Below are 230,686 nucleotides of genomic sequence, written 5' to 3'. Positions count from 1 at the left end.
CTCGGCCAGAACCACCCCGAGATGGTCGACCACCTGCGCACCATCGCGGGCGACCCGCAGCGGATGCGCGACCTGTGGCCGTCGCTGCAGAAGATCGCCATCGACCACGCCGTCGCCGAGCCCGCCGCGGCCGCCGGACGCGTCGCCGTCGTGCCCGCCTCGCTCGGGTGGGACGACGTCGGCGACTTCGCCTCCGTGACGCGGCTCGTCGGCGAGAGCGCCGACCTGCCCGGCATCACCGCCATCGGCCCCGCCGACGACATCATCAGCATCGACTCGACCGCCACGGTCGCGGCCGCCGGCCGGCTCGTCGCGCTCATCGGGGTCGACGACCTCGTCGTCATCGACACCCAGGACGCCCTGCTCATCACGCGCCCCGAGCGCGCGCAGGAGGTCAAGAAGGTCGTCGAGGCCCTGACCGCACAGGGCCGCACCGAGCTGACCTGACCGACTGCACCCCTCGAAGGCCGTATGCCGTCCGGCTGCCTCAGTCGCCGGTCGTCGGCACCCCGGTCTGCTCGCGGACGAACGTCCAGAAGCGATCGACCTGCTCCGGTGTCTCGACCCCGACCGGTGCGTAGTGCGTGGGCCGGCGCCGCCGGTCGTGCCAGAAGCCGCCGGTGCCGATCGCGTCGCCCGTGGCGGCGAGCCACACAGCGGTGTCGGAGCCGGAGGCCGCGTCGCGCAGCAGCGGCCGGGTGAGCGCGGCGAACCGCGGCAGCGAGTCGGTGACGCCGGGGGTGTCGGCCCAGCCGGGGTGCATCGCGTGCGCCGCGATGCTCCTGGCAGCCAGGTCGTCGGCCCACAACCGAGTCAGGACCAGTTGCATGCGCTTGGTGCGGGCGTAGGCCGTCACCCCCGAGTAGTCGCCCGAGGCGTACTCCGGGTCGTCGACGGCGAGGCGCTGGCCGTAGGCGCCGCCGGAGGTCACGACGACGACGCGACCACCGGCGAGAACGTCGCGGAGGCCGTAGGTGAGTACGTGCGGGCCGAGCACGTGGGTGGCGAGGGTGAGCTCGTGACCCTCCGGCGTCGTCGTGCGCCGCGGCGGCAGCACCCCGGCGTTGTGCACGACGGCGTGCAGCCTCGGCACCTCACTCGCAAAGTCGCGCGCGAACTGCGCGGTCGCCGCGAGGTCGCTGATGTCGGCGACGTGCGTGCGCACGTGGGCGAGGGGCTGCTCACGCAACAGGTCGGACCGGGCCCGGTCGAGCCGGCCCGCGTCCCGACCTGTCAGGTGCACGACCGCGCCGAGGCGCGCCAGCCCTCGGGCGGACGCCAGGCCGAGGCCGCCGCTCGCGCCGGTGACGAGCACGTGGCGACCGGCGAGCGCTCCCGGCTCCGGGTCGGCCGGCCACCAGGCGCGGCGCACCGCGGGGCCGATCTTCGTGTAGCCGAGCACCAGGGACTTGTCCATCACCCAGTCGAGGGCGGACGCGACTTCCGGGAGCACCATGGCGCTCACCCTAGGCGCCCCCCACCTCCCCCCTCCGCGCCCGTCCGAGACTGCCCAGGTCGAGGAGGCCACGGCGACAAGGACGCCCGGCTGACGGCATACGTGCTCATTCGTCCCCGTCGTCGAGGGTTGTTGTTGACATTGTCACAAGGGGCCCTCTACCAGCGGGTAGGAATTTGGGTGCGGAAACCGCAGGGATAAAGTGCGCAGGTGGCCACCAACACTCTCCCAGCGACGGGAACTCCTCGACCTGCGTCGGCACGCCGCACCACCGTGTTCATGAAGCTGCTCATGGCCACCTCGGGTGCGCTGTTCGTGCTCTACGTACTCCTGCACATGTACGGCAACCTCAAGATCTTCGGCGGCACGCAGGCGTTCGACGAGTACGCCCTGCACCTGCGCACGATGCTGATGCCGATCCTGCCCTTCGGCGGTTTCCTCTGGATCTTCCGCGTCGTGCTCGTCGTCGCTCTCTTCGCCCACGCGTACGCCGCCTTCTGGCTCTGGAGCCGCGCCAACGGCGCCCGCACCAACCGCTACGTCGCCAAGCAGGCGGCTGTGGCGACGCTGCGCAGCAGGGCCATGCGCTGGGGCGGCGTCGCCCTGCTGCTCTTCCTCGTGTGGCACCTGCTGCAGTTCACGATCCTCAAGATCAACGTCGGCAACGAGGCCGCCGGCGACAGCGCCGGCAAGCTCGTCATCTCGAGCTTCCAGGTGTGGTGGGTCGTCCTCATCTACATCCTCGCGCTGGTCGCGCTCGGCCTGCACCTGTGGCACGGCGTCTGGAGCGGCGCCCAGACGCTCGGCTGGACGAGCAGCACCAAGGCGCGACGCGCCGCCAAGACGACCGGCCTGGTCATCGCGCTCGTCGTCAGCGTGGGCTTCGCGATCCCGCCGCTCGCCATCCTCTTCGGAATCGTCAAGGGAAGCTGATCCATGACCGACACCCAGGCAGCCACCGCATCGACCCTGGCGCCCGACGCTCCCGCCGCGCCCGCCGCCCCCGAGGCTCCCGGCGTCGTCCACGGCCTCTACACCGAGGGCTCGGCCCTCGCCGACAGCAAGTCCCCGGCCGGCCCGATCGAGTCGCGCTGGGACAAGCGCAAGTTCGAGGCGGCCCTCGTCAACCCGGCCAACCGCCGCAAGCTCACGGTGATCATCGTCGGCACCGGCCTCGCCGGTGGCGCGGCCGCCGCGACGCTCGGTGAGGCCGGCTACCACGTGAAGTCCTTCTGCTACCAGGACTCCCCGCGCCGCGCGCACTCGATCGCCGCGCAGGGTGGCATCAACGCCGCCAAGAACTACAAGGAGGACGGCGACTCCGTCTACCGCCTCTTCTACGACACCGTGAAGGGCGGCGACTACCGCTCGCGCGAGTCGAACGTCTACCGCCTGGCCGAGGTCAGCGCCAACATCATCGACCAGTGCGTCGCGCAGGGCGTGCCCTTCGCCCGCGAGTACGGCGGCCTGCTCGACAACCGCTCCTTCGGCGGCGTGCAGGTCTCGCGCACCTTCTACGCCCGTGGCCAGACGGGCCAGCAGCTGCTCATCGGCGCCTACCAGGCGCTCGAGCGGCAGGTCGCGGCCGGCACGGTCGAGACCTTCACCCGCCACGAGATGCTCGAGCTGATCGTCGTCGACGGCAAGGCCCGCGGCATCATCGCCCGCGACCTCGTCACCGGCGAGATCGAGACGCACCTGGCCGACGCGGTCGTGCTCGCGAGCGGTGGCTACGGCAACGTCTTCTTCCTGTCGACCAACGCGATGGGCAGCAACGTCACGGCCACCTGGCGCGCGCACCGCAAGGGCGCCTACTTCGCCAACCCGTGCTACACGCAGATCCACCCGACCTGCATCCCCGTCGCCGGCGAGCACCAGAGCAAGCTGACGCTGATGTCGGAGTCGCTGCGCAACGACGGACGCATCTGGGTGCCCAAGCGCGCCGAGGACTGCGACAAGGACCCGCGCGAGATCCCCGAGGAGGACCGCGACTACTACCTGGAGCGGATCTACCCCTCCTTCGGCAACCTCGTGCCCCGCGACATCGCCAGCCGCCAGGCCAAGAACGTCTGCGACGAGGGCCGCGGAGTCGGCCCGAAGGTCGGCGACTTCCGCCGCGGCGTCTACCTCGACTTCAGCGAGGCGCTGGAGCGGATGAGCGCCGAGGCCGTCGCGGAGAAGTACGGCAACCTCTTCGACATGTACCAGCGGATCACGGGCGAGAGCCCCTACGAGGTGCCGATGCGCATCTACCCCGCGGTGCACTACACGATGGGCGGCCTGTGGGTCGACTACGACCTGCAGTCCACGATCCCGGGCCTGTTCGTCGCGGGTGAGGCCAACTTCTCCGACCACGGCGCCAACCGCCTCGGCGCGAGCGCGCTCATGCAGGGGCTCGCCGACGGCTACTTCGTCCTGCCGAACACGATTCGCGACTACCTCGCCAAGGGCCCGTTCCCGAAGATCGACGAGTCCCACGAGGCCGTCGCCGAGGCCCGCGCCTCCGTGGACTCCCGCGTCGAGAAGCTGCTGTCGATCAACGGCGACCGCTCGGTCGACTCCTTCCACCGCGAGCTCGGCAACATCATGTGGGAGTACTGCGGCATGGAGCGCTCCGAGGAGGGGCTGCTCAAGGCGATCGACCTGATCCGTGCCCTGCGTGACGAGTTCTGGCGCAACGTCCGGGTGCTCGGTGCTGCCGACACGCTCAACCAGAGCCTCGAGAAGGCCAGCCGCGTGGCCGACTTCCTCGAGCTCGGTGAGCTGATGTGCATCGACGCCCTCCACCGCCGCGAGTCGTGCGGCGGCCACTTCCGCGCCGAGTCCCAGACCGAGGACGGCGAGGCGCTGCGTCACGACGACGAGTTCGCCTACGTCGCCGCCTGGGAGTGGAGCGGCCAGGACGGCACGCCGGTCCTGCACAAGGAAGACCTCGTCTACGAATTCGTCGAGCTGAAGCAGCGGAGCTACAAGTGAATCTGACTCTCAAGATCTGGCGCCAGGCCGGCCCCAGGGCCAAGGGCGACATGGTGACCTACCAGGTCAGCGACATCTCCGAGGACATGAGCTTCCTCGAGATGCTCGACATCCTCAACGAGCAGCTCAACGCCCGCGGCGAGGAGCCGGTCGCGTTCGACTCCGACTGCCGCGAGGGCATCTGCGGCATGTGCGGCCTGATGATCTCCGGCCGGGCGCACGGGCCCGAGGTGACCACGACGTGCCAGCTGCACATGCGCAGCTTCAACGACGGTGACGAGATCACCGTCGAGCCGTGGCGCGCCGACGCCTTCCCGGTCATCAAGGACCTCGTCGTCGACCGTTCGTCGTTCGACCGGATCATCCAGGCCGGCGGCTTCATCAGCGCCAACACCGGCGCGGCGCCCGAGGCGCACTCCGTGCCGGTGCCCAAGCCGAACGCCGACCGCTCCTTCATGGCGGCCGCGTGCATCAGCTGCGGCGCCTGCGTCGCGGCCTGCCCCAACGCGTCGGCGATGCTCTTCACCGGCGCCAAGATCACGCACCTCGGCGAGCTGCCCCAGGGCCAGCCGGAGCGCGAGGCCCGCGTGGTCAGCATGGTCAACCAGCACGACCACGAGGGCTTCGGCGGCTGCACCAACATCGGCGCCTGCGCCGACGCGTGCCCCAAGGAGATCCCGCTCGACGTGATCAGCCAGCTCAACCGGGACCTGCGCACCGCGCTGATGCACGGCGAGTGACCGTGTGCGTGATGCCCGGCGAGTGAGTCCGGGCGGCGATCCCCTGCGAGGGGTCGCACCCGAAGGCCCGGACGGTGCGCAGGCACCGCCCGGGCCTTCGCCGTTCCGGCCGTGACCACGCCGCCCATTCGGTACATTCCGAGCCATGGGGGACGCCCGCGACGCCGTCGGGCCTGCCGGAGCCGGCCGGATCGGGTCGATCGACGGGCTGCGCGCCGCCGCCTTCCTGGCGGTCTTCGCCTTCCACACGTGGGAGTTCGCGGGCCACCCCTCGATCCCCGTCGTCTCGTTCGTGATCGGCCAGAACATCCGGCCGGACTTCTTCGTCGTGCTCACCGGCTTCGTGCTCTTCCTGCCCTTCGCCCGCGACGAGCGCCGCCTCGGCCGGCTCGCGGCCGGTCCGTGGCTGCGCCGGCGGCTGCGCCGGATCGTCGTGCCGTACTACGTGGCGCTGGCCTTCGCCGTGCTGCTCCCCCAGGCCCTGGTGGCCCTGACCCGCCTGGCGGGCCGGCCCTCGTCGTGGCAGCCGGTGCCGGGCCTCGGCGCCTGGGTGAGCCACCTGACGTTCACGCACCTGCTATTCCGGGACTGGTGGGGCTCGATCAACGGCAGCCTCTGGACGATGTCGCTCGAGATGCAGCTCTACCTGCTCTTCCCCCTCCTGGTCCTCGCGGTCTCCCGGTGGGGGCTGCGCGCGCTGGCGGGCGCCGTCGTCGTCTCGGTCCTCTTCCGCATCGGGGTGGCTCTCGTGGTGGCCGGTCCGGCCTTTCCCGACCAGTTCCCGTGGGCCGCATCGGGCCTCGGCCGGCTGATGGAGCTCGCTGCGGGGATGGCCGCCGCGGAGGTGGTGTTTCGGCACGGCTGGCGCCCCCGGCGGAGCGCCACGGCGGCGCTGGTCCTCGCGATGGGCGGGCTGTTCACGCTCGCGTCCTGGGCCGCCGCCACCGACCCCGTCGTGCCGGTGCGGGAGCTGGCCCTCGGCGGCCTCTTCGGCAGCCTCGTCGTGCTGGCCTCGACGGTCGGAGCGGTGACCCGCTTGTTCGCCTGGCGACCCCTGGCCGTCCTCGGTCTGCGCGCCTACAGCCTCTTCCTCGTGCACCAGCCGCTCGCGTGGTACGTCAGCCGGGGCCTGCGCACGTTCGCCGGTGTCGACGACGGCCCGCTGATGCTCCTGCTCCTCTGGTCCGTGGGCCTGGCCGTCGTCCTCGCCGTCGGCCTGGTGTTCTTCCGCGTCGTCGAGCGCCCCTGCATCGCGTGGGCCAAGCGCCTGCCCGTGACGGCGGCCCCGGCCACCGGCGCCCAGGACGAGAGCGTCCTGGGCGGGAGTGGCGCGGCGCCCGTGTCCGACCCGGCTCACTAGGGTGGGCGCCGTGTCACGCCGCTCCGCCCCAGCCTCCCGCTCGCGCGCCTCGCTCGCGCCGCGCACCTGGTCCGCCGGTCTCGCGCTCGGGCTGGCGCTGACGACTGCGTATGCCGTCCCGCCGGCCTCCGCGACCGCCGCAGAGGCCGCGCTGCGGCCGGCAGCCGGGGCAGTCTCGCCCGCCGTGACCGGTCCCGTGTGCCAGCCGTGGCAGACGCAGCAGGCGGTCCCTCGCGGGGTCTCCCTGAAGCCGCGGGTCTTCCCCACGCCCGAGCCCGTCGCGACCTCCTCCGGCGCCGGGACGACCGTCGTCTGCCGCAACGCCCCTCCGGTGCCGTTCACGCATCCGGCGTGGGACCCGGCCACCGTCGTCGGCGGCTCGGCCCTCGGCGAGAGCGGCGTCATCACCGACCGGCAGACCGGCGTCCCCGAGCCGCCCGCGGTCTACGACGTCTCCTACGTCCTCGCCGACCTCGACAGCGGCGAGATCCTCGCGGCCAAGTCGCCGCACGCGTGGCTGCGCCCGGCCAGCACCCTCAAGACCCTGACGGCGCTGACGTTGATGCCCCTCCTCGACCCCAAGCAGGTCGTCGTCGCGGGGCCGGACGCCCAGGATGCGGCCGGGTCACGCGTCGGCATCCTCGCCGGCAACCGTTACCCGGTGTCGAGCCTGTTCGACGCGATGCTGATGTTCTCCGCCAACGACGCCGTCTACGCCCTGGCCGACGCCGCCGGCGGCTACGACCGCACGGTGTCGCTGATGAACCAGGAGGCGGCGCGCATCGGGGCCCACGACACCCTGACCGTCGACCCGAGCGGCCTCGACGACGGCGACCAGCGCTCGAGCGCCTACGACCTGGCGCTCATCGGGCGCGACGCCATGCGGCTGCCGCAGTTCCGGTCCACGATCGTCAAGCGCGATGCCGTCTTCCCCGGCGGCAAGGACAAGAGCGGGAAGGTCTGGCCGGCCTTCCACGTCTACAACATCAACGAGCTGCTGGCGCACTACCCCGGCACCATCGGCATCAAGCCGGGGCGCACCGACCGCGCTCAGCACACCTTCATCGGCGCGGCGACCAGAGACGGCCGCACCCTCCTGGTCAGCCAGATGGGCAGCGTCACCGGCTCGTGGGAGCCGACGGCCGCGCTGCTCGACTGGGGCTTCGCGCACGCGGACCAGCTGCGGCCGGTCGGGCAGCTCGTCGAGCCGGGACAGGCGCCGGCCCCCACTGCGGTCGTGCTCCCCCGCCTCCCCACGAACGGCGCCGGAGCGGCCGGCTCTGGCGGGTCGTCGCAGGGCCGGGCCGGTGGCGCCGACACGGGGACGCCCACCCCCGCCGACGACCTCGCCGGGCTTGCGGACGCCCGCTCGGTCGGCGCCCTGCTCGTGCCTGCCGGGGCAGGAGCCGTCGTCACCCTGGGTCTCGCCGTCCTCGTCGTGCTGCACCGGCGTCGGCCGCGCCTGCACCGGCGTCGGCCGCGCCTGCGCCGGCGTCGGTCACGCCTGCGCCGCTGACCCGCGGGGCGCTTCGAGGACCCGGACGGCTCAGCGGCGGCGCAGCCGGCGCACGCCCTCCAGCACGCTCGCCGCCGCCGCCCCGACGAGGACGCCGGCGGCGACGCTGACCCGGTCCACGCGGCGGGTGACTGCCGGTGCGGGGACCGCGCGGGGCGTCGCGACGGGCGCGGCGGCATACGGCACCAGGCTCGTGTCGGCGTCGGGCGGCAAAGGTGCGACGAACGCGGGACGCAGCGCCTGCGAGATCGCGGAGCGGCCGGTGTCGTCGCCGAGCCGGCTCAGGTCGACGTCGCCGACGACCCAGGCGGCGGACAGGAGGATCACCTTCGACATGAGGTTGAGCCAGAAGAGGAGGCCGACCGACACGGCGACGGCCCCGAGCAGCGGGTTGCCGGTCGCGTGGCCGATGAGGAAGCCGCCGAAGAGCTTGAGGACGGTCAGGACGGTCGCACCGACGACGGCGCCCTGGCGCACGTCGCGCATCGGGAGCGGGGCGCCCGAGAGCATCCGGAGCAGGACGACGAGGATGAGGGTGTCGAAGACGACCCCCACGACCAGGCCCACCAGCCCCACGAGCGGTCCGTTGCCCGCCAGTCCGATCCAGCCGGCGACCCGCTGGGCCAGACCGCCGATGACGCTCGTCAGGATCGCCGAGACGGCGATGGCCAGGCCCATGGTGACGAGGACGAAGAGGTCGCGCGCCTTGGTGCGCACGGCGCTGCCGATGGAGGCCTCGAGGCCGAAGATGCCGCGGATGCCGGTGCGCAGGGCCCCGACCCAGCCGAGTCCGGCGAGCAGCAGCGTGACGAACGAGATGATGCCGGTCAGGGTCAGCGTGAGGCTCGTCGGCGCCTGGACGCTGATGATGCCTTCCGGGTGGTCGGGGGTCTTGACCATGCCCGGCAGGGTCGTGTTGAGGTAGTCGGCGATGGCCGTGACGAGGTCGGGCCGGCCCTGGAGCACGAAGCCGAAGATCGCGAAGGCCAGGGCCAGCGCGGGGAAGATCGAGAAGAAGGCGAAGTAGCCGACGCCGGCGGCCAGCAGGTCACCGTTCGACTCGCCGTAGCGGGTCCAGGCCCGGTAGGGGCGGGTTGCCTTGAGCCGCTCGAGGAGCGGCTGCAGCGGCGGCACGGGTCAGGCTCCGGAGAGCGCGAACTCGTGCACGGGACGCCAGACGCTGTCGTCTCCGAGCTCGTAGAGGTGGAAGGAGCCGACCTTGAAGGCGACCGAGTAGTCGGCGAGGTCGTCGAACGCCTTGTCGAGGGCGTCCGCCGGCACGTTGTGCGCCACCGTCACGTGCGGGTGGTAGTAGAACTCGAGGTCACGGTGGATCGGGCCCGAGCGCAGCGCCACCTCGAGTGCCTCGCAGTTGGAGACGCCGCGGGCCACCTGGATGAACACGACGTCCGACAGCGGCCGGAACGTGCCGGTGCCGCGCAGCACGACCGAGAAGGGCGACTGCGCCGACGCGACGTCGGAGCAGTGGCTGCGGAAGGCGGCGTACGCCTCCTCGTCCACCTCGGTCGGTGGCAGCAGGGTGATGTGCGCGGGGATCTGCCAGGCCGCCGGGTCGCCGAAGTCGTCACGGCGCTGCTGAAGGTACTCGCCGTGCGGGGCCGGGATGGGGATCGAGACGCCGATCGTCGTCGGGCGCGGGGCAGTCACACCCCCGACCGTACCGAACCGCGCTGTCGCCGGCGGCACGGGGCTCGGCGGCACGGTGCCTCTGGCGCTCAGGAGCGGCTGGCTGAGCCGAGCAGGCCCACCTTGTCGTAGACGCGGCGCACCGTCGCCTCGGCCACCGCGCGGGCGCGCTCGGCGCCGTCGTCGAGGATCCGGTCGAGCTCGGCGGGGTCGTCCATGAGCTCGAGCGTGCGCGTGCGGAAGGGGGTGACCGCGTCGACGACGACCTCGGCGACGTCCTTCTTGAGGTCGCCGTAGCCCTTGCCGGCGTACTGCTCCTCGAGAAGTGCGACCGGCGTGCCCGTCAGGGCCGAGTGGATCGAGAGGAGGTTGGACACCCCCGGCTTGTTCTCCTCGTCGAAGCGGATCTCGCGCTCGGTGTCGGTGACGGCCGAGCGGATCTTCTTGGCGATCCGCGACGGCTCGTCGAGCAGGCTCACGAGCCCCGCGTCGGACGCAGCCGACTTGCTCATCTTGGCGGTCGGCTCCTGCAGGTCCTGGATCCTGGCGGTCGCCTTCATGATGTGCGGCTCGGGCACGACGAGCGTGTCGCCGAAGCGCTGGTTGAAGCGGCCCGCGAGGTCACGGGAGAGCTCGAGGTGCTGGCGCTGGTCCTCGCCGACCGGCACGACGTTCGCGTCGTAGATGAGGATGTCGGCGGCCTGCAGCACCGGATAGGTGAAGAGGCCCACGTTCGTGTTGGTGCCCTTGGCCGACTTGTCCTTGAACTGGGTCATGCGGCTGGCCTCGCCGAAGCCGGTGAGCGTGCCGAGGACCCAGTAGAGCTCGGTGTGCTGGGCGACGTGGCTCTGCACGAAGAGCGTGGAGCGGGCCGGGTCCACGCCACCGGCGATGTACTGGGCAGCCGTGATGCGGGTGCGCCGGCGCAGCACCTCCGGCTCGGGGGCGACGGTCAGGGCGTGCAGGTCGGCGACGAAGTAGAAGGCGTCGTGGGTCTCCTGCAGGCGCACCCACTCGACGAGGGCACCGATGTAGTTGCCGAGGTGGAGCGAGTCGCTCGTCGGCTGCATGCCGGAGAGGCTGCGCGGCGTCGTGGTCGAGGGGGAGGGCGTCGAGGACATGGGTGCATTCTGGCCCATGCGCTGACGCCTCCCCCAAACCGGTCCGGGCGGCGGGCGGCCGCTCAGGCCTCCGGCAGGGCGTAGTCGACGACGACCGGGGCGTGGTCGCTCCACCGCTCCGCGTAGGTCGGCGCCCGGCCGACGAACGCCGCGGTGGCGGTGGCGGCGAGCCGGCTCGTCGCGAGCTGGTAGTCGATGCGCCAGCCGGCGTCGTTGTCGAAGGCCTTGCCGCGCCATGACCACCAGGAGTAGGGGCCGGTGACGTCGCCGGCGAGCTGCCGCTGCACGTCGACCCACCGCCTGTCGGCGAACCAGTCGTCGAGGACGGCTCGCTCCTCCGGCAGGAAGCCGGCCTTCTTGAGGTTGCCCTTCCAGTTCTTGAGGTCCGCCTCGCAGTGCGCGATGTTGAGGTCGCCCGTGACGAGCACGAGCTCGTCCGCGTCGGCAGCCCGCCGCATCCGGCGGGTCATCGCGTCGAGGAACGCCATCTTGACCTCCTGGCGCTCGGTGCCCGCCTCGCCGGTGTGGACGTACGCCGACACGACCGTCAGCGGGCCCGCAGTCGTCTCGAGGTCGGCCTCGACCCACCGGCCCTCGTCGGCGAAGGCACCGTCGATGCCGACGCGGACGGCCGTGTGCGGCTCGCGCGTCACGACGGCGACGCCGGCACGGCCCTTGGCCGACCCCTCGGTGTGTGCGACCGACCAGTGCGCGAGGCCCGCATCGGCGAGCACCTTGGCGAGCTCGACGTCGCCGGCGCGGACCTCCTGGAGGCAGAGCACGTCGGGGCCCGCCTGCTGCAGCCACGGCACCATGCCCCGGCGGGCGGCGGCTCGGATCCCGTTGACGTTGGCGGTGACGACGCGCATGCGCTCGATTGTGCAGGTGGCGTGCGTGCGGTCGGGACCGCCCCGTCGGTTCGCTCGAACAACCCTGGTGGTATGCCGTCCGCTGCCTAGAATGCGACGTGCCTACCGACGCCCTCGCCCTCGCACCCGCCCTGCTGGCGGTCGTCCTCGTCGTGAGCGCCGTGGGCAAGCTCCGGTCACCAGAGGAGTCGGCGCGGGCTTTCCGCGACCTGCGGGTGCCGCAGCCCCTCGCGAACAGCCTTGTGGCGCAGTCGCTTCCGTGGGGGGAGCTGGTGCTCGCCGTGGGCATGGTGCTCGCCGGCAGCCTGGCCGCCGTGGTGGTGGACGCGGTGACGCTCCTGCTCTTCGCGGCATACCTCGTGCTCGTGGTGCGGGCGCTCGGCTTCGACGAGGACGTCGACTGCGCGTGCTTCGGCTCCCTGGCGCCGGGACGAGTCACCCGGCGGACGGTCGTGCGCAACGCGTGGCTCGTCGCGCTGGCGGCGATCGCCCTCGTCGCCGCGGCGAGCGGCGGCTCCGTCGTCGCGCGCGTGGCGGACGGGCGGCTGCCCTGGTGGTGGCTCCTCGGTGCCGCGGCGGCGGCCGTGACGACGGTGCTCGTCCTCGGGACCGGCCAGGCGGGGGCGGTCGGCGACGGAGGCACCGAGCACCTGGACGGCCAGGCCGTCGAGGAGGGCGACTACGTGCGGTCGCGCACCCCGGCGCTGCCGGTCACGCTCGGTGACGGCACCGAGACGGACCTGCGCGCGCTCAGCTCCGCCCGCGCGCAGCTGCTGCTCTTCGTCTCCGAGGGCTGCGGCAGCTGCGGCGGCGTCATCGCCGCGACTGCGCAGTGGGCCGCCGAGCTGCCCGAGCTCGACGTGCGTCACGTGCTCGAGGTGGTGCCAGGGGTCGGAACGCTCACCCGGGCCGAGGAACCGCGCAGCGTGCACGACCCGGCGCACCGGCTCTGGGACAGCTTCGGGGTGCGCGGCACGCCGTCGGCCGTGCTGCTCGGCGCCGACGGGCTGCTGGCCGGTGGTCCCGTCACCGGCGCTGAGCACGTGCCGGGGTTCGTCGCCGACATCCGCGCCGAGCTGCAGGCCGCGAGGGCCGATGCACAGACCGTCGTGCCCGGCCGCGGCTGAGAGGCAGTGCGCGAAAACGAAGCGGCGGCAACCGGTCCCGGTCGCCGCCGCTCGCGTCGTCTCCTGTTCCTGGCCCGTGACGCCCGTCAGGACGGGAGCGGGAAGATGTTCTGGACCTGGCAGCTGCCCTGGTTGGGACCGGGAGCCGACGGCGTGCTGCGCAGGCCACTGCTGATCGTGGTCGGCGCACCGACCGGTGCGCACGTGTTGCCGCCGAGGCAGTCGTAGCGCTGGTAGGTCAGGGTCATCTCGGCGTTCTGGCTGTTGCCGGTCGGCTTGGCACCGGTGTAGACGAGCACCTGCTGCGTCGAGGCATCCGGCGTGCAGAAGTAGTGCTCCGCCGGCGCCCCGCAGCTGACGGTCGTGCAGGAGCCGGAGCAGGTCGGGCCCGACCGCACCGAGGCGGCGAACGAGGTGACGGGGGTGCCGTTGACGGCGACGGCGGTGATGACGGTGATGCCGGTCGTCGGGTTGGGACCGACCGTGTTCACCGCGGTGAGCTCGAAGACGTAGCCCTTGAACGTGTCGGTGGAGCCGCCGGGCAGCTTGCACGCCCCACCGGTGAAGGAGAGCGGTCCCGCTGAGGCGGCGACGGTGGGCGCTGCGCCCGCCACGACGACCGCCGGGACGGCCCACGCCGCGCCCTTGACGACCGACCGCCGGCTCGGTGACGCGGCCCTCGGAGGCGCCGTGCCGGCGCCGTGGATCTGTGACATTGATGTTCCCCCACTCGATGACGAAGAACCCCCAGTGCTTCGTCAAGGTAGTCCTCTTCGACGCCTCTGGTACCGGATTCGCACACCTTGGACGGGTGTCCGCCGATCAGTCCGTCGAGATGTCGGCGATGCCCCTTTTTGGCCGCTGACCTGCGACGATGACGCGTTGCCGGGCCAGGTCGAGGACGGCTGCACGGACCAGCTCGACGAGGTCTCCCGACGGTGGCTCGCCGAGGCTCTCCCGCAGCTCCCGGGCCAGGCGCGCGAGTGTCGTGCCGGGGGTGACGAGGCGCAGCACCTCCGCGCCGAGCGGGGAGAGGCGCACGACGTGGAAGCTCGGGCCGAGCCCGACCATGACGACGGTGCCCTGCTCGGTCGAGACCTGATCGACGACGCGACCCGTCCGCAGCTCGGTGTCCTCCCGCAGATCGTCCTCGCGCGGCGGCTCCCCGGGCAGCGCACCGTCGACGACCCCGCTACCCCCGGTCACGTCGCCCATCCCGTTCACCTCCTCCTCGCCAGCACGTCGGCGACGAGCGGCTCGAGGTCGACGGCGTCGTGGAAGCGCACGCGGCGCAGGCCACCGACCGACTCGATGAGGCGGGCCAGTCGCTGCAGCGGCCGGTCGAGACGCGCCAGTGAGGACGTCTCGGGCGCGAGCAGCACGAGCGCGTCGAGGGCGTCGACCGGCTCGACGAGGACGCCGGCTCCGGCCGGGAGGTCACGCCGCAGGACGACCAGGCCTGCGAGCCACGGCTGCACGGCGGGGGCGGCCAGCGACAGCTGCGCCGGTGCCAGCTCGTCCTTGACGTCCGGCCGCTCGGGGCGCCGCACCGACAGCGGTTTGCAGTACGGCACGACCCGGTGGTGGTCGTCGACCGCCACCGTCTCGTCGGAGACGTAGCCCCGGCCGCGGCCGAGGGCGCGCACGACGGTGGTCTTGCCCGTGCCGCCCGGAGCCACCATCGCGATCGTCGCTCCGGTGGTCTGGTCGCACAGGGCGCCGGCGTGGAACATCAGGAGTCGGCCGGCTCGGGCGGCGATGGCCTCACGCGTGACGAGCTGGGTGAGGTCCTGCAGCGCCCGGGCGAGCTCGGCCGGTCCGGCATCGGCAGCCACCACGGGGGCGCTCACCTGCCGGGCCCCTTCTCCATCGTGCGGGGCTGAGGCGGCGCACCCGGACCAGGCCGTCGCGGCCAGCGCACGCAGGCCCTCGTGCCCGACGTGGATGGCGATCGTGACCCCGAGCGCGCTGACGTGCAACGGCGTACCCGGCGTTGGGTGGGTCATGCCCGCCTCGCGGACGGGCGCAGGCGGCCGATCACCTGCTCCAGCTCGTCGACCCGGCGGGACCAGTCCCACTGGCGGGCACGCTCGGCGTCACCTTGCTCGCCGGGAGTGCTGCCGACGTGGCGAGTTACCGCCCCGACCACGGCGGCGACGAAGCGCTCCCCCGGCGCCACCGTGACGAGCGGGTCGTCGGCGTCGCGGAAGCCCGCTACGGGGGTGGACACGACCAGGCGCCCGGAGGCCTGGTACTCGTACAGCTTGATCGGGTCGAGGCTGTCGGTGAAGGGCGTGACGACGTGCGGCACGACGAGGACGTCGGCGTGCTGCACGTAGGCCGGCACCTCGGCGCTCGGACGTGCGCCGAGCAGGACGACCCCGGCCTCGGCCAGTCGCGCGTGCTCCTCGGCCGGCAGCGCGTCGGGTCCGACGAGCACCAGGCACGCCGCACCCGCGAGCGCGCGGGCGGTGGCCTCGCACAGCTCGACGTCGAGCCGGTCCCGGTGGAGCGTCCCGACGTAGACCGCGACCGGGGCGGACGGCAGGTCGAGCGGCCGGCGGTGGGGCACGGCATACGCCGCGGTGTCGACGCCGTTGCGGATGAGCGTCGTGGGACGGTCCCCTCCCTTGCTCGCGGCCAGGGCGGGCGAGCAGACCACGACCTCGTCGCAGCGGGTGAGCAGGACGTGCTCCTGCGCGGTGACGCGCTCGAGCTCGGCTGCCGGCCGGTCGGCGAGCGTCCAGTCGTCGGTCACGTCGTAGAACGACGGCCAGGTGGTCGCCTCGACCAGCATCGCCCCCGCGGGATCGTTGACCCAGAGCAGCGGATCGGTCATGCCGAGGGTGCGGACCGCGCGCAGCACCTGCCGCGCCCAGCGTTCGTCGAGGTGCCGGTCCACGCGCCGGGGCAGCCACTTGGTCGGCTCGAGCAGCCACAGGGCATCCGGGCCTACCCCTTCCAGCTGGGGGGCGGGGCGCAGGCCGCGCCCGCGTCGCGGTGGCCCGGCGCCCAGCACCGTGTGGAGCGGATCCGTCGCCGGCTCGACGAACAGCACGCGCAGGGCCGGGTCGCGGCGCAGCAGCTCCGCGACGAGGTGCTGGTTGCGGCGCCACACGCCGTCCCAGGCCTCGAGCGACGCCACGACGAGATCCACGTCAGACCACCCTCCGGTAGACCATGGCAGTCTCCCGCGCCTGGTGCGCCGGGGTGAACCCCTCGCGCTGAACCTCTTGCAGCGCGGCACCGTAGGCGTCCCGCCGATGAGGGTCGGTGGCCAGGCCTGCGAGCAACCGACCGGCACAGGCGGCGTCGCCGGCGGGATGGAGAGCCGCACCCGTGACGGCGCCCACGGTCTCGAGGTGGCCGCCGGCGCCCACGGCGACGACCGGCAGCGCGGCAGCCATGGCCTCGAGCACGGTGAGCCCGAGTCCCTCGTCGGGGCAGGGCGCGAGGAGCACCCCGGCGCGCTCCATGAGCTGAGGCACGTCGCTGCGGTGACCGAGGAAGCGCACCGCGTCGGCGATCCCGAGATCGCGCGCGAGGGCGGCCAGGCGCCCCCGCTCGGCGCCGGCCCCGGCGATGTCGAGCCGCCAGCCCAGTGCTGCGACACCAGCCGCGGCGAAGGCCCGCAGCGCCACGTGCGTCTCCTTCTCGGGCTCCAGGCGCTGCGCGACGAGGACCACGAGGTCGCGCTGCCCGGAACCTGCCGTCGTGGCGGTGGACTCGACACCCGGGTGGATGACGGTGCTCGTGCCCGCCACGGCGTCGGCGACGTAGCGGCTGATGGCGATCTGCACATCGACGCGGCGCGCGGCGGCCGCGGCCGCCAGCGCCGAGACCGGGTTGCTCCCACGGTCCCGCGCGAAGTGCCGTGTCACGACCAGCGGCCGCTCCATCCCGAAGAGGCTTGCAGCGCAGGCGATCTCGGCAGCGGTCATGTGGGCGTGGATGACGTCGGCTCGCACGGCGCAGCGGCGCACGGCAGCGAGCACCTGCGTCACCGTCGTGGCGGCGAGGGTGCGCACGCCGTCGCCGGCCACCTGGGACATGCGGGCCGGGTCGCCGCCGACGACCACGACGTCGTCGCCCGCCTCGTGCTGGGCGCGAGCCAGGCGGGCCACGTGGTTCTCGACCCCCGCGAAGGCATCCGACCGGACCGCGTGGAGGACCCTCACGGCGTCCGCTCCAGGCCCTGGAGCACGTCGAGGTAGCGCCGCGCCACGACGGCCCACGAGTGCTGCTCGGCGGTCTCACGGGCGGCGCGCCGGGTGGCAACGGGGTCGAGGGCGAGCGCCCGGGTGAGCCCGGCGGCCAGCGCGGGCACGGTGCGCTCCACGACGGCCCCGGTGACACCGTCGGTCACGACGTCGGGCACGCAGCCGGTCGACGTCGCCACCACCGGCAGGCCGCAGGCGAGCGCCTCGAGGACCACGAGCCCATAGGACTCGTACGCGCTGGGCATCGCGAGCGCGTCCGCGGCGTGCAGCCAGGGCCGCGGGTCGGCGTGCGCTCCGACGAAGTACAGCCGGTCCCCGAGCGCACGTGCCGCCCGCTGGCCGGCCTCGGCGGCGACGACATCGCCTGTGCCGCCGACGACGACGAGGTGCACCTGCGGGTCCATGGCGGCCACGGCCTCGACAAGCAGCGGCAGGCCCTTGCGACCGAACTCGTTGCCGATGAAGAGCACCACCTGGTCGGCCGGGCCCAGGCGCAGCCGTCGCCGGGCCTCGTCCCGTTCAGCGGCGGTGGGCGGCCGGAACCGCTCGACGTCGACCCCGTTGCCGATGACGACCGTCGGGATCGCGAGGCGCGGATGGGTCTCGCGCAGGAGCCGATCCTCCTCACCGACGAGGTTGATGACGAGACGATGAGTGCCGCTGCGGGAGTAGCGGATCCGGTCGCGCACCGTGGTGAACAGGTGCAACGGGTTGCGCAGCAGGCGCAGCCGGTGGTAGCCCCGAGCCCGCATGGCGACCTCGACGAGGCCGTGGTTGACATAGACGTCGCCGGCGAGCGCGTCGTTGTGGCAGACCGACAGCTGATCGGGGTGCCCGCGCAGGTGCCGGCGGGCCCGGACCGTTCCCACGGTCGAGAACCACACCACCCTCGCGACGAGCGCCAGCCGGCCGCGCACCCCGCCGCGGCGCTGCGGCAGCCACGCGCCCCCCGCCTCGGCGAGGGTCAGCCGGCGTACGTCGACGCCGAGTCGGCGCCACTCCAGCTCGAGATGGTGGGCCACGGCGCCGACGCCGGTGCCCGGGCCGATCTCGGGGGTGATCTGCACGACCGTCGTCATGCGGTGCTCGCAACCCGGTCGCCGGCCGGGCCGCCACCGCCTCGCTCGTCCCGCTCGTCCGGTCTCTGGGCCGCGTCGGGAGGAAGGGCCTCGGCCGCCGCGCCCGAGGCACCCCGGCCCGGGCCGTGTTCGGCGAACCGGGCGGCGCCGAGGCACAACCCCAGGACCACGAACGGCACCGAGCCCTGCACCGCCGACCAGAACAGGTCCAGCTGGCCCTGGACCAGCCGGGAGACGAGCACGGCCACGGCGAGCGAGCCGTAGGCGGGGTCGAGGCGCCAGGCCACGCGAAGCGCGACGACCATGAGCCCGATGAACGCGGCGAGCCCCACGACGCCGGCCGACGTCAGCACCTCGACCTCAGCGTTGGGCGGCTGGAACTGGAACGGGAACCGGTCGGTGTACCACCAGCGCAGCCCCACCCCGAACCACGGGTCGGTGCTCCACACCGTGACCGAGTCCTGGAACCAGGTGAGGCGCTGGAAGACGGAGTTGAACTGGTTGCCGGACTGCACCTGGTCCTGCACCAGGTTGGTGACGAACAGCAGCAACGGCGCGACGAGGAGCAGGACGAGCTTCGAGCGCCTCCGATCGCTGCGGCCGCGCAGCACGAGCACGAAGACGGCCGCAGCGAGCCCGACGACGGCCTGCCGGGACTGGGTGAAGAGCACGGCGGCGAGCATCAGCGCCATGAGCACGCGCGACCAGCGGCGGCCGAGCCCGGCCCAGGCCGGCCGGGCGTAGACCATGGCCGCCCCGAGCGCACAGACGGTGCCGGCGAAGTTCTTGTGCATCGCGAACGGGAAGGTCGGGTAGACGGGCGCGAGGTCGCCGTGCGCCGCGTGCGTCACCCCCTGGACCACCGTGCCGACCGCGAGCACCGCGATGCTGCCGATCAGCAGCCGGACGCCGGTGCGCGCGTGCCCGTTGGCGCCCACCGCCCAGCCCACGAGGAGCGAGCCCGCCACCATGACACCGGCGTGCGCCCACTCGACGGCGTTGGCGGCATACGGGTTGTTGACGACCGTCACGAGGGTGGCGAACTGGTAGGCCGACCACGCCCACAGGACCGCGCGAAGGCCCGAAGAGAACGGGCGCCGGGCGAGGAACAGCGCCGGCACCGAGGCCGCGGCGAGGGCCAGGTCGGACACGGACAGGTCGACGCCGCTGCTGCCGACCCGGACGACGACGAGGAGCAGCGGCAGGACGGCGAGCGGGACCAGCCCGGGCTGCACCGCCGTGACACCGATGGCGAGCACCGCCACGGAGACGAGGACGGCCGCCTCGGGCGCGGTGACCGCGAGGTGCCCGACGGCCGTGACGAGCACCAGACCAGCAAGCAGGAGCGCCGCACGGGCGAGCGCGCCGCCACCGCCCGGACGCCGAAGACGGCTCGGGCGTGGGACACGACCCAGCGCGGCGCCACTCATGCCGGCCCCGCCCCTACCCCTGCCCCGACCCCGTCCTCGGCCCCGGCGACGACGCGCTCGAGCGGCTCGGGCTGCAGCGCGCGGAAGTCGTCCGGTCGCACCTCGGCTCGTGCGGGGCCACGCAGGTAGAGCCGAGCACGCGCGCGGGCCGCGGCAGCTCGCCCCCCGGGCAGGACCAGCCCGCGCGCGGCGGAGCCCACCACCTGCCCGGCACGCGCCAGCTGCCAGCCGAGGTCGCCGTGGTGCTTGCGCAGGTAGGTCTCCTGCGCGGCGTGGAAGTGCCCCTCGCGCCTGGTCGGGTCGTCGCTCGTGGCCGCGCCGACGTGCACCGCGTGCGCCTCGGGCACGAGCGCGTGGCGCCATCCGAGGAGCGTGGCGCGGCGCGCCCAGTCGGTCTCCTCGGCGTAGAGGAAGAAGCGCTCGTCGTCGAAGGGGCCGACGTGCTCGATCGCCTCACGGCGCAGCAGCAGGACCGAGCCGATGACGTAGCGGTCGCGGCGCAGCCGCCCGAGCCCGACCGCCTCCACCCACGTGCCCCAGGGGGACGGGAAGGGCCACTCCACCCGCGCCGGCCGGCCGTCCGCATCGACCTGGGCCGGGCCGACGCTGGCGAGGTCGGGCCCGGCGAGCAGGGCGGCGTGCAGCCCTGCGACGTCTGCCGGGGCGATGATGGCGTCGGGGTTGACGAGCAGCACGTCGGCCGCCGGGTCCACGTGTCGCAGCGCCTCGTTGACGCCGGCGCCGAACCCGCCGTTGCGTCCGGGGTCGACATAGCGGGCGCCTGCGCTCTCGGCGACCGCCCGCACCTCGGTGGAGGACGAGTTGTCGACAACGGTGAGCGGCAGCTCCGTCAGCGGCGACAGCGCCTGCCGCACGAGGTCGGGCCTGCCGTATGCGACGACGACCACCTCGAGCCGCCTTGCGTCCGTGGGTGGCTCGCTCGACCACTGCTTCGTGGCGGCGCGGTAGGCGTCCTCCTGCTCGAGGGCGACGTGGTCCCACGACGTGGCCGCGGCACGAGCCAGGCCCGCGGTGCGCAACCGGTCGGCGAGCCCGGGGTCCTGTGTCACGGCGGCGAGGGCCTTGGCCAGCTGCGCCGGGTCGTTCTCGGCCACGACCAGTGCCGCGTCGCCGACCACCTCCGGCAGCGCGCCGCTGTCGCTGACGACGACCGGGGTGCCGCACGCCATGGCCTCGATCGCCACCCGGCCGAACTGCTCGACCCACGAGGAGGTGCTCAGCGACGGGACCGCGAGGACGTCCAGCTCGCGGTAGAATTCGGCGAGGGCCTCGGGCTCCAGCGACCCGAGCAGCTCGACGCGGTCGGCGATCCCGAGCGTCCGCACCAGCGCCTCGAGCGCGCCACGCTCCGGCCCGTCGCCGACGAGCCGCACCCGCAGGCCCGGCTCAAGGGCCGCCGCCCGCAGCAGCACGTCGGCGCCCTTGCCGGGCTCGAGCCGACCGGCGAACCCGACGACAGGCACCTCGCGCGGGCGGACGGCATACGCCCTCGGGGTGAAGACGTTCAGGTCGGTGCCGAGGTCGACGACGCATGCTCGCCCCGGGAAGCCCTTGCGCTCCACGTTGCGCCCGGCTGCCGCGTTGCACACCACGACCCCGGCCGCATGACGCAGGACGGCCCGCTCGAGCCAGCGGAACGGGACGGGGTGGCGCTTGTCGAGGTTCTGCGCGGAGTAGACGAGGTAGGGGGCGCGCTGCCGCCGCAGCCACCGGAGGAGCAGCACCTCGGCGGTGGCGAGCGCATACGGCTCCTCGTGGACGTCGACGACGTCGACCGGACGGCCCAGCGCGCGCCACAGCGGGCGGGGGTCGTAGATAAAGAGAGCGGGGTGCGACCCGAAGGTGCGCGCAGGCGTGACCGGCTCGGCGGCCCTCGGGGACAAGGTGATCCGCCGGCCGCCCTCGGTCCATGCCGCAGCCGACACGAGGTCGACCCGGTGGCCCCGGCGGCGCAGGGCACGCTCCCTCCCGCGCCACGGGTCGACGACGGCACTGTGGGACACGCGCAGTGCCCACATGGGCCTCACCGCCCTCCCCCTACCGGCCCCGCGGATGTCGCGGAGTCCGCCCGCCCCTTCGGATGATATGGGACGATGCACGCACATGATGTCGAGTTGGCCGGGGGGGCCGCATGACGTTTCGGGAGTTTCTCGGCGTACTCGGTGCTCGGTGGCGGATCGTCGCCCTCAGCCTGATCGCCGTGCTGGCCGCGACCGCGGTCCAGACGGCGCTGACGCCCGCCGTCTACACGTCCAGCTCGAAGATCTACCTGCGCGCCACCCAGCCGCCGAGCGCCAAGACCGGCAACCAGACCGCGCAGTATGCCGTGTCGGCCAGCGACCTCGGCACCTACGTCGACGTGCTCACCTCGCCGTCGGTGCTCGACCCGCTGCGGGACCGGCTCGGGCTGCCGGCCGGCTACCCGCTCACCATCTCCGGTGAGGTCTCGCAGACGTCGAACATGATGACGATCACGGCGACCGGTGGCGACGCGCAGCTCGTCGCGCGGACGGCCGGCGAGGCGGGCCCGGTGCTCGCCGACGTCGCGAAGAAGTTCTCACCGCTGCTCGCCTCGAACGGCCAGTCGGTCGAGGCGGACACCATCGTCCCGGCGACCGTGCCGTCCGAGCCGACGTCGCCGAACACCCGGCGCAACCTCCTGCTGGGAGGGCTGCTGGGCCTGGCCCTCGGCATCGGGCTGGCCCTGCTGCGCCACACCCTCGACACCAAGGTGCGCACCCGAGAGGACATCGCCGCCCTGTCGAAACGGCCGATCCTCGGGGACATCCCGCTCGTCAAGTCGGTCAAGGACGGCCTGCTCTCGCTGGAGAGCGACCCGCACGGGCGGCACGCCGAGTCGATCCGCCGGCTGCGCACCAACATCCTCTTCGTCGACGTGACCACCGGCGGCCACTCGTTCGTCATCACCTCCTCGGTGCCGGGCGAGGGCAAGACGACCACGACGATCAACCTCGCCCTCGCGATGGCCGACGCCGGGTCCCGCGTGCTGCTCATCGACGGTGACCTGCGCAACCCGTCGGTCGCCGCCACGATGGGCCTCGACGGCGGGTTCGGGCTGACGACGCTGCTGCTCGGCCACGCCGAGCCCGGCGACGTCATCCAGCGGTGGCGCGAGTCCACGCTCTTCGTCCTGCCGGCCGGCCCGGTGCCGCCGAACCCGAGCGAGCTGCTCGGGTCCGAGCCGATGGAGGCCCTCTTCGGCAAGCTGTCGACCGACTACGACTTCATCCTCGTCGACAGCCCACCCGTCGTGCCGGTCGTAGACGCGGTGCTCCTCAACAAGCTGACGCACGGGCTGATCATGGTCGTCGGCGCCGAGCGCACCAAGAAGCGCGACCTGGCCAGTGCCGTGGAGTCGCTCGAGACGGTCGACGCCCCGGTCGCCGGCTTCGCCCTCAACATGGTGCCCTCGGGCTCGTCGACGGCCCACCGCTACGGCTACTACGGCTACAACCAGGACGCCGGCGCCCCGAAGCGCCTGCGTCGGCGACGCGCTCGCGCGAAGGTCCCCGCCTGAGGCCAGGCACCTGAGCCAGGCGCCTGAGCTAGGCGCCGGCCGCCGGGACCGGCTCGAGGAAGCCCTGGCCCTGCAGCTCGACGACGAACCGGTCGACGTCCGCGCACACGGCCTCCTCCGGCTCGTCGAAGGCGCCTGCCACCCGCGCGACCCAACCCTCGGCCGGAGCGGTCGTGGCCTCGACCCAGATGCGTGCCGCCGGCCCCTCGAGGACGACGAGGGGGCCGCCGGGCAGGCGCGCCAGGTAGACGACGCTCGCGTCGTCGGCGACCGTGACGCCCGTGTCGGCAGCCGGACGGAACGCCCCCGTCACGGCCGGTCTCCCGTGTTGCGCCGCAAGGCTCTGCGTCCGCGGACCTGCCGAGCTACCTGCTCCCCCAGTCCACGGACCGGCCGGCCGAAGAACTCGCCGACGATCTCGCGGCGCGTCACCGGCCGACCGCGGACGATCGTCAGGTGCTCGACGTTGACGAGGGCGGAGCGCGACACGACCGCCAGCTTGGCGCGCAGCCCCCGCGCCGCCCGCACGCGGGCTTGCCACTCCTCCAGGCGGGTTCCGCCGCGGGCGGCCACGCGCCAGAGGTCGTATGCCGGGTCGTCGCGGTGCTCGTCGAGCGTGCCGGTGATGACGGAGAAGGGCACGTGGGCGTCGAGCCGGTCGACCCAGGCGAGGATGCGGTCGCGCTGTGCCCCGCCCGCCGACGTCCACACCGAGTCGACGTCGTGCGCCGCCTTGGCGTCACCGCCGGCCCGGGCCGCGTGGAGCAGCAGCAGGGCGGCCTGGGCATCGCGCGACGGCACCGCGCAGGGGATGCCTCCGAGAGGGGTCGTCGCGCGTTCGCGCCACAGCGTCTCGAAGGCGACCTCGGGTGTCGGCCCGGCACCCGGGTAGGTCCGGTGCAGGTCCAGCAGCCCGAAGTCCTGGTGCCGCAGCGTCGCCGCGTGCTCGAAGGAGGAGCCGTACGCGAAGGAGTTGATCAGCTCCCAGCCGTGGCGCTGCAGCTCGGCGAGCAGCAGCCGGATATCGCGCGGCCGGGCCAGCACGTCGGCGTCGGAGTAGCTGCGGCCCGGCACGAGGGTGGGGTCGAGCGCGGCACCCTTGACGTGCAGCAGGTCCAGGCCGTTGCGGTCGGCGATCGCCTGGATGCAGGCGTGGGCGAAGCCGATGCGGACCTCCAGGGGCACCACGACGGCGGCTACGGGCGGGTCCTGCGCCTCACGGGTTGCCATCGCGCAAACCCCCACAGATCGCACGCCGACTGGTTGCTCGCACCCTAACAGCGGTCGCCGGACCTGCGCGGGGCTTCGTGGAGCTCGGCCGGTGGGCCGGGTGTCCCGGGGGCTGTGCCGGTCGGGGGGCTCGGCGTCAGCAGATGGAACGCCAGACGCGGGCGTGGCCCTCGGCGCTGGCCGCCCACGTGAAGAGCCGGGCCCGCTCGTGACCACGCCGGACCATCCCGTCGACGGTGTCGCCTCCGGCGAGCACGTCGAGGATGCCGTCGGTGAGCCCGTCGGCGGTGGGCTCGACGAGGAGGCCACCGTCACCGACCACCTCGGGCAGCGACGAGCGGTTCGCGGCGACGACGGGCACCCGTGCGGCCATCGCCTCGAGGGCGGGCAGACCGAACCCCTCGACGAGCGAGGGCACCACGACGACGGACGCGGCGGCATACAGCCCCAGCAGCAGCTCGTCGGGGACCCGGCCGACGAGCCGGACGCCCGGGAGCCGGGCGAAGAGCTCCGTGCGGCGCGGATGGGGCGGCCCGGCGAGGACGAGCGTGACGTCGGGCCGGGCGGCGTGCGCGCGCGGCCACGCCTGCGCCAGCGCGGCGAGGTTCTTGCGCTCGGACGCGCCGCCGGCGGTCAGGGCATACGGTCCCTGGATCCCCAGTCCCTCAAGGACATCCGTGGCCAGCGGCTCGGCGCCGAAGTAGCGGTCGTCGACCCCGTTGGGCACGACGACGGGATTGCGGACACCCAGCAGGTCCGTGGCCTCGGTGGCGGTGAAGGCCGACACGCACACGACCGCGGCCGCACGTCGCAGCTCCTCGGCGGCGGCCGCTACCGGCGCCGACTCGTCGGCGTAGCGCCAGGCCACGACGTCGTGCAGCGTCACCACCTCGTGGGGAGCGGGCGGCAGCTCGAGGTCCATGCGGTGCACGAGGCCACCGCGGCCGTATGCCATCCGGCCGGCTGCCGCCCGCGCCCGCGGTGACGCTCCGGTGAGCCAGCCCATCGGCAGCCGCAGCGTGCCGGGGAGCGGGGAGCGCAGGGACCGCGCGACGACGTGCCGCAGGTCCCACGCCTCCCCCGGCCCGGCCAGCGCGTCGAGCGCGCCGGCGGCACGGGAGACGATGTGCCGCTGGTAGGCCTGCGCGCCCATCGGCACGGCGGTGGCCGTCGTGGCGATGGTGAGCCGCGGCACTGGCGCTCCTGCCTGTCGTCGTGCGGGACGTGCTCTGCCCTCGCATCGTAGGGTGAGACCGCGCGCGAGGTGGCGAGCCACGCGCCCCGACGAGAGGAGCCGCGATGGCGCGCCGCGTGGCCCTCGTCGGCTCCTCCTACCACCCGCACGTCGGCGGGGTGGAGTCCCACGTGCGTCACGTCGCGAGTCAGCTGCGCGAGAGCGGCGTCGACGTGGAGGTGTGGACGGTCGACCGCGGCGAGCACCTCGGCGTCACCGAGCTCGACGGCATCGTGGTGCGCCACCTGCCCACTCCCCTGCCTGCGGGGTCGCTTTCGGCGCTGGCGAGCTTCGCCGTTTCTGCGCCGCGGGCTTGGCGTCGCTGGGTGTCGGCGTTCCGGGAGTTTCGGCCGGACGTGCTGCACGTCCAGTGCTTCGGCCCCAACGGCGTGTATGCGGCGGCGCTGGCCCGCCGGACCGCCGTTCCCCTCGTCGTGTCGTCCCACGGCGAGACGACCGGCGACGACCACGACGTCTTCGGCGGCTCGGCGCTGCTGCGTCTGGCGCTGCGGAGGGCGATCGCCTCGGCCGCTGCCGTGACCGGCTGCTCGGAGCCGGTGCTCGACGACCTGCGGACACGCTTCGGGCTGGTCGGTGGGACGGTCGTGCCCAACGGGGTCGGCGAGCCGGCGCCCGGGTCCCGTTCTGGCGCAGCGCTGCTCGGCGCTGACCCACCCGCTGGGCGCATCGTCCTCGGCGTGGGGAGGCTTGGAGCCCCGAAGGGCTTCGACCTGCTCGTGGAGGCGTTCGCGGAGCTCGACCCAGCCGTGGACGCGACCTTGGTCATCGTCGGCGACGGTCCCCACCGCGACGTGCTGACCTCTCTCGGGGACCGGCTCGGTCTCGGCGACCGCCTGCAGCTCGTCGGGGCCCTCGACGAGGCGGGTGTGGACGCGTGGATGCGGCGGGCCGACGTCGTCGTCGTGCCCAGTCGCAAAGAGGCCTTCGGCATCGTGGCCCTCGAGGCCTGGCGGGCCGGCACGCCCCTGGTGGCCACCGCGCTCGGCGGACCGGCGTCGTTCGTGACGGACGGCGTGGACGGGCTCCTGGTGGACCCGGTCAACACGGGGGCGCTGGCCGGCGCGGTCGAGTCGGTGCTGTGCGACCCGGACCTGGCGCGCCGGTTGTCCGAGGCCGGCCTGGTCTCGGTCCGCGCCTACACGTGGACGCGCGTGGCCCGTGACTACGCCGCGATCTACGCGTCGATCTACGCGTCGATCGCCGAGCCGACCGTGGCAGAGCGGCCGAGCAGGTCCTGAACGGAACGGGGCGGCCTGCGCTCGCGCCACTGCTGCGTCAGGCGCCACACGACGGGCTCGGGCACGAGGAGCAGGCCTCGGTCGGTCATCCGCGGCAGCAGTGACCAGGAGGCACGGTAGGTTCGGACGAGCTCGGCCCAGTGGCCGCTCCGGAGCAGTGGCCAGAGCAGCCGCCGGAGCTCGCGGCGATAGGCCGGTCCGTAGGCGGCCCGGGGCAGGCTCGCCCGGTCGCCGGCGAACTGCCAGGCGAGGACCCGGGTGCGGATGATCGAGCGCGCCGCGGCAGGGTCGGGTCGCCGGGTGTCCTGCCCCGCGTGGAGGCGGTAGAAGAGGAGCCGCTCACGGATGAGGTGCCACTCGGTCTCGCGGGCCACGAGGGTGAGCAGCAGGTGGTCTGCGCCCGGCCGCATACCCGTCGGCACCGCGGGCAGCGACTGCAGGAGGTGGCGACGGACGACGCTCGATCCGATGACCCCACGGTTGCGTTCCAGCATGAGCGCGAGGCTGTCGCCGTGGATGTCGAGGTAGTCCATCGAGTTGAGGGGCGCGGCGCGCACCGCGGCAGCCTCGAGGTCCGACACGTCGTTGCCCACCAGCTCAGCGCGCAGCTCGTTGACGCTCTCGACACCCGAGTCGGGCGTCGTGAACGTCCAGAAGGCTGTCCGCACTGCCGAGCAGTCGGGATGCGTGGCGATGTACTCGGCGGTCACCTGCTGCTTGCGACTCGCCCACAGGTCGTCGTCGTCGACGAACGCCACCCACTCCGCCCGCGCCCGCTCGATGCCGGCGTGGCGCGCCGCGCCCTCTCCCGAGGGCGTGTCGAGATCGAGGACGTCGAGCTGGGGCCAGCGGCGGCGCAGGGCGTCGGCAGCCGTCGCGTTCCCGTCCACGACCACGATCACCGATCTGGGCGCCGGTGACTGGGCCAGCACACTGCCGATCGTGACCCCGATCAGGTCGAGGTTGCGCCCGTGGGTCGGGATGACGACGTCGTAGTCGAGCTGCGGGGTCCGGCTCATGCGGCCGGCCGCCCGGTGATGAGCCGGACCATGATGCTCCCGACCGGACGGACGGGCGCCGGGAGGCCTCGTGACAGGACCTGCGCGTCTGTCGGGCTGAGCCCGCTGCGGACGAGGCGGACCCCGCCGAGGTAGGCACCCGTCCCGACCAGCGCGAGCGCGACGGCCCGCACCACGGGCGGCACCTGGACGCCCTCGGTGGCGACGAACCCCACCGCGGCCACGGCGCTGCCGACGAGGACCGGCACCGTGTCGGCGAGCAGGTCGGACGCCCCCAGCCCGAGCTGGCGCAGCTCGAGCCGGAGCAGGATGGTGAGGGTGGTGAGAGCGCCCGCCGCATTCGCGATCACCGCGCCCCAGACGCCGATCGAGGGGATGAGGGCGAAGGCGAGCCCGAGATCGAGGGCCAGGGCGACGAGGTTGGCCTTGAGGACGGCCCCGCCCGACAGGCGGGAGGTGACGAAGGCGTAGACGGGGTTGAAGCAGGTGACCAGACCGGCGGAGATGCTCAGGGCCACGACCACCGGAGCGGCCTGCGCGAACTGGGCACCGTAGAGGCTGGGCACGAGGACGGCGAGGGGCGCGATGACGCCGGCGCACAACAGCCCCACCACGGTGCTACCCACGCGCATGACCCGACGGAAGGCCGGCGACACGGCGTCGCTGTCGACCTCGCGCAGGCCGGAGATGGCCGGTATGAGCGGCCCGAGGAACGCCTGCGCCGGTGCGAAGACGTGGCTGGACAGCCCGAAGGCGAGCGCGAAGATGCCGACCGCCGCCGGTGTCGCGACGGCGTTCATCACGAAGATCTCGCTGCGCGAGGTGACGAGCCCGCCGACGACGCCCGAGGCGCCCATGAGCACCGCGAAGCGCAGGAAGCCGGTGGGCAGGTGGCGCGGCAGCGTGGGTCGCAGCACGGCGCGGCGATAGGCCTTGGAGATGGGGACGAGGCACAGCGCGATCGCGAGTCCCGACACGATGAGCCGGGTGAACCACACGGCCTCCGGCGTGCGCGCGAGGAGCAGCACGACGACGACGGCGGCCTGCGTCGCCAGCGAGGTGATGAGCGTGATCTTGGCGCCGGCGGCCGTCTTGTTCTCGATGCCGAGGCAGGCCGCCGCGCCGTCGAGGGTCGAGGGCAGCACGACGCCGAAGACGACGGCCACGGCGATGGCGGCCGGCGAGACGTCTGTCGCGAAGACGACGACGACCGAGAGGATCGGCAGGGCGAAGAGCACCCGGAAGCCCTGCCACTTCGACAGCAGGGCCGCGACCTCCTGGGTGCGCCCGGCTGCGTGCGCCTTGGACCCGAACTGCATGACCGCAGCCCCGAAGCCCGACGCGAGCAGGCCCGAGACGAACTCCATGAGCGCCGTCAGGAACGCGAGCCGCCCGTAGTCGGCGACGCCGAGGACGCGGGCGATCAGCAGGTTGACGAGGAACGCCACGGGGATGGCGATCGCGGTGTGGATCATGGTCCACGTCACGCCCCGCACCGCCCGTTCCTGGAGCGAGCCCCGGTCGAGCGCCTCCTCCGAGGGCGGCCCGAGCACCGCGGCAGGGCCGAGCTCGTCGGCGTCCTGCGGCGGTCGACCGTCCGGAGTGGTCACGCTGTCCTGCTCACGCGGTCGAGTCGATCCAGCACGGCCGGGTCGACGAAGTCCTCCACCTTGCGCCCGAACGGGGAGCCGGAGCCCACGATGTCGTCGAGCTGCTCCTGCCAGGACTGCGGCCGGTCCTCGGGGAGGCGGTGGCTCACGGAGCGGGCGACGACAGGTGGGCGATGGCGGGCGAGGACGGTCTGCAGCGCGCTCTCGTCCGGGATGATCGTGTGGCGGTAGACCCGCTCGAGAGGCGCCCCCGGCGACAGCTCCGTGAGCACCTGGTGGAGCCCGGTGCGGTCGACGGCCACCCACTGACTGCCCAGCCGGCACGACGTCCCGGGGCTGAACGGCGATCGGACTCGTCTCATGCCGAGGTGGGCCCCGCGGCCCCGCGCGACCATCCGCACCGAGACGAGCGGCTCCGTGCGGTGAGCGAGCGCCCAGACGGCTCGGGCGAGCCGTCCCTTACGGCGCAAGGTGGCGTCGAGCAGCGGCGCTCGGTGCCAGCGGTAGGCATACCGCGTCATGACGTCGTCGCCCACGCCGTAGGCGCGACCCCACCGCGGCCGGTAGTCGATCGACCGGGCCTGCCCCTGCCAGCCCCCCGCGGACACGAGGTCCCGTTCCCAGGCCGCGAGGTCGACCGCGGGGTGGCACTGGCCGGAGACGAGCACGACGAGGTCGGGGTCCACGGTGTCGCGCGCGCGCCGGAAAGCCTCGACCGTCGCCTCGACCAGCTCCCAGGAGCCCCAGTCGGTCGCCAGCCCGTGCGTCCACACCTGCACCCGGTCGTCGTCGAAGCGGGGTGGGGGCGCGGCGCGCCCGTCGTGCGCCACCAGCACCCAGCTGTGCGGGCTCGAGCGGCGGATCGCAGTCACGAGCTGCGTCAGCCGGTCGGCCGACGCGTGCGAGAGCACGACGTATGCCGCGGTGACGGGCTGCGAGGTCACCCGCCCGTCACCGACGCGGCGCCGGCGCGGCGAGCACGCAGCCTGGTGCGGGCAGCCACCGACGTGCCTGCCGCGAGACCGCCGAGGGTCGCGGAGGCGTGCAGGGCCTTGCCCCCGAGGGACCGCACCCGCTGGCGTACGGTGCGGTCCCGGGCCACGGCCGAGCGCGCCCCCTCGGCGACGGCGTCTCCGACGCCGCGGAGGGACGTGCCGACGTAGCGGCGCAGGATCGGGGCGCCGAGCCCGAACGCGTGGGAGAGCAGCACGACGTGGTTGCGGTGGCCGTAGAAGGTGTAGCGCAGGTCGAAGCGGCGCCCCTTCGTGTAGGGCGCGGCGACGTGCTCGACGAGGGCCGCAGGGGTGTAGACGATGCGCCAGCCGGCCTGCCCGAGGCGCAGCATGATGTCGCTCTCCTCGCGCAGGCAGGTGCCGGGGTAGAGGTCGACGATGCCCCCGATCTGCTCGAGCGCCGACCGCCGCACCGACATGTTGGCGCCCAGCACGTGGTCGACGTCGAGGTCGCGGCCCGTGTCGGCGGCGAAGTTGCCCGTCAGGGTGCCGTCGGGCAGGAGCCGGCCGACGGCGTCCAGCCCCTCGTGCTCCTCGCCGGGTCGCCCGTTGCTGGCCCGACCACCCACCGCGCCGACCGACGGGTCGACGTAGGGCGCGACGAGGCGCTCGAGCCAGTGCGGCTCCGCGTAGGCGTCGTCGTCGACGAAAGCGACGACATCGGAACGGGTCTCGGCCACGCCGATCGCGCGGGAGGTGGCGAGCGTGCCGGGGCCCGCGTCGTTGCGCACGTAGCGCACGCCCGGGAAGCCGGCGACGACGTCGGCGGTCAGCCGGTGCGGCGAGGAGTCGACGACCACGGTCTCGACCGGGGCCAGCGTCTGCCGGGCGAGGTGCTCGAGGCAGACGCGGACGTTGTCGGGCCGGTTGAACGTCGCGACGACCACGTCGACGGAGATCGGGTCGGCCGACATGTGCGGAAGTATGGCAGCGAACCCACCCGGATCGACCGGGTTTCGCCGAGGTCGTCCAGCTGGCCCATGGTCGTCAGTAGCCTCGCACCGTGCCCCCACCTGTGCCGCCAGCGGCGCCCGACCCCGCCGGACCGGTGCGGGTCGCGATCCTCGACCACACGGCCGAGCTCGGAGGTGCCGAGCTCGCCCTGCTGCGGCTGCTCGAGTCCGTCGACCGCTCGATCGTCGACCCGGTCGTGGTCCTCTTCTCCCCCGGCCCCCTGCAGCAGCGGCTCGAGCAGGCCGGTCACGCCGTCGTCGTCGTCCCGCTCGACGCGCGGGTGCGCGACACGAGCCGCTCCGCGGGCGCGGCCCGGATGCTCCGGGCCGCGGCCACGACACCTGTCTTCCTCGCACGCCTGGTCGCGACACTGCGGCGCCTCGACGTCGATGTCGTGCACACCACCTCGCTCAAGGCAGACCTGCTCGGCGCCCTCGCAGCCCCGGCCCTTCGGCGTCCCCTCGTCTGGCACGTCCACGACCGGATCGCCACCGACTACCTCCCGCGCCGCACCGCCCGGGCCGTCCGGGCGCTGGCCCGATGGGTGCCGTATGCCGTCGTCGCCAACTCGCGGGCCACCGCGGCAACGCTCCCGGGAGTCCGCCGGCTCGTCGTCGCGCACCCGGGACTGTCCGTCGAGCAGGTCGCTGCCGCCCCCCGTAGCCGCCAGCCGGAGGGACCGCCGGTGGTCGGGATGATCGGCCGCCTCAGCCCCACCAAGGGCCAGCTGGTCCTCGTCCGCGCCGCCGCCCGGGTCGCGGCCACCCGCCCCGACACCAGGTTCCGGATCGTCGGCGAGGCCGCGTTCGGCACCGAGGACTACGAGCGCCGGGTCCGGGACGAGGTCGAGCGGCTCGGCCTCGCGGGGCACGTCGCGATCGTCGGCTTCGCTGAGGACCCGCGTCGCGAGCTCGACCGCCTCACCGTGTGCGTCCACGCCTCGACCGTGCCCGAGCCGTTCGGTCAGGTCGTCACGGAGGCGATGGCCTGGGGCGTCCCCGTCGTCGCGACTCGAGGAGGCGGCGTCGACGAGATCGTCCGCACCGGCGCGCCCGGCCACGAGACCGCGCTGCTCGTCGACCCGGACGACGAGCGCCAGCTCGCCGACGCCGTCCTGGCCGTCCTCGACAGACCCGCGGACGCGCTGGAGCGCGCCGCCCGGGCCCACGCCGACGTCACCGCCCGCTTCTCCGCGGCCCGCGGCGCCCAGGTCGTGACGTCCCTGTGGCGCGAGGCCGCCGGGACCGCGAGCCGTGCCGCCGCGGCCCGAGAGGCGATTCGTCCGTCCTGACCCCTCGTGGACGGAATGTCCCGCGGTGGTCGCCGTGCGACGCCTCGTCCCGGATGACAGCACCTGCCCCACCACACCCGAAAACCTGCGTTTCCTCCGCGGCTGCACCGGTCCGGGGCGATGATCGGGATATGACCGACAGGCCCCGTGTCGCCATCGCGCACGACTACCTCACGCAGCGCGGCGGGGCCGAGCGCGTGGTGCTCGCCCTGCACCGGGCCTTCCCCGAGGCGACCATCCACACGACGCTCTACGACCCGGCCGGCACCTACCCCGAGTTCCGCGATGCCCCCGTCGTCGTCTCCCCGCTCAACCGGATCGGCGCCCTGCGTCGTGAGCACCGCGCCGCGCTCCCCCTGCTGCCGTATGCCGTGTCGCGCCTGCTCGTCGACGCCGACGTCGTCATCGCCTCGAGCTCCGGCTGGGCCCACGGGGTGCCGACGAACGGCCGCAAGCTCGTCTACTGCCACGCCCCCGCCCGGTGGCTCTACCAGCCGGACGCCTACCTTGGCGCCCAGTCGGGAGGTCTGCCCGGGGTGGCGCTGTCGGCCCTCGGCGGGCCGTTGCGCCGGTGGGACCGCCGGGCCGCCGCGTCCGCCGACCGCTACCTCGCGAACTCGACCGTGGTCCGCGAACGCGTCGCGGCGGCATACGGCATCGACGCCGAGGTGGTGCCCCCGCCGTACGGGCTGGACCCGGCCGAACCGCAGGCTCCGCTGGCGGCGCTGGCCGACTGGGCGGCGGAAGGTTTCCTGCTCGTGGTCTCGCGCCTGCTGCCCTACAAGAACGTCGACGTCGCGGTCGAGGCGGTGCGCGGGCTGCCGGAGCGGCTCGTCGTCGTCGGGTCAGGGCCGCTCGAGCAGCGGCTCCGGGCGAGCCTGCCCGACAACGTCCGGGTCGTCACAGGGGTCAGCGACGCGCAGCTGCGCTGGACCTACGCGCACGCCCGCGCCCTGCTGGCGCCGAGCCTCGAGGACTTCGGGCTCACGCCGCTCGAGGCGGCCGCCTTCGGCGTGCCGACGTTGGCGCTGCGGGCGGGTGGCTACCTCGACACCATCGACGAGCACGTCAACGGCGCCTTCTTCGACCAGCCGACGGTCGAGGCCGTGCGGACAGCCGTCGTCGCCAACCGCGGTCGCGCGTGGGACGTCGAGGCGGTGCGGGCGCACGCGGAACGCTTCTCCGAGAAGCGCTTTCGTGACCGCATCCGCGCCGAAGTGGAGGCCCTCGCGGCGGACACTCCCGCCGCGCCCGACGTGCCGGCCGCCTTGGCCTGGGTCTGACGGCCCGGCTCCCGGGTCCCTAGCGCAGGCTGCGGAGGACGAGGACCCACGCGACGACGGGCGCCCCGACGGCGAGGATGATCGCGAGCACCCGGAGGGCGGCCGCGTGTCCGTAGACCTTGGCGAGCCCGGCGGCGAGCAGCCCGAGGGCGAGGACGCCGAGCGAGTACGTCGCGAAGTGCGCGCTCAGCTCGACGATGGCGGGCGACTTCGTGACGTTGGCGATCGTCGCGGCCTTGCCGGCCGGACCCCACGGCGCGGGCAGCGGCACCTGGGCGAGCAGCAGGGCCGCGACGCCGAGCAGGTCGGTGCGCAGGTGGCTGCGCCGGCGCGCCGAGACCTGCCGGCGGCTGCGGACCGAGGGCTGGACCGCCGGCTCGGGCGGTGCGAGGGCGCGGGGCAGCGTCAGCAGCAGGCCACCGAGCCCGGCGAGTCCGGCGAGCCAGGCGGCATACAGCTTGGGCCGTCCGAAGGACGCGGCGTTGAGCGCCGTCACGAGCGGACCGGCGGCGTTGGCCAGCAGCCACACGTACGCCGCGAAGACGACGGCGGCCGCCACGGCCGCCCACACGTCCGCGTTGAGGCGTCGGGTTCCCGCGGACATGCCGGGAATTGTATGCGGCAGTGTCCGGTTTGCCTGACACCTACACTGTCGGCGTGGACAGGACCCGTGAGCACAACAGCGACCTCTTCCGCGACGACCAGGTCGCGGCCGGCGAGGGCGACTGGGACGACGACGAGACGCCCGATCCCGCGCCGCGCCGTGAGCGCAAGCGCAACCGGAAGGTGCTCATCGCAGCGCTCGTGCTGCTGCTGGTCCCGGTGCTCGCGATCGGTGGCTACCTCGCGTGGCTCAACCACGTCGTCACGAACAACGTCAAGCAGGAGCTGCTCCTGCCCGACGGCCAGCCGACGGACCAGAACGGCAACGTCATCGCGCAGCCGACGGGCAACGGCACCAACTACCTCATCATCGGCAGCGACGCCGGGCCCGACCGGGTCGGGGGCCGTTCGGACGTCATGATCATCGCGCACGTGCCGGACGACCACTCCGCCGTGACGCTCATCCACTTCCCGCGCGACCTCTACGTCCCGATCCCGGGCCACGGCAAGGACAAGCTCAACGCGGCGTACGCGTTCGGCGGGCCGCCGCTGCTCGTGACCACGATGCAGAACATGCTCGGCATCCAGATCGACCACGTGGCCAAGATCGGCTTCGAGGGCTTCAAGGCGATGACCGACGCGGTGGGCGGCGTCGACGTCAACGTGGCCGAGCCGTCCAAGGGTGACGGCAAGGTCTTCACCAAGGGCATCCAGCACATGGACGGCGCGACCGCGCTGGTCTTCGTGCGCCAGCGTCACCAGCTCAGCGAGGGGGACATCTCGCGCGGCCAGCGCCAGCTCGCCTTCATCAAGGCGCTGATGCTCAAGACGCTGAGCAAGGACGTGCTGACCAACCCGGTGAAGCTGGCGCAGTTCACCGATGCCGCGACGAGCAACCTCGTCGTCGACCAGAAGTTCGACGTGGGCACGATGCGCTCGGAGGCCTTCGCGATGCGCGGGCTGCGCGGCAGCGACATCCGCTTCATCACGGCCCCGTTCACCGGCTTCGGCACGAGCCCAGCCGGTGCCTCGATCGACATCGTCGACGAGGCGAAGATGAAGGACCTCGGCGAGGCCATCCGCACCGACTCGATGGACTCCTACAAGTAAGGAGCCCCCGCCAACGGCCCGCAGCGATGCGGGCCGTTGGCGTTTCACCCGTCGGCAGGGCGGCTCACCAGGTGGGAGTCAGCTAGCGGGCGGCGTGAGCGCCGTTGCCACGGTGTGGATCTCCGCCTCGATCGCGGTCGACATCGCGGCATACGCCTCGGCCCCCTGGCGGTAGGGGTCGGGGATGTCGGACTCGTCTGCGGGGCGTGCCGGGTGCAGGCCCCGGCGTCCGCGCGCGATGTCTGCCACGACGGCGGCCCAGGGCGCGTCCGGAGCGGTGTCCGTCTCGGCTGCCGCCTCCACGAGGTCGGCGCCGTGCACGAGGTCGGCGAGCTCACCGAGGGTGAACGTGCGCCGCAGCGCCCGCGGGTGAAGCGCGACCGCGTCGGCTCGGTGCCGCTGGGTGGCGGCGATGACGAGGTCGGCGCTGTCGAGCAGGGCCGGCGTCAGCTGGCGCGAGGCGAAGCCGGTCGCGTCGGCCCCGACGGCGCCGAGGGCGTCGACCGAGCCCGGCTCGATGGCGGAGCCGACCAGGGCGCCGGTGCCGGCGCTCTCGACCTGCACGTCAGCGCCGTCGAGGAGCTGGCGCAGCCGGCGCTCGATGTAGGGCGAGCGGCAGACGTTGCCGGTGCAGATGACGAGGATGCGGCCGATGCGCCTCAACGGTGGCCGCCTGCCGCGCGGGTGCCGCCCAGTGACCGGGTGTAGGCGAGGCAGTCCTCGAGCGTCGGCAGCAGGCCGGCGTCGGCGGCCTCGTCGAGGCTCGGCGCGGCGGCGTCCTTGGGCGACAGCACGGGCTCGAAGCCGTCGGGCAGGGCCAGCCCGATGCGCGGGTCGAGCGGGTTGAGGCCCCGCTCCCCGGCCGGGTTGAAGACCTCGGAGCACAGGTAGACGGCGGTGCCGTCCTCGATGCAGGCGAGCGCGTGGCCGAAGCCCTCGGGGAGGTAGACGGCGCGGCGGTCGACGGTGTCGAGGCGCACGGAGTCCCACTGCCCGAAGGTCGGCGACCCGATGCGGACGTCGACGACGAAGTCGATGAAGACGCCGCTGGTCGCGGTGACGTACTTCGCCTGCGAGGGCGGCACGTCGGCGTAGTGGATGCCGCGCAGGGCGCCGGCGGTCGAGACGGAGATGTTGGTCTGGCGCACCTGCAGCTCGTGGCCGATGGCCTCGGCGAGGTGGTCGACGCGGAAGCCCTCGGCGAAGACGCCACGGTCGTCGGGGAACTGCCGGGGCGTGATCTCGAAGGCGCCCTCGATGGTGAGCGGTCGGATGTCCATCAGCTGATCTCCTCGGCGGGCGTGTGCTGGTGTGCTGCCTCGACCTCGGCGGCCTCGGTGAGCAGGGAGTGCAGGTAGAGGCCGTAGCCGCTCTTGGCCTGGGCGTCGGCGTGGACGCGCAGCTGGTCGTCGTCGATCCAGCCGTTGCGCCAGGCGACCTCCTCGACGCAGCCGATCTTCTGGCCCTGCCGAGCCTCGACGACGTGGACGAACTGGCTGGCCTCCATCAGGCCGCTGAACGTGCCGGTGTCGAACCACGCCGTGCCCCGCGGCAGCGGCGTGACGGTGAGGGTGCCGCGGCGGAGGTACTCGTCGTTGACGGCGGTGATCTCGAGCTCGCCGCGCGCGCTCGGCGTGAGCCCGCGGGCGATCTCGACGACGTCGTTGTCGTAGAAGTAGAGCCCGGGCACGGCGTAGCTGGACTTGGGCCGGGCGGGCTTCTCCTCGATGGAGAGCACCGTGCCGTCCTCGTCGAACTCGACGACGCCGTATGCCGTGGGGTCGGCGACGCGGTACGCGAAGATGTGCCCGCCCTTGACCTCGGTGTTGTCGCGCAGTCGCGTGCCGAGCCCCGGCCCGAAGAAGATGTTGTCGCCGAGGACGAGGGCCACCTCGTCGTCGCCGATGAAGTCGGCTCCGAGGATGAACGCCTGGGCGAGTCCGTCGGGACTCGGCTGGACGGCATACGTGATGGTCATGCCCCACTGCGCACCGTCGCCGAGGAGGCGGCGGAACTGGTCGGAGTCGTCGGGGGTGGTGATGACGAGGACCTCGCGGATGCCGGCCATCATCAGCGTCGACAGCGGGTAGTAGACCATCGGCTTGTCGTAGACGGGCATGAGCTGCTTGCTGATGCCGCGGGTGATCGGGTGCAGGCGCGTGCCCGAGCCGCCGGCCAGGATGATGCCCTTCATGGCCGCCAGCCTAGGGGGCGACCGGTGAGTGCGTGCCAGCCGCGGGGGTCAGGCGGTGGCCGACCACGTCGCCAGGTCGGACCCCGAGCGCCAGGTGGTGTCGGCGACGGCGAGCCAGCCGGCGGCCCCGACGACGCTCAGCGAGACGCGGCCCTCGGCGCCGTCGAGCGGCGCCTTGACGCAGGAGAGCGCCGTCGCGGTGTCGGTGACCTTGGCGATCTCGACGCCGTCGCACGCGTCGCTGGTGCGGGCGACGTAGACGGTGGGCGTGCCACCCTCGTCGCGGGCCGACACCGACAGCGCGCCCTTGACGGTGGCCTGCGTCGACCAGCGGGAGCCGCCGTCGGTCGAGCGGACGATCCGGCCGTCCGCGCAGACGACGACGGCGCGGGCGGCGCTGACCCGTGCAAGGTCGACGACGGTGGTGCTGCCGCACGGGCGGGCGTCCGGACGCTGCGGCGTGATGACCTGCTCCGGTTCCTCACCGCCGGGCACGCGGGACCAGCCGCCGTCGACGGCGATGGGGCTCTTCCAGGTCGCGGCACCGTCGTCGGTGTCGTACTCCCCCGGCTTGCAGCCGGTCCGGGCGGCGATGACGAAGCCGCGGCCGGCGCCGACGGGCTGGACCCGCCCCAGCGCCGGCGCGGGAGCGGTGCGCTCGGTCCAGGTGCGACCGCCGTCGTCGGTGACGCTGAGGCTCGCTCCCTTGTCGGCACAGGTGCCGAGAGTGGCACGCCAGGCCCGCTTGCCGTCTGCGGCGGCGATGACCTGGGCGACGGGGACGACGGTCACTGTGGCATTCGTGGACGTCGTCGGGGAGGACGCGGCTGTCGAGGAGCTCGTCCCGGCCCCCGGGGTCGGGCCTTGAGCCGAGGCGCCGGCCGCGTCGGGCCGGAAGGCGAGCGCCACGAGGAGGGCGTCCACGACGAGGAGGACCAGCAGGCCACCCAGCGCCAGCCGACCCACGGACCTGTCCGTCATCCACCGCATCACGACGGTCACTCTACGGACCCGCCGGTCCCGAGCACCGCATCCCGGTCATCCGGCACTACTATGCGCAGGAAGAATGTGTCGGAATTGTCCGACCGGGAGTCGTGTGACCAGGCACGGCCGCAACGGGGAAGCGAACAACGCGTGGAGCTGCAGGACTACCTCAACGTCATCCGCAAGCGCTGGATGATCATCGCGGCGGTGGCTCTCGTCACCCTCGGTCTCGCGGCCGCGTACACGGCCTTGTCGCCACGCGCCTATTCGTCCTCTACCCGATTCTTCGTGAACACGACCCGTGATGACACGACGTCGTCCCTGCAGCAGGGCAACACGTTCACGCAGGCTCGGGTCAAGACCTACGCCCAGGTGCTCCAGGACCCCGCCGTTCTGCAGCCCGTCATGAAGGCAGCCGGCGTCAGCGGCACCACGGACCAGCTCGCGGCTCGAATCACCTCCTCGATCCCGCTGGACACGAGCCTCATCGACGTCACGGTGACCGACGCCAGCCCCAAGCAGGCCCAGCGCATCGCGGCCGCCATCGGCGACGTCTTCCCGCAATACATCAGCAAGATCGAGGCCCAGTCCAGCAAGCAGTCGCCCGTGACCCTCTCGGTCACGCGGCCCGCCACGCTGGAGCCATCGCCGGTCAGCCCCAAGCCGACCCGCAACCTGGCGCTCGGGCTGGTCCTCGGTCTCCTGCTTGGCTTCGGTGTGGCCCTGCTACGGGACGTGCTCGACAAGTCGGTCAAGTCCCAGCGTGACCTCGAGGCCGTCACCGACCGCACCATCCTCGGCGGCATCGCCTACGACAACGACGCGTCGGCGCATCCACTCATCGTCCAGGTCGACCCGCGCTCGCAGCGCGCCGAGGCCTTCCGGTCGCTGCGCACCAACCTGCAGTTCGTCGACGTGGCCAACCCGCCCAAGTCGATCGTCGTCACCTCGTCGCTGCCCGGTGAGGGCAAGTCGACGACCACGGCAAACCTGGCGCTCAGCCTCGCCGAGACGGGCCTGAAGGTCGTCGTCATCGAGGGCGACCTGCGCCGTCCCCGCCTGCTCGACTATCTCGGCTTCGAGGGCTCCGTCGGCCTGACCGACGTGCTCGTGGGCCGGGTCGACGTGGACGACGTGCTCCAGCCCTTCGGCCGCACCGGTCTGCGCCTGCTCGGCGCCGGCCCGATCCCGCCGAACCCGAGCGAGCTCCTCGGCTCGGCCAACATGGAGCAGCTCATCGAGGACCTGACCGAACGCTTCGACTACGTCCTCATCGACGCTCCCCCGCTGCTTCCGGTCACCGATGCTGCGGTGCTCAGCACCATCGTCGACGGCGCCATCGTCGTGGTCGGCGCGGGCGTCGTTCAGCGCGAGCACGTGCGCCACGCCCTGGAGTCGCTCGAGGCCGTCAACGGCTCGGTGCTCGGCCTCATCCTCAACCGCGTCAAGGCCAAGGAGGGCGGCGCCGGCTACGGGACGTACGAGTACGACTACCGTCCCGAGAGCGAGCGACAGCGCGCCAAGGGCCGCTCGATCCCCCACCGTCGTCGCCCGGTGGCCGTCGACGAGGACCACGGCCCCGTGACCCCGCGTCCGTCGACGACCGGCGCCCGTCCCGCCCCACCTGCAGGCCCTCGCGAGGTCTCGGACCAGCGGGAGCAGGCCGCCTTCCCGACGGCGGACTCCATCTTCCACTGACGATCGCGGCCACGCCGCGACGACGCGCGTGCCCCCTGACCCTCGGGTCAGGGGCGCGCGTGCGTCCGATGTCAGCGGTGGGAGCCAGCCCTCGACGAGCCGGCGACGGTGGCGAGCGCGGCGACGACGACGTCGAGGTGCTCCTCGATGCGGTCATAGGCCTCGGTGTGCGTGCGCGACGTGCCGCCGTAGGGGTCGATGACATCGACCTCGTAGACATCCCTGGGGGCGACCGTCCCGCGCGCAGCTGCCGCCTCAGCGGCGACCTGAGGCAGCCACGGGCTCGTCGGCACGATCGGACGCCATGTCGCGGTCGACCGGCACAGGTCGGCGAAGTCCCCGAGCGCGAAGATCCGGCGCATCGCCGCGGGTCGCAGCCGTGCCACCTCGGACCGGTGAGTGCGGGTCATCGTGAGCACCAGCTCGGCCTCGTCGAGCAGCTGTGGCGTTACGGCACGAGCCGAGAAGCCGGTGACGTCGGCGCCGAGGCGACGCAGCTGCTCGCTGGTTGCCCGCTCGATATCAGAGCCGACGACGGCGGCGGTGCCGGCGCTCGAGATGGGAACGCCAGTGTCGGGCAGGAGCTGTCGCAGTCGTCGCTCCGCGTAGGGAGAGCGGCAGATGTTGCCGGTGCAGATGAAGAGAATTCCGTGCGTGGACGGGCTTTCGCCGAGCATTGTTTCCCCCAAGTTCTCTCGGCGCGGAGAGTGAGACCCGATCCTAGGCCGGGCCGCTGTGTCTCGAGTGCACACTTCCTGTTATTGCGGCTTATGTCCGAATAGTCCCAGCCATTGAGTCGGAGTTCCAGGGGCCGCCGCCTCAGATGAGCCGAGCGGCCACCCAGCCGTAGGTCATTAACCTTCGACTCGGCCGTGGTGGGGGCACCCGCACTCGACGCCTCGTGCCGGAGCGACTCGAGTCAGTTCATGGCAGGACGAGACCCCAGCCCGGACCTCGGCGATCGTGTCGGCGGCGACGTCGACCCTGACCACCTCGCCGAAGTCGGCGACGCACGGCGCATCCCCGCACTGAGGGATCCACTCACTCCCGATTCCGAGACTTTCACGCGGAGCATGTCGACAGACCCGAAAGTGGCCCATTCCGTCAGCGGGCTCCGGCTTCGTTACCCTCGGGCACATGCGTGTACTCGTTACCGGCGGAGCCGGCTTCATCGGCTCGAACTTCGTCCTCCGGGGGCGCGAGACGCGCCCCGATTGGACGCTCACCGTCCTCGACTCGATGACGTATGCCGCCAATCGCCACTCGCTGGCGCCCGTCCTCTCGGACCTGGGCGGCGACGGGTCCGTCGAGCTCGTCGAGGGCTCGGTCGCGGACGCGCCGCTCGTCGACCGGCTGGTCGCCGGCCACGATGTGGTCGTGCACTTCGCTGCCGAGTCGCACAACGACAACAGCCTCGACTCGCCATGGCCGTTCGTGGAGAGCAACGTCGTCGGCACGTTCACGCTGCTCGAGGCCATCCGCCGGCACGGCAAGCGCCTGCACCACATCTCGACCGACGAGGTCTACGGGGACCTCGAGCTCGACGACCCGCAGCGATTCACGGAGCGCACGCCGGTCAACCCCTCCTCGCCCTACTCGGCGACCAAGGCCGGGGCGGATCTGCTCGTGCGGGCGTGGATCCGGTCGTTCGGCATCGAGGCCACGGTGTCGAACTGCTCGAACAACTACGGGCCGCGCCAGCACGTCGAGAAGTTCATCCCGCGCCAGATCACGAACATCCTCGACGGCGTGAAGCCGAAGGTGTACGGCTCCGGCCTCAACGTGCGCGACTGGATCCACGTCGACGACCACAACGACGCCGTCATCGCGATCCTCGAGCAGGGCCGGCTCGGCGAGACGTACCTCATCGGCGCGGACGGGGAGCGCAACAACCTCGAGATCGTCGGCATGCTGCTCGAGATCATGGGCAAGCCGGCCGACTGGTTCGATCATGTCGACGACCGCCCCGGGCACGACTTGCGCTACGCCATCGACTCCTCGAAGCTGCGCTCCGAGACCGACTGGCGGCCGCGCTACAGCGACGTGCGCACCGGCCTCGAGGCTTCGGTCGAGTGGTACGCCGCCAACCGGGACTGGTGGGAGGCCGCCAAGGTCGAGTCGGAGCGCACCTACGCGCGGCTCGGCCGGTGAGCACCCCCTCCCCCGGCCGCGCTCTCGTCACGGGCGCCGGCGGGATGCTGGCGCTCGACCTCGTGCCCGCCCTGCGCGCGGGCGGCTGGGTCGTGACGGCGCTCGGGCGCAGCGACCTCGACGTCACCGACCCGGCCCAGTGCCTGGCGGCCATCGAGGGCCACGACCTCGTCGTCAACACCGCCGCCTACACGGCAGTCGACGATGCCGAGACGCACGAGCCGGTTGCCTTCGCCGTCAACGCGGTCGGCGCGGCCAACGTCGCACGAGCGTGTGCGCGAGCCGGCGCCCGCCTGGTCCACGTGTCGACGGACTACGTCTTCGACGGCACGGCCACCGAGCCTTACGCCGTCGACCACCCGGTCGCCCCACGCTCGGCCTACGGCCGCACCAAGGCGGCAGGCGAGTGGGCGGTGCGGGCACTGTGCCCGGAGTCATGGGTCGTGCGCACGGCCTGGCTCTACGGCGCCGGCGGGCCCAACTTCGTGTCGACCATGCTGCGGCTCGCCGGTGAGCGCGACACGGTGTCGGTGGTCGACGACCAGGTCGGGCAGCCGACGTGGACTGTGGACCTGTCGGATCTAATCGTGGGGATCGTCGCCGCTGAGGTTCCGTTCGGCATCCACCACGGCACCTCGGGCGGGCAAACGACGTGGTACGGACTGGCTCGCGCGGTTTTCGAGTTGAACGGGCTGGACCCCGAGCGGGTGCTCCCGACGACAACTGAGGCCTTCCCTCGACCCGCTCCCCGACCGGCCTGGAGTGTGTTGTCCCACCGCAGCTTGGATGGCGCGGCAGTCGCCGTCATCGGTGAGTGGCGCTCGGCTCTTAAGAGGTCTGGTATTCAGGGCAGCCGGGTTAAGACACCTCCGCCCACACGGCGATGATGAAGCATGCACCCGCGGCAGTCACGTCGATGGTCTCTGCTTACGTCACATTCACCGCCTCACGACACATCCGGTCTGCCGCAGCGATCCTCATGCCCAAGAGCCCAAACCGGCATCTAAAACGTTGCGTGCGGTAGTCGCGGATTAGGTCAGTCGCGGCCGTAGATATCACGCGTATACACCTTGTCTCGAACCGCGTCGAGCTCATCGGCATGTCGGTTGGCTACAATCACGTCCGCCACCGATTTGAACTCGTTCAAGTCGCGAATGACGCGCGAGTGGAAGAACTCGTCGCCCTCCAAGGTCGGTTCATAGACGACGACCTCGATGCCCTTGGCCTTGATGCGCTTCATGATCCCCTGAATGCTCGAGGACCTGAAGTTATCCGACCCAGATTTCATGACCAGCCGATACATCCCGACGACCCTCGGTTCGCGCGCCAAGATGTCGCTCGCGATGAAGTCCTTGCGGGTTGTGTTGGACTCCACGATTGCGTGTATGAGGTTCTGCGGCACCTGATCGTAGTTGGCGAGCAACTGTCGGGTGTCCTTGGGCAGGCAATAGCCGCCGTAGCCGAACGACGGGTTGTTGTAGTGCGCACCGATCCGCGGGTCGAGCCCAACACCCTCGATGATGGATCGCGTGTCAAGGTCGTGGGTGGCCGCGTAGGTGTCGAGCTCGTTGAAGTAGGCGACCCGCATGGCAAGGTAAGTGTTAGCGAAGAGCTTGATCGCCTCGGCCTCGGTCGCGTCCGTGAAGAGGACGGGCACGTCCGACTTCTCCGCGCCCTCAAGCAGTAGCGAAGCGAACTCCTTGGCCTCCGCGCCCGTATCTCCCATGACGATGCGACTCGGGTGGAGGTTGTCCCACAGGGCCCTCCCTTCCCGCAGAAACTCCGGGGAAAAAATGATGCGTAAGGCAGGCCGCACCTGCGCCATACGCTTTGTGAAGCCTACAGGGACCGTGGACTTTATGATGACCGAAGCGTCGGGGGCGTGCCGGGAAACATCGTCAATGACGCGCTCCACCGACGTCGTGTTGAAGTGCATCGTGTCCGGGTCATAGTCAGTGGGCGTGGCGATGACGACAAACGATGTGCCGGCGTACGCGTCCTCACGATCCGTCGTGGCCCGGAGGTTGAGACCTCCTTGCTGAAGGAAGGCCTCCAGCTCGGGATCGATGATTGGTGACCGGCCCTCGTTGACCAAATCCGCACGCGAGCCATCCACCTCGAGGGCGACCACTTCGTTGTGCTGGGCGAGGATGGCGGCATTTGACAGGCCCACGTAACCGAGGCCGACGACAGTGATCTTCACTCTGTCACCCTAGTCGTGATCCCCTGCAAGGATTCCCGCCCCCACCCGCTCAAGAACGACTCCTCGCTCACGACGCGCGTGACGCCGACCCCTGCGCCCTGCATGAGCCAGCGTTGAGGAGTAGCTCAACAACGCCTTCGGCGAAGTCGCCTCGCTGCTCCGCCACACGGACTTGCAGTCGCTGGTCGTGTGGCCCGGTGAGGTCAATGCCCAGTCATGACCCACCGACCGGGGCGCAAGGGGATCGGCTGGCGCGGGACAGTGTCACGGGGCGTCACGCGTCTCCACGCGCGCGGCGAAACCCAAGAGCGCGCCCATGCCGAACGGCCTCGGTATCTGCCGTGCGCGCGTGGCCAACAATTACAGGAGGGAAGCCATCCAGGCTAGAGGCGTGCCGCGCTCACAGCCTCCCACTGCTTGCGGAGACCCTCTTCAAGGCCCACCTTCGCTGTCCAGCCGAGCTCTTGAGATGCCGCCCGGCTCGATCCACCAGTTCGGAATACATCGCCAGCAACAACATCCTCATGCCTGACTCGCAACCGCCCACCGGCCAGCGACGAGATGATGTCTAGTGCGTCATTGACGGACACGCTGCTCCCACCCGAGAGGTTGAACACTGCGCCCGGCTTAACGCTGGCCTCGGATGCACGGCGCAAGCCAGACACGATATCGGCAACGAACGTGAAGTCCCGAATCTGTTTTCCCGTCCCATAGACGACGATCTCCTCGCCGAGATGGGCGGAGGACAGAAACCGCTGAAACGCCATGTCAGGGCGCTGCCGCGGGCCGTAAACGGTGAAGAACCGAAGAGACACCGTGGGCAGGGCAAAGTTCTCACCGTAGAGGCTGACCAGATGCTCCCCCGCCAACTTGGTCACGCCATACGGACTCCTGGGATGAAGCGGCTGGTCTTCCACACACGGGAATGAAGGACTGTTCCCGTACACGGACGACGACGAAGCATACACAAATCGAACCCCGGGATTGTTTGACAGGCAGGCCTCAAGAAGCCTTTGTGTGGCCCGCACATTGTTGTCCGTGTACTCGGCGAATCGATCACCCCAAGAAGACCTAACTCCAGGCGAACCTGCCAGATGAAAAACAGTGGAGACTCCATCCAGCACGCCGCCCAGATCCACCCGGTTGATGTCGTCTTGAATCAGGTTGAAGTGGCTCGACGCAACGCATGAGGAAAGATTCCGTCTTTTCAACCCGCCACCGTAGTAGTCAGTAAACGAATCAACGCCTACTACTTGATGACCATCTTGCAGCAGACTCTCGCACAAAGTAGATCCAATAAAGCCAGCAGCGCCGGTTACTAGCACCTTCATGATTCGATTCGCACCCTCTCAAGCATATTTCCTCGAACAAGCAACTGAACAACTATCACAGCAAAGACCACACCACACAAAGCAAGAGCGCTTGACGCACCAGCGGCCGACCTGAATACGACTCCCGACACCGCCACGAAAATGAAACATGAACACGCGTAGGCCGCTCGAACCAGAAAAACCATCCGCGCCAATCCCAGCGCTTTCAACCCCGCCGACGCGCAGTGAAGAAAACCGAGACCGGCGTACTCAATCGCAACGATCCATACAATGCGCTTCGTCCCGTCCCAGGTGTCACCGAGCACAACAAATCCCAAGGACTGCGGCAATACCAAAGCTACCGACCCGACAAGCAATGACAACAAGGCAAGAGTCCATGCCACGATGCGAAGTCGCTGCCAGGCATCCCTGCCGCTCTTGACTTGCCCACTCCGCGCCAACTCTGGAATACCCAGCATCGGTATGGCGCTTAAAACCAGAGCAAGCGGTCCAAGCAGAAGGCCGCCGCCTCGCATCGCGGCAGAACCAGCTGTGCCAACGGTCACGGTCGCTATGGATAGGGAAACAAAACCAGTCCAAGAAGAGACAATGCCTTCAAGACCAAAGAACAGCCGGACCGTTCTCCCTCGCATCCACCATTCCCGCAGGCCTGCAAAAGTCGGCGCGACCCCGGTCCGTAGAAGCAGCCATAGCAACGCAAGCCCTGCTCCCATCGTCCACACCGCTACACACGCCGCCGCGCTGCTCGCTATCGCTGGAGTAAACAGCATGGCGAGCGAGACAACGGCCCAAATCAAGTCTGATATAAGGCAGTCGCGGAGCTTCTGGTCTGCAATCGCTGCCCAGCGAAGTACATCCTGCGGAAGGACTAGGACGACCGACGCCGACAGCAGGGAAACAATCGGATCAAAGTGCCCGACGGCTAGTTGCACACAGACCGTCAACGCCAAAACCAGAACTGCCATGATTAAGGAGACGCTAACAGCAAAAGCCGATTCACTCTTCACTTTTGGAGACCCGGAAAGGCGAGCTATGCTATTACCCAGGAATCCTCGTGTCGTACCCAGGAGGGCGCCCAACCCCACAATGGCGAGAGACGATGCGCCGAACTGGGACGAACTTAAGATCCGCGCCAATGCGATGGACAAGGCGAGGTTGCTGAAGCTGGAAAGCCCTTGATCAAGAAGTCCAAATGCTATGCGCCGCCACCTAGTCACTCGCCTATTCCTTCAGCGACTGGAAGAAATTGGCCAAGGGCGCTCCTTGGGCTTGAGCGATGATGGCTCGCGCACGCGCAAGTTGCTGCTGGGAGAGCGCGACCCGGCCCTCGTGTGGTTCGGCAGACAGCAGTAGAGCAGCCAACGCCACATCGTCTTCCTTGTCGAAAGACCACCTTCGCCCGACCAGCTCCTCTACGCCCCCCACGCGAGAGCCGATGGAGGGAAGTCCAAGACACATCGCTTCAATCATCGCTCGGGGCAGACCTTCGCTTCGTGATGCCAGAACAAATAGATCGTGCGAGCGTAAGAGCTCGAGAAGCTTGCGCCGGTCGGTGATTTCCCCTGTGAAACGAACCCTGTCGGCGACACCCAGCTGTTGAGCCATCTCGAGGAACACTTCAGGGTCGCCAGCCCCGACGATGGTCAGCGTTGCATCTGGCAAGCCGCGTCGGACGACAGCGGAGAAGGCACGCAGGAGTATGTCAATCCCCTTGACCCCTCCATTGAGATGTCCGACGGTGATGAGATGGCGGAGTGACGGTGATATTGGAGCTGGGTCGACGGTCAGCCAGCTCTCCGGCAACCTAGCGTTTGTCATTGCCAGCGCAGGCGCTCGAGTACCGTATCGGCGCTGTAGGGACTCTTGAGTGACATATACCACCGCATCTGAACGTCGAACCACTACGCGGCTGAAACTCTCCAGGGTCGTGCTCAGGGCACGGGAGACGAGCGGATGCTTCGATCCTTGGGGAAACCAAGAACCAGCTTCGGCAACGACATTAGCCACAACATGAGCAGGAGAGAATTTCGTCCGCATCCAAAAGAGGAAGCCCAACAGTTCGGGTATCCGGACAAATACGGTATCTGCCGCCTCAAATCGGCATGACAGGACAGATCGCGCAAGCTTGAGTACGCCTCGGTAGCCTTGTCGCCTTCCAGCGGCTGGAAGAGGCAGGACTCGAGTCCCTTCCGGCAATGGCGTTGTTGCACCCGCGTCCGTCCCCTGGCGCGCAATGAGAACCACTTCGTCTGCCGTTCCGTCAAACTTCTCAAGGAAGTCGCCGGAAAGCGACGGATGTGTCGACCAGTACCGCCCGGCCGAATCCATAGCTACTGATACGTCAGACACTACGAAAAGGGTCACTGTCTTACCTTTGAGAGTCGTCGTTTCATCACGGCGAGGCTGATTGCAGCGATCAGAAGCGGGTATCCGATAGATTTGATCTGCCCGAGAGAATCTGACCGTATCCCGTAAACCATGGACGCCATGAACACTGGGTACACATAGCCTTTTACGTCCGTGGGGATGCCTTTGAGGCTTCTATTGTAGAAGGAGGATCCAATCAGTGAGACGGCCATGGAAATTAAAATAACTCCACTCAACCCGAAGTTCATATACGCCTCAGACGGCAGTGAGAAGCCCAAACCTTGTCCGCTTCCCACCCCCGTTAGTCGTCGAAACTCCAACGACGCTGTGGTGCGCTGATCGTTGCTGTCTTGGGTCAGGATTCCGGGCGCGAAACTGGCGATTGCAGCCACATAAGTCGACCCCTCGTAGTAGGGGTGTATGTCTGGGACCAACTGTCCCAAGATATCCGTTACCTGGTAAGGACTGGATGTGTCTACCAGCGACCTCGCCCATGGATTTGAAGCAGTCTGCACGACCTCTCCGGAGCCAGCGCGAACATTTCCCACCCAGTTGAAGACGGCCACGACAGCGACTACTGCCACCAGCGCCTTCAGCGGTCTGATCTGCTTGCGCCGCGTGGCATACCAAGCAAGCAGGAGCGCAGGAGTCAAGACGGCAGATCGCGAAGACAGACCCAGCAGCGAGATTCCCATGGTGCTCAGCAGTATTAGCCACTGCGAAGACGACAGGAGAAAGCGCCGTTCGGAGCCCGCACATGAGAGGAGCACTCCGACTGGGAGAAGGCCCTCCGATAAGGTGCTGAGAGCCGATACCCCCGTGTACACACCCTGATTAGCTCCATACGTTTCGCCCGATGTAAGCACATATAGAACCATCGTCATGAGCAGGGATATCGACAGAACCAGAGTGCCGAGTGACGCCACGCGCCCCACCCGCCATTCGGTTGGGGCGGAACTGGGTCGTTGTGCAATCGGAGAGGTCGCGAGAAGGGTCCCTATTGTCCAGCCACCCGCGCACAAGACCATCACCGTAGGCGCGATCCCGCTCAACGAAGACAACGGTATGCGACCGATTTCGCTGCCAGTGCTCTGCATATAGAGTATTGGCGCCAGTAGCACATAGTTCAGATAGCCGTTGGTGAAAACCCAAGGATGAAATATGTCTCGCGTGCACCTGTAAGCAATAATCAGCATCAGGATCGACACGATCAGCAGGGTGGCGGCGCCCAGGCTTACCGGGGCGACGCCACTCGCAGCCAAAACCGCGCTGACGAGTGCTGCCAAGACGAAGGCAAGTCGCGATACAGCCCACTTGCTTCGATGCCAACGTCCATCATTGGCAGTGAGATCAGAATGCATCAGTTCGCGCCCATGGCATTAAGCATTCCGCCGTCATGTTGGCTCAGTCGTTCGTATTCCGGCCCACGCGTTGTGCCGATGTGCAGTCGACAGGATGAAGTTCACCGCGCGCTCGCTGGTGTTGTCGATGAGGTAGTCGTCAGGCGTCAGGCCGCTGACGCCGTTGCGAGAGCGCGGAGCGGACATGGCCGTCTTGATGCCCGCGACCACGTCACCCGCATGCAGCCCAGTCATGATGATGCCGCCGGTATCGAGTGCCTCAGGTCGTTCGATGGAGTCGCGGAGGGTGATTGCAGGGAAGCCGAGCAGGGTCGACTCCTCGGCGATGGTTCCCGAGTCGCTGAGGCAACAGGCGGCCGAGAGCTGCAGTTTGTTGTAGTCGTGGAAGCCGAGTGGCTCACTGAAGGTGACACCTTGCACCTCGATGGCCTCGGGCATCACTTCAAGCCGCTTACGCGTGCGTGGATGCGTCGAGACGAATACTGGTAGCCCAAACTCTTGGTGCACCGCCACGAGGCATTGCAAGAGCATTTTGAGTCGTGTCGGCGAGTCGACGTTCTCTTCGCGGTGGGCGCTTACGAGGAAGTAGCCGCCTTCTGCGAGCCCCATTCGTTCGAGGACATCAGACGCGATGATCGGCTCACGATACGCGTTCAGCACCTCTCGCATGGGGGATCCGGTCTTCAGGATCCGGCGCGGAGGCAGGCCTTCAGAGAGGAGATTACGCCGCGCGTGCTCGGTGTAGACAAGGTTGAAATCGGCGACGTGGTCGACGAGTCGGCGGTTCGTCTCCTCCGGTACGTTCTCGTCAAAGCACCGGTTGCCCGCCTCCATGTGATAGACGGGTATCCGCATTCTCTTGGCCATGACGGCCGCTACGCAACTGTTGGTGTCGCCCAGCACCAGCACGGCGTCCGGGCGCTCCGCCACAAGAACCTCTTCGGTCTTGATGAGCGTCTCACCCAAGACGCGTCCCAAGGAGCTGGTGTCCACCCCGAGCAAGTGGTCAGGCTTCCGCAGGCCCAGGTCATGGAAGAAGACCTCGTTCAGGGTGTAGTCGTAGTTCTGCCCGGTGTGGACGAGGACATGCTCAACCGTCTGGTCCAGGCGCTGAATCACTCGAGACAAGCGGATGAGCTCCGGCCGTGTCCCGACGATGGTCATCACCTTCAGCATGCGTCAACCTCTTCGAGTAGCACCGGCTCGCGGTAGGTGTCCGCGTCAGCAGGGTCGAAAAGCTCGTTCGTCCAAAAGATCGTCACGAGTTCCTCCGCCCCAGTGTTGGTGATGTTGTGCGCCCACATCGTTGGCATGTCAATGACAACCGGATCTTCGCCTGACACGTCGAAGCTGACGATTTCATTCGTAAGAACCTTGCGCAGACTGATGCGGGCCTCCCCTGACACCACGACGAACCGCTCGATTTTGCGAAGATGGAAGTGCTCCCCCCGTGTGACGCCCGGTCGTGTCGTCGACACGAACGTCTGGCCTTCACCCCCATGGGAACGCACCGTCTCAACCAGTCGCCCACGGTCGTCAGCGTGGCTTGTCAAGGGGATCGGATAGCGCTCTGGGAAGAGCGTGGCACGAAGCGTGTTGAACAGCTCGACTTCGAACTGCGACGCGAGCCCTGGGATGTCTCCGGTGGAGTAGGCCTTGGCGAAGGTGCTCAGCAGATCCCAGACCCGCTGGACGCTCACGTCCTTACCCGCTGGCGTCCGGACTCCGCCGGGGCCGCTCATCGCGTCGAGCAGCGCCTGCGCAGCTGGCTGAGCGTGGAGAAGCGGAACAGGCCTGTCCACAATGTCCGCGCTCCCACCCGTGGCGATCAGATCGACGAACGTCGCGATGAAAGAGTTGTAGTGCGGGCGTCCGTGCTCCCCGAAGAGGTTCGGGAGGCGGACGTCGACGAAGGTGCCACCGGCGCGCTCCGCCGACGATCGCAGCATCTCTGCAGCGGTTTCCTTGCCAGTTCCGTAGGGAGTCCCGTTACCGCTCTGGATGGAGTTTGCGTACACGACACGGCGCGGCTTTCCGTCCGACTCAAGAGCGCGCGCGACGTCTCGGGCCAGTTCGACGTTGCCCCTCTCGACCTGGGCAGGCTCCCCACGGTTCACACCGGCGATGTGAATGACCGCGTCGGCGGAGCGAACCAGGTCGTGCAGACGATGCCAATCGGATCTGCCGACGGGCAGCACCTCATGGACGCCGCCGGCCCGAGCCCGGACGCGAAGGTGCCAGCCGAGAAAACCGGCGGCCCCGGTGACGACCACCTTCACGCTGACGCACCAGCCAACAGCCGCTCGAACTCGGGCAGCCGCTGTAACAACTGTTTGGTCCCCTCGACGTCGAGCCGGTCTGTGTTCTCGCTCGTGTAGTCGTCCACACGCGCAGGAAGCTCCTCGCCCTCCTCGAAGTAGAGCTCATACTGGAGGGATCGGGCATCGAGGGGAACGCGGAAATAGTCGCCGTGGTCCTGGGCCTTTGCAATCTCCTCACGGCTCAGCAGAGTTTCGTGCATCTTTTCGCCGTGGCGCATTCCAAGCCTGTTGATGCTGGGAGCGGTGTCACCGAGCAACTCCGCTACTGCTCGAGCTAGGGTCTCGACTGTCGATGCCGGCGCCTTCCGAACAAAGAGGTCGCCGGGCTCGGCATTCAGAAAGGCGTACTCGACGAGATCGACCGACTCCTCCAGCGACATGAGGAATCTCGTCATGCTCGGCTCGGTGATTGTGAGCGGGCGCCGCTCGAGAACCTGGTTCACGAAAAGCGGTATCACCGAACCACGGCTGTACATGACGTTTCCGTAGCGCGTGACCGACACGGTCGTGCCAGACCTGGGGTGATTGCGTGCGAACGCCTGAGCGGTCTTTTCCATCAGGGCCTTCGACATCCCCATTGCGTTGACGGGGTACACAGCCTTGTCGGTGCTCAGGCAGACTACGCTTCGCACGCCCGACTGTGCGGCGGCCTCGATCACGTTCCGGCTCCCGACCACGTTCGTCTTGACGGCCTGCTCCGGGAAGAACTCGCAGGACGGGACCTGCTTCAGCGCAGCCGCGTGGAACACGAAGTCAACGCCCACCGTTGCTGCCTGGACGCTGTCCAGATCGCGGACGTCCCCGACGAAAAGCTTGAGCCGGGAGTCGTCAACACGCCGACGCATTTCGTCCTGCTTCGCCTCGTCTCTCGAGAGCACGTGGATGGCAGCCACATCGCGCCTAAGAAGGTGGCGGACCATGGTGGAGCCGAAGGATCCGGTCCCTCCGGTGATCATCACTCTGGCACCCGAGAACGGGTCGGCAGCTGCCGCTTCCTGGTAGCTGTTCGAAGTCATCGTCTACTTTCCTGTTGAAGATCTAACGGCGGCCACGAGCATCTGCTCGACACGCGTGATCCCGACCTCACGAGAGAATTCGGATTCAAAGACCGAACGCGCGTTCCGGCCGAGCCTTCGCAGCTCGGCATCCGACATCGCAACGAAGGACTGCAGGGCGGCGCCGAGGTCCGCAGATCCGGGCGTCGCAGCCAACCCCGCGTCAGCACGTCGGATGAGCGATGCCACATCTCCGACGGCGTGGGCCAGGACCGGCTTGCCTGTTGCCAGACTTGCTTGCACTTTGCTCGGCATGGTCACTCCCATGAGCGGCCGGTCAGCCAGCGACACCACCTGTACGTCGCTGGCGGTGATGTAGCGTCGGAGCGACTCCTGTGACTGACGCTCCACGAACTGCACATTCAGCATGGACATCGACGAGGCTAGAGACCGGAGCGCCTTCTCGCTCGAACCGCTGCCGATGAGAACCAGGTGTGCGCCTTGCACGCCGTCGAAGCCCCGTATCAACAGGTCGAGCGCCTGGAAATCACCCAGGTTTCCCGCATACATGAAGATGCGTCGGTGCTCGGGGATCTGGAGGGCACGACGGAGCGCTGCGGCATCGTCGCAGGCGGCCGTCTCCGGTGCCGCGTCCACCCAGTTGGGTGTGTAGTGGATGCGGTCCGGGTGAACGCCGCGATCCGTGAGCACGGCCCGCATACCCGGGGAGATGACCCCGATGGCAGCCGCATCGCGGTACGTGGCCCGTGACACCGGGCCAACCGTCGCGTTGACGACTCGCTGCAGGTGAGCGGGCAGCAGGCTGCTCTCGGTGATCGAATCCGGCCACAGATCCTGCAGGATCAGCGCGCGCGGTGCGCGACGGATGCCGTTGACCAAGGCCGGAATCCCAGCCAGAGCCGGTGACGAGTAAGTCAGCCAAACGTCCGGGTTGACGACCTTCCGTGCCGCGAGGGACGCGGACGCCGCGAAGCTGCAGTAGTTGGCGAATCGACCTATGACCGAGGTGCCGTGGCTCGTGATGAGCGGAGCGCGGTGCACCTCGAGTCCACGCACGGTCTCAGGCAACCCGAACCGCTGTCGGTAACCCGCGTAGAGCTGACCCTGGGGATAGTTCGGGAAGCCGGTAACTACTGTCACCTCGTGACCGCGTTCCTGCAAGCCCTCGGCAATCTGCAGAGCGATGTGCGCCGGCTCCGGAGGGAACCATTGCGAGACATATCCGATCCTCACGCGGCCCCACGCCCATCTGACGCCGAACCCTCGAACACCGGCATGGTGGCCGAGCCTGACGCGCTGATGCCGTCGCGGCGGACAACGGTGAGTGCCGTGGCCATGAGGATCTTCGCATCGAGGAGCAGCGAGCCGCGGTCCACGTACTCGACATCCAATCTGAACTTGTCTTCCCAACTCAGGGCATTGCGGCCCGAGATCTGTGCGAGACCCGTCAAACCCGGACGCACTAGGTGACGGCGAGCTTGATCTGCAGAGTAAAGGGAAAGGTACTGCATGAGCAGCGGCCGGGGCCCCACCAGCGACATGTCGCCTCGCACGACGTTCCACAACGTCGGTAGCTCGTCGAGACTTGTGGACCTCAGCACGCGTCCCAGTTCGGTGAGCCGGCTTGCGTCATCGACGAGCCCGATCTCCGGATTCACATCGAGCATGGTGCGGAACTTGACCATGGTGAACGGGTGGCCGTCCAGACCGGGCCGCTCCTGTCGGAACAGCACCGGTGACCCGAGCCGCCGACGGACCAGCAGCGCCACGACAGCCTGCACGGGGAGGGAGACAATGAAGATCGGTACGGCGACGAGCAGGTCGAAGACGCGCTTGAGGAAGCGACGCCTCATCGTCCCTCCAGGTGCGCCGTCAGCGCGTCAATGACCCGAAAGACGTCGGCGTCAGTAAGCCCCGCTCCCGACGGGAGCGTTATCCCACGCTCGAAGAGACGCTCGGACGAGCCGTTCAGAAAGGCCCGCATTTCGCGGTGCACGGGCTGCAGGTGCATGGGTTTCCACACGTGGCGGGCCTCTATGTCGACTGCGTTCAGGGCGTCAACTGCACCGTCAGCAATCGTCTGACCTGGTTCGCAGGACGCACCTGGACCGTCGATCACGATTGTTGTGAGCCAGCAGTTGTCGTCGTCGTCATAGTCCGCGCCGCTGCGGCCGAGCACTCTAATGCCGAAGATGCCGGAGAGGTGCTTGTCGTAGAGGTCCCGGATCTCGCGTCGCCGGGCGATCATCGCGTCAAGGCGAGTCAACTGGCCTCGTCCCAGCGCGGCGAGGATGTTGGACATCCTGTAGTTGAACCCAACCTCTGTGTGCTCGTACCAAGGAACTGGCTGTCGCGCTTGCGTCGACAGGTAGCGCGCCCGGGCGAGCATCTCCGCGTCGTCGCTCAGCAGCATCCCGCCACCGGACGTCGTCATGATCTTGTTGCCGTTGAACGATAGGGCGGCGCTTCGCCCGAAAGATCCCGCTCCTCGCCCGGCATGGAAGGCGCCGAGCGCCTCAGCAGCGTCCTCGATGAGGTGAACCCCTCGATCGGCGAGTGCTGGCTCGAGGCGGCCGTAATCGGCGCAGCGACCGAAAAGGTCCACCACAACCACCGCCGGCACGGAGGCCCCTTCTGCCCGTAGCCTGTCAACGGCATCCAGGAGCAGGTCGACGTCGACGTTCCCGTCCGCCTCCTGCGCGTCGACCAGCACCGGGTCGGCCCCGGTGTAGGCGACAGCATTCACCGTGGCTGCAAAGGTGAGGTCCGAAACTGGAACCAAGGTCCCGGGGCCCACCCCTGCGTCAAGAAGAGCCAGATGGAGCGCGGCTGTTCCCGAGGAGAGAGCGAGCGCGCCCGCCACTCCGCAGCGGGCCGCCACTTCAGCCTCGAAGGCGTCGACGTGAGGGCCGAGAGGCGCGACCCAGCCGGAGCGGAGCGCATCGAGAACGTACGCCTCCTCGACCTCGGTGACCTGGGCTTTGGACAGGTGAATGCGGGTCACTGCTGGATCGTCCCAACTGTGTTGGCGGTTCGAATCATGGCTTCGTGGCGCATCCATTCGCGGCCCTCGTCCGACGACAGGAACGATGTCTCCAGCACCGAGCTGGGGACCATGAACGGGACGTCGACGCTGTCGACGAGCGGGTGCCCAGTGCTGCGACGGCTCTCGTCTGGAGAGAAGAGCTCTTCACCGAGCTTCTCTCCCGGGCGGAGGCCGGTGTAGATGATGTCGATGTCGCGCCGGCCGCTCATCCGGATGAGCGTCTCGGCGACCTCCAAGATCTTCACCTGCTCACCCATCTCCAGCACCATGACCTCACCGTCGACGCCGATAGACGCAGCTTCGAGCACGAGCTGGCACGCCTCAGGGATGAGCATGAAGTACCGGCGCACCTCAGGATGGGTCACGGTAATAGGCCCACCCATCTCGATCTGGGCGGTGAACGCGTGGACGACAGATCCGCGAGAACCCAAGACGTTTCCGAAGCGGACCGAGACATAACGGCCCTCGGCTCGGCGAGCGAAGTCGGCGGTGAGGCGCTCGGCGAGCCTCTTGCTGTAGCCCAAGACGCAGGTCGGGTTCGCCGCCTTGTCGGTCGAGATGTTGACGAAGGTCGAGACGCCGACTGCCTCGGCGGCCGTAAGCACGTTCAAGGTGCCGATGACGTTGCTCTTCCACGCCTCGAGCGGGTGGGCCTCCAGGAGCGGTAAATGCTTCAGGGCGGCAGCATGGAACACCACCTCCGGCCGCGCTCGCGCGAAGGCGTCAGCGAGCGCTTTCGGATCGCGGATGTCGGCAAGGATGAGGTCATCGGAGTCGAGCAGCCCGTGGCCTGAGAGGCTCATCTCGGTGGCCTGCAGGCCCGACTCGTCGCGGTCCAGCATGAAGAGGCGGGAAGGGCCGAATCGCGAGATCTGACGGCAGAGCTCGGAGCCGATCGATCCGCCCGCGCCTGTTACGAGTACGCGTCGACCTGAGATCTGCTCGGCGATGGCCGTCTTGTCCAGCTCCACCGGGCGGCGGCCCAGTAGGTCAGCGACATCGAGATCACGCAGGTCCTTGGGCGTCGGACGCCCACCCATGATCTCCTTCAGCGGAGGCAGGGTCACGACCTCGAGGCCCGCGTCCGCGGCTCGGGTGGCGAGGTCACGCAAGGTGCCGGCTTCGGCGTTGGGCAGCGCCACAACGAGCGTGTCGGCCTCGAACCGCTCGGCGACTGAAGCGATGTCGCCCCGCGTGCCGCGCACTCGCAGGCCTTCAAGACGCATGCGCTGCTTGGAGGGGTCGTCATCCAGGAGAGCCACCGGAACGAACGACCCGGCCCCGTCGTACTTCATGCTTCGCAGCAGGCGCCTGCCGGCTTCGCCCGCGCCCAGGATGATGGCGCGGCGCTCCGCTGCCGTCTGCATGGCACGGTAGGAGCGCACGGTCCGGATGACGAAACGCAGCGCAAACATGGAGGCCAGAGTCAAGGCTGCGGCGGTGAGTGGTACGCCCCGAGGAATAAGTGGCGGGGCGACGATGAAGCCGCAAAGGAAGAGGCCCGCGCCCACCACAGCGGTAGTTGCTGTCAGCTCGACGATCTCCTCGAAGGATCCGAGCTGATGGCTGATTGAGTAGGGACCGACGACGTAGCCGACGAGCAGCTGGGCGACGACCGCGGCCAGGGCGAAGTAGGCCGTTCCGCGCAGGAATGACTCGTCAATCGCGAAGTCGAGTCTGATCCATACAGCGGCGAAGAGCATCACCACCCAGATGACTGCGTCCACCCCGGCCCAACCGAGCCGTGTCCACCGAGCTCTTCGTGCTTGCGCTGTCACCCTGTTGTCCCCACATCCCTGACGTGCCCCGATTCACGCACGCGCCGTCGTGGAAGCCTGCGACCTATGACGTCCGCCGCACGGTGGACGGGCACCAACCCGCTACTCAGATTTTTCGGTCAAACGGCGCGCGAAAGCAGCATAGCCGGGTATAGGGCACAGTCCAGACACGCGTGTCGTTTTGGACGTAGCTGCCTCAGGATCAGCCACATCTGAAGATATTGCCCTCATCGGCCTGCAATGAAGATATGATCTTCACGTGGTCAATCCGAAGGCGACCGGTTCAGTTGCTCTCATCGGAGACATCGTCGAGTCCCGAAGGCACCGGGACCGCCAGGCGCTACACGACGCCTTTCAGTCTGGCATCACCCGGGTAAACGAGGTGGTCCCCGTTGACGACCCGGCTGTCATCACCGTCGGCGACGAGTTCCAGGGTGTCTACCCGACTTTGGGCGAGGCGCTACGGGCCAGCTTCGTCGTGCGCGCCGAGCTGCACCCGCTCGCCGACATCCGTTTCGGGCTCGGCCGCGGCGACGTCACCACGCTTGACGCCGCCCGCGGCATCCACGACGGCCCGGCCTACTGGGCCGCGCGCGAGGCCATCGAGACCGCCGAGGCGCGCGCCCGGCGAGCGCAGACGCGGACGTCGCGGACGGCATACGTCGCCCCCGACGAGCCGGCCCCGGTGGTGGCGGCCGTTCGCGCGGCCCTGGACTGTCTGGACTTCATGGTTGGCTCCATGTCGACCACCTCGCGCGAGATCTTAGGAGGACTGATGAGGGGGCAGGCCCAGCAGGACGTCGCCGACCGCCTCGGCATCAGCCCGTCCGCGGTCTCGCAGCGCGTGCGGCGCGACGGCATCGGCGTGGCGCTCGAGGCCATGGCGACGCTCGGGGAGCTGCCGTGACGTGGCTGGCCGTCGCCCTGGTCGGCATCGGCGTCGGTGACCTCGTCCGCTCCACCGGCACGCCGCGCAGCCGTCTCGTGGGCCACGTGACCACGCCCGTCGTCATCGTGATCCTTGGCCTGCTGGCCGGCATGAACAGCTGGGCCGACTGGGTCGCGCTCGTCCTCGCCGCAGCTGCCGGCGCGGCATGGGCCGAGCTCTCCCGCGAGACCCAGATGACCGGGCGCCGCGCCCTGGCACCGCTGGGGGTCTTCGCCGGCATCGTCGTCGCGCTCCTCGGCTTCTCGGGCGCGGCCTCCCACCCCGACGGCCCGCTCGAGACCTGGCTGCACTGGGCCGAGCTGCCCGGCCACCAGCCGCTCACCACCGCGCGGGTGCTGCTGCTCACCGGCCTCGCCCTCTTCAACCTCGCAACCGCCAACGTCATCGTCCGGCTCGTCCTGCTCACCATCGGGGCCCTGCGCCCCTCAGACGTCACCAACGCCAACGCCGCCGCGGCGGCCGCAGCCGCGAGCGCCGGGCAGCCCGCTCCCCCGACCCCCGGCCAGCCCGCCGACCGGCTCAAGGGTGGCCGCCTCCTCGGCCCGATGGAACGCCTCGTCATCCTCGGGCTCGGCCTCGCCGGCCAGTTCGGCGCCGCCGGCCTCGTCATCGCCGCCAAGGGGCTGCTCCGCTTCCCCGAGATCCAGGCCGCCGCGCGCAGCGCCGACCCGAGCGCGACCGGCACCTACAACGGCGGCCCCGCAGGCATCGACGATGTCACGGAGTACTTCCTCGTCGGCAGCTTCGTCAGCTGGCTCATCGCCCTCGGCTCGCTCGCCCTGACCGTCTGACACCGCCCCGCAGACGCCGCCCGCCTCCACCGCGTTCTTGCGCGCCGAGGCACTTCCTGCAAGAACGCCGTCCCCACGTGCCGCCGCCGTTACCGTCGCGCTCGGCGACAACGCCGGACACAGGGGGCACCCATGACACTGGCACCGACGGTGCGCGACCACGTCGACACCTACCAGGACAGCGACTACGACAGCGTGACGGCGCAGGTCGAGGAGCTCGAACAGCTCGGCTACTTCGGGGACACCTCGCTCGACCTCGACCGCACCCGACAGGCCACCATCGACCGGGCCAACCCGGCCACCGCCGAGCTGACCCGCAGGGTCCCCGGGTTCGACGCCTGGCTCGACCTCATCCCCACGGCCGCGGCCCTCGACCTCTGCTACGACCCGCTCGGCACGGCCCTGCCCAACGGTGCGCCGATCACCCCGGCGATGTCGACCTGGGCCCGCAACCTGGCCGACACCAGGGGCATCCGGTCGCGCGCCGCCGTCTTCAGGCAGCTGGCGCTGGAGCACGCCGACGCGACCTCGCTGCCCCAACGCTGGCTCAGCCTCGCGTGCGGAGCCGCCCACCCGGCCATCAGCACGGCCCGCCACCTGCGCGAGCAGGGTGGATGCGTGGCACGGCTCGACCTCGTCGACCTCGACCGCACCGCCCTCGCGCTGGCCGAGACCTACGCCGAGCGCGAGCAGGTCTCGGAGCTCGTGCGCACCCACCGGATGAACGTGCTCGACCGGGCCGGGCTGCGAGCGCCCGGCCTGGATCAGACCCCGCAGCTGCTGCCCGGCTACGACCTGGTCGAGGCCATCGGGCTGCTCGAGTATCTCGGCGCCGACGACTGGTCCTACTCCTATGCCGGCGTCATCCGCACGCGGCGCCTCCTCGCCGGCGCCCGCACGTTCCTGCAGAACGCGTGGCGTCTCGTCAACCCTGGTGGCCTGCTCGTCGTCGGCAACATGCTCGACACCCACCCCCAGCTGCGCTTCACCCTCAACGTCGTCCAGTGGCCGCACATCCGGCCACGACCGGTCACGGACCTGCTGACGCTGCTCGACGAGGCCGGGATCCACGGGCACCGCCGGGTCGTGCTCCCGGCCGACGGCGTCTACGCGCTGTATGCCGTCCGCAAGGACTCCTAGGAGCGTTCCGCCGCACGCGGGTCGAGACCCGACTTCTTGCGCGAACGAGCAGTTTCTGCAACAAAGCCGGCCCCGGCCGTCGCGCTCCCTACGTTGACCCGCAACACCCACATTCTGAAAAAGGGGACCCAGTGACTCCGCTGCCCGCCGCCATGCCGACCGTGCGCACGCCGTTGCTGCGCCGCCTCCTCTTCCTCCTGGTGGTGGGCGGCCTGGTCACCGCCCAGGCGATCGCCGGTCCTGCCCGTGCCCTCGCCGCCGCCCCGGGCACGGCAACCGTCAGCGGCACCGTCACCGACGCGGCCACCGGACGGCCCGTCGCCGGAGCGACGGTCAGCATCGCCAACACCACCGACCAGGCGACGAGCGCCGCCGACGGCACCTACCGGATCGTCACCACGCCCGGCGACCGGCGCGTCAAGGCCGTCGCGCCGCAGTACGTCCCGGCCTGGTTCACCGACACGAGCGGCAGCAGCCCCAGCCCGACCGTCACCCTCACCGACGGGCAGGACCGCACCGGCGTCAGCTTCGCGCTCGCGCGGTTCGCCACGGCGACCGGCCTCGTCACGGCCGCCGACGGCAGCGGACCTGTCTCGGGAGTCGTCGTCAAGGCCCTCCCCCACGGCTCCACCGACTACACGCCGACCAGCACCGCCACCACCACCTCGACCGGCACCTGGACGATGACCGACCTGCCGGCCGGCACCTACGACCTGCAGTTCGACGCCTCCGACACCGACTTCCTCTCGCAGTGGTGGTCCGGCGCGGCCACCCGCGACGAGGCGGGCCTCCTCACCGCCACCGCCGGCGGCACCCAGTCCGGCCTCAACGCCTCGCTCACCCGAGGCGCCACGATCTCCGGACGCGTCGTCGACGAGAAGGGCCAGCCCGTTCCGAACGTCTACGTGAGCCCGCGCGAGCAGGTGCGCGGCTGGGTCGGCGGCACCGACGCCAGCACCGCCGCCGACGGCACCTTCACGGTGCGCGGCCTCGTCGCGGGCCAGTACACCCTCGAGTTCCGGAGCGACGACCACGTCCCATGGTCCTACGGGATGAAGGACACCGGTGACGCACCCTCTTACTTCTCCGTGCCCGAGGGCGCCTCCGTCACCGGCCGATCCATGGTTCTGCCCCTCGGTGCCACCATCAGCGGTACCGCGCGCACTGCCGACTCCAAGCCCGATGCCTCGCTCTACGTCCTCGCCAACAACACCGGCCGCGGTGACAGCCCGAGCAGCGGCGTGAACTCCGACGGAACCTGGGTGATCAAAGGCCTCGACACGGGCACCTACAAGCTGATGTTCGCCGGTCAGGGCTATGTGACCCAGTGGTGGCTTGGAGCCGCAACAGCAGACGCCGCCAGCGCGATAGACGTGGTGCGCGGCTCGACCTACAGCGGCAAGGACGCCACCCTCACCCCCGGCACGCCCAGCGGCCAGGGCACCGTGCGCGGACGCCTCCTCGCCGCCGGCACCAACGCGCCCATCGCCGGCGCGCAGGTCTGGGTCACCTGCAGCGACGACGCCTCGAACTCGAACAACACCGTCGGCGCCACCACCGCCCCGGACGGCACCTTCGGCGTCGACATCCCCGCCGGCAGCTGCACCGCCGACTTCGACGCCACGGCCAGCGGATTCGTGCACGCCTCGTGGCAGGACCCCACCGGCAGAGCCGACTTCACCCTCACCCCGGGCGGCACGACCGACCTCGGCACCACGATCCTCCGACCCGGCGCCTCCATGAGTGGTCACGTCTACGCCGGGTCGACGACCCGACCCATGGCGGGAGCCCAGGTCATCGCCATCCCCGCCGACAGCTACAACGGGGACTGGTCACCCCTCTACACCTACACCGATGACACGGGCGCCTACGCCCTCAGAGGGCTGCCTGGCGACGTCTACACGATCCACGTCGTTCCCGACGCCGCCACGGGCTACATGGACCAGTGGTGGAAGGCGACCCAGAAGCGCTCGCTGGCCAGCTACGCCGTCATGGCGGCCGGCAGCAGCCGCGCCGGGATGGACGCCGTGCTCGTACGCGCGGGGTCCCTCTCCGGGCGCGCCACCACCACCGACGGGACACCGGTGTCCGGCGTCGTCGTCCAGGCCGTTCCTGCGGGCGCCCAGTTCGGCGTCCAGGTGCAGACGGACACCGACGGCAACTTCACCATCGGCGGCCTCGCCCCGGCGGCATACGCCCTCTCCTTCGACGGCCAAGCGGTGGGCTACCAGACCCGGTGGTTCTCGAGCACGTCGCCGTCCGGGGCGACGAGCCGCGACGCTGCGAGCACCATCACCCTGACGGCCGGAGGAGCCCTCAGCGGCTACACCGTCCAGCTGGCGCGAGCCGGATCCGTCACCGGAACCGTGACCGGCCCCGGCGGCGTCCCCGTGGCCAACGCATCCATCAGCGTCTCACCGGTGGACGACGCGACGGGCTCCTGGGGCAGTGCGTCCACCGATGTCAGCGGGAAGTACGACACGGGAGGCTTGCCCGCCGGCAGGTATGTCGTGCAGGTGAACCCGCCCGACGGCTCCGGGCTGGCCGCCGAGTACTTCGACAACGCGTACTCCTCGTCGACCGCGACGCCGGTCGTGGTCGCCGACGGCGCGGCGGCCCGAGCCGACGTCGCGCTCGCCCCGGGCGGCACCATCTCCGGACGCGTCCTGCGACCCGATGGCACCCCCGTCACGTCCGGCGCCGTCCTGGTGGCCCCGGCCGGCGACCGCGCCTCGTCCAGCTACTCCGAGGTGGCCGCCGACGGCACCTTCACCGTTGCGGGAGTCGGGGCCGGCAGCTACGTCGTCTCCGCCATCGCCGACGGCACGGTGCAGACGTACTGGGTCTCGGCGACCTCCTCCACCGTCGACAGCGCAGCCGCGGCGCCGGTTGCGGTCGTCGCCGGCGGTACCACGCCCGGCATCACGATCCGGCTCTCCGCGGGCGCGTCGATCTCGGGGCACGTCACCGCGCCCGCCGGCACCACCCTGTCCGGCACGGTCATTGTCGTCGACGTCCGGCACAACTACCCCGCGGGCAGCGGGCCGATCGACGCCAGCGGCGCCTTCACCGTCAGCGGCCTGCCGGCCGGGACGTATGCCGTGTGGGCACGAAACGGGAACGCGTCCGTCTGGTACGGCAACGTCCAGAGCTGGGCCGACTCCACGTTCGTCGTACTCGCCTCCACGACGGCACGCACCGGGGTCGACCTCGCCCTGCCCGCCGCGACCGCGGTCGACCCGACCAGCGTCGTCCACGGCCACGTCACCCTCCCGAGCGGCACCACGACGGGCTTCGGCGACCTCGGCATCTGGCTCGAGGACGGGAACGGCAGCCAGTTCTGGGCGAGCCAGGTCCAGGCAGACGGCACGTTCGAGGTGACGGATGTGCCCGCCGGGTCGCTAACCGTGCACCTGCGTGACTGGGGCCAGCAGCAGCTGATCCTGGCGGCGACCAGTGTGACGACACCGACGACGAGCGTGCTCGAGCTGCACCCGGTCGCTGGCGGGGCCGTCACCGGACTCGTTCAGAACGAGGGCGGCAAGCCTTTGGCCTACGTCATGGTCTCCGCGACCGACGCGTCCGGCCAGGGCACTTGGGCGTACTCCGGCAACGACGGCACCTACCGCGTCACCGGCCTGGCGGCAGGGCCGGTGCGCGTGCACGTGGAGCCCTACAGCCCCTACATCAGCACGTGGGCGGGTGGCACCCGGACCGACGGCACCGGCGCCATCTTCACCGTGGCACTGGGATCGACCACGGCCGTGCCGCCGACCACGGTCCTGCTCGGCGGCTCGATCACCGGCAGCGTCAGGCTCCCTGCAGGCATCAACGCCGACGGGTCAAGCGTCGACGCGATCGACGCCGCAGGCCACGTCGTCGCCAGCACCTCCTTGAGCGGCGGCACCGACTACGAGCTGCACAGTGTGCCCGCGGGCGCCGTCAAGGTGCGCTTCTCCGGCCAGGGACTCACCACCTCCTGGTGGACCGCCCCCGGGGCCACCGCGCCGTCGACGGTCACCGTCGTCGCCGGCCAGACCGTCGAGCACATCGATGCCACCCTGATGGCCGCGGCTCCGTCCGGCGGCACCACCGGGGCCGCGTCCGTCGCGGGGACGATCACCGTGCAGGGTCTCTCGGCCGCCGGCGCGCAGGTCCTCCTGGCGCGGGCTGGCGACGGGGTCGTCGTCGCGTCCGGGTGGAGCGGCGCCGACGGCGCCTACCGGGTCGACGGGCTTCCGGCCGGCGACTACCGCATCGAGGTGCAGGGGTGCATCTTCTTCGGTGGCGGCGGCCGGATCGCGAGCCGGGACGTCAGCCCGAGCACCAGCAGCGACCCGGGCGACCCCACGTGCGTCACCAAGTGGTGGCCGGGCGGTGACCTCGCCTCGGCACGCGTGGTCACCGTGGCCGCGGGGGCGCACCTGACGGCATACGACCTCGAGCTGGCCTCGGGGAAGGTCTTCACGACCGCTCCCAAGCCGGTCGTGTCGGGGAGCGCCGTCGTCGGCGGGACCCTCAAGGTCACCGACGGCACCTGGGCGCCGGCGCCGACGTCCCTGACGCACCGGTGGCTCGTCGGCGGCGTCGCCGTGACCGGCCAGACTGGCGGCACCTTCACCCCCCGACCCGAGGACCTCGGCAAGACCGTGACGGTGGAGACCACCGCGACGCTCTCGGGCTACGCGACCCAAACGACGACCTCGACGGCCACGGCCGCGGTCGCGGCCGGCACCCTGACGGCGCCCACGCCGACGATCTCCGGCACCGCCAAGGTCGGCAGCACCCTGACCGCGGCGCCCGGCACCTGGGGCCCCTCGCCGGTGACGCTCGCCTACCAGTGGCGACGCAACGGCACGGCCATCACAGGCGCGACCGCCGCCACCTACGTGCTGAGCGCGGCCGACAAGGGCACGACCGTCACCGTCTCGGTCACCGGGTCGAAGACCGCCTACACGACCGCGTCGCGCACCTCCGCCGCCACGGTCGCCGTCGCAGCCGGAACGCTGAGCGCCGCTCCGACACCGACGATCTCGGGCACGGCCAAGGTCGGCTACCGCCTCACCGCGGCGCCGGGCACGTGGGGGCCCGCGCCCGTGACGCTCGCCTACCAGTGGCGTCGCAACGGCGTCGCCATCACCGGGGCGACCGGCTCGACCTACCTGCTGGGGGCGGCGGACCTGGCGACCAGGACGACTGTCACGGTCACCGGCAGCAAGGCCGGCTACACGAGCATCGCCCGCACCTCGGCGGCCACCGCGGCCGTCGTCGCCGGGACGCTGACCGCGACACCGACGCCGAAGATCACCGGCACCGTCAAGGTCGGCTACCGCCTCACCGCGACGCCGGGCACGTGGTCGCCCGCGCCCGTGACACTGGGCTACCAGTGGCGCCGCAACGGCGTCGCCATCACCGGCGCGACCGGCTCGACCTACCTGCTGGGGGCGGCGGACCGGACGACGAAGATCACCGTCACCGTCACCGGGCGCAAGGCCGGGTACACGACGATCGCCCGCACCTCGGCGGCCACCGTGGCCGTCGCGACCGGGACGCTCACCGCCACGCCGACCCCGAAGATCACCGGCACGACGCGGGTCGGCTACCGCCTCACCGCGACGGCGGGGACGTGGTCGCCCGCGCCCGTGACCTTGAGCTACCAGTGGCGCCGCAACGGCGTCGCCATCACCGGCGCCACGGGCTCGACCTACCTGCTCACCCGCTACGACAAGGGCAAGCACCTCACGGTGACGGTGACCGGGCGCAAGGCCGGCTACACCACCATCGCCCGCACGTCGGCGCAGACGGTGGCCATCGGCTGAGGACGGGCGTCAGCGCGGCCGGAAGGGGCTCCGGCGCGCCGGCGCGACCGGGAAACGAGGGGCAGGAGAGTCGGCACCAGACCGGGACTCCTGCCCCTCAACCACGCTGGTAGCGTCGGAGCATCCCGCGACCCACCGATGTGAAGGGCTTTCCTGTGAGCACAACCCCCGTCAAGGTCGCCGTAACCGGCGCCGCCGGCCAGATCGGCTACAGCCTCCTGTTCCGCATCGCGAGCGGTGCCCTGCTCGGACCGGACACCCCGGTGGAGCTGCGCCTCCTTGAGATCACCCCCGCGCTCAAGGCGCTCGAGGGTGTCGTCATGGAGCTCGACGACTGCGCCTTCCCGACGCTCGCCGGCGTCCAGATCGGCGACGACGCCAACAAGGTCTTCGACGGCGTCAACCTCGCCCTCCTCGTCGGCGCCCGCCCCCGCGGCCCGGGCATGGAGCGCGGCGACCTGCTCGAGGCCAACGGCGGCATCTTCGCCCCGCAGGGCAAGGCCCTGGGCGAGGTCGCGGCCGACGACATCAAGGTCACCGTCACCGGCAACCCGGCCAACACCAACGCGCTCATCGCCATGAGCAACGCCCCCGACATCCCGGCCGAGCGCTTCTCGGCCCTGACGCGCCTGGACCACAACCGCGCGATCAGCCAGCTCGCCGCCAAGCTCGGCGTGCCGGTCACCGAGATCAAGAAGATGACGATCTGGGGCAACCACTCGGCCACGCAGTACCCCGACCTCTTCCACGCCGAGGTCGGTGGCAAGAACGCTGCCGAGGCCGTGGGCGACCAGGACTGGCTCGAGAACACCTTCATCCCGACCGTCGCCAAGCGCGGCGCCGCGATCATCGAGGCCCGTGGCGCTTCGTCGGCCGCCTCCGCCGCCTCGGCAACGATCGACCACGCCCGCACCTGGGTGCAGGGCACGGCCGACGGCGACTGGGTCTCCATGGCGGTTCGCTCTGACGGCTCCTACGGCGTCGAGGAAGGGCTCATCTCCTCCTTCCCCGTCACCGTCAAGGACGGCCAGTGGAGCATCGTCCAGGGACTCGACATCGACGAGTTCTCCCGCGGCAAGATCGACAAGTCGGTCGCCGAGCTCGCCGAGGAGCGCGACGCCGTCAAGGGTCTCGGCCTGATCTGACGCGTCGGGTCCGCCTCCCGGCTGACCCGCCACACGGCATACGCAAGGGCGCCGCCCACCAGCAGGTGGACGGCGCCCTTGTTGTATGCCGTGAGCCCCTACGAGCGCGCGTCCGCCAGTCCCCGGGCGACCCAGGTCTTCAGGCGCGGCGCCAGAGGGCGCTCCACCCAACGATGAATCAGCCAGGCCATGAGCAGGCATGCCGCCGTCACGACGACGAGCGTGACGACGGGCGAGACCCAGTGCCGGATGTGGGAGATGAAGAACCAGCCCCAGTGCTCGTGCAGGAGGTACAGCGGGTAGGTGAGGGCACCTGCGGTGGTCAGCCAACGCCACTGGACGCGACGGGCCACCCGACTCGTGCAGGCGGCGACCAGCAGGATCGACACCGTGATGACGATCAGCGTGACCCACAGGGACGCCTGGTGATGCGTCTTCTTGTCGACGCCGGAGGGGAAGTAGCGGCCCGTCAGCCCGACGATGATCGCCCAGTTGTAGGCGACGAGCAGCCAGTGGAAGACGCTGGCGCCCTCGCGGTAGATGAGGAACAGCGCCATGCCGGCAGCGAAGTAGGGCGCGTAGTTCCAGATGAGCAGGCTCGACAGGAACGCCTGGTCCGTCGTGTGCACGAGGGCGGCCAGCATCGGCCAGAAGACAATCAGCCCGATGACCCGCCTACGCGTGAGCCCGACCGCGAGCAGCAACCCGATCAGCAGGTAGAAGCGCAGCTCGACCCAGAGCGTCCAGTAGACGCCGTCGACATGATCGACGTCGAGGGCCGACTGGGCCATCGTCAGGTTGGTGATCGCCTCCCAGCCATGGAGGCCGCCCTCGGGCCGGACGAGGAGGAGCAGGCCGCCGGTGAGGAGCACGCCGGCCCAGTAGGCCGGAAAGAGCCGCGTGATCCGGGAGGTCGCGAACTTGTCCACCGGTCGCCCCCATGCGGTCATGAGGATGACGAACCCGCTGATGATGAAGAAGAGGTTGACCCCGAGGTTGCCGTACTGGGTGACTTGCGACAGGCCCGGGAAGAGCCGCGACGGCCGCTGCCCCCACGCATAGCTGTCCCGTGCGGTGAAGTGGTACGCCAGGACGGTCAGGGCGGCCAGCAGCCGCAAGCCGTCGAGCAGTCGCAACCGGTCCGGGCGGGCAGGGTCCGCGGCGTGCCGTCTCGACCGCCGCTCGGCTCGGACGGGCACCTCGACGGTGCGGAGGTCCTCTTCCAGCCCGGTGCGGCTCACAGCGTGTCCAGCGCGCCGCCGACGGCGACCGGAGCGGCCTCCGCTTCCCTGTCGACCTCCACCGGGGCTGAGACCTCCTGGACGGCAAGATCGGCGCCTGTGTGCAGGTCCAGATCGGTCTTGGCCTGCGCCACCTGGACGTAGGCCTTCGACGCGGGCAGCGGTCGATCCAGGCTGATGATCGCCTCGACGACACGCTCGCTGCACTGCCCGTCCCGGTGCGGGAAGATGTGGCCCATCCGCTGCGCGTAGACCTCGTCCGGCTGCCCGGACTGCGCCGCCGCGCGGGCGATGGCCGCGATCGCGTCCTCTGTGGTGGTGGTGACGGGCCCGAACCCGTTGTCCTCGTAGCTCCAGCTGCCTCGACGGTAGGCGTGACCCCCGCCGAAGAACTCGTCCTGGTCGAACTGGAAGTAGACGACGGGCCTCTCGATGTAGGCCATCTCGAAGGCCAGGGAGGAGTAGTCGGTGACCATTACCGCGCCCTGCGCCAGCACCTGCTGGATGTCGGTGTCGGAGTACTTGCAGACCCGGATGTGAGGCGGCAAGGGACTGCTGTCGAGATACCCCTGCATGTTCGGGTGCGGCATGAAGACGATCTCGAGGCCGTTCTGCTCCGCAACCGCCTTCAGCTCTGGGGACGCAAGAACGGACATCCAGTTGACGGCATACTCGCCCTCCCAGAAGTTCGGGATCAGCATGCGCTCGTTACCACCGGACGCGTTGACCAGGTCACCGAGCAGCGTGCGCCGCCATGTCGGCATGACGAGCAGCAGAGACCTCTCGCGAGAGGCGCTGGCCAGCTCGAGGAGTCGGTCGTGACGCGGGAACCCGGTGAGACTGACCTCCTTGGTGGTGAAGATGTACGGCGTGTGGTCACCGACGATGGACTCGTGCTCGTCGGTGCTCGCCGTCACGAAGAGGCTGATCGGCTTGCCGTTGACCCAGCGCGAGAGATCGTCCTTGGTGACGCCGTGCTGCAGGAAGGTGAAGCGCCAGTGCTTGCGTCCGTGCCGCTTGGCGTCCAAGGGGTTGACGACGTAGTGGTCCACCTGCGAGGAGATCAGGTGGTCGGTGTTGAGCAGCAGCATGATGTGCTCGTCGGAGCCGTGGTCGACGAGCCGGAAACCTTCGGCGCTGAGCCGCTCCCAGTCGCTGGAGGTGCGGCTGAGCACAAACCAGGAGTTGATCTCCGGGTGGCGGTCGCGGACGTGACGGTAGAGATGCTCTGCGTTGTCCTGCGCCTGCACGTCGCGGTCCATGAAGGTCCACGCGTGCCCGTAGCGAGTCTTGACCGACTCGGAGTGGGCGCGCTCCCTGAGTCGCTTGTCAGCGCGCTCGACCCGCGCCTCCTGCGTCCATGACCGCTTGACGGCCTCGACGTTGCGGTTGGCGGCCTTGAGCGTCCGCTTGACCCTCTTCTTGGCCGACGAGGCCGACTTGCGAACGCGACTTCTTTGCGGAGTCTGAGGGCGGCTGGCCCTGGCGGACGGAGGCCCCGAGTGCCGGGTCAGGGTGCGCCACAGGACAGCGGGCCGCATGACGAAGGTCGGCTCCTGCGGTGCACCCAGCGTCAGCGGGACCTGCCGGCCGTCCAATGCGACGCGAATGGTTCCGTCGGCCGGTAGCCAGACGATCCGCTCGTGCATCAGGACGCGCCCGAGGTAGGTGATGTCCCGCACCTTGGAGTGGACCGGCTGGATTGGCAGGCCTCGTACGCGGTACTCCTCGGTGGGGAGCTCGCCGCCGTAGAAGTAGCGGATCTGGACGATCTCACGACCGCTGTCCACGCGGATCAGCGGCAGGCTCGTCGGTCGAAGGCGCTCGTGCTTGAAGCCGACTACGAGAGCCTGGCGCAGTTGCAAGGACGTCGGTACGAGCGTGAAGCCCTCGATCGTCTCCGTGTCGATGTACTGGAAGATCCGCTCGACGGTCTCGTGGAAGGCGTCCACCAGGGGGGCGTCGATCCATGCTGTCGCGCTGTGGATGCGCTCGTCCTCCCGGAAGTAGAACGACAGGTCGTAAAGCAGCAGCGTCTGCAGCCAGACGGGGACGTGCCCGAGCTCCGCCTTGACGGTCTCGGCCAGGCGCAGGTACCCGACCCGTGGCAGGTGGACGTACTTGTCCGGCTTGTGCCAGCTGCTCTGCACGAGGGAGGACCCGTCCTGCCGGCGTCGGTAGTGGTAGTGCGCATTGGCCAGCACGGCAACCCGCGGTTTCAGGCTGCCCGCCAGGTACAGCGCCGTGAAGTAGGCGTCCTCGAAGTTCGGGCGGATGGTGCCGTCGAAGGCGAGGCGGCGCGACTCGATCCGCTCCCGACGGTAGAAGGCCGTCCCGGACTGCAGGTGGATGTACTCCGGATGGCGCGTCAGGTCGACCAGCTGGTCACCCCCGCGGAACTTGCGCCGGAGCGGGTGCGTGTCGGTGACGCGACCGGTGGCGTCGTCGAGGATGAGCTGTCGAGTGCTGATCAGGTCAGTCGTGGCGCTCTGGCGGGTCCCGAGGAACGTCTTCACCTCGGCATAGAAGCGTGGGTGCAGGACGTCGTCCGGGTCCGGGAAGTGCACCCACTCGGCAGTCGCCTGCTCGAGGCCGGTGTTGCGTGCCGCGGAGGGACCGGCGTTCTCCTGCGAGATCAACCGTCCGTGGGGAGCGTGGTCCGCGAGCCATGCCTGGATGATTTCCGCCGAACGATCCGGTGAACCGTCGTCCACGAAGATGAGCTCGACCTCGGCGATCGGCACCTCCTGCTCCTCGAGAGAGCGTAGGAAGGCAGGAAGGTACTGCTCGACCCCGTAGGTGGGAACGATGGCGCCGAGCAGGGGCCTCTCGTCGGCGATTGGCATGTGCATGTCCTCTGTTGCGAGCCCCATCAGGTGGGCGGTTGTCGAAACGTGGTCCTGCCTCGAGACCGCCGGTGGGCAGGCCGAGAGATCCTGGAGAGCCGCGGGGGTCGAGGGGCGACCCTCAGGTTCGGCGCAGGAAGTTGGTGATCATCTGTCAGGAAGACATGCCTGCGGCAGCCAGGGCCGCACGAGCCGTACGGGCAATCTGCGTGCCAGCTCCCTCGCTCGCCTCGGCCCGCTCGAAGGACGACGCCAGCGGGAAGTAGCTGTCGAGGAACGTGGTGATGATCCGCTTCTGCTCCTCCGCACTGACGCTCGAGGAGTCGTGGTCGTTGAGGCAGAAGACGTCGACGTCCCGGCGGCGCAGGAGGGCGTTGAGTCGGGCGGGAGTGTCACGCCTGGCGATGTCGGCGTAGAAGTAGCGGATCGAGCCGGGCACGGCGCGCTGGGTGAAGTAGCCGTAGTAGTGGGCGAGCGACGACGGGATCGCGATGTCGGTGATGGCCCGGAACTGCGCGCGGGCGGTGCGGGCGTGCTCCAGCGGGAAGGCCTGCTCGATGTCCTGGAGCACCCCGCGCTGCATCGAGTGCGGCACGTGCTTCATCTTGTTGGTCGGCTGCTTGCCGAAACGGCGGGCGATGAGGTCACGGTTGTGCTTGCCGGCTGCCATCACGGGCCAGTCGTGCAGGCCCGGCTGACCCAGCGCGATCTTGGCCTGCGACAGGAAGAACTTGCTCATGCCGTTGCTGAGGAAGAAGCGGGTCGGGTCGACCGGACGGCCGAAGAAGACGTCGTCGTTGAGGTAGAGGAAGTGCTCCGAGAGGCCCTCGATGTGGTGCAGCTGCGACTCGATCGCGTGCGAGTTGAAGGTGGGCAGCTTACCCCGCTTGCCGAAGAGCTCACGATGGCTGACAACGGTCAGCTTCGGGTGGTCGACGTCCAGCCACGCGGGCACCTGGTCGTCGGTGACGAGGTAGATGTGGTTGACCCAGCCGGCATACATCTCCAGGGAGCGCAGCGAATAGCGGAGCTCATCCCTGGTCATGAACCTGGAGTCATTGATGGAGAAGGGGCTGAGCGGCGCGCCCGTCGCCTCCGCGAGGGCCGCCGCCTTGCGCCGCTGCCACTCCACGTCGGAGCCGTCGACCCACGTGTAGACGGCATCGACCGGGAACGTCACGGACTCGAAGTGCGGCAGCGACGTCGCCGCCAGCACCTCCCGCGGCTTCCCGTCGACGTGGCGCACCTGGGTGCACAGCTCTCCGGTGCCGATGATGTCGGACCAGCGGTTGCGGCTCCTGGCCACCCACGTGCCCTTGACCATCTGCTCGCCCGCCGGCCCGGGAGGCGCGTCGTCGTCGAGCTCGTTCCAGAACTGGATGTCACAGCCCAGGTCGGAGCCGCTCAGGAACGTCCCCGTCGAGGTGGCCCGCACCTGGAAGAGGCGCAGCTCGTGCGCCTTCGCCGGCAGGGGCTCCAGCCCGAGCAGGCGGGGCCGGCGCGTCTGGCCCTTGAGCACCGGGGCGGCATACACCGCTTCGGTGAAGAGCTCCTTCGCGAGCACCGCGAGCACACGGCGGCGGTCGCGGTTCGAGACTCCGAGGACCCTGCGGCGGTTGGTGTCTGCCTCGAGCAGGATGTGCCGAATGCCGGCGGCGGCGAGGGTGTCGGCCACGAGGCGGCAGTTCTCGGCGATGACCTCGACCGACTGGAACCGTTCGGTGGGGTGAGCGACCCACAGCTTGCCGCCGTGCATGAGCGGAGTCGTGCCCCGCCGCAGGGCGCGGGGCATCGTTGCGTAGCGCAGTCGGCTGCGCGTGTGCCTGAGCTCGCGCTGAAAGGAGGTGGTGCCGTGGAACATCGGTCGCACGAGGGCCCACAGCGGCGCCGGCAGAGCCTTCAGCAGAGCGCGTTTCACTCCGTGAGGCAACCTGTCCAGCAACCCTGCCATGCGGCGCACATCTCCCCTGCGAACCAGACTTCCCCTTGCCGATGTCGGCCTCGGGTCGGCTCGCGTGGGCCGAGCCGCCGACATACTAGCGAAACCTGAGCGTAAGCCAAGAATTCACCTCCAGTTTGTAGGGAGCGGTCCTCGGAGTGGCGCCGGGCCGCGCCCTGCGGCGTACGCGGTGGAGGTATGCCGTCACGCTGGGTTGCGAGGTCCGACCTCGACTGGCGCAGGGCGGGGCGCGCCGGTCTGCGTATGCCGGGTGGCTCAGCGGGAGGTGCGGGTGACCGGTGCGCGGTCGACGTCGGCGTGCAGGTTCACGGTGGCCGAGGCGACGAGGACACCGATGCCGAGCGCGAGCAGGATCGCGATGTCCAGGGTGCGCGAGCGCACGTTGAGGCCACCGGCGCGGCGCGAGGGCCGGGCGACGAGCCGGATCAGCGCGCCGACGACGAACGCGGCGGCCACGATCCGACCGCCCCAACGCACGTCGGCGAAGCCCATGACGAGCACCCCCGCGGCCGCGATCCCGGCCACGAGGTACCACCAGCTGAGGACGACGAAGCCGCTACCCCGCCACTGCATCGGAGCGGATCAGCCGCGAGCGGCGACGGATGCCTCGGCCGCCTCGACGATGTTGGTCAGCAGCAGCGCGCGGGTCATAGGGCCGACGCCGCCCGGGTTGGGGCTGATCCAGCCGGCGACGTCCGCGACGTCGAGCGCGACGTCTCCGGCGATCTTGCCGTCGACCCTGCTCACGCCGACGTCGAGCACGGCCGCGCCGGGCTTGACCATCTCCTTGGTGACGATGCTCGGCACCCCGGCCGCCGCGATGACGATGTCGGCCTGGCGCACCTCTGCCGCAAGGTCTTTCGTGCCGGTGTGGCACAGGGTGACGGTGGCGTTCTCGCTCTTGCGGGTGAGGATGAGACCCAGGGGGCGGCCGACGGTGAGGCCACGTCCGATGACGACGACCTTGGCGCCGGCGATCTGCACGCCGTAACGGCGCAGCAGCTCGATGCAGCCCATCGGGGTGCACGGCAGCGGCGCCGGCTTGCCGAGGGCCAGCCAGCCGAGGTTCATCGGGTGCAGCCCGTCGACGTCCTTGGTGGGGTCGACTCGGGAGAGCAGCGCCATCTCGTCCAGGCCCGTCGGCTGCTGCACGAGGAACCCGGTGCACGCCGGGTCGGCGTTGAGCTCGTCGATGACGGCCTCGACCTCGGCCTGCGTGGCGGTGGCCGGCAGGTCCCGCCGGATGCTGGTGATGCCGATCTCGGCGCAGTCCTTGTGCTTGGCGTTGACGTACCAGTGGCTGCCCGGGTCGTCGCCGACGAGCACCGTGCCGAGGCCCGGGACCACGCCGTGCTCGCGCAGGCGCGCGACCCGCTCGGTCAGCTCGACCTTGATCGCCTTGAGGGTGGCCTTGCCGTCGAGGATCTGTGCCGTCACGGCGCCCATCCTGCCACGCGCCCCTGCGCGCCTCCCCCGGTGGCGAGGCGGACGGCATACGTAGGTGTGCGTATTTCCCCGAGGTGCCCGACCTGACGAGACTGTCACCTGTTCTCGACACCGAGGATCCGCCCGGGCTGGGTCAGGGGGCTGCACAGGGGGCTGTGCCGCCGACGCCCGCGGGTGGACCGGGGAAGGGCGTGGGGCAGGTGGGAGCCCACGCCCTTCCCGCCGTGCAGCGCCGGAGGTCCTAGGCGCCTGCCCCCGGCGCTGGCACCAGCCCGAGACGCTGCGCCGCGAGCACGGCCGAGAGGCGGTCGGAGGCACGCAGCTTGCGGTAGAGGTGCTCCTGGTGCTTGTGCACCGTGCGGGGCGAGACGGCCAGCCGCAGGGCGATCGCTTCGGCAGTCACGCCCGTCGCCATCAGCCGCAGCACCAACAGCTCGCGCGGCGTCAGCGGCACCGCATCAGGCGCCGGGCCGGTGGGCCGCGCCGTCATCTCCGTCAGCAGCGCGACGTGGCGGTCCAGCCCCACCAGCAGCGGTTGCAGCGCCGTGAGCCGCGCCAGGTCGTCCTCGGTGAAACCGTCGTCGCTGACCGCCGCCCACCCGTCGAACCCGCCGCCGGGTCGGCACGGCAGCGTCATCTGGTGCTCCGTGAAGCCCAGGGCCTCGGCCAGCGCCCGGCCCTGCTCGTCGAACTGCCAGCCGGCCACGAGCAGGTCGGTCAGGCGCACCGGCGAACGGTCGCCCGTGCCTGCGTAGTAGCGCGACAGCGGGTGGGCGTGCATCAGCTCGGCATCCGGCCAAAGCTCGCGCGGGGGCGCCTCCCGCGCGTCGACGGTGATCTCGACGTCGTCGGGCTCCTCCACCCTGAGAGCGATCCGCATGACGACGTCGGCGTGCGTCTGGCGCGTCAGGCTCTTGGCGAGCAGCTCGTGGGCCACGGCGGGATCGGGCGCGTCGAGGATCTCCGCCGCGATGCGGAGCCACCGATCCTGATCGTCCACCCGTTCAGGCTAGGCAGCGACACCCGACCGCAGGGCGAAACGGACACACTCCGCGGCGCCGCACTCCTCGTCGTGCCCCCGCCTCGGCGGCCGGCGGGGCTACGACAGGTCGCCGAGGGGCACGTCCGGGTCGCCGAGGCGCTTCGGGTCGACCACGGTGTGCTCGCGCACGAGGCGTTGGACGTCGTCGATCGTGTCCCAGACGTTGACGTGCATCCCGGCGAGCACGCGTACGCCCTCCCCCTCGGGCACGACCCAGAACGCCATGAACTCGTTGCTCGACGGCTCGCCTCGCAGCACGACGTCGGCGTCGGCGTCGCGTGGGACGTAGCCGGCGTATTCGAGCCCGACGTCGTACTGGTCGGAGAAGAAGAACGGGATCGGGTCGTAGGTGACGTCCTGCCCGGCCATCGAGCGGCCTGCCGCGAGGCCGCCGTCCTGGGCGTTGGCCCAGTGCTCGACGCGCACGTTCGTGTCGAGCGTCGTGCTGCGCCAGTTCGCGACATCGCCTGCGGCCCAGACGCCCTCAGCCGAGGTGCGCAGCGCGGGGTCGGTGACGATGCCGTTGTCCGTCTCGATGCCGGCGTCCTCGGCGAGCGCGGTGTTCGGCGTGATGCCGACCCCGACGACGACGACGTCGGCCGGCACGGTGTCACCGGACTTCGTGACGACCCCGGTCACCGACGTCTCACCCTCGATCCGTTCGACGCCCTCGCCGAGGCGCAGCTCGACGCCGTGGCTGCGGTGCAGGTCGGCGAACCAGCCGCCCACCTGCTCGCCCATGACTCCGATGAGGGGCGCCGGCTGTGGCTCGATGATCGTGACCGTGCAGCCGTGGTCGCGCCCGGCGGCGGCCACCTCGAGACCGATCCAGCCGGCGCCGACGATGACCACGCGGGCGCCGTCGGTCAGCTTCGCCTTGAGCGCCTCGGACTCCTGCATCTCGCGTAGGTAGAGCACGCCGTCGAGGTCGGCGCCGGGCACGTCGAGCGCCCGTGGCGTGGATCCCGTTGCGATCAGCAGCTTTTCGTACGCCACGACGTCGCCATGGTCGAGGGTGAGCTCGTGCCTGTCCGGGTCGAGGGCGGTCGCCTTCGTGCCGAGCCGCAGGTCGACGTGCTGTTCGTCGTACCAGTCGCGGTCGTGGGTGAATGCCGAGTCGAGCTCGTCGTCGCCCTTGAGCACGCCCTTCGACAGCGGCGGCCGCTCGTAGGGCAGCCGGTCCTCCCGTGCGACGAGCAGGATCGATCGGCTGGTGTCGCTCTCGCGGATGCCCTCGACCGCCTTCGCGGCCGCCAGCCCTCCGCCGACGATGACGTATGCCGTCCGCTCCCCGGGTGCCTGCGTGTCGGTGCTGTCGTTGCTCATGAGCACACGATCACACGTGAACCAGCCTCCGTCGAGACCCGCTTGTGCGGCGGCCTGCTGTCACCAGGTGACGTCTCGCCCGAGCTCGCGCATGGTGGCCAGCATGGCGTCATAGCGACGCGCCCCGACCTCGCGTCGAAGGCGGTCCTCCGCCTCGGCGATGAGGGCGAGGGCCCGGTCGACCACGGCGTCCCCGGCAGGGGTTCGCGTCACCCACCGGACCCGGCGGTCGGAGCTGCTGGGCGCGCTGCGCACGAGGCCCATGCCCTCGAGGGCGTCGACGAGCTGGCCGATGGCCTGCTTGGTGACGCCGGCCCGGTGGGCCAGGTCCGTCACTCGCATCCCCTTCGCAGGGATCATCTGCAGGAGGCGAGCGCGGCGACCACCGATGGCGGCCAGCTCCGCCGGGGCCAGCGCGCGCATCTCTCGGGACAGGCGTCGGCCCACCGCATCGGACCAGCGGAACAGGTGGTCCGGCAGGTCGTCGACCGCGACGGCGCTGCGTGCAGCATCGTCCTGAGCCGGCGTGCCGGAAGCCTTGCCACGTGCCATGCCGCGACCCTAGCCTGAATTTGGTCAAGAGCCTTTACTTGTTAGGCGGCCATCATGCCCGTTGACATCGCGCAGGTCACCAGCCGGCTCGCGGACGCACCCAGCGGCGCGGTCACCCTCACCCCGATCGCCTACGGCTGGGGCTCCCCCGCCACCGCCGGGCTGTGGCGCGCTGCCGTGACCACCCCTGACCGCGGCGAGACCACCTACTTCGTCAAGCTCCTGCGACACCCGCGGCTCTGGCCGGGTCTGGTCCACGTCCCCGAGGGAGAGCTGCGCGACTTCTTCGTCCGCAACTTCCCGTGGCGGTTCGAGCTCGACATGGCGCTCTCCGGCATCGCGGACGTGCTGCCTCCCGGTATGCGGACGCCGATCCTGCACCACCACGAGGCGTTCGACGACGACCACATCGGTCTGTGGTGGGAGTTCGTGAAGGAGCGCCCGGGCCCGTGGACCCACGACGAGCTCCGCCGCGCGGCACGGCTGCTCGGACGGTTGGCGGCACGCCGGCGAGCCGGCGCAGAGGTCAATGAGCGACTCCCGGAGACGTGCCGGATCCCTGCCGGGGCCTCACTGCGGTATCTCGTCGAAGGACGGGTGCTGCACGACGGGCGAGCCGACCTGGCCGACGACAGGCTGTGGGCGCACCCGCTCGTGGCGGAGGCGCTTCGGGGCACCGGTGATGTCGACCTGCGGGAAGACCTGCGCGCCCACTTCCCGCTCGTGGTCGACGTCCTCGACGAGCTGGACCGCCTGCCGCAGACCTATGCGCACGGCGATGCCAGCATCCAGAACATCCTCGTCTGCGAGGGTGAGGAGGACTTCGTCGTCATCGACTGGGGATTCGGCTCACTGCTCGCGGTCGGATTCGACCTCGGCCAGCTGCTCGTCGGTTCGATGCATGCGGGGCTGGTCCCGGCCGCCGACATCGCGCGCATCGATCCGGTGATCTTCGACGGCTACCTCCAAGGGCTTGCCGACGAGGGCTACGCCGTGGACCCGGACGACGTGCGCTTCGGCTACCTGGGCTCGCTCTTCGTCCGCTCGGTCTTCACCGCGCTGCCGACGGCCGAGCTCCGCGGCGATGCCTCGGACTCGTTGCGCCGGTCCGTCCTCGAGCGCGTCGACCTGACGCGGGCCATGCTCGACCTCACCGGTCCGGTGGTGCGACGCCGACTCGCCCGCGTCGACGCGTGAGCATCCTTGCCAACCGTCGCACAAACGACGCGACGCCTGGGGCGGAGCGCGCTCTCGAGTGGTGCGCAGCGCTCTCTCGAGAGGAGGTCCAACTCGAGAGCGCGGCCTGTCACAGACGAGAGCGCGGCCCGTCACAGCGACATGTGACGGGGCGCGCTCTCGACCGGCGTACGGCGGCGGTCAGGAGGTCCAGGCGTGCCAGAGGGCGGCGTACTCCCCCTGGCGTGCGACGAGCTCCTCGTGGCTGCCGAGCTCGGCGATCCGGCCGTCGATGACCACGGCGATCCGGTCGGCATCGTGCGCGGTGTGCAGCCGGTGCGCGATCGCGACGACGGTGCGCCCGGTGAGCAGCGCGTTCATCGAGCCCTCGAGGTGTCGAGCGGTGCGGGGGTCGATGAGCGAGGTCGCCTCGTCGAGCACGATGGTGTGCGGGTCGGCGAGGATCAGCCGGGCGAGCGCGATCTGCTGGGCGCGGCCCGGCGTCAGCTCGTGGTGGCCCGAGCCGAGCTTCGTGTCGAGCCCCTCCGGCAGCCGCTCCACCCAGTCCAGCGCGTCGACGGCCTTCAGCGCCGCCCGGACCGCCTCGTCACTCGAGCCCTCGCGCGCGAGCACGACGTTGTCACGGACCGAGCCGATGAAGACGTGGTGCTCCTGCGTGACGAGGGCGACCTCGGTGCGCAGCGTATCGAGCGGCAGCGACGTGAGCTCCACACCGCCGACCGTCACCGACCCGGTGCGCGGACCGTGGATGCCCGAGAGGAGCCGGCCGAGCGTCGACTTGCCAGACCCGCTGGGCCCGACGACCGCGAGGCGCTCGCCCGTGGTCAGGTCGAGGTCGATGCCGTGGAGCACGTCGTGGTCGGCGCGGTAGGCGTAGCGCAGGTCGCTGCCGACTAGCTCGGACCCGACCGGCACGTCGTCGCCGGCCTGGCGGTCGGCCGGCACCGTGGCGATGCCCAGCAGTCGCGTCGTCGAGGCGATGCCGACCTGCACGCGGTCGACCGTCGAGACGAGCATGTCGAACGGGCCCCACAGCGCCTCGGTGTAGAGGATCGCGGTGGTGATCTGTCCGAGCGAGGCCCAGCCCTGGGCATACCCGATGGACCCGAGCAACAGCACGAGCACGCGCGGGGTGCTGAACGCGACGTCCATGACGGCGAAGAGCAGGTTGCGCAACGTCATCGTGTAGCGCTCGGCCTGTCCCGAGACGGCGATGTCGTCGTCGCCGCGCTGCAGCCGGTGGCGCGCGAGCCCGAGCGCCTCGACGGTGCGGGCGCCCTCGACGGTCTCGGTCAGCGTCGTGTTGATGCGCGAGTAGGTGCCGCCCTCGGTGAGGTAGCCCTTCGAGGCGCGCTTGAGGTAGCGGCGCACCTGCACGAGCGCGAGCGCCATGAGCACGATCGACGGCGCCGACAGCACGACGGAGTTGCTGATCATCGCGACGAGCGTCAGCGCCACGGTGATGCTGGCGACGATCGCCTCGGGCAGCGCCCAGCGCACGCTCTCGCTCATCGTGCCGACGTCGCGGGTCACCCGGGTGACGAGGTCCCCGGACCCGGCGCTCTCGACCCGGGAGAGCGGCAGTCGAAGGATCGCCCGCACGACGTACTCGCGCGCGGTGGCGAGCACGCCCTGGCCGAGCACGGCCGAGGAGATCTTGGCCGCGAGCGTGAAGGCGCTCTGCAACACGACGAGCCCGGCGACGACGAGCGCAGCAGAGTTCGCGCCCGCCATCGCCGCGTCGACCCGACCCGCCTGCACGTCGGCGACGGTCGAGTCGACGAGGTCGCCGAGCAGCCGCGGCACGAGCAGGCCGGCGGTCGCGGCGAGCGCGTTGGCGGCGACCACCGCGATGACGAGCATCCGGGACTGCGACAGCAGGCCGCGCATGAAGCGGACGACGCTGCGGTTGTCCGCGATGGGCAGGCCCTTGCGGGAGTTCATCGTGTCTGCCACGAACTCCTGGGCCCGCCGCTCGCGCAGCAGGTGCCGGCGGTGCAGCGCCCGGACCCGCTCGGTGACCGAGGCCCCCTGGGGCGGTCGCAGCTCGTCGGGCACGGGCGGAACGTGGCTGACGGCCTCCCAGGTGCGCGCTGACTCGGCCGCCAGGCCGACGGGCAGCGGCGACTGCGGCGTGGCGACGGCCGTGTGGACGCCCGTGGCGTCGGTCGCGGCATCGGCCGCCACGACGGTGGCGTCGGCGCGGCTCATCGGGACTCCTCGGCGAGGTCGGAGAGTACAGCGGGGTCGGCGTCGGCGCCCCGAACGACGACCGAGCGGTATGCGGGTGATTCGGCGAGCAGGTCGGCGTGCCGACCGTGGGCGGTGGCGACACCGCCTTCGAGCAGGATCACCTCGTCGGCGTGGTGCAGCAGCAGTGGCGATGCAGTCATGACGACGGTGGTGCGGCCGCCGCGGTGCTCGGCGAGCCGGGCGGCGATGCGGGCCTCGGTGTGGGCGTCGACGGCGGAGGTCGGCTCGACGAGGACGAGCACGTCCGGGTCGGCGGCGAGCGCGCGCATGAGGACGAGGCGCTGCCGCTGGCCGCCGGACAGGCCACGACCCCGCTCCTCGAGCTCGCCCTGCCAGCCGCCGGGCAGCGCGTCGAACACGTCGTCGGCCGCGGCGGTGTAGAGCGCCCGCTCCGCGTCGGCGCGGGTCAGCGTCCCGAGCGGGTCGACCGCCGAGCGCAGCGTCCCGGCGAACACCTGGGGTGCGTTGTCGCTCACGAGGATGCGACGGCGTACCTCGTCGAGCTCCACCCGCGAGAGGTCGACGCCGCCGACGGTGACGCCCCACGGCTGGCGGGCGCGCTCGTCGTCGCGACGCGCCTGCTCGGCTCGGGCCTGGGCCCGGGCGGCCCGCTCCCGCTTCGCGGCCCGGCCCTTGAGGTCCTCGGGGATCTCGTCGCTGACGAGGGTCCCGTCGCCGCTCGGCAGGTAGCGGCCGAGGCGGTCGGCAAGCGCCGCCGAGTCGTCGGGCACGCCCGACACGACCATGGTGAGCACGCCCGGGCGGATCGTGGCGCCGGACTGCTCGTCGACGATCTCGGCGGTGGTGTCGAGCGGCGCCGGGTCATCGGGGTGCACCCACGGCGGCTGCTGCTCGAGCACAGCGATCGCCTTGCGCGCCGACACGACCGAGCGTGTCCACTTCTGCGCGAACTCGACGAAGGTGCGCATCGGCTGGATGAGGAACAGTCCGTAGCCGAGGAAGCTGACGAGCTGCCCGACCGTCAGGCGACCCTGCGCGACCTCACGGGTGCCGAGCCACATCAGGGCCACGACGAAGCCACCCGAGAGAAGCACGCCGACCGACTCGACCGCGGCGAGCCACCGTCCGCCCGCGACGCCCGACTGGCGCACGCGCTGGGACTGGGCGGCGTAGTTGCCGCCGAAGGTGTCCTCGCCGCCGATGCCGCGCAGGATGCGCAGGCCGCCGACGATGTCGGTGGCCATCGAGGTCAGCTCGGAGTTGCGGGCGCGCTCGACGCCCTGCCAGCGCTGCATAGGCCGGAGCAGCGGCGTGCCGAGGACGACGAGCAGCGGCGCGGAGACGAGCACGAGCACGCCCATGCGCACCGAGGTGCTGAGCACGATGCCGGCCACGACGAGGTAGGCGACGAGCTGCGAGATGGTGCGCGTCGTGATCTCCATGAGCGCGCCGAACTGGTCGCCGTCGCTGCCCGAGACCGAGAGCACCTCACCGGTCGGGGTGCGCCGGGTCAGCACGTGCCCGAGCTGGAGGGCCTTGCGGGTGACGAGCATCGTCGTGCCGTAGAGGGCGATGAGCCACTCGCGCACGATGACGGTGTGGAAGAGGATGCCGCTGGCCGCGCCGAACACGGTGACGACGGCGATGGCGAGCAGCCACCGCGTGGTCGCGCCCGAGTCGCCGGTGACGATGCCGGTGTCGATGGCGCGCCCGACCATCCACGGCCCGACCGTCTGCGGCACCATCCAGATGAGCGCGACGAGCAGGCCCGCCCAGAACAGGCTGCCGTTCTGGCGCACCATCCACAGCAGGAAGGCCCGCGGCGAGCGGGTGTCGGGCGTCTCGGCGCCGCGGTCGGTGAAGGCCCGGACAGGGGGCGGGAAGTCTCGCATGGCCTGTCCACCCTAGGCGGGCGCACGGACACCGACCCACCCATTTTCGAGGTGGTACGCCGTGGGCTCACGCCCGGGCCACGGGACCTCCGGTGCCGGTTGAGGTGCTGGCCGAGGCGCCGATGCCGGCGAGGTTGCTGCGGGCGGGGTGCGAGCGCCCCATCGGGCCCTGCGCCATCGCGGTGAAGAGGTTCGCCGTGACGGTCCGGGCGAAGGTGGCCGCCCGCTCGTCGATCGCCGGGCGGGTATGCGCACCGCGCAGTCCCGCGGTCCACGCGAGCGTGCCGACGGCGAGCACACCGGCCCCGCTCGGCGTCGAGTAGTAGGTCAGGTCCGAGTGGGTGTCGGGCTTGCGGTACTGCGGCACGGCCGAGTGCGCGACGACCTGAAGGTTGGCAGGGGTGCCGGCCACCGGGTAGGCGCGGTCGATCTCGGTGCCGACGAGGCCGGCATACCGGTCGCCCTGGCGCGCACCGGTGCCGGCGAGGAGGAAGAAGCCGGGATCGTGCACGACGAGGTCGGCCTCCGCGGGGAACGCCTCGTAGAGCATGCCGGTGAGCGAGTTCTCCGGGTCGGGGTGGGGCGCCTGGCGCCACTGGGCGGTGGTCTCGGGGCTGGAGTGCACGGGGTCGAGGCCGGCGTCCTTGAAGCAGGTGAGCACCCGGCCGTCCCCGGAGAACCGGGCCCGCCAGTAGCAGGCGTTGGCGCCGAGGAAGGCGAGGTTGGTCCCGGCGTGGCGGGCGGCCTCCACGTGCCGGCGCATCGGCACGGTCCAGTACTCGTCGTGGCCGGGCGAGACCACTCCCCTGGCGCCGGCGAGCAGGCCGGGCTCGCGGTGCAGGTCGAGCGACGTGACGTAGGCGAGGTCGAGGTCGGTGCTGTCGAGGCCCTCGGCGACGGCGATCGGCCCCTGCTCGTAGGCGATGACGAGCGGCGCGCCGTTCTTGTCGAAGGGCCGGTCGAACGAGACGGCGTGGGCCCGGGTGCCAAAGCTCTTGTCCGGTCCCTTGTAGAGCGAGTAGCCGCCCCACTGGTTGTACGCCTGGTGGCAGGCGACGGCGGAGACGAGCACGAGCCGGCCGGCGGTCGTGCGGGACCGGACGACGACCGGCACGTAGCGGGCCTTGCCGCCGGCGTCGAGGCGCAGCAGGTAGCTGCCCTCGGGCCAGCCGTCCGTCGGCACGCGGAGGGTCTGCGGCCAGGCGCAGCGCACCGTGTGCAGGGCGTCGGTCGTGGGCGCGGGTTGCCTGGTGGCCTTGACGCTGCGGGCGCTCCAGACCTCGCGGGCGCCCTTGCCGCCGTAGTGGCCGAGCCGGAAGGCGCGGACGGTGACCGGCCCGAGTGCGGAGCTCAGGTGCAGGCCGAACGAGTCACCGGGCAGGACGCTCACCGTGTCGCAGTAGCCGGCGAGGTCGGTCTCGGCGGCGAGGTGCGCGGCGTCGATGCGCCAGTCGGTCGTGCCTGGACGGGCGTTCTCGGCCCGGACCCAGCCCGGGCCACCGGTGGCGGCGGAGGACGAGGGCGAGCCCTTCGTGGCCGAGGCACTGCCCTTGGCGGAGGGCGAGCCTGACTCGCCCGACCCAGCCGTCGTGCCGCCACTGGTGCAGGCGCCGAGCACCAGCACGCTCGCCCCCGCGAGGACGGAGCGCCGGGTCGGGCGGGGGTCGCCGTTCGACTGCCTCACGGTGGGGAGGCTAGGGCCGGTTCCTGAGCAGGGGCCGACGAACGGGTGGCGACACGCTGGAGCCCCGGTGAGGTCGGGCGCGGAGGCGCGGGGCGGCAGGCCGGTCCCGGCTCGGGCGCTCCGTCACTGTTGCATGGGACGAAACAGTGACGGAGCGCCGAGCGGGACGACTCGTCAGCCGGCCGCCCGCGCGAGCGCGGTCAGCGCCTGCGTGAAGCACTCGGCGGGCGGGTTGACGAGGCCCGCGCCCACCTGGCCGGTGCCGGCGACGCGCCCGGCCATGCCGGTGTTGATCTGCGGCAGGATCCCGGTCCGCGCGACCGAGGCGACGTCGATGCCCGTCGGCGTCCCACGGAAGTCGAGGATCGGGACTTGGTATGCCGTGTGCTCGCCGACCGTGATCTCGTACATCGTCTGGGTGGCGCGCAGCGCGAAAGGCACGTCACCACCGACGAACTTGACGATGGCCGGGGCCGCGGCCATGGCGAAACCGCCGATGCCGCCGGTCTCGGTGATCGCCGAGTCGCCGATGTCGGGGTTGGCGTCCTCGGGGCCGTACGAGCCGAGGAAGAGCCCCTCCGGCGTGTTGGCCGGTCCGGTGAACCACGCGTCGCCCGTGCCGGACACGCGGATGCCGAAGTCGGTCCCGTTGCGCGCCATGGTCGTCACGACGGAGCTTCCCGGGATGCCATGCGCGGCAAGGGTGCTCAGCTTGCAGGCCGGCATGCCGAGGTTGAGGAAGAAGTGCTCGTTCGCGCCGGAGAAGCGCACTGCCTCGGCGACGTCGGTCGAGGACGCGTCGGCGGTGATCATCGTCGGCAGCAGTTCGCGCAGGAGCATGAGCGAGCCGGCGCGGTTTCGGTTGTGGCCCTCGTCGCCCATCTGCAGCATCTGGGCGATGATCGCCTTGACGTCGATCGGGCCCTGCTGGTCGACGCGGGCCCGGACGGCCTGCTGGAGGATCGGGCCGAGCACGGCGTTCATCCACCGCAACCGGTCGATGACCTCGGGGCCGTAGGCGCCGTAGCGCAGCACCTTGCCGAGCCCCTCGTTGAGCGAGCACCACGACGTGTTGTCGTGGACGTCGTCCCGCAGCTCGTAGACCCACATCGAGGGGCTCACGACGCCGGCCATCGGTCCGACGGCGTCGCGGTGGTGGCACGGCTCGAGCGTGATGCCGTCGCCCTTCTCGAGCTTCGCCTCGGCCTCCTCGGCCGTGTCGGCGAGGCCCTCGAGGAGCATCGCGCCGATGAGCGCGCCGCGCAGCGGACCCGAGGCCCGGTCGAAGGTGATCGGCGGGCCGGCGTGCAGGAACGTGCCGCGCTCGAGGCCCAGGGCCTCGCTCGCCGGACGGACGTCGACGAGGTCGGCGCCGGCGGCGGTCATCCGGCGCAGCGCCTCCGCGTTGGCGGCGTCACGGCGCGCGTCGGCGAGCACACGCGCGAGGTCACCCGCGGTGCCCGGCATCGGCGGCTGCCAGGCCGCGTCGGTGACCGAAACCGCTTGTGCGCGAAGCGCATCCGAGAACAGCGAGACGCCGGCAGCTGCGACGGAGACCTCGTGGGTCAGGAGCCCACGCAGCGCCTCCCCCTCCCCCGTCGAGTTGGCACTGCCCGACATCGAGTGGGCACTTTCCGACATCGAGTGGGCGCTCACGTCGTGGCCGAGCAGGCGCAGGGCCTCGCGAGTGGCCTCCGCGTTCGACAGCTTGACGACGGCACCCGCCTCGACGAGCCGGGCGGCGCTGGCCTGCAGCCCCTGCGGGTCGCCCTCGGCCCCGGTCAGGGAGACGACGACGTCGAGGTGCCTGCCGCCCGCATCAGCGGCGGTTCGGGCGGAGCGGATGGCCTCGGCCAGCTCGGGTGCGGGGTCGGCGTGGGCGCCGTGGCCGAGCACGAGGTCGAGCAGCAGCACGCCGCAGGTCGGGTCGGCGGCCTCCGCGGCGATGCGCTCGAGGCGCAGCGACGGGTCGATCATCGGGTGCGCGCGACCGACGGTCATCGCGTCGTCTCCGAAGTCGATGACGACGTGACCGGGGTCGCGCAGATCGGGGCCGAGCGCGAGCTCGGGGCGAAGCGGGATGTTGGAGCGGATGTCGCCGAGCACCTCGCCCGCGACGAGCATCGCCTCGTCGGCCAGGGTTCCTCCGCAGAAGAGGCCGCGCAGCGAGTCACCTTGCGGCGCAGTCTCGCCCCTAGTCGCAGCCTCCGCCGCGCCCCACGTCGGCCAGCTGTCCGGGACGTCGTGGCCGGTGGCAGCCAGCGCCGCCTCGACCGCGGCCGTGAGGTCGGGACGCCCGGCCCCGAGCGTCGCCCAGTGGACCGGCTTGCCCAGCCCGGCGGCATACGCCTCCAAGTCGGCGAGCACCTCGGCGGCCGGCGGCTTCGAGATCACGATGATCGAGCTCGTGTCAGGGTCGGCAGCGAGGGCCGCGAGCGCCTGCTTCGTCGAGCGCGCGGCGACGGCCGAGGACAGGTCACGCCCGCCGACGCCGAGGCAGTGGCTGATGCCGACACCCGCCGCGTCGAGCAGGCACATGACCTGCTGCGCGCCGGTGCCCGACGCGGCTACGAGGCCGACCGAGCCCTGCCGCACGACATTGGCGAAGCCGAGCGCGACTCCCCCGACGACTGCAGTCCCGCAGTCGGGCCCCATGACGAGGACGCCGGCGTCAGCGGCGGCGTCCTTGAGCCGCACCTCGTCCTCGACCGGCACGTTGTCGGAGAACACCATGACGGAGACGCCGGCGCGGACGGCGTCCAGCGCCTCAGCCACGGCGTGCTCGCCCGGCACCGAGACGAGGCCGAGGTCCGCACCGGCCAGGCGGATCGCGCCGCCCAGCGTGCGTGGCGCCGGTGCGTCACCGAAACCGCCGGATCCGCCTCCCGCAGAACGGGTCCGGGTCAGCGCGTCCTCGAGGGCGGCGGTGCCGGCGGCGATGCCGGAGTCATCGCCGCGGATGGCGACGACGAGGTCGTTGGGCGACGACTCGGGCACGTCGAAGCCCATGCCGCGGACCACCTCGAGGTTGAGCTCGGTCGCCATCGCGACCTGGGCGGCCTCGACACCGGGCGCGGCGGCGACGGTGCGCGACACCTGCATCAGGGTCACGGAGTCGAAGTAGGCACCGGTTCTCAGCTCGACGTGGTCAGCCACGATGGGCTCCTTCCTGGGGGGCGGGTTCGAACGAGGCGTCGACGGCGCGGAGTGTGCCGGTGACGCCGGAGAGGAGGTCTCGGCCCGACGAGTGCCCGATTGAGAGCACGCGGTCGAGCAGGTGGTCACGGTCGTAGAGCGGCGCACTGCCCGCGACCGCGAGGCTGACGAGCCGCGCGACGTCGGGCACGGCATACCCCATTCCGGCGGCGACGAGGAGCGCGGCCGAGAGGCTCGTCGTCGCGGGCAGCGCCTGCCGCACGGCGTCGCGCAGCGCACGGAGAGCACGGCGCGCCACCGCATCGTCCATGGCGCCGAGGGTGAGCAGCACCCCGCACAGGGCGTCGTCGCCGCTCGGCGTCAGGCCGCGTCCGACACCGACCAGCCCGCGCACGCCGGGCTCGACCGGGTCACCGGCGAGCGCTGCTGCGCACAGGTCGTGCGCGAGGTCGCCGAGCACGCCGGCGTCGGGAAGCGCGAACGGCATCGCGGTCGACATGGCAGCCCGTCCGCGGCGCGCCGGGCGGACCCGCGCCGGTCGCTGGGTCCGTGCGCCGACGACCTCGAGGCCGGGCAGGCGCACGCGTCCCTCGCCCACGACCACCTCGTCGCCCGGCTCGACGCCCCACCGGACGGCGGCCGACGGCACGGCGAGCCGCACCCCGATGGGCAGGGCGAGCGCGTCGGAGGCGAGGACGGCCAGCACCCGGTCGTGCGTCCCGAGGTCGACGTAGACGCACGTCGGGAAGGCGGCGAGCACCGGGCAGCGCCGACGCGGGCCGGTGACCTCGGCCAGCACGAGCGGCGAGACGGCTCCGGGCAGCAGTGCGGGACCGTGACCGTCGCCCATCGCACCTCCACCGCCCGTTGTGCCATCTGCCGTATGCCGTGTCGGGTGCGGTCACGCGGACCGGCCCGGCACCCCGGTCGGGTGCCGTCCAGCAGTCCCCGACCTGGACCGCTGCCGTGACGCTACCGATGCTGGGTAGGGTGCGCTCATGGTGAAAGTTGCCAACGATCCGACCCTGACCGAGGGTGACTTGCCAGCGGTGAGTCGCTTCGGCGACCCCGAGCCCGAGGTGTCGGGCATCTCGCTGCGGCTCATCGCCGGCCTCGCCGCCACCGCCCACGGCACCGTCCGGGCCGGCGCAGCCCACCTCGACGTCAGCGTCGACGGCACCTCACCACTGCGGGCAGCGCTGCGGGACGCCGCGGCCGGAGCGCGCCTCGACCACCGGATCGTGCTCGCCGACGCGGCGGCCCTGGCGGCAGGCCTCGACGACGAGGTGCGCCTCGACACCGTCGTCACGCAGCTCTGTGCCGCCGGCGTGGCCGGGCTCGTCGTCTCGGGGCTCGACGGCGAGGCCACGACGGAGCTCGTCGCCTCGGCCGAGACCGCCGGACTGCCCGTCCTGGAGATCCCGCTCGAGCACATCGCCACGTTCACGACCGAGGTGCTGAGCGCGATCCTCGAGCACCAGACCGCAACCCTGCGCCGCCTCGAGGACGCTGACCGGGCCCTCGTCCAGATCGTCCTCGCCGGCGGGTCGCTCGACGACCTCTGCGAGCAGGTCGTCGGCTTCCTCGACGGCGCCGCCATGGTGACGACCACCGACGGCCGCGTCATCGCCCGCGCCGGCTCGCCCCGCGAGCTCGCCGCGGCGGAGGCTCTCGACTGCTTCGACCGGACCGGGCGCCTGCTCACCGAGGCCGAGCCGACCGGGCCGCGCCCCGACGGGCCCAACGCCAACCGGGCCGCCGTGCGCATCGTCGCCGGGCACCTCGACCACGGCCTGCTCGTCGCCTTCTGCAGCCAGCGCCGGCTCACCCTCGACGACGTGCGCCTGCTCGAGCGCGCCGCCACCGTGGCCGCGCTGGCCATCACCAAGGACTCCGCGGTCTCGGCCGTCGAGAGCAAGTACCGCGCCGAGTTCCTCCGCGACGCCCTTGCCGGGCGCGCCGGCACCCCCGTCGACGCGGTGGCGCACGCCCGCTCGCTCGGGTGGGACATCGACCGCCCGCTCGTCGTGGTCGTCGCCGAGACCGACGAGGACGACGACCGCTCGACGCGCGACGCCGAGGAGGTGCGCTTCCTCCAGCAGCGCTTCGCCCGGGCCTGGACCCACGCCGTCACGGTCCGCGACGCGGCCTCGCCGGTCATGGGCTTCAGCCGCGAGGTCGTCGCCCTCATCGCCGTGCCCGCGAGCGCCGACACCGACCACGTGATGCGGATCGTCGGCGACTACGTCCGGGTCGTGCGCGGCGACGGCGGTGGCGGCCGCCGCAGCTTCTCGACCGGCGTATCTCGGCCCATCTCGTCCGTCGCCGGTCTCCCACAGGCCTACGACGAGGCGCTCTCGGCCGTCACGGTCGGGCGCCAGATGCACGGCGACGGCGCGGTCACCCACGTCGACGGCCTCGGCATCTACCGCCTGCTGGCGCTCATCCCCGACGGCGCCGACCTGCGCCGGTTCGTCCACGAGTCGCTGCGCGAGCTGGCCACCGACGACTCGCCGGAGTACGCCGGCCTGCGCCAGACCCTCAGCATCCTCATCGACACGAACATGAACGTCGCCGAGACCGCGCGGCTGCTCTTCTTCCACTACAACACGCTGCGCTACCGCATCGGCAAGCTCGAGAAGATCCTCGGCCCCTTCACCACCGACGCCGACCTGCGCCTCACCCTCGCGCTAGCGCTGAAGATCCACCAGATGCGCGGCATCTGACCCGGTCGAGGTGCTCGGTCGCGACTGGTCGCGCGTTTTCACCTCGATCCGCCACGTCGTGGTGCAGTTCGAGGTGAATGTCCGCATTCTGACGCGACGTACCACCTCGAACCGGGCGTGGGTCCGACGAGAGGACGTGACGGCATACGTCATCTCCTGCCAGAGCGTCCACGTCGGCGAGTATCAACGTTTGACGAACGGAATCGCCTGTTGTGGGAGTAGTTTTCGGCCAACCCCGACTGGGGGCGTGACCCACATCACGGGATGTGGCAACCAATAGGAGTCGGAATGGCTTTGGGCTTGGGCTGGAAACTGCACGGGGACGGCAAGACGATGGGCCCCGACGACGTCGTCGCCCCCGACGAGCGGCTGTCGTGGGGCAAGACCGTCGGCCTGGGAGCACAGCACGTCGTCGCGATGTTCGGCGCGACGTTCGTGTTCCCGCTGATCATGGGGCTCAACCCGCAGCTCGCCATCATGATGAGCGGCATCGCGACGGTCTGCTTCCTGCTGATAGTCAACGGCAAGGTGCCGAGCTACCTCGGCACGTCGGCGGCGTTCGTGGGTGCTGTGGCGGCCATCCGCGCACAGGGCGGCACTTCCCAGGAGGTCACGGGAGCCATCCTCGTCGCGGGCATCGTCCTGGCTCTCGTGGGTGTTCTCATCCACTTCCTGGGCTCGTCCATGCTGCACAAGGTGCTGCCACCTGTGGTCACCGGCGCGGTCGTCATGCTCATCGGCTTCAACCTCGCACCGGTCGTGGCCACCGTCTACTGGCCGCAGGACCAGTGGGTGGCCCTGCTCGTCATGCTCTTCACAATTGTGTGTGCAGTGGCCTTCAAGGGCTTCATCTCGCGCATCGCGGTCTTCCTCGCGCTCGTCTTCGGCTACGTCATCTCGTGGCTCTTCGACAAGATCTTCGGGCAGATCACGGCGCCCGACGGAGCCGGCAAGGTCTCGACCCACTTCCGCACGAACTTCGACGCCATCTCCGGGTCGTCGTGGTTCGGCCTTCCGCCCACGACCGGGACCATCGGCCCGGACGGCAAGGCAATGGTCGGCATCCACGCCCCGTCGTTCTCGGTCGCGGCGATCCTGCTCGTCCTGCCGGCCGTCATCGCCCTGATCGCTGAGAACACCGGCCACGTCAAGGCCGTCGCCGAGATGACCAAGGCCGAGCTCAACCCCTACATGGGCCGGGCCATCGCGGCCGACGGCATCGGCACCGTCATCGCCTCCTCGGTCGGTGGCTCGCCGACGACCACGTATGCCGAGAACATCGGCGTCATGGCCGCCACCCGCGTGTACTCCACCGCTGCCTACTACGTCGCCGCTCTCGTGGCGATCGTCTTCGGCCTGTCGCCGAAGTTCGGCGCCCTCGTGGCTTCGGTCCCGGGCGGTGTGCTCGGCGGCATCACGGTGGTGCTCTACGGCATGATCGGCCTGCTCGGCGCGAAGATCTGGAAGGAGAACGGGGTCGACTTCGGCAACCCGATCAACCTCGTCCCGGTCGCCGCGGGCATCGTCATCGGCATCGGTGGCGTGTCGCTGAAGTTCAGCGACAACTTCACGCTCGGGGGCATCGCGCTCGGCACCATCATCGCCATCGGCGCCTATCACCTGGCCCGCAACCTCGCTCCGGCTGACCTGCGTGCACGAGCCGACGCGGCCGGAGGCACGATGATCTCCCTGGGTGAACGCGAAGGGGACTACGGGGATGCCGACGGCATCGACGACCTCTACCAGGACGCTCCGGGCGGACCGGACCTGCGCCGCCGCTGACGCACCTCGCACTCCGCGGCCGTGGGCCCCCGATCTCGCATCGGGGGCCCACAGCCGTTCACGGCAGAAGTTGCCAAAAGCTCAGGCCCAGCCGTGCACAACCATCACTAGTCCCCGTCGGGGATCGGAAGGCAGGATCAGTTCGGTGAAGCCCGCCCCCTTCGAGCACCACGCCCCGCTCACCGTCGAGCAGGCCGTCTCCGTCCTCAACGAGGTCGGCCATGACGGCAAGGTCCTCGCCGGCGGCCAGAGCCTCATCCCGATCCTCAACATGCGCCTTGCCTCCCCGGCGCACCTCGTCGACATCAACCGCGTCGCCGGGCTCGACACCATCGAGGTGACGCCCGAGGCCGTCCGGGTCGGCGCCCTCGTGCGGCACGCCGGCCTTGAGCGGTCCGAGGAGGCGTATGCCGCCCTCCCCCTCCTGCGCCAGGCGCTCGTCAACGTCGCCCACCCCGCCATCCGCAACCGCGGCACCACCGTCGGCTCCATCGCGCACGCCGACGCCGCCGGCGAGATGCCGGCCGTGCTCGCCCTGACCGACGGCGTCGTCGAAGTGGCCGGTCCCGGTGGGTCACGCGAGGTGGCGTGGGCCGACTTCTTCCTCGGCGCGCTCGAGACCTCGCTCGGGGCGGAGGAGCTCGCCGTCGCCGTCCGCTTCGGGCGCTTCCCGGCCGGCACCGGCACCGCGTTCGCCGAGGGCGCCCGACGACACGGCGACTACGCCATGGCCGGCGTCGGCGTGGCGGTGACCGTCACCGACGGTGTCGTCTCCGCTGCCCGTGCCTCGTTCGTCTCCGTCACCGACGTGCCCTCCGTCCTCGACCTCGGCCCGGCGCTGCACGGCGTTCAGCCGGGCTCGAGCGCCTGGAGCGCGGCGCTCGAGGGAGCGGCCGAGGCCGTGCACGCCCACGTCGAGCCCGAGGGCGACATCCACGCCAGTGCCGACTACCGGCGCATGCTCGTCACCGAGCTCACCCGCCGGGTCATCCCCCAGGCCGCCGCCCGCGCCACCACCCCCGCACCGAACGCAGCGTTCGGTCGCGAAAGCGCTGTTACAACACTGAGTTCGACGCCGAACGCTGCGTTCGGTGGAGAAGGAGCCAGCGATGACTGAGACGACCAGCGAGACCCTCCACGACGTCACCGTCTCGGTGAACGGCGTGCGCCGCACGGCAGCCGTGCCGGCCCGCCGCCTCCTGTCGGACTTCCTGCGCCACGACCTCGAGCTCACCGGCACCCACGTCGGCTGTGAGCACGGCGTCTGCGGCGCCTGCACCGTCCTGGTCGACGGCCAGCCGATGCGCTCGTGCCTGATGTTCGCCGTCACCGCGCAGGACCACGCGATCACGACGGTCGAGGGCCTGTGCAGCGCGCCCGACGCCCGGGTCGCCCCGACCGGCGAGTCGATGAACCCCGTGCAGCAGGCTTTCGCGGAGTGCCACGGGCTCCAGTGCGGCTTCTGCACCCCCGGCTTCCTCACCACCGTCACGGCCTACCTCGAGGAGAACCCGGCACCCACGAGCGAGGAAGCGCGCGAGGCGATCTCGGGCAACCTGTGCCGCTGCACGGGCTACCAGAACATCGTCAAGAGCGTCCTGCGCGCGGCCGAGATCAAGGCCGAGCGGGCGGACGAGCGGGCAGACGACTCGACGGACGGGGAGCAGGCATGACGACACAGATGTTCGGGGCGCCGATCAAGCGCAAGGAGGACCCCCGCCTCGTCACCGGCGGTGGTCGCTACCTTGACGACCTCGGCCACGACGCCCTCGCCGCAGCCTTCGTGCGCAGCCCGCACGCGCACGCGCGGATCGTCGACATCGACGTCGTGGACGCCATCGACGTCGAGGGAGTCGTCGGCATCTACGTGCACGAGGACCTCCCCGGCAAGGTCGGCGAGCCGATGCCCCTGCTCATCCCGCACCCGACCCTGACCCACGGACGCACCGGCTACGCCCTCGCCAAGGACCAGGTCAACCACGTCGGCGAGGCCGTCGTGATGGTCGTCGCAACCGACCGCTACATCGCCGAGGACGCCTGCCAACGCATACGCGTCACCTACGAGCAGCTGCCGGTCGTCGTCGGCATCGAGGCCGCCCGCGACGGCGAGGCGCTCGTCCACGACGACGTGCCCGGCAATGTCGCCGCGCACATGCTCCAGGAGGTCGGCGACGTCGATGCGGCCATGGCCGCCGCGCCGCGCACCCTCACACTCGACCTCGACATCGAGCGCAGCGCCTGCATGCCGATGGAGGGCAAGGGCGTCTACGCCCGCTGGGACGCCGAGCGCGGCGAGCTGCGGATGTACTCCTCGACCCAGACGTCGACGGGCGTCCGCGCCGCCGTGGCCGCCCGCCTCGAGCTGCCGCTGGCCAAGGTCGAGTGCATCGCCCCCGACGTGGGCGGCGGCTTCGGCGTCAAGATCATGCACCCGTGGCCCGAGGAGGTGCTCGTCCCGTGGGCGGCGCGCCTGCTCGGCCGCCCCCTGAAGTGGGCCGAGGACCGCCGCGAGCACTTCATCTCGTCGGCCCACGAGCGCGGCCAGCTCCAGCGCGTCACCGTCGGGTTCGACGACGAGGGCCACCTGCTCGCCCTCGACGTGAAGTTCTGGCACGACAACGGCGCCTACACCCCCTACGGGATCATCGTCCCGATCATCACCTCGACCCAGCTGCTCGGGCCCTACAAGCCCGGCGCGTACCGCTGCGAGTTCTGGTCGCTCTACACGAACACCGTTCTCGTGACGCCGTATCGGGGCGCCGGCCGCCCGCAAGGCGTCTTCGCCATGGAGCGCACGATGGACGCGATCGCCGACGAGCTCGGCCTCGACCGCGCCGAGGTGCGCTCGCGCAACTTCATCCTCCCGAGCGAGATGCCCTGGGACCACGGGCTGCTCTTCCAGGACGGCCGCCCGCTCAAGTACGACTCGGGCGACTTCCCCGCGAGCCTGGCCAAGCTCAAGGAGCTCGTCGGCTGGGACGACTTCGCGGACTACCGCCGCCGGGCCGAGGCCGAGGGCCGCAAGGTCGGGCTCGGCATCGGCTGCTACGTCGAGGGAACCGGCGTCGGCCCCTACGAGGGCGGCCACATCCAGATCGAGACGAGCGGCCGCGTCAACGTCTCGACCGGCCTGACCTCCCAGGGCCAGGGCCACGAGACCGTCTTCGCGCAGATCGTCGCCCAGGAGCTCGGCGTCCGCATGGAGGACGTGCACGTCACGACCGGCGACACCCGCAAGATGGGGTATGCCGTGGGCACGTTCGCGTCGCGAGCCGCGGTCATGAGCGGCAGCGCCATCGCCCTCGGCGCCCGCAAGGTGCGCGAGAAGGCGCTGCGCATCGCCGCCGACGCGCTGGAGGTCTCACCGGAGGACCTGGAGATCGTCGACGGCACGGTGCGCGTCAAGGGCGCGCCGGCGACGTCGATGGCCCTCGGCACGGTCTCGGTCCTGTCCAACCCGCTGCGCTACGCGTTCGACGAGGCGGCCCAGGCCGCAACGCAGTTCGCGGGAACCTTCGACCCCGACAAGCCGCCGGTCGCCGAGGGTGAGGAGCCGGGCCTCGAGGGCAAGGGCTTCTACTCCCCCACCCAGGCGACCTTCGCCAACGGCATGCACGCGGCGATCGTCGAGACCGACCCGGTCACGGCCGAGATCCGCATCCTGCGCTACTGCGTCATCCACGACTGCGGCACGATGATCAACCCGATGATCGTCGAGGGCCAGGTCCACGGCGGGGTCGCGCAGGGCGTCGGCGGCGCCCTCTACGAGCGGATGGCCTACGACGAGTCCGGCCAGCTGCTCAACGCCTCGTACATGGACTTCCTCATGCCCTACGCCTCCGAGGTGCCGACCATCGAGGCCGACCACCTGGAGACGCCCTCGCCGCTGAATCCCCTGGGCATCAAGGGCGCCGGCGAGGCCGGTTGCATCCCCGTCACGGCCGTCATCGCCTCGGCCATCTCGGACGCCGAGGGCTTCCCGATCACCCGGATGCCGATCTCCCCCTTCGAGCTCTGGGAGCTGCGCCGCCGCCACGCCGACGGCGAGATCCCCTCGCTCCGCCACACCTCCAGCACGTCTCACCCGTCCTCCAAGGAGCCGACCGCATGAAGATCACCGGATCCGCGACGCTCGCGGCCGACCCCCAGCAGGTGTGGGACGCGTTCCACGACCCCGCCGTGCTCGCCCGCTGCCTGCCCGGCTGCGAGCGCCTCACCGAGCTCGGGCCCGACCACTACGCGATGACCGTCACCGCCGGGGTGGCAGCCATCAAGGGCACCTACGAGGGCGAGGTCTCGCTGCGCGACCCGCAGCACCCCGACTCGTTCACGATGAAGGCCTGCGGCTCGGGCGCCCCCGGCACGGTCGACGCCGACGTCGCCGTGCGCCTCGCGCCGGCGCCGGGCGGCGGCACCGCCCTGACCTACGACGCCGATGCGGCCGTCGGGGGCGTCATCGGCGGCGTCGGCCAGCGCATGCTCGCCGGTGTCACGAAGAAGATGGCCGGCCAGTTCTTCTCCGCCGTCGACGCCGACATCAGCGGGGTCCGTCCGGCCGCACCCGCCGCCCCCGCCGCTCCTGCCGAGGTCGCGCCGGCCGCGGCGCCGGGCGCCCCCACCGTCGCCGCCGCCGGCGTGCCTGCTGCGCCGGTGTCGTATGCCGGCCGGCCGGGTCCCGCTGCCGGCTTCGCCGGGCGCGAGTTCGCCCTCGGCGTCGTCACCGGCGGGGCCATCGCCCTCGTCGGGGTCGTCGTCGGCTGGGCCGTCGGACGCCGGAGCTGACGATGCGCGCGTTCACCGCTGCCGCCGTGCAGGTCGCCCCGGTGCCGGGGCCCCTCACCGCGGACTCGATCCGGGCCAACCTCGACCGGTGCGTCGCGATCACCCGCGAGTGCGTGGCCGCCACCGGCGCCGAGCTGGTCGTGCTGCCCGAGTCGGCCACCACCGGTTTCACGCCGGGGTGCTCGCCCGAGGAGCTGTGGGACCTCGTCTCGGAGCTCCCCGGAGCGATGACCGAGCCCCTGCAGGCCGTCGCGCGCGAGCTGGGGGTGCACCTGTGCTTCGGCACCTACGAGCGTGGCCCCGAGCGCGGCGTCGTCTACAACTCGTCGGTGCTCGTCGCCCCGTCGGGCGAGGTGCTCGGCGTCTACCGCAAGACGCACCCGTTCTGCTCGGAGATCGTCTCCGGCGGTGGCTGGGTCACGCCGGGCGACACCGTGACCGTCTGCGACACCGAGCTCGGCCGCATCGGCATGATCATCTGCTTCGACGGCGACTACCCCGAGCTGTCGCGGATCCAGGCGGTCCAGGGGGCGGAGATCATCTGCCGCCCGTCCGCGCTCCTGCGCTCCGCCGACATCTGGGACCTCACGTCACGCGCCCGCGCCTACGACAACCACGTCTACGTCATCGGCGCCAACGCCGTCGGCGCCGACCCGGCCGGCGTGCTCTACTTCGGCAACTCGCACATCGTCACGCCGGTCGGTCACATCGTCGCCAAGGCCGCGACCCACCCCGGGTGGGTGTCGGCGCGGCTCGACCCGGCCGAGGCCCTCGCGTCGCTCACTCCCGGCTCGAACGTCGGCCAGGCGTTCGACCACCTGCGCGACCGGAACCTCGACCTCATCCGCAACCACCGTGACGAGCTCGAGCGGCCCGCCGAGACGTCGTTCCCGCACGCGCCGATCCGCCGCACCGAGGTGGAGTCGAACGCCGGCTGAGACACCGGCTGAGACACCGGCAGCCACCCGGGCTGGGACGCCGACAGGAACGGTCGGCGTCTCAGCCGGCGCCCCCGGACTCGAAACGCCGGAGCAGCTCGCGGATCGCGGCCATCTCATCCTCGAGCGCGCGCCTGCCGGCGCGCGTGATGGTCACCCACGTGCGCGGGCGCTTGCCGGCATACCCCTTCTCGACGTGGACGAGGCCGCTGCCCGCCAGCACCTCGATGTGGCGGCCGAGGTTGCCGTCGGTGAGCTGGAGCAGCTTCTTGAGGTAGGCGAAGTCGGCCTTCTCGGTCTCGGCGAGCACGGCGAGGATACCCAGGCGCGCCTTCTGGTGCACGACGTCGTCGAGCCCGCTCGTCGGGTGCCGCGACAGCTCGGCCGACTCCGCAGCCGAGTCCGTACGCGACTCCGCGGGAGGCTGCGTCGACGTCACGTGGCGTGCCCCGCAGCTGGCGACGTGACGACCGTGCCGGCCTGCCGCATGGCCCGCACCCCGACCAGGACCATGACGATGCCCAGGGCCACCTGCACGAGGGCGTCGCCCTTGCCCCCGAGGGCCAGCACCGTCGCCTCCGGCAGACCGAGCACGCCAAGCAGGTCGTAGAAGCGGTTGCTGAAGAAGAAGAACGACGCCAGGACCGTCACGAGACCGAAGGCCATCACCCACAAGGCCAGGCGGCCGTTGTGCCGCCGCCACGCGATGAGCAGCAGCGTCACGACGATGAAGACGCTCGGAGCGAGGACGGTGAGCATCGTGAGCGGCGGCCAGACCATCAGCAGCAGGCCGCTGTAGGCGAACAGGACGAAGACGCCGACCGCTCCGGCGATCCAGGCCCCCGCGCCCGAGCCGACGCCGCGCCGGCGACTGCGCCAGCCGAACCAGATGCCGATGACGAGGAGCCCGACCGCGCCGACGGTCCCCCAGTACCTGTCGACGAAGTTCGAGAAGGCGAGCTCCTCAGGAGTCGCAGTGCGGCTCTCACCCGGCCCGAGGTCGTGGAAGGACACCCAGTAGAGGACCTGCTGCAGCAGCGCGGCCGCGACGGTCAACGGCCCGAGCACGAGGAGTGGGATCGCGACGCCCTGCTGGTCTGCCCGGGCGGTGCGGCGCACCTGCTCGGTGCGCGAGAGCAGCTCACGCGCCTCGTCGGCGTCCAGACGCGCGGACGAGCCGCCCGACCCGGCCGACCCGGCCGACCCGGCCGACCCGGCCGAGCCGGTGGTGTCGGTCGAGTTGGTCGAATTGGTCGAGTCGGAATGGTCTGTCGCGTTCACGGGAGTGCCTCCTCGATGGGAGCCCCCTGGCGTCCCCTTGCAACGAACTCTGCAGCGCAGAGTGGTCGCACGTCAAGAGTTCCCGGCAACGACGACGAACGATGCGCTGAGGCGTGGCGTGGTTCTGGCGAGGATTGGTCCAGAACCGGGCAGGTGTTGGCACGATGTGCCAACGCCCCGCAGCGGTCCGCGCCGGTTGAATCCTCACCATGACAGCAGGCACCTTCCCCGGCCGCCGGATCCGCATCGGCATCGACACGGGCGGCACGTTCACCGACGTCGTCGCACTCGACGAGAGCTCGGGCGAGCTCGTCACGACGAAGACGCCCTCGACCCCGGGCAACCCTGCCGACGGCTTCCTCAACGGCGTCCGCAAGGTGCTCGAGCTGATGGGGGCGAGCGGCGACGACATCACCGCCGTGTCGCACGGCACGACCGTCGCCACGAACAAGCTCCTCGAGGGCAAGGTCGAGGCCCTCGGCTTCATCACCACCGAGGGCTACGAGTTCATCCTCGAGATCGCCCGCCAGGCGGTGCCCGACGGCTACGGCAACTCCTACTTCTGGGTCAAGCCCCCGCGCATCGTCCCGGCCGACTACGTCAAGACCGTCGGCGGCCGCATCGACTTCGAGGGCAACGAGATCCGCCCCTTCGACGAGGAGGGCGCCGTCCGCGCCGCCCGGTGGTTCAAGGATCGCGGCATCACCACGATCGGTGTCTGCCTGCTGCACTCCTACGCCGACGACAGCCACGAGCTCGCGCTGCGCGAGGTGCTGCGGCGCGAGCACCCCGAGGCAGTCGTCTCGATCAGCTCCGAGGTGCTGCGCGAGTACCGCGAGTACGAGCGCTCGATGACCACGCTCGTCGACGCCGCGGTCAAGCCGAACGTCTCGCGCTACGTCGCCAACATCCACCAACGGCTCGACGAGTTCGTCAGCGCCGGCACGAAGCTGCCCTTCTACATCATGAAGTCCAACGGCGGCGTGCTGTCGGCCGACGAGGTCGTGCACCAGCCGATCACGACCGTGCTCTCCGGCCCGGCGGCCGGCGCGCTCGGCGCCGGCCTCATCGCCAGCAAGGCCGGCTTCGACAAGGTCCTCACCTGCGACGGCGGCGGCACCTCGACCGACGTCTCGGTCGTCCTCGGCGGCGAGCCCACCCTGACCACCGAGGGCTCCGTCGGCGCCTACCCGAGCAAGATCCCGATGATCGACGTCGTCACCGTGGGCGCCGGCGGCGGCTCCATCGCCTGGGTCTCGCCCGAGGGCTCGCTCAAGGTCGGTCCCCAGTCGGCGGGGGCTGACCCCGGCCCGCTCTGCTACGCCAAGGGCGGCACCGAGCCGACGATCACCGACGCCCACGTGACCCTCGGTCGCATCCCCGCGCACCTGCTCGGGGGCGAGATCCCCCTCGACGTCGAGGCGGCCCGCACCGGCATCACCGAGCTCGCCGGCCGCCTCGGCCTCGACTTCGAGCGCTGCGCCACCGGGATCCTCGAGATCTCGGCGTGGAACCAGGCGAACGCCCTGCGCCAGGTCTCGGTCAAGCGCGGCCTCGACGTGCGCGACTTCATGCTCGCCACCTTCGGCGGGTCCGGCTCGCTCCTGGCCTGCCGGCTCGTCGACATCCTCGGCCTCGCAGGGGTCGTCGTGCCGCAGAACCCCGGCAACGTGTCGGCGTTCGGACTGCTCACCGTCGACGTCAAGAACGACTACGTGCAGACGGCCGTCGCGCGCCAGAGCAGCCTCGACCACGCCGCAGTGCAGAAGACCTTCGACGACCTGACCGACCGGGCCGCCGCGGCTCTCGACGCCGAGGGCTTCCCGCGCGAGGCGCACCGCTACTCGCGGACCGTCGACCTCCGCTACTTCGGCCAGGCCTACGAGGTGCGGGTGAGCGCTCCCGACGGCGAGGTCGACGAGGCGTATGCCGCTGACCTGGCCTCGCGCTTCCACGACGAGCACCGCGCTCTCTACGGCTACGACTTCCGCGACGACCCCACGCAGCAGGTCGAGTGGGTCAACCTGCGCGTCACCGGCGTCGGGCCCATCACCCGTCCGGAGCTGCGTGAGCTCGCCCCGGCCACCGGTGCGGCCGACGTGCGCGAGCGCGCCCACCGCAGCACCCGCCCGGTCTGCTTCGACCCGGAGGACGGCTACGTCGACACGGACGTGTGGTGGCGCCCCGACCTGCTGGCCGGGGACGTCCTGACCGGCCCCGCCATCGTCGAGGAGTTCGGCTCCACCGTTCCCGTCCATCCCGGGTTCGTCGTCCGCGTCGACAGCCTCGGCAACCTCGTCATCACCAAGGAGGCCTGAGATGTGCTTCTCCTGCCAGACCGCGGCCACCCGGCTCGCCCCCGTCGACGCCGCCGTCGGCTCGGCAGCCGGCTCGGCCACAGCCGACGCGTCCGCCGGCCACGGCGACACCCCGGTCAACCCCGCAGGGCTGCCCACGGCATACGAGCACGGCAACCGGCTGACCCCCGAGGGCAGCACGGTCGACCCGATCCTCGTCGAGATCGTCGAGGGCACCCTGGCGAGCGTCGAGATGGAGGTGGAGACGGCCATCGCCCGCACGTCGCGCTCCCCCATGATCCGTGACGCGCACGACTTCCGCGCCGGCATCCACGACCGCCAGCTGCGCAAGTTGACCGGCCGCTCCTACAGCGCCCTGGTACACCCGATCGCCCGCGACTTCCCGCTCGAGCAGATGAGCGAGGGCGACGTCTTCTTCCACAACGACGTCTACGAGTCCGAGGGTGGCATCGGCCACCTGCCCGACCTGTGCGTCACCGTCCCGGTCTTCTCCGGTGGTGAGGTCGTCGCCTTCGTCCAGGCCTTCGGGCACCACGACGACATCGGCGGCGCCGTCCCCGGCTCCATGCCGAGCAACGCGCAGACGGTGTTCGAGGAGGGCCTGTCTGTCCCGCCGATCAAGCTGTGGGACAAGGGAGTCCGCAACGAGGCGGCCCTGCGCATCATGACGCGCAACAGCCGCATGCCCGACAGCCTCGCCGCCGACCTCGACGCCGAGTGCTCTGCGTGCCTGATGGGCGCCCGCCGGCTCTCCGAGCTCTTCGAGCGCTACGGCCGCGACACGGTCGAGGCGGCGTTCGACGCGATCCTCGACCGCACGACCGAGACCTACCGGCGCGAGATCCTCTCCAAGATCCCCGACGGCACCTACGTCTGGGAGGACTACGCCGAGCACGACGGCGTCGACGAGCCGATGCTGCACACGCAGCGGATCACGCTGACGAAGCAGTCGACCGGCGGCCCCGGCCCCGGCGACGGCGGCCCGAAGCTCGTCATCGACTTCACCGGCACGGCGAAGCAGGCCAAGGGCCCGATCAACCACTGCGGCGACTACGTCGGCGGCAACTTCCTCAAGAAGTGGCTCGCCCCGATCCTGCGCAACCTCGCCGACACCCCCGAGCGGATGGCCGAGCTCGACGTCAACGAGGGCATCGTGCCGCTCATCGAGATGAAGTTCCCCGAGAAGGGCACCCTGCTCACGCCGATCTACCCGGCGCCGACCAACGCCCGCACCTTCGTCATCCTGCGCCTGCTCGGCGTCCTCGCCGGCGTCGTTGCCAAGGCCGTCGACGGCAAGATGCCCGCCGACCAGGAGACGATCCGCTACACCGGCGTCTACGGCAAGGACCGCGACGGCAACGACTACCTCATGCGCGAGGTGCTCGGCGGCGGCTCCGGCGGGCGTTACTACGCCGACGGCGAGGACACGATCCACGTCGTGCCCGACAGCCGCAACCTGCCGACCGAGTTCACCGAGAGCCGCTTCCCGTTCATCGTCGAGCGCCTCGGCCTCGCCGTCGACTCGGGCGGCGCCGGACGCTACCGCGGCGGCCTCGGCTACGAGAAGCACATCCGGATGCTCAAGGACGCCCACTTCATGTCCATCGCCGACCGCTCGATCCTCGCCTGCTGGGGCGTCAAGGGCGGCAAGGCCGGTCGTCCCTTCGAGGTGACCGTCGACGTCGGCGGTCCCGACGAGCGCACCGTCGACGCCCTCGCCGACGCCGAGGTCGTCAAGGCCGGCCAGGTCATCCGCATCCGCACCACCGGTGGCGGCGGCTGGGGCGACCCGCTCGACCGACCCTACGACGAGGTCGAGCGCGACCTGCGCTGGGGCAAGGTGTCGATCGAGGGGGCGCTGCGCGACTACGGCGTCGTCGCCTCGGGTGACAAGGACGCGCCCGTCATCGACGCGGCGGCCTCCGACGCCGAGCGCGAGCGTCGGCGTGCCGAGCGACCCGACGAGGCGCCGTTCTTCGACCGCGGTCCCGGATACGCCGCCCTCGCCGAGGGCAAGCCGGCCGCCGACGTCGACTGGCTGTGACGCGAGAGACGAGGGCCGTGGGCACCAGCGCGCCGGCAGGCGCCGCCGCGCCGACGGTCCTCGTCATCGGCGCGGCCGGCAAGACCGGCCGCGCCGTCACCGCCGCCCTCGCGCGACGCGGTGTCGCCGTGCGCGCCGCCGTGCGGTCCCCGGCGAGGGCAGAGACGGCGTATGCCGCTGGGGCAGCATCGATCTCGGTCTGCGACCTCGAGAGCGGTGCCGGCCTCGACGAGGCCCTGACCGATGCCACGGCCGTCTACCACCTCGCGCCGAACGTGCACCCCGACGAGGTCGCGATCGCGCGGCGGGTCGTGGCGGCAGCAGCGCGGGCCGGTGTGCAGCGCTTCGCCTTCCACTCCGTGCTGCACCCTCACGACGGCTCGATGCCGCACCACGTGCGCAAGGGCCTGGCCGAGGAGGTCGTGCGCTCGGCCTTTCCGCGGGCCACCGTCCTGCGCCCCGCGGCCTACCACCAGAACCTCGTGGCGGCAGCAAGGTCCGGCCGGATCGCGGTGCCGCACTCGCTCGACACCCCCTTCACGAACGTGGACCTCGACGACGTCGCGGAGGTCGCCGCCGAGGTGCTGACGGAGGCCGGCCACGAGGCCCGCACCTACGAGCTGGCCGGGCCGGAGGTGCTGACGGTGCGCGAGCAGGCCGTCACCGCCGCCCGTGTGCTCGGGCACCCGGTCACCGCCGAACAGCTCACGCTCGAGGCCTGGGCCGCCGGACCGGGGTCGAGCCTGCCCGAGCAGGCGCGCGCCGACCTGCTCGCGATGTTCACGGCGTACGACCGCGAGGGCCTCGTCGGCGACCCGACGACGCTCACGACCCTGCTCGGACGGCGTCCCACCACGTGGGGACAGGCCTTGGTGGCTGAATCCGCCACAACCTGAGCGTGACCCCGCTGTCAGTTGTTGACGAAGAGCAGGGTTTGTGAGCGATGGCACAGTCCTCCGCAACGGCACAGGCCGCACTCACACACCGACCTCGCGGTCGGAGCACCCCTTGGAGAACACATGGCACGCCTCACGTTCGTCCGGATCGCCGCCCCTGTCCTCACCGTCGCCCTCCTCACCACCGCCTGCGGCTCCGGTGACGCGGGCTCCGGCGCCACCGGTGGTGGGAGCGGCGAGAGTCCCCGCATCGCCGCGATCTTCTCCGGGTCGGCGACGGACGCCGACTACAACGCCCTCGGCCTGCTCGCCCTGCAGGCCGCCGAAAAGTCCTCGGGGGCGCAGACCGCGCACTCCGAGAGCGTTCCCGTCCCCGACGCCGAGCGAGTCATGAAGGAGTACCTCGCCGACGGGTACACCGTCATCTGGAGCCACGGCAGCCAGTATTTCGAGGCCACGAGCAAGCTCGCGAAGCAGAACCCCGACGTCACCTTCATCGGCGAGTTCGACGACAAGCCGAAGGAGGCCGTGCCCAACCTCTGGGTGCTCGACCGCAACTTCCACACGGCGTTCTACCCGCTCGGCGTGCTCGCTGCCGCCCAGACCAAGTCCGGCAAGATCGGCTACGTCGGTGGTCTCTCGCTGCCGTTCTCGTACTCCGAGGTGCACGCTGTCAACCAGGCCTTGAAGGACAACGGGTCGAACGCGACTGTGACACCGGTGTGGACGGGCGACTTCAACGACCCGACCAAGGCGCAGCAGATCACCTCGCAACTCGTCGGCCAGGGCAACGACGTCATCATCGGCTCGCTCAACCTCGGCATGGTCGGCGCCTTCCAGGCCGTGAAGGGCAAGACGGACGACGTTCTGGTCACGGCGAAGTACACCGACAAGTCGCAGTTCGACCCGGAGCACTACGCGACGGCCGCGATCTACGACTTCACCAAGCCCCTCGGCGACATGCTGACGAAGATCAAGGCCGGCGAGCGCAGCGGCTACTACCCGCTCGGCTTCGACACCGGCGTCTCGATCCAGACGCCGAAGAACGTCGACCCCGCCGTCGCCAAGAAGGTCGAGCAGGCTGTTGCTGACATCAAGTCGGGGAAGATCACGGTCGAGAAGAACCTCGCCGCGATCAAGTGACAGCGCAGATATGAACAAGCACACCGCGCAGGATGCGCGCCCCCTCCTGCACATGGACGGGATCCGTAAGACGTTCGGGAAAGTCGTGGCCCTCGACGGCGTCGACCTCAAGGTCGGCCGCAACGAGGTCCACGGCCTGCTCGGCGGCAACGGCGCCGGCAAGACGACACTGATGAACGTCTTGTACGGCCTCTACCGCGCTGAGCGCGGAACTGTGACCCTCGACGGGCACGAGGTCGTCATCCGTGACCCCCGGGACGCCATCTCCCACGGGATCGGGATGGTGCACCAGAACTTCCTCCAGGTGGACACCTACTCGGTCACCGAGAACATCGTTCTCGGCACGCACCTCCCGTCGTGGCCGGCCCTCGACCTCGGCGCGGCAGCCGACCGCATCGGCGACCTGTCGACGCGCTTCGGACTCACCGTCGACCCGCGGGCGACCATCGCCGACCTCTCGGTCGGACTGCGCCAGCGCGTCGAGATCCTCAAGGCGCTCTACCGCGGCGCCAAGGTTCTGGTACTCGATGAGCCAACGACGAATCTGACTCCGCAAGAGGTGGATTCGCTGTTCAGCTCGTTGCGGGCGATCGTCGACGAGGGCATGAGCGTCATTTTCATCACCCACAAGATCCGCGAGACCATGTCGGTCTGCGACACCCTGACCGTCATGCGTGACGGTCAGCGGATCGGCACCGTGGCCCGGCGTGAGACCTCCCCCACCGAGCTCGCCAAGCTCATGGTCGGTGACGACGCGATGGTGAGCCGGGTGACCGAGGTCGTCACCGCCGGGATGGCTGCGCCGACGTCGGGGGCGGCCGGCCATGCCACGGCCTCGGGCGCTTCGACACGCATCGCGTCGCACCGCGCCGCGACCGGCGACGCCGCGCCCGTACGGGTCGCCGTTGAGGGCTTCGTCGCGCACAACGACCACGGGGTGGTGGCCGCCGACGTCAGCCTCTCGCTCCGGGGCGGGGAGATCGTCGGTATCGCCGGCGTAGCCGGCAACGGCCAGGTGGAGCTCGTCGAGGCGCTCTCGGGCGTGCGACCGGCGGCCGCCGGCTCGATGGCGCTCGACGGCCGTGACCTCGCCGGCGAGCCGACCGCGGCCTGGCTCGACGGGGGCGTGGCCTATGTGCCCGAGGACCGTCACCGTGACGGCATCCTGCCCTCCGAGAGCATCGTCGAGAACCTCGTCCTCGGCGCGCAGCGCGGTCGCCGCTTCCGCACGGGACCGTTCCTCGACTGGCGCCGGGCCCGGGCCCACGCCGACGCCGCGATCCGCGACTTCTCGATCAAGGCGCCCTCGGCCGGCACGCCCGCCGCGCAGCTCTCGGGCGGCAACATCCAGCGGATCATCCTGGCCCGCGCCTTCTCGCACGAGCCCGGCTTCCTCATCCTGCACAACCCGACCCGTGGTCTCGACATCCCGTCGACGCAGTTCGTCTATGACCGCACCCGCGAGGCGGCGCAGAACGGCTCGGCCGTCCTGCTCGTCTCGGAGGACCTCGACGAGCTGACGCACCTGTGCGACCGCTTGCTCGTCGTCTACTCGGGTCGCATCGTCGGCGAGCGCCGGCGCGGGGAGTACGACCAGTACGAGATCGGCCACCTGATGGCCGGCCTGGAGGAGTCCGCATGACCACCACCACCAGCACCCCGGTCGAGACGCCGCCCAAGGCGGAGGCCCCGCGCGGCCGCGGGAGGCCGCTCGCGGGCCGGGTCGGCTCGTACGTCGTCGCGGTCCTGCTCGCGTTCGTCGTCGCCGGTGTCGTCATCGCCGCGCTCGGCCACAACCCCGTCGACGCCTACCGCGCGATCCTCACGACCTCGTTCAAGTCGGGCTTCGGCCTGGTCGAGACGGTGCACAAGTGGGTCCCGCTCGTGCTGCTCGCGCTCGCCTTCACGATCCCGTTGGCGGCCGGGAAGTACAACATCGGCGGCGAGGGCCAGCTGCTCGTCGGCGCGACGGCCAGCGCGGCGGCGGGCATCCTGCTCGCCGACCTGCCGATGGTCGTGCTCCTCCCGGTCGTCCTCGTCGTCGGCGTCCTCGCCGGTGCGGTATTCGCCTGGATCGCGGCCTGGCTCATGGACCGCTTCGGCATCAACGAGATCCTCAGCACCGTGCTGCTCAACTTCGTCAGCTTCGGCATCGTCGACTACGTCGCCTCCGAGGTCTGGAGTGACCCGGCGGCCGGTCACCCGACGACAATCCCCATCGGCGAGGGCGGCCTTCTCCCGCTCGTCGGTCGCCCGCCCATGCACCTCGGTGTCGTGCTCGCCGTGCTCGTCGCGGCCGCGACGGTCCTGGTCATGCGGCGCAGCGTGCCGGGCTACGAGCTGCGCGCGGTCGGGGCGAACGGCCGCGCGGCGCAGGTGCACGGGATCCGGATCGGGCGGGTGGCCGTCGGCTCGCTCGTCGTCGGCGGCGCCCTCGCCGGCCTCGCCGGGGCCATCGAGGTCGCCGGCGTGCACGGCAAGCTCATCGAGGGCATGCAGTCGAACTACCTGCTCCTCGGCATCATCATCGGCCTCATCGCGCGCGGCAACGCGCTGGCCGTGCCCTTCGTGGCCTTCGGCATCGCCGTGCTCGAGGTCGGCTCCAGCGCCATGCAGCGCAGCGCTGGCGTCCCGAGCGAGATGGTGCTCATCGTCGAGGCGCTCATCCTGCTCTTCCTGCTCTTCTCCGACGTCGTCGGATCTCGCCTGAGGAGGCACGCCCGATGACCGAGGTCACCTCGTTCCTACAGCTCGTCGTCACCGCCATGGTGCCGTTCATCCTCGCGGCCCAGGGCACGATGCTCGCCGGTCGGGCCGGCGTCTTCAACGTGGCCCAGGAGGGCCTGATGATGCTCGGCGCGAGCGTCGGATTCCTCGTGTCGCTCACGTTCGGCGGCAACCTCGTCGGCCTGCTCGTCGCGGGTCTCGTCGGCGGCGGTTTCGGCTGGTTCCTCGGCTGGGTCACGACGCGCTTCCGCCTTGACCAGTTCGTCATCGGGCTCGCGCTCTTCTTCGCCGCGACCGGCATCGCGTCGCTGCTCTACAAGGTCGTCATCGGCGTCACGCTCCAGCCGCCGCTCATCCGGACGCTCGACGATCTCAGCATCCCGGGCCTGTCCGCGATCCCGGTCCTCGGCCCGGTGCTCTTCGAGCAGTCGGCCATGGTCTACTTCGCGTTCCTAGTCTCGGGCCTGCTCTACTGGCTGCTCTACCGCACCAACCACGGCCTGTCGCTGCGCTCGGTCGGCGAGAACCCCAAGGCGGCGGACAGCCTCGGCGTCAACGTCGCCCGCACCCGCATCTGGTGCAGCGCCGGCGGCGCCGCCCTGATGGCCCTGGCCGGTGCGTACCTGCCGATGACCTACACCGGCACCTACACCGAGGGCATGGTGGCCGGCCGCGGCTGGCTCGCGATCGCCCTCGCGTTCTTCGGCGGGTGGCGGCCGCAGTACATCCTCGCCGGCTCGGCGTTCTTCGCCGGCATGGAGGTGCTGGCCCTGCGGGTGCAGGTCGGCGGGCTCGACGTGCCGCACCAATTCATCTCGATGCTGCCCTACGTCGCGACCCTGCTCGTCATGATGTTCGCCCTGCGCTGGGCCAGCATCCCGGCCTTCCTCGGGCGCAACTACGACCGCGAGAGCCGCACCTCGCACTGACGCGACACCCGAGCTCCTCAGTGCGAGGAAACCGTAGGCCGGAGTCCCCGATCGAGGACTCCGGCCTACGTGCTGAAAGTGTTTGGACGGGGGAAGTCCATCGCCGGGCATCGCGAACGGTTCGCGCCGGCTTCCATATGTCCCCGAGGACGCATCTAGGCTCGTGAACCTTCCTGGGTGCCACCGCCGGTGTTGCCTGCCCCCGCGCGATCGACGGCGGGCCTACATCAGTGCTGTCAGGGTGCGCCAAGGTGCTCCCCCTGTCTCCGGCAAGGCCTGACGAGGCCACGTCACGCGCCGCTCGGGCAGGGTGGAGACAGCCGCGCAGCCCACTGCGGAGCCGACCGCAGCGCACGCACACCGTGGACGCCGAGGAGCATCGTGCCCGGAACACCTGACCCCGCCACCACCAGAACGCACCGGGAGCCGGCCGCCGCGCCGGCCCGGCCGCGCCGCCTCGGCGCCCGCGAGCTGCTCGACACCGTGCTCGACGAGGGCACGTGGCGCAGCTGGGACGCGCCTCCCGCGCAACCCGCCGAGCCGGGCAGCACGTATGCCGCCGAGCTCGCTGCCGCGACAGAGCGCAGCGGGTGCGACGAGTCGATCATCACCGGCGAGGGCCGCCTCCGCGGCCGGCGCGTCGCCGTCATCGCGGGCGAGTTCGCCTTCCTCGCCGGCTCGATCGGCGCGGTGGCAGCCGAGCGCATCGTCCTGGCCTTCGAGCGGGCCCAGCGGGAGGAGCTGCCCGTCTTCGCCGCGCCGAGCTCGGGCGGCACCCGGATGCAGGAGGGCACGCCGGCCTTCGTCGGCATGGTGAAGATCAGCGCCGCCTGCGCCCAGCTCAAAGCAGCCGGGCTGCCCTACATCGTCTACCTGCGGCACCCCACGACCGGAGGCGTCTTCGCGTCGTGGGGCTCGCTCGGCCAGGTCACCGTCGCCGAGCCGGGCGCCACCATCGGCTTCCTCGGCGCCCGCGTCTACGAGGCGCTCTACGGCCGGCCCTTCCCCGAGGGCGTGCAGACCGCCGAGAACCTCTTCGAGCACGGACTCATCGACGCGGTGCTGCCGGTCGAGGCCCTCGCCGAGACGGCCGACCGGGCCCTCAACGTGCTCATGGCCCCCCGCGAGGACCTGCCGCAGGTCCCCGAGCTCGTCAAGGAGCCGCTCGAGGACATTCCGGCCTGGGAGTCCATCGGCCGGTCCCGGCGCGAGGACAGGCCCGGCGTGCGCGCGCTGCTGCGCCTCGGCGCCACCGACGTGCTGCCGCTGCACGGCACCGGGTCGGGCGAGTACGACCCCGGACTGCTCATGGCCCTGGCCCGCTTCGGCGGCGCGCCCTGCGTCGTGCTCGGCCAGGACCGGCGCGGCCAGACGCTCGATGCCCCGCTCTCGCCCAAGGGCCTGCGCGTGGCCCGGCGCGGCATGGCCCTGGCACGTGAGCTCGGGCTGCCCCTCGTCAGCGTCGTCGACACCGCCGGCGCCGCACTGTCGAAGGAGGCCGAGGAGGGCGGGCTCGCCGGTGAGATCGCCAGGTGCCTCGCTGAGCTCGTCACCCTCGAGGCGCCGACGCTGTGCGTGCTCCTCGGTCAGGGCACCGGGGGCGGTGCACTCGCGGTCATGCCGGCCGACCGGGTCATCTGCGCCCAGCACTCGTGGCTCTCGCCGCTGCCACCCGAGGGCGCGTCGGCGATCCTGCACCGCGACACCGTGCACGCCCCGGAGCTCGCCGCGGCGCAGCGGGTGCGGTCCCTCGACCTGCTCGCCGACGGCATCGTCGACCGGATCGTCGCCGAGCACCCGGACGCCGCCGACGAGCCCGAGGACTTCTGCCGCCGGATGAGCCAGACCATCCAGCACGAGCTCGCCGTGCTGGCGCGCGAGCGCCCCGAGGAGCGACTCGCCGCTCGGCTGGCCCGCTACCGGGCGCTGGGCCGGCGCTGAGCCGGCGCTGAGCCGGGTCGCACGACCCTCCCGGCCCCGGTGGAGCCCGTCACTCGATGTCGCGTTCCTCGATGGTCTGGCGCACCGTGTGCGACGGCGTGGTCGCGCCGCTCGGCCGCTCCTCGCGGGTGATGACCCGCTGGTGACGAGCTCCCTTCCGCCCGTGCCAGATCAGCGCACCCCCGGCGATCATGAGGATGATGCCGACGACCGTCAGGTTGATCACCGACGTGTGGGCCCGGACCGCGAAGGTCAGGATGGCGCCGATGACGGCGAGCAGGACTCCGACTCCCACGCTCGACCACCTCTCCGATCGATCAATCACGCCCCTGACGACGTTCCCCCGACCCTACCGACACGTACCCGCCCGCGGCCGGACGGCATACATCTGCCAATGTCGGGGGCGGCGTTGGGCAGGAGGTGACAACGCGCCCGCTCGGCTGCGCTCCCTAGGCTCACGCCATGACGACCGAGGACGCACCATGAGGGTGCTCGTCGCCCTGGGCGGCAACGCGATGACCGGGCCCGACGGCAGCGCGACGCCCCAGGCGCAGCTCGACGCCATCGCCGTGGCGAGCGGGCACCTGGCCGAGCTCGTCGCGGCCGGCCACGAGGTCGTCATCACGCACGGCAACGGTCCGCAGGTCGGCAACCTGCTGGTCAAGAACGAGCTCGCGGCACACGTCGTGCCGCCGGTGCCGCTCGACTGGTGCGGGGCGCAGACGCAGGGCACGATCGGGTTCACGCTGCTCGACACCCTCGAGGCTGCGCTCGCCCGGCACGGCGCGACCCGGCCGGTCGCCGCGCTCGTCAGCCGCACGCTCGTCGACGCCGACGACCCCGGCTTCACCAACCCGACCAAGCCGGTGGGCCGGTTCCTGCCCCGCGAGCAGGCCCAGGTGCTCATCGACCACGGCGAGCGCTGGGAGGACCGCGGCGAGAAGGGCTGGCGCCGCGTCGTCGCCTCGCCCGAGCCGGTCGAGGTCCTCGAGACGAACACCCTGCTCACGCTGCTCGGCGCCGGCTACGTCGTCGTCGCCGCGGGCGGCGGCGGCATCCCCGTGGTCCGCGACGAGGACGGGGCCGTGCACGGCGTCGAGGCCGTCATCGACAAGGACCTGACGGCGGCCCTCCTCGCCCGCGCCGTCGAGGCCGACGTGCTCGTCATCGCGACCGACGTCGCCCACGCCGTCGCCGCCTGGGGCACGCCCGAGGCCCACGACATCGGCCGCGTCACGCTCGCCGAGATGGAGGCGTATGCCGCCCAGGGCCACTTCGCGTCGGGCTCGATGGGCCCGAAGGTCGAGGCGGCCATGCGCTTCATCCGCTCCGGCGGCTCCCGCTCGATCATCACCGCTCTCGACCAGCTCGCCGCAGCCATCGACGGCCAGGTCGGAACCGTCATCGAAAACCCTGAAACAGAAAGGTGATTCACGTGCCCGAAGCCATTGAGGTGCGCAAGGTCCCCATCCACTCGGTCGCCGACGCGTCGGAGCTCGCGAAGCTCATCGACGACGGAGTGATGGAGGCGAGCCGTGTCATCGCCATCATCGGCAAGACCGAGGGCAACGGTGGCGTCAACGACTACACCCGCATCATCGCCGACCGCGCCTTCCGCGAGGTGCTCGTCGAGAAGGGCGCCCCGGCCGAGCAGGTCAAGCAGGTGCCGATCGTGTGGTCCGGCGGCACCGACGGCGTCATCAGCCCGCACGCCACGATCTTCGCGACCGTCCCGGCCGAGAAGGCCGAGCCCTCCGACGACCTGAGGCTCACGGTCGGTTTTGCGATGAGCGAGCCGATCAAGCCCGAGGAGATCGGCTACGTCGCGATGGTGCAGAAGGTCGCCGACGCGGTGAAGGTCGCGATGGAGCGGGCCGGCATCACCGACCCGGCCGACGTGCACTACGTGCAGACCAAGACGCCGCTGCTGACGATCCACACGATCCGCGACGCGAAGTCGCGCGGGCACCAGGTCTGGACCGAGCACACCCACGAGTCGATGGACCTCTCGAACGGCACGACCGGCCTCGGCATCGCCGTCGCCCTCGGCGAGATCGAGATGCCGACCGACGCCGACATCATGCACAACCGCTCGCTCTACTCCTCCGTCGCCTCGTGCAGCTCGGGCGTCGAGCTCGACCAGGCGCAGGTCGTCGTCGTCGGCAACGCCCGCGGCGTCGGCGGCCGATACCGCATCGGGCACTCCGTGATGAAGGACGCCCTCGACGCCGACGGCATCTGGGAGGCCATCAAGGACGCCGGCCTCGACCTGCCCGAGCGCGCCCACAGCAGCGACCTGCAGGGCCGCCTCGTCAACGTGTTCCTCAAGTGCGAGGTCAGCCAAGACGGCCAGGTCCACGGACGGCGCAACGCGATGCTCGACGACTCCGACGTGCACTGGCACCGCCAGATCAAGTCGTGCGTCGGCGGTGTCACCGCCTCGGTGACCGGCGACCCGGCCGTCTTCGTGTCGGTGTCGGCCGCGCACCAGGGTCCCGACGGTGGTGGCCCCGTCGCCGCGATCGTCGACCTCGGCGAAGGTGAGCCGACCGGCTACCGCTGGACCCGCTGACCCCTCACGCAGCACGCCTCGAGTGCCCAGCCCCCTCCTCGGGAGCTGGGCACTCGGCGTCTCGGGCACCCACGTCGCGCGGGTCACCGTCGGCGGTGGCCTCCCCCGCGTGCACGAGGGAGCGCTCCTGCGAGCGCCGGCCACACGGCATACGCCCTCGGGTCAGTGCGCCGGGAGCCCAGCGTGCGTCCGGCCCTGCGCCAACCCCCACACCGCGGCCAGGAGCAGCACCACGACGATCGCCGTCACCAGCACGACGACCCCGGTCGGGTCGTTCCAGAGGACGATGACGAGGGTGCCGAGCGCCACGACCACACCCGCAGCCATGGGCGCGTGCTCACCGACCGCCGTCCCCACCGGTCCCTTCTCCAACGACGCCCACGCCCTGCTCGACACCCCGGACACCCAGCGTCCGAAGCGGGCGAGCGCGGCCCGCCGGCCCAGCAGCGCCGCGAGCCCCGCGACGACCAGGGCGATGACGAAGACGAGGCGTATGCCGTCGACGAGGTAGCGCGTCACCGTGTCGAAGACGTACGACGCCGTCTGCGACGACATGTTCGTCGCCTGCATCCGGGTCAGGTAGACCTCGCGTCCGATGATGAGGCCGATCCGCAGGAGCAGCAGGCCGATCGCGGTGGCGAGGCCGGCCCACATGAGGGTCTGCCGGCGCCGGCCGCGCGCCAGGGCGATCGCGCCGGCGAAGGCGACCAGCCCGATCCACGGCAGCCAGTCGGCGGACGTGTCGAGCCAGCGCACCAGCTGCTGCGCCCGATCGACGCCCTGCAGACGGGCGATCTCGATCGTCGCGCCGACGGTCGGGATGTTCGCCGCAATCGTCAGGCCTGCGGCGACGAGCCGCGCCTTCACCTGTTCGATGATCGGCCCGAGGTTGAGCCGCAGAACATTGTCGGACGACACGGTGAGAGCCTGGCCCTGCTGCTGTCCGGTGAGGATGCCGACCAGTGCCGAGTGACCCGCGCGGTTGGCGGCCGACCACAGCTGGACGAAGGCATCGCTCGTCACGGCGCGGTGGACGACCTGGCTGATGAGGCCGGACACGGCGCTCGAGATAGGGGCCTTGAGCCGGTCGAACTGCGGCGGGAGAATCTGGCCGACCGCGGCGTTGACGTCGAAGTTCGCGGCGATCTCCCGGTTGACTGCGGCCTCGACCGTGGCCTGCACGCCAGGGTTGCTCGCGAGCGGCTCCACGTTGGCGACGTAGCGGTCGGTGTTGAGCACCTCGTTACGGGCCCACACGGCCGGCACGGCCAGCGTCAGGCACAGCGCACCGATGATCAGGAGGATGACCACGACGGCGCTCCGGGCGACGTGGCGCACCCGGACCGCGGTCGGCGACTCGAGCTCGTCGTTGCGCCGACGCAGCCGCTCCACCTCGGCACGCAGGGCGGCCGACTCCCGGTCCGACGCTAGCTGGGGCACGGCCTCCGGTTCGGCCTTCAGGTCTGGTTCGGGATGTTTCTCCGCGGCCGGCCGGGTCCCCGGTTCAGTGGCGGGCTCGGGGGCGGGCTCAAGGGCGGGCTCGGTCACGCGCTGCGGCTCGGTGACACGCTGGCTCTCCGGCTCGGAGCGCGGCTGCGTGACGCTGCTGCCGCCGTCCACCGGCTTGGTGGGTGCACTGCCGCGGCCCACCGTTGCTTCCTCGTCCGTTGACATCCTGCGCCTCCCGCGGCAGGGGTCGATCGCGCCCACGCGGCACCGTCGGACCCATCGGTCAGATCACTCCCACCTTCGGCTCACCGCACCGGCCGGTCATCATGCTCAGGGGGTGATCCGGGCGCCGGAGGCGTGCTCCGGCACCCTGCTGCCGAGATAGGCCGGGGCCGCCAGGAACCGCTGCACAGGGCTCGGGCCACTCACCCTGTCGGCATGAGGCGGCGCCGCATCGGGCGGCGGAGCATGGGGCCATGTCACCGGAGACCGAGCGTCCGCGTGCGAGGGCGGTCGGGCCACGACCGCTGCTCGAGCGAGGTCGAGAACTGCACTCGTGGGCCGAGCTGCGCGTGGAGAAGGCGCAGGCCGAGCATGTCAGCGTCCGGCTCGTCGCCGACGCGCTGCGCGAGGACCGCGCCACCGGGGGCGGGCTGCTGGCCGGCGCCCTCGCGTTCCGGCTCTTCTTGTGGCTGCTGCCTGCCGGCCTGGTCATCGTCGCACTCCTCGGCTTCTCGAATGCCGACGACGTACGTAAGGGGCTCGGCAGCGCCGGCCTCGGCGGCTACGCGGCCACGACGATCGCGACAGCGGCCGGGCAGGCGCACGACGGTCGCTGGGTTCTGCTGCTCATCGGGCTCGTCGGGCTCTACTCGACGTCCGTGGACTTGGCCAAGGTGATGTGGATCGGCACGAGCCTGGCCTGGCACCTGCCCATCTCACGACTGCGTCGGCAGCCGCGGGCGGCAGCAGCTGCCGCGATCCTGCTGCTGACCGCCGTGCTGTGCACGGTGGCCGTCAACTGGCTCCGCTCGATCCTCTATCCCGTGGGCCTGCTGGCCACGGTGCTGGTCGCGCTCGTCTACGGCCTGTGCGGCTGGCTCGCGCTGAGGCTGCTCCCGCACCCGACGCACATCACCGCGATCGACCTGCTGCCCGGAGCGGCGCTCATCGGGGTGGGTGTCCAGGCGCTGCACGTGGTCACGGTGTTCTTCCTCGCCGGCCGGATCAGCAGCTCGTCGCAGCTCTACGGCGCCCTCGGCGCGGCCGCCACCCTCCTGCTCTGGGCCTACCTCCTGGCCCGGGTGCTGATGGGCGCCTCGACGCTCAACCACACCCTGCTGCGCCACCGTGACGTGGCCCGGCTGCCGGTGCACCAACCCGGAGGCCCGAGCGGCGGTGGCATGACCGGCGTCCACCTTCTCCGGACCCCCGGGCGGTTGCTGGCAAGCCTGCGTGCCGACTGGCGCGAGCTCACGGCGAGCCTCGGCGCCGGCGGCCGGTCGACGTCCGGTGCGGCCGGGTCCGCCGGGTGGACCCACGTCACCATGCTCACGGTCTGCCGCTTCGACGGCGCGGACGAGGCCGAGGCCGCGAGCGGCAGGCTCGCGCAGCTCGAGCGGGAAGGGGCGTTCGAGCTCGTCGACGCAGCCGTCGTCACGTGGCCGTCCGAGGCTCGTCGGCCGCAGGCCTCGCACGTCGTGACCGGATCGAACCCCGGAGCCCTCGGCGGCGCGTTCTGGGGGCTGCTGCTCGGAGTCATCTTCTTCGCCCCGCTGCTGGGGCTCGCGGTCGGCGCCGGGGCCGGCGCTCTCGCGCCGCTGGACGACGCCGGCATCGGCGACCCGTTCATCCGGCGGGTGCGCGACGAGGTGACGCCGGGCACGTCGGCGCTCTTCCTCCTCACGGCGGAGGCCGACATCGACCGGGTCCGGGACGCGTTCGCGGAGTACGAGCCGGTCGTGGTGCACACGACCCTGACCTCGGAGCAGGAAGCGGCCCTGCATGACTACTTCGACGCCTGAGGTCGCCCGGCGCGTGAGGCCCATCGGGTAGCGAGGGTCTCCCACGGTCCGCGCGAGAGCCTCGCCAAGCGATGGCGCCGGGGACTCCTAGTCGCTGCCCATGCAGGGCCGCAGCTCGATTGTCTCCCCCGGACCCGCGAACGCCGCGGCGAAGGCCTCGGCTCGCTCACGGCTCTCCACATCGACGACGAAGAAGCCGGCGATGACCTCCTTCGCCTCCGAGTAGGGGCCATCGGTGACGGTGGGGCGACCGTCCTGCCAGCGGTAGACGCTCGAGTCTCCGGGTGCGCCCAGGGCCTCCGCGTGCACGAGCTCGCCGCGCTCCTGCACCTCCGCGAACGCCTTCTCCCACGCCTGCCCCATCGACTCCCGTTGCTCGGCGGGCAGCGCCTGGTGCTCGGCCACGAAGTCGGTGGTGGGGTGGCCCCACGGCTGCGGGTTCGAGTGGATCAGCACGACGTACTTCACGAGAGACCTCCCGGTCGGTTGGGAAGGGGCTCTAACCGCCCCTTCTGCGAACGCGTCGATCGGGTCGGCCCGCTCTCGACATCCACCTGCCCGATCGCGATCTCGACGTCGGAAGAGGGCCACACGTGGCCACTGGACGTCGGAAGAGGGGCCACACGTGGCCTCTCGACGTCGGAAAGTGCCCACTCGACGTGGGAGACGTCGGAAAGTGCCCACTCGACGTGATCTCCACGTCGAGTGGGCACTTTGCGTCAGTGGAAGAAGTGGCGGGTCCCGGTGAAGTACATGGTCACGCCGGCCGCCTTGGCGGCCTCGATGACCTCGTCGTCGCGGATCGAGCCGCCGGGCGCGACCACGGCGCGCACGCCGGCGTCGAGCAGGATCTGCAGCCCGTCGGCGAACGGGAAGAACGCGTCGGAGGCCGCGACCGACCCGCGCGCCCGGTCCTCCCCCGCGCGACGAACCGCGAGGTAGCAGGAGTCGACGCGGTTGACCTGCCCCATGCCGACCCCGACCGCGGCCCCGTCGCGAGCGAGCAGGATGGCGTTGGACTTTACGGCGCGGATGGCGCGCCAGGCGAACTGCAGGTCGGCGATGGTCGCCTCGTCCGCGGCCTTGCCGGCCACGAGGCGCCAGTTCGCGGCGTCGTCACCGCCGGTCACGTCGCCGTCCTCGCCCCGCACGACCGCGTCCACCTGGTCGACGCTCTGCACGAGCAGGCCACCGCTGACGGCGCGCGTCTCGATCGAATCGGCTGCCTCGGCCATCCCGGCCGGCAGCCGCAGCACCCGCAGGTTCTTCTTGGCCGTGAGGATCTCGAGGGCCTCGGGCTCGTAGTCCGGCGCGATGATGACCTCGGTGAAGACCGGCTTGGCGGCCGCCGCCATCGCGGCCGTCACGGTGCGGTTGCTCGCGATGATGCCGCCGTACGCGCTCACCGGGTCGGTCGCGTGGGCCTTCTCGTAGGCCTCCTCGATCGTGCCGCCGACCGCGATACCGCACGGGTTGGCGTGCTTGATGATCGCGACGGTCGGCTGGTCGCCGTGGTCGTGCGCCGCGCGCACCGCGGCGTCGGTGTCGACGTAGTTGTTGTACGACATCTCCTTGCCGTGCAGCTGCTCGGCGCTGGCGACGCCCGGCCGCCAGTGGCGGTAGAGCGCCGCCTGCTGGTGCGGGTTCTCGCCGTAGCGCAGCACCGCCGCCCGGTCGAAGCTCGCGCCCGTCCACTCCGGGAAGCCGGTGCCGTCGGTCGTGTCGGCGTACGCGTTGCCCATCCAGCTCGCCACCGCGACGTCGTAGGAGGCGGTGTGCACGAACGCCTCGGCCGCGAGCCGCTTGCGCTGCTCGAGCGTGAAACCGCCGGCTCCCAGCGCCTCGACGACCTGGCCGTATGCGTTCGGGCTCGTGACGATGGCGACGCTCGGGTGGTTCTTGGCGGCCGCACGGACCATCGACGGACCACCGATGTCGATCTGCTCGATGCACTCGTCGGGGCTCGCGCCGGAGGCGACGGTCTCGCGGAACGGGTAGAGGTTGACGACGACGAGCTCGAACGGCTCGACCCCGAGGTCGGCGAGCTGCCGGACGTGGTCGTCCTTGCGGGTGTCGGCCAGGATGCCGGCGTGCACCTTCGGGTGCAGCGTCTTGACCCGGCCCTCGAGGCACTCGGGGAAGCCCGTGAGCTCCTCGACCGGCGTCACGTCGATGCCGAGCGCGGCGATCGTCTTCGCGGTCGAGCCGGTCGAGACGATCGAGACCCCGGCGGCGTCCAGCGCGTGGGCGAGGTCCTCGAGGCCGGTCTTGTCGTAGACGGAGACGAGGGCCCGCCTGACGGGCCGGCGACCCTCGGACGCGTGGGACGGGGCTGCGGGCGTGGCGGCAGTCATTCGGTGCACTCCTGGTTCGGTGACATCGGTCGCGGTGCGTCCGTCGGTCCGACGGTCGGCATCCGTTCTCGCGAGGCACCCAGGCGGTCGATGCTCCCGACGTCACTCCCCGGTGGTGTCCCACCCGCGCCAGTCGTGTGCGACCAGCGTAGCGGTCAGCCCTGCCCGATCCGAACTCGTCGCCCGTCCACGGCGAAGCCCTCACGCGCGAGCCGGCGCACGACGTCGACGAGCAGGTCGCGCTCCTGGACCTTGATCCGCTCGTGCAGGCTGTCCTCGGTGTCGTCCTCCTCGACGGCCACGACACGCTGCTCGATGATCGGCCCGGTGTCGACGCCGGCGTCGACGACGTGGCACGTCGTGCCGGTCACCTTGACGCCGTAGGCGAGCGCGTCGCGTACGCCGTGGGCGCCGGGGAAGCTCGGCAGCAGCGCGGGGTGGGTGTTGACGACGGGCACGAGCCCGAGCGTGGCCGGCCCGAGGATGCGCATGAACCCAGCGGTCACGACGAACCGCGGAGCGGCCTTCGCCACGCGCTCGGCGAGCGCGAGGTCCCAGGCGGCACGGTCGGCATAGTCCCCCGGCGGCACGACGAACGTCTCCACGCCTGTCCGGGCCGCCCGCTCGAGGCCCGGACACTCGCGGTCGGCGCCGACCGCCACGACCCGCACGCCGTAGCCCGGCTCCGCGGACGCGTCGAGCAGCGCCTGCAGCAGCGTGCCGGAGCCCGACACGAGGACGACGACGGGCACAGGGTCCGGCTGCGGGCCGGGTTCGGACGGGCGGGCAGCGGCGTCGGTCGTCACGCGCCGGAGTGTAGCCGCCGCGCACGTCACCGCCCGGTGCGGTGCCGCCGCCCGGGATGCGTGAGGATGGAGCGCATGAGCCAGCCCCGCACCGAGCAGGACCTCGCGTTCCGGCGTGAGAAGGGAAAGCGCACCCTCCCGGTGTCGCTGCTCGTGCTGCTGGGCCTGGTCGCGATGTACCTCCCGCTGCCCAAGCGGTTCGTCGCCTTCCTCCCGCTGGTGCTGGCGGTCGTGCTCACCGTCCGGCTATTGCGCTTCCTCTCTCCGCGCAACGGCCGCGAGAAGGTGTGGCCGGCCCTGACCCTGGCCATGGTCGGGCTGCTGCTCTCGACCCTGGCCATGCAGGTCGCCTTCTACGACAAGGTCAGTGCCTACGAGCGCTGCCTCGACGGCGCGCAGACCACCATCGCCAGGGGCGAGTGCGACCAGCAGCGCGACGCGAGCATGCTCGGCCTCCTCGTGCGCTGACGCGAGCTGCCGCCCGGTGCGGCCTGACTGGGCCCTCTCGTCCCGCTCGACCCGTCGCCGTATGCGGTGGGCTCAGTCCTCGTCGCCCGTGGCGGCCGGCGTGGGGTGGGCCTCACCGTCGCGCTGCTGGGACCGGGCGCGCCAGCGCTCGAGCAGGAGCAGCGCGCCGACGTAGAGCAGGGCGCCACCGACGACCTCGGCGGTCAGGGCGGCCGCGAACGACAACAGGTGCGGCCCGACGGCCGAGAGCCGGTCGACCCCCACGGCGCCGTTTCCGAGAGCCGTGACCGCGACGACGACCACCACGGCGAGCAGGGCGCCGACGCCGGTGGCGAGCAGCCGGGCGCGCAGGTCGCCGAAGAACTCGAGCTCGGTGTCGACCCGGCGCCCCACCCAGGCGCCGACGGCCACGGGAGCCAGCAGGACGGCATACGTCATCGCTGGGTAGTCGGCGGCCTGCGGGAGCGCACCGAGCACCGGGACCAGCGGGAGCAGGCCCGGATGCGCTCCGGCCGGGGAGATCGTGGAACCGAGCGCGACCTGGAAGCCCGGGCCGGCGAGGAAGGACAGGGCCCACGTGGCGCCGTTGCCGATCAGGGCGAGCTGCGCGAGGCCGATGACGACGAGCGCGCCCGCGTTCGAGCCGAACTGCTCCTGGACGGCGGCGACTGCCGACCACGAGGTGACCAGCCGCACGACCACCACGACCATCCCGAGGCCGAGCAGCACCCCCGCCGTGCGCCACCCCGTGCGCCACACCGACGGCAGCCAGGTGGGCCCGCGCCGGAACCAGGTGCGCACGAAGGCCGGCGCCTCCTCGTCGTCGGGACGCAGCAGGACGAAGCCGAGCGCGGCCAGCGGCACGAGCAGCGAACCGACCACGGCCGCGACTCCGGGCGTGGCTGGGCCGCCCAGCGTGAGCAGCGCGAAGGCCGCCGAGAGCAGGCCGTAGCCGACGAGGAAGCCGGGCACGACGCCCCACTGGGCCACCCGGCTCCAGTCGCTCGCGCCGACCCGGTGCCGCTCGGTCGCGGCGAGGCGCCGCGCGAACCGGGAGGCGATGTAGACGAAGACGCCCATCAGGAGCAGCGGCGTCACGGAGACCGCCACTCCCCCCGCGCCGACCGACTGGGCGTGGCCGAGGAACCAGATCGCGCTGCCCAGCGAGACGGCCGAGAACCAGCCGACCGTGGACTCGGGAGCGGCCAGCCAGCCGACGAGCGCGGGGAGCACCACGACGGCCCAGGTGCCGACAGCAGCCAGCGCACCGGCGCGCAGGGCTGCGGGGACGGCGGTGGACGGGCTCGTCGGCGCCGTCGCGGACTTCGCCGGAGGCGTCGTGGTGGTGCTCGGCGGGGCCAGTGGTCTCACTCCTGCAGGTCGTCCTCCCCGTCCGCGATGTGCCGCGATGCGCCGCGGTGGGCACGGCTGCGGGGTCCTTCCCATGGTCACAAGATCACCGCCCCGCAGCGAGGACCCACGCCGGTGAGGCCCCGTCGAGGTGAATTGTCTCTCCGGGTGTGACCGACGGATCACGGCATCGCAGGTGCCTTGCGCACCCCCGATCGACAATGAAGGTGAAGGGGATGAAGAACCATGAACACCAAACGCCTTCGCCTGCTGACGCCCCTGCTCCTCGCACTGGCGCTCATCGCAGCCCTCGCCGTCCCGAACACGGCGAGCACCTCACCGGCGCCGCCCACGGCCCCCGCCGTGACGGACTCCCAGACCGTCGCCGTCGTCCCGGTCGCCTACGCCGGAACCGTCTACCTCACCTTCGACGACGGACCGAGCTACACCTACACGCCGAGGATCCTGGCCGTCCTGCGCAAGTACGGCGTCCACGCCGTGTTCTTCGAGCTCGGGCAGAACATCACCTGGTACCCGTCGATCACCCGGAGCCTGCGCTACTACGGCAACAAGATCGGCAACCACACGTGGAACCACCCGGACCTGACGACGCTGTCGAACTACTGGGTGACGTGGCAGCTGAACAAGATGGAGTCGGCGCTCGGCTACCGGCCGCGCTGCGTCCGGCCGCCGTACGGTGCCACGAACTCGCGGATCGCGACCATCATCGCGAACCGCGGGCAGCGCCAGATCCTGTGGACCGTCGACCCGCGCGACTGGTCGCGGCCCGGCACGTGGACCATCGTCAACCGGGTGCTCTACTACGTCCGTGACGGCTCCCGGATCCTGCTCCACGACGGCGGCGGCGACCGGTCGCAGACCGTGGCCGCGCTCGACCTGCTGATCCCGCGGCTGCGGGCGCGGGGCTTCGTCATCGGGCTGATGGCCTGCTGACGCCGCGGCCCGTGGACCGAGCGGTCGTATGCCGTCACGTGCGTCCCAGCGCGCGGCAGGGCGGCATACGCCCCCGGTCACGAGCCCACCGGACACACGAACGGGCGGTCACCCGGAGGTGACCGCCCGCTCGTGTTCGCTTGTGCGAGAGGCTACTTGGCGAGGCCCTGCATGATCTCGCGCATGAGCTCGGCCGTCTCGGACGGCGTCTTGCCGACCTTGACACCGGCGGCCTCGAGCGCCTCCTTCTTGGCCTGGGCCGTGCCCGAGGAACCCGACACGATGGCGCCGGCGTGCCCCATCGTCTTGCCCTCGGGGGCCGTGAAGCCGGCGACGTAGCCGACGACCGGCTTGGTCACGTGCTCCTTGATGTAGGCCGCGGCGCGCTCCTCGGCGTCGCCACCGATCTCGCCGATCATGACGATCGCGTCGGTGTCGGGGTCGTTCTGGAACGCCTCGAGGCAGTCGATGTGCGTCGTGCCGATGATCGGGTCGCCACCGATGCCGACGGCCGAGCTGAAGCCGAAGTCCCGCAGCTCGTACATCATCTGGTAGGTCAGCGTGCCCGACTTGGAGACCAGGCCGATGCGGCCGGTGCCGGAGATGTCGGCCGGGATGATGCCGGCGTTGGAGACGCCGGGCGTGATGAGGCCGGGGCAGTTCGGGCCGACGATGCGGGTCGTGCCCTTGTCCTTGGCGTAGTTGTAGAACTCGGCGGTGTCCTTGACCGCGACGCCCTCGGTGATGACGACGGCAAGCGGGATCTCGGCGTCGATCGCCTCGACCGCGGCGGCCTTGGTGAACTGCGCGGGCACGAAGATCACCGACACGTTGGCGCCGGTGGCCTCGATGGCCTCCTTGACCGAGCCGTAGACGGGGACGGCCACGCCGCCCTCGAAGTCGACGGTCGTGCCGGCCTTGCGCGGGTTGACGCCGCCGACGATGTTCGTGCCGGACTTGAGCATGCGCTGCGTGTGCTTCATGCCCTCGGAGCCGGTCATGCCCTGGACGATGACCTTCGAGTCAGCGTTGAGGAAGATAGCCATGGTTCGTTACGTCTCTTTCCTGTAGCCCGGGGTCAGTTCGCGGCGGCGGCCAGCTCGGCGGCGCGGCGGGCGGCGCCGTCCATCGTGGCCTCGATCGTCACGAGCGGGTGGTTGCGCTCGGCGAGGATGCGACGGCCCTCCTCGACGTTGTTGCCGTCGAGCCGCACGACGAGCGGCTTGGTGGCCTCGTCGCCGAGGGCGTCGAGCGCGCCGACGATGCCGTTGGCCACGGCGTCGCAGGAGGTGATGCCGCCGAAGACGTTGACGAAGACGCTCTTGACCTGCTGGTCGCCGAGGATGATGTGCAGGCCGTTGGCCATGACCTCGGCGCTGGCACCGCCACCGATGTCGAGGAAGTTCGCCGGCTTCTGGCCGCCGAACTCCTCACCGGCGTACGCGACGACGTCGAGCGTGCTCATGACGAGGCCGGCGCCGTTGCCGATGATGCCGACCGAGCCGTCGAGCTTGACGTAGTTGAGGTTCTTCTCCTTGGCCGCGGCCTCGAGCGGGTCGGCCGCGCCCTTGTCCTCCAGCGCCGCGTGGTCCGGGTGGCGGAAGTCGGCGTTGGTGTCGAGGCTGACCTTGCCGTCGAGGGCGACGATCTCGCCGTCCTCCGTCTTGACGAGGGGGTTGACCTCGACGAGCGTGGCGTCCTCGTCGCGGTAGACGGTCCACAGCTTCTGGATGGCGTCCTTGATCGCGGGCTTGTCGGCGTCGTCGAAGCCGGCGGCGTCGACGATCTCCTGCGCCTTGGCCTCGTCGATGCCCGTGTTGGGGTCGACGGCGATGCGGGCCAGGGCGTCGGGGCGCTCGACCGCGAGCTGCTCGATCTCCATGCCGCCCTCCTTGGAGCACATGGCGAGGTAGGTGCGGTTGGCCCGGTCGAGCAGGATCGAGAAGTAGTACTCCTCGGCGATGCGGGCGCCCTGGGCGATCATCACGGTGCCGACGGTGTGGCCCTTGATGTCCATGCCGAGGATCGCCTCGGCGTGCTGCTGCGCCTCGTCGGCGGTCTTGGCGACCTTGACGCCGCCGGCCTTGCCGCGTCCGCCCGTCTTGACCTGCGCCTTGACGACCGTGACACCGCCCGAGTTCGGGCCGATCTGCTCGGCGGCCGCGCGGGCCTCCTCGGGGGTGGTGGCGATGGCGCCGGCCAGCACGGGAACCCCGTGCTTCTCGAACATGTCGCGGGCTTGGTACTCGAAGAGATCCACGGGTGGGGTCCGTCCTCGTCGTCGATTCGAATCGTCGTCGATCGCGTCGCTGCGGCGTCCCGGGGCTCGCGTGCTCGCGCTCGGACGGGCCCTGCACCGTGGCGCAACCGAATCAGGCTGTCCCTCGGACTCTAGTGGCTGGCCGCACCAGCGCCCGAATCGGGTGGCCCCGACCGGGCGAAGATCACAGTGCCGTCTCACGAACGACGCCGGTCGCTCGCTCCGACGCCAAGCGCTCCCTACGACACTGAGTCGCCACGCGGGTCACTGACGCAGCGGCCCGGCCGGACGGCATACGGGCTCGGCCCGACCGGATCCGTCAGGCGGGGTGGACGTGCTCGCGGACCCAGCTGACGATCTCCATCGTCGTCGCGCCGGGGGTGAAGACCCTGGCGACGCCGAGCTTCTCGAGCTCGGGGATGTCGTCCTCGGGGATGATGCCGCCGCCGAAGACCACGATGTCGCTCGCGTCGCGCTCGGCGAGCAGCTCCACGACCCGGGCGAAGAGCGTCATGTGCGCACCGGAGAGCACGGAGAGCCCGACCACGTCGGCGTCCTCCTGGATCGCCGCCTCGACGATCTGTTCCGGCGTCTGGTGCAGCCCCGTGTAGATGACCTCCATGCCGGCGTCGCGCAGGGCGCGCGCCACGACCTTGGCTCCCCGGTCGTGTCCGTCGAGACCGGGCTTGGCCACCACCACACGGATGACGTCGGTGGAGAGGCCACCCGCGGCAGCGGCGGCGGTCTGGTCGGGCGCAGGGGCGGCTTCGGCACGGGGGGACTCGCTCATGCCGGGCACTCTAGCCAGCACCGTGAGACGCGGCGTCCGATAGTGATGCATCGCCTACCCGCGGGGGTACGGTCAAGAGGTGCCAGCGGCAGCAGGCGCGGCGAGGACGCCGCGACACATCGAGACCTCCGGACCTCGCGACGAGGGATTGCGGGGGTTCGCCGCTGCGGTGGGCGACGTCGCGGGAGCACTGCTGACGCCCACGGGCCTCGCCGGGGCCGCGCTCGAGGCGACGTGGATGGGGCTGCACCTCGGCCTCTACCCGCTCGGCCTGCTCGGCAGCCGGGCCAGCGACCGCCGGCAGGGCTACCGCCTGGGCCACCTGCCCCCGAGTCAACGTGGCCTCGCCATCCAGAACGTCGAGGCGGCCGAGACGCCGATCCTGCTCGTGCACGGGATGGTCGACAACCGCTCGATCTTCACCGTGCTGCGCCGAGGGCTCGTGCGGCGCGGTTTCGGGCGCATCGAGACGATCAACTACTCGATCTTCACCGGCGACATCCGTGCCGCAGCCGCCGAGCTCGGCGCCGAGGTCGAGCGCATCGTCGAGGAGACCGGCTACGAGCGCATCCACGTCATCGGACACTCGATGGGTGGTCTCATCGCGCGCTACTACGTCACCCGGCTCGGTGGCGACGAGCACGTCCACACGCTGGTGACGCTCGGCACGCCACACCAGGGCAGCTGGTTCGCCTACCTGTGGGACAACGGCCTGACCCGTCAGCTGCGGCCCGGCAGCGCCCTGATGCGCGAACTGGCGGCACCGGTCAAGGACTGCCGGACGCGCTTCCTCGTCTACTCCTCCGACCTCGACCAAGTGGTGGTGCCGCAGCGCAACGCCGCCCTGCACCACCCCGACCTCGACGTGCACAACGTCGTGCTGCACGGGGTGGGGCACATGAGCCTGCCCATCACGGGCAGCGTCGTCCACGGCATATCCACGGCCCTGGCACACCTCGACACCTCCGGCGCCACCGTCACGCCGGGCGTCAGCTCACTGCAGGGCCGCCGCGCGGAGGCGGCCGTGGCGCACCGGGGCCGACTCGCGACGGCCCCGCACGACGGGCACGGCACCGCCGCGGGTCTCGGCGCCCCCAGCTGAAGGTCGGGCCGTCCGACCAACGGGCGAAGTGGGGCATTTCCCCCGGAATGCCTTGGTTCCATGCGCGCCATGGCCTATGGTCGAGCGCAGTCGCGCCCCTCCACGCGGCCTTGGAACGTCCGGATGCGTGTGGACTGAGTTTTCGGTAACGAAACGGTCACGGTACGCTGATGGCTCGCCCCTTGTGACCGATAGGTAAGTCTTTCCGTGCCCAAAAGCAACTACGTCGGCCGTCACCGGCCGGCCGCACGACCCTCACGGGGACGGCAGATCGTCGTCCCCGTCGCTCTGCTCTCCTCCACCGTCGCCGCGGGGCTCGTCATCCGCGATGCAGGCGCGAGCGAGCTCAGCCCCGAAGCGGCCGCGATGAAGAACGTGTCCGACTCCGTCGCAGGCCTGGGATCTGTCGCCGACCCCGACGTCGTGGCGGCGGCTGCCGCCAACCGTGCCGGAGCCCGCAGCTCCCGCGACATCGCGGGTGACGCACGGACCGTCATCGCGGGGGCGACCGCGACCGCGACGCAGACGGCCGGCGAGGCACAGGTCGCTGCCGACAAGGCCGCCGCCGAGCAGGCCGCTGCTGCCAAGGCCAAGGCCGACGCGGCCGCGAAGGAGCAGCGCGCCCGTGCCCTTGCCGCCGCGCACCGTTGGGTCTCCCCCGTCGCGGGCTACTCGCTGACCTCGGGCTTCGGCTTCCGCTGGGGCAAGATGCACCCGGCGCAGGACCTCGCCTGCCCTCCGGGCAGCGCTGTCCGCGCCCTGTCGAGCGGCACCGTCGTCTTCGCCGGCTGGTCCAACGAGGGCTACGGCAACTTCGTCAAGGTCCGCTACTGGGACGGCACGGTCTCGTGGATGGCCCACAACAGCCGCCTGCTGGTCTCGGTCGGCGAGCAGGTCGCTCCCGGTCAGGTGCTGGCCTACAGCGGCAACACCGGCCACTCGACCGGTCCGCACGTGCACCTCGAGATCCACCCCGACGGCGGCGCCGCTGTCCCGCCGCTGCCCTGGCTCGCCGCCAAGGGCGTCAACCTCTGACCGACCCGAGACCGTTCGCCGTCGAGGCCCGCTCCCCATCGGGGGCGGGCCTCGCTGCTGTGACGAGGCGTGCTTTCGATTGGGACAGAGCGCGCTCTCGAGTGGGACGGGGTGCGCTCTCGACTGTGACGGGGCGCGCTCTCGAGTTGGTTCACGGTCGCGTGAGGAGTGCGCGTTGCAATGCGCACTCCTGACGCGAGGTCGCACCTCTGACGGGAGGGCGCACTCCTGCTCCGGATGCGCACCCCGGCGGGGTGGGCCACGGCGACCAGCGCCCGCGCGGGCATGTCAGAGCTTGACGAGCGGGGCGTAGCGGAGCAGGAGGCGCTTGGTGCCGGTGTCGGCGCCGAAGTCGACGTGGGCCATCGCCTTGTCGCCGTCGCCCTCGACGCGGACCACGGTGCCGAGCCCGAACGAGTCGTGGCTGACCCGGTCGCCCGACGCGAGGGCGATGACCGGGCGCTTGCCGGCGCTGCGCACCCCGGGGCGCGCGGCGAGAGTCGCAACCGCCGGCCGGTCGGAGCCCCGGGCGCCGCTGAACGACGGCCCGAGCCGCTGCCAGTCGAGCAGGTCGCCCGGGATCTCGTCGAGGAAGCGCGACGGCGGGTTGTACTGCGGGGCACCCCAGGCCGAGCGGACCGCGGCGCGGGAGAGGTAGAGCCGCTCGCGAGCGCGGGTGATGCCGACGTAGGCGAGGCGGCGCTCCTCCTCCAGCTCCTTCGGGTCACCGAGCGCCCGCATGTGCGGGAAGGTGCCGTCCTCCATGCCGGTCAGGAAGACGACGGGGAACTCCAGGCCCTTGGCGGTGTGCAGCGTCATGAGCGTGACGACGCCCTGGGCCTTGGCCTCGGGCTCGTCGGGGATCTCGTCGGCGTCGGCCACGAGCGAGACCTGCTCGAGGAACTCCTCGAGCGCCCCGGCCGGCCCGACGTCCTCGGGCTCGACGCCCGGGGGCAGCTCGCCGCCGGACTCGGCCAGCTCGGTCGCGCGGCGGTCGTCGTACTCCTGCGCGACGGCGACGAGCTCCGCGAGGTTCTCGACGCGCGTCTCGTCCTGCGGGTCGTGGCTGGCGCGCAGCTCGGCGAGGTAGCCGCTCTCCTCGAGCGTCATCTCCAGCAGCGCCGCGACGCTGTCGTCGGCCTCGTAGGCGGTGCGCAGCTTCTCGAGCAGGGCAGTGAAGCCCTGGATCGCCGCCACGGACCGCGTCGCGATGCCCGGCGCGTCCTCGGCCCTGCCGAGGGCCGCGACGAAGGGAATGCGCTCGCGTTCGGCGAGCGCCGCGACGCACGCCTCGGCCCGGTCGCCGATGCCGCGCTTGGGGGTGTTGAGGATGCGGCGCAGGTTGACCGTGTCGGTCGGGTTGGAGATGACCCGGAGGTACGCGAGCGCGTCCTTGACCTCGCGCCGCTCGTAGAAGCGCGTGCCGCCGACGACCTTGTAGGGCAGGCCGACCCGCACGAGCACCTCCTCGATGGCACGGCTCTGCGCGTTGGTGCGGTAGAAGACGGCGACGTCGCCGGGCTTGACGCCGTGCTGGGCGAGGTCGTCGATCTCCTTGCCGACGAAGGCGGCCTCGTCGTGCTCGTTGTCGGCGACGTAGCCGGTGATCATCGGGCCGTCGCCGGAGTCGGTCCAGAGGTTCTTGGCGCGGCGCCCCTCGTTTCGGGCGATGACCGAGTTCGCGGCGCGCAGGATGCGCTGCGTCGAGCGGTAGTTCTGCTCGAGCAGGATGGTGCGGGCGTCGGGGTAGTCCTGCTCGAACTCGAGGATGTTGCGGATCGTCGCGCCGCGGAAGGCGTAGATGGACTGGTCGGAGTCGCCGACGACGCACAGCTCGGCCGGCGGCACGGCGTACGCACCCTCGGGACCCTTGACCTCGCCGACGAGCTCCTTGATGAGCTGGTACTGCGCCTGGTTGGTGTCCTGGTACTCGTCGACCAGCACGTGACGGAACCTGCGGCGGTAGTACTCGGCGACGTCGGGGAAGGCCTGCAGCACGTTGACGGTCATCATGATGATGTCGTCGAAGTCGAGCGCGTTGGCCTGGCGCAGGCGGCGCTGGTACTGGGTGTACGCGTCGGCGACCGTGCGCTCGTAGTGGTTGCCCTCGGTGACCTGCGCGGCGTACGTCTCCTCGTCGATGAGCTCGTTCTTGAGGTTGCTGACCTGCGCGGAGAAGCTGCGCGGCGGGTAGCGCTTCGGGTCGAGGTCGAGGTCGCGCAGCACGAGGCTCATCAGGCGCTGGCTGTCGGCGGCGTCGTAGATGGAGAAGGTCGACTTCATCCCGACCTTGGCGGCCTCGCGCCGCAGGATGCGCACGCACGCCGAGTGGAACGTCATCACCCACATGGCACGGGCGCGGGGCCCCACGAGCGCCTCGACGCGCTCGCGCATCTCCGCCGCTGCCTTGTTGGTGAAGGTGATCGCGAGGATCTGCCCGGGCTGGGCGCCCCGCTCACCGAGCAGCCAGGCGATGCGGTGCGTGAGCACGCGGGTCTTGCCCGAGCCGGCGCCGGCCACGATGAGCAGCGGCGTGCCCTCGTGGACGACGGCCTCGCGCTGATGCGGGTTGAGCCCCTCGAGCAGCACGGCCGGGTCGAGCTGCGCCCCACCCTGCGCCGGGGTCGCGACGCCGCCCCGGGCCGCCGCCTCCGCCCACGTGGGCACGCCCTGCTCGGTGACGTCTCCCCCACGGCCCGACCGCCCGGACCCGGCTGAGGCAGTGCCCTCACCGTGCGGGAGACCGGGGATGGGCAGGTCGTCGAAGAGCGTGCTCATGATCGGCCAAGCCTACGTCGAACCACCCACAGCCCCCGACCACGGCGCACAGCGGGCGGGACGGGGCAGGATGGCGGCGTGAGCGACTTCGAGATCCGTGAGGCCTCCGCCTCCGACGTGCCCGACCTGATCCGCCTCGTCCAGGGCCTCGCCGCCTACGAGAAGGAGCCCGACGCGGCGACGGCGACCCCCGAGCAGTTCCACGAAGCGCTCTTCCCCGCCCAGGGCGACCCCACGGCATACGCCCTCGTCGGGGTGCGGGAGGGCGCGGTCGTGGCGATGGCGATCTGGTTCCGCAGCTTCTCCACGTGGACCGGGCAGGCGGGGATCTGGCTCGAGGACCTCTTCGTCGAGCCGGAGCAGCGCGGCCTCGGCATCGGCAAGGCGCTGCTCCGCCGGCTCGCCGCCATCTGCGTCGAGCGGGGCTGGACGCGCCTCGAGTGGACGGTGCTGGACTGGAACACCCCGTCCATCGAGTTCTACCGCGCCCATGGCGCCGACCCGCTCGACGAGTGGACGACCTTCCGCGTCGACGGTCCGGCCCTCTCGGTGCTGGCGGCGACCTAGCATGCCGCGTCGCACGCGGCCGATGAGGTCGGCCGACATCCTGTGGCTCACCATGGACCGGCCCACCAACCTCATGGTCATCGTCTCGGTGGTCCTGCTCGAGAGGGTCCCGGACTGGGACCGCGTGCTCGACGTCATCCGCGACCGGATCATCGAGCCCTACCCGGTGTTCAGCCAGCGCGCCGTCCGCAGCCGCGGCCCGCTGGCCCGGCACCGGTGGCAGGACGACCCCGACTTCGACCTCGAGCGGCACGTCCACCGCGCCACCCTGCCGGCCGGGGCGACGGACTCGGACCTTCAGGAGTACATCGAGGACCATCTGACCGAGGCGCTCGACACCAGCCGGCCCCTGTGGGAGGTCCACTTCGTCGACGGTCCCGGGGACGGCGCCGCACTCATCTTCCGCATCCACCACGCCCTCGCCGACGGCATCGCGCTCACCCGCGTGCTGCTCGGCCTGACCGAGGACGCCGACGGGCGGCCGGGCGACCTCCTCGCGGCCGCGCCGGCGCAGCGCGTCGCCGCCGCACCACCTGCCGCCGACCGCCCCGGCGCCGTCGCCGCCGCGTCCCGACTGGTCCTCACCACCGCACGCGCGGGGTGGAAACGCCTGCGCGAGAGGGGTGTCCGGGCCTCACTCACTGACGTCGCCGGCACCACCCTGCGCACCGGACAGGTCGTCTCCGACCTGCTGCTGACCACCAACCCCACGAGCGCCGTGGGCGGTGAACCGGGGCGGCGCAAGCGCATCGTGTGGACCACGCCGCTGCCGCTGCCGGGCCTCAAGCAGGCCGGCCGGCTCGTCGGTGCCACGCTCAACGACGTGCTGATGAGCGCCGTCGCCGGCGCTTTGCACGCCTACCAGGCCGACCGGGGCCTCGACCCGGTCGACCTGGTCACGATGGTGCCCGTCAACGTGCGGCCCCTCGACGAGCCGCTGCCCCGCGAGCTCGGCAACCGCTTCGCGCTGCTCTTCCTGCGGTTCCCGAGCCGGGACGCCACACCGCTCGGCCGCCTGGCGCTGTCCAAGGCGCGCATGGACTGGCTCAAGTCATCGCCGGAGGCGACGCTCACCTACGCCCTCATCTCGGTGATCGGCCGGCTGCCCGCCCGCATCGAGCGCGGCGTCGTCGACTTCTTCGCCGACAAGGCCATCGGCGTCACGACGAACGTCGCCGGCCCGCGCGAGCTGCGCCACCTGGCAGGCGTCCCGGTCACCGGCGTGCTCGGCTGGGTGCCTGGCTCGGGGCGGCACACCCTGGGCTTCTGCATCGTCACGTACGACGACGCGGTGCGCATCGGCGTCATGGCTGACGAGGGCGTCGTCACCGACCCGGAGGCGCTGCTCGCCGCCCTGGAGGACGAGGTCGCCCTGCTGGTCCGCATCGGGGCTGCGGGCGACGCCGCTCCGAGACGGGGTCGGCGCCGGTCGTAGGGTGGCGAGCATGAACCGAGCGACCAGCGTCTTCGTCTCCGAGCCCGGCGACCGCAGCGTCCTGCAGGTACGCGAGCACGACCTGCCCGACCCCGCTGACGGCGAGGTCCAGGTCGAGGTGGCGGCGGCCGGCGTCAACTTCATCGACGTGTACAAGCGCCAGGGCGTCTACCCGGTGCAGACGCCGTTCGTCCTCGGCGAGGAGGGTGCCGGCACCGTCACGGCCGTCGGCCCGGGGGTCGAGGGCCTCTCCGTCGGCGACCGGGTCGCGTGGTGCCAGTCCAGCGGGAGCGAGTCGACGCTCGTCAACAAGCCCGCCCGTCTCGTCGTCCCCGTTCCCGACGGCGTCGACCTCGAGGTGGCCGCCGCCGCCATGCTGCAGGGCCTGACGGCCCACTACCTCGTCACGAGCACGTATGCCGTAGGGCCCGGTGACGTCGCCCTCGTGCACGCCGCGGCGGGCGGGGTCGGGCAGCTGCTCGTCCAGATGGTCACCGCCCGGGGCGCCACCGTCGTCGCCACGGCCGGCTCCGACGAGAAGCTCGAGATCGCAAGGGCGCTCGGCGCGCAGTACCTCATCAACTACGAGACCGTCGACGACCTCGCCGGAGCGGTCCGCGAGGCTGCCGGTCGCGGCGTCGACGTCGCGTACGACGGGGTGGGCAAGGCCACCTTCGACGCCTCGCTCGCCTCCCTGCGCCCGCGGGGGATGATGGTCCTCTTCGGCGGGGCGAGCGGCCAGGTGCCGCCCTTCGACATCCAGCGGCTCAACAGCAGCGGATCGCTCTTCCTCACCCGGCCGACGCTCGCCCACTACGTCGCCGAACGCGAGGAGTACGAGTGGCGCGCCGGCGAGGTGCTCGGCGCCATCGCCGACGGCTCGCTGAAGATCGACGTCGGCGGCCGCTACCCGCTCGAGGAGGCCGCTGCGGCGTACGAGGCCCTCGAGGGACGCAAGACGACCGGCAAGCTCATCCTGGTCCCCGGCGCATGACCCGGACGCTCTTCCGGCACGACCGCATCCGCACCGGCGACGCGGCCCGGCCCTGGACCGACGCCCTGCTCGTCGAGGACGGCGTCGTCGTGGCGCTCGGCGACGATGCGAGGGAGTCGGGCGTCGGGGCCACCGTCGTCGACCTGCCCGGCGCACTGGTCATGCCGGGACTGCACGACGCCCACATCCACACCGAGTGGCTCTCGCGCGACCTGTCGTCGGTCGACCTGCGCGAGGCCGGCTCCCTCGAGGAGACGCTCGAGCTGGTCCGCGCGCACGCCGAGACGCTGCCCGAGGGCGAGTGGCTGCACAGCGGCCGCTGGAACCACAACCGGTGGCGCGTGCCCCGCCAGCCGGACCGGCACGCCCTCGACCTCGTCGCCCCCGACCGCGTGGCGGCCCTCTCCAGCGTCGACGGCCACACCATCTGGGCCAACTCCCTGGCCCTGCGCCTGGCCGGCATCACCCGCGACACCCCGGACCCCGTCGGCGGCGAGATCGACCGCGACGAGTCGGGCGAGCCCACCGGCATCCTGCGCGAGTCGGCGCAGGACCTGCTCCAGGCCATCCCGCACGAGGAGTCACCCCTGCGGCCCTGGCTGGAACGGTGCCAGGAGTGGCTGCTCTCCGTCGGCCTGACGAGCATCACCGACATCGACGGCGAGGATGCGCGAGCCGCCTACGCCGCGATGCACGCGGACGGGGCGCTGCGGCTGCGCGTCACCAAGTGCACCCGCGACGGCGACCTGGAGCTCGCCGTCGCCGAGGGCCGGCGCTCGGGGCAGGGCGACGGCGTCTTCCGGGTCGGTCCGGTCAAGTTCTTCAGCGACGGCGCGCTCGGCTCGCACACGGCGCACATGACCGAGCCGTTCGTCGGTCACGAGGGCTGCGGCATCGCCGCCATGCCCTACGACGTGCTGCTCGAGCGAACCCTGCTCGCGGCCCGGTCGGGGCTCGACGTCGTCACCCACGCCATCGGCGACGAGGCCAACCGCCTCGTGCTCGACAGCTTCGAGGTGGTCCGCGGCGAGGGGCTCGAGACGCTGCTGCGGATCGAGCACGCCCAGCACGTGCGCCCCGTCGACGTTCCCCGCTTCCGGACGCTCGACGTCGTGGCCTCGATGCAGCCCACCCACTGCACCGCGGACCTCGACCTCGCCGACGAGATCATCGGCCCGCGTCGGCTGGCCTCGTACGCGTGGCGCACCTTCCTCGACGCGCACGTGCAGGTCGCGTTCGGCTCGGACGCCCCCGTCGAGGACCCCAACCCCTTCTACGGGCTCCACGCCGCCGTCACCCGCCAGCGCGCCGACGGCCACCCGTTCGGCGGCTGGCGGGCCGAGGAGCGGATCACCCTGACCGAGGCCGTCCACGCCTTCACGGTGGCCGCGCACGAGTCCGTCGGGCGCACCGACGTCGGCCGCCTCGTGCCCGGCCAGCTCGCCGACCTCGTCGCGGTCGACCGCGACGTGTGGGCCCTCGAGGACTCGGCGCCGGCCGAGATCCGCGACACGGTCGTGCTCCAGACCTGGGTGGGCGGGGACCTGGCGTTCGAGCGGGCGTAGCACCCGGCATACGACCTCGGCGGGGGCTGGGCGCCGGGCTCGATCGCGTCCATCCTTGGAAGAGGAGGGCGTATGCGTGGACTGGACGCCGACTTCGCCGGCTGGGTGCGTGGACGGCAGCTGGAGCTGCTCCGCGGCGCCGTGCTGGTCACCGGCGACGCCCGCCACGCCGAGCAGGTCACCCTGCGCGTCCTCACCGCCCTCGCGCGGCGGTGGGCACGCCTGCGCCAGGTCCCGCCCGAGGCGTTCGTCCGGTCACGGGTGCACCGCGAGGCGGTCGCGGTGGCCGAGGAGCTCGCCCGGGCCGATGGCGGCACGGCGTGGCCCTCGCCGCTGTCCGCGCTGCCGCCCCGGGAGCGGGCGGTCCTCGTGCTCCGCTTCCTCGAGGGTCGGTCGGTGGAGGAGACCGCGGACGCGCTCGGAGTCAGCGGGCGCCGGGTGGCGCAGGCCGAGAGGGACGGGCGGCAGCAGCTGGCGCGGGCGGCCACCGCTTTGGGCCCGGCGGCTCCCGACGACTCGGCCGCGAGCGCGAGCAGCGTCGCGGAGGTGCGGACCCTGCTGGAGGAGTCGAGCGCCGCGGTGCGCGAGGTCGACCTGGCTGACCGTGCCTGGCAGCAGGCGCTGCTGCAGCGCTCGACGTCCCGGCGCCGGGTGCTGTCCGCCGTCGCGGTCGCGGGGCTGGGCGTGGCGGGCGCCTGGGCCGGCGCCCGCGGGCCGGTCAGCATCCGGGTCACCGGTCCGACGAGCCTGACCAGCCTGACGAGTTTGACCGGGGCGGCCGACGCCCGGGTGCCGGCGGCGGCGCTGACGCCCGTCCCGCAGGCCGCCGAGGCGGTCTGGCACACGACCCCCGACGGGCTCCCGTACGTCGTCGCACCACCCGCGGGCACCGAGCCGAGCCAGCCGTGGCTCGACACGGGTCTCGCGCCGGTCATCGACCCGAGCCGTCCGCACGAGTACGCGAGCAGCCACCGGCCGAGCGGGCTGGAGGCGCTCGGTGACGCCGTCTACCTCGAGGAGCGCTCACCGGGGCGGTGGGTGCCGGTGGTGGTCTGGGGCGACGGCAGGCTCTTCAGCCTCGACACCGTGTCGCTGGTGGGCCTGCGTGTCGGCGCGGGCCTGCCGCGCCCACCGCTCGACGTCTGGGCGTTCTCCGCCGACAAGACCGCGCTGGCGTTCCCCCAGCCGGGTGGTGTCGTGGTCGTGGACGTCGGGAGCCGGACGGCCCACACGGTCCCCATCCCGGCACCGGACCTGCAGTGGGCCGGCTGGCTCGGCGGCTACCTGCGGGCGGGATCGGCGGAGGGCACGTGGTCGCCCGGGCTCTCCACACGCTGGCCGGGGCCGGACCCACCACGTCGTCCCGGGGCGCGCGAGTTCCGGCTCGAGGCCGGCAGGACGGTCCTCGACGAGCACTCCCCCGACGTCTCCGCGCGTGCCGTCCCGGTCGGCTGGCCGCAGACCCATCCGCTCGGCGACACGGTGTCGGACGCGGCGCAGTTCGCGTCCGCGTTCGAGCTGCGTCCCGGAGAGGGGCCGCGACTGCAGGCCGTCGCCCCGCGCACCGCCATCGTGGCGACGAACCGGCTCGGCTACGAGCGCATGCTCGTCTTCGGCGAGGAGCAGCCTCGCGACCCGGCCTGCTGCACGGTGCTGGGCTGGACGTGCGACACGAGGTGCTCTACCTCTCGGTCGCCCCGGGCGGCACGTGGGTCATGGGGTGGGACCCCGACACCGGCATCGTGCACCGGGTCACCCGCTTCGTCACCTCGGCTGCGGTGCCACCGGTGATCGCGCTCGGCGCGCGATTCACCGTGGGGTAGGACCGCTGGGGACGGCTAGGCGGGCACGACGGCGAGCATCAGCGTCGCGAACCACGTCAGGCCGGCGACCGCCAGGAGGAAGAAGCCGATGACGGCCATGTTGCCGGCCCCGTCGGCGCGGGAGACGCGACGGCGGTGCCGGCCCAGCACGACGAGCGTGACGCCCGCGACCACCCAGACCAGGCCGATGAGCAGACCGGCGAGAACGCCTGCGTCCCAGTGCATCTCAGTACCCTTGCGGGAGTGCGGCCGTCGTCACCAGAGCGCAGCGACGAGCACGTTGACGACCGCACCGCCACCGGCGACGTCGAGCAGCTTGCCGGTGTCGCGCCCACGGCGCCCGCGCGCGGCGCCGATCTCAGCGGCTGCGACCACGACGAGCGCGATGACGAGCTTGACGGCGATCTTGGTGTTGTTGACGTGGTGCTCGTCGTCCTTGATCGCCGACGCGATGCCGACGAGCGCCAGCCCGGTGACCAGCTGGGCCCGGGCTCCCCAGAGGATCGGCGCGACGACGGTCCGGCCCGACCGGACGGCGATCCAGCCGCCCACGACCGCGGCCATGCCGAGCAGGTGGAGGGCGACGAGGAGGTTGTAGACGAGGTCCATGGCCGACATCCTACGGAGCGTCGTACATCGGCCCGTCCGTGCCCTCGCGCGACAACTCAGCCGGCCCCGGGCCGCCGACCGGCAGCCTCGTCGAGGAGCTCCAGACCACGCCAGGAGGTGGCCAGCCGGTAGTCCGCGAGGCGGCCGGCGGGCACCCACCGGGCGTCCGAGGTCGTGCCGCCGACGTCGTGGATGACGACGTCCGTAGGTTCGGGACACGTTGCGGCATAGACGATCCGGACCGCGTGGAAGTCCTCGAGGCCCCCTGACGGCGCACGGCCGACCCAGTGCTGCGACTGCACGACCGCCAGCGCGCCGAGCTCGATCCGCTGCCCCGTCTCCTCCCACACCTCGCGGTGCACGCCCTCGACCGGCGACTCGCCCTCCTCGAGGCCCCCACCGGGCAGGCCCCAGTCGCCGGCGACGTGCGTCTGCGAGTTGAACTGGGTGAGCAGCAGGCCGCGCTCGCTCCTGACGACGGCATAGGCGGCCACCCGCTGGTAGGGCTCGCCCACCTCGTCGTCGCCGACATCCGGGTCGCGCTGCACGACCCGCGCCTCCCCCGCCCGAGGGCGTATGCCGTCCAGCGCACGCACGTGGTAGCCGAGCTCGAGCGCCCCGTCGTCGCGCACGGCCGCGAAGGCGGGCGACTCGGCGAGCCAGCCCGCCTCGGCCAGGACGTCGTCCGGGTGCTCACCGTGGCCCAGTGGCGCGTCGCCCACGCGGGCACCGCCCGCCGTCAGCGCGACGACCCGAAGCCCTCCCGGCACGTTGGTCCTCATCGGCGCACCAGACCCATCGCGCGCTCGTACTCCTCGACGGCGAGGGCGGCGACGTTCGGCCAGTCCTGCGGCGGTCGGTGCGAGACGTTCCAGGCGCGCATGCGGGCCACCTTCCCGGGGTCGGTCGCCAGTCCGGCGATCGCGTCGGCCATCTGCGAGTCACTCGACACGACAAGGCCGTTGACGCCGTCGACGACGAACTCGGTGATGCCGGAACCGGCCCGGCCGATGACCGGCAGGCCCACCGTCCGGGCCTCGAGGGCTGCGATCCCGAACGACTCGAGACGCGCGGGTGACAGGTAGACGTCGGCGGCGGCGTACCTGCACCGCAGCTCGTCGCGGGACACCCGTCCCGGCAGCGACACCCAGTCGAGTCCGCCCCTGCGCACCAGGGACTCCACCTTGCGCCGATCGGGTCCCTCGCCGAGGATCGTCAGCTCGACCGAGCCGGGGCCGGCGGCGCGGGCCGCCTCCGCCACGAGGCCGACGAGCGCGGCGGGTCGCTTGCGCGCCGCGAGCCGCATCGCCGTGACGAGTCGGAGGGGACCTGGCTCGCGATCCACCGTCCCGGCAGCCCACCGCGCGACGTCGATGCCGTTGGGCAGCACCCCCACCGCCCGGGTCGGCCCCAGCAGGCGGCGCAGCGGAGCCGCAGCGACCTCGGAGACCGCGGACATGGCGACGCCCTTCGCCGCCCAGCGCCGCACGAATCCCGCCGCGCGGAAGGCCGGCGCCACCCCGGCGAGCATGCAGTGCCACGTCATCGCGGTCGGCAGCCCGATGCCGAGGGTGACGCGCGTGGCGTCCCAGGCGAACGGGGAGACGACGCCGGTCTGCACGTGCGCCACGTCGAAGCCGCCGGCGACGAGGCGGCGCCGCAGCTCCGCCGGCGCGAACGGGTTGATGGGCAGCTCACCCGGGATGCGCGCGGCCAGCCGGTGCACGGGCACGCCGTCGACGACCGTGAGGTCGCCGTGCATCTCGCCACCCGGGCCGCGCGTCGCGGTGAACACCTCGACCTCGTGACCGACCCGCCTGAGGTGCTGGGCGAGGTCGTGCGTCTGCACCTCGATCCCGCCCAGCCTGGGCAGGTAACAGTCCGAGAGCAGCGCCACCTTCACGGAAGACACTGTGCCATGGGCCAAGATGGGTGACTGTGCCCCACACGCTGCTCGCCTTCCACGCCCACCCGGACGACGAGGCCCTGCTGACCTCGGGAACGATGGCCCGCGCCGCCGCGGAGGGGCACCGCGTCATCGTCGTGGTCGCCACCGACGGCGAGCTGGGCCTCGCTGCAAGCGAGTTCACTGCTGACGGCGCGTCTCCCCGCACGCTGGCGGCGACGCGGATGGAGGAGCTGGATGCCAGCGCCCGGGCCCTCGGCGTCGCGCGCATCGAGCACCTCGGCTACGCCGACAGCGGGCTCGGGCCGGAGATCGCACCCGACCCTCCGGGCACCACCCGGTTCGTCCGCGCCGACGTCGAGGAGGCAGCGGCCCGACTGGCCGCGATCCTGCGCGAGGAGCAGGTCGACGTGCTGCTGCACTACGAGCCCAACGGCGGCTACGGCCACCCCGACCACAAGCAGGTCCACGTCGTCGGGCGGCGCGCGGCCGAGCTGGCCGGCACCCCGCGAGTGCTCGAGGCGACCGTTCCCCGCGACGCCATCTGCCGGGCCATCGACGTGGCCGCCAAGGTCTACCGCTTCCCTCCCGAGTTCGACCGGTCGAGCTTCGACCGGGCCTTCTCGGCGCGCAGCGAGATCACACACCGGATCAGCGTGCGGCGCCACATCGCCGCCAAGCGCGCCGCCATGCGCGCCCACGCCTCGCAGGCCAGCGCGGACGGCGACGCCGACCGGACGCTGGCGGCGTTCCTGCGCATCCCGCGCCCGCTCTACGACCTCGTCTTCGGGCGCGAGTGGTTCGTCGACCGGTCGCTGCCACCCGGGTCGCCGATCCGCCGCGACGTCTTCGCCGACCTCCCCTGACCCCCCCGCCTCCCCTCCCCCTCAACCGTCGAGAGGCCACGAACGGCCCCTCCCCACCCGTCGAGAGGCCACATCTGGCCCCTCCCGGCGGCCGAGAAGGCTTCGGTGTGAGCCCGCTCCCGAACCGCCGACCGGAGCCGGCTCGCGCCCGACAATGGGGGTGTGACCTGGTGGCAACGCCGCTCCGCGGCGGTCTTCTTCGTCACGTCGGCCCTGCTCCTCGTCGGCGGCGGCGTGGCCGCCCTCGCCGGAGCCGAGCGGTTCTCGCAGGCGCTGTGGGTCGCCGCGACGGTGCTCGGGCTCGTCCTGTCCCTCGTGTGGACCGTCCGCTCCGTCGTCGACCGGCGCCCGAGCGTCGACGTCATCGCGGCCCTGGCCCTGGCCGGCGCTCTCTGGGTCGGCGAGGAGTTCGCCGGCGCCATGGTGACCGTGATGCTGGCGACGGGGCGTCTGCTCGAGGAGCGGGCAGCGGCTCGGGCCGACCGGGAGCTGCGCCTGCTCGTCGAACGCACGCCACGCACGGCCCGGCGGCGCCACGGCGACCGCGTCGACGGCATACCCGCCGAGGAGGTGGTGGCGGGAGACGTCCTCGTCGTCGGCACGGGCGAGGTCGTCCCCGTCGACGGGCGGCTGCTCGGCCCAGCGACCTTCGACGAGTCGGCGCTGACGGGTGAGCCGATGCCGGTCGAGCGTCCGACCGGCGACGACGTGCGCAGCGGCGTGGTCAACGCCGGTCCACCGGTCGACCTCGTCGCCACCTCCTCTGCGGCAGCCTCGACCTACGCCAACGTGGTGCGTCTCGTCGAGCAGGCGGCCGCCACCTCAGCGCCCTTCGTGCGCACGGCCGACCGGTATGCCGTCCTCTTCGTGCCGCTCACCCTGGCCGTCGCGGCCATCGCCTGGGCTCTCGGCGGCGGTCCGCTCAGGGCGGTCGCGGTCCTCGTCGTTGCGACGCCATGCCCCCTGCTGCTCGCCGCCCCCGTCGCGATCATGTCGGGGCTGTCCCGCGCCTCACGGATCGGGGTGGTGGTCAAGGGCGGCGCGGCCCTCGAGGCGCTGGCCGCCGGGGAGGTCGTGCTCTTCGACAAGACCGGCACGCCGACGCACGGGCGGCCCGAGCTCACGTCGGTCGTCGTCGCGCCGGAGGCACCGGACGCCACAGAGGTGCTCCGGCTCGCGGCCTCGCTCGACCAGGTCTCGCCGCATCCGCTCGCCAGCGCCCTCGTGGGCGCTGCCCGGGCCCGAGGCCTGCACCTCGAGCTGCCGACCGAGGTGCGGGAGGTGCACGGCTACGGCCTCGAGGGCCGCGTCCGCGGGACCCTGGTGCGCTTGGGCAAGGCGCGATGGATCGTCGGGACCACAGAGCCGGCGTGGCTGCGACAGGTGCGCCGCCGCGCCGCCCTCGACGGGTGCCTCACCGTCTTCGTCGCCGTCCACGACCGCCCGGCCGGCGCCTTCCTGCTAGAGGACCCGGTCCGGGCTGACGCACCGCGCATGGTTGCGGCTCTGCGCGAGGCCGAGATCCGGCGGACCGTCCTGGTGACCGGCGACCGTGCCGACATCGCGGAGACCGTCGGGCGCATCGTCGGCGTCGACACGGTGCTCGGTGACCGCGACCCCGCCGACAAGCTGGCGGCCATCCAGGACGAGTCGGCTACAGCGCGCACGATCATGGTCGGCGACGGGGTCAACGACGCGCCCGCCCTCGCCGCCGCCGGGGTGGGCGTCGCCCTGGCGGCGCGAGGAGCCACCGCGTCGTCCGAGGCGGCGGACATCGTGCTCACCGTCGACCGGATCGATGCCCTCGCCGACGCCATGATCATCGCGCGGCGGTCGCGCCGCATCGCGCTGCAGGCGGTCGTCGTCGGGATGGGCCTCTCGCTGGTCGCCATGCTCGTCGCGGCCGCCAGCTTCCTGCCGTCCGCCGCCGGAGCGGTGCTCCAGGAGGGCATCGACGTGCTCGCCATCGGCATCGCCCTGCGGGCCCTGCTCCCGAGCCGCCTGCACACGGTCGCCCTGTCGCCCGAGGACCTCGCCACCGCGCGCAGGCTGCGCGACGGGCACGAACGCATCATCCCGGCCGTCGAGCAGATCCGGACGGTCGCCGACGGCCTGCACACGCGCAACTGCCGGCTCGAGCCCGTGCAGGCACTCCTCTACCGCCTCGAGGGCGAGCTGGTCCCCATGAGCGCGCCGACGAGGAGGAGCTGATGCCGCTGGTCGCTCGGGCCCTCGGCCCCTCGGCTGCCACGACGATGCGCCGCGCCCACGCCGAGATCGAGCACCAGGTTTCCCGCCTGCGTCGCCTGCTCGAGGGCATCGAACCCGACCACGTGGCCCCCGAGGACGTCACGGAGCTGCGCCGGCTGCTCTACGGTCTCTACGCCGTCTGCCGCCTGCACAACAGCCAGGAGGAGCAGGACGCGCTTTCGCTCGTCCCGGCCACCGCCACACCGCCGGCCCAGCCACCCGTCGGATGACGGCGGGCCTACGCCGGACGCGCGCGGTCCCGGGAGGCCAGTACCGGGCATACGACCCCGGTGACCATGACCTCTCGACGGGTCAGGATGGGCCACACGTGTCCTCTCGACGGGTGGAGAGGGGCCACACGTGGCCTCTCGACGATTGAAGAAGAGAGGTGTGCGTCAGGGGGTGGTGGTCTTCTCGAAGACGATGGCCATGGGGGTCTGCTCGGAGCCCTGGCCCAGGGGGTTGTCGGCGAACATCGCCTCGTAACGCTCCTTGGGGCCCGGCGCGTCCATGCCGAGGACGTTGCGGCCGATGTCGTTCGCGTCCATGACGACCGTGCCGCCGAAGGTGCTGCGGTATGCCTCGGGCACCCGCGCGCGGATCGCCGCGGACAGGCGCGCGGCCACCTGGTCGGGGTCCTTGGGCGCGAGCTTCGCCGAGACGTTGGCCGGATAGACGGAGTACTCGGTGGGGCCGTCGATGGCGCGGATGTCGTTGCCGACGAGCTCGTAGAAGAGGCCCTTGCGGCCGAGGACCTTGCCGACGGCGCCGCCAGCGGAGGCGTAGAGCACGCGGGGCAGGCCGACCTCCTCGATGGCCAGCTGCATCGTGAACGGCGAGCCCAGGCCGATGCCCGCCGGCGTGCGCGTGACGTAGCGGGACAGGACGCGCGCCGGGCGGGAGACCTTGATGTCCCAGATGAAGTAGGAGCGGCCCTGCGTGATGGCCACGATCTTCTCGGAGATGAAGAAATACCACTTCCCCGTGGTCGCTGCGGCGTGCTCGGCACCCGCCTCCGGCAGCCCCGCGAAGAAACGCTCGACGTAGCCGAGGGCCTTGGCGTCGAGGTCGTCCTCGCGGGCGAAGAGGTCGGTGCGCAGCGGGTAGCGGCGCACGGCCGTGCCGTCGCTCGTGACGAGGTCGAGCTCCTTGCGGGCGTTCGGCTCGTAGTCCGTCTTGACGCGCGGCGCCTCCACGGCCTCGGGCTTGTCGTCGAAGAACTCCTGGAGCCACAGCTCGAGGTTGAGCAGGCGCCAGAACGTCATCGAGTCGACGTCGTTGGTGCCCTTGATCCAGCCCTCGAACGCGTGCAGCACGGCGGTCTGGTCGAAGTAGGGCCGGTTGGCGAACGACTCGGACAGGAAGACGCCGTAGAGGTGGTTCTTCAAGCGCATGAACCACTCGCCCTGCGGCGTGGTGAAGCCGATCTTGTTGCGGCGCCGGTTGATCGACTCGGGCAGCAGGTCGCGGGTCGCGTCGCGCAGGACCCGCTTGTTCCAGCCGTCCTTGATGATCGCCTCGTCGGAGAGGCTGAAGATGAACTTCACGACCTCCTTGTCGAGGAACGGCACGCGCCCCTCGAGCGAGAAGCGCATGGTGTTCTTGTCCTCGTAGCGCAGCAGCGACGGCAGCGAGCCGACGAAGAGGTCCTCGATGAGGCGCTTCTTGAGGTTGGAGCTCTCGGTCGTGTAGCGCTCGCCGGAGTGCGCGGCGACGAACTCACGCCCGAGCAGCGAGGTGGTCGGCACGTCCTTGCGACCGCGGAGCTTGGCCTTGAGCTTGAACCGGCCGAGGCGGTAGAGCACGTCGAGCGACTTGCTGAGCTCGGCCGCCGCCTTGCGGGCACCCTCGGCACGCAGCTGGCGCAGGTAGACGAAGTAGTACGGGATGTAGCCGGCCATCATCTCGTCGGCACCCTGGCCGTCGAGCAGGACCGTCACGTGCTTGGTGGCCTCGCGCATCACCTGGTACTGCGCGTAGGGGCCGCTGCTGATGAGCGGCTCCTCCTGGGTGCGCACGAAGTCGACGAGGTCCTCCTTGAACTCGGAGGGCGTCGGCTTGATCTTGTGGCCGGCGACGTGGCCGCGGCAGATGTCGAGGACGTCGTCGACGTAGCGCTCCTCGTCGTTGACCGAGTTGGGGAAGACGGCCGAGAAGGTGTTCTGCTGCGTGCCCACCGACTCGGTGGTGGTGTCGCCCTCGTTGATGAGGCGGTTGATGATGACCGCGACGGCCGAGCTGTCGAGGCCCCCGGAGAGGGACGTGCCCACGGGCACCTCGGACTGCAGGCGCAGGCGCACGGCCTCGATGAGGCGCGACTTGTACTCGGCCGCGGCCGCCTCGTCGTAGGGGCGCTGCTCCTTGGCGAGCTCGGCGAGCTCCTCTCGCAGGCGCGTGAACGGGCGCCGCTCGACGCCCTGAGCGGAGATCGTCATGACCTCGCCGGCCTCGAGGCGCTCGATGCCGTCGAAGAAGGTCTCGCGGCCGTCCTCGTGGATGCGGAACCGCAGGTACCGGTAGATCGTGCGGTCGTTGGGCCGCTTCTCGTAGTGCCCGCTGGCCAGGATCGGCTTGATCTCGCTGGCGTAGAGCCACGCGTCGGCGCCGTCCTTGCCGGCGCCGGGGACGCGGCAGACGTAGAGCGGCTTGATGCCGAAGTGGTCGCGCGCGAGCGTCAGCTCCTGCTTCTCGGAGTCCCAGATCGCGATGCCGAACATGCCGTTGAACCGGTCGAACGCCTGCACGCCCCACGCCGCGAAGGCCTCGAGGACGACCTCGGTGTCGCTGTCGGTCTCGAACGTGCAGCCGAGGCCCTCGAGCTCGCTGCGCAGGTCGAGGTAGTTGTAGACCTCGCCGTTGTAGGCGATGGTGAAGCGGCCGTCCCTGGTCTGCATCGGCTGCTGGCCGTGCGCGACGTCGATGATCGACAGGCGCCGGTGGGCCAGGCCCCCGAGCCCGTCGACGAAGACGCCGTCACCATCGGGGCCCCGGTGCCTCTGGCAGTCGTTCATCCGCCGCAGGAGAGCCTCGTCGGCCTCGAACCCGTGGTAGCCCGCGATTCCACACATGGCGACAACCCTAACGGCCCGGGATCGGGCCTCCGTCCCGCCACGGCTGCGCGACACGCGCGCCGAGGCGCAGCGGCCAGCGCAGGAGCAGCCACAGCAGCAACGACCCGAGGAACATCGAGCCCACCACGTCGCTGAGCCAGTGGAAGTGCAGCCACACCAGGGACGCGGCGACCACGAGCGTCCAGGCCACGGCGAGCGACCACGCCAGCCTGCGCCGGCGCGGGTGCAGGCGGGAGACGAGCTCGGCCACGACACCCGCGCAGACCAGCGCCGTCGCGGTGTGTCCCGAGGGGTAGGAGCCGAGGCCGCCGATGATCTCGGGGCTGATGGGCCCGCCCCGTGGGATGACCGCCTTGCCGAGCAGCACCGTGCCCGTGAGCAGGGCCAGCGCCGGGGCGGCGAGGAGCACGGGCGCCCAGCGCCGCTGGAGCAGGGCCAGGGCGACGGCGAACGCTGCGACGAGGGCCACGCACAGGGCCGGGGTGGCGATGTCGACGACGACGAGGGCGAGCAGCCCCAGCGCGCCGGGACCGGCGTCCTGGCCCGGCGTCAGGTTTTTGACCACGTCGTCGACCCGCACGGTCGGACCGCCCACGACCACGCTGGTCGTCACCACGACGAGCCCCACGGCCAGCAGGAGCGCCACGGGGAGCCCGAGCGCTGATCGTCCCGGCCCGGGCAACTGTTCCCCGGGGCCCGGCCCCGCGACCTCGCGCGGGCGACCGCCGACCGGCGGCCTCACTCCCACTCGATGGTGCCCGGCGGCTTGCTCGTGACGTCGAGCACCACGCGGTTGACCTCTTCGACCTCGTTGGTGATGCGCGTCGAGATGGTGGCCAGCACGTCGTAGGGCACCCGGGCCCAGTCGGCCGTCATCGCGTCCTCGGAGGCGACCGGCCGCAGCACGACGGGGTGGCCGTACGTGCGGCCGTCGCCCTGGACACCCACCGACCGGACGTCGGCGAGCAGCACGACCGGGCACTGCCAGATGTCGCGGTCGAGACCGGCCTTCGTCAGCTCCTCACGGGCGATCGCGTCGGCCCGCCGGAGGATCGCGAGGCGCTCGGCGTCGACGGCCCCGATGATGCGGATGCCGAGGCCGGGGCCGGGGAACGGCTGGCGCCACACGATGACCTCGGGCACGCCGAGCTCGAGGCCCACCTGGCGCACCTCGTCCTTGAAGAGGGTGCGCAGCGGCTCGATGAGGGAGAACTGGAGGTCGTCGGGCAGGCCGCCGACGTTGTGGTGGCTCTTGATGTTGGCTGCGCCCTCACCGCCGCCGGACTCGACGACGTCGGGGTAGAGCGTGCCCTGGACGAGCCACTTGACGGGGTGCTCCTCGTCGCCGCGGTCGTGGACGACGTCGCGCGCCGCCTGCTCGAAGACGCGAATGAACTGCTCGCCGATGATCTTGCGCTTGGCCTCGGGGTCGGTGACGCCGGCGAGCGCCTCGAGGAACCGCTCTCGCGCGTCGACCACGACGAGGTCGACCCCTGTGGCCTCGACGAAGTCCTTCTCGACCTGTTCGGCCTCGCCCTCGCGGAGCAGGCCGTGGTCGACGAAGACACACGTCAGCTGGTCGCCGATCGCCTTCTGCACCAGGGCCGCCGCGACCGAGGAGTCGACCCCGCCGGAGAGGGCGCACAGCACACGGTCCTCGCCGACCTGCTCGCGGATCGTCGCCACGAGCTCCTCGACGACGTGCCCGGGCGTCCAGTCGGCGCTGATGCGCGCGCCCTTCCACAGGAAGTTCTCGAGCACCCGCTGGCCCTGCTCCGAGTGCAGCACCTCGGGGTGCCACTGCACGCCGTAGAGGCGGCGCTCGTCGTCCTCGAAGGCGGCCACCGGCGTACCGGCGGTCGTCGCGGTGACCCGGAAGCCCTCGGGCGCCTCGGTGACCGAGTCGCCGTGCGACATCCACACGACCTGGCTCGTCGGCTGCCCGGCGAAGAGCGTCGAGTCGACGTCACCGATGGACGCGCCGGTCTTGCCGTACTCGCGGGAGCCGGTGCGCGCGACGGTGCCGCCGAGCGCCTGGGCCATCGACTGGAAGCCGTAGCACATGCCGAAGACAGGGACACCGGCCGTAAGGAGCGCCGGGTCGAGGCGGGGGGCGCCGTCGTCGTAGACCGAGCTCGGGCCGCCGGAGAGGATGATCGCCGCCGGCTCCTTCGCGAGCAGGTCGGCGACCGGCATCGAGTGCGGCACGACCTCGCTGTAGATCTGCGCCTCGCGGACCCGCCGGGCGATCAGCTGGGCGTACTGCGCGCCGAAGTCGACGACGAGGACGGGGTGGCTCTGGAGGTCGTTCGGGTGCGCGTCGCTCACGGGCGCCAGCCTATCGGCCCTGGCCCGTGCCCCTGGTGCCGCTCTCCGCGCCTGCGTCGCCCGCGACGTAGGCCCGCGCGAGCACGCCCTCGATCTCGCGGGTGTTGCGGCGCTCGGCGATCCACGGCACGACGGGCACGAAGCCCGCGAGCAGGTTCTTGACGATGCGGACGGGCCCCCACGCGACCTTGAGGCCTAGGTTGGCGACCGACACGGCATACGCGAAGTAGATGAGCCCGTGGATCGGGCTCCAGTACTGCGTCAGCACGTTCGTCTGCTTGAAGCCGTACTTCATCACCATCTCGAGGATGAGGACGAAGAGCGCGAAGCCCGCCACGGTCGCGAGGACGCGGTAGGCGGACAGCGCCGAGCGGATCTGCTGCGGCTTGGCTAGGGTCTCGGGATACGTGCTCACGTCGGAACGCCTTTTCTCGGTGCAGCGACGGGCTCGCCCGCCGGCTGCTCTGCTCGGAACATCTTCCACCACATCCAGATCGCGAAGATCCCGAAGACCCACCACTGCACGGCGTATGCGGCGTTGCGCAGGTTGAGGGGCGCGTCGAGCTCGGGCGGTGGGACCCGGCTCAGGCCGTCCGCGGACAGCGGCGACCCGTCGGTCGGTCCGGCGGACTCCGCGGACGCCAGCACGACGACGTTGTAGAGGTCGCCCGGCCACTCGTTGACGAGGGCGGCCAGGTCGATCGAGCGCACCTGCGGAGCGGGCAGCGGGGGGCCGGACTTCGGCGACTCCCCCGGCCCCAGCGTCCCCGTCACGGTGACGACGCCCGCTGGCGGCTGCGGGACCGCGGACGGGGTGCCGTCGACGAAGCCGCGCAGCACCGGCACGGTGCCGCCCTGCGTCTCGAGCGGCGTGACGACCCACGAGCCGGCCCGCTCGCCAAGGCGACGGTCGACGACCAGCAGGGTGCGCGCGGCGGCATACGTCCCCGTGACGGTGACGGGACGGTTGGAGAACTCGCCCTCGAACGCGCTGTGCGGGCCGGTCACCTGCTGCAGCGGCGCGCGCTCTAGGTTCGAGGCGGCGGCCACGACCTCCTTGCGACCGGAGTCGCGGGCCACACCGAGCTGCCACAGGCCGAGCAGGATGCACGCGGCGACGACGACGAGCAGGGCGGCGAACATGCCGACCCAGCGAGGGGTGAGCAGCCGCCGGAACACCTCCTCAGGGTAGGTCACCGGCGCCGCACGGCCCGAACCGGCCGTCCGGGGTCGGCGCCGATGCGTGGCAGGATGCTGGGCCATGTCCGCCACGTCGTCCCGACCCACACGCCGTATGCCGTCCCGCGCGCTCGTGCTCGTCGCGGCCGTCGGCGCCGTCGCCCTCCTCGCCTCCTGCGGGTCGACCGACCAGCCCTCGACGCGGCCGACCGTCACGGTCACCGTCGACCCGCCGACCGGGGCGAGCGGGACGGGTGCGGGCTCGCCGAGCGCGATCCCGACGGCGACCGCGACCTCGGCGGACCTGCCGACCGCGATGGCGGCCGGCGCGCAGCGCGGCGCGCCGAAGTCGTTCGAGGAGGCCAAGGCCCGGATCGACAAGGCCAAGCCGGACGCCACGGTGACGACCCGCTTCGTCAGCCCCACCGGCAACATCGTCTGCCAGCGCAGCACCGACTCGACCGCGGCGGCCTGCGAGGTGGCCAAGGGGCGGGTCAGCCCGCCCCTGCCGACGGTCTGCCCGGCGCAGGGACCCAAGGACATCGGCCGGGTCGAGCTGCGCCAGGACGGCGCCTACCCGGTCTGCAACCGTGACAGCATCCGCAAGGGCGGCGAGCCGACGCTGCCCTACGGCTCGCGCACGCAGCCCTCCGGGACCACGGCCTGCATCAGCGAGGAGTACGGCGTCACCTGCATCGACACCGCCACCGCGCACGGCTTCTTCCTGGCCAAGGACACCTTCGTGACGTTCTGAGCGGTTGCCGAGGGAGGTCCACCCGCTGGTCCCCGATCCGGAGGCAGGCTCCCGCGCGCGTAGGATCGTGGCCACGACCTGAACCGACGTGACCGAGCCTTGACCCACCCGACGACCGAAGGGCCGCCGTGGCGCAACTGCTGCTCCTGCACCTGATCGCCGCCGCGTCCGCGCCGTGGCTCGCCAAGACGCTGCACAGCAGGGCCTTCCTCGTCCTCGCGCTGGTGCCCGCGGTCTCGTTCGGCTGGCTCGTGTCGGTCGCGTGGGACGTCCGGGCGGGCAACCTCCCGACCCAGCGGATCACATGGGTGCCGGGCCTCGGGCTCGACCTCGACTTCCGGCTCACCACCCTGTCGTGGGTGCTGGGCCTGCTCGTGACCGGCGTCGGCGCCCTCGTGCTGCTCTACTGCCGGTGGTACTTCAGCGACCGCGACCCGACGCTGTGGCGCTTCAGCTCCGTGTTCATCGCGTTCGCCGGCGCGATGCTCGGCCTCGTCCTGACCGACAACCTGCTCGTGCTCTACGTCTTCTGGGAGCTGACGACGGTCTTCTCCTACCTGCTGATCGGGCACAACCCGGCCAGCTCGACGAACCGGCGCGCAGCCATGCAGGCGCTGCTCGTCACCACGCTGGGCGGCCTCGCGATGCTCATCGGCATCATCGCCCTCGGCGTGCACCACACCTACTCGATCGCGGTGCTCCTCGCCCACCCGCCGCCGCTGGACGCACTGACGACCGCCTCGGTGGTGCTGCTCCTCGTCGGGGCCCTGTCGAAGTCGGCGCTCGTGCCGTTCCACTTCTGGCTGCCGGGGGCGATGGCCGCCCCGACCCCCGTCAGCGCCTACCTGCACGCGGCCGCGATGGTCAAGGCCGGCATCTACCTCGTGGCGCTGCTCGCGCCCGTCTTCGCCGGAGCCCCCGCGTGGCACGCCCTGACGGTGGGCCTCGGCCTCTTCACGATGCTCGTCGGTGGCTGGCGGGCGCTGCGCCAGCACGACATCAAGCTCCTGCTCGCCTACGGCACCGTCAGCCAGCTCGGTTTCATCGTGTCGATCGCCGGACTCGGCACCAAGGCCTCGGCACTGGCCGCGCTCGCGCTCGTCATCGCGCACGCCCTCTTCAAGTCGACGCTCTTCCTCACGGTGGGCGTCGTCGACAAGTGCACCGGCACCCGGGACCTGCGCGAGCTCTCCGGCGTGGGCCGGCAGCTGCTCCCGGTCGCGGTGCCGGCCACCCTCGCCGGGCTGTCGATGGCCGGCATCGTCCCGCTCGCCGGGTTCGTGTCCAAGGAGAGCGCGCTCGAGGCGCTGTGGCAGGACGTGCAGACCTCCGTCCCGCTGCCCGCGCCATGGAGCTGGCTGGCGGTCACGGGCGTCGTCGCCGGCTCCGCGCTCACCGTCGCCTACACCGCCCGCTTCCTCTGGGGCGCCTTCGCGACCAAGCCCGGCGTGCCGCCGACGCCCGTCAGGGCGGCCCACCCCGGCTTCGTGCTCTCACCGCTGCTGCTCGGCGTCGCCGGGCTGGCGCTCGGGCTGCTGGCGCCCCTCGAGTCCCCCTGGCTGCTGCCGTATGCCGCCCAGTTCAGTGTCGGGGCCGAGCCGGAGTCGCTCGCCCTCTGGCACGGCGTCACGGTGCCGCTCCTGCTCTCGCTCGTGTCCGTGGCGCTCGGACTGGGGCTCTTCGTCCAGCGCACCGTGGTCGCTCGCGTGCAGGCCGGGGTGCCGCCGCTCGTCGACGGCGAGCGCGGCTTCGCCCGGGCGCTGCGCTGGGTCGACCGGGGCGCGGTCGAGATGACCGCCGTGACCCAGCGGGGGTCGCTGCCGATCTACCTCGCCGGCATCCTGCTCGTCTTCGTCGCGCTGCCCGGGCTCGCTGCGCTCACCCGCGGCACCTTCCCGTCGGTTCGCCTGTGGGACAACCCCGGCCAGGCAGTGGTCGGCCTCGTCGTCGTGGCCGCGGCCGTGCTCGTCCTCGTGACGCGCCGCCGCCTCACCGCCGTCATGCTCGTGGGCGCGACCGGCTACGGCGTGTCGCTCCTCTTCATCCTGCACGGCGCCCCGGACCTGGCGATCACCCAGATGCTGGTGGAGACCGTCTCGCTCGTGGTGTTCGTGCTGGCGCTGCGACGGCTGCCCACCAAGTTCACCCGGCACCCGCACTCGCCGTCGCGCACCTGGCGCATCGCGCTCGGAGCAGCCGTCGGGGTGTCCGTCGGCGCCATCGCCCTCGTCGCGTCCGGCGGTCGGCGCACCGAGCCCGTCTCGGGCGGGTTCCCCGAGGAGGCGTACGCGTTCGGCCACGGCAAGAACATCGTCAACGTCACGCTCGTCGACATCCGCGCATGGGACACGCTCGGCGAGGTGTCGGTGCTGGTCGCGGCCGCGACCGGCATCGCCAGCCTCATCTTCGTGCGCACCCGCAACACCCGCCTCTCGCGCGCGACCGCCAAGGAGCTCCCCGCGACCGACCCGGTGCGAGGCACCTGGCTGCACGGCGGCCGAACCCTGCGCACCGAGAAGCGGTCGGTGATCTTCGAGGTCGTGACGCGGCTCGTCTTCCACGTGATGCTGGCGGCCTCGCTCTTCCTGCTCTTCGCCGGCCACAACCAGCCGGGCGGTGGCTTCGCGGGCGGGCTCGTCGCGGGACTTGCGCTCGTCGTGCGTTACCTGGCCGGGGGCCGCTACGAGCTCGACGAGGCGGCGCCCTTCGACGCCGGCCTGCTGGTCGGGCTGGGCCTGCTCGTCGTCGTCGGCTCGGCGCTGGCGCCGCTGGCGTTCGGCGGCACCGTCCTCGAGACGACCGCCGTCGACTTCACGCTGCCGCCGTGGGGCGAGGTGCACCTGGTGACCTCGCTCCTCTTCGACGTCGGCGTCTACCTCATCGTCGTCGGGATGATGCTCGACATCGTGCGCAGCCTCGGCACCGGCATCGACCGCCAGATCGCCAGCGAGGACGCGGACGAAGAGGACGAGGCGGACGGAGAGGAGAGGGCTGACGCAGAGGTGGTGTCGCCGTGACCACGCTCGCCCCGGCCCTCATCGAGGCCTCGCTGCAGCCGAACCTCACCCTCGTGCTCGTCACCGTCGCCCTCGTGACGACGGGCACGGCCCTGGCGCTCGACCGCAGCCTCGTGCGCGTCCTGCTCGGGATGGTCCTCATCGGCAACGGCGTGGCCGTGCTCTACCTCGTCATCAGCGGCCGGGCCGGGCGGGCGCCGTTCGTCGGTGATGACCCCGCGGCGATCAGCGACCCGCTGCCGCAGGCGATGGTGCTGACGGCGATCGTCATCTCGCTCGCCACCATCGGCTTCCTGCTCGCGCTGTCCTACCGGCTGTGGCAGATCTCGGGCACCGACGACGTGCCCGACGACACCGAGGACGCGCACATCCAGCGCCTCGCCCTCGAGGACCAGACCTCCTCCACCTACGACCCGTCCGACACCCCCACGACGACGTCCGACGAGCTCGCCGACGAGGACCGGAGCCCCACCCCGTGATCGACCTGCCGACCGGAATCCACGTGCCCGACCTCGTCCCGCTGCCCGTGCTGCTGCCCCTGCTCGGGGCCGCGCTGACCCTCGCCTTCCGCCGGTCGCCGCGGCTGCAGCGGGGCGTCAGCATCGCGGTGCTGGCCGCCGTGGTCGCGGTCGCCGCCCTGCTCGTCTGGCAGACCGACGCGCACGGACCCCAGGTCCTGTGGCTCGGCGGGTGGCAGGAGCCCCTCGGCATCTCGCTCGTGGCCGACCGCCTCAGCGCCCTCATGCTGCTCGTGTCGGGCATCGTCACCCTGCTTGTGCTCGTCTTCGCCATCGGACAGGGCCAGGCCGAGAGCGAGGAGGAGGGCGAGAGCGAGACGCCGCTGACGATCTTCCACCCGACCTACCTCGTGCTCGCCGCCGGAGTGGCCAACGCCTTCCTCGCCGGCGACCTCTTCAACCTGTTCGTCGGGTTCGAGATCCTGCTCTTCAGCTCCTACGTCCTCATCACCCTCGGCGGCTCGGCCGCCCGCATCCACGCGGGCACCACCTACGTCGTCGTCAGCCTCCTGAGCTCCGCGCTCTTCCTTGTCGGCATCGCGGCCGTCTACGCCGCCACGGGCACCGTCAACCTCGCGCAGCTCGCGATCCGCATCGGGCACCTCTCCCCCGCCGTCGCGCTCGTGCTCCAGCTCTGCCTGCTCACCGCCTTCGGCATCAAGGCGGCGATCTTCCCGATGTCGGCGTGGCTGCCCGACAGCTACCCCACCGCCCCGGCGCCGGTCACGGCCGTCTTCGCCGGCCTGCTGACCAAGGTCGGTGTTTACGCGATCATCCGCGTGCAGACGCTGCTCTTCCCGGACTCGCCGCTGCAGGGGCTGCTCATGTGGGCAGCGCTGCTGACGATGGTGGTCGGCATCCTGGGCGCCGTGTCGCAGTCCGGGCTCAAGCGGATCCTGTCCTTCACCCTGGTCAGCCACATCGGCTACATGGTCTTCGGCATCGCCCTGGCCACGGAGGCCGGCACAGCCGGCGCGATCTTCTACGTCGCCCACCACATCACGATCCAGACGGCGCTCTTCCTCATCACCGGCCTCGTCGAACGGCTCGCCGGCACGACCTCCCTGGACCGCCTCGGGGGCCTCGCGGCCGCCTCGCCGGTGCTCGCGACGCTCTTCTTCGTCTCGGCGATGAACCTCTCGGGCATCCCGCCGCTGTCCGGGTTCCTCGCGAAGGTGGGCCTGCTCGACGCCGGTATCGCCGTCGGCACGCCGCTCGCCTGGCTGCTCGTCGTGGGCGGCATCGTGACGAGCCTGCTCACGCTCTACGCCCTCGCCAAGGTGTGGAGCCAGGCCTTCTGGCGCACCCTCGCCGACGCCCCGGCAGCGCCGCGTCCGACCCCGGCAGGCGACGCCGGCGACGCCAGCCCCGACGCTGCCGAAGGCGGTGTCGCGGTCCTCGTCCAGGCGCCGCCGCGGACCCTGCCCCGCACGATGCTGGGCGCCACCGCGGCGATGACCGCCGTCGGGCTGCTCATCACCGTCGTGGCCGGCCCCCTCTACGCCTACACGCAGCGAGCCGCGGCCGACCTCGCCAGCCGGCAGCCCTACGTCACGAGCGTCCTGCCCCCGGAGGTGCGCCGATGAGCGGCGCAGCCACACCCGGCCCCGAGACGTCCACGGCCCCGGCTGCGGCTCCGCGCCGTCCCCCGCGGCGTCGGCGCGAGTTCCAGCCGCGCGCGGTCGCGACCATCGCCCTGGCCTGGATTCTGCTGTGGGACCGCCTCAGCTGGGGCAACGTCGTCAACGGCATCCTCGTCGGGCTGCTCGTCACGTATGCGTTCCCCCTGCCCTCCATCGAGTTCCAGGGCCGGCTGCGGCCGCACCGGGTTGCCCTGCTCATCGGCCGATTCCTGGTCGACCTCGTGCAGTCCTCCTGGCAGGTCATGCGGCTGGCCTTCGGGCGCCGCAGTCCGCGCAACGCCGTCATCGAGGTGCAGCTGCGCTCGCGGTCCGACCTCTACCTGACACTCACGGCCGAGCTCATCGCCCTCGTGCCCGGCTCGGTCGTCGTCGAGGCGAGGCGGTCGACCTCCGTGCTCTACCTGCACCTGCTCGACGTCGAGCGGGAGGGGCGCATCGAGGCCCAGCGCGCCAATGCTCTGGCCGTCGAACGGCGCGTCGTGCGGGCCCTCGGCTCGCGCGAGGAGATCGCCGCCCTCGAGGCCGGAGCGCCGTGGCCGACGCCCCGAGCAACCGGCACCGAGCCCACCGGGTCCACCGAGCCCACCGACGCCCCGGAGTCCGAGGCAGCCAACGAGGAGGAGAAGCCATGACCGTCGTCATCGGCGCCGCGCTCGCGATGCTGGGCGCCGCAGCCGCCCTCGTGGTCGTGCGCCTGTTCAAGGGCCCGAGCAACCTCGACCGCATCATCGCCGCCGAGATCCTGCTCGTCGTCGTCATCGCCGGTGTCGCGATCGAGTCGGCGCGCACGCGCACCACGACCTACCTGCCGCTGCTGATGATCCTCGGCCTCGTCGGGTTCGTCGGCGGCGTGGCCGTCACCCGCTTCCTGTCGCGTGACTCCGACGAGCCCGCCGCGGTGGTGCGCGAAGCCACCGACGGGCACACCGAGGGGCGGGAGCACCCATGACCTGGTGGTCGCTGCTCGACGGCGCCGGCGCCGCCTGCCTGCTGCTCGGGGCGCTCCTCTGCCTCGCCGGGGCCGTGGGTCTCGTCCGCTTCACCGACACGCTCTCGCGGCTGCACGCCGCCACCAAGCCGCAGACCCTCGGCCTGATCCTCATCCTCACCGGCCTCGCGCTGACCCTGCGCACCTGGGCCGCGGTCACGACCCTCGTCCTGCTCGCTGCCACCCAGTTCTTCACCTCCCCCGTGTCGGCCCACCTCGTCGGCCGCGCGGCCTACCGCAACCGGCGAGTCGACACCGACACCCTCGAGGTCGACGAGCTGTCGCAGGCCCTCGCGCGCGCCCGATCCGATGAGGACACCGAGCCGAAAACCAGGTGAGGCTGCGCCGAGCCCGGACGTAAGGTGCAGCAAGTGATCACGCTGCCCCACGCCGACCCAGGCACCCCCGACCTGACGAGCCCGACGGCATACCTGCGGTGGGTCGGCAAGGGCCAGTGGCGCACCCTGGTGGTGGCGATCGCGTTCGGCGTCGTGTGGCTCGTGAGCCAGGCGCTCTTCCCCGCCGCGATGGGCAAGGCGATCGACGAGGGCGTCATCGGCGGCGACTTCGGCTCCCTGCTCCGGTGGTGCCTCATCCTCATCGGGCTCGTCGTGCTGAGCGCGGCCTCCGGGGCGATGCGCCACAAGTACGCGGTCATCAACTGGATGCAGGGCGCGTTCCGTTCCGCCCAGCTCATCGGTCACAAGGCCGCCGAAACCGGCGAGGCCCTGACGCGTGCGGTGCCCACCGGCGACGTCGTGGCGACGGTCAGCTCCGACGCGATGCGCATCGGCGGCCTCTACGACGTCGCGGCACGGTTCGCCGGGGCGGTCGTGTCCTACGTCGTCGTCGCGCTCATCCTGCTCGGCGCCTCGACACCCCTCGGTCTCGTCGTCCTCATCGGCGTCCCGGTGCTCGTCGGGTGCCTCACCTTCATCGTGCGCCCGCTGCAGCAACGCCAGCTCGCCCAGCGCGAGGAGTCGGGCAAACTCATCGGCCTCGGCGCCGACACCGTCGCGGGCCTGCGCGTGCTGCGCGGCATCGGCGGCGAGCAGACCTTCCTCCGCAGGTATGCCGTCCAGTCCCAGTCCGTGCGCCGCGTCGGTAACACCGTGGCGGGCTACCAGGCCGCCCTCGACGCCGCCCAGGTGCTGCTGCCCGGCATCTTCGTGCTCATCGTGGTGTGGCTGGGCGCGCGGTTCGCGATCGAGGGCGAGATCACGGCGGGGCAGCTCGTCGCGTTCTACGGCTACACCGCCTTCCTCGTCATCCCGCTGCGCACCGCCACCGAGATGGTCGACCGCGCGACCCGCGCGCACATCGGCGCGGGCAAGCTGACGCGCATCCTGCGGGTCCGCCCCGACCAGTCGGAGACGGCCGAGCCGCACCCGCTCCCCCAGGGCCCGGCCCGGCTGCACGACCCCGACAGTGGGAGCACCGTGGAGCCCGGGCGCTTCACCGTCGTCGTCTCGGCGCGACCGGAGGAGTCGGCCGCCCTGGCCGACCGCCTGGGCCGATTCGGCCCCGGCGAGACGGACGTGCGCCTCGACGGGACCCGGCTGGCCGACGCCGCCCTGTCGGAGGTCCGGGCCCGCATCGTCGTGAGCGAGAGCGACCCGCGCCTGTTCACCGGCACGCTCCGCGAGGAGCTGGACCCGTGGGGCGAGCACGACGACGGCGAGATTCTCGAGGCCCTCGCCGTGGCGAGCGGCGACGACGTGCTCGAGGCGCTCCCCGGCGGCCTCGACAACGAGGTCGAGGAGCGCGGCCGGGCCTTCTCCGGCGGCCAGCGCCAGCGGCTCGCCCTGACCCGCGCCCTGCTCACCGGCGCCGACACCCTCGTGCTCGTCGAGCCCACCAGCGCCGTCGACGCCCACACCGAGTCGCGCATCGCCGGCCGCCTGACCGCCGCCCGCGCCGGGCGCACGACCGTCGTGATGTCGGCCAGCCCGCTGCTGCTCGACCGGGCCGACCACGTCGTGTTCCTGCGCGGGGGCCGGCTCGCTGCCGAGGGCACGCACGCCGCGCTGATGGCCGGCGTGCCCGACTACCGACGCACCGTCGTCCGAGGAGAGGAGGACTGATGACCCAGGCACCTGCCGTTCCGGGGCGCTCGCTCCCGGTGGCCGACATGGACTCGGTCCGGGCGCACACTCGCGGCCTCGCCCGCCGGCACCGTCGCAGCATCCTCGGCGTCGTGGGGCTGCACGCCGTGGCCGCCGTCGCCGCGCTCGTCGCGCCGCGCGTCATCGGCCTGCTCGTCGACGAGATCAGCCACGGCCGGTCGCTCGCTGTCGTCAACCGGCTCGCCCTGTGGATCGCGGCCGCGGTGGTCGTGCAGACGGTGGCCACCTGGTTCGCACGCCAGGCCTCGTTCGTCCTCGGCGAGACGATCTTCGCGGAGCTGCGCGAGCAGTTCATGGAACGCGTCGTCGAGCTGCCCCTGTCGACCGTCGAGCGTGCCGGGACCGGCGACCTCGTCTCGCGCACGACCAACGACGTCGAGGCGCTCTCGCGCGTCATCCGCTTCGGCATCCCGGCGATCTTCGTCGGCTCGGTCACGACGGCCATCACGCTCGTCGCCGCGTTCGTCACCGGCTGGCTCGTCGCGCTCGGCGTCCTCGTCGGCGTGCCGATCCTCGTGCTGTCGACGCGCCGCTACCTGCGGCACGCCCCGGAGGGCTACCTGCGCGAGCGCGCGACCTATGCCGTGCTCAACGGGGTCGTCACCGAGTCCGCCGACGGCGGTCGCACCATCGACGCGCTGGGGCTGCGCAGCCGTCGCCGCCGGCGCATGGACGACGCCCTGCGCGACTGCTACGACGCCGAGCGCTACACCCTCGGCCTGCGGCTGCGGTGGTTCCCCTCGGTCGAGTTCGCCTTCTTCGCGCCCGTCGCGGTCACCCTGCTGTGGGGCGGCTTCCTCATCTCCCAGGACCTCGCCACGGCCGGCACCGTCACGGCCGTCGCCCTCTACGTGCAGCAGATGGCCGGCCCCCTGGACGAGCTGATCTCATGGCTCGACGAGATCCAGATCGGCGCGACCTCGCTCGCCCGCGTCATCGGCATCGCCGACGTGCCCGCCGACCGGGCGGCGACGGGCGAGCAGCCGCGGGACGACCGCCTCGACGTCCGCGACGTCCACTACTCCTACCGGGCGGGCCGGGACGTGCTGCGCGGCGTGTCGCTCGACCTGCAGCCCGGCGAGCGCCTCGCGATCGTCGGCCCCTCCGGCGCCGGCAAGTCGACGCTCGGGCGGCTCATGGCCGGCATCGACGGCCCGCGCGAGGGCCGAGTCGAGGTCGGTGGCGTGCGGCTGGTGGACCTCGAGCTGGCCCAGCTGCGCGGGCAGGTGGCGCTCGTGACGCAGGAGCACCACGTCTTCGTCGGCTCGCTCGAGGACAACCTGCTGCTGGCCCGCCCGGACGCCTCCCGCGATGACCTGCTCGAGGCCCTGGCCGCTGTGGACGCCCGGGACTGGGCCGAGCGGCTGCCCGAGGGTCTCGCGACCCTCGTCGGCTCCGGCGGCCACCGGCTCAGCGAGCCGCAGGCGCAGCAGCTCGCCCTCGCCCGTCTGGTCCTGGCGCACCCGCACACCCTCGTGCTCGACGAGGCCACCTCGCTGCTCGACCCGCGCGCCGCGCGGCACCTCGAGCGCTCGCTGGCCGCCGTCGTCGAGGGCCGCACCGTCGTCGCCATCGCGCACCGGCTCATGACCGCGCACGACGCCGACCGGGTCTGCGTCGTCGAGGACGGCCGGATCAGCGAGATCGGCTCGCACGAGGAGCTGCTCCGCGCCGACGGTGCGTATGCCGCCCTCTGGCGTTCGTGGCGCGACGAGCCCCAGCCTGCCCGGTGATGTCGTCGAGGACGCCGCAGGACGTTGTCATCAACCCTCACGGCTGCCGCGAAACTTCTTTCCGAGATATCCGCCCGGGCCGTAACCCTGCCTGCGCTGCCTCGTTTCCAGCGCGGTGCCGGGCTTCTTCTCGACCGGTTGTGGCTCGCACCGCCGGGTGGGGCCGTCTCTGAGGGGTGACGGCCTCACCCTCGTCCGTCTCCCGCGAGTCCGCGCACCCCTGGCGCCCGGCCGGCCCGCGACGGTCCGCACCCGGCGGGTCAGGCGTCGACGAGGCGGTAGGCCTCGCCCTGCGCCGGGCGGGGGTCAGCCTCGCCGCGGGCCGGCCACAACGAGACGGCGCGCTCGGCCTGGGCGGTGATCGTCAGGCTGGGATTCACCCCGAGGTTGGCGGACACGGCGGACCCGTCGAGCACATGCAGCCCCGGGTAGTTCCAGACCCGGTGGTACGGGTCGATCACCCCGGTCTCGGGCGAGTCCGAGATGACCGCCCCGCCGAGGAAGTGCGCCGTCATCGGGATGTCGAGGACCTCACCGATCGAGGAGCCGGGCCAGGCCCGCTCGCCCGTCGTGTCCTCGAGCCGCTTCGCCATGGCTCTGACCGCGGTGTTGCCCTCGGGGATGTACGTCGGGTTGGGCTCACCGTGGCCCTGGCTGGAGGTCAGCCTCCAGCCGAGCAGACCGCGCCGGCGCCGCACCGTGATCGAGTTGTCGCGCGTCTGCATGACGAGCGCGATGACGGTGCGCTCGCTCCAGCGCCGGGTCGACAGCGACCGGGCGAAGACCCACGGGTGCCGCGCCGCTCCGCCGACGAACCGCGCCCACCGGGGTACGCGTCCCCCGCCGTCGACCTGCATCACCGCCAGCGCTCCCATGAGGTTCGAGCCCTTGCCGTAGCGGCAGTTCTCGACGTGGGTCGTGTCGTCGACGTGGAAGCTCGAGGTGATCGCCACGCCGCGGGTCAGGTCGACATCCTTCGGCACCCGCGCGGTCATGGCCCCGCCGAGCGCCTCGGAGTTGGTCCGGGTCAGCTCCCCCAGCCGGTCGGACAGCCGCGGCAGCCCCCGGCCCACGGGCTCGGCCTTCATGGCCTGCAGCAGCTGCGCCGTGCCCCAGGCCCCGGCCGCGACCACCACCTGTGCCGCCGTGACGGTGCGCTCCCCCGCCCGGCCACCCCGACGGGCCCACGACCCGCTGCGGACGGTCGTGACGGCATACCCCTGCTCCGGCGCAGCCGGATCGAGCGGACGGATGCGCGTGACGGTCCGCAGCGGCTCGATGACGACGCCACGCCGCTCGGCGAGCGCGAGGTAGTTCTTGACGAGGGTGTTCTTCGCGCCGACCCGGCAGCCGACCATGCAGTTGCCGCACTCGGTGCAGCCGGTACGGTCGGGGCCCTCGCCGCCGAAGTAGGGGTCGGGCACGCGCTTGCCGGGCTCGCCGAAGAAGACGCCGACGGGGGTCTTCCTGAAGGTGGCGCCCACCCCGAGGTCGGCGGCGGTGTCGCGCATCAGCTGCTCGACCGGACCCTCGCACGGGTTGAGCCGCACCCCGAGCATCCGCTGGGCCGTGGCGTAGTGCGGCGCGAGCTCGGCCTCCCAGTCGGTGATGTGCGCCCACTGCGGGTCCCGGAAGAACGGGGCCGGCGGCACGTAGAGGGTGTTGGCGTAGTTCAGGGACCCACCGCCGACGCCCGCCCCGGCGAGCACCAGGCAGTCGGGCAGCCGGTGGATGCGCTGGACGCCGAAGAGCCCGAGCTTCGGCGCCCAGAGGTAGCGGCGCACGTCCCAGCTGGTCCGGGCGAAGTCGTCGTCCTCGAAGCGGCGCCCCGCCTCGTAGACGTGGACGCGGTAGCCCTTCTCGGCGAGGCGCAGCGCAGCCACGGACCCGCCGAAGCCGGACCCGATGACGACGACGTCGTGGTCGAACTCCATGCGCTCACCCTAGGGAGCGGACGCGGTGCAGGCTACCGGGAGTAACCCACACCACAGAGCGCGTGCGGGCGCGGCCCCTCAGTTGCCGAGGTAGGGAGAGACGACGACCTCGACCCGCTGGAACTCCTTGACGTCGGAGTAGCCGGTGGTCGCCATCGCCCGGCGCAGGGCGCCGATGACGTTGGTCGTGCCGTCGGCGTGCCGGCCCGGCCCGAAGAGGATCTCCTCGATGGAGGCCTGGGCGCCGATGGCGATCCGCTCACCGCGCGGGAGCTCGGCGTGGTGGGCCTCGGGGCCCCAGTGGTAGCCGCCGCCGGGGGCGTCGGTCGCGCGGGCCAGGGCCGCACCGAGCATGACCGCGTCGGCGCCGCAGGCGACGGCCTTGACGATGTCGCCGGACGTGCCGACGCCGCCGTCGGCGATGACGTGCACGTAGCGGCCGCCGGACTCGTCGAGGTAGTCACGTCGCGCTGCCGCGACGTCGGCGACGGCCGAGGCCATCGGGGCGTGAATGCCCAGGGCCGTACGCGTCGTGTGGGCCGCGCCGCCGCCGAAGCCGACGAGGACGCCCGCCGCGCCGGTGCGCATCAGGTGCAGGGCCGCGGTGTAGGTCGCCGCGCCACCGACGATGACCGGCACGTCGAGCTCGTAGATGAAGCGCTTGAGGTTGAGCGGCTCGGCGCGGCCCGAGACGTGCTCGGCCGAGACGGTGGTGCCGCGGATGACGAAGAGGTCGACGCCGGCCTCGACGACGGTCTTCCAGTGCTGCTGGGTGCGCTGCGGCGACAGGGCTCCGGCCACCGTGACCCCAGCCTCGCGCAGCTGGCGCAGGCGCTCGGTGATGAGCTCGGGCTTGATCGGCTCGGCGTAGATCTGCTGCATCCGCTCCGTGGCGGCGCCCGGCTCGATCTCGGCGATCTCACGCAGCTGGGCGGTCGGGTCCTCGTAACGGGTCCACAGGCCCTCGAGGTCGAGCACCGGCAGCGCGCCGAGCTTGCCCAGGGTAATGGCGGTCTCGGGCGAGACAACCGAGTCCATCGGGGCGGCCATGACCGGGATGTCGAAGTGGTACGCGTCGATCTGCCAGGAGACCGAGACCTCCTCGGGATCGCGCGTGCGCCGCGAGGGCACGACGGCGATGTCGTCGAAGGAGTAGGCGCGCCGTCCGCGCTTGCCACGGCCAATCTCGATCTCGGTCACCGGCCCAGCCTATCGACCCGGCGACACGCGGACGTATGCCGTCCCGCGGGCCTCGCGGGACGGCATACGTTCTCGGGTGGCGTGGCTCGTGGGCCTCAGCCGACGGTGTAGTTGGGGGCCTCGACGATGCCCTGGATGTCGTGCGGGTGGCTCTCCTTGAGGGAGGCCGAGGTAATGCGCACGAACTGGCCCTTGTCCTGCAGCTCCGGGATGGAACGGGCGCCGACGTAGAACATCGACTGGCGCAGGCCGCCGAGCATCTGGTGGGCGACGGCCGACAGCGGCCCGCGGTAGGCCACCCGGCCCTCGATGCCCTCCGGCACGATCATGTCGTCGGACTCGACCTCGGCCTGGAAGTAGCGGTCCTTGGAGTACGACTTCTTGCCGCGGCTGCTCATCGCCCCGAGCGAGCCCATGCCGCGGTAGCTCTTGAACTGCTTGCCGGCGACGAAGATGAGGTCGCCCGGGCTCTCCTCGCAGCCGGCGAGCAGTGAGCCGACCATGACGGAATCGGCGCCGGCGACGATGGCCTTGGCGATGTCGCCGGAGTACTGCAGGCCACCGTCGGCGATGACCGGCACCCCGGCCGGCTTGCAGGCCTGCGCGGCCGCGTGCACGGCCGTGATCTGCGGCGCCCCGACGCCCGTGACGATGCGCGTCGTGCAGATGGAGCCGGGACCGACCCCGACCTTGACGGCGTCGGCGCCGGCGTCCACGAAGGCCTGAGCGCCCTCGCGGGTGGCGACGTTGCCGCCGATGACCTGCACGTGCCGGGTCGCCGGGTCGTTCTTGAGCCGCTGGACCATCTCGATGAGCAGGCGCACGTGGCCGTGGGCCGTGTCGGCGACGAGGACGTCGACGCCGGCCTCGATGAGGGTGGTGGCCCGCTCCCAGGAGTCGCCGAAGTAGCCGATGGCCGCGCCCACCATGAGGCGGCCGTCGGCGTCGTTGCTCGCATCGGGGAACTGCTCGCCCTTGACGAAGTCCTTGACCGTGATGAGGCCGGCCAGGTGGCCCTCGGCGTCGACGATCGGCAGGCGCTCGCGCTTGTGCTGGCGCAGCAGGGCCGCGGCGTCATCGCGGCTGATGCCGACGGGGCCGGTGATGAGCGGCATCGGCGTCATGACGTCGCGGACGAGGGTGGTCGCCCACTCCGCCACCGGGGTGAACCGCAGGTCGCGGTTGGTCACCATGCCGATGAGCTTCTTGTCGTCGCCGATGACCGGGAGGCCCGAGACGCGGTACTCACCGCAGATGGCGTCGAGCTCCTCGAGGGTGCGGTCGGGGCCGATGGTGATCGGGTTGGAGATCATCCCGGTCTGGGTCCGCTTGACGAGGTCGACCTGGTAGGCCTGGTCCTGGATCGAGAGGTTGCGGTGCAGCACGCCGAGGCCGCCCTGGCGGGCCATCGCGATCGCCATGCGGGCCTCGGTGACGGTGTCCATGGCCGCGGAGATGAGCGGAGAGCGGATCGACAGCTCGCGCGTCAGGCGCGTGGTGGTGTCGATGTCGCTCGGGGCGAGGTCGCTGTAGCCAGGCAGGAGCAGCACGTCGTCGTAGGTCAGGCCCATCTGGGCGAAAGCAGCGGGCACGTCAGACGATCCGAGGCTCATTGCGCGATTCTACGGGCTCGCGGGAGTGCCTCCGAAACGGCCCGGAGCGGCCGGGGCCGCTCGGGTGAGCTGCTCGGACGGCCTGGTCTGGGCAGCTGCTCGGCTCAGCCGTGCGTCGGCGCCGACGAGGCAGCCGCACCGGCCGTCTTCACCGGTCACCGGCCGTCTTCACCGGCTGGGTGGGCTTGATCGGCTTGGTCGGCTTCGAGGGCGTGGCTGGGGTCGCCGGAGTGGCCGGGGTGGCCGGAGCCGCGGGAACGGCTGCCGTGGCGGGCTGGGCCGGAGTGGCGGGAGTCGCCGGCTGGCCAGGCTTCGGCGCGGCCTGTGGCGCGACGAGCGAGGGCCGGCCCGGCGTGCTCGCCGCACTCGAGCCCGTCGTGTGCCCGGCCGAGCTGGCGTTGGCGGTCTTGGGGCCCTTGCCGCTCGTGGCGCCCGAGCCGCCCTTCGTGCCCGTGGGACCTTTCGTGCCGGTGGCACCCGTGCTTCCACCGGTGTGCTGGCCACCGGTTGCAGGCGCCTCGGGAGTGGCCCCGCCAGGCGTCCCGCTGGATGGCGCGGCGGGCAGTCCGGAGCCGTGACCCTGCCCACCGATGCCGTGGGCCTCACCGGCCTGCGCTTGACCCGACTGCGCCTCGCCCGAGTGCGCCTGGCCCGCCCCTGCTTCGCCGGACAGCGAGTGCCCGGAATCGCCGGCCCCGGCGACGTCGCCGCCCTCGCCGGCCTGGTCACCGCCGGACGGGTCCACCGCGCCGTCGAACAGCCCGTCGGCGGGAGCGGTGCCTCGCAGGATCCGCAGAGCGGTCGTCTCTGCCGCCACGGCGTCGTCGATGGCTGCGGGGCCGCCCGGGTCGGCGGCCGGGACAAGGGCGAACGTGCCGTCGGCACGACGGGCCAGGACGAGGCCCTTGGCTGCGGTGCTCGCGGTGGTGTGCGGCAGGCCCAGCCGGGAGAGCAGCGCGCTCGGGGCGTCGCTGTGGGCCGCGGCGTCCATCTCCTTGACGATGCGGGCCCGTTCGGCCTTGTCGTTAGCGTGCTGCGGCAGCGTGACGGCAGCGGCCACACCCGCGCCGGAGGTCGCGACCACGAGAGCGGCGAAGGGTCCGAGGTAGCGGTGCCTGCGCGAGGTCCGGCGCCTGCCGCGGGCGGCGGCCAGCGGCGCGTCGGCGTGCTCGGCGACGGCAGCGAGCAGCGCCGCGACCGGCTCGGGACCGGCGTCCGCCCGGGCGGCGAGCCGGTCCAGCAGCAGGTCGTCGGCGACGAGGTCGCTCATCGGAATGAGGCGGCTCATGCGACGTCCCCCTTCTCGGCATGGGCGATCAGGGTCCGGAGCTTGCCGAGGGCGCGGTGCTGCGCCACGCGTACGGCCCCGGGCGACATCCCGAGCGCGGCTGCCGTCTCCTCTGCCGACATGCCGACGGCGACGCGGAGCGTGAGGATCTCGCGCTGCTGCGCCGGCAGCTGCTGCATCAGGTTCAGGGCGGTGGCGGCGTCGTCGCGGGTCACCGCGACGGCTTCGGGCGACGGCGCATCGTCGGGGCCGTCGGGGACGTCCGGCATGAGGGCCGGCGCCCGCATGGCCGCGCGCTGGGCGTCGACGAGCTTGCGGGAGATGATCGTGTAGACGAAGGCCTCGAAGGGCAGGCCGCGCTCCTGGTAGGTCGGCAGTGCTGCCATGACGGCCATGCACACCTCCTGGGCGACGTCCTGGGCAGTGTCCTCGGCGCCGAAGCGACCGAGCCGGACGCGGGAGTACCTCACGGCCATGTCCCTGACCCGGGCCAGCAAGACGTCACGAGAGAGCGGGTCGCGCCCGGCGAGCGCGGCGAGCTCCCGCAGTGACGGAGCGTCCATCCGCTCCATCGCACCGACGGCGCCCGGCGTTACGCCGGTCCGCGTCGACCACCCGAGACCCATCAGAGTCCTCGTCCCCCGAACTTGTCGTCTTCCGGCGAGCCATGGCCTCGCCGCCTTCGGTGCTCACTCGGGCGAACCCGCTCGGAGTGGAGCCCCATGCTAGTGCCGGTGGGCGTCCCCTCGGAGGGGCACATCTCGCCCGAAACACCCTCTGGGGAGAGCATGCCATCGAGATGGCATTTCTTGAACAAGTCCTTAAGAATCCTTCCTTTATCCGTGGTCACGAGCCCGGTTAGCGTCGGACCCGCGGCCCGCACCCCCTTTCTGCACCCGAGCTGGCCGGAGGACACGCGGGCTCACCCGCCCCACGGAGAGACGAGTACATGGCCGAGATCACCCGCCTTCCCGGACCGGTAGCCGACCTGTGGGACTGGCAGCTGGACGGCGCCTGCCGCGGCGTCAGCCCCGAGGTCTTCTTCCACCCCGAGGGCGAGCGCGGCCCGCGCCGGCGCAACCGCGACGCCCAGGCCAAGGCGGTCTGCGCCTCCTGCCCCGTCGTGACGCAGTGCCGTTCGCACGCGCTCGAGGTCCGTGAGCCGTACGGCGTGTGGGGCGGCCTGACCGAGGGTGAGCGCGAGCTGCTCTACGACGTCATCCAGGAGGCCTCCTGATCGTCTGACGTGGTCGGCCCCACTCCATGGGGGCCGTCGGCGACAGCCGGCCTGCACAGCCGCGACACGCCACGGCCGCGCGAGGGCAGGACGAACGAGGGCCGCTCCCCGCATTGGGGAGCGGCCCTCGTCGTGCCTCAGGCGTCTGACGCCAGGACGGAGCTGGGCAGGTCAGTGACCGTGCCCGTGGCCGTGGCCACCGGCCTCGACCTCCTCCTCCGGCTTGTCGACGACGAGCGTGTCGGTCGTCAGGATCATCGAGGCGATCGACTCGGCGTTGCGCAGGGCCGAGCGGGTCACCTTGACCGGGTCGATGACACCGGCGCCGATGAGGTCGCCGTACTCGCCGGTCGCGGCGTTGAGGCCCTGGCCCAGCTCGAGCTCGGCGACCTTCGAGGTGACGACGTAGCCCTGCAGGCCGGCGTTCTCGGCGATCCAGCGCAGCGGCTCGGCGACGGCCTTGCGGACGATGGCCGCACCGGTCGCCTCGTCACCCGAGAGCTCGAGGGCGTCGATGGCGGTGGCCGCGTGGATGAGGGCGGTGCCGCCACCGGCGACGATGCCCTCCTCGATCGCGGCACGCGTCGCGGAGATCGCGTCCTCGATGCGGTGCTTCTTCTCCTTGAGCTCCACCTCGGTGTGTGCGCCGACCTTGATGACGCAGACGCCACCGGCGAGCTTGGCGAGGCGCTCCTGGAGCTTCTCGCGGTCCCAGTCGGAGTCGGTGCGCTCGATCTCGGCCTTGATCTGGTGGACGCGGCCGGAGACCTCGCCCTCCTCGCCGGCACCGTCGATGATCGTCGTGTTGTCCTTGGTCAGGACGACGCGGCGGGCCTGGCCGAGGACGGTCAGGTCGGCCTGGTCGAGGCTGAGCCCGACCTCGGGAGCGATGACCTGGCCACCGGTGAGGATGGCGATGTCCTGGAGCATGGCCTTGCGGCGGTCGCCGAAGCCGGGGGCCTTGACGGCGGCAACGTTGAACGTGCCACGGATCTTGTTGACGACGAGCGTCGAGAGGGCCTCGCCGTCGACGTCCTCGGCGATGATGAGCAGCGGCTTGCCGGACTGCACGACCTTCTCGAGGACCGGGAGCACCTCGGCGACCGAGGAGATCTTGCCCTGGTTGATGAGCACGTAGGCGTCCTCGAGGACGGTCTCCATGCGCTCGGTGTCGGTGACGAAGTAGGCCGAGAGGTAGCCCTTGTCGAACTGCATGCCCTCGGTGAACTCGAGCTCGGTGGCGGTCGTCGAGGACTCCTCGACCGTGATGACGCCGTCCTTGCCGACCTTGTCGAAGGCCTCGCCGATGAGGCCGCCGAGGGTGGCGTCCTGGGCGGAGAGGGTCGCGACCGAGGCGACCTCGTCCTTGCCGTCGACCTCGCGGGCGTTCTCGAGCAGGCGGTCGTTGACCGCGGTGACGGCCTTGTCCATGCCGCGCTTGAGGGCGGCCGGGGCGGCACCCGCGGCGACGTTGCGCAGGCCCTCCTTGACCATGGCCTGGGCGAGGACGGTCGCGGTCGTCGTGCCGTCACCGGCGACGTCGTTGGTCTTGGTCGCGACCTCCTTGGCGAGCTGCGCGCCGAGGTTCTCGTAGGGGTCCTCGAGCTCGATCTCGCGGGCGATGGTGACACCGTCGTTGGTGATCGTGGGAGCGCCCCACTTCTTGTCGATGACGACGTTGCGGCCCTTCGGGCCGAGCGTCACCTTGACGGCGTTGGCGAGCGCGTCGACGCCGCGCTCGAGCGACTTGCGGGCGGAGTCGTCGAACTCCAGCTGCTTGGCCATGGTGTTCCTTTGGCTCGGGTTGCTTGGGTTGCGGTGCTTGGGGGAAACGAGACGCACCCCGGGGAGACCCCAGCGGGGCTCACCGGGGTGCGGTCACGGCATACGGCTGGGTCAGCCGACGATCGCGAGGACGTCGCGCGCGGAGAGGATCAGGAACTCCTCACCGCCGTGCTTGACCTCGGTGCCGCCGTACTTGCTGAAGATGACCTTGTCGCCGACCTTGACGTCGAGCGGGACGCGCTCGGTGCCGTTGTCGCTGAAGCGGCCGGGGCCCACGGCGACGACCTCGCCCTCCTGGGGCTTCTCCTTGGCCGTGTCCGGGATGACGAGGCCCGAGGCAGTGGTCTGCTCGGCCTCGAGGGACTTGACGACGATGCGGTCTTCGAGCGGCTTGATGGAAACCGACACGGTGGTGACCTTCCCTTCGGGACAGTCGGAAAACTGACGACGGACTGTGGGCTCTTCGAGGCTGGCCGCCGTCGCGGGGGTCGACCTCCCTCGAGGAGGGCGCTGGCACTTTCGGCTCGAGAGTGCCAACACGGCAAATCTAGGTAGGCGATTAGCACTCGGTCAAGTCGAGTGCCAACACTCGTGGCGGCGCTGGCAGGATGGCGCCATGGACGCCGCGATGGTCGACCGCCTTGCCGCCGGTGAGGGCTGGGCGCTGCTCCAGTCGCTGCCTCCCTATGACGAGGCCGCGTCCCTCTCGCTGCAGGGCCGGCTGCGCGACGCGGGCTTCGACGCCGACCTCGTCGCGGCCGCGATGACGCAGTCCCGGCTGCGCGCCCGGGCCGTCGACAAGTTCGGTGACTTCGCCGCCGGCATGCTCTTCACGCCCGACGGGCTGGAGCAGTCGACGCGCCTGGCGATCGCCGCCCGCCACGCCCACCGGTATGCCGCCGCCGGCGTCCGTGAGGTCCACGACCTCGGGTGCGGGCTGGGCGCCGACGCGATGGCCTTCGCCCGGCTCGACCTGGCCGTGCAGGCCGTCGACGCGGACGACGCGACGGCCCGCATCGCCGCCGTGAACCTGCGCCACTGGCCCACCGCCCACGTCCGTCACGCGCTCGCCGAGGACGTACGCCTCCCCCGGGGTGCCGCCGCCCGCACCGTCGGGGTGTGGCTCGACCCCGCCCGCCGGGTCAGCGGTGTCACCGATGCCCGCGGCCGCACCAAGCGCGTCTTCTCCCTCGATGCGATCTCGCCCTCGTGGTCCCGGGTGCTCGCCTTCGCGGACCAGGTGCCGGCGACCGGCGCGAAGCTCTCCCCCGCCTTCGCGCACGGGTCGGTGCCCCGGGGCGCGGAGGCGCAGTGGACCTCCTGGCACGGCGAGGTGCTCGAGTGCGCCGTCTGGTGGGGGCCGCTCGCGGCGACCTCCGGCCGCACGGCCGCCGTGTGCACCGAGTCGTCGACGTGGGTCGTCACGGAGGGCGACGCCGGCGACGGCGCGCTCGAGCCGGCACTCGGGTCGGTGGCGGAGGTCGGCGAGTGGCTCTACGAGCCGGACCGCGCCGTGATCCGGGCAGGCCTCACGGGTGCGTTGGTCTCGGCGGTCGACGGCGCCGAGCTCGCCTCCGGCGTGGGCTACGTGACCAGCGACCGCGCCGGCGAGGTGCCGTGGGCGCGTCGGTTCCGGGTCCTCGAGGCCATGCCACTGTCGACGAAGCGGCTCGCGCGCTGGCTGCGCGACCAGGGACACGACCGCGTCACCATCAAGAAGCGCGGCGTCACGCTCGACGCGGATGTGCTGAGGCGGCAGCTGAAGATGACCGGACGCGGCAAGGGCGGCTCCGAGGCCACCCTCGTGCTCACTCGCATCGGCGGCAGCCAGGTCGCGCTCGTCGTGAGCCCCGCCTGACCCGATTGCTCCCGCGCCGCTGCGACCGCGGCGCCCGTCGCCGCTCGCGGCGTGGAGCGTCGGCGGGCGGTTCACGGGCGACGTGACCTTCCAGCCCACCTTGCCCGCCGCCGATGCCGCTCCCAAGGACGGACGCCTCGGCGCTCTCCCGTTGCGGGCAGAGTCTCAGGACGTTGCGGCATAGCGTGCGTGCAGGGCGGTCCACGTCTGGTCCCAGTCGGGCAGCGGGACTCCGGACAGGTCGGCCTCGAGGCGGCGGACGTAGGTGTCCCAGCCGGCGGCGTAGCCGGCAGCCTGCGGTGGTGTGAGGCGCTCGTGGCGCAGCACGAGTCTGGCTCCGTCGGCGTCGGGGGTGATCTCGGCGGAGACGAGGGTTGCGGCGTCACCGACCGGCCACTCCCAGACGAGGCGCTTGGGTGGCGAGCAGGTGCGGACGCGGCACTGCGGGGTGTCACTGGCGTCGAAGTGGATGGTGAAGTCGCCTCCCTCGCGCAGGTCGCCGGAGACGGGGGCGAACCAGCGGGCGAGACGGTCGGGGTCGGTGCAGGCCTCCCAGAGGTCCTCCGGCGACGTGGCGTAGTGGCGGTCGAAGACGACGGCCACCTGATCGCCCGCGCGCTCCACCCGGCCCAGCACCTCGGTCAGCTCAGTCATCACTGTCCTTCCCTCGGGCCCGTCGTCCACGGGCGATCTCGGTGTCCAGGGCGTCGAGGCGCTGCGCCCAGAAGCTGCGCACGTCGCGGCACCACTGCTCGACCTCGTCCAGCGCCTCCGGGACGACCCGGTAGATCCGCTGCTGCCCGCGGGCCTCGGCCTCGACCACCCCGGCCTCGCGCAGCACCCGGAGGTGGCGCGAGATGCCCGGCCGCGACACGTCGAAGAGCGCCGCGACCTCGCCGGCCGTCAGCTCCCGCCGAGCCAGGCGCTCGACGATCGCGCGCCGCGTCGGGTCGGTCAGCGCCTCCCAGGTTCCGGTCACCATTCGAGCGTAACCCTCAAGTTACGTAACGTGCAAGGTACACGTCCTTCAGAGCCGGGCATCGGGCTGGGCGCCGACCCAGCGCACGGCAGCCGCACCGGCAGCGTTGGCCGCCACGAGCGCCGACCGGTCGTCGGCCCCGTTGGCGAGCGCCGCTGCGAGGGCACCGCAGAACGCGTCCCCGGCGCCGACCGTGTCGCCGAGGTCGCGCTTGGCCACCGGTATGCCGTCGACGGACTCGATCCCCCACCGCGCGCCCGCTGCTCCGAAGGTCACGAGCAGCGAAGCGGGCATGAGGCCCGAGTCAGCGAGCTGCCGCATCTCCGACTCGTTGACCACGACCGGGTCGCAGACCGCGACGGCGTCCGCCAGCAGCCGGGAGTACGGCGCCATGTTGAGCACGACGCGCGCCCCCGCCCTGTCGGCCGCGAGCACGGCACGGGCGACGACGTCGAGCGGGATCTCCAGCGAGCAGAGCAGCACGTCGCCGGGCCCCAGCCCGACGACCTTCAGCGACGCGTCCTCGACCGACTCATTGGCGCCGGGCACGACGACGATCGTGTTCTCGCCCGCCTCGTCCACCGTGATGTACGCCGTCCCGGTCGGGGCACCGGGGACGCGCGTCACGGCGGTCTCCACACCCGCATCACGGAGCCGGGCCAGGTAGGCGTCGCCGGCCTCGTCCGTCCCGACCGACCCGACCATGACGACGTCGGCACCGGCCCGGCGCGCCGCGAGCGCCTGGTTGCCGCCCTTGCCGCCGGCATACGTCCCGCCCGGCTCGCCGAGCAGCGTCTCGCCCGGCAGCGGGTGGCGCTCCACCAGGGTGACGACGTCGACGTTGAGGGAGCCGAGCACCACGACGCGGCCCATCAGCGCGCCCCCACGCGGCCGAGCAGGGTGTCGGCCCAGAGCGCGGCGTAGCGCGGGCCGTCGACCTCGAGCGCCACCTCGATGCGGACGGGTGCCTCACCGTGCGGGTCGTGGGCCATGTCGCCGCTCCAGTCGCGACGGTCGACGATGGTGCGCCCGCGCGACCACGAGCCGGCGAGCTCGACGCGCAGCGGAAGGGTCTGGGTCCTCAGACCGGCCCGGTCGATGACCGCGCACACCGCGCCCGCGTCCCCGATGGTGGAGGCGTCCCGGCCAAAGCGCTCGTTCTGGAAGGAGAGCAACCGGCCGCCGAGCTCCGCCGGGCCTCGCCCGCCGACCGCGAGCAGCTCGGCGACCACGTCAGCACCCACGACCGGCTCGTAGAAGACGTCGAGGCCGTACATCGTCACGGGGATCCCGAGGTCGGCCGCCGCGTCCAGCGTCACGGCGGCCGCCTCCGGGTCGTGGAAGACGTTGAACTCCGCCGAGGCGGTCGCGTTGCCGACGTCGGCGGCACCCCCCATGAACACGATCTCCGAGATGCCCTGCGCGGCATCGGGATACGTGCGCAGCAGGAGGGCGATGTTCGTCAGGGGTGCAAGGGGCACGAGCGTCACGGGACGCTCGGACTCGGCGGCCTCGCGGCATACGTCCCTCAACAGCTCGACCGCATGTCGCCGGTCGGCGGAGAGGGCCGCAGGCCCCCACCCGAGGTCGGCCATCCCGTCATCGCCGTGCACGTGCCGCGCGTCCACCGGCGCCTCGAGCAGCGGCCGCTCGGCTCCGCGCGCGACCGGCACGTCGGACCGCCCAGCGGTCTCGAGGACCAGCAGGGTGTTGCGCACGACATCGTCGACCGACGCGTTGCCGCCGACGCACGAGACCGCGCGGAAGTCGAGCCCGGGGTGCAGGGAAGCGAGCAGGATGGCGCACGCGTCGTCGACTCCGGTGTCGACGTCGAGCACGACCGGGATCGGTGGTGTCGTCACCGGGGCAACGTACCGGCCCGAACTCCCGGGTGGCACGCGGAGAGCGGCGGCTTCGCGGGATACGCTCGATCGATGCGCCAGAGCCACCGCCGACGCGACCGCACCCCCACCTTCAGCGTGGCCGTCCTGGTCGCCGCGGCGACCTCTCTGGCCGCAGCCTGCAGCTCCAGCCCCACACCGAGCGCCGCTCCGACCGCGTCGACTCCACAACTTTCGAGCACCCAGATGCCCACGAGCCCCGAGACCCCAAGCGCCTCCTCCCCCACCCCGACGGGCTCCGTCACGTCGAGCGGCGCCTCCCCCAGCGCCTCGCCGTCACCGAGCACGCCGGCCGCGCCGGCCTCCTGCGCCCCGACGATCGTCGCCCGCATGAGCCCGAGCGAGCGCGCCGGGCAGCTGCTCATGGTGGGCCTCGGCAGCGACACGAGCCGCACCAGCCTTGACGCGCTCGTGGCCCGCCGTCACCTCGGCGGCGTCATCCTCCTCGGCGGCTGGACCGGCGGCGTCGACTCGGTGCGCGCCACGACGCGCCACCTCGCCGGCCTCGCCTCCGAGGCCGACACCGCCGGGCTCGGGCTGCTCCTCGCCGCGGACCAGGAGGGTGGGGCCGTGCAGCAGCTGCGGGGGCAGGGCTTCAGCCGTATGCCGTCCGCCCGCGTGCAGGACCAGGACTCCCCCGCGACGCTGACCTCCCAGGCGACGCGCTGGGCCACCGAGCTGCGCCAGGCCGGCATCAACGTCAACCTCGCGCCCGTCGCCGACACGGTGCCCACCTCGATCGGTCGCGCCAACGGGCCGATCGGGCAGTACGACCGGCAGTACTCGAGCGACCCCCAGCGGGTGTCCGCGATGGTCGGCGCCTTCCTCGCCGGCATGCGCGCCGGCGGGATGGCCGCCACGGTCAAGCACTTCCCCGGCATCGGTCGGATCACCGGCAACACCGACGTGACGGCTCGTGGGATCACCGACGGCACGACGACAGCCGACGACCCCTACCTCGAGCCCTTCCGCACCGGCATCCAGGACGGGGTGGAGATGGTCATGGTCGGCTCGGCCATCTACAGCCGGATCGACCCCGGCACCAACGCCGTCTTCTCCAAGCGCATCGTCTCCGACCTCCTGCGCGACCAGCTCTCCTACGACGGTGTCGTCATCACCGACGACGTGGGCGCCGCGAAGTCCGTCTCCGCCGCTCCGGTCGGCGAGCGCGCCACCCGCTTCATCGAGGCCGGCGGCGACATCACCCTGACCGCCCGCCCCGACACCGTCCCCGCCATGCACGACGCCATCACCCAGAAAGCCCGATCCAACCCCGCCTTCGCCAAGCAGGTCGAAGCCGCCACCACCCGGGTCGTCGACCTCAAGCTGAGATTGGGCCTCGCCCACTGCCCCTGACCCGCTGTACCAGGAACGACCGACTCCGCCCGCGGAACCGCCGCCTCCCCCACCGAAGCCGCAACCTCCCAGGACGTGATGCGACGCCCCACGGGGGCTGCAGACCGCGCGCGGCCGGGCCCAGAGCAGCCAGGACGAGGGTGGGCGTGAGGGTGAAGGAGGGCGCGCGGGCGCCCGAGCGGCATCGGCAGCCGGCAAGCGGCGTACGCGAGTGAGCGGTGCGCTGGGACGCCGGCTGACGCTCCACGCCGCGAGGGCGGTTGGGCGCCCGACGAAAGCAGCCCGGCGGGCTTGAACCTACGCCTGAACGAGAGTCACCGGCATCGACGAGTCCGTCGGCAGCCCGAGGTCGCTCGGCTCGCGCCCCTTCGCCACCATCTGCGCCCCCAACGCCGCGACCATCGCCCCGTTGTCGGTGCACAGCCCGGGTCGCGGCACACGCAGCGTCACGCCAGCCTTGTCGCACCGCTCCTGAGCGAGCGCGCGCAGGCGGGAGTTGGCGGCGACACCGCCGCCGATGAGCAGGTGCTCGACGTCGTTCTCCTTGCAGGCGAGAAGGGCCTTGCGGGTGAGGACGTCGACGACGGCCTCCTGGAAGCTGGCGGCGACGTCGGCGACGGGGACGTTCTCGCCGGCCCGCTGCCGGGTCTCGACCCACCGGGCGACGGCGGTCTTGAGGCCCGAGAAGGAGAAGTCGAAGCGGTGCCGCTCCATGTCGCGGCCGGTCGTCAGGCCGCGGGGGAAGTCGATGGCGACCCGGTTGCCCTCTCGCGCAGCGCGGTCCACGTGCGGGCCGCCCGGGAACGGCAGGCCGAGGACGCGGGCGACCTTGTCGAACGCCTCGCCGGCCGCGTCGTCCATGGTGGAGCCGAGCGAGCGGACGTCGTTGGTGACGTCGGGCACGAGCAGCAGGGACGAGTGGCCGCCCGAGACGAGCATCGCCATGGTGGGCTCGGGCAGCGGGCCGTGCTCGACGATGTCGACGGCCACGTGCGAGGCGAGGTGGTTGACGCCGTAGATCGGCTTGCCGAGGGCCAGCGCGAGCGCCTTGGCGGACGCGACGCCGACGAGCAGTGCGCCGGCGAGGCCGGGACCGGAGGTCACCGAGATGGCGTCGAGGTCGCGCAGCGCCACGCCGGCGTCACGGCAGGCGCGTTCGATGGTCGGGACCATGGCCTCGAGGTGCGCGCGGCTCGCGACCTCGGGGACGACCCCGCCGAAGCGGGCGTGCTCGTCGACGCTGCTGGCCACGGTGTCGACGAGCAGGGTCTGCCCGCGGACGATGCCGACGCCGGTCTCGTCGCAGGAGGTCTCGATGCCGAGGACGAGGGGCTCGTCGCTCATGCGTCTCCCTTCGTGAGGAGCAGACGCATCACGAGCGCGTCCACGTCCCCGGGTTGGTAGTAGCGGCGGCGGACCGAGATGACCTCGAAGCCGGCCCGCTCGTAGAGGCGGCGGGCGGCGTGGTTGTCGGCGCGCACCTCGAGCAGCACCGCCTCGGCCCTCCGCTCGGTGGCGCGCCGGACGAGCTCCGCGAGGAGCACCCTCCCGACCCCGTTGCCCTGGTGCGTGGGTGCGACGGCGACGGTCATGACGTCGGCCACGTCGCCGGCGACGTCGAGGCCGGCATACCCGGCGATGGCTCCGTCGGTGGCCGTCGCCACGACGTAGTCGCGTCGGGGGCGGCCGGCGAGCTCGGCCCACCACGTCTGCTCCGACCAGGCATCGGAGGCGAAGAGGTGCTGCTCGAGCTCGGCGAGGTGGGCCAGGTCGGTCCACTCGAGGTCGCGCAGCGTCACCTGCTCGACGGCGTGCACGTCCGGCTCCACGACCGTCATCCGAGGGTCGACTTCGCCGCGGCCGGCGCCGGCGAGACGTCGGGCCGGCGCAGGTAGAGCGGCTCCAGGCCGTCGAAGCCGTGTGCCGGGTCGACCTGCTGCAGCTCGCCGTCCGCCGCACACGGGGGCTCGACGAGCCGGCGCACCGCGAGGTCGGCGAGCGCTCCCCCGCTGACGTCGAGCGGCGCGAGCGCATGCGGCAGGGCGTCCGGGTAGAGGAGGGGCCCTCGGCCCGCGGTCGGCAGGGCCCGGAGCTGCTCGTCGAGCTCGGCGGCTCGGGCCACCACAGGGTCCTGGCTGCGCTGGGCCCGCGCGTCGTCGAGGACGTACGCCGCGGCATACACCTCCTTGCGGCGGGCGTCGGTCGCGACGAGCAGGTCGCCGCGGTGACCGCCGAGCCACGCCTCGTGCGCGATGGCGTCGAGGCTGGTCAGGCCGCGGACGGGCACGCCGAGCGCGAAGGCGAAGGTGCGGGCGCTCACGATGCCGACGCGCAGCCCGGTGAACGGGCCGGGGCCGATGCCGACCACGACGTCGGTGACGTCGCCCGGCTCGGCACCGACCTGCCCCAGCGCCCTGCTGATGCCGGGAGCGAGGTGCTCGGCGTGCGCCCGCGCGTCGAGGGTGGTGTCCTCGGCCACGACCGACGTGCCGTCGTGCAGGGCGACGGTGATGGCGGTCGTGGAGGTGTCGATCGCGAGCAGGAGCACGACGGTCAGGCTATCCGAGCGGCCGCCGGCTACCCGAACCCGAGGGTGCCGTATGCCGTACCCCTCGGCGCCCGACGTCACGTCGAGTCCCCCGGCGGGCCGGGTTCCCAACCGGGAGGGGCTGCCGCGTCAGTGGACCGGCGCGACGGCGTCGAGGACGCCGCTCCAGCGGTCGCCCACCCCGACCAGCCGGGCGGTGCGCACGTCGTCGCCGACGATGCTCAGCTCGAGGCGCGAGTCGCTCAGCTGCTCGGCGAGTCCGGCGCCCCACTCGACGACCGTGACGCTCTGGTCGAGGTCGGCGTCGAGGTCGAGGTCGTCGAGCTCGAGGGCCGAGCCGAGGCGGTAGGCGTCGACGTGCACGAGTGCCGGGCCGCCGACGAGCGAGGGGTGCACCCGCGCGATGACGAAGGTCGGCGAGGTGATCGGGCCGCGCACGCCGAGACCCTCGGCGATGCCCTGCGTCAGCGTGGTCTTGCCGGCGCCGAGGTCGCCCGTGAGCACGAGGACGTCACCACCGCGCAGCAGGGCGCCGAGCCGGCGGCCGAAGTCCTGGGTGTCGTCGGCGGTGGCCCACCGGACCTCGCGTTCCACGGTCACGCCCCCTTGGGCCGCGCCGGCCTCGGACGGATCGTGCGGCCACGGCGCGACCGTGCGAGCTCGGCCGCCTCCTTCTCGAGGCGCTTGAGGCGGCGGTTCTTGGCCACGTCGGTGACGATCCGGCGCACCCGCGGCTGCTTCGCGACGTCGACCTGCTCCGCCCGGGCCCGGGCGGACTGGTCGACGAGCTGGACGAGGTGGGCGTCGAGCAGGTCCGGGTGCTCGAGCATGATGACGTGGCCGGCGTCGTTGACGACGATGTGCTCCGCGCCGGGGATGCCCTCGACGATGAGCTCGCTGTGCGCCGGCGGGGTGAGGATGTCCTCGCGGCCGTTGAAGACGAGGACGACCGCGTGCCGGAACTCCGACAGAGCCGGCCGCTTGTCGAAGCCGTCGAAGGTCCGCAGGTAGTCGTTGACGACGTCGAGCGGGGTGCCGAGCAGCATGTCGGCGGTGTAGCGCACGACCGATCGCGGCACCGGTGAGGCGAACGAGTTCTGCTCGACCATGAAGTGCTCGAGGTCACGGGTGACCCGACGCATGCGGCTGAAGAGCTCGGGGCGCGAGGCCAGCGACGCGAGCACGCCGGGGCCGAGGCGCTCGAGCAGGAGGCGGCCGAAGGTCGCCATGCGGCCGCCGTTGGCGAGCATGAGCCCACCGGCGCTGGTGGCGATGAACCCTGCCCCGACGACCCGCTTCTCGACGAGCTCACGCTGCTGCTCCCCGAGGGCCAGCATGGTCATGCCGCCCATCGAGTGGCCGACGAGCACGATGTCCCCGTCAGGCACCAGCTCGGTCAGGACCTGGTGCAGGTCCTCGCCGAGACGCTCGATCGTGTAGCTCTCCCGGTCGCCGCGGCCGGAGCGTCCGTGGCCGCGCTGGTCCCAGCTGACGACGCGATAGCCGGCAGCCTTGAGCGCCCGCCGCTGGTAGACCCAGCAGCGCAGGCTCAGGCAGTAGCCGTGCGTCAGCACGACGGTCGGCAGCTCTTCCGCACGGCCGTGCCGGGTGGCGCCCCGGGCCGCGACGCGCGCGGTCTCGGGGTCCGGCAGGTCGACCTCTGCGTGCAGCGTGACGCCGTCGTCGGTCAGGACGACGTGCTCCTCGTCCGGAGTGATGTCGAGCAGCTCCGGTGTCTCCAGGGCCTCCATCGCCGCGCGGTGCTTGCCCGCTCGGTCGGCCGCGATGCCGGCGGCGACACCGGCCGCGACGCCCAACGAGGCCGCGGCGATGCCGAGGACCGGGTTGCGACGCGGGCTCACGCGCTGCCCTCCGGCTCTCCGAGGTAGAGCCGCGGCACGCGTGCGCCGAGCCGGGTCACGATCTCGTAGCTGATGGTGTCGGTGGCGTCGGCCCACTCCTGCGCCGTGGGCTCACCGGGGGCTCCACCGAAGAGCGTCACGACGTCCCCGGCACGGGCCCGCGAGCCGGGTCCGAGGTCGAGGACGAACTGGTCCATGCACACCCGCCCGGCGATGGTCGTGCGGCGCCCGTCGGCGAGCACCGGGCCGACGTTGCTGGCGTTGCGGGGCACACCGTCGGCGTAGCCCGCGGGGACGAGCCCCACCACCGTGTCGACCTGCGGGGTGTAGGCGTGGCCGTAGCTGATGCCCTGGCCCGCCGGCAGCGCCTTGACGAGCGCCAGCCGGGCCCGCAGGGTCATGACGGGGCGCAGGCCGAAGTCGTCGTCGACCTGCGGCACCGGGGTCAGGCCGTACATGGCGATGCCCGGGCGCACGATGTCCGCGTGCGCCGAGGGGTGCACGAGGGTGGCGGCGGAGTTGGCCAGGTGCCGCACCTCGAGGCGCAGCCCGGCTTGCTCCGCCTCGGCGACGGCCTCGAAGAACCGGTCCTGCTGCGCCAGCACGGTCGGGTGCTCGGGCGCGTCGGCGAAGGCGAAGTGGGTCCAGGCGCCGACGACGCGGATGGCGCCGCCTGCCTCGAGCTGTCGGGCGTGCTGGACCAGTGCCGACCAGCCCGCGCCGTAGGCGCCGCCGCGGCCGAGCCCCGTGTCGGCCTTGAGGTGCACCCGGGCGGTCCGGCCGGCGGTCGCAGCGGCCGTGGCGATCTCGTCGAGGACCCACGGCGCCGACGCGGACAGGTCGATGTCGCGGGCGACGGCCCCGGCGAAGTCGGCCCCGGGCACGCTGAGCCAGGTCAGCAGGCGGGTCGTGATGCCGGCGTCGCGCAGCGCGAAGGCCTCGGCGAACTGGGCCGTGCCCAGCCAGGTGGCCCCGCCGCGAATGGCCGCGCGGGCCACCGGAAGCAGCCCGTGGCCATACGCGTCGGCCTTGACGACCGCCATGAACTCGGACGAGGGGGCGAGCGCGCGCAGCGTGCGCACGTTGTGCTCGAGCGCGCCGAGGTCGATCTCGGCCCACACGGTCAGGCCTCGGGTGGGCAGCTCGCCCTGGATCGTGGCCGCCGCGCTCGTGGGTGCGGCCACCGGGCCGGCGTCGGGGACGTCGATCTGGCTCATGCGTGCAGTCTCGCAGTTCATCGGGGTGGTCCGGGAACGGGGCTCGGCCGGTGGGCCGTGCGCCGGCTCAGCTCGGGGCGGACCGCCCGCGGGCCAGCAGGTCGCGCACAGTGGGGCGTATGCCGTGTGCGACCGCGAGCGCCCGCAGCGGGCCCCCGCCGGAGACCCGGTCGGCAGACACCCCGTGGACGAGGGCGCCGAGAGAGGCGGCGTCGTGGGGTGGGAGACCGGAGGCGAGGAGGGCACCGATGACACCGGAGAGCACGTCGCCGGCCCCGGCGGTGGCGAGCCAGGGCGGCGCGTCGGCCTGCGAGCGTACGGGGTGGCCGTCGGTGACGACGAGCGTCGTGGCGCCCTTGAGCAGCACCGTGGCGCCGGTCCGCGCGGCCAGGCGCCGGGCGTGCCCCAGCGGGTCTGCCTTGACGTCGTCCGTGGTGGTCTCGGCGGGACCGTTGACGGAGGTTGCCGGGTCGGGTGAGCGTGAGCCGGCGCCGGGTCGAGCTGAATCTGCGTCATCGGTCCCGCTCGTCGACTGCTCGAGCCGGGTGAGGAGCCGGGCCAGCTCGCCGGCGTGGGGAGTCAGCACGGTGGGGGCCTCGCGCCGTCCCTCGACGAGCGCCAGCCCGCCGGCGTCGACGACGACCGGCTGCTCGCTCGCCAGCGCAGAACGGGCCGAGTCCAGCTGGGTGCGGGCCTCGTCGGTGTCGGCCTCCGTGTCGAGCCCGGGCCCGACGACCCACGCCTGCACGCGCCCCTCCCCCACGACCGCCTCCGGCACGGCCTGGTGGACGAGTCCGACCGGGGTCGGCGTGCCGACGTAGCGGATCATGCCGATGCCGGCCTCGGCAGCCGCCGTCGTGCAGAGCACGGCCGCTCCGGGGTAGGCCTCGCTGCCGGCGACGACGCCGAGCACGCCGCGGGAGTACTTGTCGTCGCCCCGACCGGGAACGGGCCACAGGTCCGTGACGTCGTCCCACGTCAGCCGCTCGACCGCGGCCGGGACGTCGTCGACCTCGATGCCGATGTCGACCACGGTCAGCCGGCCCGTCGCCGCCTCTCCGGCGGGCAGCAGGTGCACCGGCTTCGGCGTGCCGAAGGTGACGGTCTCGTCGGCCCAGACGGCGTCTTCCTCGCCCGACTCCCCGGCCGGGTCGAGACCGCTCGCGAGGTCCACGGCGATCACCCAGGCGTCGTCGTCGATCGCGTCGACGAGCCGGGCCGCCTCCGGCCGCAGGCCCGGCCGACCACCGATGCCGACGATGCCGTCGAGCACGAGGTCGGCACCGGCCACGGCCTCGGCCGCATCGTCGGGATCGTCGGCAGTCACGTGCACGACGGCTCCGGCCGACTCGGCGGCCTGCAGTCCGGCGGCGTGGACGCCCGAGCGGCCGGCCGAGGGAACCAGCACCACGGCGGCGGCGTAGCCCGACTCGGCGAGTGCGGCGAGGGCATACAGCGTGTCGCCGCCGTTGTCGCCGGCGCCGACGAGGCCGACCACGGTGGCGCCCTCGACGTCGGTGAGCCGGGCGGCGGCCACCTCGGCGAGCCCGTGCGCGGCCCGCGCCATCAGCTCACCCTCGGGCAGCCGCGCCATGGCAGCGGCCTCCGCGGTGCGTACGGCCTGGACGGAATGTGCCCGGATCATCAGCCCTCCGCGATGACGACGGCCGACGCCACTCCGGCGTCGTGGGACAGGGACAGGTGCAGCGAGTCGACGCCGAGGTCGTTGGCGCGGGCCTGGACCGTGCCGCCGATCTCGAGGAACGGTCGCCCTTCGTCGTTCGTCACGACGCGGGCATCGGTCCAGTGCAGCCCGACCGGCGCTCCGAGTGCCTTGGCGAGCGCCTCCTTGGCGGCGAACCGCGCGGCCAGCGACGCGATGCCGAGGTCCTGTTCCTCGGGCGTGAAGAGCCGCTGGCGCAGCGCGGGCGTGCGCTCGAGCGTCCCCTCGAAGCGCGCGATGTCGACGACGTCGATCCCGACCCCGACGATCACGTCACTCGACCGTGACCGACTTGGCGAGGTTGCGCGGCTGGTCGACGTCGAGGCCCTTGGCCGTGGACAGCCACAGCGCGAAGACCTGGAGCGGAACTACCGTGAGCAGCGGTGCGAGCAGCGGCGAGGTCGCGGGGACCCGGATCACCTCGTCGGCGAACGGCTCGACCGCCTCGTCGCCCTCCTCGGCGATGACGAGGGTGCGGGCGCCGCGGGCCCGGATCTCCTGGATGTTGGAGACGACCTTGCCGTGCAGGCCGTGCTCGCTCGTGGGCGAGGGGACGACGACGAAGACCGGCTGGCCCGGCTCGATGAGCGCGATGGGGCCGTGCTTGAGCTCGCCGGCCGCGAAGCCCTCGGCGTGGATGTAGGCGAGCTCCTTGAGCTTGAGCGCACCCTCGAGCGCGATCGGGTAGCCGACGTGCCGGCCGAGGAAGAGCACCGCGCGGGTGTCGGCCATGAAGCCGGCGATCTCCTTGACCCGGTCCATCCGGCCGAGCAGCGTCTCGATCTTGGCCGGCACCTGCGCCAGCTCCTTCATGACCGACTGCGCGTCGTCGGCGTACGACCCGCCGCGCAGCTGCGCGAGGTAGAGGCCGAGGACGTAGCACGCGGTGATCTGGGCGAGGAAGGCCTTGGTCGAGGCGACGGCGATCTCGGGGCCCGCGTGCGTGTAGAGCACGGCGTCGGACTCGCGCGGGATCGTCGAGCCGTGCGTGTTGCACACGGACACCGTGACGGCGCCGAGGTCACGGGCGTGCTTGACGGCCATGAGGGTGTCCATCGTCTCGCCTGACTGGCTGATGGAGACGACCAGGGTGCGCTCGTCGACGATGGGGTCGCAGTAGCGGAACTCGTGCGCGAGGGCGACCTCGACGGGGATGCGCGTCCAGTGCTCGATGGCGTACTTGGCCACCATGCCGGCGTATGCCGCGGTGCCGCAGGCGACGATCGTGATGCGGTCGACCGCCTTGAGCTGCTCCTCCGAGATGCTCATCTCGTCGAGGACGAGCCGGCCCTCGGCGTCGGTGCGCCCGAGCAGCGTGTCGGCGACGGCGTGCGGCTGGTCGTGGATCTCCTTCTCCATGAAGGTGGCGTAGCCACCCTTCTCGGCGGCCGCGGCGTCCCACGTCACGTCGTACGCCTTGCCCTCGGCCGGCGTGCCGTCGAAGTTGACGACGGTGGCACCGTCGGGGGTGATCGTGACGATCTGGTCCTGGGCCAGCTCGAGGGCGTGGCGGGTGTGGCCGATGAAGGCGGCGACGTCGGAGCCGAGATAGTTGGCATCCTCGCCGAGGCCCACGACGAGGGGGCTGTTGCGGCGGGCGCCGACCACGACGCCGGGCTGGTCGGCGTGGATCGCGAGCAGGGTGAAGGCGCCCTCGAGGTCGGCCACGACGGCCTGCATCGCGGCGGTCAGATCCTGCTCGCGCTCGTAGGCGGCCGCCAGCAGGTGCGCGACGACCTCGGTGTCGGTCTCGCTCGTGAACTCGACGCCGTCCTCGAGCAGCCCCTTCTTGAGGGCGTGGAAGTTCTCGATGATGCCGTTGTGGATCAGGGCGAGCTTGCCGTCCCTGCCACCGCGGTGCGGGTGGGCGTTCTGGTCGGTCGGGCCGCCGTGCGTGGCCCAGCGGGTGTGCCCGATGCCGGTCGTCGACGGGGGCAGCGGGTCGGCCTCGAGCTCGGCGACGAGGTTGGCGAGCTTGCCGGACTTCTTGCGCGTCTCGACGTGGTCGCCATCGAGGAGCGCCACACCGGCCGAGTCGTAGCCTCGGTACTCGAGGCGGGCCAGGCCCTCCATGACGACGTCCAGCGCCGTCGCGTCGCTCGAGCGTCCGACGTATCCCACGATTCCGCACATGGAGAGCAGCCTAAGGGAACGCGCGCGGGGGCAACGCCACGCACGGCGACGCCGTCCGCAACAATGTCGCACGTGTCGGAGCCATCCACCGGAACCGGCGGGAGCGGCGTCGATGTCACCAACGGCAGCACCGGCACCGTGATCCCGTCCCCCTACATCGAGCTCGACCGGGCCGCGTGGTCCCGGTTGCGCGAGAACCACCCCCTCAACCTCGACGACGCCGACCTGGCGCGGCTGCGGGGCCTCGGCGACCCGGTGGACCTGCGTGAGGTCGAGGAGGTCTACCTGCCGCTGTCGCGCCTGCTCAACTTCTACGTCGGCGCCACCCGCCAGCTCCACCAGGTGACGAGCGACTTCCTCGGCGAGCGTCCGGCCCGCACCCCCTTCGTCATCGGGGTCGCCGGCTCGGTGGCCGTCGGCAAGTCGACGACGGCGCGCGTGCTGCGCGAGATGCTCGCCCGCTGGCCCGACACCCCCCGCGTGGCCCTCGTGACGACCGACGGCTTCCTCTTCCCCAACGCCGAGCTCGAGCGGCGGGGGCTGCTGCACCGCAAGGGCTTCCCGGAGTCCTACGACCGGCGGGCGCTGCTGCGCTTCGTGGCGGAGATCAAGTCGGGTCGGGCGGAGGTGACGGCGCCCGTCTACTCGCACCTGTCCTACGACATCGTCCCGGGCGAGCGCATCGTCGTGCGCCAGCCCGACGTGCTCATCGTCGAGGGCCTCAACGTGCTGCAGGCCCCCGAGAACCACCCGGTGCGCGGCACGGGCCTGGCCGTCAGCGACTTCTTCGACTTCTCCGTCTACGTCGACGCGTGGGTCGACGACGTGCGCAAGTGGTACGTCGAGCGCTTCCTGCGGCTGCGCCAGACGGCGTTCTCCGACCCCGACTCGTACTTCCACCGCTACGCCGCCCTCTCGGACGAGCAGGCCGTCGCGACCGCGAACCGCATCTGGCGCGAGATCAACGGGCCCAACCTCGTCGAGAACATCCTGCCGACGCGCTCACGCGCGACGCTGGTGCTCTCCAAGGGCGAGAACCACGCGGTGCGCCGGGTGCGCCTGCGCAAGATCTGAGTGCGTACGCCGTAGAGCGCGTATGCCGTGGGGCGGGCTCCGTCGGGAGCCCGCCCCACGGCATACGGCGTGGGTCTCGTGCGGTCAGTACCAGTGCGGGGAGCGCGCCTGCCACGTGGACCAGGCGTTGCACGGGTTGCCGTAGGACATCTCGATGTACCAGAGGCCCCACTTGATCTGGGTCAGCGGGTTGGTGCGGTAGTCGGCGCCGAACTGAGCCATCTTGCTCGCCGGCAGCGACTGCGGGATGCCGTAGGCGCCTGAGCTGGCGTTGGTGGCGCTCCAGCGCCAGTCGCTCTCGCCGTTCCAGAGGTTGACGAGGCAGTTGTACTGCGCGTCGCTCGACCAGCCGTGGTCGGCCATCAGGATGCGGGCCGCGGACTGCGGGTCGGCCTTCACGTTGTCGATGATGCTCTGGCGTTCCTTGTCGCGGGCCGCCTTGGCGGCGGCGACGCGGGCCTGCTCGGCCTGCTGGGCGGCCGCCAGCTTCTGCTTGGCCTCAAGCTCCTTCGCGGTCTTCACGCCGGTCGCCGCGATGGCCGTTCGGCGCTCGTTGCGCGAGACGGACGCTGCGGCGCGGTAGGTCGTGTCGACCGTGGAGGCGCGGGCGAGCTCGTCGGTCTGCGCGACCACGCCGTTGCCCACGACGAAGGCCGCGGTGTCGGCGCCGATCAGGTCGTTCGCCTTGGCGTAGGCGAAGCCGGAGGCTCCGAGGCCGAGCGCGAGGGCGCCGGCGAGGAGCGGGCGTCCCACGTGCCGCTTGCGTGCGGGCTTGCCGCGCCGGGCGCCGGAGGTGGACCTGGACGTGGAGGTGGACCTGGAGGAGAGTGCCTCGCCCGTGGTGGCCTGTCCGAGTGCCCGGCCGGATCGAGCCGCGGGGGTGGCACGGTCGGAGCGGGGGGCGGTCGAGGGGGCCGGTGCGCTGCGGTGCCGGCCTTCATAGCGTGCCATGAACAGGGCTCACGCCTTCCTGGGTCTCGGGTACGCGGCGCCGCCGGCGCGGGCGGTGGCCCACAGCCGGCCACGCCGGACATGTCACGGGAGACCCTCGCGGCCGCGCTCGCACCCCATTCGAGCGTTACCGTTCCGAGATCTCCCAGCGACACACGGTGCCATCCAATGACGCAAGGGGCAAATCGGCGTGCGCAGGAGGGCGCGGCGAGCCTACCTCCCGGTAACGGAAGCGGCGGTCCCCGGGCCGTAGCCCGGGGACCGCCGCCGTCACCGGCAGGCCGCTGTGGGGGTCACATCTCGATGCCCTCGAGCAGGTCGGTGACGAGCGCCGCAATGGGACTGCGCTCGCTGCGGGTCAGGGTCACGTGCGCGAAGAGCGGGTGCCCCTTGAGCTTCTCGATGACGGCGGCCACCCCGTCGTGCCGGCCGACGCGGAGGTTGTCGCGCTGGGCGACGTCGTGCGTCAGCACCACCTTGCTGTTCTGCCCGATGCGGGACAGGACGGTGAGCAGGACGTTGCGCTCGAGCGACTGCGCCTCGTCGACGATGACGAACGCGTCGTGCAGGGACCGGCCGCGGATGTGGGTCAGCGGCAGCACCTCGAGCAGGCCGCGGTCCATGACCTCCTCGACGACCTCCGTGGAGACGAGGGCGCTGAGCGTGTCGAAGACCGCCTGGCCCCACGGGTTCATCTTCTCGGCCTCGGTGCCGGGCAGGTAGCCGAGCTCCTGGCCACCGACGGCGAAGAGCGGCCGGAAGACGAGGACCTTGCGCTGGATGCGACGCTCCATGACCGACTCGAGCCCGGCGCAGAGGGCGAGCGCCGACTTGCCGGTGCCGGCGCGGCCGCCGAGGCTGACGATGCCCACGTCGGGGTCGAGCAGCAGGTCGAGGGCGATGCGCTGCTCGGCGCTGCGTCCGTGCAGCCCGAAGGCGTCGCGGTCGCCGCGCACGAGCCGGACCTGCTTGTCGGCCCCGACCCGCCCCAGACCGCTTCCCCGCGGCGAGAGCAGGACGAGACCGGTGTGGCAGGGCAGCTCGGCCGCGCCGGCGTGCTCGATGCGGCCGCGGTCGTAGAGCTGGTCGAGCTCGTCGGAGGTCACCTCGAGCTCGGCCAGGCCGGTCCAGCCGGTGTCGACGCCCTGCTCGTGGCGGTACTCCTCCGCTTCGAGCCCGCACGCCGAGGCCTTGACGCGCATCGGCAGGTCCTTGGACACGATCGTCACGTCGGCACCCTCGTTGGCGAGGTTGCGGGCGACGGCGAGGATCCGGGTGTCGTTGTCGCCGAGGCGGAAGCCGGCCGGCAGCGACATGGGGTCGGTGTGGTTGAGCTCGACGCGCAGCGTCCCGCCCGTCTCCCCCACCGCGACGGGTTGGTCGAGGCGGCCGGCGCTGACCCGCAGGTCGTCGAGCAGGCGCAGCGCCTGCCGGGCGAAGTAGCCGAGCTCCGGGTGGTGGCGCTTGCCCTCGAGCTCGGTGACGACGACGACGGGGAGGACGACCTCGTGCTCGGCGAAGCGGAGCATGGCCCGCGGGTCGGAGAGGAGCACCGAGGTGTCGAGGACGTACGTCTTGTGCTCGGGCTCGCGGGCGCGTGCCGTCGTGCGGGTGGCGGTGCGGGTCGTGCTCTGTGCGGTGGCGCGTGTGGAGGCCGCGGCCGGCTCGGTGGTGATGCTGGCGGGGTCCGACGTGACCTGACGGGTCGTACGTGCCATGTGCCACTCCCTACGCGGCGCGCGGTGCGCGCCTAGTCGCTCCCGAGGTGCCGGGCGGCCACCAGAGGGTGGCGTGGTGCCCGGCCCTCCGTCCTGAGCGATAGCTCCATGGGTGGGCCTCCTGGCAACGTCCGGCGGGTGCCGGCCGTTGGGACGACGGTACGACCGGAGACCGACAGCGCAAGGCATTGACACGTGACTGTGCACGTGTCGCCCCCGAAGTTCACGTATCGGTCACCATCGACGGCCCGGCGTTCGGCAGGGCATCGTCTCGCGGCGGCCCGGCCGGCCGTGAGGAACCGGCTCGTGAGCAACCGGCGCGTTCACTCCGTGCCGCGGTGGCCGAGCCGATTCTGCGGAAGGAACGGCGGATGGAGCGGCGGACGATGTTGCACCTGCTGGGGTCATCACCCCACCGGGTGCAGCACCATCCCGCACACGCGTGCGGCAGCCGGCCTCAGCGGCCGGGGCGGCCCGTGCGCACGGCCGCCATGACACCGACGACGGCGGCGAGCAGGCCCAGCAGCACGATCACGACGATGCTTCCGGCGCTCGTCGGCGTCTGCCCGCTCACAGCACGACGCAGTGCCAGCACCATGACCAGAGTGACGAACGCGCAGACCGCGACAAGGACCCAGCGGCCGACGCGGGCGAGCCGCGAGTCGTTCCCGAAGGCGCTGCCGACGTTGGCACCCGACTCGACGGCCACCTGCAGCGGGTCCGCGTCGGGGTTGCGTCGCCGCCAGGCACGTCGGGCCGTGCCCATGTGCACGATGAACGCCCCGATGAGCGCGATCGGCAGCCCCGTGCAGAGGCGCGCCACCCGCGCCTCCGGCCCACCGAAGACGCCGAGCACCACGGCGAACAGGCCCACGGCCACGAGCAGGGACCCCATCACGACGGTGACCGTCGGTGAGACGGCCCCGGCCATCCGTGACGGGTCGTCGAGCCAGGCGTAGGGCGGCGGGTCGTCCCGCCGGTCCGGCGCGCTCATGCGGTCACGAGGGCAGGCAGCAGGCGGGCGAGCTCCTCGGGCAGCTGCGCCCGGGCCACCTCGCGCTGAACGCCCTCGGGAGTGTCGGAGACGAGCCAGCCGCCGTCCCGGGGTCGGAAGTAGAGCGCCCCCAGGACGCCCTGAAGGTCGCGGGTCTCCAGAGCGAACGTGCCGCTGCCGCGGAACTCCAGCATGGCCTCGATCCCTCGCGCGAGGGCGGCAGCCGGGCGGTGCACCTCGTTGGTGAGCCCGACGAACCACGTGCCGAGGCTGCGCGGCTGGAGCAGGGCGATGGCGTCGCCATCCTCGACGGCCACGAGCAGATCGCCGCGGTCGCCGGCGTCCTCACGGAAGCTGACGCCGCTCCACCGGCGTCCCCGAGCGAGCACCGTCTCGAGCACGGCGGCCTCGCCGCGGCTCACCGCACGGTCGCCCTCGGGCGCGGCGAGGCCTCGAGCGAGGAGTGAGGCGACGCCTGCAGCCGCCACCACGTCGTCGTGCGGCGCGGCCTGGAAACCGAGAGCCGCCAGCGACATCCGGGCACTCGGCGTGGCGTGCCGGCCCAGCAGGTAGGCCAGCTCAGCCCAACCGAAGCCGTAGACGTCATCAGGCAACGACAGCCTGGCGAGCTCGCTGCCGGCGAGCGGGTCGGTGGGCATCCGGTAACTCCTTCGTGCGGTGGACGTTCGTGGGCGTTCGGTGGAGATGAGGCGCCCGGGCGTGGGAGGGGACCGCGAGCGTACGCGTGCCCATCCTGCCCGGCACCCGACGGCGGTGGGCGGTCAGAACCAGCTGGTGACGCTGTGCCAGGTGTCGCTCGCCGCGTGGCCGATGTCGGAGGCCACGTCCGCCACCTCGTGACCGACGGCGTTGACGGCGTCATGCACGGCCGGGATGTTCTGGTAGGCGGCGACGCCCAGGCTCGCGACGCCGCACACGACGTCGGCCGGCGGAGGGGCGAAGACGGCGCCGGCCATCAGGGCCGTGCCCAGACCGTTCGTCACCATGCCCTCGGTGTTGCCCGTCCGGACGGAGTCGACGAAGGAGGCCGCGCTGAGCCCGATACCGACCGGGCCGAGCACACCGAACTTGCCGACGACCTTGCCGGCAGCGCTTCCCTCCGAGAAGAGGCCCGAGAGACCCTTCATGTCCCACGCCTCCGCGACCATGTTCGAGGTCGCCGCGAACTTCGAGGCGCTCGGGAGCGCCTCGAACAGCGGGTCGCCCGCCTTGGCCAGCTCGGTGATCTCGCCGAGGTACTTGCCGCTGAGGCGCCAGCCGTCGGCCCGGCTGAAGGTCGAGAGCACACCGGCCGAGTGGGCCAGCAGGCTGGGCAGACCCGCGACGGTCATTCCGACGCCGAGCCCGTCGAGCACGCTCGGGCCGGAGTCCCCCTCGTTGCTGCCCGGGGCGCCAGCACCTGCCCCGCCGGTGCCGCCGCCCAACGGGGCGCCGGGTGCGCCCGCGCCGCCCGAGAGGCCCGGGCCGCTCGCCGTCTCCTGCTGGCCCGCGTTGCGGCGCAGCGCCTCCGCCAGCCGGCCCAGCTCGGACCCGAACTGGCTCAGCTGCGCCTCCACCGGTGGCCAGCGCTCCATGAGCTGGTCCAGGTCGGAGCCGCCCCACTGTCCGCGCAGCGCCTGCACGGCCCGACCGGCCTCGACCTTGACGCCATCGCACTCACGGGCGTGCCCGCTCAGGCGCTCGGCCGACGCACGCAGCGCCACCGGGTCGGCGCCCTTCTTGTAGATCGCCACGTTCTCTCCCCCTGTGCTGGACGGACGTCCGAAACCTACGCAACAGGCGCGCCCCGGACAATGGGGAGGACTCCCCTTCGCTCGTCCGAGACGCGGCCGACCGGTCGCTCAGCCGCCGAACCGACGGTGCCGGCCGGCATACGCCCGCAGTGCGCGCAGGAAGTCGACGTGGCGGAAGTCGGGCCAGTACGCCTCACAGAAGTAGAACTCCGAGGTCGCGCTCTGCCAGAGGAGGAAGCCGCCGAGGCGCTGCTCGCCCGAGGTGCGGATGACGAGGTCGGGGTCGGGCTGGCCCTTGGTGTAGAGGTGCTCGGCGATGTCCTCGACCGTGAGCTCGCCGGCGATCTGCTCGAGCGACTCGCCCGCGGCCGCGCGGGCCAGGAGCAGGTCGCGCACGGCGTCGGCGATCTCGCGCCGGCCGCCGTAGCCGACGGCGACGTTGACGGTCATGCCGACGACGTCCTTGCTGCGCTCGGCCGAGGCGCGCAGGCTCTCGGCCGTCTCGGGCGGCAGCAGGTCGAGGGCCCCGACGATCCGCAGGTGCCAGTGGCCCGACTCGGCCAGGTCGGCCACCGCCGTCTCGATGATCTTGAGCAGGGGCGCGAGCTCCTCCTCGGGGCGGCGCAGGTTGTCCGTCGAGAGCAGCCACAGGGTGACGTACTCGACGCCGGCCTCGCGGCACCACTCGAGCAGGTCCTCGATCTTGTCCGCGCCGGCCTGGTGCCCGCTCGCCGTGCCGGCACCGCGGGCGCGGGCCCAGCGCCGGTTGCCGTCGAGCATGACGGCGACGTGGCGCGGGAGCGCCTCCCTGGGGAGGTCCTTGAGGACTCGGCGCTCGTACGCGCCGTAGACCACATCGCGCCACCCCACGGGGCCTCCTCGTCGTCTCGACCGGTCGCGCCGGTGAGCGCCGGCCTCGGTGAACACCCCCCTCCGAGCGGGGCGCCGTCCCACCGTACTCCCCGGTCCGGGAGCGGCCTGCGAGGCCGGCTGGAGGTGTCGTGCTGATCATGTGAGGAGCTCGTGGAGCCGGCAGATCGGGACAACCTACGCATCCGTAACCTACGGTCGCGTAGGTTACACTCGGGGCATGACGCACCAGCCCGAGCCCACTGCCCAGGAGCGCCCGGAGCCGTCGAACGGTCCCGTCTCTGACCTGGTCGCGAGCGTCAAGCCGCGCCTGCGCGGCTGGCTGCACCTCGGGATGTTCCCGGTCGCCCTGCTGGGCGGCCTGGGCCTCGTCCTCGTCGCAGAGCCCGGAGCCGTGCGCACCGCGACCCTCGTCTTCATGACGAGCGCAGCGCTGCTCTTCGGCGTCTCGGCCATCTACCACCGCGGCACGTGGGGTCCCCGCGCCGCCGGACTGCTCAAGCGGTTCGACCACTCGAACATCTACCTCATCATCGCCGGCACCTACACGCCGTTCGCGGTGACGCTGCTCCCCTCCGACCAGGCCCGGCTGCTGCTGTCGCTCATCTGGGGCGGGGCGCTCGCCGGCGTGCTCTTCCGCATCTTCTGGGTCGGGGCGCCGCGGTGGCTCTACACGGCGCTCTACCTCGTGCTCGGCTGGACCGCCGTCTTCTACGTCGTGCCGTTCTGGCACGGCGGCGGGCCGGTCATCGGCTCCCTCATCGGCCTCGGCGGCCTGCTCTACACCGCGGGCGGCATCGTCTACGGCACCAAGAAGCCGAACCCGTGGCCGAAGTGGTTCGGCTTCCACGAGGTCTTCCACGCCTTCACGCTCGGCGGGTTCCTGACGCACTTCGCAGCGGTCGCGCTCGCCGTCGTCGGGACGCGGGCCTTCGCCTGACCCCGCACCTGACATGACGAACGCCCCGGCCTGTGCCGGGGCGTTCGTCGTGGGCGAGAAAGTCAGGGCGTACGCCGTGGGGCCGAGCCAGCGCCGAGCCTCAGGACCGAGGCCCCTGGCCTCCGGCGTCGTCGTGGTGCCGGCTCTCCTCCTCGACTGCGCGGCGGTCGATGTGCGGGCGGGAGCCCTCGACATCCTCGTCGTCTCCCGTGACGGGAGTGCCGTCGGCGTCGGCGGTGCCCGGCTGCCCGGGCTGTCCGGGCTGCTCGGCCTCGTCGCGGTCGCGGTAGGCCATGCGGCGCAGGCGGCTGTTCATGTTGCGCACGAGGAACCACAGCGCAACCGCGAGCACGAAGAAGGCGATGAAGCCCCAGATGCCGGGCCCGACCGGGAGGTTGCCGCTGCCACCCATCAGATCTCCGCCTTCTCGGTGTGGTCCTCGGCGTCGACGCCGGTCTCGGCGGGGGCCTCGCCGTCGGGCTCGTCGACGTGGGTGTCGGAGCTGTCACCGTGCAGGTGCCGGGTGCGCCGCTCGGTCTCCTCCTCGGCCCGCTCGCGCGCCTCCTGCTCGGCCTCCTCGGTGATGCGGCCGTCATAGACCACCTCGAGGCCGGGACGCGTCGCGAGGGCGTCGGCCTCCTCGGGACTGCCGAGACCGGCGAAGAGGTCGTCCTCGCCCTCGGCGACCGGCACGTACGACAGGGCCGCCTCGAACTCCTCGACACCCCAGACGCGCTTCTGGATCTCGAGCGGCACCTGGAACCAGAAGCCGTCGGGGTCGACCTGTGTGGCGTGCGCGATGAGGGCGCGGTCGCGGGTCTCGAAGAACTCGGCGCACGCGATCGTCGTGGTGGGACGCCCCGAACGGCGCGGCTTCCAGTTGGCCAGCCACTCGGCATACGGGCTCTCGAGCCCCTCGGCGAGCATCGCCTCGTGGATGGCCTCGAGGCGGGGCTTGGACCAGCCGCCGTTGTAGTAGATCTTCAGCGGCTGCCACGGCTCACCGGCGTCCGGGAAGCGCGAGGGGTCGCCGGCCGCCTGGAACGCCGACATCGCCACCGTGTGGCACATGATGTGGTCGGGGTGGGGGTAGCCACCCTTTTCGTCGTACGTCGTCATGACGTGCGGGCGCCAGGTGCGGATGACGCGCACGAGCGCCTCGGTGGTCACCTCGAGGTCCTCGAGCGCGAAGCAGCCGTCGGGCAGGGGTGGAAGCGGGTCGCCCTCGGGCAGCCCCGAGTCGACGAAGCCGAGCCAGGTGTGCTCGCAGCCGAGCACCTCCTGCGCCGCCTTCATCTCGTCGCGCCGCACCTGCGCGATGTCGCGCAGGATGTGCGGGTCGTCCTTGAGCTTCTCGTTGAGGATGTCGCCGCGCTCCCCGCCCGTGCACGAGACGACCATCACGGACGCTCCCGCGGCGACGTACTTGGCCGTCGTCGCGGCGCCCTTGCTCGACTCGTCGTCGGGGTGCGCGTGCACCGCCATCAAACGCATGCCCTCGGCCACGTGGCTCCCTGCTTGTCCTCAAGTCTCGGTCGGTGGTGCGCGGGCGGCGGCCGTTCGCCATGCCGCGTCGCGCCGGGCCGCTGCTCCCGGTCGTGCTGCCATGGGAGAGACTGGACCCGACTGCCATCCTCTCACTCCCCCGTGCCCTTCTCGGCACGGGCTCGAACCGCCAGGACCCACTTATGCCGTCCCGCCCGACCCTGCCCCGCCCCGCTCCCGGCCAGCTCAAGTGGTGGGTCATCGGCACGGTCGGGATCCTCGCCGGCGTCGCGCTGGCCACCTGGCTCGGGCTGTCCGCGACGTTGGGGCAGCCGTCGTGGGACACGCTCGGCTACAAGGTGGTCAGCGACCAGCAGGTCCGCGTCGACTTCCAGGTCTACCGCCCGGGCGGCACGGCGCTGACCTGCACGGTGGAGGCGCTCGCCATCGACTTCTCCCCCGTCGGGACCACCACCGTCCAGGTGCCGGCGAGCACCGAGGAGACCACGAAGCAGTCGGCGATGCTGCGCACGACCTCTCGGGCCGTCACCGGGCAGGTCACGCACTGCTCCTGAACCTCGACCAGCAGGAGCGACAAAGGGGCGCATACCGGGGCACCTCGTTGCGGGACGGCATACGACCCGGTGGTTTGACCTGCACTCGAGGCCGCCACTTTGTTATCCTGAGTTCTTCATCCAGGGTCCGGACCCGTCGCCGACCGGCAAACGCAGGTGTCGACACCGCCGTTCGGGCCCTTCTTTTTGTGCAGGCGCCCACGCGGAGCACCGCGTGGGCGCTGTTCATCCAAGGAGTGACAACCGTGACCGAGACTGCCGCTGGCTTCCTGACCCAGGAGGCCCATGACCGCCTCAAGGCGGAACTCGACCAGCTGACGGGCGAAGGTCGCATCGAGATCGCGCGCAAGATCGAGGAGGCCCGCGAGGAGGGCGACCTCAAGGAGAACGGCGGCTACCACGCCGCCCGCGAGGAGCAGGGCAAGATGGAGGCCCGCATCCGCCAGCTGACCGAGCTGCTCCAGAACGCGACGATCGGTGAGACGCCCCCCGACGACGGCGTCGTCGAGCCCGGCATGCTCGTGACGGTCGAGATGTTCGGCGACGAGGAGACCTTCCTGCTCGGCAACCGCGAGATCGCCGACGGCGACGACCTGCAGGTCTTCTCCGAGAAGTCCGCCATGGGCGCTGCCATCAACGGCAAGAGCGTCGGTGACAGCACCAGCTACGAGGCCCCGAACGGCAAGACGATCGAGGTCAAGATCTTGGCCGCCAAGCCCTACACCGGCTGAGCGCCCCCAGACGCCTGACCAACGGGCCGGCTCCCCCGCGACACCGCGGCGGTGCCGGCCCGTTCCCACATCTGAACCGTCGAAAGGCCACATCTGGCCCCTGTCGAACCGTCGAGAGGCCACGTCTGGCCCCTCCCCACCCGTCGAGAGGCCACGTCTGGCCCCTCTCGAACCGTCGACAGGCCACGTCTGGCCCTCAGGATCGTCGCCGCCGCGGACGCGCGAACTGCGCCGGCGCGAAGAACTGCGGCTCGGCTGCAGACACGTCCAACAGGTGGGGGTTGACCCCGAGGTGACCAGCGAACTCGCGCAGCTTCCTCGCCCGGCATTCCCGGTCGAAGACGTCCTTCGCGGTCACCTCGACGACGGCCCATCCACCCCGCTCGGCGCGGGCGCGGCGGATCCCGTCGCGAGCGCGATCCTTGAGCCGCGTGTGGAACTCGACACCCTGGTACTCACCCACCACCTTCTGCTCCTCCCACACAAGGTCGCCGCAGCCGAGCCATTCTCCCGACGGGCTCAGGATGTCTGCGTTGTGCACCGGCTCGGGCAGCCCCGCCCTCACGACCATGAGCCGGCTGCGTGTCTCCATCGGCGACCAGGACTTCGGCCGGATGCGTGGGATCGCGTAGGTGAGTGTCACCTTGCCTCTCGGGCGAACTCGACGCTCGACCGCCCGACGGAGCGGGGCCGTCCCACCGACGAGGTTCGCCACAGCGTCGCCGGCGGCGATCAGGTCGTCCAGGCCGACCGGTTTCCCCGGTCCGACGAACTCACCCAGATCGGCCCAGGTGTCGGCCGGCGCCACCACGGGAAGTCCGTCGACCTCGAGGACTTCACGGGTCTCGAGACCGCGGTGGCCGACGACCTCGGGTCGCCGAATGCGGTTCGCCGCGGTGGACGTGACGATGTGGACGCGGCAGTCCTCCTCGACGGCATACGGCAGGGGGATGCCGAGCAGCTGCGCGGCGGTGACGTGGGAGAACGCGAAGTCGGTCCCTGCCGCCACGGCGAAGGCGCGGGCACGCTCGACGTCCGTCGTGGGCAGAGACGAGATGCGCACGCCACGCGTCGGGGTCCAGAGATCCTGCCCGCGCATCCGCTTTCGGGTCACTCCGGCGGCGAGGCCCTCAGAGGTGAGGAACGGACGATGCCCGAGGTCCCGGGGTAGCGGCTCAGGTGCCATGGACGCACCATCTTCGACGGCGCGCCCCTCGGGACAGATGACGACGCCGGCCTGTGGACCCGGACGACGCGCACTGCTGGGGTGTGGATAGCGGGATCTCCGCGGGCCACACGTGGCCTCTCGACGGTTAGGGAGGGGCCACACGTGGCCTCTCGACGGTTGAAGAGGGGCCAGACGTGGCCTTTCGACGGTTAGAGGAGGTGGTGGGCCAGGCGGCGGGCCGCGTCGGCAGTGTCGGGGTGGCCGGCCAGCAGGCCGACGGCGAAGAGCAGGTATGCCGTGTCGACCGTCGCGCTCGCCGCGCGCGGCACCTTCCAGGCGCCGGCGTGGTCGGTGAGGACCGCGTCGAGCACCCGGTCCCGACCGGCCGGGGCGGCGTGGCGCAGCACTCCCCCGGACCCGACCAACCGCGTCACGTTGGCGAGCGGCCGGGCCGACTCGGTGGGCTGCGCCGGACGGGCGTGACGGCGCACGGCGACGACGACGGCGAGCCGGGCCAGCTCCAGGTCGAGGGCTCGCTCAGCGTCGTCGACGGGAAGGGAGCCGGGCCGCTCGTGGACGCGGGCGGCATACGCGGCCAGGGCGACGGGGTCGGCCACGGTGTCGAGCAGGTGCTCGGCGGCGGCCGCCTCGAGCACGTGCTTGGCGTTCCAGCGCATCCCGAGGTCACCCTCGACGGTGCGGGCGTGCCAGAGCGGCGCGACGACGTCCTTGCGGAGCGAGGCGTCCTCGCCCTCCGGGGTGAGGCAGGAGTAGATGTCGGTGGTGGCCCCGCCGACGTCGACGACCAGCACGTCGCCGCCGGCCACCGAGCCGAGCACCTCGACACCCAGCAGGACGGCGTCGGGGGTCGCCGCCTCGACCATCGCGGCGAAGGCCGGGTCACGGGACAGCCCCTTGCCACCGATCACGTGGCGCAGGAACGCCTCGCGGATGGCGGCGCGCGCCGACCCCGGCGCGATGACGCCGATCTGCGGGAGCACGTTGTCGGCCAGGACGGTGGGACGGCCGGTCCTGGCGAGCGCCGCTGCGGCCTCGTCGCGTGCCTCGACGTTGCCGGCGACCACGACCGGGACGGCATGCGCGCCCCGGCCCCCGATCTCGGCCTTGGCCAGGCGACCTGCGTTGTGCAGGAGCACGTCCCGGTTGCCGCCGTCGGTGCCGCCGACGAGCAGCACGAGGTCGGGGCGTGAGGCACGCACCGCGGCCACCTCCGCCGTCGTCAGCCGCCCGGCTGCGACGTGGACCACCTTGGCGCCGGCCGACAGCCCGACGCGGTGACCGGCCTCTGCCGTGACGGTCCGCTCGTAGCCGACGACGGCCAGCCGCAGCCCACCGCCGGCGCTCGAGCAGGCGCGCACCGTCACATCGTCGGGGACGTCCAGCTCGGCCCGCAGCGTGCGGTAGCCGTCGAGGACGTCACCGGTGCCCTCGCGGCGGCTGCCTGCACGGCCACCTGCCCGAGCACCCACCCCGACGCCCGTCGTGGGCGTCGAGGCGGTGGCGAGCACGGTGCCGTCCTCGGCGACCATAGCGCCCTTGGTGAAGGTCGACCCGAAGTCGACGGCGAGGATCGTCATGCCCGGTCGCTGCGAGCGTCTCAGCCGGAGGTCTCAGCCGTGGATGTCGAGGGCCTCGCGCAGGTCGGCGATGAGGTCGTCCGCGTCCTCGATGCCGACCGAGAGCCGGATCAGGTCGGACGGGACCTCGAGCTCGGTGCCGGCGACGCTGGCGTGGGTCATGCGGCCCGGGTGCTCGATGAGCGACTCGACGCCACCGAGCGACTCACCGAGGGTCCAGAGGCGCACGGCCGCGCAGGCCTTGACGGCCGCGTCCTCGCCGCGACGCATCCGGAAGCTCACCATGCCGCCGAAGCGCTTCATCTGCCGCGCCGCGACGTCGTGGTTGTGGTGCGTCGGCAGGCCCGGGTAGAGCACGTGCGACACGGCGTCGTGGCGCGAGAGGAACTCGACGACCTTCTCCGCGTTGTCGCAGTGACGCTCCATGCGGATCGCGAGCGTCTTGAGGCCGCGCAGCGTCAGCCAAGAGTCGAAGGGCCCGGCGACGCCCCCGATGCTGTTCTGGTGGAAGGCGATCCGGTCCGCGGCGTCCTCGTAGCCGGCCACCTTGATGTCCCGCGCGGTGACGACCGCGCCGCCGACGACGTCGCTGTGGCCGCCGGAGTACTTCGTCGTCGACTGCGTCACGATGTCCGCGCCGAGCGCCAGGGGGCTCTGGAGGTACGCGGTCGCGAAGGTGTTGTCTACGACCAGCAGGGCGCCGGCCTCGTGGGCCAGCGAGGCGATCGCCGCGATGTCGGCCACGCCGAGCAGCGGGTTGGTCGGCGTCTCGACCCAGACCATCTTCGTCTGCCCAGGGCGGATCGCCGCGCGCACCGCCTCCACGTCGCCCATGTCGGCGATGGAGTGCTCGATGCCCTGCGGTTTGGCGACCCGATTGAAGTAGCGGTAGGTGCCGCCGTAGGCGTCGTTGGGCACGACCACGTGATCGCCGGGCACGAGCAGCGCGCGGGCCACGGTGTCCTGTCCGGCCAGCCCCGAGGCGAAAGCGAAGCCGCGGCTGCCACCCTCGAGGGAGGCGATGCACTCCTCCAGCGCCGTGCGCGTCGGGTTGGCCGACCTGCTGTACTCGTAGCCCTTGCGGAAGCCGCCGATGCCGTCCTGCTTGTACGTCGACACCTGGTAGATGGGCGTGACGACGGCACCGGTGGCCTCGTCCGCCTCCTGGCCGGCGTGGATGGCTCGGGTGGAGAAACCGTGGTCTTCAGACATGACGACGACCCTAATCCCTGCACCGTCACGCGCCCCACCCGCTGACGACGGATGCGGCCCGACGTCTGCGATGCTGCCCCCGTGGCTCCCGCCTTCGACTACAGCAACCGCAGCGAGCGCCCCCGCGGCCGGGTGCTCTCGGCCCTGTCGGCGACGCTCCCCGGCGTCCGCGCCGTCCAGGAGCAGGTGCTGCCGTATGCCGTGTGGTGGGAGTCCCACAACCGCGTGGCCGCCACGTCCGGCGGGCCCCTGTGGGTGGCCCTCGGCGACTCGATGACGCAGGGTATCGGTGCGAGCGCGCCCGACCGTGGCTGGGCCGGGCAGCTGAGCGAGCGGCTCGCCCGGCGGGGCTGGAGCCACCGCCTCGTCAACCTGGGCGTCAACGGCGCGCGAGTGCAGGACGTGCTCGACCGGCAGCTGCCCGCCCTCGAGCTGCTCGAACGGATGGCAGAGCTGGGGCAGCCGGCGGAGCTCGGGCAGCCGGTCGGGGCGGGCGGTCGGGCGGCGCTGGTCACCGTCGTCATCGGCTCGAACGACGTCGTGGTGCGGCGTCACCGCCGCGGCCTGGCGCAGCGGTTCGAGGCAATGCTGGACCGCCTCCCGGCGGGCGCCCTCGTGGCGAACCTGCCCAACCCGCACCGCGAGGCACGGGCCGTGGACGCCCTCCTGCGTGAGCGCGCCGACGCGGGCCGGCTGGTCCTCGTCGACATGCGCCGGGAGGGGCCGCGGTCATGGCGCGGCCGTCTCGCCTCCGACCGGTTCCATCCGAACGACCGCGGCTACGCGGAGATGGCGACCGTCGTGGAGCGCGCCGTCGACCGGGCGGGCGTGCTCGGCTGACGCGATCTCACGGCATACGTCCTCTGGCGCCGTCGGGCGACGGGCTCAGTCCAGCGGGTCGAGGATGCGGTGCAGGAACTGGCGGGCGCGCTCGGTGCTGGGCCGGGTGAGCACCTGCTCGGGCGTGCCGCGCTCGACGATGACGCCGCCGTCCATGAACAGCACCTGATCGGCGACCTGCTGCGCGAAGCGGATCTCGTGGGTGACCACCACCATCGTCCAGCCCTGTGCCGCAAGGTCTTTCATGACCGTGAGCACTTCCCCGACAAGCTCCGGGTCGAGCGCCGACGTCGGCTCGTCGAAGAGCATCAGCTGCGGCCGAACGGCCAGCGCGCGGGCGATGCCGACGCGCTGCTGCTGGCCGCCGGACAGCTGGTACGGGTAGGCGTCCGCACGGTCGCCCAGGCCCACGAGCCGTAGCAGCTCGCGGCCCTCGGCGTCGGCCTCGGCCCGGTTGCGCCGCTGGGCGAGCACCGGGCCGGAGGTGACGTTCTCGAGGACGGTCAGGTGCGGGAAGAGGTGGTGCGACTGGAACACCATGCCGCTCTGCGCCCGCAGCGTCGCGACCTGCCTCTTCGTGACGGGACGCTCGGCGAAGTCGACCTCGACGTCGCCGATGCGCACGACGCCGGCATCGGCCACGTCGAGCGCGTTCAGCGAGCGCAGGACGGTCGTCTTGCCGGACCCGGAGGGCCCGATGAGCACCGTGACGCTGCCGGGGGCCACCTCGAAGTCGATGGACCGCAGCACCGTGTGGTCCCCGAAGGACTTGGCCAGTCCGGTGACGGAGACGAGGGACTGCTCGGGCCGACCCTCCGGCCGGGGTTCGATCGATATCTCGCTCATGCTGCGACGTACCTGTTCTGTCGGTGCTCGAGGCGGGACTGGCCGAAGGAGAGGACCAGGCAGACGACCCAGTAGTACGCGGCAGCGACGCCGTAGAGGGCGAAGAACTGGTACGTCGGGGCCGCTGCCTCCTGCGCGACGCGCAGCAGCTCGGTCACCTGGATGGTCGAGGCCAGCGAGGTGTCCTTGACGAGCGAGATCAACGTGTTGGACAGCGGCGGGATCGCGGTGCGCGCGGCCTGGGGCAGGACGACCCGCCGCAGCGTCGTGACGTAGCCCATCCCGACGGTCGAGGCCGCCTCCCACTGGCCCTTGGGCACCGAGAGGATCGCCGAGCGGATGACCTCGGCGGCGTACCCGCCGACGTTGAGGGTGAAGGCGAGGACCGCGGCCGGGAAGGGGTCGAACTGCACCCCCAGGGCAGGCAGCCCGTAGAAGATGATGAACAGCTGCAGCAGCAGCGGCGTGCCGCGGATCACCGAGATGTAGACGCGGGCGATCCACGACACGACGCGCACCTTGGACAGCCGCATGAGCGCGACCACGAGCGCCAGGACGAGCCCGAGGACGAAGCTGATGATCGTCAGCGGGATCGTCATGGTGACCGTGGCGCGCAGCAACGGTCCCAGCGAGTCGAGGATGAGCTGGGTCGTCTGCTCGTTCACGACGCCCTCCCGATCCGGCGGGTCGTGCAGGTGGGACGGGTTTTCGGGGTCACGCGGCGGGCTTGACCGAGACGTCGCTGCCGAAGTACTTCTCGGAGAGCTTCTTCAGCGTGCCGTCGGCCTTCAGCTCGCCCAGCGCCTTGTCGATCGCGGCGACGAGGTCGGAGCTCTTGCGGGTGGCCACGGCCTGCTCGGAGACGTCGCCGGTCTTGCCGGCGATCTTGATGCTCTGGTCGCCGGTGGACTTCTGGTAGTCGAGGACGGCGAGGCTGTCGTTGACGGTGGCGTCGACGCGCGACTGCTTGAGCAGGGTGATGGCCTGGGTGAACCCCTCGACCGACTCCACCTGCGCACCGGCGTCCTTGGCGACCTGCGCCCAGTTGCTCGTCAGGCTCTGTGCCGACTTCTTGCCCTTGAGCGCGGCGAGGGAGGTGATCGAGGAGTTGTCCGCACGCGTCGCGATGACGCCCTCCGAGTACGTGTAGGTCGAGCTCAGCCCGTAGAGGCCCGCACGCTGGGGGTTCTTCGTCACCTGGTTGATGACGGCGTCGAAGCGGTTGCTCGTGAGGCCGGCGAAGATCGCGTCCCACGGGGTCTCGACGTACTGCACCTTGACGCCGAGCTTGTCGGCGACGGCCTTGGCGACCTCGACGTCGTAGCCGGTCAACTGGTTGGTCTTGGGGTCGTGGAAGGAGAAGGGCGCGTAGGTGCCCTCGGTCCCGACCTTCAGCACGCCGGCGCTCTTGACCGCCTGCAGGTCCGAGCCGCCACTGGACGCACTGCTCGTGCTGCTGCAGGCCGCGAGGACAGCGGCGAGGACGGTGGCGAGCAGGACGGTGAGGACAGACCTCGAACGCATGGCTGGACTTCCTGGGGGTGGGGGGTCAACTGGAACGGACGGATAACACCACGTTGTGCCAGCCATAACCAAATGGCGACGTCCATGGGGTGCCAACCGCCACACCCCGCCACACATTCCCGGTGTGCCCGCCCGACTTGCAGCCCGGACCTGCCGTCCGCGTCTTCCGGGTGTCAGTCCTCCTGGGACCGCAGATAGTCCGCGAGCGCCTGCCGGTCCGTGCCGAGCGTCTTGACGTCGTGGCCGAGCGTCGTCGTCGCCTGCCGCGCCGTGAGCGTGAAGGTCTTCCCCTGCGAGGTGACGTGCACGGCGTCGAGGTTGCGCACCGTCCCGAGCAGGATCGTGGCCGCCACAGTGAAGTCGGTCTGCTCGAACGGCTTGGCCGGGTGGGCCAGGTCGATGGTGACGGCATACGGCGGGCGTGTGGTCCAGAGGCTCAGGGTGTACGACCCCGGGGCAGCGAAGCCCGCCTCGTCCACGAGCGCGATGACCTTGGAGTTGTCGCCGACGTATGCCGTCCGGTCGGCCCAGAGCGCGTCCGCGTGGGCCTGCGCCCCGTCCGTCACCGACGCACTGGTCGACGGGTCGTGCGGGTCGGAGTCGGTGCACCCTGCCAGCGTTCCGGCCGCGACGACCACAGCCAACACGGCGGACACGAGAGCGCTTCTCGGCATGGGAGTCCCCTTCCGCCGCAACGAGTGCCGCCTCGGCGAAGTCCAGACGCCGGTCACGTCCTCGCGGTTCCCACGTCTGGCTGCTCAGTCCTGCCTGAGGCGCTTCTGCCATTCGCGGCTGTAGCCGTCGACGACGTAGCCGAGGCGGTTGTTGACCGCGAGCATGTGCTCGTTCGAGTCGGCGTTCCACGTGCGGACCGCCGTGACGCCGGGGAGGGCGTCCATGAGCGCGAGCGCGTTGGCGGCCTTGAGCCGCAGGCCCAGTCCGTGCCCGCGGTGCTCACTCAGCACCAGGGTGTCCTGCTGGTAGCCCAGGGTCGGCTCGCTCGCCGAGACCGACACCTGGGTGAAGCCGACGATCCGGCCGGACGGCACGTGCCGGGCCACCGTCTCCACGATGCGCCGTCCCGCCGACAGGAGCCGCTCCTGCTGCTCGAGGAGCCGGGCCGCGTCCCAGGCCTCCTCCTCCAGGTCCAGCCCGTCGTTCGGGGCATCGGTGCTCATCCGCTGCTGCAGCACGGCGCGGTCGTCCAGCCACGCGGGAGGCATGTGGTCGACGTAGCCCTCCAACTCGTAGTCCTCCGCGCCCGGGGCGGCCACGCTCGACTCGAGCGCATTTCGGTCCGCGGGCAGGGCCATCTCGCTGCGCAGCACCGTCTGCCCGATGCCGAAGCCACGCGCGGTCGCGAACCGCTCGGACGCGTCCTGGCCACCGTCGGCCCACTCGGTCTCGGCGAAGAACAGCGACCGGCCGTGCTCGGCGCCGATGCGCTCGGCCTCCGCGAGCAGCGCCGAGCCGATGCCCCGACCGCGCGCCTCGGCCCGCACCGAGAGCCACAGCATGGCGGCCTCGGGGTTGTCTAGCTGCGGCAGCTGGACCTCGAGGGCCCCCACGACCCGCTCCCCCGACCACGCGGCCAGGTCGACGCGCTTCTTGGTGCCGGTCCGGTGCAGCGCCTGCAGCTCCTCGAGCGGCCACTCGCTGCCTCGCTCGGCGAACAGCTCGCGCTGCACCGAGGCGTGGACGTCGATCCACTGCCGGGCAGCCGCGTCCTGGCCGGGGTCGAGCACGTCGAGGGGCCGGATGGTGAAGTCGTCGGTCACGGGCAGAGTCTGTCGAGCCCGCCCCTGCGGGGCCAGCGATTTGTCCGCGACCGCACGACGCGGCATACGCAGGGGGTTCCGGGCGTTGGACTGGCGTAAGACGCGCCCAGCACGAAGGATGTGACACTGGCATGGTGTTCGGATTCGGTAGGAAGTCGCAGATGCCCAGCCGCGAGGAGGCCCTCTCGGGCCGTGCAGAACGGCCGTATGCCGTGAACCCCACCCACGTCGTGCTCGGCACGCCGCTCGAGGGCCCGTGGCCCGAGGGCTCCGAGGTGCTCTACGTGGCGATGGGGTGCTTCTGGGGCGTCGAGCGGATCTTCTGGCGCCAGGACGGCGTCATCGCCACGGCCGCCGGCTACATGGGCGGCTACACGCCCAATCCGACCTACGAGGAGACGTGCACCGGGATGACCGGGCACGCCGAGACGGTCCGCGTCGTCTACGACCCGGCCAAGACCTCGCCCGAGCTGCTGCTCAAGGCGTTCTGGGAGAACCACGACCCGACGACGGCCAACCGGCAGGGCAACGACATCGGCACGGCGTACCGCTCGGCGATCTTCTGGACGACGGAGGGCCAGCGGCTCGCGGCGGAGGCCACGCGCGAGGCGTTCCAGAAGGTACTGGACGACAACGGCTACGGACAGATCACGACCGAGATCCGCTCCGCCGAGGACGCCGGGCCCTTCTACCTCGCCGAGGACTACCACCAGGGCTACCTCCACAAGAACCCCGGCGGCTACTGCAACCACGGCCCCAACGGCATGACGTGCCCGGTCGGCATCGTGCGGCAGGACCAGCTCCCCGCCCAGCAGGACATCGCTCCCCCGGCCTGACGCCTGTTGACAACTGCGGCGCAGCGAGACGGTTCTCGCTGCGCCGCAGTGCTGTCCGGCCAGCTCGGCCGGAGGGGGTCGGTCAGAAGATGCGGACGCGCTCGTCCTCGTCGAGCCACATCTCGTCCCCGGGCTTGACCCCGAACGCCTCGTGGAACTCCGACAGGTTGCGCACGGCGTTGCCGCGCACGTCCTGCGGCGAGTGCGGGTCGACGGCCAGCAGCCGGATCGCCTCGGCCTCGCGCGACTTGCCCTTCCACACCTGGGCCCAGCCCATGAAGAAGCGCTGCGGCCCGGTGAAGCCGTCGAGCTCGACCATGCCGTCGCCCTCCGTGGCGATGCGATAGGCGGAGTAGCCGATCTGCAGGCCGCCGAGGTCGCCGATGTTCTCGCCGACGGTCAGGCCGCCGTTGACCTTGTGGTCCTCGGAGAGGCCCGCGGGCGTGTAGCGGCTGAACTGCTCGATGAGCCGCTGGGAGAGTGCGTCGAAGCGCTTGCGGTCGGCCTCGGTCCACCAGTCGCGCAGGGCACCGGTGCCGTCGTAGCGCGAGCCCTGGTCGTCGAAGCCGTGGCCGAGCTCGTGGCCGATGACCGCGCCGATGCCGCCGTAGTTGACGGCGACGTCGGCCTCGAGGTCGAAGAACGGCGGCTGCAGGATCGCGGCCGGGAAGACGATCTCGTTCATCGAGGGCATGTAGTAGGCGTTGACCGTCTGCGGCAGCATGAACCACTCGGTGCGGTCGATCGGCTTGCCGATCTTGGCGAGGTTGCGGTCGACCTCGAAGGCGGTGCTGCGACGGACGTTGCCGACGAGGTCGGCGGCGTCGATCTCGATGCTCGAGTAGTCGCGCCAGACGTCGGGGTAGCCGATCTTCGGGGTGAACGCGTCGAGCTTGGCGACGGCCTCGGCCCGCGTCTCGGGGCTCATCCACTCCAGCGACGAGAAGGACCGGCGGAACGCCTCCACGAGGTTGCCGACGAGCTCCTGCATGCGGGCCTTGGCTGCGGGCGGGAACCACCGCTCGGCGTAGAGCTGCCCGACGGCCTCGCCGACGCACGACTCGACGACCGACACGCCACGCTTCCAGCGCTCCTTGTTCTCGGGCTGGCCCGAGAGGGTGCGGCCGTAGAAGTCGAAGTCCTCGTCGACGAACGCCTGCGGCAGCAGGTGCGCGAACTCCGACAGGACGTGCCAGGTCAGCCACGAGCGCCAGTCGGCGATGTCGACCGACTCGAGGGCCTCGCCGAGCCCGGAGACGAAGCTCGGCTGGCGGACGACGACCTTCTCGAAAGAGTGGACGGGCGCGTCGAGCCCGGAGAGCCAGGCGTCCCAGCCGAACTGGGGGGCCAGCGCCTTCAGCTCGTCGTAGGTGTGGGCGTTGTAGGTCTTGATGGCGTCGCGGTTGCTCACGGTGTCCCAGTGGGAGCGCGCGAGCAGAGTCTCGAGCGCCATGACGCGCTCCGCCTTGTCCTCGGGGTCGGGGATGCCGGCAAGACCCAGCAGGCGCCCGACGTGCGCGACGTACGCGGCCCGGATGTCGGCGTACTTCTCCTCGCGGTAGTACGACTCGTCCGGAAGCCCGAGACCGCCCTGCTCGAGGTAGACGACGTAGTCCTCAGGCGAACGCTCGTCGGGCGAGACGAAGTGCTGGACGGCGCCTGCGACCCCGTCACGCGCCAGTCGACCCAGGGCACGCGCCAGGCTCTCGGCGTCGTCGACCCGGGCCACCTGCGAGAGCACGGCCTGCAGCGGTGCGAGCCCGAGCTCCTCGATGCGGTCGGTGTCGGTGAAGCTCGCGAAGAGGTCGCCGACCTGGCGCTTGGGCGTGCCGGGTGCCTCCTCCTCCGCGGCCTGCGCCGCCTCCTCGATGAGGTCGCGGACGCGCGCGGTGGACTCCTCGCGCAGGATGTCGAAGGTGCCGAACCGCGCCCGGTCCCCCGGGATCTCGGTGCGGTCGAGCCACGTGCCGTTGACGAACCGGAACAGGTCGTCCTGCGGCCGGGTCGACCGGTCGAGCGCCTCGAGGTTGATGCCGGACCTGCTGACCACGTCGTCTCCCCACTGCGAGTGCCGGACGGACCCGGCTTGTCTTTGGGCCGAGCCTAGTCACGAGGTCCGACGGCGGGACGTGCGGCGCCCCGCTCACCGGCGGCGCAGCCGGCCGGCCACCACCCCGGCGAGGCCGACGAGCAGCAGGATGCCGCCGAACGCCCCGAGGAAGGTCGGGCCCGAGACGGCGAAGCCGACGTCACCGTGCGTGAGGTTGGCCAGCAAAAGGTATGCCGCGACCAGCACCGTCAGCAGGCCCAGCATGATCGAACCCGGGCGCGGGCCCCGGTGCACCGTGACGAGACCCGGCCGGGGGGCGGGTTCGGGGGCCGGAGCCGGCTTGGGCGTCGAGGACTCGGTCATCGGAGGAGCCGCCGGCGGCAGGTGGGGCAGCTCCGAACCGGGGGTGACGACGTCGTCCGGCACCGGGCTGGCCGGCTCGACCCGGAAGGGTGGCGTGGCCGGCAGGGCCTGGGTCGCGGCCGTGGGCAGCGCGGTGGTGTGCGCCGGATCGGCGGTTGGGTCGGCGGTTGGGTCGGCGGTCGGGTCGGTAGCCGGCTCGGCCGTCGTGGCCGTCGGAAGCTCCGTCGTGACTGTCGGGTCGGGGAGCGGGTGGGCGGTCGGGTCGGTGTCGTTGCTGTCGTGGGTGGGCATGGAGCTCTCCGCTGGGTTCGTCGGTTCGTGGGTCGGGTGGTCGTGCCTGTCGGGTGCGGGTGCGGGTTCGGGCAGCTCGCGGCCGGAACCGTCGCCCGCGGTGCTCATGACGCGCTCCGGACGTGGATCTCGCCGACGCCGATCTCGGCGTCCACGACGATCTCCGGCTGGCCGGACTGGGGGCCGTACTGCACCGTCTTCGACCAGCTCATGCCGCCGTTGCGCATCCCCGGACCCATGCCGGTCTGCCCGGACTGCCAGTCGACGTCGCCCTGCGTGGTGCCCGTGGCGTGCAGCGCGCCTGCGCGGCCGGTCGCGTTGACGGTGACCCGCACGCCCTTGGGCACGACGAGGTCGATCTGCCCCAGCGCCGCCTTGGCCGTGACGTAGTCGGTGCCCGGTGTCGCCCGGTAGTCGGCCTTGGTCAGGTCGACCTGCATCTGGCCGACCCCGAGCTCGAAGCTCGGCGACGGGGTGAGGGAGGTGACCTGGTGCGTCTGGTCGCCGACCTGCCACGGCTGCGACACCCCCGCCGGGGTCGCGGTGGCGGCAGCGGCGGCGATCATGCCGACCACGGCGAAGAACGCGAGGCCACCGGCACGTCGGCCGGCCAGGCCCGCCACGAGGATGCCGAGACCGAGCACGCCGACGCCGGAAGCGAGGCCCACTGCCACGTGGCTACCGGACCAGCCTGCGGCCTGCGCCACCGAGGAGACCACCACCGCGGTGAGGATGGACAGCCCGAGCAGCAGCAGCCCGCCGGCGAAACCGACGACCGGCGTGCGCTCGTGGACGGGCGTGGGCGCCGGGGTGCGAGGGGCCGCAAGCGTGGCGCCGGCGTTCGCGGCGGCGTTGCCGGTCGAGCCGTATGCCGTCACGGGGCCGGGTGCCGCCGGCCCGGACACGCCCGCACCGGGCACGAAGGGCGCAGGGCCGGTCGGGGCGGCCTCCGGCGCTCCGGGGTAGGCCGGCGCGGAGGTCGCACCCGTCGCACTGGTCGCGCTGGAAGAGCCGGACGTGCTGGTCGAGCCGGTCGAGCCGGTGGCGCCATCGGCGTTGCCGCGCCACGGGGCCTGGGCCCTCAGCTCACGGCCGGCGGACGTGCGGGTCAGGAACCACCACGCCCCGACGACCAGGAGCACGAAGCCGAAGAAGCGGAAGCCCCGCGTGTCGCCGCCCCACCAGGGGCCGCCGCCGAGGACCGACATGGCCGTGACGACGAGCAGGAAGATGGAGCCGCCCTCGCCGTGCTTGAGCGCGCGCTCGACGTGGATCTCGCCGCGCTCGTCGGGCATGAGCAGCCACAGCACCAGGTAGAGCGCCACGCCCATCCCGAAGAAGATCGAGAAGAGGATGAAACCGGCTCGCACCACGAGCGGGTCGACACCGAGCCACCGCGCCAAGCCGTTCGCGACGCCGGCGAACCAGCGCCCTTGCGACTGCCGCACGATGCCGGGCCGGCGCAGCGCGGCGTAGAAGCCGTCGAGTCCGTGCCCTCCGTGACCGCCCTGTCGCGGTCCGCCGTTGCCACCCTGCCCCTGGCCTGTCTGCTGCGGGGCGCCACTGCTGTTCGTCATGACACCACAGTGGCGCGGCACGCGGACGCCGGCCATGAGGGTCGACCCTGACCGCACCCTGACGTGACCCCCAAAGGGGGCTGCGGTGGTCGCTCCCACCCGCCCCGGTGGGCGAGGATGGGACGGTGCAGACGGCATACGAGAACGGAGCGGGGCCCGCGCGGCCGACGTGGCGCACGACGCCGCGGCCGCCGCTCGTGCGCCACCGCAAGGGCAGGGTGGTCGCCGGAGTGGCCGCCGGCCTCGCGGACCACCTCGGGCTGCCCGTCGTGGCCGTACGCGTGGGGCTCGTCCTGACGAGCATCCCCTTCGGCGCGGGGCTCGCCGTCTACGTCTTCCTCTGGGCGACGATGCGCGAGATAGGCGACGTCGACCCCGCCGTCGCGGTCACCCCGACCGCGGCGAAGCCCACGAGCGGGGGCACCACGACCGCGGGTGCCGCCGGGCCGCACTTCGACCTGAGGGGCCTGCGCACGTGGCTGCGCAGCGGCAACCAGGCGGTCGTCATCACGCTCCTCGGCGTCGCTGCACTCGCAGTCGCGGGAGCCCTGTGGCTGGGCAGCGCCGGCTTCGGGGTCCACGTCGAGGTGGTCCTGCCGGTGGTCGCCATCGTCATCGGCGCGATCTTCTTCTGGTCCCAGCTCGATGACACCGACCGCCTCGGCACCCGACGCCCGGTCCGGTGGATCTGGCTCGTGGTCGGGCTCGGTCTGACCATCCTGGGCCTGGTCGGCCTGCTCGTGCGCGGCACCAACCTCACCGAGCTGTGGCAGGTCGCCGGCGCCGTGCTGGCCGCCCTCGTCGGCGTCGCGGTGCTGTGCGCGCCGTGGATCCTGCGGCTCTGGAGCAACCTGCGCCTCGAGCAGGCCGCTCGTATCCGGGCCACCGAGCGCGCCGACATCGCCGCCCACCTGCACGACTCGGTGCTGCAGACCCTGGCGCTCATCCAGCGCCAGTCCGGCGACGCGGCGGCGGTGGCCCGGCTCGCCCGGGCGCAGGAGCGCCAGCTGCGCAGCTACCTCTACGACGAGGACGCGCGTGCCGGCACCCTCGGCGCCGCCCTCACGGCGGCGATGGGCGAGGTCGAGGACCTCCACGGCGTACCCGTGCAGCTCGTCGTCACCGGCGACCGGGCGATGGACGAGCACCTCGACGCCCTGGTCAAGGCCGTCCGCGAGGCGGCCTGGAACGCCGTGCGCCACGCGAGCCCGCCGGTCAGCACCTACGTCGAGGTCGGCCCGGACGCGGTCGAGGCGTTCGTGCGCGACCACGGCGCCGGCTTCGACCCCGACGCCGTGCCCGACGACCGGGCCGGCGTGCGCGAGTCGATCATCGGGCGCATGGAGCGCCACGGGGGCACGGCCCGCATCCGCCGCCGTCCCGACGGTACCGAGGTGGAGCTGCGCCTCCCGGTCGGGCAGGCCGGTGAGCCCGAGCGGCCCTCCACCGCGAGCTCCCCCACCGCCTCACCCACCGCCTCTGCCGCCGCGTCTGCCGCGGCCGACGTCAGCACCCCGACCAGCGCCACCCAGAGCGCCCCCCACAGCGCCACCGAGAGCCAGGAGCAGCCCTCATGACCGACGCGCGGCACATCCGCATCGTCATCGTCGACGACCACCACATGTTCCGCACCGGCGTGCGGGCCGAGCTCACCTCCTTGGCGGCCACGCCCCGGGCGGGTGGCTTCGCCCTCGAGATCGCCGGCGAGGCAGGGGCGGTCGAGTCCGCCGTCCAGGTGATCAAGGAGCAGCAGCCCGACGTCGTGCTCCTCGACGTGCACCTGCCCGGCGGCGACGGGCACGGCGGGGCCGACGTCATCCGCGCGTGCAACGGCATCCAGACGGCTGCGGGGACGCCGGTGCGCTTCCTGGCGCTGTCGGTCTCCGACGCCGCCGAGGACGTCATCGCCGTCATCCGGGCCGGCGCCCGCGGCTACGTCACAAAGACCATCAGCGCGGAGGAGCTGCTCACCGCCATCGGCCGCGTCGCCGACGGGGACGCGGTCTTCAGCCCGCGGCTGGCCGGCTTCGTCCTCGACGCGTTCGGCGCCGCCGCCGGGGAGGTCGCCGAGATCGACGAGGAGCTCGACCGGCTCTCCGCCCGCGAGCGCGAGGTCATGCGCCTGATCGCGCGCGGCTACCAGTACAAGGAGGTCGCGAAGGAGCTGTTCATCTCCGTCAAGACCGTCGAGACGCACGTCAGCTCGGTGCTGCGCAAGCTGCAGCTCAGCTCGCGCCACGAGCTCACCGCGTGGGCCATGGGCCGCCGCCTGCTCTGAGGGCGGTCGTATGCCGTCCGCCGCGTCAGGCGGGTGAGTGCAGGAAGCGGCGCAGCGCGGTGACGATGATCTCGGGGGCGTCGGTGTGCACCCAGTGCCCCGCGCCCTTGATCGTGAACAGGCGCGTCCGCGGGAAGTGCCGTCGCATGCGGTCCCCGTCCTCGCGCTGGATGTAGCGCGAGGCGCCGCCGGCGACCCACAGCACCGGGCCCTCGTATGCCGGCAGCTCGTCGAGCGCATCCGGCCAGTCCGCGATGCGTGACCCCGCACCCCGTCCCGCGTCCCGGGCGACGAGGTCGAGGTTGACCTGCCAGCGCCACGCCTGGCCGTCGCGGCGCAGGTTCTGCAGCAAGAACGCCTTGACGCCCGGGTCGGGCTCGCTGAACCGCGCCTCGGCGTCGCCGCGGCTCGTCAGCTGCTCCAGCGGCAGCGACTGCATCTCGCGGATGTAGCCCTCGAAGCGCTCGAGGTTGCCGTAGCCCTTGGGGGCGATGTCGACGACGACGAGCCGCTCGACGAGCTCGGGGTGGCGCAGGGCGAGCACCATCGCGACCTTGCCGCCCAGCGAGTGGCCGACGACGGCATACGGCTCACCCTCACCGGCCGCGCGCAGCGTGGCTGCCACGGCGTCGGCGTACGCGTCGAGCGAGAACTCCTGCGACCACGGCGAGCGCCCGTGGTCGGGCAGGTCGACGAGGAGGCAGCGCGCGTCGGTGCCCTCGGGGCCGCTGACGGCCTTGGCGATCTGGTTCCAGTTGCGCCCCTGGCCGAAGAGACCGTGGAGGAAGGCGATGCGCGGTCCGGCCGTGCCCACGGACAAGGTGTTGAGCAGGGCCTGGTCGGGAGCCGAGGTCATGCGCGCGAGCCTACGCGCGCCCGCGGTCACGCCCGGCTTCGGGCCGTTCGTGGCCTCTCGACGGGTCGGGAGGGGCCAGATGTGGCCTCTCGACGGTTGAGGAGGGGCCAGACGTGGCCTCTCGACGGTTGAAGGGTGTTGGGGTTTGAGAGGGTGTGGGCATGTCCGGTCCTGAACCCGTGCTCGTGGCTGCAGCGCACGGGACCTCGTCCCCCGCGGGCCGGTCCGCTGTCGGGGGGCTCGTCGCGGCCGTCGCGGCGCGCCGGCCCGACCTGACGGTCCGCGCCGCCTTCGTGGACGTGCAGCCGCCGGACCCCGCCGCCGTGCTCACCTCGCTGTCGGGGCGCTCCCCGGCGCGGCTCGTCCCCCTCCTGCTGTCCGCGGGCTACCACGTCTACGTCGACCTCGCGGCGGCAGCCGAGTCGGTCCCCTGCACGACGGTGGCCCCCGCGCTGGGCCCGGACGAACGGCTGGCCGGCCTGCTGCGTCGACGCCTGCTGGCAGCCGGCCTGCGCGACGACGACGTCGTCGTGCTCGGGGCTGCCGGCTCGTCCCAGTCCTCGGCCATCGCCGACTGCGAGCGGGTCGCCGACTCCCTCGGGCGTCTCCTCGGCCGGCCGGTGACCGCCGGCTACCTGTCCGCTGCCGCGCCGACGCTGACGGATGCTGTTGCTGCACAGCGGGCCCCGGGACGGCGCGTCGTCGTGGCGACGTACCTGCTCGCGCCCGGCTTCTTCGCCGACCTCGCGGCGCGCTCCGGGGCCGACGTCGTGACGCCGCCCCTGCTCGTGCCCGGCGAGCCACCGCCCGAGGAGCTCGTCGACCTCGTGCTCGACCGCTACCTCGGTGCGTGAGGTCGGGTCGACCACCCCGCGGGAGCGGTCGCGCCCGATCCCGGTTGCTGCTGCGCGCTATGGTGTGCTCGGCGATGGATCCCGCCGGGGCGCCTACGAGGTGCCCGAACCGCCGACCGGCTGATGGTTCCTGTTCATCCGCGGCTGCTGCCGCGACGATGGGCAGGCTGTGGCGCCGCGCCCGTCACTGAGCGTCTGGAGACCCGAGGATGGGCGAGCAGCTGCCACCCCAACCGCATCGCTCGCGGATGACCGACTTCGCCGGGCACCCGCTGGTCGTGGGCGTCGTGCCCGGCCAGTCCCCGCTCGTCGCCCTGACCGCCGTCTCGCTGGCGCGCGCGACGGGAGCACCGTCGCTCTACTTCGCCCACGTCGACACCGCCCGCTACGCCGACGTCGAGCATCCCGACGGCACGGTGACGCACCTGTCCATCGATCCCGACCTCGACGACGAGAGGTGGCCCGAGAGAGAGGCGGCCCTGGTGCAGCTGGTGCGCGAGTGGATGGCCGGTGAGGACGTGCCGTGGCACTTCCGCTACCTCGCCGGACGCCCCGACCGCGCGCTGACGCACCTGGCCCGAGCGGTCGACGCGGCTGGCTTCGTGGTCGGCTCGCACGTCCGGCGCCACCGCCGGCTGACGGACTTCGTCAACGGCTCGGTGTCGATGCAGCTCTCCCACCGCCAGCACCGGCCCGTCGTCGTGGTCCCCTTGCAGGTCGTCGACTGGGAAGGACGAGCCCCGTGGGAGTGACCGACGAGCCCCACGGCGCTGCCGCGACGACGCCTGCACGAGCCGGTGCTCCGCACCGGCATCCCGGGCTGCTCGTCCTCATCTTCCTCGGCGGCGCGCTCGGAACATCGGCGCGGGCCGCCCTGGAGGACGCAGCGCCCGCGCAGCCCGCCGGAGTCCCGTCGACCACGCTGGCCATCAACGTCGTCGGGTCGCTGCTGCTCGGCGCGCTGCTCGAGGTCCTGGCCCGCACCGGTCCCGACGCCGGGTGGCGCCGGGCCGCGCGGCTGACCCTCGGGACGGGACTTCTGGGGGGCTTCACGACCTACAGCACCTTCGCCGTCGAGACCGTCCAGCGACTGTCGCCCGACACGTATGCCGTTGGACTCGTCTACGCGCTCGTCAGCATCGCGCTCGGTATCGCCGCGGCCGCCGGTGGCTACGTCCTCGCCCGCCGCCTCACGGGTCTGCGCTCCCGACAGCGGAGTCGCGCGGCGGAGCCCCGCCGATGATCCTGCTGCTCGCGCTGGGAGGCGGTCTCGGAGCCGTCGCGCGCTTCGTCGTGGACGCCGTCGTGGCCCGCCGCAACCCGTTCCGCGTGCCACTGGGGACGATGCTCATCAACGTCACCGGCTCGCTGCTCCTGGGCCTGCTGACGGGCCTGCTCGTCACGTCCTCGGCAGGCTCCTCGGGCGCGACCGTGCGAGCCGTGCTCGGCACCGGCTTCTGCGGCGGCTACACCACTTTCAGCACCGCCTCCGTCGAGACCGTCCGCCTCTGGCTGGCCGAAGGGCGCGCCACGGGCCTGCGGTATGCCGGAGCCACCCTGCTCGGCTCGCTCGCCGCGGCAGCCGTCGGGCTGGGGCTCGGCCACCTCCTCGCCGCCACGAACGGCGTCGCGTGACCGGGGAACGGCCCTCGCGGCTCCTGCGCTACCGCACCCTCGCAGCGCCGGCCTCTGCCGAGCTCGAGGTGAAGCGGTCGCGGTTCGTCTGCGACCTCGCTCCAGCGGCGTCCGAGGAGGAGGCCCGCGCGTTCATCGAGCGCGTGCGATCGGGTAGTCGCGACGCCCGGCACCACTGCACGGCATACGTCCTCGGGCCCGACGGCGCGACGCTGCGCAGCAACGACGACGGCGAGCCGTCGGGCACGGCGGGCGCCCCGATGCTCGACGTGCTGCGCGGTCGCGGCCTGACCGAGGTCGTCGCCGTCGTGACGCGGTGGTTCGGCGGCACCCTGCTCGGCACAGGGGGCCTGATCCGCGCCTACGGTGACGCCGTCTCGCTCGCCTTCGACGGTGCGCGCCTCGTGGTGCGGGAGCTGCGCGACGGCCTCCTCGTCGAGCTCGACCACACCGCGGGCCCGCGGGTCGAGCACGCGCTGCGAGCCCTGCCGGGCGTCGAGGTGACCGACGTCGACTACCTGCCCCTCGGCGTCAGGCTCCACGTCGCGGCGGCACCCGACGCCGTGGCAGAGGTCGAACGCGTCGTCGCGGGCCTCACCTCCGGCGGCGGCCGGGTGGGCGCCGGGCCGTCGTCCTGGGTCGACGTGCCGCCCGAGACCGCGTGAGAGCATTCCTGCATGGGCTTCCAGATCGCGGGTGACCCCGCCGCCGACCAGGTCCTCGACGAGCACCCCTTCGCCCTCGTCGTCGGGATGATGCTCGACCAGCAGTACGGCATGGAGCACGCCTTCCGGGGCGGCTACAAGGTGCTCAGCCGTTTCGGCACGCTCGACCCGGCCGCCATCGCTGCCGCCGATCCCGAGGAGTTCAAGGCCATGGCCAGCACTCCCCCGGCGATCCATCGCTTCCCCGGCTCGATGGCCGCCCGCCTCCAGGAGCTCGCCGCCCTCGTCGAGAGCCGCTACGACGGCGACGTCACCCGGCTCTGGACCGAGGCCACGACCGGCAAGGAGCTGCTCCGCCGCGTGCAGGAGCTGCCCGGCTTCGGGAAGCAGAAGGCGCAGATCTTCGTGGCGCTGCTCGCCAAGCAGCTCGGCGTGCGACCCGAGGGCTGGGAGGCCGCCGCCGGCGACTACGCCCTCGAGGGCTACCGCTCCGTCGCCGACGTGGTGGACAACGACTCGCTACTCAAGGTGCGGGAGTACAAGCAGGCCAAGAAGGCCGAGACGAAGGCCAAGCAGCAGGCCTGAGCTGCAGCCCTTCTCGCACGTATGCCGCTGGGCCCGCCTCTCGCAGAAGCGGGCCCAGCGGCATACGTGGTCTCAGGCGTGCGCCTGACGGGTCACTCGGCGAGGAAGCCGAGCAGGTCGGCGCGGGTGAGGACGCCGATCGGCTTGCCGTCCTCGACGACGAGGACCGCGTCGGAGTCCTCGAGCTCCTTGCGCGCGGCCGAGACGGGCGAGCCGGCACCGACCAGGGGCAGCCCCGGTTCCATGTGCTTGTCGACCGGGTCGGCGAGGTGGGCGTGGCCGGTGAAGAGCGCCTCGAGCAGCGCGCGCTCGCTCACCGAGCCGGCCACCTCACCGGACATGACGGGCGGCTCGGCCTTGACGACCGGCATCTGCGAGACGCCGTACTCGCGCAGGATCTGCACGGCGTCGCGGATCGTCTCGTTGGGGTGGGTGTGCACGAGCGCCGGCATGTCGCCGGACTTGTTGCGCAGGACGGCGCCGACGGTGGTCTCGGTGTGGTCGTCGAGGAAGCCGTAGGAGGCCATCCACTCGTCGTTGAAGATCTTGCTCATGTAGCCGCGGCCCGAGTCGGGCAGCAGCACGACCACGACAGCGTCCTCGGGCAGGTCCTTCGCGACGCGCAGGGCGGCCACGACCGCCATGCCGCACGAGCCGCCGACGAGCAGGCCCTCCTCGCGCGCCAGCCGGCGCGTCATCGCGAAGGAGTCGGCGTCGCTGACGGCGATGACGTCGTCGACGACCGACGGGTCATAGGCCCCGGGCCAGAAGTCCTCGCCGACACCTTCGACGAGGTAGGGGCGGCCGCTGCCGCCGGAGTAGACCGAGCCCTCGGGGTCGGCGGCGATGATGCGCACCGCACCGTCGCTGACCTCCTTGAGGTAGCGACCCGTGCCGCTGATCGTGCCGCCGGTGCCGGCGCCGGTGACGAAGTGGGTGACCCGGCCGTCGGTGTCGCGCCAGATCTCCGGGCCCGTCGTCAGGTAGTGGCTGTTGGGGCCTTCGGGGTTGTAGTACTGGTTCGGCTTCCACGCCCCGTCGATCTCGCGGACCAGCCGGTCGGAGACGGAGTAGTAGGAGTCGGGGTGCTCGGGCTCGACCGCGGTCGGGCACACGACGACCTCGGCGCCGTACGCCTTGAGCACGTCGCGCTTGTCCTGGCTCACCTTGTCGGGGCAGACGAAGACGCACTTGTAGCCGCGGCGCTGGGCCACCAGGGCTAGCCCGACCCCGGTGTTTCCGCTCGTCGGCTCGACGATGGTGCCACCGGGCTTGAGGGAGCCGTCGCGCTCGGCCGCCTCGACCATGCGCAGGGCGATGCGGTCCTTGACCGAGCCGCCGGGGTTGAAGTACTCGACCTTGGCCAGCACCGTGCACCTCACCCCCGCGTCCGCGACGACGGAGCCGAGCTTGACGAGGGGCGTGTTGCCGACGAGGTCGGCGACGTTCTCTGCGTACTTCATCCGCTCATCCTAGGAGGCCTATCCGGCGCGGCCGTCCCGCCGGGCGTCCGATGCTCGGGACCGCCCGGACCGGGTACGGGACCATCCACCGCCGGGTTACGGTGGTGGCCCCGGTTCAGCAGTGAGAAGGGAGGCCCCCGATGGGGCGGGCACGGCGCGCGCGCAGGATCGCCCAGGCGGCGGCATACGGCGGCGGCATGGGGGTCGCGGGACTCGGGATGCTCGGTGTCCTCGGCTACGGCCTGCTGCGCGCGGAGGCGGTGATGGCACGCCGCATCGTCGGCCAGCCCTTCGAGGGTGCGCCCTCCGACAGCGGGACCTACGGAGCGGGCGTCGGACCTGCCCTGCGTTTCGTGGTGCTCGGCGACTCGACCGGCGTCGGGATGGGCGCCGACCACGCCCACGAGACCATCGGGGCCACGATCGCGACCGCCCTGTCCTCCTACAGCGGACGTCCGGTCGAGCTGACCAACGTGGCCGTCATCGGCGCCGAGTCACCGGGCCTCGACGAGCAGGTGGAGCGCGCCCTCGCGGCGGTCGACGCACCCGACATCGCGGTCATCTCGATCGGCGCCAACGACGTGACCCACCGCATCGACACCTCCGTGGCGGTGCGCCACCTGGGGACTGCCGTGCGCCGGCTGCGCGAGGCCGGCGCCGAGGTGGTCGTCGGCACGTGCCCCGACCTCGGCGCCATCGAGCCGGTGCCCCAGCCGCTGCGGTGGCTGGCCCGCCGCTGGTCCCGTGACCTCGCCGCCGCGCAGACGGTGGCCGTCGTCGAGGCCGGTGGCCGGGCCGTGTCCGTGGGCGACCTGCTCAGCGAGGCGTTCTCGGCCGAGCCGCACGTGATGTTCAGCAAGGACCGCTTCCACCCCAGCCCGGCGGGCTACGCCAGGGTGGCCGCCGCGCTGCTGCCGACGGTCAGCGCCGCGCTCGACCTCTTCGGCGAGCGCAGCCGTCCGGCCGAGCCCAACGCCTGGCGGGGCGAGGGCGTGCGTCCGGTGGCGGTGGCTGCCACCCGGGCGGTCACGCGGCCGGGCACCGAGGTCGCGCCGGCGGAAGTAGGCGGCAGGTCCCGAGGGGCCCGCGGCCGCTGGGCGCTGCTGCTGCACCGGGTGCGGCCCACGCTCCCGCCGGCCCAGGCCTCGGCCCCGATGACGGCAGCCACGCACGACGCCGAGGCGCAGACAGGCCGAGCGCGGAACCCGTCCGCGCTCGACCTGCCCACGGGCTGAGCTCAGCTCAGCGACATCACCTGGCTGGCGGCCGGCGCCTTGATGCCGAGGTCGGCGTTCCACTGCGAGAAGTCGAGCTGGCCCGGGCTGGACTTCGAGCCCGTGAAGCGCACGACCTCGAGCTTGTCCTTGGACACGTAGAGGGCGCCCTCACCCGCGCCCTTCTTGTCGGTGAGGACCCAGCAGTCGACGCCGCCGACGGCCTGGCTCGTGACGGTGGCGGAGACCTGGGCCGGCGTCACGGCCCCGAACGCCTTCTCGAGGAAGGACTTGAGGCTGAGGCTCTCGGTCATCGCGCCCGCGGACGAGGGGGCCTTGATGAACTTGTCCCCGGCGTTCTGGACCTTCGCGGGGGCGCCCTGCTTCTTCCAGAAGGTGGCGTCGCCCTGGATGAAGACGCCGTCGGCGACCGAGATGACGCGAGCCTTGCCGTCACCCTCCATCTCGATGGCGATGTCGGCGGTCTTGCCGTCGCTCGTGCCCTTGAAGTCGATGGTGATCTTCTTGCCGTTCTGGTCGACGTCCCCGGCGAACGCGCCGGAGGTCGCGGCGAGGGCGTTGCTCTTGGCCTTGTCGAGGATGTCGGCGGCCTTGGGGGCGGCGCCCGTGTCGGTGGTGGCCGGCGCCGACGCCGACGAGCCCGCGGTGGCGCCCGCGCTGGAAGAGCCGCCCGCGGTGGTCGTGGGCGTGTCCGACTTGGAGCACGCGGCGGCCCCGAGAGTGATCGCGAACGCGCCGGTGACGGCGACGAGGCGCGTCGTGAGGTTCTTCATGTGGTGCAGCCCCCTGAGCTGTCGTTGAGGTGAGTGGTGTGGGTGGTCGTGCGTGGTGCTGCATCGTGTTGCGCGCTCGGGTCGACCCACGCGCGTCCCCGCGAGGCCCGGACGAGCGTCGGCTCCGGGCGGCGAGGACCTGACCAGACTAGCCGCGCTGCGTCCGCCGCCGAGACGCACGTCATGCCCGGCAGCCTGTCCAACCGGTGCGAGGACGTCCTACCATCGTGGGGACTGAGCAAGCGCTTAGTGGCCCGTCGCGCCGTCGCCCGGGCCGAACGCCGCACCAGGAGATCCCCGTGACCGAAGCCGTCATCGTCTCGACCGCCCGCTCGCCGTTCGGCCGGGCCTTCAAGGGCTCGCTCAAGGAGGTGCGCCCCGACGACCTCGCCGCCACCGTCATCCAGGCCGCCCTCGACAAGGTGCCCGCGCTCGACAAGAGCCTCGTCGAGGACATCTACCTCGGCTGCGCCGAGCCGTCGGGCCGGCACGGCTCCAACATGGCCAAGGTCGTCGCCACCCTCCTCGACATGGACTCGACGCCGGCCGCCACCATCAACCGCTTCTGCGCCTCCTCGGCCCAGACGACCCGGATGGCCTACCACGCCATCAAGGCCGGCGAGGGCGACATCTTCGTCTCGGCCGGCGTCGAGTGCGTCTCGCAGTACACCGACTGGGCCGGTGCGGGCGGCGCGAAGGAGGACCAGCAGAACGGCCGCTTCGCCGACGCACAGGCCCGCACGAAGCGCATCGCCGAGACCAACGAGACGTGGACCGACCCGCGCGAGGAGGGCCTGCTGCCCGACATCTACATCGCGATGGGCCAGACGGCCGAGAACGTCGCGACGGCATACGGCATCTCGCGCGAGCGCCAGGACGAGTGGGGCGTCACGTCGCAGAACCGCGCCGAGGCCGCCATCGGGCGCGGCTTCTTCGACTGGGAGATCACGCCCATCACGACGCCCGACGGCACCGTCGTGAGCAAGGACGACGGCCCCCGCGCCGGCGTGACGCTCGAGGCCGTGCAGGCCCTCAACCCCGTCTTCCGCCAGCAGGGCACCGTCACGGCCGGCAACTGCTGCCCGCTCAACGACGGCGCCGCGGCGCTCGTCATCATGAGCGACACCAAGGCCAAGGAGCTCGGCCTGACGCCGCTCGCCCGCGTCGTCTCGACGGCCGCCACCGGCCTCTCCCCCGAGATCATGGGCCTCGGTCCCATCGAGGCGAGCAACCTCGCACTCAAGCGCGCAGGCCTGTCGATCGGCGACATCGACCTCTACGAGATCAACGAGGCCTTCGCCGCCCAGGTGATCGGCTCGGCCGACCAGATCGGCATGGACTACGACAAGCTCAACGTCAACGGCGGCGCCATCGCGATCGGCCACCCCTTCGGCGCGACGGGCGCCCGCATCACCGGCACGCTCATCAACGCGCTGCGCGAGCGCGACGGCCAGTTCGGCCTCGAGACGATGTGCGTCGGCGGCGGCCAGGGCATGGCCGTCATCTTCGAGCGCCTCAGCTGAGCCGCCCCCACAAACCGAAGTCGAGTGGGCACTTTCCGTCGTCGGAAAGTGCCCACTCGACGTGTGAGTGGGGGTCAGAGGGAGCGGCGTATGCCGGCCAGGGCGTCCGCGACGTCGGCCGGGTCGGCGTCCGGCTGGGCGCTGAAGAGGTCGAACACCATGACGGTCAGCTGGTCCAGGACCACGGCCGGCCCGAGGTCGGGCACGGGCACCGCCGGCATCCCGCGGGACCCGGCCACGCGGTCGGCCAGCGACTGGACGAGGAGTCGCACGGACGGCATACGCGAAAGCGCGTGGTCGAGCGGAAGCTGGTGCCACCGCTCGACCACGCGCCGGAGCTCGTCCGACACCTCCTGCGGGATCGGCGAACCCACGCGCGAAGGTGCCATCGGGTGTCAGTCGCGCATGCGCGCGAACAGGCGGACGAACTCGATGTAGAGCCAGACCAGGGTCACGATGAGACCGTGGGCGAGCAGCCAGGAGTACTTCTTCGGGGCGCCGACCTGGACGGCGCGGTCGATGGAGTCGAAGTCGACGGCCAGGGAGTAGGACGCGAGGCCGACGCCGAGGACCGACAGGATGAGTCCGAGCGGGCCGCTGCCGCCGAAGCCCCAGCCGCTGATGACACCGGTCATGAGCAGCACGACCTGCAACAGGGCGAAGAGGCCGTAGCCGACGAGGGCGAAGAAGAACATCCGGCGCGTCTTGTCGTTGACCTTGACGAAGCCGGTGGCGTAGCCGACGTACATCGCGACGAAGACGCAGAGCGTGGCGAGCACGGCCATCTGCACGACGCCGTCGTACCTGGGGATCGACGCGATGTACTGGCTGAAGGCGCCGAGGAAGGCACCTTGCAGCACGGCGTAGACCATGAGCAGCGGCACCGACACCTTCTTCATGAAGGCGATGACGAAGCCGAGGATCAGCGTGCCGAACATGCCGCCGAGCCAGAACGGCAGCGTCATCTCGGAGTTGGCCTCGGTCCAGAACCACGAGACGCCGGCGACGGCGACCGTGACCACGAAGAGCGTCAGGCTCTTGACGACGACGTCGTCGACCGTGACGCGGCCGGTGTCGGCGGGGCCCGCCGGCGCCCGGTTGTACATGTCGTTGAGCTGCCCGGCCGTCAGGGTCTCCTGGGTCGCGTAGCCGGCCGCCGGCTGCTGCGGGTTGCCCTGCGGCGCACCGAAGCCGGCGTAACGCTCCTTCTCGATCTGCTTGTTCAGCCGGTCGAAGACCGGGTTTCCACCTGCCATGTGAGTGCGCTCCTAAAAGCACTGGGTGCCACGACCCGCTCATGGGCGTGGCGACTGTCCCCAAGACTAAGCGAACGCACCCCACCGAAAGGTTCCCCGGACACGGTTCGCGCGACGAGGTTCCCCCGGCGGAACCGGCATACTTGGGGGCCGCGCCCCCGTGGCCCAATCGGCAGAGGCAGGCGACTTAAAATCGCCAACGGTGAGGGTTCGAGTCCCTCCGGGGGTACGACGACGGCGTCGGCCGTCACCAGGTCGGCATCGCCGGTCCTGGGCCTGGTCCTGCGAGGTGGGCGTGGCTGCGCCCGCCTGCAGACGATGCACCTAGAATGACCTGCAGGAACGGGGTCCAGGGGTGATGGTGACGCGCCCTCCGACGGATCGGGTCGCATCGGTTGATGCGGCGCAAACCAGGAGAAGGAGCTGCGGGTGCTGGAGCATCGTGTCGCCGGAGCGACGACGACGGCTCGGCTGCCCCTGTCGGCCCCCGAACTCCGCACGGCCGTCCAGGGCTGGAACCGCCTGACGTCCGCCCTGCAGCGCACCTGGGCCGACCGGATGGTGCGGCGTGGCCTGCTCGGCACCTCGCTCATGGCTGCCGGCTCGGTCAGCCCGGCGTTCCTGCCGGAGAACACGTTCGTGGAGCCGGCCTCGCCGCTCATCCAGCGCTTCGGGCTCGAGTGGCTCGGCACCGGCGCCGGGCGCGTGGTGACGACCGTCCTGCTGGCCGTCGGCATGGCGCTGCTCGTCGACGCCTGGCTGCGGATGCGCCCGGCCCACGGCCGCAAGGCGCCCTCGCTGGCGTGGCTGCTGTGGAGCCTGCCGATCATGCTGGCCCCGCCGCTCTTCAGCCGCGACGCCTACAGCTACGCCGCCCAGGGCCAGATCGTCTTGCGCGGGATGGACCCGTATGCCGTCGGGCCCTTCTGGGTGCCGGGGCCCTTCGCCGACCAGGTCGACCCGATGTGGGTCAACACCCCAGCGCCCTACGGCCCGCTCGCCCTGCAGATGCAGCACCTCGTCGTCAGCTTCCTCCCCGAGAACGCCTACCTGTCCGCGCTCGCCATGCGCGTGCCGGCACTGCTCGCCGTCGGCGTGCTCGCCTATGCCCTGCCCCGCCTCGCCGAGCGCTACGGCGTGAGCGGGCGGCACGCCCTGTGGATCGGCGTGCTCAACCCGCTCGTGCTGATGCACTTCGTCGGCGGCGCCCACGGCGACTCCGTGATGGTGGCCCTCGTGACGCTGGCTCTGCTGCTCGCGAGCCGCGGCCAGCTCGTCGTGGCCTCGATGACCATCGCCGTCGCCGCCGCCTACAAGCAGACGGCGGTCCTCGCCCTCATCGGGGTCGTCGGCATGGCCCTGCAGGCCCAGACCGACCTGGCCCCCGGAGCGAGCGCCCGGCTGCGAGCCATGCTGAGGCACGGGGCCGTCCACGGCGCGATCGTGTTGGCCACGTTCGCGGCCATCACCCAGGCCAGCGGCCTCGGCTGGGGGTGGATCCCCAACCTCTCGGTGCCCGTGACCCTGCGCTCCCTGCTCTCTCCGCCGACCTTCGTCGGCAGCGCGGTCGAGTGGCTCATGCGGGTCGGCGGCATGCCCGAGAGCCTCTACTCCGCGCCGGTGCCCATCGCCCAGACCATCGGCATGGTCGCCGGGCTGGCCGGCATCGCCTGGGTCACCTGGCGGGTGGCCCCGCGCAACCCGGTGCTCGCCACCGCGGGGTCGCTGCTCGTGCTCTGCGCCTCCGGCCCCGTCGTGCACCCGTGGTACCTGCTGTGGGGCGGCCTGCTGCTCGCCGCCGTGCGGCTCTCCGCTCGGCAGGTGCGTGCCGTCGTCTTCGTGACCCTCTTCTTCGTCACCTACGGGGTGGTCGACGCGACCGTCGTCAACGGCACGTGGGCCCTCGGCGTCTCGGCGGCGCTGTGGATGGCCTCGCGACTGCGGGCCAACCGTCGCCGGGCGCAGGAGCAGGCCGACGAGCCGGTGCCCGCCGCGGTCCTCCCCCGCCTCTGACGGGGCTCGCCGGCTGCCGCGTGCAGCGGTCAGTCGTGTCGCGCTGCGCTCAGGGCGATGCCGTCGAGGATGTCGTGCTCGGAGGTGACCACCTCGGCGATCCCTGCTCGGTCCACCAGCCGCTCGACGACCCGCCGCCAGACGAGCGCTCCGGCGCCGATGACGTCGACGCGCCCCGGGTGCATGTAGGGCAGCGCCGCCCGCTCGGCCCGCGTCATCGCCAGCAGGTCGTCGCACGCAACCACCATGTCGGCCGGGGCGGAGCGAGCCAGGTGGATGCGGTCGGGCTCGTATGCCGTCAGGCGCAGCAGGTGCGCCGTGATCGTCGTGACGCTGCCGGCGAGACCGACGAGCGTGGCGATCCCCTCGAGCGGAACCGCGGACTCGGCGAGGTCGAGCGCCGCGTCGATGTCCCGGGTCGCCGCCGCGATCTCCTCGTCGGTGGGCGGGTCGCTCGCGAGGTGCCGCTCGGTCATCCGCACGCAGCCGATGTCGACGGACCGCGCGGCCTCCACGTGGTCGGTGCCTCGGACCAGCTCGGTGGAGCCGCCGCCGAGGTCGACGACGAGGTACGGGCCGCCGACGCCCTGCGCGGTCAGACCGCCCGTAGCACCGGCGAAGGACAGCGACGCCTCCTCGTCGCCGGAGACGACCTCCGGCGAGACCTCCGAGCCGAAGTGCTCGAGGAAGGCGGCGCGTACGCCCTCGATGAAGTCGGCGGCGTTGCTCGCGTCGCGCGACGCGGAGGTCGCCACGAAACGGGCCCGGGTGGCGCCGAGCTCACGGCACGCGGCGGCATACTCCCGGGTGACCGCGAGGGTGCGCTCCATGGACTCCGCGGCGATGACGCCGGTGCGGTCGACCCCGTGGCCCAGCCGCACGATCTCCATGCGGCGCAGCACGTCGGTGAGGGCGCCCGTGGCGGGGTCGACGTCGGCGACGAGCAGGCGGATCGAGTTGGTGCCGCAGTCGACGGCGCCGACCCGGATCGTGCTGCTCATCGGGTCGTCCCCTCCGAGGCGGCGGCGTCCTCGGCGGCGTGCACGGCGGCGCACGAGGTGGGCTGCCACCAGTCGTCGAGCATCGCCAGGGCCTCGTCACCGAGCGGGTTGACACCGGGGCCGGCCGCGAGCGAGTGACCGACGAGCACGTGCAGGCACTTGACGCGCGTGGGCATGCCGCCGGCCGAGATGCCGGCGATCTCGGGCACGTCGCCCAGCTCGGCGCGCTGCGCGAGGTAGTGCTCGTGGGCCCTCGCGTAGTCGGCGGCGAGCTGCTCGTCGCGAGCGAGCCGCTCGGTCATCTCCTTCATGACACCGGCGGTCTCGAGCGTGCTGACGGCACCGGTGAGCCGCGGGCAGGTGGCGTAGTAGGTGGTCGGGAAGGGCGTGCCGTCGGGCAGGCGCGGCTCGGTGCGCAGCACGTCCGGTTCACCGCACGGGCAGCGGTGCGCGACCTCGGCCACCCCCCGGGGGCGGCGGCCGAGCTGGCGCTCCACCGCGTCGAGGTCGGCGGGGTCGACGGCGCCGTGCTCGCCGTGCGCGACCTGGTCGACGCCGGGGGCGCCGTCGGGCTCGGTCGCGGCAGGGGTGGGGCGGGTGGGGTCGCTCACGCGGGACTCACTTCGAGGCAGACGTCGGGACAGGCTGGAGGGCGCACGTCGGTTCGGTCGCGCCGTGCGGTCACTTCTGGCGCGCGACGCCTGCGGCCGGACGGTCGGCGATCTGGATCGACTGCCACACCTTGCCATACCAGGGTGAGGCCGCGTTCGCCATGGGCGCGGCCACAACCGGACGGGCCGGAGCCGGCGCAGCGGCCTTGGCGTCGGCCTCGGGGTCGATGACGGTGTAGGCACGGTCGCCGACCCGGACGAACTTGAGGCGCTCGCGGGCCTGGACCTCGATGTAGGCGGGGTCCTTCCAGAGCGCGGCCTGGTGCTGCAGCTGCTGCACGGTCTCGCGCTGGCCGGCGACCTTGTCCGCCATGGCGGCAGTGTCACCGCGCTGCTGCACGAGCGAGCGCAGCGTGGGCACGATCGTCACGGCGAGCATGACGAGGATGCCGAGCAGGATCACGCCGCGCACCCAGGCCGTCGACGCCGACGGCGGGGTGGCCGACACGGTGCGGGGGCGGGCGGCGAGGGCGGGCCGCTCCTTGCCCGCTCCCGGACGGCTGGCGCGCGCGGCCGACCCTCGGGACTGGCCGGGACGGGTCGCGGGCGTGCGACGCGCCGGGCTGCCCGCGCTCGCCCCGGCGCCTGCGGTGCCCCGGGACGAGGGGCGAGCCGTGGCCGGCCGCGCGCTCCCGCCCGCCCGGCCCGCCCCTGACGGGCGGCCCGGGCGTGAGGGCGTGCGGTCGGCCACGAGGATCAACCCTCGGCGCCGAAGCGGCTCGCGTCGAAGCGCGGGAAGGCACCGGCGCCGGCGTAGACGGCGGCGTCGTCGAGCTCCTCCTCGATGCGCAGCAGCTGGTTGTACTTCGCGACGCGCTCGGAGCGGGCCGGGGCGCCGGTCTTGATCTGGCCGCAGTTGGTCGCGACGGCGAGGTCGGCGATCGTGACGTCCTCGGTCTCACCGGAACGGTGGCTCATCATGCAGCGGTAGCCGTTGGTCTGCGCCAGCGTGACGGCGTCGAGGGTCTCGGTGAGCGTGCCGATCTGGTTGACCTTGACGAGCAGGGCGTTGGCCGTGCCGGAGGCGATGCCGCGACCGAGTCGCTCCGGGTTGGTGACGAACAGGTCGTCGCCGACGATCTGGACCTTGCCGCCCAGCAGCTCGGTCATGGACTTCCAGCCGTCCCAGTCCTCCTCGTTGAGGGGGTCCTCGATGGAGACGAGCGGGTAGGCGGCGACGAGCTCGGCGTAGTAGGCGACCATCTCGTCGGCCGACTTGCTGGCGCCCTCGAAGGCGTAGGAGCCGTCCTCGTAGAACTCCGAGGCGGCCACGTCGAGGGCGAGGGCGATGTCGCGACCGGGCTCGTAGCCGGCGGCGCGGATCGCCTCGAGGATGAGGTCGAGCGCGGCCCTGTTGGACTCGAGGTTGGGCGCGAAGCCGCCCTCGTCGCCCAGGCCGGTGGCGAGGCCACGGTCGTGCAGCACCTTCTTGAGCGAGTGGTAGACCTCGGTGCCCCAGCGCAGGGCCTCACGGAAGGTCGGGGCGCCGATCGGCGCGATCATGAACTCCTGGATGTCGACGTTGGAGTCGGCGTGCGACCCACCGTTGAGGATGTTCATCATCGGCACGGGCAGCACGTGGGCGTTGGGGCCGCCGACGTAGCGGAACAGCGGCAGCCCGGCCGACTCGGCCGCGGCGTGGGCGACGGCGAGGGAGACGCCGAGGATGGCGTTGGCGCCGAGGTTCTCCTTGTTGGACGAGCCGTCCAGAGCGGTCATCTCGGCGTCGACGAGGCGCTGCTCGCTGGCGTCGAAGCCGACCAGGCGCGGGTTGATCTCCTCGATGACGGCGTCGACGGCCTGCTCGACACCCTTGCCGAGGTAGCGGCCCTTGTCACCGTCGCGGCGCTCGGAGGCCTCGAAGGCGCCGGTCGAGGCACCCGACGGGACGGCCGCGCGAGCGAACGTGCCGTCGTCGAGACGGATCTCGACCTCGACCGTCGGGTTGCCGCGCGAGTCCAGGATCTCGCGGGCGCCAATCTCCTCAATGCTGGCCACTTGACTCTCCTGTGCTGGTACTGCTCGTGGAAGGTGTGCTCGTGAAGGTGCGGATGACGGTGTCTGCGCCCGAGACTAGCCCGTGCCGTGGGCACCCCGACGTAGCGACCCGGCATACGGGCACCCCGCTCGGGACCGGTTGACGGCGGCGACGCCAGGCCCACGCATTTTTACCGTTTCCTTACGCGCGCTTGACGGTTCCCGGCATACTCGGCGTTAGCCATCCGGGGGGGTGGAGGCAGTATCAGCGCGGCGCTGCGGCGCCTGGGGGTGGGATTTCCATGGCTCAGTCCATGCGTGAGTCGAATGCGTTGCTGCTCAACGGAGCCGTCCGTCCGGTCGCTCAGCCCCTGAGCGAGCACCTGCGGGGAATCCGCCTGTTGCAGCTGGCCATCGCCACGGGTGACCTGCTGGTCATCGTGGCGGCCACGGCAGCGGCGGCCCTGGGGCGTAGCTCCCTGACGGTCTTCTCGGTCAGCAACGACCTCAACGCCGTCGCCCAGTCGGTCGGGCCGTGGATCGCGCTCGGGTGGATGGCCGCCCTGGCAGGCGCCGCCAGCTACCGGCAGGGCAGCCTCGGGGTCGGCACCAAGGAGTACGCGAGGGTGTGCACCGCGACGGGCTCCACCGCGGGCCTCGTCGGCATCATCAGCTACCTGACCACCTTCCAGCTGTCGCGGGGCTACTTCGTGCT

At 71.7% G+C, this 230,686-nt stretch carries 202 protein-coding genes, 1 tRNA gene and 1 riboswitch (2 of these 204 cut by a window edge); of the genes, 82 read left to right on the top strand and 121 right to left on the bottom strand.

What is annotated here, in order from left to right:
- Window positions 1–447 carry the end of a mannose-1-phosphate guanylyltransferase gene (locus tag AB0316_RS16115; RefSeq protein WP_366274055.1) on the top strand. 642 nt of this gene lie to the left of the window's left edge, so the window shows 447 of its 1,089 coding nt (coding positions 643–1,089); its start codon lies off the left edge, out of view; it ends in the stop codon at window positions 445–447.
- 40 nt (window positions 448–487) lie between these two features.
- Here AB0316_RS16115 and AB0316_RS16110 read toward each other — a convergent pair whose 3' ends face one another.
- Entirely contained in the window at window positions 488–1,456 is a 969-nt protein-coding gene (locus tag AB0316_RS16110; protein ID WP_366274054.1) for an SDR family NAD(P)-dependent oxidoreductase, read from the bottom strand.
- Window positions 1,457–1,735: 279 nt separating this feature from the next.
- Between AB0316_RS16110 and AB0316_RS16105 the strand changes: the two genes are divergently transcribed.
- The 5 genes from AB0316_RS16105 to AB0316_RS16085 all read left to right on the top strand — a co-directional run bounded on the left by AB0316_RS16105 (window position 1,736) and on the right by AB0316_RS16085 (window position 8,048).
- A complete protein-coding gene (locus AB0316_RS16105) occupies window positions 1,736–2,389 on the top strand; it encodes a succinate dehydrogenase cytochrome b subunit (RefSeq protein WP_366274053.1) in 654 nt (217 codons plus the stop codon).
- A 3-nt stretch (window positions 2,390–2,392) separates the two neighbouring features.
- Window positions 2,393–4,432 (top strand): fumarate reductase/succinate dehydrogenase flavoprotein subunit, encoded by a 2,040-nt coding sequence (locus tag AB0316_RS16100; RefSeq protein WP_366274052.1) that lies wholly within the window; start codon window positions 2,393–2,395, stop codon window positions 4,430–4,432.
- Window positions 4,429–5,172, top strand: coding sequence for a succinate dehydrogenase/fumarate reductase iron-sulfur subunit (locus AB0316_RS16095; RefSeq protein ID WP_366274051.1), 744 nt, complete (start codon window positions 4,429–4,431; stop codon window positions 5,170–5,172). The genes AB0316_RS16100 and AB0316_RS16095 overlap by 4 nt, the downstream gene beginning before the upstream one ends.
- A 145-nt stretch (window positions 5,173–5,317) precedes the next feature.
- Window positions 5,318–6,532 carry an acyltransferase gene (locus AB0316_RS16090; RefSeq protein WP_366274050.1) on the top strand — a complete coding sequence of 405 codons (1,215 nt, stop codon included), beginning with the start codon at window positions 5,318–5,320 and terminating at the stop codon, window positions 6,530–6,532.
- Window positions 6,533–6,542: 10 nt separating this feature from the next.
- Window positions 6,543–8,048 carry a hypothetical protein gene (locus tag AB0316_RS16085; protein WP_366274049.1) on the top strand — a complete coding sequence of 502 codons (1,506 nt, stop codon included), beginning with the start codon at window positions 6,543–6,545 and terminating at the stop codon, window positions 8,046–8,048.
- A 30-nt stretch (window positions 8,049–8,078) separates the two neighbouring features.
- Here AB0316_RS16085 and AB0316_RS16080 read toward each other — a convergent pair whose 3' ends face one another.
- The 4 genes from AB0316_RS16080 to AB0316_RS16065 all read right to left on the bottom strand — a co-directional run bounded on the left by AB0316_RS16080 (window position 8,079) and on the right by AB0316_RS16065 (window position 11,685).
- Entirely contained in the window at window positions 8,079–9,182 is a 1,104-nt protein-coding gene (locus AB0316_RS16080) for a YihY/virulence factor BrkB family protein (RefSeq protein WP_366274048.1), read from the bottom strand.
- Between the two features lie 3 nt (window positions 9,183–9,185).
- Window positions 9,186–9,716: a 2'-5' RNA ligase family protein gene (locus tag AB0316_RS16075; RefSeq protein WP_366274047.1), complete on the bottom strand. Its 531-nt coding sequence runs from the start codon at window positions 9,714–9,716 to the stop codon at window positions 9,186–9,188.
- Window positions 9,717–9,784: 68 nt separating this feature from the next.
- Window positions 9,785–10,816 (bottom strand): tryptophan--tRNA ligase, encoded by a 1,032-nt coding sequence (gene trpS / locus AB0316_RS16070; protein ID WP_366274046.1) that lies wholly within the window; start codon window positions 10,814–10,816, stop codon window positions 9,785–9,787.
- A gap of 62 nt (window positions 10,817–10,878) precedes the next feature.
- The gene (locus AB0316_RS16065) at window positions 10,879–11,685 is read right to left on the bottom strand and encodes an exodeoxyribonuclease III (protein ID WP_366274045.1); all 807 of its coding nucleotides are present in this window, start codon (window positions 11,683–11,685) and stop codon (window positions 10,879–10,881) included.
- 98 nt (window positions 11,686–11,783) lie between these two features.
- Between AB0316_RS16065 and AB0316_RS16060 the strand changes: the two genes are divergently transcribed.
- On the top strand, window positions 11,784–12,812 hold the full coding sequence (locus AB0316_RS16060; protein WP_366274044.1) for a MauE/DoxX family redox-associated membrane protein: 1,029 nt from the start codon (window positions 11,784–11,786) through the stop codon (window positions 12,810–12,812).
- 86 nt (window positions 12,813–12,898) lie between these two features.
- On the opposite strand, the gene AB0316_RS16055 is transcribed toward AB0316_RS16060, so the two are convergent.
- The 8 genes from AB0316_RS16055 to AB0316_RS16020 form a co-directional block, all read right to left on the bottom strand.
- Window positions 12,899–13,528, bottom strand: a complete 630-nt coding sequence (locus AB0316_RS16055) for a hypothetical protein (RefSeq protein WP_366274043.1) — start codon at window positions 13,526–13,528, stop codon at window positions 12,899–12,901.
- A gap of 106 nt (window positions 13,529–13,634) precedes the next feature.
- Complete coding sequence (locus tag AB0316_RS16050) at window positions 13,635–14,027, bottom strand: hypothetical protein (protein WP_366274042.1); 393 nt, start codon at window positions 14,025–14,027, stop codon at window positions 13,635–13,637.
- Between the two features lie 5 nt (window positions 14,028–14,032).
- Window positions 14,033–14,818, bottom strand: coding sequence for a hypothetical protein (locus tag AB0316_RS16045; RefSeq protein ID WP_366274041.1), 786 nt, complete (start codon window positions 14,816–14,818; stop codon window positions 14,033–14,035).
- Entirely contained in the window at window positions 14,815–15,969 is a 1,155-nt protein-coding gene (locus tag AB0316_RS16040; protein WP_366274040.1) for a glycosyltransferase, read from the bottom strand. Before AB0316_RS16040 ends, AB0316_RS16045 begins: the two co-directional genes overlap by 4 nt.
- 1 nt (window position 15,970) lies before the next feature.
- Window positions 15,971–16,990: a glycosyltransferase family 4 protein gene (locus tag AB0316_RS16035; protein ID WP_366274039.1), complete on the bottom strand. Its 1,020-nt coding sequence runs from the start codon at window positions 16,988–16,990 to the stop codon at window positions 15,971–15,973.
- Window positions 16,987–18,111, bottom strand: coding sequence for a glycosyltransferase family 4 protein (locus AB0316_RS16030; protein ID WP_366274038.1), 1,125 nt, complete (start codon window positions 18,109–18,111; stop codon window positions 16,987–16,989). The genes AB0316_RS16035 and AB0316_RS16030 overlap by 4 nt, the downstream gene beginning before the upstream one ends.
- Window positions 18,108–19,541, bottom strand: coding sequence for an O-antigen ligase family protein (locus AB0316_RS16025; protein ID WP_366274037.1), 1,434 nt, complete (start codon window positions 19,539–19,541; stop codon window positions 18,108–18,110). The genes AB0316_RS16030 and AB0316_RS16025 overlap by 4 nt, the downstream gene beginning before the upstream one ends.
- A complete protein-coding gene (locus AB0316_RS16020) occupies window positions 19,538–21,580 on the bottom strand; it encodes a glycosyltransferase (RefSeq protein WP_366274036.1) in 2,043 nt (680 codons plus the stop codon). Before AB0316_RS16020 ends, AB0316_RS16025 begins: the two co-directional genes overlap by 4 nt.
- A gap of 113 nt (window positions 21,581–21,693) precedes the next feature.
- Here AB0316_RS16020 and AB0316_RS16015 point away from each other — a divergent pair, with 113 nt between their 5' ends.
- The gene (locus tag AB0316_RS16015) at window positions 21,694–23,100 is read left to right on the top strand and encodes a polysaccharide biosynthesis tyrosine autokinase (protein WP_366274035.1); all 1,407 of its coding nucleotides are present in this window, start codon (window positions 21,694–21,696) and stop codon (window positions 23,098–23,100) included.
- A 28-nt stretch (window positions 23,101–23,128) separates the two neighbouring features.
- Here the strand turns inward: AB0316_RS16015 and AB0316_RS16010 are convergent, their stop codons facing one another.
- The 3 genes from AB0316_RS16010 to AB0316_RS16000 all read right to left on the bottom strand — a co-directional run bounded on the left by AB0316_RS16010 (window position 23,129) and on the right by AB0316_RS16000 (window position 25,525).
- On the bottom strand, window positions 23,129–23,413 hold the full coding sequence (locus AB0316_RS16010; protein WP_366274034.1) for a PqqD family peptide modification chaperone: 285 nt from the start codon (window positions 23,411–23,413) through the stop codon (window positions 23,129–23,131).
- The gene (locus tag AB0316_RS16005; RefSeq protein WP_366274033.1) at window positions 23,410–24,330 is read right to left on the bottom strand and encodes a nucleotidyltransferase family protein; all 921 of its coding nucleotides are present in this window, start codon (window positions 24,328–24,330) and stop codon (window positions 23,410–23,412) included. Before AB0316_RS16005 ends, AB0316_RS16010 begins: the two co-directional genes overlap by 4 nt.
- Before the next feature lie 136 nt (window positions 24,331–24,466).
- Entirely contained in the window at window positions 24,467–25,525 is a 1,059-nt protein-coding gene (locus AB0316_RS16000) for a glycosyltransferase family 1 protein (protein WP_366274032.1), read from the bottom strand.
- 104 nt (window positions 25,526–25,629) lie between these two features.
- Here AB0316_RS16000 and AB0316_RS15995 point away from each other — a divergent pair, with 104 nt between their 5' ends.
- Entirely contained in the window at window positions 25,630–26,823 is a 1,194-nt protein-coding gene (locus AB0316_RS15995; RefSeq protein ID WP_366274031.1) for a glycosyltransferase family 4 protein, read from the top strand.
- Here the strand turns inward: AB0316_RS15995 and AB0316_RS15990 are convergent.
- From AB0316_RS15990 to AB0316_RS15975, 4 genes are read right to left on the bottom strand one after another with little or no spacing between them, the layout of a single operon-like run.
- Window positions 26,772–27,842 (bottom strand): glycosyltransferase family A protein, encoded by a 1,071-nt coding sequence (locus AB0316_RS15990; protein ID WP_366274030.1) that lies wholly within the window; start codon window positions 27,840–27,842, stop codon window positions 26,772–26,774. The two genes, AB0316_RS15995 and AB0316_RS15990, sit on opposite strands and share 52 nt — an antisense overlap.
- A complete protein-coding gene (locus AB0316_RS15985; RefSeq protein ID WP_366274029.1) occupies window positions 27,839–29,452 on the bottom strand; it encodes an oligosaccharide flippase family protein in 1,614 nt (537 codons plus the stop codon). Before AB0316_RS15985 ends, AB0316_RS15990 begins: the two co-directional genes overlap by 4 nt.
- On the bottom strand, window positions 29,449–30,396 hold the full coding sequence (locus AB0316_RS15980; protein ID WP_366274028.1) for a hypothetical protein: 948 nt from the start codon (window positions 30,394–30,396) through the stop codon (window positions 29,449–29,451). Before AB0316_RS15980 ends, AB0316_RS15985 begins: the two co-directional genes overlap by 4 nt.
- Window positions 30,393–31,379 (bottom strand): glycosyltransferase family 2 protein, encoded by a 987-nt coding sequence (locus AB0316_RS15975; RefSeq protein ID WP_366274027.1) that lies wholly within the window; start codon window positions 31,377–31,379, stop codon window positions 30,393–30,395. The genes AB0316_RS15980 and AB0316_RS15975 overlap by 4 nt, the downstream gene beginning before the upstream one ends.
- An 89-nt stretch (window positions 31,380–31,468) precedes the next feature.
- Between AB0316_RS15975 and AB0316_RS15970 the strand changes: the two genes are divergently transcribed.
- Window positions 31,469–32,710, top strand: a complete 1,242-nt coding sequence (locus AB0316_RS15970) for a glycosyltransferase family 4 protein (protein WP_366274026.1) — start codon at window positions 31,469–31,471, stop codon at window positions 32,708–32,710.
- Window positions 32,711–32,841: 131 nt separating this feature from the next.
- Window positions 32,842–33,993 carry a glycosyltransferase gene (locus tag AB0316_RS15965; protein ID WP_366274025.1) on the top strand — a complete coding sequence of 384 codons (1,152 nt, stop codon included), beginning with the start codon at window positions 32,842–32,844 and terminating at the stop codon, window positions 33,991–33,993.
- A 19-nt stretch (window positions 33,994–34,012) separates the two neighbouring features.
- Here AB0316_RS15965 and AB0316_RS15960 read toward each other — a convergent pair whose 3' ends face one another.
- Window positions 34,013–34,597, bottom strand: a complete 585-nt coding sequence (locus AB0316_RS15960) for a hypothetical protein (protein WP_366274024.1) — start codon at window positions 34,595–34,597, stop codon at window positions 34,013–34,015.
- Between the two features lie 53 nt (window positions 34,598–34,650).
- Between AB0316_RS15960 and AB0316_RS15955 the strand changes: the two genes are divergently transcribed.
- The gene (locus AB0316_RS15955) at window positions 34,651–35,706 is read left to right on the top strand and encodes an LCP family protein (protein ID WP_366274023.1); all 1,056 of its coding nucleotides are present in this window, start codon (window positions 34,651–34,653) and stop codon (window positions 35,704–35,706) included.
- 78 nt (window positions 35,707–35,784) lie between these two features.
- On the opposite strand, the gene AB0316_RS15950 is transcribed toward AB0316_RS15955, so the two are convergent.
- Genes AB0316_RS15950 through AB0316_RS15935 form a run of 4 tightly spaced genes read right to left on the bottom strand, consistent with a single transcriptional unit; the run spans window position 35,785 to window position 38,881 of the window.
- Window positions 35,785–36,369 (bottom strand): low molecular weight phosphatase family protein, encoded by a 585-nt coding sequence (locus AB0316_RS15950; protein ID WP_366274022.1) that lies wholly within the window; start codon window positions 36,367–36,369, stop codon window positions 35,785–35,787.
- Window positions 36,366–36,986 (bottom strand): dTDP-4-dehydrorhamnose 3,5-epimerase, encoded by a 621-nt coding sequence (rfbC, locus tag AB0316_RS15945; protein WP_366274021.1) that lies wholly within the window; start codon window positions 36,984–36,986, stop codon window positions 36,366–36,368. Before rfbC ends, AB0316_RS15950 begins: the two co-directional genes overlap by 4 nt.
- Window positions 36,986–37,900 carry a glucose-1-phosphate thymidylyltransferase RfbA gene (gene rfbA / locus AB0316_RS15940; protein ID WP_366274020.1) on the bottom strand — a complete coding sequence of 305 codons (915 nt, stop codon included), beginning with the start codon at window positions 37,898–37,900 and terminating at the stop codon, window positions 36,986–36,988. Before rfbA ends, rfbC begins: the two co-directional genes overlap by 1 nt.
- Before the next feature lie 48 nt (window positions 37,901–37,948).
- Window positions 37,949–38,881 (bottom strand): hypothetical protein, encoded by a 933-nt coding sequence (locus AB0316_RS15935; RefSeq protein ID WP_366274019.1) that lies wholly within the window; start codon window positions 38,879–38,881, stop codon window positions 37,949–37,951.
- A 153-nt stretch (window positions 38,882–39,034) separates the two neighbouring features.
- Between AB0316_RS15935 and AB0316_RS15930 the strand changes: the two genes are divergently transcribed.
- Entirely contained in the window at window positions 39,035–40,582 is a 1,548-nt protein-coding gene (locus AB0316_RS15930; protein WP_366274018.1) for a polysaccharide biosynthesis tyrosine autokinase, read from the top strand.
- A gap of 71 nt (window positions 40,583–40,653) precedes the next feature.
- Here the strand turns inward: AB0316_RS15930 and AB0316_RS15925 are convergent, their stop codons facing one another.
- Window positions 40,654–41,259, bottom strand: coding sequence for a hypothetical protein (locus AB0316_RS15925; RefSeq protein ID WP_366274017.1), 606 nt, complete (start codon window positions 41,257–41,259; stop codon window positions 40,654–40,656).
- Window positions 41,260–41,719: 460 nt separating this feature from the next.
- On the opposite strand from AB0316_RS15925, the gene rfbB reads away from it, so the two are divergent.
- Together rfbB and rfbD are read left to right on the top strand one after the other, a co-directional pair.
- Window positions 41,720–42,733, top strand: coding sequence for a dTDP-glucose 4,6-dehydratase (gene rfbB, locus AB0316_RS15920; RefSeq protein WP_366274016.1), 1,014 nt, complete (start codon window positions 41,720–41,722; stop codon window positions 42,731–42,733).
- Entirely contained in the window at window positions 42,730–43,620 is an 891-nt protein-coding gene (rfbD, locus tag AB0316_RS15915) for a dTDP-4-dehydrorhamnose reductase (RefSeq protein ID WP_366274015.1), read from the top strand. Before rfbB ends, rfbD begins: the two co-directional genes overlap by 4 nt.
- Window positions 43,621–43,769: 149 nt before the next feature.
- Here rfbD and AB0316_RS15910 read toward each other — a convergent pair whose 3' ends face one another.
- The 12 genes from AB0316_RS15910 to AB0316_RS15855 form a co-directional block, all read right to left on the bottom strand.
- Complete coding sequence (locus AB0316_RS15910; protein WP_366274014.1) at window positions 43,770–44,936, bottom strand: nucleotide sugar dehydrogenase; 1,167 nt, start codon at window positions 44,934–44,936, stop codon at window positions 43,770–43,772.
- Between the two features lie 383 nt (window positions 44,937–45,319).
- Window positions 45,320–46,267 carry an NAD-dependent epimerase/dehydratase family protein gene (locus AB0316_RS15905; RefSeq protein ID WP_366274013.1) on the bottom strand — a complete coding sequence of 316 codons (948 nt, stop codon included), beginning with the start codon at window positions 46,265–46,267 and terminating at the stop codon, window positions 45,320–45,322.
- Complete coding sequence (locus AB0316_RS15900) at window positions 46,264–47,232, bottom strand: hypothetical protein (RefSeq protein WP_366274012.1); 969 nt, start codon at window positions 47,230–47,232, stop codon at window positions 46,264–46,266. Before AB0316_RS15900 ends, AB0316_RS15905 begins: the two co-directional genes overlap by 4 nt.
- Window positions 47,233–47,488: 256 nt before the next feature.
- Window positions 47,489–48,616, bottom strand: coding sequence for a glycosyltransferase (locus tag AB0316_RS15895; RefSeq protein ID WP_366274011.1), 1,128 nt, complete (start codon window positions 48,614–48,616; stop codon window positions 47,489–47,491).
- An 11-nt stretch (window positions 48,617–48,627) separates the two neighbouring features.
- On the bottom strand, window positions 48,628–49,995 hold the full coding sequence (wzy, locus tag AB0316_RS15890) for an O-antigen polysaccharide polymerase Wzy (protein WP_366274010.1): 1,368 nt from the start codon (window positions 49,993–49,995) through the stop codon (window positions 48,628–48,630).
- A 33-nt stretch (window positions 49,996–50,028) separates the two neighbouring features.
- Window positions 50,029–51,171, bottom strand: coding sequence for a UDP-N-acetylglucosamine 2-epimerase (non-hydrolyzing) (gene wecB, locus AB0316_RS15885; protein WP_366274009.1), 1,143 nt, complete (start codon window positions 51,169–51,171; stop codon window positions 50,029–50,031).
- Window positions 51,165–52,274, bottom strand: coding sequence for an NAD-dependent epimerase/dehydratase family protein (locus AB0316_RS15880; RefSeq protein WP_366274008.1), 1,110 nt, complete (start codon window positions 52,272–52,274; stop codon window positions 51,165–51,167). Before AB0316_RS15880 ends, wecB begins: the two co-directional genes overlap by 7 nt.
- The gene (locus AB0316_RS15875; protein ID WP_366274007.1) at window positions 52,271–53,332 is read right to left on the bottom strand and encodes a polysaccharide biosynthesis protein; all 1,062 of its coding nucleotides are present in this window, start codon (window positions 53,330–53,332) and stop codon (window positions 52,271–52,273) included. Before AB0316_RS15875 ends, AB0316_RS15880 begins: the two co-directional genes overlap by 4 nt.
- Window positions 53,333–53,335: 3 nt before the next feature.
- Window positions 53,336–54,565, bottom strand: coding sequence for a glycosyltransferase family 4 protein (locus AB0316_RS15870; protein WP_366274006.1), 1,230 nt, complete (start codon window positions 54,563–54,565; stop codon window positions 53,336–53,338).
- Window positions 54,562–55,185 (bottom strand): sugar transferase, encoded by a 624-nt coding sequence (locus tag AB0316_RS15865; RefSeq protein WP_366274005.1) that lies wholly within the window; start codon window positions 55,183–55,185, stop codon window positions 54,562–54,564. The genes AB0316_RS15870 and AB0316_RS15865 overlap by 4 nt, the downstream gene beginning before the upstream one ends.
- Window positions 55,182–56,336: an aminotransferase class I/II-fold pyridoxal phosphate-dependent enzyme gene (locus AB0316_RS15860; RefSeq protein ID WP_366274004.1), complete on the bottom strand. Its 1,155-nt coding sequence runs from the start codon at window positions 56,334–56,336 to the stop codon at window positions 55,182–55,184. The genes AB0316_RS15865 and AB0316_RS15860 overlap by 4 nt, the downstream gene beginning before the upstream one ends.
- On the bottom strand, window positions 56,333–58,105 hold the full coding sequence (locus AB0316_RS15855; RefSeq protein WP_366274003.1) for a nucleoside-diphosphate sugar epimerase/dehydratase: 1,773 nt from the start codon (window positions 58,103–58,105) through the stop codon (window positions 56,333–56,335). The genes AB0316_RS15860 and AB0316_RS15855 overlap by 4 nt, the downstream gene beginning before the upstream one ends.
- 310 nt (window positions 58,106–58,415) lie before the next feature.
- Between AB0316_RS15855 and AB0316_RS15850 the strand changes: the two genes are divergently transcribed.
- The 5 genes from AB0316_RS15850 to AB0316_RS15830 all read left to right on the top strand — a co-directional run bounded on the left by AB0316_RS15850 (window position 58,416) and on the right by AB0316_RS15830 (window position 68,000).
- Window positions 58,416–59,063, top strand: a complete 648-nt coding sequence (locus AB0316_RS15850) for a SatD family protein (protein WP_366274002.1) — start codon at window positions 58,416–58,418, stop codon at window positions 59,061–59,063.
- On the top strand, window positions 59,060–59,896 hold the full coding sequence (locus AB0316_RS15845) for a hypothetical protein (RefSeq protein ID WP_366274001.1): 837 nt from the start codon (window positions 59,060–59,062) through the stop codon (window positions 59,894–59,896). The genes AB0316_RS15850 and AB0316_RS15845 overlap by 4 nt, the downstream gene beginning before the upstream one ends.
- A 132-nt stretch (window positions 59,897–60,028) precedes the next feature.
- A complete protein-coding gene (locus tag AB0316_RS15840) occupies window positions 60,029–61,036 on the top strand; it encodes a class I SAM-dependent methyltransferase (protein ID WP_366274000.1) in 1,008 nt (335 codons plus the stop codon).
- A 131-nt stretch (window positions 61,037–61,167) separates the two neighbouring features.
- Complete coding sequence (locus AB0316_RS15835; RefSeq protein ID WP_366273999.1) at window positions 61,168–66,855, top strand: carboxypeptidase regulatory-like domain-containing protein; 5,688 nt, start codon at window positions 61,168–61,170, stop codon at window positions 66,853–66,855.
- Window positions 66,856–67,010: 155 nt separating this feature from the next.
- A complete protein-coding gene (locus AB0316_RS15830) occupies window positions 67,011–68,000 on the top strand; it encodes a malate dehydrogenase (protein ID WP_366273998.1) in 990 nt (329 codons plus the stop codon).
- Between the two features lie 98 nt (window positions 68,001–68,098).
- On the opposite strand, the gene AB0316_RS15825 is transcribed toward AB0316_RS15830, so the two are convergent.
- From AB0316_RS15825 to AB0316_RS15790, 8 genes are all read right to left on the bottom strand, one after another.
- The gene (locus AB0316_RS15825; protein WP_366273997.1) at window positions 68,099–69,241 is read right to left on the bottom strand and encodes an acyltransferase; all 1,143 of its coding nucleotides are present in this window, start codon (window positions 69,239–69,241) and stop codon (window positions 68,099–68,101) included.
- On the bottom strand, window positions 69,238–72,087 hold the full coding sequence (locus AB0316_RS15820; protein ID WP_366273996.1) for a CDP-glycerol glycerophosphotransferase family protein: 2,850 nt from the start codon (window positions 72,085–72,087) through the stop codon (window positions 69,238–69,240). Before AB0316_RS15820 ends, AB0316_RS15825 begins: the two co-directional genes overlap by 4 nt.
- Window positions 72,088–72,241: 154 nt before the next feature.
- Window positions 72,242–74,005: a stealth family protein gene (locus AB0316_RS15815; RefSeq protein WP_366273995.1), complete on the bottom strand. Its 1,764-nt coding sequence runs from the start codon at window positions 74,003–74,005 to the stop codon at window positions 72,242–72,244.
- A gap of 297 nt (window positions 74,006–74,302) precedes the next feature.
- Complete coding sequence (locus AB0316_RS15810; RefSeq protein ID WP_366273994.1) at window positions 74,303–74,620, bottom strand: DUF3017 domain-containing protein; 318 nt, start codon at window positions 74,618–74,620, stop codon at window positions 74,303–74,305.
- A gap of 9 nt (window positions 74,621–74,629) precedes the next feature.
- Window positions 74,630–75,484, bottom strand: coding sequence for a bifunctional methylenetetrahydrofolate dehydrogenase/methenyltetrahydrofolate cyclohydrolase (locus AB0316_RS15805; RefSeq protein ID WP_366273993.1), 855 nt, complete (start codon window positions 75,482–75,484; stop codon window positions 74,630–74,632).
- A 250-nt stretch (window positions 75,485–75,734) separates the two neighbouring features.
- Window positions 75,735–76,493, bottom strand: coding sequence for a LuxR C-terminal-related transcriptional regulator (locus AB0316_RS15800; RefSeq protein ID WP_366273992.1), 759 nt, complete (start codon window positions 76,491–76,493; stop codon window positions 75,735–75,737).
- Between the two features lie 99 nt (window positions 76,494–76,592).
- The gene (locus tag AB0316_RS15795; protein WP_366273991.1) at window positions 76,593–77,861 is read right to left on the bottom strand and encodes an FAD-dependent oxidoreductase; all 1,269 of its coding nucleotides are present in this window, start codon (window positions 77,859–77,861) and stop codon (window positions 76,593–76,595) included.
- A 60-nt stretch (window positions 77,862–77,921) separates the two neighbouring features.
- On the bottom strand, window positions 77,922–78,413 hold the full coding sequence (locus AB0316_RS15790) for a MarR family transcriptional regulator (protein ID WP_366273990.1): 492 nt from the start codon (window positions 78,411–78,413) through the stop codon (window positions 77,922–77,924).
- 54 nt (window positions 78,414–78,467) lie between these two features.
- Here AB0316_RS15790 and AB0316_RS15785 point away from each other — a divergent pair, with 54 nt between their 5' ends.
- Complete coding sequence (locus tag AB0316_RS15785) at window positions 78,468–79,610, top strand: phosphotransferase (RefSeq protein WP_366273989.1); 1,143 nt, start codon at window positions 78,468–78,470, stop codon at window positions 79,608–79,610.
- Between the two features lie 180 nt (window positions 79,611–79,790).
- On the opposite strand, the gene AB0316_RS15780 is transcribed toward AB0316_RS15785, so the two are convergent.
- The 5 genes from AB0316_RS15780 to AB0316_RS15760 all read right to left on the bottom strand — a co-directional run bounded on the left by AB0316_RS15780 (window position 79,791) and on the right by AB0316_RS15760 (window position 89,406).
- Window positions 79,791–81,821, bottom strand: coding sequence for an ABC transporter ATP-binding protein (locus AB0316_RS15780; RefSeq protein WP_366273988.1), 2,031 nt, complete (start codon window positions 81,819–81,821; stop codon window positions 79,791–79,793).
- Window positions 81,818–83,716, bottom strand: coding sequence for an ABC transporter ATP-binding protein (locus tag AB0316_RS15775; RefSeq protein ID WP_366273987.1), 1,899 nt, complete (start codon window positions 83,714–83,716; stop codon window positions 81,818–81,820). Before AB0316_RS15775 ends, AB0316_RS15780 begins: the two co-directional genes overlap by 4 nt.
- A gap of 67 nt (window positions 83,717–83,783) precedes the next feature.
- Window positions 83,784–85,400: a N,N-dimethylformamidase beta subunit family domain-containing protein gene (locus tag AB0316_RS15770; RefSeq protein ID WP_366273986.1), complete on the bottom strand. Its 1,617-nt coding sequence runs from the start codon at window positions 85,398–85,400 to the stop codon at window positions 83,784–83,786.
- Between the two features lie 174 nt (window positions 85,401–85,574).
- The gene (locus AB0316_RS15765; protein ID WP_366273985.1) at window positions 85,575–88,556 is read right to left on the bottom strand and encodes a DUF1116 domain-containing protein; all 2,982 of its coding nucleotides are present in this window, start codon (window positions 88,554–88,556) and stop codon (window positions 85,575–85,577) included.
- Complete coding sequence (locus AB0316_RS15760) at window positions 88,549–89,406, bottom strand: DUF2877 domain-containing protein (RefSeq protein ID WP_366273984.1); 858 nt, start codon at window positions 89,404–89,406, stop codon at window positions 88,549–88,551. The genes AB0316_RS15765 and AB0316_RS15760 overlap by 8 nt, the downstream gene beginning before the upstream one ends.
- Window positions 89,407–89,554: 148 nt before the next feature.
- Here AB0316_RS15760 and AB0316_RS15755 point away from each other — a divergent pair, with 148 nt between their 5' ends.
- The 7 genes from AB0316_RS15755 (at window position 89,555) to AB0316_RS15725 (ending at window position 98,784) form a co-directional block, all read left to right on the top strand.
- Window positions 89,555–91,282, top strand: coding sequence for a helix-turn-helix domain-containing protein (locus AB0316_RS15755; RefSeq protein ID WP_366273983.1), 1,728 nt, complete (start codon window positions 89,555–89,557; stop codon window positions 91,280–91,282).
- Window positions 91,283–91,570: 288 nt separating this feature from the next.
- The gene (locus AB0316_RS15750; RefSeq protein WP_366273982.1) at window positions 91,571–93,064 is read left to right on the top strand and encodes a solute carrier family 23 protein; all 1,494 of its coding nucleotides are present in this window, start codon (window positions 91,571–91,573) and stop codon (window positions 93,062–93,064) included.
- Window positions 93,065–93,209: 145 nt separating this feature from the next.
- Complete coding sequence (locus tag AB0316_RS15745) at window positions 93,210–94,181, top strand: FAD binding domain-containing protein (RefSeq protein WP_366273981.1); 972 nt, start codon at window positions 93,210–93,212, stop codon at window positions 94,179–94,181.
- The gene (locus AB0316_RS15740) at window positions 94,174–94,737 is read left to right on the top strand and encodes a (2Fe-2S)-binding protein (protein ID WP_366273980.1); all 564 of its coding nucleotides are present in this window, start codon (window positions 94,174–94,176) and stop codon (window positions 94,735–94,737) included. The genes AB0316_RS15745 and AB0316_RS15740 overlap by 8 nt, the downstream gene beginning before the upstream one ends.
- Entirely contained in the window at window positions 94,734–97,175 is a 2,442-nt protein-coding gene (cutA, locus tag AB0316_RS15735; RefSeq protein ID WP_366273979.1) for an aerobic carbon-monoxide dehydrogenase large subunit, read from the top strand. The genes AB0316_RS15740 and cutA overlap by 4 nt, the downstream gene beginning before the upstream one ends.
- Window positions 97,172–97,846 carry a carbon monoxide dehydrogenase subunit G gene (locus AB0316_RS15730; RefSeq protein ID WP_366273978.1) on the top strand — a complete coding sequence of 225 codons (675 nt, stop codon included), beginning with the start codon at window positions 97,172–97,174 and terminating at the stop codon, window positions 97,844–97,846. Before cutA ends, AB0316_RS15730 begins: the two co-directional genes overlap by 4 nt.
- 2 nt (window positions 97,847–97,848) lie before the next feature.
- Window positions 97,849–98,784 (top strand): carbon-nitrogen hydrolase family protein, encoded by a 936-nt coding sequence (locus AB0316_RS15725; protein ID WP_366273977.1) that lies wholly within the window; start codon window positions 97,849–97,851, stop codon window positions 98,782–98,784.
- Window positions 98,785–98,845: 61 nt separating this feature from the next.
- On the opposite strand, the gene AB0316_RS15720 is transcribed toward AB0316_RS15725, so the two are convergent.
- Together AB0316_RS15720 and AB0316_RS15715 are read right to left on the bottom strand one after the other, a co-directional pair.
- Complete coding sequence (locus AB0316_RS15720) at window positions 98,846–99,223, bottom strand: transcriptional regulator (RefSeq protein WP_366273976.1); 378 nt, start codon at window positions 99,221–99,223, stop codon at window positions 98,846–98,848.
- Entirely contained in the window at window positions 99,220–100,065 is an 846-nt protein-coding gene (locus tag AB0316_RS15715; protein ID WP_366273975.1) for a hypothetical protein, read from the bottom strand. The genes AB0316_RS15720 and AB0316_RS15715 overlap by 4 nt, the downstream gene beginning before the upstream one ends.
- A gap of 209 nt (window positions 100,066–100,274) precedes the next feature.
- Between AB0316_RS15715 and AB0316_RS15710 the strand changes: the two genes are divergently transcribed.
- The 8 genes from AB0316_RS15710 to AB0316_RS15675 all read left to right on the top strand — a co-directional run bounded on the left by AB0316_RS15710 (window position 100,275) and on the right by AB0316_RS15675 (window position 112,063).
- Window positions 100,275–102,383, top strand: coding sequence for a hydantoinase/oxoprolinase family protein (locus AB0316_RS15710; RefSeq protein WP_366273974.1), 2,109 nt, complete (start codon window positions 100,275–100,277; stop codon window positions 102,381–102,383).
- A 1-nt stretch (window position 102,384) separates the two neighbouring features.
- Window positions 102,385–104,427, top strand: a complete 2,043-nt coding sequence (locus AB0316_RS15705; RefSeq protein ID WP_366273973.1) for a hydantoinase B/oxoprolinase family protein — start codon at window positions 102,385–102,387, stop codon at window positions 104,425–104,427.
- Window positions 104,428–104,444: 17 nt separating this feature from the next.
- Window positions 104,445–105,323 carry an NmrA family NAD(P)-binding protein gene (locus AB0316_RS15700; RefSeq protein ID WP_366273972.1) on the top strand — a complete coding sequence of 293 codons (879 nt, stop codon included), beginning with the start codon at window positions 104,445–104,447 and terminating at the stop codon, window positions 105,321–105,323.
- 123 nt (window positions 105,324–105,446) lie between these two features.
- The gene (locus AB0316_RS15695) at window positions 105,447–106,466 is read left to right on the top strand and encodes a BMP family protein (protein WP_366273971.1); all 1,020 of its coding nucleotides are present in this window, start codon (window positions 105,447–105,449) and stop codon (window positions 106,464–106,466) included.
- 10 nt (window positions 106,467–106,476) lie between these two features.
- Window positions 106,477–108,108, top strand: a complete 1,632-nt coding sequence (locus AB0316_RS15690) for an ABC transporter ATP-binding protein (RefSeq protein ID WP_366273970.1) — start codon at window positions 106,477–106,479, stop codon at window positions 108,106–108,108.
- Entirely contained in the window at window positions 108,105–109,193 is a 1,089-nt protein-coding gene (locus AB0316_RS15685) for an ABC transporter permease (RefSeq protein WP_366273969.1), read from the top strand. The genes AB0316_RS15690 and AB0316_RS15685 overlap by 4 nt, the downstream gene beginning before the upstream one ends.
- Window positions 109,190–110,122 (top strand): ABC transporter permease, encoded by a 933-nt coding sequence (locus AB0316_RS15680; RefSeq protein WP_366273968.1) that lies wholly within the window; start codon window positions 109,190–109,192, stop codon window positions 110,120–110,122. Before AB0316_RS15685 ends, AB0316_RS15680 begins: the two co-directional genes overlap by 4 nt.
- Window positions 110,123–110,605: 483 nt before the next feature.
- Window positions 110,606–112,063, top strand: coding sequence for a carboxyl transferase domain-containing protein (locus tag AB0316_RS15675; protein WP_366274072.1), 1,458 nt, complete (start codon window positions 110,606–110,608; stop codon window positions 112,061–112,063).
- Window positions 112,064–112,112: 49 nt separating this feature from the next.
- Here the strand turns inward: AB0316_RS15675 and AB0316_RS15670 are convergent, their stop codons facing one another.
- A complete protein-coding gene (locus tag AB0316_RS15670; protein ID WP_366273967.1) occupies window positions 112,113–112,358 on the bottom strand; it encodes a hypothetical protein in 246 nt (81 codons plus the stop codon).
- 187 nt (window positions 112,359–112,545) lie between these two features.
- Here AB0316_RS15670 and arcC point away from each other — a divergent pair, with 187 nt between their 5' ends.
- Window positions 112,546–113,493: a carbamate kinase gene (gene arcC, locus AB0316_RS15665; protein WP_366273966.1), complete on the top strand. Its 948-nt coding sequence runs from the start codon at window positions 112,546–112,548 to the stop codon at window positions 113,491–113,493.
- Between the two features lie 5 nt (window positions 113,494–113,498).
- The gene (locus AB0316_RS15660) at window positions 113,499–114,635 is read left to right on the top strand and encodes a ring-opening amidohydrolase (protein WP_366273965.1); all 1,137 of its coding nucleotides are present in this window, start codon (window positions 113,499–113,501) and stop codon (window positions 114,633–114,635) included.
- A 162-nt stretch (window positions 114,636–114,797) separates the two neighbouring features.
- Here AB0316_RS15660 and AB0316_RS15655 read toward each other — a convergent pair whose 3' ends face one another.
- The gene (locus AB0316_RS15655) at window positions 114,798–116,309 is read right to left on the bottom strand and encodes a hypothetical protein (RefSeq protein ID WP_366273964.1); all 1,512 of its coding nucleotides are present in this window, start codon (window positions 116,307–116,309) and stop codon (window positions 114,798–114,800) included.
- A gap of 251 nt (window positions 116,310–116,560) precedes the next feature.
- On the opposite strand from AB0316_RS15655, the gene AB0316_RS15650 reads away from it, so the two are divergent.
- On the top strand, window positions 116,561–118,108 hold the full coding sequence (locus AB0316_RS15650) for a YhjD/YihY/BrkB family envelope integrity protein (protein WP_366273963.1): 1,548 nt from the start codon (window positions 116,561–116,563) through the stop codon (window positions 118,106–118,108).
- A gap of 87 nt (window positions 118,109–118,195) precedes the next feature.
- Here AB0316_RS15650 and AB0316_RS15645 read toward each other — a convergent pair whose 3' ends face one another.
- From AB0316_RS15645 to purN, 3 genes are all read right to left on the bottom strand, one after another.
- Window positions 118,196–118,576: a YciI family protein gene (locus AB0316_RS15645; RefSeq protein ID WP_366273962.1), complete on the bottom strand. Its 381-nt coding sequence runs from the start codon at window positions 118,574–118,576 to the stop codon at window positions 118,196–118,198.
- A 251-nt stretch (window positions 118,577–118,827) separates the two neighbouring features.
- On the bottom strand, window positions 118,828–120,462 hold the full coding sequence (gene purH, locus AB0316_RS15640; RefSeq protein WP_366273961.1) for a bifunctional phosphoribosylaminoimidazolecarboxamide formyltransferase/IMP cyclohydrolase: 1,635 nt from the start codon (window positions 120,460–120,462) through the stop codon (window positions 118,828–118,830).
- A gap of 155 nt (window positions 120,463–120,617) precedes the next feature.
- Window positions 120,618–121,268: a phosphoribosylglycinamide formyltransferase gene (gene purN, locus AB0316_RS15635; protein ID WP_366273960.1), complete on the bottom strand. Its 651-nt coding sequence runs from the start codon at window positions 121,266–121,268 to the stop codon at window positions 120,618–120,620.
- A gap of 75 nt (window positions 121,269–121,343) precedes the next feature.
- Here purN and AB0316_RS15630 point away from each other — a divergent pair, with 75 nt between their 5' ends.
- A complete protein-coding gene (locus tag AB0316_RS15630; protein ID WP_366273959.1) occupies window positions 121,344–121,736 on the top strand; it encodes a hypothetical protein in 393 nt (130 codons plus the stop codon).
- A gap of 72 nt (window positions 121,737–121,808) precedes the next feature.
- Here AB0316_RS15630 and AB0316_RS15625 read toward each other — a convergent pair whose 3' ends face one another.
- Entirely contained in the window at window positions 121,809–123,107 is a 1,299-nt protein-coding gene (locus AB0316_RS15625) for a DUF6350 family protein (RefSeq protein WP_366273958.1), read from the bottom strand.
- Between the two features lie 225 nt (window positions 123,108–123,332).
- On the opposite strand from AB0316_RS15625, the gene AB0316_RS15620 reads away from it, so the two are divergent.
- Window positions 123,333–124,040, top strand: coding sequence for a polysaccharide deacetylase family protein (locus AB0316_RS15620; RefSeq protein WP_366273957.1), 708 nt, complete (start codon window positions 123,333–123,335; stop codon window positions 124,038–124,040).
- 152 nt (window positions 124,041–124,192) lie between these two features.
- On the opposite strand, the gene sucD is transcribed toward AB0316_RS15620, so the two are convergent.
- The 3 genes from sucD to AB0316_RS15605 all read right to left on the bottom strand — a co-directional run bounded on the left by sucD (window position 124,193) and on the right by AB0316_RS15605 (window position 127,090).
- Entirely contained in the window at window positions 124,193–125,086 is an 894-nt protein-coding gene (gene sucD, locus AB0316_RS15615) for a succinate--CoA ligase subunit alpha (protein WP_366273956.1), read from the bottom strand.
- Window positions 125,087–125,118: 32 nt separating this feature from the next.
- Window positions 125,119–126,300 carry an ADP-forming succinate--CoA ligase subunit beta gene (gene sucC, locus AB0316_RS15610; protein ID WP_366273955.1) on the bottom strand — a complete coding sequence of 394 codons (1,182 nt, stop codon included), beginning with the start codon at window positions 126,298–126,300 and terminating at the stop codon, window positions 125,119–125,121.
- 319 nt (window positions 126,301–126,619) lie between these two features.
- A complete protein-coding gene (locus AB0316_RS15605) occupies window positions 126,620–127,090 on the bottom strand; it encodes a cobalamin B12-binding domain-containing protein (RefSeq protein WP_366273954.1) in 471 nt (156 codons plus the stop codon).
- A gap of 79 nt (window positions 127,091–127,169) precedes the next feature.
- Here AB0316_RS15605 and AB0316_RS15600 point away from each other — a divergent pair, with 79 nt between their 5' ends.
- Together AB0316_RS15600 and AB0316_RS15595 are read left to right on the top strand one after the other, a co-directional pair.
- Window positions 127,170–128,192 (top strand): alpha/beta fold hydrolase, encoded by a 1,023-nt coding sequence (locus tag AB0316_RS15600; RefSeq protein ID WP_366273953.1) that lies wholly within the window; start codon window positions 127,170–127,172, stop codon window positions 128,190–128,192.
- 207 nt (window positions 128,193–128,399) lie between these two features.
- The gene (locus AB0316_RS15595; protein ID WP_366273952.1) at window positions 128,400–129,227 is read left to right on the top strand and encodes a M23 family metallopeptidase; all 828 of its coding nucleotides are present in this window, start codon (window positions 128,400–128,402) and stop codon (window positions 129,225–129,227) included.
- Between the two features lie 288 nt (window positions 129,228–129,515).
- On the opposite strand, the gene pcrA is transcribed toward AB0316_RS15595, so the two are convergent.
- Window positions 129,516–132,005, bottom strand: a complete 2,490-nt coding sequence (gene pcrA / locus AB0316_RS15590) for a DNA helicase PcrA (RefSeq protein ID WP_366273951.1) — start codon at window positions 132,003–132,005, stop codon at window positions 129,516–129,518.
- Between the two features lie 78 nt (window positions 132,006–132,083).
- Here pcrA and AB0316_RS15585 point away from each other — a divergent pair, with 78 nt between their 5' ends.
- From AB0316_RS15585 to AB0316_RS15565, 5 genes are all read left to right on the top strand, one after another.
- The gene (locus tag AB0316_RS15585) at window positions 132,084–132,572 is read left to right on the top strand and encodes a GNAT family N-acetyltransferase (RefSeq protein WP_366273950.1); all 489 of its coding nucleotides are present in this window, start codon (window positions 132,084–132,086) and stop codon (window positions 132,570–132,572) included.
- A 1-nt stretch (window position 132,573) separates the two neighbouring features.
- Window positions 132,574–134,007 (top strand): wax ester/triacylglycerol synthase family O-acyltransferase, encoded by a 1,434-nt coding sequence (locus tag AB0316_RS15580; protein WP_366273949.1) that lies wholly within the window; start codon window positions 132,574–132,576, stop codon window positions 134,005–134,007.
- 10 nt (window positions 134,008–134,017) lie between these two features.
- A complete protein-coding gene (locus AB0316_RS15575; RefSeq protein WP_366273948.1) occupies window positions 134,018–135,001 on the top strand; it encodes a quinone oxidoreductase in 984 nt (327 codons plus the stop codon).
- Complete coding sequence (locus AB0316_RS15570) at window positions 134,998–136,566, top strand: amidohydrolase (protein WP_366273947.1); 1,569 nt, start codon at window positions 134,998–135,000, stop codon at window positions 136,564–136,566. The genes AB0316_RS15575 and AB0316_RS15570 overlap by 4 nt, the downstream gene beginning before the upstream one ends.
- 72 nt (window positions 136,567–136,638) lie before the next feature.
- The gene (locus tag AB0316_RS15565) at window positions 136,639–138,357 is read left to right on the top strand and encodes a sigma factor-like helix-turn-helix DNA-binding protein (RefSeq protein ID WP_366273946.1); all 1,719 of its coding nucleotides are present in this window, start codon (window positions 136,639–136,641) and stop codon (window positions 138,355–138,357) included.
- A 47-nt stretch (window positions 138,358–138,404) separates the two neighbouring features.
- Here the strand turns inward: AB0316_RS15565 and AB0316_RS15560 are convergent, their stop codons facing one another.
- From AB0316_RS15560 to AB0316_RS15545, 4 genes are read right to left on the bottom strand one after another with little or no spacing between them, the layout of a single operon-like run.
- Entirely contained in the window at window positions 138,405–138,614 is a 210-nt protein-coding gene (locus tag AB0316_RS15560) for a hypothetical protein (protein WP_366273945.1), read from the bottom strand.
- Window positions 138,615–138,644: 30 nt separating this feature from the next.
- A complete protein-coding gene (locus tag AB0316_RS15555; RefSeq protein WP_366273944.1) occupies window positions 138,645–138,998 on the bottom strand; it encodes a hypothetical protein in 354 nt (117 codons plus the stop codon).
- Between the two features lie 56 nt (window positions 138,999–139,054).
- Window positions 139,055–139,780: an NUDIX domain-containing protein gene (locus AB0316_RS15550; RefSeq protein WP_366273943.1), complete on the bottom strand. Its 726-nt coding sequence runs from the start codon at window positions 139,778–139,780 to the stop codon at window positions 139,055–139,057.
- The gene (locus AB0316_RS15545; protein WP_366273942.1) at window positions 139,777–140,901 is read right to left on the bottom strand and encodes a glycosyltransferase family 4 protein; all 1,125 of its coding nucleotides are present in this window, start codon (window positions 140,899–140,901) and stop codon (window positions 139,777–139,779) included. Before AB0316_RS15545 ends, AB0316_RS15550 begins: the two co-directional genes overlap by 4 nt.
- Window positions 140,902–140,936: 35 nt before the next feature.
- Between AB0316_RS15545 and AB0316_RS15540 the strand changes: the two genes are divergently transcribed.
- The 3 genes from AB0316_RS15540 to AB0316_RS15530 all read left to right on the top strand — a co-directional run bounded on the left by AB0316_RS15540 (window position 140,937) and on the right by AB0316_RS15530 (window position 144,250).
- Window positions 140,937–141,770 carry a PIG-L family deacetylase gene (locus AB0316_RS15540; RefSeq protein WP_366273941.1) on the top strand — a complete coding sequence of 278 codons (834 nt, stop codon included), beginning with the start codon at window positions 140,937–140,939 and terminating at the stop codon, window positions 141,768–141,770.
- 162 nt (window positions 141,771–141,932) lie between these two features.
- A complete protein-coding gene (locus AB0316_RS15535; protein WP_366273940.1) occupies window positions 141,933–143,981 on the top strand; it encodes a heavy metal translocating P-type ATPase in 2,049 nt (682 codons plus the stop codon).
- Window positions 143,981–144,250 (top strand): hemerythrin domain-containing protein, encoded by a 270-nt coding sequence (locus AB0316_RS15530; protein ID WP_366273939.1) that lies wholly within the window; start codon window positions 143,981–143,983, stop codon window positions 144,248–144,250. Before AB0316_RS15535 ends, AB0316_RS15530 begins: the two co-directional genes overlap by 1 nt.
- A gap of 165 nt (window positions 144,251–144,415) precedes the next feature.
- Here AB0316_RS15530 and asnB read toward each other — a convergent pair whose 3' ends face one another.
- The 5 genes from asnB to AB0316_RS15505 all read right to left on the bottom strand — a co-directional run bounded on the left by asnB (window position 144,416) and on the right by AB0316_RS15505 (window position 150,616).
- The gene (gene asnB, locus AB0316_RS15525) at window positions 144,416–147,088 is read right to left on the bottom strand and encodes an asparagine synthase (glutamine-hydrolyzing) (RefSeq protein WP_366273938.1); all 2,673 of its coding nucleotides are present in this window, start codon (window positions 147,086–147,088) and stop codon (window positions 144,416–144,418) included.
- Between the two features lie 10 nt (window positions 147,089–147,098).
- Window positions 147,099–147,737, bottom strand: a complete 639-nt coding sequence (locus tag AB0316_RS15520; RefSeq protein WP_366273937.1) for a phosphatase PAP2 family protein — start codon at window positions 147,735–147,737, stop codon at window positions 147,099–147,101.
- A gap of 92 nt (window positions 147,738–147,829) precedes the next feature.
- Window positions 147,830–149,419 carry a glutamine-hydrolyzing GMP synthase gene (gene guaA, locus AB0316_RS15515; protein WP_366273936.1) on the bottom strand — a complete coding sequence of 530 codons (1,590 nt, stop codon included), beginning with the start codon at window positions 149,417–149,419 and terminating at the stop codon, window positions 147,830–147,832.
- A 10-nt stretch (window positions 149,420–149,429) separates the two neighbouring features.
- Complete coding sequence (locus AB0316_RS15510; RefSeq protein ID WP_366273935.1) at window positions 149,430–149,834, bottom strand: DUF3817 domain-containing protein; 405 nt, start codon at window positions 149,832–149,834, stop codon at window positions 149,430–149,432.
- Window positions 149,831–150,616 carry an SURF1 family protein gene (locus tag AB0316_RS15505; protein ID WP_366273934.1) on the bottom strand — a complete coding sequence of 262 codons (786 nt, stop codon included), beginning with the start codon at window positions 150,614–150,616 and terminating at the stop codon, window positions 149,831–149,833. The genes AB0316_RS15510 and AB0316_RS15505 overlap by 4 nt, the downstream gene beginning before the upstream one ends.
- Before the next feature lie 64 nt (window positions 150,617–150,680).
- Between AB0316_RS15505 and AB0316_RS15500 the strand changes: the two genes are divergently transcribed.
- The 9 genes from AB0316_RS15500 to AB0316_RS15460 all read left to right on the top strand — a co-directional run bounded on the left by AB0316_RS15500 (window position 150,681) and on the right by AB0316_RS15460 (window position 161,377).
- Entirely contained in the window at window positions 150,681–151,352 is a 672-nt protein-coding gene (locus tag AB0316_RS15500) for a hypothetical protein (protein WP_366273933.1), read from the top strand.
- 128 nt (window positions 151,353–151,480) lie between these two features.
- Window positions 151,481–154,369 (top strand): Na+/H+ antiporter subunit A, encoded by a 2,889-nt coding sequence (locus AB0316_RS15495; RefSeq protein ID WP_366273932.1) that lies wholly within the window; start codon window positions 151,481–151,483, stop codon window positions 154,367–154,369.
- On the top strand, window positions 154,366–154,848 hold the full coding sequence (locus tag AB0316_RS15490; RefSeq protein ID WP_366273931.1) for an NADH-quinone oxidoreductase subunit K: 483 nt from the start codon (window positions 154,366–154,368) through the stop codon (window positions 154,846–154,848). The genes AB0316_RS15495 and AB0316_RS15490 overlap by 4 nt, the downstream gene beginning before the upstream one ends.
- Window positions 154,845–156,473 carry a Na+/H+ antiporter subunit D gene (locus AB0316_RS15485; protein WP_366273930.1) on the top strand — a complete coding sequence of 543 codons (1,629 nt, stop codon included), beginning with the start codon at window positions 154,845–154,847 and terminating at the stop codon, window positions 156,471–156,473. Before AB0316_RS15490 ends, AB0316_RS15485 begins: the two co-directional genes overlap by 4 nt.
- Window positions 156,470–157,162 (top strand): Na+/H+ antiporter subunit E, encoded by a 693-nt coding sequence (locus AB0316_RS15480; RefSeq protein ID WP_366273929.1) that lies wholly within the window; start codon window positions 156,470–156,472, stop codon window positions 157,160–157,162. The genes AB0316_RS15485 and AB0316_RS15480 overlap by 4 nt, the downstream gene beginning before the upstream one ends.
- Entirely contained in the window at window positions 157,159–157,479 is a 321-nt protein-coding gene (locus AB0316_RS15475; RefSeq protein WP_366273928.1) for a monovalent cation/H+ antiporter complex subunit F, read from the top strand. The genes AB0316_RS15480 and AB0316_RS15475 overlap by 4 nt, the downstream gene beginning before the upstream one ends.
- Window positions 157,476–157,856: a monovalent cation/H(+) antiporter subunit G gene (gene mnhG, locus AB0316_RS15470; protein WP_366273927.1), complete on the top strand. Its 381-nt coding sequence runs from the start codon at window positions 157,476–157,478 to the stop codon at window positions 157,854–157,856. The genes AB0316_RS15475 and mnhG overlap by 4 nt, the downstream gene beginning before the upstream one ends.
- A 33-nt stretch (window positions 157,857–157,889) precedes the next feature.
- The gene (locus AB0316_RS15465) at window positions 157,890–159,602 is read left to right on the top strand and encodes an ABC transporter ATP-binding protein (protein WP_366273926.1); all 1,713 of its coding nucleotides are present in this window, start codon (window positions 157,890–157,892) and stop codon (window positions 159,600–159,602) included.
- Entirely contained in the window at window positions 159,602–161,377 is a 1,776-nt protein-coding gene (locus AB0316_RS15460; RefSeq protein ID WP_366273925.1) for an ABC transporter ATP-binding protein, read from the top strand. Before AB0316_RS15465 ends, AB0316_RS15460 begins: the two co-directional genes overlap by 1 nt.
- 260 nt (window positions 161,378–161,637) lie before the next feature.
- On the opposite strand, the gene AB0316_RS15455 is transcribed toward AB0316_RS15460, so the two are convergent.
- From AB0316_RS15455 to AB0316_RS15435, 5 genes are all read right to left on the bottom strand, one after another.
- The gene (locus AB0316_RS15455) at window positions 161,638–163,311 is read right to left on the bottom strand and encodes a GMC family oxidoreductase (RefSeq protein ID WP_366273924.1); all 1,674 of its coding nucleotides are present in this window, start codon (window positions 163,309–163,311) and stop codon (window positions 161,638–161,640) included.
- A gap of 78 nt (window positions 163,312–163,389) precedes the next feature.
- Window positions 163,390–164,511 carry a GuaB3 family IMP dehydrogenase-related protein gene (locus tag AB0316_RS15450; protein WP_366273923.1) on the bottom strand — a complete coding sequence of 374 codons (1,122 nt, stop codon included), beginning with the start codon at window positions 164,509–164,511 and terminating at the stop codon, window positions 163,390–163,392.
- A gap of 95 nt (window positions 164,512–164,606) precedes the next feature.
- On the bottom strand, window positions 164,607–166,124 hold the full coding sequence (guaB, locus tag AB0316_RS15445; RefSeq protein ID WP_366273922.1) for an IMP dehydrogenase: 1,518 nt from the start codon (window positions 166,122–166,124) through the stop codon (window positions 164,607–164,609).
- Window positions 166,125–166,272: 148 nt separating this feature from the next.
- On the bottom strand, window positions 166,273–167,412 hold the full coding sequence (locus tag AB0316_RS15440; RefSeq protein WP_366273921.1) for a hypothetical protein: 1,140 nt from the start codon (window positions 167,410–167,412) through the stop codon (window positions 166,273–166,275).
- The gene (locus tag AB0316_RS15435; RefSeq protein WP_366273920.1) at window positions 167,409–167,975 is read right to left on the bottom strand and encodes a sigma-70 family RNA polymerase sigma factor; all 567 of its coding nucleotides are present in this window, start codon (window positions 167,973–167,975) and stop codon (window positions 167,409–167,411) included. The genes AB0316_RS15440 and AB0316_RS15435 overlap by 4 nt, the downstream gene beginning before the upstream one ends.
- Before the next feature lie 386 nt (window positions 167,976–168,361).
- Between AB0316_RS15435 and AB0316_RS15430 the strand changes: the two genes are divergently transcribed.
- A complete protein-coding gene (locus tag AB0316_RS15430) occupies window positions 168,362–168,649 on the top strand; it encodes a WhiB family transcriptional regulator (RefSeq protein WP_366273919.1) in 288 nt (95 codons plus the stop codon).
- Between the two features lie 171 nt (window positions 168,650–168,820).
- Here AB0316_RS15430 and groL read toward each other — a convergent pair whose 3' ends face one another.
- Both groL and groES read right to left on the bottom strand, forming a co-directional pair.
- Window positions 168,821–170,434, bottom strand: a complete 1,614-nt coding sequence (gene groL, locus AB0316_RS15425) for a chaperonin GroEL (protein WP_366273918.1) — start codon at window positions 170,432–170,434, stop codon at window positions 168,821–168,823.
- Window positions 170,435–170,545: 111 nt separating this feature from the next.
- Window positions 170,546–170,842 (bottom strand): co-chaperone GroES, encoded by a 297-nt coding sequence (gene groES, locus AB0316_RS15420; protein ID WP_142183099.1) that lies wholly within the window; start codon window positions 170,840–170,842, stop codon window positions 170,546–170,548.
- A 208-nt stretch (window positions 170,843–171,050) separates the two neighbouring features.
- On the opposite strand from groES, the gene AB0316_RS15415 reads away from it, so the two are divergent.
- Window positions 171,051–172,292: a class I SAM-dependent methyltransferase gene (locus AB0316_RS15415; RefSeq protein WP_366273917.1), complete on the top strand. Its 1,242-nt coding sequence runs from the start codon at window positions 171,051–171,053 to the stop codon at window positions 172,290–172,292.
- Between the two features lie 165 nt (window positions 172,293–172,457).
- On the opposite strand, the gene AB0316_RS15410 is transcribed toward AB0316_RS15415, so the two are convergent.
- Genes AB0316_RS15410 through AB0316_RS15390 form a run of 5 tightly spaced genes read right to left on the bottom strand, consistent with a single transcriptional unit; the run spans window position 172,458 to window position 175,504 of the window.
- Window positions 172,458–172,946 carry an SRPBCC family protein gene (locus AB0316_RS15410; RefSeq protein ID WP_366273916.1) on the bottom strand — a complete coding sequence of 163 codons (489 nt, stop codon included), beginning with the start codon at window positions 172,944–172,946 and terminating at the stop codon, window positions 172,458–172,460.
- Window positions 172,939–173,271 carry a metalloregulator ArsR/SmtB family transcription factor gene (locus tag AB0316_RS15405; RefSeq protein WP_366273915.1) on the bottom strand — a complete coding sequence of 111 codons (333 nt, stop codon included), beginning with the start codon at window positions 173,269–173,271 and terminating at the stop codon, window positions 172,939–172,941. The genes AB0316_RS15410 and AB0316_RS15405 overlap by 8 nt, the downstream gene beginning before the upstream one ends.
- A gap of 48 nt (window positions 173,272–173,319) precedes the next feature.
- Complete coding sequence (locus tag AB0316_RS15400; RefSeq protein ID WP_366273914.1) at window positions 173,320–174,144, bottom strand: PfkB family carbohydrate kinase; 825 nt, start codon at window positions 174,142–174,144, stop codon at window positions 173,320–173,322.
- Window positions 174,144–175,133 (bottom strand): nucleoside hydrolase, encoded by a 990-nt coding sequence (locus AB0316_RS15395; RefSeq protein WP_366273913.1) that lies wholly within the window; start codon window positions 175,131–175,133, stop codon window positions 174,144–174,146. Before AB0316_RS15395 ends, AB0316_RS15400 begins: the two co-directional genes overlap by 1 nt.
- Entirely contained in the window at window positions 175,130–175,504 is a 375-nt protein-coding gene (locus AB0316_RS15390) for a hypothetical protein (RefSeq protein WP_366273912.1), read from the bottom strand. Before AB0316_RS15390 ends, AB0316_RS15395 begins: the two co-directional genes overlap by 4 nt.
- On the opposite strand from AB0316_RS15390, the gene AB0316_RS15385 reads away from it, so the two are divergent.
- On the top strand, window positions 175,503–176,528 hold the full coding sequence (locus tag AB0316_RS15385) for a glycoside hydrolase family 3 N-terminal domain-containing protein (RefSeq protein ID WP_366273911.1): 1,026 nt from the start codon (window positions 175,503–175,505) through the stop codon (window positions 176,526–176,528). The genes AB0316_RS15390 and AB0316_RS15385 overlap by 2 nt on opposite strands.
- Before the next feature lie 297 nt (window positions 176,529–176,825).
- Here the strand turns inward: AB0316_RS15385 and tsaD are convergent, their stop codons facing one another.
- From tsaD to glmS, 9 genes are all read right to left on the bottom strand, one after another.
- Window positions 176,826–177,872 carry a tRNA (adenosine(37)-N6)-threonylcarbamoyltransferase complex transferase subunit TsaD gene (gene tsaD, locus AB0316_RS15380; protein WP_366273910.1) on the bottom strand — a complete coding sequence of 349 codons (1,047 nt, stop codon included), beginning with the start codon at window positions 177,870–177,872 and terminating at the stop codon, window positions 176,826–176,828.
- Complete coding sequence (gene rimI, locus AB0316_RS15375; RefSeq protein WP_366273909.1) at window positions 177,869–178,366, bottom strand: ribosomal protein S18-alanine N-acetyltransferase; 498 nt, start codon at window positions 178,364–178,366, stop codon at window positions 177,869–177,871. Before rimI ends, tsaD begins: the two co-directional genes overlap by 4 nt.
- On the bottom strand, window positions 178,363–179,076 hold the full coding sequence (gene tsaB, locus AB0316_RS15370; protein WP_366273908.1) for a tRNA (adenosine(37)-N6)-threonylcarbamoyltransferase complex dimerization subunit type 1 TsaB: 714 nt from the start codon (window positions 179,074–179,076) through the stop codon (window positions 178,363–178,365). Before tsaB ends, rimI begins: the two co-directional genes overlap by 4 nt.
- Before the next feature lie 129 nt (window positions 179,077–179,205).
- The gene (tsaE, locus tag AB0316_RS15365) at window positions 179,206–179,670 is read right to left on the bottom strand and encodes a tRNA (adenosine(37)-N6)-threonylcarbamoyltransferase complex ATPase subunit type 1 TsaE (RefSeq protein ID WP_366273907.1); all 465 of its coding nucleotides are present in this window, start codon (window positions 179,668–179,670) and stop codon (window positions 179,206–179,208) included.
- A 2-nt stretch (window positions 179,671–179,672) separates the two neighbouring features.
- Window positions 179,673–180,938 carry an alpha/beta hydrolase gene (locus tag AB0316_RS15360; RefSeq protein ID WP_366273906.1) on the bottom strand — a complete coding sequence of 422 codons (1,266 nt, stop codon included), beginning with the start codon at window positions 180,936–180,938 and terminating at the stop codon, window positions 179,673–179,675.
- On the bottom strand, window positions 180,935–182,155 hold the full coding sequence (gene alr, locus AB0316_RS15355) for an alanine racemase (RefSeq protein ID WP_366273905.1): 1,221 nt from the start codon (window positions 182,153–182,155) through the stop codon (window positions 180,935–180,937). Before alr ends, AB0316_RS15360 begins: the two co-directional genes overlap by 4 nt.
- Window positions 182,156–182,222: 67 nt before the next feature.
- Window positions 182,223–183,800, bottom strand: coding sequence for an NAD(P)H-hydrate dehydratase (locus AB0316_RS15350; RefSeq protein WP_366273904.1), 1,578 nt, complete (start codon window positions 183,798–183,800; stop codon window positions 182,223–182,225).
- Entirely contained in the window at window positions 183,800–184,150 is a 351-nt protein-coding gene (locus tag AB0316_RS15345) for a holo-ACP synthase (protein ID WP_366273903.1), read from the bottom strand. Before AB0316_RS15345 ends, AB0316_RS15350 begins: the two co-directional genes overlap by 1 nt.
- 1 nt (window position 184,151) lies before the next feature.
- The gene (gene glmS / locus AB0316_RS15340) at window positions 184,152–186,011 is read right to left on the bottom strand and encodes a glutamine--fructose-6-phosphate transaminase (isomerizing) (protein ID WP_366273902.1); all 1,860 of its coding nucleotides are present in this window, start codon (window positions 186,009–186,011) and stop codon (window positions 184,152–184,154) included.
- A gap of 63 nt (window positions 186,012–186,074) precedes the next feature.
- On the opposite strand from glmS, the gene coaA reads away from it, so the two are divergent.
- Window positions 186,075–187,085: a type I pantothenate kinase gene (gene coaA, locus AB0316_RS15335; protein WP_366273901.1), complete on the top strand. Its 1,011-nt coding sequence runs from the start codon at window positions 186,075–186,077 to the stop codon at window positions 187,083–187,085.
- A gap of 84 nt (window positions 187,086–187,169) precedes the next feature.
- Here the strand turns inward: coaA and AB0316_RS15330 are convergent, their stop codons facing one another.
- The 6 genes from AB0316_RS15330 to AB0316_RS15305 all read right to left on the bottom strand — a co-directional run bounded on the left by AB0316_RS15330 (window position 187,170) and on the right by AB0316_RS15305 (window position 193,372).
- Entirely contained in the window at window positions 187,170–187,838 is a 669-nt protein-coding gene (locus tag AB0316_RS15330) for a hypothetical protein (protein ID WP_366273900.1), read from the bottom strand.
- 491 nt (window positions 187,839–188,329) lie between these two features.
- Window positions 188,330–189,754, bottom strand: a complete 1,425-nt coding sequence (locus AB0316_RS15325; protein WP_366273899.1) for a PhoH family protein — start codon at window positions 189,752–189,754, stop codon at window positions 188,330–188,332.
- A gap of 457 nt (window positions 189,755–190,211) precedes the next feature.
- Entirely contained in the window at window positions 190,212–190,748 is a 537-nt protein-coding gene (locus AB0316_RS15320; RefSeq protein ID WP_366273898.1) for a hypothetical protein, read from the bottom strand.
- Entirely contained in the window at window positions 190,745–191,407 is a 663-nt protein-coding gene (locus AB0316_RS15315) for a hypothetical protein (protein ID WP_366273897.1), read from the bottom strand. The genes AB0316_RS15320 and AB0316_RS15315 overlap by 4 nt, the downstream gene beginning before the upstream one ends.
- Before the next feature lie 123 nt (window positions 191,408–191,530).
- Window positions 191,531–192,502 carry a hypothetical protein gene (locus AB0316_RS15310; protein ID WP_366273896.1) on the bottom strand — a complete coding sequence of 324 codons (972 nt, stop codon included), beginning with the start codon at window positions 192,500–192,502 and terminating at the stop codon, window positions 191,531–191,533.
- 108 nt (window positions 192,503–192,610) lie between these two features.
- On the bottom strand, window positions 192,611–193,372 hold the full coding sequence (locus AB0316_RS15305) for an isoprenyl transferase (protein WP_366273895.1): 762 nt from the start codon (window positions 193,370–193,372) through the stop codon (window positions 192,611–192,613).
- A 220-nt stretch (window positions 193,373–193,592) separates the two neighbouring features.
- On the opposite strand from AB0316_RS15305, the gene AB0316_RS15300 reads away from it, so the two are divergent.
- Window positions 193,593–194,312, top strand: a complete 720-nt coding sequence (locus AB0316_RS15300; protein WP_366273894.1) for a hemolysin III family protein — start codon at window positions 193,593–193,595, stop codon at window positions 194,310–194,312.
- Window positions 194,313–194,412: 100 nt separating this feature from the next.
- Here the strand turns inward: AB0316_RS15300 and AB0316_RS15295 are convergent, their stop codons facing one another.
- The gene (locus tag AB0316_RS15295) at window positions 194,413–194,724 is read right to left on the bottom strand and encodes a hypothetical protein (protein ID WP_366273893.1); all 312 of its coding nucleotides are present in this window, start codon (window positions 194,722–194,724) and stop codon (window positions 194,413–194,415) included.
- Window positions 194,724–195,818: a mycothiol conjugate amidase Mca gene (gene mca / locus AB0316_RS15290; RefSeq protein ID WP_366273892.1), complete on the bottom strand. Its 1,095-nt coding sequence runs from the start codon at window positions 195,816–195,818 to the stop codon at window positions 194,724–194,726. Before mca ends, AB0316_RS15295 begins: the two co-directional genes overlap by 1 nt.
- A gap of 182 nt (window positions 195,819–196,000) precedes the next feature.
- Between mca and AB0316_RS15285 the strand changes: the two genes are divergently transcribed.
- Both AB0316_RS15285 and greA read left to right on the top strand, forming a co-directional pair.
- A complete protein-coding gene (locus AB0316_RS15285) occupies window positions 196,001–196,372 on the top strand; it encodes a DUF4307 domain-containing protein (protein WP_366273891.1) in 372 nt (123 codons plus the stop codon).
- A 245-nt stretch (window positions 196,373–196,617) separates the two neighbouring features.
- The gene (greA, locus tag AB0316_RS15280; RefSeq protein ID WP_366273890.1) at window positions 196,618–197,103 is read left to right on the top strand and encodes a transcription elongation factor GreA; all 486 of its coding nucleotides are present in this window, start codon (window positions 196,618–196,620) and stop codon (window positions 197,101–197,103) included.
- 196 nt (window positions 197,104–197,299) lie between these two features.
- On the opposite strand, the gene AB0316_RS15275 is transcribed toward greA, so the two are convergent.
- The 3 genes from AB0316_RS15275 to AB0316_RS15265 form a co-directional block, all read right to left on the bottom strand.
- The gene (locus AB0316_RS15275) at window positions 197,300–198,166 is read right to left on the bottom strand and encodes a hypothetical protein (protein ID WP_366273889.1); all 867 of its coding nucleotides are present in this window, start codon (window positions 198,164–198,166) and stop codon (window positions 197,300–197,302) included.
- Between the two features lie 314 nt (window positions 198,167–198,480).
- Window positions 198,481–199,869: a glutamate mutase L gene (locus AB0316_RS15270; RefSeq protein WP_366273888.1), complete on the bottom strand. Its 1,389-nt coding sequence runs from the start codon at window positions 199,867–199,869 to the stop codon at window positions 198,481–198,483.
- A 33-nt stretch (window positions 199,870–199,902) separates the two neighbouring features.
- Window positions 199,903–201,081, bottom strand: coding sequence for a cystathionine gamma-synthase (locus AB0316_RS15265; protein WP_366273887.1), 1,179 nt, complete (start codon window positions 201,079–201,081; stop codon window positions 199,903–199,905).
- An 81-nt stretch (window positions 201,082–201,162) separates the two neighbouring features.
- On the opposite strand from AB0316_RS15265, the gene AB0316_RS15260 reads away from it, so the two are divergent.
- The gene (locus AB0316_RS15260) at window positions 201,163–201,921 is read left to right on the top strand and encodes an SGNH/GDSL hydrolase family protein (RefSeq protein WP_366273886.1); all 759 of its coding nucleotides are present in this window, start codon (window positions 201,163–201,165) and stop codon (window positions 201,919–201,921) included.
- A gap of 45 nt (window positions 201,922–201,966) precedes the next feature.
- On the opposite strand, the gene AB0316_RS15255 is transcribed toward AB0316_RS15260, so the two are convergent.
- The 5 genes from AB0316_RS15255 to AB0316_RS15235 form a co-directional block, all read right to left on the bottom strand.
- On the bottom strand, window positions 201,967–202,767 hold the full coding sequence (locus AB0316_RS15255; protein WP_366273885.1) for an amino acid ABC transporter ATP-binding protein: 801 nt from the start codon (window positions 202,765–202,767) through the stop codon (window positions 201,967–201,969).
- A complete protein-coding gene (locus AB0316_RS15250) occupies window positions 202,764–203,432 on the bottom strand; it encodes an ABC transporter permease subunit (protein ID WP_366273884.1) in 669 nt (222 codons plus the stop codon). Before AB0316_RS15250 ends, AB0316_RS15255 begins: the two co-directional genes overlap by 4 nt.
- A 49-nt stretch (window positions 203,433–203,481) precedes the next feature.
- Complete coding sequence (locus AB0316_RS15245; RefSeq protein ID WP_366273883.1) at window positions 203,482–204,291, bottom strand: amino acid ABC transporter substrate-binding protein; 810 nt, start codon at window positions 204,289–204,291, stop codon at window positions 203,482–203,484.
- A gap of 173 nt (window positions 204,292–204,464) precedes the next feature.
- Window positions 204,465–204,965, bottom strand: a complete 501-nt coding sequence (locus AB0316_RS15240; RefSeq protein WP_366273882.1) for a DUF4825 domain-containing protein — start codon at window positions 204,963–204,965, stop codon at window positions 204,465–204,467.
- Window positions 204,966–205,049: 84 nt separating this feature from the next.
- Window positions 205,050–206,069 (bottom strand): GNAT family N-acetyltransferase, encoded by a 1,020-nt coding sequence (locus AB0316_RS15235; protein ID WP_366273881.1) that lies wholly within the window; start codon window positions 206,067–206,069, stop codon window positions 205,050–205,052.
- Between the two features lie 161 nt (window positions 206,070–206,230).
- On the opposite strand from AB0316_RS15235, the gene msrA reads away from it, so the two are divergent.
- Window positions 206,231–206,905, top strand: coding sequence for a peptide-methionine (S)-S-oxide reductase MsrA (gene msrA, locus AB0316_RS15230; protein ID WP_366273880.1), 675 nt, complete (start codon window positions 206,231–206,233; stop codon window positions 206,903–206,905).
- Window positions 206,906–206,987: 82 nt separating this feature from the next.
- Here the strand turns inward: msrA and AB0316_RS15225 are convergent, their stop codons facing one another.
- From AB0316_RS15225 to AB0316_RS15215, 3 genes are all read right to left on the bottom strand, one after another.
- A complete protein-coding gene (locus tag AB0316_RS15225; RefSeq protein WP_366273879.1) occupies window positions 206,988–208,955 on the bottom strand; it encodes a M13-type metalloendopeptidase in 1,968 nt (655 codons plus the stop codon).
- A gap of 93 nt (window positions 208,956–209,048) precedes the next feature.
- Window positions 209,049–209,609 (bottom strand): hypothetical protein, encoded by a 561-nt coding sequence (locus AB0316_RS15220; RefSeq protein ID WP_366273878.1) that lies wholly within the window; start codon window positions 209,607–209,609, stop codon window positions 209,049–209,051.
- A 104-nt stretch (window positions 209,610–209,713) separates the two neighbouring features.
- Window positions 209,714–211,186, bottom strand: a complete 1,473-nt coding sequence (locus AB0316_RS15215; RefSeq protein WP_366273877.1) for a PspC domain-containing protein — start codon at window positions 211,184–211,186, stop codon at window positions 209,714–209,716.
- A 125-nt stretch (window positions 211,187–211,311) separates the two neighbouring features.
- Here AB0316_RS15215 and AB0316_RS15210 point away from each other — a divergent pair, with 125 nt between their 5' ends.
- Both AB0316_RS15210 and AB0316_RS15205 read left to right on the top strand, forming a co-directional pair.
- Window positions 211,312–212,763 (top strand): PspC domain-containing protein, encoded by a 1,452-nt coding sequence (locus tag AB0316_RS15210; RefSeq protein ID WP_366273876.1) that lies wholly within the window; start codon window positions 211,312–211,314, stop codon window positions 212,761–212,763.
- Complete coding sequence (locus AB0316_RS15205) at window positions 212,760–213,464, top strand: response regulator transcription factor (RefSeq protein WP_366273875.1); 705 nt, start codon at window positions 212,760–212,762, stop codon at window positions 213,462–213,464. Before AB0316_RS15210 ends, AB0316_RS15205 begins: the two co-directional genes overlap by 4 nt.
- A gap of 25 nt (window positions 213,465–213,489) precedes the next feature.
- Here AB0316_RS15205 and AB0316_RS15200 read toward each other — a convergent pair whose 3' ends face one another.
- Window positions 213,490–214,320, bottom strand: a complete 831-nt coding sequence (locus tag AB0316_RS15200; protein WP_366273874.1) for an alpha/beta fold hydrolase — start codon at window positions 214,318–214,320, stop codon at window positions 213,490–213,492.
- Between the two features lie 161 nt (window positions 214,321–214,481).
- On the opposite strand from AB0316_RS15200, the gene AB0316_RS15195 reads away from it, so the two are divergent.
- From AB0316_RS15195 to AB0316_RS15170, 6 genes are all read left to right on the top strand, one after another.
- On the top strand, window positions 214,482–215,174 hold the full coding sequence (locus AB0316_RS15195; protein ID WP_366273873.1) for a CbiX/SirB N-terminal domain-containing protein: 693 nt from the start codon (window positions 214,482–214,484) through the stop codon (window positions 215,172–215,174).
- A gap of 61 nt (window positions 215,175–215,235) precedes the next feature.
- Window positions 215,236–215,314: riboswitch (Fluoride riboswitch) on the top strand.
- A gap of 108 nt (window positions 215,315–215,422) precedes the next feature.
- Window positions 215,423–215,926 carry a universal stress protein gene (locus AB0316_RS15190; RefSeq protein WP_366273872.1) on the top strand — a complete coding sequence of 168 codons (504 nt, stop codon included), beginning with the start codon at window positions 215,423–215,425 and terminating at the stop codon, window positions 215,924–215,926.
- Window positions 215,917–216,417: a CrcB family protein gene (locus AB0316_RS15185; RefSeq protein ID WP_366273871.1), complete on the top strand. Its 501-nt coding sequence runs from the start codon at window positions 215,917–215,919 to the stop codon at window positions 216,415–216,417. The genes AB0316_RS15190 and AB0316_RS15185 overlap by 10 nt, the downstream gene beginning before the upstream one ends.
- On the top strand, window positions 216,414–216,809 hold the full coding sequence (locus AB0316_RS15180; RefSeq protein WP_366273870.1) for a CrcB family protein: 396 nt from the start codon (window positions 216,414–216,416) through the stop codon (window positions 216,807–216,809). Before AB0316_RS15185 ends, AB0316_RS15180 begins: the two co-directional genes overlap by 4 nt.
- The gene (locus tag AB0316_RS15175) at window positions 216,806–217,474 is read left to right on the top strand and encodes a YigZ family protein (RefSeq protein WP_366273869.1); all 669 of its coding nucleotides are present in this window, start codon (window positions 216,806–216,808) and stop codon (window positions 217,472–217,474) included. The genes AB0316_RS15180 and AB0316_RS15175 overlap by 4 nt, the downstream gene beginning before the upstream one ends.
- Window positions 217,475–217,486: 12 nt before the next feature.
- Entirely contained in the window at window positions 217,487–218,059 is a 573-nt protein-coding gene (locus tag AB0316_RS15170) for an HhH-GPD-type base excision DNA repair protein (RefSeq protein ID WP_366273868.1), read from the top strand.
- 92 nt (window positions 218,060–218,151) lie between these two features.
- Here the strand turns inward: AB0316_RS15170 and AB0316_RS15165 are convergent, their stop codons facing one another.
- Complete coding sequence (locus AB0316_RS15165; RefSeq protein WP_366273867.1) at window positions 218,152–219,522, bottom strand: cystathionine beta-synthase; 1,371 nt, start codon at window positions 219,520–219,522, stop codon at window positions 218,152–218,154.
- 140 nt (window positions 219,523–219,662) lie between these two features.
- Between AB0316_RS15165 and AB0316_RS15160 the strand changes: the two genes are divergently transcribed.
- Entirely contained in the window at window positions 219,663–220,757 is a 1,095-nt protein-coding gene (locus tag AB0316_RS15160) for an SGNH/GDSL hydrolase family protein (protein WP_366273866.1), read from the top strand.
- Window positions 220,758–220,759: 2 nt separating this feature from the next.
- Here AB0316_RS15160 and AB0316_RS15155 read toward each other — a convergent pair whose 3' ends face one another.
- Window positions 220,760–221,530, bottom strand: a complete 771-nt coding sequence (locus AB0316_RS15155) for a hypothetical protein (RefSeq protein ID WP_366273865.1) — start codon at window positions 221,528–221,530, stop codon at window positions 220,760–220,762.
- A 299-nt stretch (window positions 221,531–221,829) separates the two neighbouring features.
- Here AB0316_RS15155 and AB0316_RS15150 point away from each other — a divergent pair, with 299 nt between their 5' ends.
- Complete coding sequence (locus AB0316_RS15150) at window positions 221,830–223,053, top strand: acetyl-CoA C-acetyltransferase (protein ID WP_366273864.1); 1,224 nt, start codon at window positions 221,830–221,832, stop codon at window positions 223,051–223,053.
- Window positions 223,054–223,127: 74 nt separating this feature from the next.
- Here the strand turns inward: AB0316_RS15150 and AB0316_RS15145 are convergent, their stop codons facing one another.
- A complete protein-coding gene (locus tag AB0316_RS15145) occupies window positions 223,128–223,427 on the bottom strand; it encodes a hypothetical protein (protein WP_366273863.1) in 300 nt (99 codons plus the stop codon).
- A 21-nt stretch (window positions 223,428–223,448) separates the two neighbouring features.
- A complete protein-coding gene (locus AB0316_RS15140; RefSeq protein WP_366273862.1) occupies window positions 223,449–224,309 on the bottom strand; it encodes a Bax inhibitor-1/YccA family protein in 861 nt (286 codons plus the stop codon).
- 154 nt (window positions 224,310–224,463) lie between these two features.
- On the opposite strand from AB0316_RS15140, the gene AB0316_RS15135 reads away from it, so the two are divergent.
- Window positions 224,464–224,538: transfer RNA gene (locus AB0316_RS15135), tRNA-Leu, on the top strand.
- A 200-nt stretch (window positions 224,539–224,738) separates the two neighbouring features.
- Window positions 224,739–226,322, top strand: coding sequence for a polyprenol phosphomannose-dependent alpha 1,6 mannosyltransferase MptB (mptB, locus tag AB0316_RS15130; RefSeq protein ID WP_366273861.1), 1,584 nt, complete (start codon window positions 224,739–224,741; stop codon window positions 226,320–226,322).
- Between the two features lie 29 nt (window positions 226,323–226,351).
- Here the strand turns inward: mptB and AB0316_RS15125 are convergent, their stop codons facing one another.
- The 4 genes from AB0316_RS15125 to eno all read right to left on the bottom strand — a co-directional run bounded on the left by AB0316_RS15125 (window position 226,352) and on the right by eno (window position 229,992).
- Window positions 226,352–227,323, bottom strand: coding sequence for a Ppx/GppA phosphatase family protein (locus AB0316_RS15125; RefSeq protein WP_366273860.1), 972 nt, complete (start codon window positions 227,321–227,323; stop codon window positions 226,352–226,354).
- Complete coding sequence (locus AB0316_RS15120; RefSeq protein WP_366274071.1) at window positions 227,320–227,820, bottom strand: DUF501 domain-containing protein; 501 nt, start codon at window positions 227,818–227,820, stop codon at window positions 227,320–227,322. The genes AB0316_RS15125 and AB0316_RS15120 overlap by 4 nt, the downstream gene beginning before the upstream one ends.
- A 184-nt stretch (window positions 227,821–228,004) precedes the next feature.
- Window positions 228,005–228,685: a septum formation initiator family protein gene (locus AB0316_RS15115; protein ID WP_366273859.1), complete on the bottom strand. Its 681-nt coding sequence runs from the start codon at window positions 228,683–228,685 to the stop codon at window positions 228,005–228,007.
- Window positions 228,686–228,690: 5 nt separating this feature from the next.
- Window positions 228,691–229,992 (bottom strand): phosphopyruvate hydratase, encoded by a 1,302-nt coding sequence (eno, locus tag AB0316_RS15110; RefSeq protein WP_366273858.1) that lies wholly within the window; start codon window positions 229,990–229,992, stop codon window positions 228,691–228,693.
- A 293-nt stretch (window positions 229,993–230,285) separates the two neighbouring features.
- On the opposite strand from eno, the gene AB0316_RS15105 reads away from it, so the two are divergent.
- Window positions 230,286–230,686: the 5' end (the start) of a sugar transferase gene (locus AB0316_RS15105; RefSeq protein ID WP_366273857.1), read on the top strand. Its footprint extends 1,081 nt past the window's final position; only the first 401 of its 1,482 coding nucleotides appear in the window; the start codon lies at window positions 230,286–230,288; its stop codon lies off the right edge, out of view.

The sequence above is a fragment of the Terrabacter sp. NPDC080008 genome (assembly GCF_040702505.1).
Classification (GTDB): domain Bacteria; phylum Actinomycetota; class Actinomycetes; order Actinomycetales; family Dermatophilaceae; genus Terrabacter.
The sequence above is the reverse complement of the archived record's forward strand: the minus strand, read 5'-3'. Positions and strand labels throughout refer to the sequence as shown.

Coding starts and splice junctions, on each gene's coding strand:
- AB0316_RS15430 (WP_366273919.1), top strand. CDS start 168,362: ATGGCCGAGATCACCCGCCTTCCCGGACCGGTAGCCGACCTGTGGGAC.
- AB0316_RS15385 (WP_366273911.1), top strand. CDS start 175,503: ATGAGCCCGAGCGAGCGCGCCGGGCAGCTGCTCATGGTGGGCCTCGGC.
- AB0316_RS15685 (WP_366273969.1), top strand. CDS start 108,105: ATGACCACCACCACCAGCACCCCGGTCGAGACGCCGCCCAAGGCGGAG.
- arcC (WP_366273966.1), top strand. CDS start 112,546: ATGAGGGTGCTCGTCGCCCTGGGCGGCAACGCGATGACCGGGCCCGAC.
- AB0316_RS15705 (WP_366273973.1), top strand. CDS start 102,385: ATGTGCTTCTCCTGCCAGACCGCGGCCACCCGGCTCGCCCCCGTCGAC.
- AB0316_RS15435 (WP_366273920.1), bottom strand. CDS start 167,975: ATGGACGCTCCGTCACTGCGGGAGCTCGCCGCGCTCGCCGGGCGCGAC.
- AB0316_RS15560 (WP_366273945.1), bottom strand. CDS start 138,614: ATGCACTGGGACGCAGGCGTTCTCGCCGGTCTGCTCATCGGCCTGGTC.
- AB0316_RS15300 (WP_366273894.1), top strand. CDS start 193,593: ATGACGCACCAGCCCGAGCCCACTGCCCAGGAGCGCCCGGAGCCGTCG.
- AB0316_RS16030 (WP_366274038.1), bottom strand. CDS start 18,111: ATGACGACGGTCGTGCAGATCACCCCCGAGATCGGCCCGGGCACCGGC.
- AB0316_RS15245 (WP_366273883.1), bottom strand. CDS start 204,291: ATGCGTTCGAGGTCTGTCCTCACCGTCCTGCTCGCCACCGTCCTCGCC.
- rfbB (WP_366274016.1), top strand. CDS start 41,720: ATGCGTGTACTCGTTACCGGCGGAGCCGGCTTCATCGGCTCGAACTTC.
- AB0316_RS15995 (WP_366274031.1), top strand. CDS start 25,630: ATGGCGCGCCGCGTGGCCCTCGTCGGCTCCTCCTACCACCCGCACGTC.
- AB0316_RS16090 (WP_366274050.1), top strand. CDS start 5,318: ATGGGGGACGCCCGCGACGCCGTCGGGCCTGCCGGAGCCGGCCGGATC.
- AB0316_RS15195 (WP_366273873.1), top strand. CDS start 214,482: ATGTCCGGTCCTGAACCCGTGCTCGTGGCTGCAGCGCACGGGACCTCG.
- AB0316_RS15200 (WP_366273874.1), bottom strand. CDS start 214,320: ATGACCTCGGCTCCCGACCAGGCCCTGCTCAACACCTTGTCCGTGGGC.
- tsaD (WP_366273910.1), bottom strand. CDS start 177,872: ATGAGCGACGAGCCCCTCGTCCTCGGCATCGAGACCTCCTGCGACGAG.
- AB0316_RS15875 (WP_366274007.1), bottom strand. CDS start 53,332: ATGACTTCGAACAGCTACCAGGAAGCGGCAGCTGCCGACCCGTTCTCG.
- AB0316_RS15630 (WP_366273959.1), top strand. CDS start 121,344: ATGAGCCAGCCCCGCACCGAGCAGGACCTCGCGTTCCGGCGTGAGAAG.
- AB0316_RS15555 (WP_366273944.1), bottom strand. CDS start 138,998: ATGGACCTCGTCTACAACCTCCTCGTCGCCCTCCACCTGCTCGGCATG.
- AB0316_RS15775 (WP_366273987.1), bottom strand. CDS start 83,716: ATGCGAGACTTCCCGCCCCCTGTCCGGGCCTTCACCGACCGCGGCGCC.
- AB0316_RS15755 (WP_366273983.1), top strand. CDS start 89,555: ATGGTGAAAGTTGCCAACGATCCGACCCTGACCGAGGGTGACTTGCCA.
- AB0316_RS15965 (WP_366274025.1), top strand. CDS start 32,842: ATGACCGACAGGCCCCGTGTCGCCATCGCGCACGACTACCTCACGCAG.
- AB0316_RS15820 (WP_366273996.1), bottom strand. CDS start 72,087: ATGCCAATCGCCGACGAGAGGCCCCTGCTCGGCGCCATCGTTCCCACC.
- AB0316_RS15900 (WP_366274012.1), bottom strand. CDS start 47,232: ATGGCAGTTCTGGTTTTGGCGTTGACGGTCTGTGTGCAACTAGCCGTC.
- sucD (WP_366273956.1), bottom strand. CDS start 125,086: ATGGCTATCTTCCTCAACGCTGACTCGAAGGTCATCGTCCAGGGCATG.
- coaA (WP_366273901.1), top strand. CDS start 186,075: ATGTCGCACGTGTCGGAGCCATCCACCGGAACCGGCGGGAGCGGCGTC.
- AB0316_RS15240 (WP_366273882.1), bottom strand. CDS start 204,965: ATGCCGAGAAGCGCTCTCGTGTCCGCCGTGTTGGCTGTGGTCGTCGCG.
- AB0316_RS15960 (WP_366274024.1), bottom strand. CDS start 34,597: ATGTCCGCGGGAACCCGACGCCTCAACGCGGACGTGTGGGCGGCCGTG.
- AB0316_RS15905 (WP_366274013.1), bottom strand. CDS start 46,267: ATGAAGGTGCTAGTAACCGGCGCTGCTGGCTTTATTGGATCTACTTTG.
- AB0316_RS15730 (WP_366273978.1), top strand. CDS start 97,172: ATGAAGATCACCGGATCCGCGACGCTCGCGGCCGACCCCCAGCAGGTG.
- AB0316_RS15140 (WP_366273862.1), bottom strand. CDS start 224,309: ATGGCAGGTGGAAACCCGGTCTTCGACCGGCTGAACAAGCAGATCGAG.
- AB0316_RS15325 (WP_366273899.1), bottom strand. CDS start 189,754: ATGGCACGTACGACCCGTCAGGTCACGTCGGACCCCGCCAGCATCACC.
- AB0316_RS15650 (WP_366273963.1), top strand. CDS start 116,561: ATGTCACCGGAGACCGAGCGTCCGCGTGCGAGGGCGGTCGGGCCACGA.
- guaB (WP_366273922.1), bottom strand. CDS start 166,124: ATGAGCCTCGGATCGTCTGACGTGCCCGCTGCTTTCGCCCAGATGGGC.
- rimI (WP_366273909.1), bottom strand. CDS start 178,366: ATGACGGTCGTGGAGCCGGACGTGCACGCCGTCGAGCAGGTGACGCTG.
- AB0316_RS15975 (WP_366274027.1), bottom strand. CDS start 31,379: ATGTCGGCCGACCCGATCTCCGTCGACGTGGTCGTCGCGACGTTCAAC.
- AB0316_RS15500 (WP_366273933.1), top strand. CDS start 150,681: ATGTCCGCCACGTCGTCCCGACCCACACGCCGTATGCCGTCCCGCGCG.
- AB0316_RS15205 (WP_366273875.1), top strand. CDS start 212,760: ATGACCGACGCGCGGCACATCCGCATCGTCATCGTCGACGACCACCAC.
- AB0316_RS15160 (WP_366273866.1), top strand. CDS start 219,663: ATGGGGCGGGCACGGCGCGCGCGCAGGATCGCCCAGGCGGCGGCATAC.
- purH (WP_366273961.1), bottom strand. CDS start 120,462: ATGACTGCCGCCACGCCCGCAGCCCCGTCCCACGCGTCCGAGGGTCGC.
- alr (WP_366273905.1), bottom strand. CDS start 182,155: ATGAGCCAGATCGACGTCCCCGACGCCGGCCCGGTGGCCGCACCCACG.
- AB0316_RS15695 (WP_366273971.1), top strand. CDS start 105,447: ATGGCACGCCTCACGTTCGTCCGGATCGCCGCCCCTGTCCTCACCGTC.
- AB0316_RS15415 (WP_366273917.1), top strand. CDS start 171,051: ATGGACGCCGCGATGGTCGACCGCCTTGCCGCCGGTGAGGGCTGGGCG.
- AB0316_RS16015 (WP_366274035.1), top strand. CDS start 21,694: ATGACGTTTCGGGAGTTTCTCGGCGTACTCGGTGCTCGGTGGCGGATC.
- AB0316_RS15315 (WP_366273897.1), bottom strand. CDS start 191,407: ATGCCCACCGACCCGCTCGCCGGCAGCGAGCTCGCCAGGCTGTCGTTG.
- AB0316_RS16055 (WP_366274043.1), bottom strand. CDS start 13,528: ATGTCACAGATCCACGGCGCCGGCACGGCGCCTCCGAGGGCCGCGTCA.
- AB0316_RS15690 (WP_366273970.1), top strand. CDS start 106,477: ATGAACAAGCACACCGCGCAGGATGCGCGCCCCCTCCTGCACATGGAC.
- AB0316_RS15550 (WP_366273943.1), bottom strand. CDS start 139,780: ATGAGGACCAACGTGCCGGGAGGGCTTCGGGTCGTCGCGCTGACGGCG.
- AB0316_RS15725 (WP_366273977.1), top strand. CDS start 97,849: ATGCGCGCGTTCACCGCTGCCGCCGTGCAGGTCGCCCCGGTGCCGGGG.
- AB0316_RS15350 (WP_366273904.1), bottom strand. CDS start 183,800: ATGATCCGGGCACATTCCGTCCAGGCCGTACGCACCGCGGAGGCCGCT.
- AB0316_RS15410 (WP_366273916.1), bottom strand. CDS start 172,946: ATGACTGAGCTGACCGAGGTGCTGGGCCGGGTGGAGCGCGCGGGCGAT.
- trpS (WP_366274046.1), bottom strand. CDS start 10,816: ATGTCCTCGACGCCCTCCCCCTCGACCACGACGCCGCGCAGCCTCTCC.
- AB0316_RS15840 (WP_366274000.1), top strand. CDS start 60,029: ATGACACTGGCACCGACGGTGCGCGACCACGTCGACACCTACCAGGAC.
- AB0316_RS16105 (WP_366274053.1), top strand. CDS start 1,736: ATGAAGCTGCTCATGGCCACCTCGGGTGCGCTGTTCGTGCTCTACGTA.
- AB0316_RS15935 (WP_366274019.1), bottom strand. CDS start 38,881: ATGACGGACAGGTCCGTGGGTCGGCTGGCGCTGGGTGGCCTGCTGGTC.
- AB0316_RS15710 (WP_366273974.1), top strand. CDS start 100,275: ATGACAGCAGGCACCTTCCCCGGCCGCCGGATCCGCATCGGCATCGAC.
- AB0316_RS15565 (WP_366273946.1), top strand. CDS start 136,639: ATGCGTGGACTGGACGCCGACTTCGCCGGCTGGGTGCGTGGACGGCAG.
- AB0316_RS15215 (WP_366273877.1), bottom strand. CDS start 211,186: ATGACGAACAGCAGTGGCGCCCCGCAGCAGACAGGCCAGGGGCAGGGT.
- AB0316_RS15795 (WP_366273991.1), bottom strand. CDS start 77,861: ATGAGCAACGACAGCACCGACACGCAGGCACCCGGGGAGCGGACGGCA.
- AB0316_RS15865 (WP_366274005.1), bottom strand. CDS start 55,185: ATGAGGCGTCGCTTCCTCAAGCGCGTCTTCGACCTGCTCGTCGCCGTA.
- AB0316_RS16050 (WP_366274042.1), bottom strand. CDS start 14,027: ATGGGCGACGTGACCGGGGGTAGCGGGGTCGTCGACGGTGCGCTGCCC.
- AB0316_RS15605 (WP_366273954.1), bottom strand. CDS start 127,090: ATGAGCGAGTCCCCCCGTGCCGAAGCCGCCCCTGCGCCCGACCAGACC.
- AB0316_RS15285 (WP_366273891.1), top strand. CDS start 196,001: ATGCCGTCCCGCCCGACCCTGCCCCGCCCCGCTCCCGGCCAGCTCAAG.
- AB0316_RS15390 (WP_366273912.1), bottom strand. CDS start 175,504: ATGCGGGCGACGATCGTCGGGGCGCAGGAGGCCGGCGCGGCCGGCGTG.
- AB0316_RS15265 (WP_366273887.1), bottom strand. CDS start 201,081: ATGTCTGAAGACCACGGTTTCTCCACCCGAGCCATCCACGCCGGCCAG.
- glmS (WP_366273902.1), bottom strand. CDS start 186,011: ATGTGCGGAATCGTGGGATACGTCGGACGCTCGAGCGACGCGACGGCG.
- AB0316_RS16020 (WP_366274036.1), bottom strand. CDS start 21,580: ATGTGGGCACTGCGCGTGTCCCACAGTGCCGTCGTCGACCCGTGGCGC.
- wzy (WP_366274010.1), bottom strand. CDS start 49,995: ATGCATTCTGATCTCACTGCCAATGATGGACGTTGGCATCGAAGCAAG.
- AB0316_RS15575 (WP_366273948.1), top strand. CDS start 134,018: ATGAACCGAGCGACCAGCGTCTTCGTCTCCGAGCCCGGCGACCGCAGC.
- AB0316_RS15440 (WP_366273921.1), bottom strand. CDS start 167,412: ATGAGCCGCCTCATTCCGATGAGCGACCTCGTCGCCGACGACCTGCTG.
- wecB (WP_366274009.1), bottom strand. CDS start 51,171: ATGCTGAAGGTGATGACCATCGTCGGGACACGGCCGGAGCTCATCCGC.
- AB0316_RS15655 (WP_366273964.1), bottom strand. CDS start 116,309: ATGTCAACGGACGAGGAAGCAACGGTGGGCCGCGGCAGTGCACCCACC.
- AB0316_RS16025 (WP_366274037.1), bottom strand. CDS start 19,541: ATGAGTGGCGCCGCGCTGGGTCGTGTCCCACGCCCGAGCCGTCTTCGG.
- AB0316_RS15125 (WP_366273860.1), bottom strand. CDS start 227,323: ATGAGCAGCACGATCCGGGTCGGCGCCGTCGACTGCGGCACCAACTCG.
- AB0316_RS15295 (WP_366273893.1), bottom strand. CDS start 194,724: ATGGGTGGCAGCGGCAACCTCCCGGTCGGGCCCGGCATCTGGGGCTTC.
- AB0316_RS15580 (WP_366273949.1), top strand. CDS start 132,574: ATGCCGCGTCGCACGCGGCCGATGAGGTCGGCCGACATCCTGTGGCTC.
- AB0316_RS15750 (WP_366273982.1), top strand. CDS start 91,571: ATGGCTTTGGGCTTGGGCTGGAAACTGCACGGGGACGGCAAGACGATG.
- AB0316_RS15925 (WP_366274017.1), bottom strand. CDS start 41,259: ATGCTCGGCGAAAGCCCGTCCACGCACGGAATTCTCTTCATCTGCACC.
- asnB (WP_366273938.1), bottom strand. CDS start 147,088: ATGTGTGGAATCGCGGGCTACCACGGGTTCGAGGCCGACGAGGCTCTC.
- AB0316_RS15155 (WP_366273865.1), bottom strand. CDS start 221,530: ATGAAGAACCTCACGACGCGCCTCGTCGCCGTCACCGGCGCGTTCGCG.
- msrA (WP_366273880.1), top strand. CDS start 206,231: ATGCCCAGCCGCGAGGAGGCCCTCTCGGGCCGTGCAGAACGGCCGTAT.
- AB0316_RS15790 (WP_366273990.1), bottom strand. CDS start 78,413: ATGGCACGTGGCAAGGCTTCCGGCACGCCGGCTCAGGACGATGCTGCA.
- AB0316_RS16110 (WP_366274054.1), bottom strand. CDS start 1,456: ATGGTGCTCCCGGAAGTCGCGTCCGCCCTCGACTGGGTGATGGACAAG.
- AB0316_RS16100 (WP_366274052.1), top strand. CDS start 2,393: ATGACCGACACCCAGGCAGCCACCGCATCGACCCTGGCGCCCGACGCT.
- AB0316_RS15460 (WP_366273925.1), top strand. CDS start 159,602: ATGACCCAGGCACCTGCCGTTCCGGGGCGCTCGCTCCCGGTGGCCGAC.
- AB0316_RS15180 (WP_366273870.1), top strand. CDS start 216,414: ATGATCCTGCTGCTCGCGCTGGGAGGCGGTCTCGGAGCCGTCGCGCGC.
- pcrA (WP_366273951.1), bottom strand. CDS start 132,005: ATGAGCACGCTCTTCGACGACCTGCCCATCCCCGGTCTCCCGCACGGT.
- AB0316_RS15165 (WP_366273867.1), bottom strand. CDS start 219,522: ATGAAGTACGCAGAGAACGTCGCCGACCTCGTCGGCAACACGCCCCTC.
- AB0316_RS15530 (WP_366273939.1), top strand. CDS start 143,981: ATGCCGCTGGTCGCTCGGGCCCTCGGCCCCTCGGCTGCCACGACGATG.
- rfbC (WP_366274021.1), bottom strand. CDS start 36,986: ATGGACATCCGACCGCTCACCATCGAGGGCGCCTTCGAGATCACGCCC.
- AB0316_RS15190 (WP_366273872.1), top strand. CDS start 215,423: ATGACCGACTTCGCCGGGCACCCGCTGGTCGTGGGCGTCGTGCCCGGC.
- AB0316_RS15270 (WP_366273888.1), bottom strand. CDS start 199,869: ATGACGATCCTCGCCGTCGACTTCGGGTCGACCTTCACCAAGGGCGCT.
- AB0316_RS16005 (WP_366274033.1), bottom strand. CDS start 24,330: ATGGCAACCCGTGAGGCGCAGGACCCGCCCGTAGCCGCCGTCGTGGTG.
- AB0316_RS16065 (WP_366274045.1), bottom strand. CDS start 11,685: ATGCGCGTCGTCACCGCCAACGTCAACGGGATCCGAGCCGCCGCCCGC.
- AB0316_RS15780 (WP_366273988.1), bottom strand. CDS start 81,821: ATGAGCCGCGCCGACGCCACCGTCGTGGCGGCCGATGCCGCGACCGAC.
- AB0316_RS15170 (WP_366273868.1), top strand. CDS start 217,487: ATGGGCTTCCAGATCGCGGGTGACCCCGCCGCCGACCAGGTCCTCGAC.
- AB0316_RS15480 (WP_366273929.1), top strand. CDS start 156,470: ATGAGCGGCGCAGCCACACCCGGCCCCGAGACGTCCACGGCCCCGGCT.
- cutA (WP_366273979.1), top strand. CDS start 94,734: ATGACGACACAGATGTTCGGGGCGCCGATCAAGCGCAAGGAGGACCCC.
- AB0316_RS15475 (WP_366273928.1), top strand. CDS start 157,159: ATGACCGTCGTCATCGGCGCCGCGCTCGCGATGCTGGGCGCCGCAGCC.
- AB0316_RS15990 (WP_366274030.1), bottom strand. CDS start 27,842: ATGAGCCGGACCCCGCAGCTCGACTACGACGTCGTCATCCCGACCCAC.
- AB0316_RS15810 (WP_366273994.1), bottom strand. CDS start 74,620: ATGCAGTGGCGGGGTAGCGGCTTCGTCGTCCTCAGCTGGTGGTACCTC.
- AB0316_RS15320 (WP_366273898.1), bottom strand. CDS start 190,748: ATGAGCGCGCCGGACCGGCGGGACGACCCGCCGCCCTACGCCTGGCTC.
- AB0316_RS15255 (WP_366273885.1), bottom strand. CDS start 202,767: ATGAGCGAGATATCGATCGAACCCCGGCCGGAGGGTCGGCCCGAGCAG.
- AB0316_RS15620 (WP_366273957.1), top strand. CDS start 123,333: ATGAACACCAAACGCCTTCGCCTGCTGACGCCCCTGCTCCTCGCACTG.
- AB0316_RS15220 (WP_366273878.1), bottom strand. CDS start 209,609: ATGCCCACCCACGACAGCAACGACACCGACCCGACCGCCCACCCGCTC.
- AB0316_RS16045 (WP_366274041.1), bottom strand. CDS start 14,818: ATGACCCACCCAACGCCGGGTACGCCGTTGCACGTCAGCGCGCTCGGG.
- AB0316_RS15570 (WP_366273947.1), top strand. CDS start 134,998: ATGACCCGGACGCTCTTCCGGCACGACCGCATCCGCACCGGCGACGCG.
- rfbA (WP_366274020.1), bottom strand. CDS start 37,900: ATGAAGGGCATCATCCTGGCCGGCGGCTCGGGCACGCGCCTGCACCCG.
- AB0316_RS15740 (WP_366273980.1), top strand. CDS start 94,174: ATGACTGAGACGACCAGCGAGACCCTCCACGACGTCACCGTCTCGGTG.
- groL (WP_366273918.1), bottom strand. CDS start 170,434: ATGGCCAAGCAGCTGGAGTTCGACGACTCCGCCCGCAAGTCGCTCGAG.
- AB0316_RS15400 (WP_366273914.1), bottom strand. CDS start 174,144: ATGGGCCGCGTCGTGGTGCTCGGCTCCCTCAACGTCGACGTCGTCACC.
- AB0316_RS15680 (WP_366273968.1), top strand. CDS start 109,190: ATGACCGAGGTCACCTCGTTCCTACAGCTCGTCGTCACCGCCATGGTG.
- AB0316_RS15455 (WP_366273924.1), bottom strand. CDS start 163,311: ATGGAGTTCGACCACGACGTCGTCGTCATCGGGTCCGGCTTCGGCGGG.
- AB0316_RS15785 (WP_366273989.1), top strand. CDS start 78,468: ATGCCCGTTGACATCGCGCAGGTCACCAGCCGGCTCGCGGACGCACCC.
- mnhG (WP_366273927.1), top strand. CDS start 157,476: ATGACCTGGTGGTCGCTGCTCGACGGCGCCGGCGCCGCCTGCCTGCTG.
- AB0316_RS15760 (WP_366273984.1), bottom strand. CDS start 89,406: ATGGGCGACGGTCACGGTCCCGCACTGCTGCCCGGAGCCGTCTCGCCG.